Genomic DNA, 230,686 nt, shown 5'->3' with positions numbered 1-230,686 from the left:
GGTATCTGCACGCTGGCGCAGGGCGGTTCTGTGGCGGCTCTTCAAGAGGATATTGCCGGGGTGCGGGCTATGAGGGAGACCTACGAGCGGCGGCGTGCTCTCGTAGTCGGTGCGTTGCGGCAGATTCAGGGGCTGAGTTGTGCCATACCGCAGGGGGCTTTTTATGCTTATCCTGGTCTGTCGGCTCTGATCGGGAAAAAGTCTGCTGGTGGGCGTGTGTTAAACGATGATGTGGCCTTTGCGGAGGCACTTCTGGAGGAAGCCCATGTAGCAACCGTACCGGGCTCAGCCTTTGGGTACGGGCCGCATCTACGGCTTTCTTTTGCGGCATCGGATGCAGAATTGGAAGAAGCCTGCCAAAGGTTGGCGACCTTCGTACAGGGGATCACGGACTGATCCCAAAGGCCATTCCTTCAAGTGAAGAAGGAATGGCCTTTTTCATTTTAGGGACGCTGGTTCCATTCATTTAGCAGCGTGACAACGGATTGTGGGGCCATCTGGCGGGCAGAGCCAAGGGCGAGGGCGCCATCAGGATTCAACAGGCGTCCTTGTGGGGTGAGCAGCAGAACGGTCGGCACGGCCTTGATGGTGACACCGTACTGCTGGGCTAGTTCCATGTTGGTATCGAGATGCCCGACATTGACGGGAACGATCACGAAGTGCTCGTCCAGCCATTGGCTGACGGAAGGCACAGCAAAAATGCCGGCAAGAATACGGCAGTCCGGGCACCAATTGCCGCCGAAATCCAGAAGGACACGCCGGTTTGTTTTGGCGGCTGTTAGAAAGGCCTCATGCACTTGTTTGCTGGCGAGCTCGGCAGGGGGGTAAGGCTCACGAGCTGGAGTGATGGTAGTGATTTTTCGGATATCCGGTAAAGGTGCCTGTGCCTGTGCCTGTGCCTGTGCCTGTGCCTGTGCCTGTGCCTGTGCCTGTGCCTGTGCCTGTGTTATGTAGGCAGAAAGTGCGAGGCTTAAACAAGCAATTACCCGAACAGAGTGATTAAAACGCATAATGATGTCTCCTGAGTGCAAAGAGATTATGGAGAATTCGTCTCTTATTGTTAGCGTAAAGGTAACAACAGGACGTTAAATAGAGCCATAGGGGACGGGCTGTTCTTGATAACTCACGATCTCCTGATTAGGGTGGGAGGCCGAGTATGATAAGGACGGTATGCTTGTGGTGAAACGGAAACGGCCAATTTTTTCTACCTCCCCTCGGAAGGAGGTTTCGGTCCTCTCGACATTGGGGAGGATGGTCGTTTTGTTAGGGCTGACGTTCTGTCTTCTGCTGCTGGTGAGGTTCTATCAGCCGGCGACTCATCTCATGCAGCATATTGTTGGGACCTCGCTCTGGCAGCAGCTTTACGGCCTCTTCCATATTGAAACCGCATTGGGGCGGGAGCAGCTGATCCTCATGGGGATTGTTCTGTGCTGCTTCCTGTTAGCTTTGTTAGTCCAGCTTGTAGGTTTGTGGATTATAGGCCGCTTCCGTCGCCGTTAGGAATGTTTCTCGGTAGAGCGGGTGAAGGGCGTAGAAGCCACACAGAGCCATGAGAGGATGAGCAGCGTCCCTCCAGTCGGTGCTAGTCGTGCTGGAAAGAGAATTCCGAAGCCATGCAGTGTGACGGGGATGCTGAACAGCGCTGTTCCAAGCGCTAAGCCAGTGCAACCAATGGTAAGACGCAGCGGATGAAGGTGTTTCCTGCCCAGTGTCAAAGCGCAGAGGGCAATGCCGTGCCAGAGTGCGATATCAGCGGCCATATGCATCATGCTTCTGCCATTGGGCACGGGGAAGGCCGTATCGGGCAAGTGTGTCGCTGCTGCCTGACAAGCAACAGCTAGACTGGCATAAATGGCCCCTAGGCTGAAAAGGATTTTTAAGAAACAGCTTGTTTGGGGCGAAAGTGGCCTGTCATGGTGCTGCATATTTATTATAACCCAGCTGGAAGAGGATAAGGGTATTGTTTCAGGTACCCGGGAAGATGAGAAGAGGGACGCTGTATGAAATTTCGTTTTATGATCTGTGCGGCACTTCTGTCTCTGGGGGGCTGTGGTCTTACGCCACCTCCAGCTCCACCGGTGCCCCCTTTACCAAAAGGGCCTATGGCACCGCCGACACTGGCTGTTGATGATATCGTGCTTTTAAAGAAGATTAGCCTCCGTTCCATTTATATGAAGACGGCTACTGATTTGGCGGCAACACATAGTAAGGATGAACTCATCAAGGGTTTTGCAGCGCAGCAGGTCAAAGATTACGATGCGCTTCGCACGGCGGCACAGAAAGTAGCCGATACCCATACGCTCACATTGGCCGGCGCATTGCCTGTGGCCCAGCAGAGCCGGTTGGTCAGGCTGGGGAAATCATATGGACGACCTTTTGATAGGGCATTGCTGTATATTCTGACCCATTCCTTCACAACACAGGAGCGAACAGCCCTGACGCAAGCGAAGAAGAATGGCAGCACGGCGGATATGAAGAGTCTGGCAGGGTCTGCGTTGGATCTCTTGGACCGTAGCCAGCAGCAGGGCGCTGGTTTAATTCGCCGGTAAGTTTCGTCAGTGGAGGGCGTAACGGGCGGTCTGTCGGAGAATAGCAATATTATAACATAATTTTGACGTTTTCTTGGTAGTGTGTTACAGCGTGCAATTATCGAGAGTAAAAGACCCGTTCTGGTAGTTTCTGCACAAATATCCTAGCGGTCTTATCTTTCCGTTGGGAAAGGCCTAAATGGTCTGAGCAGAAAATAGGGTGGTCTTTGTTGTGTCGTATTATCAAGATTGACGAATTATAGAAATGAAGAACGATTCGCCTTTAACAGAGAGTTCCATTCGTAAGGCTTTGGAGCGTATGGGGGGCGGGCAGGCGTCTGGTAATGCTGACGGGCCACAGCCTCATGGGCATGGCTTTGGTGGACGTTCTACCTCCCGTGCCCGGCCAGCCCAGCAGATGACCCGTCGCCGTCGCCTCCCCGGGGATGACACAGTTGTTGTGGAGCATCAGTCCCTTGGTCGTTCTTCGCAGAAGCGGGCTGCAAACCGTGTATCTGCTGCTTCCGAAGCTGGGCAGGAGCAGGAAAGACTCAAGCAGAGTTTGCTCCGGGAAAGACGCCGCGTCCATGATATGGAAGCAGAGCTTTTGGTGCTGAATGAGCGGATCCGCGCTGTGAATACCCAGATGACGCATCTGCGCCTTCAGGTGGAAGAAGGCAAAAAGGTCATCCAGCAGCGTGATGAAAATATTCTGCGCCTTCGGGCGGAGTTGCATCAGGCTCGAGAACAGCAGGTACGTCGTGCTGCCACCCCGGCCAAGGTGCAGGCTGCCCCTGTTGAGAGTGATGACGAAGGTCAGCAACCTGTGCAATGGTGGAGGGACTGATCGACCTGCCATGATGCCCGCACGTTTTACTGCCATGTTGGGGCTATCTGGTAGTAAAAAATAGGGTTGCGGAGATGGCGGACAGAATCTGGTACGGGAGTGAGTGGCAGGCGTCCCGCCCATTGAAGATTGTTCATGTCGGGGATTTTTTCTTTAGCCTGAAGAAGAAGGCACCATGTCAGTTCAGTGTGGGGGGTAAGCTCTCCAACGGGTTGATACGGAATGGCCACCATGTCATCGACTTTTCTTATAGAGATGTGGCTCGCTCCAGTGGCTGGTTTGGTAGCCGTAGGATGGGGCGGCGGCATCTCTTCCGTGCGTTGAAGGAGTTTTTGGCGTTTAGTGCGCCGGATATCCTTCTTCTAGGGCATGGGTACATGATTCCCCCTTCCGTTATTGATGAGATACGCCAGCAGCAGCCCGGTATGACGGTGGTGCAGTGGAACATTGACGCCTTGTTTGTAGAGGCCAATGCCAAAGATTTTGCGGCCCGGCATCAGGTTGTGGATGCCAGTTTCATTTCTACGGCGGGGCCAATCGTACGGCAATTGATCGGGGATAAAGGGCATGTCGGGTATTTGCCCAATCCGGTGGACCGCAGCGTGGAAAGGGGGCGGGCTTTTGCTTTGGCCTACCCGGAGGCAGATATTTTCTATTCCTGCGGTAATCCTGCCCGGCTACGAACCATATGCGGGCGGGACTGGGATATGAACGAGTTCTGCGAGACGTTGGAAGAAAGGTTGCCGCCGTCAGTCCGTTTCGCCTACGCCGGTGTGCGGGGGCAACCTTATGTCAGCGGGGCAGCCTATGCTTCTCTGCTGGAACAGACAGCCATGGGGCTGAACATCAGTCGCCGGGCTGATTATTATCTGTATAGTTCAGATCGTTTGGCTCAGATGATCGGCAACGGCCAGCTTGTTTTTATGGAACGTCAGACCGGGTTCGATAGGATATTCTCTGATCAGGAGATGGCCTTCTTTAGCAGTCTGGATGAGTTGGTGGAGTTGATAGGCCAGTATCACAGCGCACCGGAATATCGTAAGGATGTCGCCCGGGCGGGGTGGCAGCGTTATTATGCGCTTTTTAATGAATGCGCTGTGGCCGATTACATCATCGGCCAGACCTTGGGAACCCTGCCAGAAGAGGCCCACGCGTGGCGTTATCTGGTGAACCTATAAAGGCAGGGTTCTTTCATCTTTAGGAAGACAAGGTGATCTTGTGGGCGGAGAACATGGTATTCCACCCTGCCAGTTCTTCGTCTTTGGAGCAGACATCCGGTGTTTGTGTATTGGCGAAGATCATGCGCTTGTCAGCAGTGCTGGCATCGCCGAAATTGACAAACAGGATTTTGAAATCAAGTGCAGGATAGCGGGCGGCAATAGCCTCCACCAAGGCCGTGAAATTGGCTTGGGCGGTGTGGGCAGGACGGTGCTGCCCCGCATAGAAGAGGTTATCCCGCCAGCTGCGGACAAAGAGAACACGCTGGGATGTACGGCAGAGCGTGTCGATCTCTTGGATCATGCTGTGGAAGCGATGCCGTAGGATGGGGAGCTGTTCGTGGAACATCTCCACGCTGGCATGTTCTCCAGCCGATTTTTCCAGACAGTTATGGTAGGTAATCAGCGTGTCACGGCAGCGCAGGGCATTATGAAGCCCATAAAGGCAGTTTGTTGAAAGTAGTCCTGCGAAGTCATGCTGCAATAGGGAAACCAGCGTGTGGAATGGTGCCATGAACTGGCCAAATAGGCCCGGCCCGGGGCGGCCGAAGCTGTTTTCGATTGCCTGATTGACAACCTCATCACCACCTAGTGAGATGATGCTATCGAACTGCTGTGCCTCTTCCTGTGGTTCGGGAGAGGGGCGGGATAGGGCCGCAGCGATTTCTTCACGGAACTCGAACATTTGTTCATCAGTTCGCCAAGGGTGCCGATAAAGCGGGTCATAGCGAATGGCTTCGTGGATGGCCTGATTCCGCATGGCCAGTTCATGATTACCGTGGCTGTGGGAGGGCAGGGTGTCTAGCCCACCTCTTAGATAGAAGAGCTGTCCACGTTCCGGGCTAAGATGCTGGGCCAGCCCACCATAGCCAGCACGGAGAAAACGCTGGGTATGTTCGACATGCTCTTCCCCATACCGTTCAAACCGGACATCCAGATACCCGACATAGGAGAGGGCTTTGGCGTGATAACCGATACAGAACGCCTGATGCATAGGAGCGATATAAGGGTCCTCTGGCGTGCCCTTGCCAGAGGAAATGTCATTATCAATCTCTATGGTGATCTCTGGCATGAAATTGATATGGCCATAGCGTTCAATGGCATCAATCCAAGGGCGTTCCCAGCCGAAGAAGGTGGGGAAGCAGTCATCCTCTAGAATAATCATCCAGTCGCACTGTTTTTCCTCTTTTAGGTACCAGAGGATGCGGTTGCGATTCCACGAGATGCCTTTATTCCGCCCGGTAACGCAGGGGATGTTCATCTGTTTCAGCATATCTGGCGTGCCATCGCTAGACCCGTCATCAGCCACGACGAACTCGAATGACGTGCAGGTGTAACGCTGGACGCTAGCGATGACCTCCTTGAGCGTATCCCTGCGATTATAGGTAATGATGCCGATACCCAGTTTCCCAGCCATGAAACGCCTCACCAGTTTGTCTGTATTCAAGGAAAATATGCTACGGAATTACGCAAAGGCTCTCATGACATCAGCAATCAGCCGCCGGAAATCTTCCGTATACGGGCCATCCCAGCCTGTCCACGGTTTTGGGAAGCCTGTAAAGTGGACAGCAAAGGGATTAGACAGCCCTTCATCGTAGATTTTCTTCCATTCCGCTGGAAGTGCTTCACTGGCCTCAACACAACCCGGCCCCCAGCAGACATTCCAGTTCTGATGGATGAAATGGACTTTACCGAAGAAAATACGGTTGAGAATATCTTGGTCGTTCATCCAGAAAAGCGTGTTGCAGAGCTGGCCACATTCCTCTGCCTGGGCAGAGCTGATCTGTGCGAGGTTGAAGACCAGAACACCATTCTGAAAATAATTATTCGAATCCAAAACCCCGAGTGCGCCGCGGTGATAATCGACCAGCAGAGGGGCACCAGCAATAGCTTGCGGTAGACGGAACCCATTGGTTTGTGCTGGAATAAGGAGCAGGTCTCGTGTAGCCCCGATCTGGGCTGTAGCGGGGATGCTGTAGTAAAGCAGGCTAGGGCAGGCCCGAAGCAATATATCATCGGTTAGATAAACGAGACGCTGGAACTGAGCAAAAAGGGTTGGTACAGCGAGACGGTAGAAAGTTTTGCGGTCTGTCGTTTCGAGGTGGGTCGGGTTGTAAACTTGCATCCACTCCGAAACATCCACAAAGTGGATTTGTGAATGTCTGCCATCAAAAAGACGCCGACCTGCGGTTACGGTCTCCTCCGGTAAGCCCTCATGCAGCATGTAGAGGGCGAGCTTCACCCCCGGGAGAAGGTTGTTAAGCCCCGAGAGAATAGAAGCATAGGCGTTAGGGGCACTATGTTCCGTCAGAGGGAGGGCAACCGGTATGAATTCTGCGGGTGGAGGGAGAACGGTTTGCATAGACAGGCCAAGTTATTTAACAGAGTCCTACGGACTATAAGGGCATCATGAAGGGTAGGCAACATGATGCCAGGAGAGCATGTGGTGGCTGAGGTGGTTTTTCATTATCTGGAAACGTCACATCAGGGCTGGCTGGCAGTCCAGCGGGTCGGGGGTGGTATTTGCCATCTCCGGTCTGATGAAATGACCCGTCGGGATGAGAATGGTGATCCCCTCTACTGTCCCTTATTGGCGATGACACTACCGGACTATCCTGACTATGTGTTTCTTGTCGTAGATTCTGGGGAGAAAGCGGCGCCGCTTCTTTGGATAAAGCATTTTCCCTATCGGGGGGCTGTTCTACCTTTTCTTCGTGTTGAGAGCAGAAAGAATAAGGGGCGTGTCGGGCTGCGTAATCTTTTTCGCCCTAGCCAGTGTTGTACAGCCCAACCTTGGAATAGCCAGGGAGGCGTTAATGAGCTTCTCGGGGACTGCAACCAGATGTTCGACTGGGAGGAGTTCCAGCTTCGTGCAGTAGCGGCGACAGATAGGTTGCGGCGCCTTGGTGAGGAAATGGTTACGCACTTCAGGGCGTTTCCATCGGCTGACTATTTGGAGCAGTTGATCATTACATATGCGGGCAGTCATCTGACGTGGCTGCTGGATGCTATGGTTCCTGTGGCGTCTTGGTCTGTTGTCCGTGAAATAGGGCAACGGCTGCTGAATCAGACTCCGCTTCGTGAAGCTTTTTTCCGTCAGGTGGGGGAAACCCCGTGGCGGGATGGCTGGCAGTATCTCGCCCGTTGGCTTGATAATAGGGATAGCTACCCTGTTGCAGAACGGGGCTGCCCGCTGAGTGATGCCATACTGGCTTATGGTCAGATTGATGCATTGGCCGGCTTTGCTCAGGCGACATTGCATACGGCTCGGGCCAGCGTGGTGCCCCGCAAGCGTGTCTGCATGATGTCCACCATCCGGAATGAGGGAATCTATATTCTGGAGTGGATCGCCTATCACCGGAGCATAGGGGTCGAGCATTTCTTTATTTATAGCAATGACAATAATGATCGTTCCGATCTTCTGTTGAAGGCATTGCATGATGAAGGGATCATTACCTTTATCGAGAATCCCGTTCAGCCGGGTATGTCCGCCCAGATGAAGGCCTATGGGCACGGGTTGAATATTCTACCGAATATTCTTGACTATGAATGGTGCTTCATTCTCGATGGTGATGAATTCATTACTTTGTCACCATCTTATCGGACTGTCGGTGAGTATCTGGAAAGTGCCTCCCGTTGGGAGAGTGATGCTATTGCTGTGAACTGGAAATTCGTGGCCTCTGAGGTCAATCAGGACGGATTAGCGGATCTGACCAAACCCCTGACACAGCGGAACCGCAGCATTGTCTCTCGTGGGGGGATCGGGGAAGGCTGGCGGCTTGTTAAATCTGCTGTGCGTCCGGGGCGAGCTATTCACTCTCGGCCTCATCATCCGATCTGGGTACAGGCAGAAAAATTTGCCTATAGGCTGTCGGATGGCTCCATTCATAGCTACCGCAACCCGCCGCCCGGTATCGGAGCGGATCCTGCCTTTGCTGACTATGATAGTTGTGCAGATATTTACATCTCGCACTACTATTATAAGTCGATCATTGAATGGGTCTGGAAATATGCTCGTAATAGCGGGCTAGATGGCGCTATGTCTTTTGGTGTGGAACGTTATGCAGATTATTGGGCTAATGCCTTTATCTGCCAGTTGAATGACCCGTATGACGGAGAGAATGAGAATATCTTGATTCGTCTTGATGGTTTGCTGGAAGAAATGGCGAGCTTACGGCGCATCACAGCGGTTGCTCAGGCTGAAAATATCGTGCGTGAAGCATGGCAGGAGCGGCTTCTTGCTCTGTTGGATATGATAGAGGAGGCTGATGTTGCCTCCCGCTTGAAAGAAGAGTGGCGCTATGTCCTGGATCCTCTAGTGGAGGAACGGTGCGGCAGCATCCCATTGCATCAGATATGACACAGAAAAAGCCCTCCAGATGTAAGGAGGGCTTTTTCTTTACGGCTTGCCAGATGATAAGATTATTTACTGCACATGCTCATGGAACTGGGCTGTGCGCAGGTGGCTGCGGTTGTAATCCAGTTCGGCATGATTGAGCTGCAGTCCAATTTCCATGGAGTAGGGGCTAATCTGCGGGTTGTTGCCTGTTGGAACGTCGATGAAACGCAGTGGCGTGCTGCTGTGATTGATAGAGACAGTCGGTGGTAGTTTGACCGTTTCGGTGAAAACTTTTTTGTCCACAATGGAACCATCCTGAAGGATGGCGACAAAATAGGGGACTGTCACCGTATTGTCGTTAGCAGCCGGACCCCGTTCTAGTTGGAGATTCAGGCTGACACGGACACGGGTCATGGGGCGTTTCTGCTCATCCTGCGGGCCGGTGCGGCAGTCGCCCTGAACACCCAGAATATGGGTGGAGGTCAGACGGTGGGCGGCATCAAGCCCTTTTCCATCATAAGTGATACGGTCCGCTACTTGGCCCGGCACATCGAACTTAGGGCAGGCCGGAGCGAAGGTATTAGTAGTATCTACATCTTCACATCCGCTGAGGAGACCAACCAGCATGAGGGAGCCGAGGCCCGCAGCAAGGCGGGAAAAGATGCGGGAAGAGGGGGAGAATGCAGGCATCGGACTCAGAAAACTCCACAAGAAAATGGTGCAGGACATTGCAGCAGACGGCAATACGGACGATATAAGGGCCCAGAGTGGTGGTGCAGGGTAGCCCATAATCTTGTATGGAGCATCACCGGATCATTCAATATCGTATCGTTCATCGCCTGCCTGGGGAAGATTATGTCAGAACAGACGACGCCTGTAACCTCTAACTCTGCCGTCCCCGGAGCAGATTCGGCGGCGGCTAAGCCATCGCTGAAGATTCTGCTAGCTGGGCCACGCGGTTTCTGTGCCGGGGTCGACCGTGCCATCCGGGTGGTTGAGGAGGCTTTGCGCCGTTATGGGGCTCCTGTCTATGTCCGCCATGAGATTGTGCATAACCGCACAGTTGTGGAAGGGCTGGAAGCCAAGGGTGCCATTTTTGTCGAGGAGCTGGATGAGGTTCCGGAGGATGGCCATGTCGTATTTTCGGCTCATGGTGTGCCCAAATCCGTCCCGGCAGAAGCGCAGCGGCGTAATTTGCTCTATTTGGATGCGACATGTCCGCTTGTATCTAAGGTCCACCGGGAGGCAGAACGTCATTTCGCCGGTGGTGGGCCAGAGCAGCGTCATATTCTGATGATTGGTCACGCTGGGCATCCGGAAGTTGTCGGCACTATGGGGCAGCTGCCTCCGGGTGCTGTAACGCTGATTAATGATGCAAAAGAAGCCGCTGAGGTCCAGCCCAAGGATGTGGACCGTCTGGCCTTTATTACGCAGACGACTCTCTCTGTAGATGACACGGCAGAGATCGTGGATATTCTGCGCTCCCGTTTCCCCAATATCGTGGGGCCTCGCCGGGAGGATATCTGCTACGCCACAACGAACCGGCAGATGGCCGTAAAGGAACTGGCTGCGGAATGTGATTTGGTCATCGTCATAGGCTCGCCGAATTCGTCCAATTCGCAGCGGCTGCGTGAGGTGGCAGAGCGTTCCCTCGCAAAGCGGGCGCTGCTGGTTCCGAAGGTCTCCGATATGGACTGGAACGAACTAGAAGGCGTGAAAACGCTGGGCATGAGTGCTGGTGCCTCTGCGCCAGAGAGCCTTGTGCAGGAAATGATCGAACAGCTGTCTGTTCGTTATGATGTTACCATTGAAGAGCGTATCGTGAAGGAGGAGAACATTAATTTCCGACTTCCTCATCCGCTCTCTGATGCGGTCTGATACCTCATGGCGGTTTATACGGAACTGCACGAGGAAGATATGCGGGGCTTCCTATCTCTTTATGAGGTAGGGGAGCTTCGTTCTTTCATCGGAATTGCGGAAGGGATTGAGAACAGCAATTTCCTGGTGGAGACTACTCAGGGCCGTTTTATCCTGACATTGTTTGAAAAACGCATGAAACCGGAGGAATTGCCTTGGTTTCTGGGTTTGATGACCCATCTAGCTGAGCAGGGCATTGCGTGTCCTCAGCCTATCGTGGCGAAGGATGGAGCCTCCCTCCGTCAGCTGGCGGGGCGTCCGGCTATTCTGGTCAGTTTTCTGGAGGGGCGGTCTCTTGAGGCTGCGACGCCGCAGGCGTGCGAGCAGGTCGGGCGTGGTCTGGCTCATCTGCATGAAGCGGGACGGGGCTACAAGGCCGAAAGGGCCAATGCTCTGGCCCCGGAAGGGTGGGTGGAGCTTTTCTCCCGCTGTACGGATGGCGGAGATCAAGCTGTAGCGGCCTTAATTGCCGAGACCCGCACGGCACTTTCCTCTATCGTGAAGTCATGGCCAGTGGCGGATGCTCTGCCACGTGGGCAGATTCATGCCGATCTGTTCATGGATAACGTTTTCTTTCGGGATGGGCAGCTCTCTGGCGTTATTGATTTTTATTTTGCCTGCACGGATTTTCTTGCTTACGATCTGGCCATTTGCCTGAATGCGTGGTGCTTTGAAGATGAGCGTCATTATAGGCAGGATTGGGCAGAGGCTCTTCTGCGGGGGTATGAGCAGGTGCGCCCATTGACTGCGGCAGAACATAAGATGTTGCCGGTTTTGTGTCAGGGTGCTTCCATGCGCTTTCTGTTAACCCGCCTGTATGATTGGGTGCATACGCCAGCGGGTGCTCTGGTGACCAAGAAGGATCCGTGGGCTTATCAGCGGCGGCTTCATCATTTCCAGAAGGTATCCGATGTCTGAAAGAGCGGATGAGGGGACGTCAACTCCCACAACACAGGTGGAAATCTGGACAGACGGCGGGTGCAAGCCGAACCCGGGCCCTGGCGGGTGGGGGGTTTTATTCCGTTGTCGGGGGCATGAACGCACCATGAAAGGTGGAGAGGCGGAAACGACCAATAACCGCATGGAGCTGACAGCTGCCGCCGTTGCGTTGGAAACCCTCACACGCCCTTGTATGGTCAATCTTTATACAGATAGTGAATATTTGCGGAATGGCATTACCCGTTGGCATACGGGCTGGGTGCGGCGTAACTGGCGTAATGCATCAGGGGACCCTGTAGCTAATATGGATCTGTGGCGGCGTATTCTGGAAGCTGCCAAACGGCATAAGGTGGAGTGGCACTGGGTGAAAGGCCATTCCGGACACGCAGAAAATGACCGTGTAGACCAGCTTGCGACCGAGGGGCGGGAAGAGTTGGACGTTTAATGAAAGATTTTTGCCGATAAATGTGTTCAGAGGGCTTTACCTGCCAGAAGAGATTGGGTAGATAGACCTCAGCTGATCCCGAATAGCTCAGTTGGTAGAGCAAGCGACTGTTAATCGCTGGGTCGTAGGTTCGAGTCCTACTTCGGGAGCCAGCTTTTTTCTTAGGTCCGACCGTAAAGGTGCGGGCCTTTTTTTATGGCTAATTATTTTCCAATCTATTGAAAAAAAGGGCTTTACCTGCCGGAAGAGATTGGGTAGATAGACCTCAGCTGATCCCGAATAGCTCAGTTGGTAGAGCAAGCGACTGTTAATCGCTGGGTCGTAGGTTCGAGTCCTACTTCGGGAGCCAGCTTTTTTCTTAGGTCCAGCCGTGAAGGTGTGGGCCTTTTTTTATGCCTTTCGCATATAAAGATCAGCATGTTGTGGTTCTGCTTTTTCATGCCTTATCGTATGGAGAGATACGATTGAAACATGCGTGAAGGGCAAGAGCAGACTATGACAGGTGGCGTAGAGACACAGGGTTCACAAAGTATCAATTATGCGACGGTAACGTGGGATCAGCTGCACCGGGATGCTCGGTTTTTGGCTGCGGAACTGATGCGTAAACATCGGCCGTTTCGTGGCATTGTTGCGATCACACGGGGTGGGTTGATTCCTGCAGCCATTCTGGGGCGGGAATTGGGGTGCCGCTTGATTGAGAGTGTGTCTGTTGCCAGTTACGCAGGGGAGGAGGGGACCCAGCAGGAACCTAAACTGTTGAAAGCTCCTGAAGCCGCAGGCGATGGAGAAGGCTTCCTTATCGTGGATGATCTGGTGGATTCAGGGGTAACGGCTCGTTATGTGCGGGAGATACTGCCTAAAGCCGTATTTGCCTGCTTATATGCCAAACCGGATGGGCGGCCTTATACGGACCATTTTGTAACAGAAGTGCCGCAAGATACGTGGGTTTTGTTCCCGTGGGATATGGCACCGCAGTTTGTTGCTCCTTTAAATCGGAGCCATAAAGCGTAATTTTTTGAAAAAACACTTTTTTTAGGCAAGAAAGTCTCTTGCTTGTAAAAGGAAGTCCCTTTAAGAAGGGCTTCACGTCGTCGGGGCGTGGCGCAGCCTGGTAGCGCGCCTGTTTTGGGTACAGGAGGCCCCCGGTTCGAGTCCGGGCGCCCCGACCACGTTGCACAGCAAGGCGAGAGCGCCCTTAGCTCAGCTGGATAGAGCAACAGCCTTCTAAGCTGTGGGTCGCTGGTTCGAATCCAGCAGGGCGCACCATGCAATTCCACGTTATTCCTAATAGAATTGTTCTTCTTACAAGGGTATTAACCCTTTTGAGGCGTTCTTTCTGTCTGTCTTCGGTTAGAAGAGAGTATATCTATTTTGTGAAGAAAAAAATTAAAGAGATAGCACTTAGAAGGTTGGTGTTTAATTCGGCTTTGAATTGAATATTTACTTTGATTAGAATAACTTTGCCTAAATTTTGTTTCACTTCTTTATTTTTTAACTTTATAAATTAAATTTATTATTTTTATTTGTAAATTTCTCTCTCGTGAGGGGATGTTTACATTCTTTCTATCCTGTTATAACGCAGCTTATACCCTGATGTAATGAGGTGTTACCATGAGCGAGAATCGTTTGCAGCGTCTTTGGGTCATGGACTGGTTTGGTCATGTGATCGAGCAGCCTTCTGAAGATGGTCCTCTGATCCGTAGTTATTTTTCCCCTGGTTCTTACCCGGATACATTCATACTGGCTTCGTGGCCGTTGAATACACCAACCCGTGTCATGTTCCGTCATACCTCGAGCGTTGCGCATAACCTGCCGGATGCCCAGTTTGTGGAGGCAGGTGCGAATCTTGTGGCTCTTGAAGACCAGGATTCCGGGACGTATTTTTCGATCAATCCACGGAACCATGATACGCATTGGAACTCTCCGGCCGTATATGACTGGGAGCGTTTCATTCTCCTGACCAAGGAAATGCTGGATGGTCTGTCTGTCCTGCAGGACCATTCCTATGGTGAGGTGGAGATGAACGGACAGCCTGTTCCGCCTCTTACCTGGCCTTCTGTGGTCGAGAATATTGGCAATTTTGCGTGGCTGGGTGGTTTTGCTTTCTCCATCACCCGCAATCTAGAGAACTTGGCCAAGATTGGTACAACGGCACCGGGTGCGTCTGTAGAGGTAACGTTGGTCAGCGCGCATGGCGATGTGGCCGAGCTGGTTATCGTTCGCTCAGAAAAAGAACTGTAAGACTTTTGCCCCATCCTTCTTCAAGAGGGATGGGATTTTTTTCTGTTACATAGACCTGTCATCTGCACACCAATAACTCTCAGGCGAAGAGATTTTCAGGTGACCTGATGTTGTTTTTAGGAAATGGGTGATGCCCGGGGAAGTTTTACCTTACTCGTTTGATAAAGTCTGGTTCATGGACTGTTTTGGGCATGTCTTATGCTATACGCCCCATCGTAAGGCACTGGCCCGGGTACCGCTTCAGGGGGCTTTTGTCAGTGGCTTTGTGGCTAGCCCCTATCCCTTTCCACAAAATTTTGTGCCGCAATGGCGTAATATTTTCAATATGACGGTTGAGTTAGCTCCCCTTAGAATATGTCCGCAGGATAGGGGGCTGGTAGCTTTGTGTAGTGAGGAAACCGGCGACTATCTCAGCATCAATCCGTCAAATAATAAGACCACTTTTGCTGGAGGTATAGCAGACTGGGAATTGTTTTGCCCCCTTCCTTATGATGTTTATATGGGGCTTCTGGCAATTACAGACCCCGGTGTAAGTCATATTGTCTGCCATAATGACAATGCGGAGATATCTGGTCTGTACTTTCTCTCTCCGGGAGATAATAAGCCGTTTGTTGCCTCTCTGGATAGGAAGCGTATCAGTTTTCTGGATAATCTAGATAATTTTGCGAAGATAGGCCGCATGAAAAAAGGCGACATGGCAACTTTTTCTTTCGCAGGCTTCGTATCTGATAAACAGTATAATATACGCATTAAGCGTCTTAAAGATATAGCGTTTTGAGGGCTGCATGTTCGTTTCTTGTTACAATACCTATCTAGCCCTTGTTGATTGCAAGATTGTACAGAAGTTTCTTTGTGAATATTATGAGGATGATGCCCCTGTACCGGCGACAGAAGATGATCTCATCGCTGCGGGGTTTGAGATCCATCGTCAGGTTGTTACCCGGGTAGGGGTCTTTAAGGTGGGTAAGGGGTATCTTTCTGCCTCTCCTGACCTTTCTGATGTCTATCATCCTCATATGGAGCGGTGCGAAACATTCCGTGTTATCGAGCCTGACATGCTGCCGCCTCCAGTACCGAAATTTCCCGAGCAGGACCAAATTGCTCATCAAATCCATCAGATCGGTATTTTCCCTAAATCGCCGGGTGTGTATCCGAGTGCCTTTATAGAAAATAGAAATAATATTGTTTCTCTAAACCAGAACTATACGTTCTATTTTTGGTCTGAAGGTGGTTATTACGATATAGAGAAATTTATTCAAGAGCATTATGGCGACGAGTTTCTGAAATATTATCAGGCTATTAGCCCTGATTATCTGGCAGCCAGAGCTGATCTCTTCCGTTATCTGTGTCTATATGCAGTTGGTGGTGTATATCTCGACCTAAAAACCAGTATGTCCTATCCCTTGGATATGGTTATACGCCCAGATGATCGGTTCTTACTTTCCTTCTGGTATCATGGGGCCCGTATGCATAGGGAGGTTGAACATATCCCTTATGGTGAATACGAGCAGTATTATATAGTTTGCGCAGCGGGCCATCCTCTAATGCGCCGCATCATCCAGCAGGTTATGTGCAGTATTGCCCTTTATAAGAAAGCTATTCATGGGGTGGGGGCCTACGGTATTCTGCGTGTGACCGGGCCTCTACTGTATTCTATGGTGCTTCACGAATATCGTGAGCAGTATGAAGATAGCGTAAGGCAGATTCATAGTTACTCGAATGGTATCGAATATACCATTTTTGAGGATAATGCGGCACATCATGAGCCTGTGGGGAAAGAGACGCATTATAGTAAGCGCAACACTAATATCATCAATACCAGAGTGTTAATTTAGGGGCTCATCAAGAGGCGGGGAGGCATACTTTCCATGAAAATGATTCGGCCCGTATATCGTTTTCTTAGAACCCTATGGGTAGGAACTGTAAGTGTTGCCCTTGCTCTGCCGATATCCGGGGTTATGCCGGTGGTAAAGGCGACCGCCTATCCCCTGTCCTTTAAAGAACGCATTTTTGTAGATGATTTGGAGCATCGGACCTTTAACTGGTTCTGGGAGACAGCCAATCCCCGTAATGGGCTTGTGCCGGATCGTGCGCCATTGCCGCATGGGGCTGCAAGCATAGCCAGTGTGGGGTTTGGTCTGACCGCTTATGGAATTGGGGTAAAGCGGGGCTATATCACACGGCAGCAGGCCGTGGAGCGGACCCTTCTTACGTTACGTTTTCTTACAGCATTGCCTCAGGGTGATGCGGCTAGCGGCACGGCAGGCACTCACGGATTTTTCTATCATTTTCTGGACCCTGAAACAGGATTGCGGGTAGCGGACTGGTCGGAACTTTCCAGCATAGATACAGCCCTGTTGATGGGTGGGGTGTTGTTTGCTCAGTCCTATTATGATGGCTCAAACCGGCAGGAACAGGAAATCCGAGCACTGGCAGATGGGCTTTATCGCCGGGTGGATTGGCAGTGGATGACCGGTGGTAAAAGCTCATGGTTGAGTATGGGTTGGATGCCGCCGGGTCATTTCCTGTCTTCACAATGGACAGGGTATAATGAAGGGTTGATGCTTTATTTGTTGGCACTCGGCTCACCCACTCATGCTTTGCCCGCTGATACATGGGACCGCTGGACAGAAACACATAAGGGGCAGCAGGGTAACTTTTACGGGCATGACATGCTTAACTTTGCTCCCTTGTTTGGGCATCAATATAGTGAATGTTGGGTAGATTTCCGTTATCTTCTGGATAAAGCGAGCCGTCAGCGGGGGTATACGTATTTCCAGAACAGTCGCAGGGCGGTTTACGCACAGCGTGAATATGCACGCCATAATCCGGGGCACTGGAAAGGCTATAGTTCAGAAATCTGGGGCCTGACGGCTTCGGATGGCCCGGGGGATGCTTATAGGGACGTGGACGGCCAGCGTCGCCATTTTCTTGCTTATAGTGCCCGTGGGGCTGGGCGGGATTATGTGCTGGATGATGGAACGATCGCCCCCACGGCGGCGGGTGGGTCTGTGGCTTTTGCACCAGAAATTGCCTTGCCAGCGCTTCAGGCAATGAAGGCCCGCTATGGCAGTAAGGTTTACAACCAGTATGGCTTTTTAGATGCCTTCAATCCCAGTTTTGCCGATGGAGATAGCTTCTGGGTCGATAATCAGCAGTTGGGGATTGATCAGGGCCCCATTCTTCTGATGATAGAAAATCTACGTAGCGGCTTGGTCTGGAAGGTCATGAAGAAGAATGCTTACCTCCAGAAAGGGCTTCATCTGGCGGGGTTCCGGAAACAATAACGGTTTTTAGAAGGTATGGGCGAGATGTCGGCGCTCTCTGGCATTGCTCAGTAGAGTATGAGCCGTTCTTCATGCAGGGAGGCGGGTAGGGAGCCGATCCCTGCTGAGGCCTGCCGCAGGATATATGTTTCAAAGCCATCTCGGACAGCATGGCGGGCTGTAGCAAGTACGCAGACATCCAAGGCTACACCGCATAGAAAAACCCGTGTGATGCCAAGCCCTCGCAGTAGAGCGGTTAGGCCTGTGCTCGTGCCATGATCATCATAAAAGGCAGAGTTTGCATCTGCCGCTAGGGCCGTTCCTTTACGAATGATGTGGGTGATGTTCTGTTGATTCAGCCCCTCCACCAGAGCAGCACCGAATGAGCCTGCAAGGCAGTGTATGGGCCAAGGCCCGCCTTGTTCTTCAAAGGAACAATGCTGCGCCGGGTGCCAGTCCTGAGAGGCAATGACAGCACGAAAGCCGTATTGGGTGAGGCGGTTGATAGTTGGCAGACATGCCGGCCCACCAGAGACGGGGAGAGCCCCACCCGGCATGAAGTCGTTCTGCATATCAATAATGAGCAGAGCATCCCGCTGGGTGATAGCATCAGGGAGCAGGGGAGGATGGGAGGTCATGATAGGGCAGAATTCATCCGTTTTTGTTGGCGGACTTCATGCGGGTCACCAGAAGCTGGTTAATGCGGAACCGTTCGACATCCACGACCTCAAACCGGAAACCGGCAATTTCGACACGGTCTGCTTTACGGGCCATGCGGCGCAGGCGGTGTGTGATGAAGCCGGCGATCGTGTCAAATTCGGCATTGTCGTGGAAGAGGGGAATATCCAGCTCACGAATGACATCCAGAATGGGGGCCGCTCCATCAATAAGCCATGAATCATCATCACGGCGAACGATGGCCTGTTCCTCAAAGGGGTTGGCCAGCCCATCCATAAGGGCTCCCATAATGTCTTTATAGGTGATCAGCCCGACTACAAGTCCATATTCATTGAAGATAAGTGCAAATCCGGCCCCGTGAGTATCGAATTGAGCCAGAGTTTCCCAGAGGTTCAGCGTATCAGGCAGAGACAGGACATCTCGGCGCATGTTGAATATCTGTCTAGGAGGGGCCTTCTGTGGATTGGTTAGTGTGGCCGGTTCGTCCACCACGGCGACCAGAACGTCTTCTGCACGGATGGAGCCGACCACTTTATCCAGCGATCCATCACAGAATGGGTAGCGGGAATAGGGGCGGACACGCACTTTATCACGCTGGCTTTCTAGACTTTCATTAACATCCAAATAAACAATTTCGTCCCGTGGGGTCATGGCAGAAGTTACGGAACGGTTCTGTAAGGCCATAACATTTTGGATCATCTGGTGTTCCTGCTCCAGCAGGATGCCGGAGGCTGTTCCTGCGGCAAGAATGGCCCGGAGATCCTCCGGTGTTACAGCCTCTACTGTGGCTGTAGCAGGAATACGCAGCAGCTTTAGGACTAGGTCGGCGATATGGGAAAAGACCCATACAGCGGGATAAAGCAGCTTTAGGATCAGGGCAGGGAACCAGCCTACAGCCAGAGCAATCTTATCAGGGGCATTCATGGCTGTGCGTTTGGGGAGAAGGTCGGCAAAGAGCACGAACAGCCCCGTCACGAGGATGAATGAGGTAAAAGACCCCGCCTTGTCCGATAGAGGAGCAGATAGCCCCAGATAATGGAAGCCAGCAGCGAAAGGTTCACTCAACAGAGCATCCCCGACAACACCGCCCAGAATACCAACAGCATTGAGGCATATCTGTATGGCTGTCATCACCTGTCCGCTATTGCGGCGGAGACGTAAGAAAGCTCGTGCCCTTCTGTCACCCTCTTTAGCCAGAGCCCGCATACGGGTTTCTCGTGCTGCGGCAAAAGAGATTTCCGAGAGGGAAATAAGAATAGAGACCCCGATCAGTACAACGGTGACTAGCAGGCCAACGACCAGCATGATGAGGGAATGGTGACTGGATGATGTGGTGGGCATATGCTCTCTCTATGGCCACCCTGCCAAGGCAGCGATTATTGGCGGCATGATAATGGAGTTGGTACAGGTTTCAATTGCTTTATGCAGTTAGCAGGAAATAATTTTTTTAGGTTGGGTAATGTTTAAGGAAGAGATCTTTTTTGAAGAGGTAAAGAATATATTACAGGACATGTCTTTGAAATTATTATAAAAAGCTTCACACGATGTAGAATGTGATTTGATGAGGGAATGATGAGTGCTTTTCCAATAGTTATTTCGTTCGATAAAAAATATGTGATACCGGCACTCATCACGATAAAATCCATACTGAACACTTGTTCTGATACAAGCAAGATCGAGTTCTTTGTACTCTATAAGCACCTTGATAAAACACTGATACAACTTGTAGAGCGTGTTGTCTTTTCTTTCGGGAGTGTTATCTCATTTATTGATTGTTCTTCATTTTTGGAAAAACAAAGATTTTCCAATAACGAGAACCGCCCTCTGGAAACTTATTTCCCCTTATTTATTCCTACGCTGTTTAAAGATTTTAGCCGAGTATTGAGCATTGATGTCGATGTGTTGGTGAGGGATGACATCCTGAAGATTATTCAGGAACTTCCTTCGGATAAGAAAATTGGCGGTGTTCGCTGTATGATACGGAATTACAGAAAATATGATGATTATGGAGATTTTAATAAATTTAGCAGAAATATGCTGGGATTGGCCGATCCATGTCGTTACATAAATAGCGGACTAGTTCTTTTTAATATGGATATTATTACGGAATCAGATTCTTCATATTGTATCGAATGTATCAATAAAAAATGGCCCTTTTATGATGAATCAATATTGAATCATGTTTTTAGGGACTCACTTTATAATTTTGAACAGTGCTGGAACTTTTACGCTGAATATGTAGATACAAATCACCTTGATTTTGAATTAAATATACAACAGCAGGTGAAAGAAGCACAGGACAATGCGTCCATATTCCATTTTGTAGCAGATACTAAGCCGTGGGATCATCCCGACCCTGAGACGACAAGTAAATATAGGTTAGAATATCGGGAACTAGTCGCCTCGGTGAAGGAGGAGATTAGACAAAGTTTACCTAAGGTGATCTGTGGCTTTATGTGGAGTAAAATTGATAAAGCCTAAGCGGTCAGCTCAGGGATGGTAGTAACGTATCTCGATATTCTTTCATGTGCTCCACATTCTCTTCTGAGAGAAAAACCCCCAGAAGAGAATGTAGGCCCAGTCTATGAAGACGTTAGAGGGTTAGCATTGCCCTTGTTTGTTTTGGCAGCATCTAGCTTGCCTCGGGCAGGCCGGCCATTGTACGCCATTCAGCTTCATTAAGAGTACGGATATTCAGCTCATGGGCCTTTTGGGCCTTGGAGCCAGCTTTTTCACCCAGAACAACTAATGTCGTGCGGCGGGAAACACTGTCCGTCACTTGTGCGCCTAGCCGTTCAGCAATGGCTTTCGCTTCGGCTCGGGACATGGTGGTGAGCGACCCTGTGAACACCATGATCTGACCACTCAAAGGAGCAGAGCCTTCATCATCAGTAACGGGACCGGTTTCTTCGTTGATGGTCAGGGATGGTGTTAGGTCATCCAAGGCGTCCCGGTTATGCTCTTCAGCAAAGAAGGCAGCTACTTCCTCAGCAATGGCGGGGCCAATGCCCATGATGGCACTTAAGGCAGCTCGTTCTTCGCTACCCGTTTCAATAGCGGCGAGCATGGCGCCATGCCAGGTTGAGAATGTCTGATAATGGCGTGCGAGTAACTGGGCGTTACGCTCCCCGATGCGGCGGATGCCAAGTGCATAGATGAAGCGAGGTAGGCTGATGGTGCGGCGGTCATCAATAGCCTGAAGCAACTTATCTACCGACTGCGGCCCCCAGCCTTCCAGCTTTTGGAGGCGTTCCCTGTGCTCGTGTAGGCGGAAAATATCGCCCGGACGTTGGACCAGGCCAAGCTCATAAAAGCTGCGAATGCTGCGTTCACCCAGCCCATCAATATCGAACGCTTTGCGGGACACAAAATGAATGAGCCGCTCGACTGTTTGGGCCGGACAGGTCAACCCTCCAGAACAGCGGCGCACAGCCTCTTCGCCAATACGCTCGGCATGGGCATGGCAGACGGGGCAGTGGTCGGGAAAATGGAAGGGCTCGGCTCGGTCTGGCCTTTCATCCTCTACGACACCAAGCACCTGCGGAATAACATCCCCAGCACGTTGGATGCGCACGAGATCACCGGGCCGGACGTCCAGACGGCGGATTTCATCTTCATTATGCAGGGTTGCTCGTGAGACGATGACGCCACCGACATTGATGGGTTCTAGATGCGCTACGGGGGTGAGGGCGCCAGTTCGCCCTACCTGAATCTCGATGTCATTTAGGCGGGTGATGGCCTGTTCCGCTGGGAACTTCCAAGCGATGGCCCATCGAGGGGCACGGCCCACAAAGCCAAGGCGTGTCTGGAGGTCTATGACATCAATTTTAAAAACGATGCCGTCAATATCGTAATCAAGGTCAGGCCGCTCCTTGGCGAGACTCTCTACATAGGCGGGCACATCGCTAGCGTGGCTGATGGCTCGTGAGAGCGGATTGACGGTAAAGCCCCATTTTTTCAGCTGCTCTAGCCATTCCAGATGGGTGGTGACGGTCACGCCCGTGTTATAACCCAGCCCATAGGCAAACAACCCCAAAGGACGGCGGGCTGTAACAGATGCATCCAGCTGGCGGAGAGATCCAGCAGCGGCGTTGCGTGGGTTGGCGAAGGGTTTTTCTCCTCGTTTTTCCTGCTGTTGATTAAGAGCCAGAAACTCGGCCCTGCTCATGAAAATTTCGCCCCGGATTTCCAGAAGCTCTGGAAAGGGAGCAGGGAGTGTCTGGGGAATGGTGCTAATGGTCCGCACATTGGCGGTCACATCTTCCCCGGTCGTGCCATCCCCTCGGGTCGTGGCAACAGTCAGCGTACCATTTTCATAGGTCAGACTGATGGAAAGACCGTCAATTTTCGGTTCCGCTACAAATTTTAGCCCGTCTGTTTGGGCCTCATCCAACCCAAGAAACCGCCCGATCCGGCTGATGAATTGGGCAAATTCATCTTCGTTGAACACATTATCCAGCGAGAGCATGGGGGCACGATGCTTTACCTTGCCAAAGGCAGGATTGGGCGTTGCCCCGACCTGTGAGGAAACGCCGTCCTTTTGTTTTAGTTCCGGGTGGCGCCTCTCCAGCATGACCAGTTCCAACCGAGCATTATCATATTCGGCATCGGAGACTTCCGGATTGTCCTGCCCATGGTAGGCTTCATTCCAGCGGGCAATCTTTTCTTCTAGTTCGGCATGACGCTGGGCGGGAGTGGGAGTACGGGTCATTCTGCTGTGGGTCCAAGAAGGCTATCCGCCGCTGCACGGGCGGCATCGGTTACGGTATCACCAGCGAGCATACGGGCCAGCTCTTCACGGCGTTCTTCGTCTGTTAGAGGGGTGGCACTGGTCTGTGTCTGATTATTGACGACTTGCTTAGCGATGCGAAGCTGATGGTTCCCGTAAGCGGCGACCTGAGGGCTATGGGTGATGGCCAGCACCTGAACATCCTTTGCCACACGGTTAAGCCGCTCCCCAATGGCGGAGGCAGTGGCTCCACCAACACCAGAATCTACCTCGTCAAAGACCAGTGTGGTGAGGGAAGAGCGTCCTGCCAACACGACCTTGAGAGCCAACATAAGGCGGGAAAGCTCCCCGCCGGAGGCCACTTTGCCAAGAGGACCGGGGGGCTGGCCGGGATTGGCAGCGATGAGGAAAGCTACCTGTTCCATGCCATGACGATTCCACTGTTCGGCAGGCAGGGGGGAGAGTTCAACGATGAAGCGTGCCCGTTCTAGCTTAAGAGGCACCAGCTCCGCCATGACCCGAGCCTCAATCTGATGGGCCGCTTTATTGCGGGCTGCACTGAGTTCTTGGGCAGCTTTCTCGTAGGCAGCCCGGCTTTCGTGGACTCGCTCCTCCAGTTGGGCGAGGGCCTCTGCACTGGAATCTATGCTGGCAAGCCGTTGGTTCAGTGTTTCCAGAAATGAGGGCAGTTCACTGACGCTCATCTTATGCTTGCGGGCTTCGGAACGCAGGGTGAAAAGTCGTTCTTCTGTTTCTTCCAGAAGGCGGACATCAACGGTCGTATCTACGGCTAGACGGGAAAGCAGGGTCTCGGCCTCGGCCAGATATTCCTCTGCTTTTTCCAAAGCGGTGAGAGCTTCCTGTGCCTGTTCTTGCTGGGCGGATGGTGTTGCTTGTTCCTCGTCTTGTGCTCTGTCCAGAGGGGAGGGTAGCAGCCGGGAGAGGGCACGATTGGCCGAGCGAAGTGCCGTGGCAGGTGTGGCTGTACGGCGGTCCTTGGGGGTCAGTTCTGCAAGGGCAGCGGCGACAGCTTCGCCTCGGCGTTCATCCTGTTGGAGCTTGATGCGTAGGGCAGCGAGCTCATCTTCCTCGCCTTCCTTGGGGGCGAGGGCGGAGAGGTCGTCCACGACCTGACGTAGCCAGTCTTCTTCTTTGCTGGCTTCCTCTACCTCTTTGCGGGTCTTGTTCAGGGTGGACAGTGTGCTTTGCCACGTATCCCAACAACGGGCGACTTGCCGCCGTAGATGCTGTGGAACCCCGAATGCATCAAGCAATGTCTGGTGAGCACTTTGATTAGCCAGTCCCATTTGCTCATGCTGGCCCTGTATTTCTACAAGAAGGGAGGCGACTTCCCGTAGGATACTGATGCTGATGGGCTGGTCGCAAACATAGGCCCGGGAACGTCCTTCTTTTGGGACGATCCGGCGCAAGACAAGGGGTTTGCCTTCTTTGATAGAGGCAATGCCTTTGGCCTGGAGCAGTTCATAAACAGGATGGCCCGAGGTCAGCGTGAAGGTAGCCGTTACGCTGCTTTGGGATGCCCCGGCTCGAATGATGCGGCTGCTGGTCCGCTCACCCAGAGCGAGACCGAGACTATCCAACAAGATAGATTTCCCAGCCCCGGTCTCGCCCGTCAGGGCTGTCAGACCACCGTGGAACGGGAGGTCCAGCTTTTCTATCAGTACAACATCACGGATGGAGAGATGTGTCAGCATAAATGCAGCCTCCAGAACCGGCAGAAACACTCGTTCCATGTTTCTGTTAGGGTTTGCAGAAAATGCGGTGCCCGATAGTCAGGAAGAAACTTGATCCGTGCAAGTGGTTGCACCGGCCGGACAAAGAGAAACGTTGTGAGGCCAGATATTTCCAGCCTCACATGTTACTTTTCAGAAAGAATTGCGACACGAGTACGGCAATAACGAACCCGCCTTAGTGCGATGTCTTTCCATTATTCTGATGGCTGGAGCCAGAGGCTGCAGCCGGTACGGGGGGAATCTCGACAGAATCAACAGGTGCAGACTGTGTTGTAGAGACAGGCTGTACAATGACAGCATCTGGAGATGTCGGCGCCTTCTTCTGCACGGGCGGCGGTGCCACGTTATGGTGTTTCTTTGCGCGCCGCTCCTGCTTTTGCTGGCTACGAGAGGGCTTTGGCAGTTGTGGCGTAAGCTGATTGTTATATTTCAGCTTGTCATAGGCGAGACGATACCAGCGGCTATCTGGTGAGTTATAACCGAGGACAGCTGCGGCCTGACGAGCCTCATCTGGCAAGCCGAGGTCCAGATTGACCTCCACCAGACGCTCCAATGCTTCCGGCACATGGTTGGTCGTTTGGAAGTCCTGAATCACCCGCTGGTAACGGCTATAAGCGGCCTGATAGTCTTTTTCCCGCTGGTAGTAGCGGCCAACATACATCTCTTTACCGGCCAGATGGTCACGGCAGAGGTCAATTTTCAGCTGGGCATCACGCGCATAAGAAGTCTGAGGGAAGCGTGTTATGACTTCCTGAAGAGCATCCATAGCTTCCAGCGTGCCAAGCTGATCTCGGGAAACATCGCCGATTTGCTCGTAATAGCAGAGGCCACGCAGATAATAGGCGTAAGCGGCATCCGGGCTGGTGGGATGAAGCTGAAGGTAGCGTTCTAGCTGCTGGACAGAAAGCGCATACTCACCCTGTAGGTAGTAGGCGTAACCTTCCATCAGTTCGGCACTGCCCGTATAGCCGGAATAAGGGAAATTCTGCTGGAGGAGCTCGAATTCACTGCTGGCCAGCTTGTAATGCCCGCCATGCAGGGCATCAATCCCGTAGTTATAGAGGGTCTCGGCATCTGCCGTGCGTGGCAGTTTTGCCTGTATGTCGGCATCGGAGCTGGAGCAGCCCGTAAGAAGGGCAAGCCCGAGTAGAGCCGGTGCGCCAAGAGCCGAAAGACTGAAACGGTATGAAACCATGTGGGATTTGAGGATGCTGCTGACCATGATTTTCTTATAGCATGGGAGTGTTCAGGGGAAAGGGGGTTCTTGCGTCCGGATATGATATTCTCAACCGGATGAAGGAATGATGGGCGGGCTGCCATCAGAGAAACGCCAGTTCTCGGATGAGGCGAACAGGGTGTGCAAAAGCTGATTGTTTAGTGCATGGCCTGTTTTGTGGCCTTCGAACTGGCCTGAAAGTCTGAACCCAGCACAGTAAAGATCACCGATAGCGTCCAGCATTTTATGGCGGACACATTCATTATCAAAGCGCAGCCCATCGGGATTCAGGATACGGTCATGTTGAATGACCAGTGCATTTTCCAGCGAACCCCCGAGAGCCAGCCCCTGCGCCTGAAGCATGGTGATATCCTGATGATTCACAAAAGTGCGACATGGGGCGATGTCATGCTCGAAACTATGTTGAGAGAGAACCATCTGGAAAGATTGTTTCCCGATGGCTGGGGCGGGAAAATCGATGGTGAGGGAGAGTTCAAGCTCTCCCGGCCTCCCCGGTAGTAAGCTGGCATAAGCGCCGTTCTGCCCCTTTGCATGAATGGGGCGAAGAACTTCAATAGTTCGGCGTGGCACTGGCAGGCGGCTACGGCCAGCGGCTTCTATGAGGGAAAGAAATGTGCGGGAGCCACCATCTAGAATAGGTAGTTCTGGGCCATCAAGCTGGATGAGCAGATTGTCCACCTCACAGGCATGGAGGGCCGCCATGAGGTGTTCCATTGTGGCAACTGTCAGCCCGGGTGTGAGTGGAGAGGAGGCAACCGTGGCCAGTGGACTGGAGATGATGCAGTCATACGTCAGGCGGAAAGCAGGAGAGGTCGCTACATCTAACCGTTGGAACTGAATACCCGTATCAGGCCCTGCCGGGACAAGATGAACCAAAACGGGTTTGCCACTATGTAGCCCTGTACCCTGACACTGGATGGCACGATCCAATGAGGTTTGCATTTGAAGAGGTGCCGGTGATGGCCGAGAGTATGAGGCGTCTGTCATGAGGGCAGGTGCTTGGGCATGGGCGACCTTACCCGATGAGGCAGGGCGCGCCCCCATAAAGGGGGAGAGGTGGATAACGCCCCCAGCCTATAGAAAGGCTGAGGGCCTATAGGCAGAGCGAGTTACTTCGGGCCACGGCGCAGATAGGTCGGGATGCTCAGCTCGTCATCCTCGGGAGGTGTTGTCAGACCGTCACTCTGTGGCGGTTTCCGTTCACCAGAGACAGGCGGTACATCCCGGCGGTCATGTTCCGGTGCGGGGCGGGAACGGAAGAAGCGGCTAAACAGTCCACCACCCGTCTGTCCCGCATCTTCCCGTGGGCGGATTGGCTCGGGCGGGATACCGCTGGGGGTGTGATTAGGGCCGAGGTGGGGGTCGTAATTGGGGATATGAGGGGTGTGGCTCTCCGGCTCTGGCTCGGATGGGGTCTCACCCTCAGGCGTAGCCCCAGCCCCAGCGGAAAAGCCGTCATGCCCGGTGGTCCCTGCCTCATGCTCCGCAGCCTGATTTCCCTCTGCGGGGGGAGTTGTTTCCTCGGTGGAAGGCGTACGATGGGGTGTCTCGGCGGGCTGTTCTTCAAAAGGCTCTTGACGTTTCTGGCTATTCAACCCCGTAGCGATGACGGAAACTTGTACCTTGCCTTGCATGCTCTCATTGACGACAAACCCGCTGTTGATTTCTTCATCTTCACAGTTGGCTGTCTCACGGATGAGATTCATGATCTGGTTATAAGCCAGCAGGCTCATGTCTGGACCAAGCGTGACGTTGACGAGCAGTGCCCGTGCCCCGGCGATAGAGGTTTCCTCTAGAAGCGGGTTAGAGATGGCTCGCTCGGCGGCGGTAATAGCCCAATCCTCACCGTCTTCTTCTGCCGAGGCTGTACCAATGCCCATCATGGCCTTGCCCATGCCACTCATAACGGTGCGGACATCGGCGAAGTCAAGATTCTGGTATCCGGCTTCCACCATTAGATCCGTCACGCTGCGGACGCCGCTGTATAGGACATCATCAGCCATGGCGAAGGCCTCCACGAGGGAGGTCGTCAGCGAGGCACTGCCAAAGAGATTCTGGTTAGGGATAACCAGCAGGGTATCAACGTATTTCTCCAGCTCGGCGATGCCGGCCGCTGCTGCCCGACTGCGGCGTGACCCCTCAAAGTCGAATGGTTTAGAGACGACACCAATCGTCAGGGCTCCGACTTCATGGGCGATCCGTGCTACGACTGGGGCTGCCCCTGTACCGGTACCACCGCCCATGCCAGCCGTAACGAAGACAAGGTCCACACCCTCCAGATGTTGGCGGATTTCGTCTTCCACCTCCTCGGCGGACTGACGCCCGACCTCTGGCTTGGCTCCTGCGCCTAGCCCTCGTGTCAGAGTTGGGCCAAGCTGGAGGCGTGTTTCTGCTTTGGAAAGAGCTAGCTGCTGCGCATCCGTATTGGCAGCAATAAAGGTGACGCCTCGTAGGTGGCCATCAATCATGTTATTGACGGCATTGACCCCACCGCCGCCAACCCCGATGACAGTGATGCGCGGGGGGCTGACAGCGCTAACACCAGGGGTCGTCGGGGTCAGGTTCAATGACATAATGGTCTTGCTCCGGCCGGGGTGGACTATAAAGGGAACTACAGATGTCCTGCAGCAAACAGATTTCGGCGGTAGAGTAACATCTGTAATGAAAGATGTAATCTGAAATATCGAGGCTGAAGCCTGTTTATGTCTTCCTTCGTAGGAAATTTGCAAGACGCCAAGCAATACCTCGTGGGGCTGCTTCAGTCTCGGAGAGGCAGAAACGGTCTTTTGCCCCAGCCGCCCAAGCGAGCAAGCCCGCTGCTGTTGAGAATCCTGCCCAGATGGAAGGATGATCTGATTCCGGTAGACCACGTATGGACGTGGGAGAGCGAACCTGAACGGGACGGTTCAAGATTTCTGCCGCTACAGCATCTATCCCATTGAGTAACGCCCCACCGCCCGTCAGGATGACACGCCCTTCTGCTGGACGACCTAGACCGGCGCCATCAAGCTCATAGCGGAGCATTTCCAGCGTCTCTTCAACACGAGGGGCAATAGCCCGGACGAGGTCGGCCCGGGTGATTTGTCGAACAATATTGCGATGAGAGACAGGGAGGGCGATGGGGATGGAGGTATCATCTGCCGAGGCATAAGCGACCCCATAGAGGGTTTTTAGCCGCTCTGCGGTTTCAAGCTGGATGGACAGGGACTGGGCGATGTCACGAGTGATGTGATGCCCGCCAACCTTAATGTGCCGTGTGTAAAGGACCCGCCCACGGGCAAAGACGGCAAGAGTGGTTGTTCCGGCCCCCATATCGACAACAGTCACCCCTAGGTCTCGTTCATCATGATCGAGCACGGCAAGGCCAGAGGCGAAGGGGTTGGAGAGTAGGTCGACAGCCCGCAACTCCGCTTTACGCAGGACGGCATCCAGCGTGTGCAGGGCGCTTGTCTGAGCATCTATGAGGTGAAACTTGCCGACCAGCTTTTCGCAGCGTTGCCCGCAGGGGTTTAGAACAGTGAGGCTGTCGTCAATATTGAAGCCCAGAGGCATGGCCTGAACAATTCTACGGTCATGCTCGGCAGCGTCATGGCGGGCCTGCCCGTAGAGATGCAGAATATCCTCCTTGATGACTTCCCGCCCATTGGGGGTCATGGAGGTATCAATATGGTAGCTGCGCGGATTGCCGCAGGCGAGATTGACCGTCACGTCCCGAATACGGCGGCTGATTTTGCGTTCCGCATCCCCAACTGTTGCTCGGATGACCCGCTCTAGTTGAATGGTGTCTACGATAGCCCCAGAGTTCACCCCTTCAGACCGCCGCCACCCCCAGCTCAGTACACGCAGGCCGCCATTTTTCAGCCCTTGCCCAATTAGGCAGGTTGTTTTGGTGGAGCCTATGTCCAGAACAGCCTTCAGCCCCGGCGTCCAGACAAAGCCCTGCTGCTCTTCTGAGGGAAGAATGGGAAGAACTGCTCGGTTCTGTTGAAGGATAGCGGGGGAATGCTGAGAGGCGGAGCGGGACATGATGGATCAGTTTTCAGAGGGCGGAGGTACAGGTGGGACTTCCTGATCGGCTCCCGGAGACGTGGTAGGGTGAATGACCATACGGTCGGGCAGGCGCATGTCAATGGTTTTCAAAGGACGGTCTAGGAGCTGATAATCGTGTTGATAGTCATGCAGGCGAGAGAGGGCAGCGGCCTCGGCGCCTTCAGGCAGCATGAGGGTGGTGCCATTCTGCATGAGGATATTCCAGCGTCGCTGCCCAATGCGGATGAGGGCTAAAGTATGGCTGTTAAGATCGGGGAATTGGTCGAGCAGGGTAATGAGGGTATTCGCTTCCAGATTAGCCCCAGCACCGACAACAAGGGGTAGCTTGCGGAACACAGAACTGTTGTGAGCTGTCAGCTCTTGCCGGGAGACGGTATCTCCCTTCTGGTTGATGAGGACGAAATGACCTTCCATCTGCCAGATGGCGATGGGGTTTTTCTCCTCTACCGTTATATTGATGGTATCTGGCAGATGACGTTCGACCGTTGAGTGGTCGATAAAGGGTAGGGCATCAATGCGCTCTCGTGCGTCTTCGACAGAGAAGCTGAAGAGCGAACGGTTCAGCCCTGTTCCTAAGGCTTCCATGATCTCGCTTTCATCAGTCAGATGCCGCCCGGTGATGATGATGTGCTGAATGCGTAGCGGGTCTAATGCTGCTAGGCGGGAGCGTAGGCTGTCGGCTAGCCTGTGTCCTCCTTGGCTGCTCCAGGCCAGCCAGCCAGCACCGGCAAGTAGGAAACAGACCACTCCCAGAATGCTGAGCCGCCGGAGAAATATCTTCTGCCGCTGCCAGAAAAGGGACATGCTGGAAGGACGATCCCCGTAGGGATCGAAAGGCTCTTGAGGGCGTTTTCTGAAGAAAGACACCATGATGTGTTAGCGGTTGTCTGGCAGGGGTACAGGGTGGAGGGAAAGCGGCTGCGCCTGTCCTAGTGCATCCATCACCAACCAATGGCAGAGCAGGGGATAGCTGATGCCACGGGCTGCTGCCTGCTCGGGTAGTAGGGATGTGGCCGTCATACCCGGTTGGGTGTTGACCTCCAAAATGATCAGCTCATCATTGTCACCGTTATAGCGGTAATCCGTCCGGCTGGCTCCCTTGCAACCTAGAGCCTGATGGGCCTTGCGGGCTAGGGTAAGGGCTTGGTCTGTAATGTGTGCTGGCAGGGGAGCGGGAATAATATGGCGGGACCCATTGGCCTGATATTTGGCAGCGAAGTCGTAAAAACCACCGCTTTCTTGTGGGAGAATTTCCGTCACGGCGAGGGCATCATCCCCCAATACGGCGACTGTTAGTTCACGACCGGGAATGAAACGCTCGGCGAGAATCTGAGGGCCGAATGTCCATGAATTGGCAATGGAGCACCGCTGTTCTGCATCATCCTTATGGAGGATATGAACCCCGACGGATGATCCTTCTGCCACGGGTTTCAGCACATAGGGGGCTGCTAATGGTGCTTGCTTTTTCAGCTCATCGGGGGTGATGAGACAGCCGTCTGCTACGGGTAGTCCAGCCGCCTGAAGGGCCATGCGGGTACTGGCCTTGTTCATGGCAATGGCAGAAGCCAGCACGCCGGAATGAGTATAGGGCAGGTCCAGCCATTCTAGAACGCCCTGAATGGCGCCATCTTCCCCACCGGGACCATGAAGCGCATTGAAGACGGCATCAGGCTTGCAGGCTTTTAGGGCTTGAATGGTAGCGGTAATGTCCGGCCCTGCATCAATGGCATGGACATGGTGCCCGGCTTCCTTCAGGGCGGCTATCACGGCCTTGCCGCTGGAGAGGCTGACGCTTCGTTCGCTGGATGTTCCCCCCATCAGTACAGCAATGGAAAGAGGGGTGGAGGTAGGAAGGGTAAATGTGTCTGTCATGCCCGGATGTCTCACTATGAGGAGGAAGAAACAGAGGGAAGAGGGCGGCCCAGCCGTTTGATCTCCCAATGCAAGGCGATGCCGCTTTTATCCAAAACACGGCTGCGGACCATTTCGCCTAGTTTTTCCAGTTCGGTGCTGGTGGCATTGCCCGTGTTGAGCATGAAGTTGCAGTGTTTCTCGCTAATCTGTGCTCCTCCATGCCGCAGCCCCCGGCATCCGGCCGCATCAATCAGCTCCCATGCCTTATGCCCTTCGGGGTTGCGGAAGGTGGAACCACCGGTCCGGGCACGCAGGGGTTGGCTGGCTTCACGGCTAGCACGCATTTCCTGCATCTTTTGCTGGATAACGGCAGGGTCTTCATCGCCATGCGCCTTTAGGCGGGCACGTAGGACGATGCTACCTTCCGGCAGAGAGGTGTGGCGGTACTGCATATTTAGTGCCGAGGCGGGCAGACGCTGGAGCGTGCCTTCATGGGTCAGAATCTCTACCCAGTCGAGCAGGGTGGATATGTCGCCCCCATAGGCTCCCGCATTCATGCAGACGGCTCCGCCAATGGAGCCGGGAATGGTGGAGAGGAAAGCAAAACCGGCCATTCCTGCCCGGGCGGCTGTTTCGGCTACGCTGCTATCTAGTGCGGCAGCTCCGACGATCAAGCCGTCGCCATCCGCTTCAATGTTCGCAAATCCTCCAGCAAGGCGGATGGTCAGGCCCGGAAGGCCACCATCCCGAAGGATGACGTTGGAGCAGGCTCCAAGAACTGTCACCGGCAGGTCGGATGGGCACTGGCGCAGGGCGGTGGCGAGGTCTTCGGCATCCTGTGGGACGAAGAGCCAGTCGGCAGCCCCGCCGGTTCGAAACCAGCTGCGTGTGGCTAAAGGAGCGTGTGCCTTCAGCCGTCCCCGTATATGTTGGAAAGGCGCATCAGCTGTCATGATGCGTCCTTTTTGAGGCTGGCCAGCTGTTCGGGAAGGGCTTGTGCCCAGTGGGTGATGGACCCAGCCCCCAGACAAAGGACATAGTCACCCGGCACCGCTATGTCGGCGATGACACTGGCCAGATCATCCGAGGAGGCGAGGGGCAGGACATGGCGGTGCCCACGGTCCCGCAACCCTTCGACGAGTTGATCTCTCCCAATGCCATCGATGGGGCTTTCCCCTGCGGCATAGACATCTGCCACGATAACGGTATCGGCATCGTTCATGCAGGTGCAGAAATCATTGAATAGTGCATTGAGGCGGGAATAACGGTGCGGCTGGATGACGGCGATGACGTGCTTTGCCCCAGCCTGTCGGGCTGCTTTTAGCACAGCGGCGATCTCGACAGGGTGATGGCCGTAGTCATCAATGATCTTTACGTCATTCCAAGTGCCTGTCAGGGTAAAGCGCCGCTGCACCCCTCGGAAGCCGCCAAGGGCATCGGCGATGACGTGATCGGGAATTTCCATTTCCTGCGCCACAGCGATGGCGGCCACGGCATTGAGGACATTATGGTGCCCGAACATGGGGAGGTGGAACGGTCCGGCCAGACGTTGGCTGTTGGTAGCTCGGTCTGTGATGGTGACGTTGAAATTTACGCCCTGACTATCCGCCCCGGTGATCTCAGCCCGGACATCTGCCTGCGGGCTGAAGCCGTAGGTCACGACACGATGGTCGGAAAGCTGAGGGATCATCTGTTGCACACGTGGATGATCCACGCAGAGGACGGCAAACCCGTAAAAAGGGATATTGGAAACAAATTGCCGGTAACCGGCCTCCATCGCTTCATCGGACCCCCAATGGTCCAGATGTTCGGGGTCCATATTGGTGACAACAGCAATGATGGCAGGGAGGCGGAGGAAGGAGCCATCACTCTCATCAGCTTCTACCACCATCCAGTCACCGGACCCCATACGGGTGTTGGTGCCGTAAGCCTCGATGATACCACCATTAATGACGGTTGGGTCCAGCTTGGCTTGTTCTAGCACACAGGCCACGAGGCTGGTCGTGGTTGTCTTGCCATGTGTCCCCCCGATGGCCACAGCCCAGCGCAGGCGCATCAGTTCGGCCAGCATTTCCGCCCGCCGGACAACGGGAATGAGCCGGGCACGGGCGGCCATGACCTCCGGATTATCCCGCTTCACAGCGGTGGAAATGACAACGACCCGTGCCTCCCCCAGATTGGCTTCATCATGGCCAATATGCACTTGGATCCCCGATTTGCGCAGCCGCTTTACATTGGCATTCTCGGCAATGTCGGACCCCTGAACCTTGTAGCCAAGCATATGCAGTACTTCGGCAATGCCGGACATGCCGATGCCACCAATGCCAACGAAGTGGATCAAGCCAAGATTGAGGGGTAATGCACGCATTAGGGGGAACTCCGGCAGAGGATGGGATAGAGGGCAGATAATCAGGCTTTGATGGTCGTTTCAACCAGGTCAGCCAGTTTTTCGGCAGCACGACGCTGCTGGAGATTGCGGGCACCTTCTGCGGCTCGCTTCAGCTCTTCAGGGTGGTTGAAGAGATAGGTCAGATGCTTGCACAGTGCAGAGGAGGAGAAGTCACGCTGACGGACCATCCAGCCGCCACCAGCCCGCTCCATGGCTTGCGCATTGACGCCTTGCTCATCAGAGGCAGCGATAGGGAGCGGTACGAGGATGGAGGGACGCCCTGCCATAGCCAGCTCTGCTACGGAGGAACCACCGGCACGCCCGATGACGAGATGGGCTTTTTCCAGTTCGGCGGCTACATCGTCAATGAAAGGCGTAACAGTCGCCTTGATGCCGACCTGCTTATAAATGCCGGACAGAACAGGGACCATGTCCGCATGAGCCTGCTGGGTTACATGGAGGCGGAAGCGGAAAGACGCCGGCAAGTTGCAGAGTGCCTGAGGAACAACAGAACTGAAAATTTCTGCCCCCAGTGAGCCACCCCAAACCAAAAGATTGATTGGTTCGTTACTGAACATATTTGGGGTGGTATATTCCGTATCGGCCAGAGCCTCGATGGAGGGACGGACTGGCATACCCGTCTGCATGACCTTCCGGCCTGCTGGCAGGCGAGCGACCCGTGGGTAGGATGTGGCGATGGCATCGCTGAAACGGGCCAGAAGGGCATTGGCTTGCCCTAGGATGGCGTTGCCTTCGTGGATGATGAGGGCGGGGCGTTTGCCTATTTTCAGGCGGCTACCCAGCAGGGGAGGAATGGATGGATATCCACCGAATCCGACCACAGCAGCTGGCTGGTATCCAGCTATGATTTGGCGACCGCCAAGGCAGCTCCAGAGTAGGCTACCTATGCCTTTGAGCTTGTCGAGAGGTTTTTTCCCGGCCACGCCACTGCCTTTGAGAACATAGCGGGGGCAGTGTGCAAACGCACCCAGCGCTGCCCGGGTGTTGCGGTCATCTGTTGCGAGAATGGTCTGATGTCCCCGGCGTTGAAGTTCCGCTCCTAGTGCTTCAGCAGGGAAAAAATGGCCGCCGGTACCGCCAGCGGCGATGAGGATTGTTGCGTGTTTCATCAGATGCGATCCTTTGAGGATGACGTGGTTAGACGGGGGGCTGTTTCCATCGGAGAAGGCTCAGGTGTAAAGGGGCCTGCCTCCATACGATGGCGGGTTAGTGCCAGAACCATGCCAATGGTCAAGGCTACGGAGAGGGCTGAACTCCCCCCGTAGGAAATGAAAGGCAGCGTCATACCTTTGGTGGGAATGAGGTGCAATGATGACCCCATATTGACGAAGGCTTGTAGGCCGAACCCAGTGATTAGCCCGCTTGCCGAAAGGATAATATAGGGTTTCTTCTCTTCCAAAAGGCGGTTGAGCGTGGAAAACACGAGTACAGTGAATATAGCGATGATGAAGAGGCACATCACAAAGCCATATTCCTCACCCGCTACGGAAAAGACGAAGTCAGCATGAGCATCGGGCAATAGGTCTTTCACCCGGCCTTCACCCGGTCCTCGGCCTAGCAGACCACCATTGCCGAAGGCCCGCATGGAGGTATCAATCTGGTAATGATCCCCCACATCTGGGTGGAGAAAGCGTTGCACGCGGGAATGGACATGGTCGAACACCAAATAAGCCACCCCGAAGGCACCCAGAGCCGCTGAGACGAGCATTCCAAACACGACGATGGGGAGGCCATCAATAAACAGCTGGGTGATGAACACCATGCTGATGACTGAAAGCATCCCGATATCTGGCTGAGCCTGCAGCAGGGCGGCAATGACGATATAGACCCCGCAGGCTACTATCCTCCCCGGAAAACGCCATCCGTTGGAGAGCCGCAGGGTATGACGCAGGCTCAACAACAGACCCGTTACGACAGCGAAGCAGGGTTTGAGAAACTCAGAGGGCTGGACAGACATCAGGGGCAGAGCGATCCAGCGTCTGGCCCCTTTGATCTCCATACCGTGGACGAGTGTTAGGAAGGTAGCCCCTAGTGCTACGATTCCTCCCATGACAGCAATTCGGCCAATCATACGGGGAGTGAGCCGTGAGGTTATAACAACGACCGCCCCGGCAAGGGTCAGAAAGACCACCTGCTTGAGGATGAACATGTTCCGGGAAGCCCCGATGCGATGCGCCACGGCAGGGCTGGCAGCCAGCATAAGGATATATCCCAGCGCAATAAGTGCGCCGACACAGCTTAGGCTGACATGGTCGAGACTGCGCCACCATTGGGCTTTCTGAGAACTGTCGGTGCGGTCGGTGAGGGCCATCAGCAGGGTTCCTCCGCACAGAGATGTCGGGCCAATGTCGCAAAGATTGTGCCCCGTTCCTCGAAATTGCGGAACTGGTCAAAACTGGCACAGGCTGGGGAGAGCAGGATAGGTAGAGCCTCCTGCGTCTGGGCGAAGGCCCAAGCGGCACGGGTTGCTTGTTCCAGCGTTTCGCTGATCTCGAAGGGGACACCATGCGCTGCCAGCGTATCGGCCAGCATCGGCGCATCCTGCCCGATAAGAAAGGCTCGGCGTACATGGCCAAAAAGCGGTGCAAGGCTGGCTATGCCGCCTTCTTTGGCGGTGCCTCCGGCAATCCACAGGCTTGCGGGGAAAGCCCGAAGTGCATGGAAGCTGGCCTCGGCATTGGTGGCCTTACTGTCATTGATGAAGCTGATTCCACCAGCTTGAGCTACAAGCTGGAGGCGGTGGTCGAGCCCGGAAAAACTTTTGATCCCTTGGCTGATCTTCTCTTCCGGGAGGCCCAGATGGCGGGCGATGGCTCGGCAGGTTTCGATATTTTGGGCATTATGCTGCCCCGGTAGGAATGGTGCCTCTACCTCTGGCACGGCCTGCGTTATGGCAAGCGTTTGCACCGTAACACCTCGTGCCTCCAGTTGCTGGCACAGGGTCTCTGCCCATGGGGCATTTTCTCCCAGAATGGCAAGATCGCCTTTGGTCATGTTATCAAAAACATGCTCCTTGGCGTCCAGATAACCTTGCATGGAGCCATGCCGGTCCAGATGATCCGGTGTTAGATTTAGGAGAGCAGAGGCGCAGGCGTGGTAGTTCTGTAGTCGTTCCAGCATGTAGGACGACATTTCGATGACATAGACGCCATCATTTCCTAGGGAGGGCAGGGCAAGGGAAGCTGTGCCAAAATTGCCCCCGCAGCAGGCCGGAATACCCGCCTGTGTGAGGATATGGGTTAATAGGGCCGTAGTGGTGGATTTTCCATTTGTTCCCGTGATGGAGACAAACCGTGCCTGAGACCCTGCTTTGCGGGCGACCTGCCAGAGTAGCTCCGCATCTGAGAGAATAGGCACATGTTGTTTCTGTGCCAGTAGAGCTGTGGGGTGCGGTTTAGGCAGGTGGTGGGGGATACCGGGCGAGAGGATTAAGGCCTCCACGCTTGTTAGGTCTGTAAGGGGAGCGAGCGTCAAGCGTGGGTGGGAGGCAAGGGGGGCGGGTAGCTCCGGCTTGTTGTCATCCCATGCTTGCACGGCTGCACCCATATCCAGCAAGGCTTGCACAACGGCAGCCCCGTTGCGGCCCAGACCGCAGACAGCGTAACGCTGACCAGCCAGCAAGGTAGCTGGCCATGCTGTGGGGGAAGGGGATGAGGGTGTCATCAGCGTAGCTTCAGTGTGGCGAGACCACACAGCCCTAGAATGATGGCGATGATCCAGAAGCGGACAACGATCTTCGGTTCTTGCCAGCCTTTCTTTTCAAAATGGTGATGTAGGGGAGCCATGAGGAAGATGCGTTTCCCCGTGCGGCGGAACCAGAAAACCTGAATGATGACAGAGATGGTTTCCACCACAAACAACCCGCCAACGAGGCAGAGGACTAGCTCGTGCTTTACAGCCACGGCTACGGCACCCAAAGCCCCACCAAGTGCTAGAGAGCCTGTATCTCCCATAAAAACTTCAGCCGGTGGGGCGTTGAACCAGAGGAAACCTAACCCAGCTCCAATCAGTGCGGCGCAGAAGATGCTCAGCTCCCCAGTACCGGGCACATGATGGAGCTGGAGGTAGTCCGCAAAGACATGGTTACCAACCAGATAGGCGATTAAAGCAAAGACCAAGGCTGCGATGATGGAGGGAACTGTGGCTAGCCCGTCCAGCCCGTCTGTCAGATTCACGGCATTGCCAAAGCCAGTGATCGTAACCATCGCAAAAAGTGGGAAAATATAGCCCAGATGAAGGACGAAGGTCTTGGCGAAAGGGAAGGCAACAGCGTTGCGCAGGTCGGGTGGTGTAAGGGCTTCCATGGCGATACCGGCGAGGCAGGAGATCAGAAACTCTCCTCCTAGTCGGATTTTTTTGGAAACGCCCTTACTATTACCCTTGGCTAGTTTGAGATAATCATCCGCAAAGCCAATGGCTCCGAACCCTAATGTCGTAAGCAATACAGCCCAGACAAACCCGTCATATAGATCAGCCCAGAGCAAGGTAGAGCAGGCTAGGGAGAAAAGGATAAGGCCACCACCCATAGTGGGGGTGCCTGCTTTTTCTAGTATGTGTCGCTCCGGTCCGAGAGCACGGATGGGCTGCCCCTGCCGCTGAATGCGCTTAAGCTGGGCAATAAAGGGTTTGCCGAGCAGCAAGGAGATCACCAGTGCTGTGAGGCAGGCGCATCCAGCTCGGAAGGTCATGTAATGCAGCAGATTGAGCAGGCCGCCATGGGAGGAAGAAGGTGCAGCAAGAAGGTTGAAGAGCATCAGGCGGACTCTGGGGCGTGGGGTGTTGCAGGTACAGGCTGCTCCAGCAGCGCAATGAGGGTACGCATGTTACTGCCCAGACTTCCTTTTACGAGCAGCACATCCCCGTCTCGCAGGGCGGGTTGCAGTAGGGAGGCAAGCTGGGCTGAAGTTTCAGCATATCCTCCCTGTAGGGAAGGAGGGAGGGCCTCGTAAAGGGATTTCATATGCGAACCACAGCAGAATGTTAGAATATTATGCTTTGTTAATGGCTCGGCGAGGGCACGGTGTTCGGCATCGGCAAATTGGCCCAGTTCCCTTATGTCGCCCAAAGCGGCCAGATGGCGTCCGGCTGGCATAAGGGCCAGCGTTTCGATGGCGGCGCAGATGCTGGGCCCGGAGGCGTTGTAGCTTTCATCCAGCAGTGTGACATTGCCGGGTAACAGACGCTGTTGGCCTCGTCCGGCCTCGGGGAGGAAATGGCGCAGAGCGTTGGCACCAGCTGCTGGGGAGAGGCCCAGTGCAGCGATGACGCCAAGAGCCAGAGCTGCATTGCGAGCTAAATGCGGGCCGGGGGGCTTGAGTTCCACATCGACTTCCCCCTGTGGCGTAACAAGATGGAAATGACTGCCTTCTGCCGTACAGGCGAGGTCTGTTATCTGAACAGTAGCCTGCTCTGTCATGCCCACCTGCCAGAGGGGTGTGCCAGCGGGCAGAGCGTCCTTCAAACGGGCAAGACCCTGCGAATTCTCCGGGCAGAGGGCCATGCCAGAGGCGGGCAGAGCGGCAAAAAGGGTAGCTTTTTCTTTCGCAATGGCGTCTATGCTGCCCATATGGCCCAGATGGGCGTTACCGATGGTAGAAATAACGCCGATATTCGGTCGTATCTGGGCGGCCAGTGGGGCGATCTCACCAGGGTGGTTCATGCCTACTTCACTGATGCAAAAGCTGGCTTCTTTTGGCAGGCGGGCGAGTGTGAGAGGCACGCCCCAATGGTTGTTGAAGGACGCCACGGAGGCATGGACCTGCCCGTAAGGTACGAGGGCTGTAGCCAGCATGTTCTTGGTGGTTGTTTTGCCCACACTGCCCGTGATGGCGATAACTTTGCCGGTGAATTGGCTACGTCTGTACCGCCCCAAATCTTCCAGTGCCCGCATGGTGTCATCGACTTGTAGCAGGCGGGGGTCATCTGCCAGACCAGCTTCGGCGATGGCGGTTTTATCATGGGCCATCACGCAGCTGGCTCCGGCCTCAAGTGCCTGCTTCAGATAGCGATGTCCGTCCGAATTATGACCGATCAGAGCAATGAAAAGATCGCCGGGCTGTAGAGTGCGTGTATCGATACAGACACCATGAACCTTCACCTCACCGGGAAGCTGGCCTTGTGTGGCGTCACGCAGTTCTTGGCTGGTCCAGAGGGTAGGGCTGGCAGGCATCAGGCAAGCTCCTTTGCGAGGGTAGCGGTGATGGTGCGGTCATCAAAGGGATGCGTCTCCCCTTTGATGATCTGGCCAGTTTCATGGCCTTTCCCGGCGATGAGGAGAACATCGCCTTCTTTTAGTCCAGCAAGGGCGGTCTGGATGGCCTTTTTACGGTCACCGATCTCTTTTGCTTGCGGGGCTGTGGCGAGGATTTCGGCCCGGATGGTGGCGGGATCTTCGCTGCGGGGATTGTCATCGGTGACGATGACTTCATCAGCAAGATGGGCGGCAATTTGCCCCATGAGAGGGCGTTTGCCTTTGTCCCGGTCTCCGCCCGCCCCAAAGACAACAATCAACCGCCCGCTGGCATGAGGGCGCAGACTGAGCAGGACATGTTCCAACGCATCGGGCGTGTGGGCATAATCTACATAAGCGCAGGCCCCGTTGGGTAGGTGAGCAACAGGCTCACAACGACCGGGCACGCCTTTCAGTTGTGGCAGAAGGTTGATGATGGCTTCGGCTTCTTTGTCATCATCCCAGCAAAGGGCCGCTGCCAGTAGGGCATTTTCTGCCTGAAACCGCCCCGGTAACGGGAAATGTAGCGAAGGCAGGGTGCGGCCATGTAGCTGAAGTGTTAGATCCATGCCCTGCGGGGTGGGGATAGCCTCAACAATGCGGATGGTCTTTCCCGTTGCCCCGACCGTACGGAGGTTCAGTTTCCGGCGTGTAGCAATCTCACAGAGGGCTTGATAGCTTTCGCCGTCCATATCGCTATTGAGGACAGCCAGCCCCCCTTCAGGCAGTAGTTTCTCGAATAAATGTAACTTGGCGTGTCGGTAGGCTTCCAGCGTGTGGTGATAGTCCAGATGGTCCCGTGTGAGATTGGAGAATGCGGCGGCTGTGATGGCAACACCATCTAGCCGGTGTTGTTGAAGCCCATGTGAAGAGGCCTCTAGTGCCACATGATTGACGCCATGAGCCTTGAGGGCAGCGAGCGTGTTGGCAAGAGTAACGGCATCTGGTGTGGTTAGGGAAGGCAGAGGGGGAAGGCTGACATCACTAATAAGCCCCAGAGTGCCGAGACTAGCAGCTTTTTCATGGCGTAGTTGATGGAGCTGTCGGAGAAAATCTGCCGTACTACTCTTGCCGTTTGTACCGGTAATGGCAGCGATGTGCTCCGGCTGTGGGCCAGCTAGGAGAGCCGCAGAGCGAGCTAGAAAACGGGCCGGGTCGGGCAGTGTGATGATGAGGGCTGTGTGACCATTTTCCGTTTGCTGCGATGGATAGTGCTGACCTGCCTCTTCGGCCTGTACGATCGCAGCAGCACCTTGAGCAACGGCGAGGGGGATGAAGTGGCGCCCATCCTGCTTCGTGCCTTTTAGGGCCACAAAAATGCAGCCTGTTCCTACGTTCCGGCTATCAGCTGTGATGCTGGAAATTTCCGGGTCGTGAGCGAAGTTTGAGGTAAGACCATGGTGGTGGAGCAGGGAGGAGAGTTTCATGGGTGTGCCTTCATGAGGGGGCAGTAACGGAATTCTGGTTTAGTGCGTATGTTTGGCGTTATGCTTGGCTGCCAGACGGTTGACTGTGACCGCTCCCGGATCATTCCCGGGGCCAAGTGGATGACGGACACCGGGTGGCACCGGCGGCGTCAGCGATAAGGCGAGTTGGTCATCAATCTGCTGGGCTTTGTCTGGCTCCAGCGGGAAGAGCCCCAGCATGGGGGCTGTGCGTGTCACAATGCGGGAGAAGGTGGGGGCGGCAATCCAGCCTGCCGTTGTCCAGCCGTGTGTTTCTGCCGTGCCCTGCGGGGCATCCAGCATGACATAAAGAGCATATTTAGGGTTATTCATGGGGAACATGCCTGTAAAGGCCGTAATGTTAACGTGCTTAAGATAGCCCCCATGTGCGCCGATCTTCTCTGCGGTACCAGTCTTCCCACCAACAAGATAGCCGGGACTTTCGGCTTTCTTACCGATTCCTTTGGTGACTACGAGCCGGAGAATACGACGGAGTAGTTCGGAGTTCTTGGAGGAAATCAGGTGCGGCCCTTTCTGATCTTCGGCCATGACGACATCATCATTGAGATGATCATGAGCTAGTAGGGTAGGTGTGACGAGATACCCCCCATTGCCGGTACAGGCCGTCCCCCTGACAATGGCCAGCGGAGATTCCGCCACGCCATGACCAAAGCCGACCGTCATGACGGTGGTCTCTCCCCAGTTTTTGAGAGATGGCACCAGAGGCCGCCCCGCCTCGGGAAGTTCGACGGGCACCCGGTCCAGAAAGCCCATGTTTTTTAACCAGTCATGCTGGCGATCCCGCCCAACATCCAACGCAATATGGGCGGAAGCCGGGTTGGAGGAGTAAGCCATAACGGAAGGGAGAGCCAACCACGGGGCAAAATGGTCCGTTTTAAGGTCGGATATCGTGAAGCGGCCAACATGGATGGGAACGGTAGAGAATTGGTCCCAAGGATGGGCCACACCGAGTTCCAGAGCCATGGCAGCTGTCTGAAGTTTGAAGGTGGAACCCGGCTCATACATACCTGTTACGGCCCGGTTGAAGCGGGCATCGTCTGCGGCATGGGCGAAGTCGTTGGCGTCATAATCCGGGAGGCTGACCATGGCCAGTATTTCCCCAGTATGGACATCCATCAGAATGGCTGAGGCACCAATAGCCCGAAAGCGCAGCTTCGCTTCATTGAGTTCATCCCGGACGGCTGCTTGCACCCGGGCATCAATGGAAAGACGGAGCGGTGTATGGTCTGCGAGCAGACGTTGATTGAAGAATTTTTCTATCCCGGCAATACCGTGATTGTCGATATCCACACTGCCGAGAATCTGGGCGGCAACATTCCCTAGTGGATAGTGACGCTGTTCGCCGTTTTCAAAATAAATGCCGGGGATTCCCAGATTATTAATGGCCAGTTCGTCCGTTGGGGCGATGTTGCGGGCCAGATAGACGAATTGTTTTTTCTGTTTCAGGCGGCGGGCGGTCTCGGCCACGTTGAGGTTGGGCAGGATTGTTCGTAGTTTTTTGGCAACGTCCTCCGGCTCAATGATCTCCATGGGGTTGGCATAAACCTGCACAACCGGGAGCGAGAGCGCCAGCGGTTGTCCGTTGCGGTCTACGATGCTGGCACGTTTGATGTCGGGGAGAACGAAACCATTGCCCGCTATAGCTTTAGGGTCCGGGTGGGGGATTTCCGGTATGGTGTTGCCAATCTGGTTAGGCAGAGGGGCCATAGGGGCCAGAATGGTCGCAAAAAGTGCCTTTATGGCAACGCCACCATAGAGAAACAGAAATCCCATGCCGAGATAGACCAGCCTATTACGACTTTTCTCCAGCCAGCTCATGGGGTTTTGTCTGTATTCAATCCACCAGTTTTTGATACGGCCTAGCAAAGACGGTTTTCTTGCCGGCCCGTTTTTATGGTCTGGTCCAGGTTTATTGGTCTTGCGGGACGGGCTGGAGGCCATGGGGCGTAGGCTCGGCATAAGGAAGGATTAAACGTAGGCGAGGGCCGCCGAAGGATGGATCAGTCCGCCAGAGGGACAGGCGGAGGCAACGGGGCAGGTTCGTTCGCAGGAGCCGAGGCCGTGCGGATTCCACTCATACGGCTGTGCTTTGCGGCTTGGCGGGCAGGCAGGTGCCAGGCCACATCTTCCGTTGGCTCGTTGTGCAGATGGTCAGGTGCCGGGTGGGGCTTCCGATGGCTTGGAAGGGCCGTGGTATCCGCAGTGCCATGCAGGTGATGCCGGGGCAGAGTGCCGCTATCCTGTGCGCTAAGCAGGGCCAGACTCCGCTCCAGCTGGCGATCCGCTTCGCCCGCATCATCCTTGCGGGTATGGAGGTGCGCAACCTTGTGTTCTGGATGCTCGGCACTGGCCGTAGTATCCCGCAGAGAATGCACCATCGCAGCAGTGGCAGCTTGATGGGCTGGGGCTGTGAGCGCTGCTAGCTCCTTCTGAGCTTGGCCTTTGCCCGGTGCCATGGGGATGATGCGGTGATCAATAGCCGGAAGGCGTTTCCGCAGGTCTGTCAGCTGAACGAACTGTGTGGGGTCAACCTGATTCATTTCCGGCAGAACCCGCTGTGCCAGAGCGTTGAGGCGATCCGGCTGGTTTAACAGGGCCCATTGGGTGCGCAGGATGGCTGTCTGCTGCTGGATACGACGTGTATCTTCAATGGTTTTTCTGATGTCCTGATTCAGCACGAGAGTTTCGTGTTTCTTCGTATAAAGGAAGAGGCCGGAACCAGCTGCCATGGCGGCACAGAGCAGGGTGACAAAACGAATCATGCGGAAGCTCCATGAACGGGAAGGCGTCGCAGGGCACGCAGGCGTGCGCTGCGGGAGCGGGGGTTAAGGTTCAGTTCGTGATCAGTCGGCGCGCGTGGTCGTGTGTGCGGGAGCTCAAAAGACGGAGCTTCTGTCTGCTGCATGGAAAGGGGAGTATGGCGGGAGGGGCCAGCTGTACGGCCAGCCAGACGGGCAAGGGCGCGTTTTGTCATCCGGTCTTCCAATGAATGGAAGGTTACGATGCAGAAGACACCTCCCGGCGCAAGAAGTTCTGGCGCAGCGATGAGCGTCCGTTCCAACTCGCCGAGTTCATCATTCACAGCGATGCGGAGGGCCTGAAAGCTGCGGGTGGCCGGGTCAAAATTAGGTCGCTCTTTTGGTACGGCCTTACGGATGATCTCAGCGAGCTGCCCCGTGGTTTGGATTGGGCCGCTCTGGCGCGCATCAACGATGGCCCGAGCAACACGGCGGGAGCGGCGTTCTTCCCCATAATGATAGAGGATATCGGCCAGCACGCCTTCTTTTTCGCCATTGACGATATCTGCTGCACTTTGGCCGTCAATGCTCATGCGCATATCAAGCGGACCATCATGGCGGAAGGAGAACCCACGGTCTTCCTGATCTAGCTGGAAGGAGGAAACGCCGAGGTCCAGTACGATACCATTGAACGGACCGACATGGCCGACCAGCTCCCTCATGGCACTGAAGGTGCCCTGATGAAGGTGTAGTCGCCCCTCGGAGGCTGCTACTAGTGGCTGCCCACGTTTGATGGCATCAGGGTCACGGTCAATAGCATGGACGGTGCAGTTCGCTGCACGTAGCAGGGCACGGCTATAGCCACCACCGCCGAATGTGCCATCCAGATACACACCGCCATCCTGCGGGTTCAGACTCTCCAGTACTTCCGGTAGCATGACCGGGAAATGACCCTCCTGCCGCATTTCTTCAGCAATTTGGTAGGCGTAAGTCATAGTGCTGTTCTTTCTTTGGTCTCGGCGTGTTTACGATGGCCGAGTTCCCGCGTGCGGCTACGAGCCTGCTTTCGGCGTTCCTCTGCGAGGGTGGGGTTCCATATCTGGAAGACACGGCCTAGCCCCATGAAGCTGACATCGTCCTCCAATCCGGCATGTTCCTTCAGTGCTTTTGGTAGGCTGACCCGCCCTTCTTTGTCGCAGTCTAGCGGATAGGCATCAGCGTAGAGGCTGGTCGCCAGGTCATCATGATCTGCTGAGAAGGGGTCATATTCATCAAGAGCACCAGAGAAGGCGAAGAAGGCGGAGGCGGACCAGCCTTCTAGACAATCATGGAGGTGGGACGGCCTGATGATCATTAGGGCCTCACCCGGGCGTGCTTGCTCACGTAGAGCAGCACGGAAAGGGGAGGGAATGGAAATGCGTCCTTTGGCATCGACACGGCTGGCATGGGTTCCGAGAAACATGGTCATGGTCTGAAACGTTTCCCCCTCCCTGTCTGTCATGGGTGGACACACTCCTGCACCTTTATGGTGGGAACTCATGGGGTATCATGGGATTTTATGGGACGTCAAAGTTTTATTATGGAAAATGGCATCAAGGCATCGTTTTATTGTGTAGTATTCCAGATAGGCACGATTTGTGCTGTTATTTATTAAAAAAATATTTCTTTATATTATGTCTTATAAAATTGCCTTGTATTGGGCAGTAAGTTCGATGATTTGACAGACAAAGGGGGCTATCTTGATAGTATAGCCTTATGGGTGAGGTGTAATGAAGGCTTTTTGCAAGGTATCAAATGTATTTTTGTCTAGGGGGAGGCTTTGTAAATAAAAGGGCCAGATGGTCTGTAAGCCGGGTTCTGTCCTACCTCACATGTAATGAGGTGGGGCGATCATTCCTCTGGGATGTGTCTTGCGACACACCTCACGCAACCAACCCGAATGACAGGGCAGGACCCCTCAGCCATTTCTGGCTTGTCATTCCTATTCGGTCTTGCTCCCGGTGGGGTTTACCATGACCGCCGCTGTTACCAGCCGCGCGGTGCGCTCTTACCGCACCGTTTCACCCTTATCCGCATTATCTCCCTTATAAGGAGAAAACAGGCGGACGGTATTGTTTCTGTGGCACTGTCCCTAGGGTCGCCCCCGCCGGCCGTTAGCCGGCACCGTTTTCCTGTGGAGCCCGGACTTTCCTCCCTGTTCCGTAAGGAACACAGCGATCGCCCGACCATCTGGCTGGGGTGCTTATGCCTGCCTGCTGGGGGCGGGTCAAGCGGTGGGCAGGATGAGTGACATCATTAGGGTGTAAGAAGGTGGTACATGTCGGGTGAGCCTGCATCTGTCATGATGCTCTGGCCTGCACGATCTACCCGGACATGAAAGAGCAGCTCTGCTGAAGGTTTATCCCCAGGGCACCCGTTCCCATGCCGTCCCAAGACGTCAATCGTGGGTGTGTTCACGCTGCTGTCGCCATTGACAACCATGACGAGGCAGCGTCTGGGCAGAGGGGTCAGCCCTTTGCGGGTGATGATGGTCCGTAGATGTTCCACAAGGGCGGTATTGTCGAACCAGCTTAGCTTGCTGAAGGTGAACTGGTCATACAGGCTGTCCAACATTCCTGTGCGGACGACAAAGAACATGAGCAGAAAGGCTGGGACCAGAACGACGAGCCGCCGGATGATATGCTGCTTTAGGGAGCGGGGTTGCTTCGGGCGGCGGCGGCCGAGACGGGGAGGGGTGGTTGGTTCGGTCATGATTTAGGTCTGCCCCATGAGTGTGATGAAGAATACAGAGGCCGGATAGGCAAAACCGCCCTGCCGAGGAGGCAGGACGGTTCTAGGAGCCATATGGCGGAGTGGCCAGATGTGATCCGGTCAGGATCAGTCGGCCATGTCCTCATGCCAAGAATCGCCTGTTGTAGCGATAAAGCGGCGGGCTTCTTCCGGCCCGTAGCTCCCGGCAGCATAATGAGCCATCGGCACTTTGTTGGCAGCCCATGTCTTCAGTGTCGGTTCGACCCATGCCCATGCGGCTTCTACCTCATCACGACGGATGAAGAGTGCCGGATAACCACGGACGGCATCCAGCATGAGACGTTCGTAGGAATCCGGGATGAGGGAGCCATCCGCCGGGGCGAATTTGCCGGACATGGCGCCGTGCTGGAGATCGAACCCGGCAGCAGAAGGATTCTTGATGTTCAGAGCAAGTCCAAACCCTTCATCCGGTTGAAGACGGATAACCAGACGGTTGGAGGCAGCAGATGCGCCGAACAGGGAGGAAGCAGACTTCCGGAAGGTCACAATGACCTCGCTAACCTTTTTGGTCGAACGCTTAGCCGTGCGGATGTAGAAGGGCACACCCTTCCAACGTGGTGTGTCGATATAGGCCCGCATGGCGGCGTAGGTCTCGGTGTGGCTGTCTTCGCCTAGTTCTTCCAGATACCCCGGAACCGGCTTACCCTTCATCTCACCTTTGACATACTGGGCACGGACCGTCTCGCTAGCCACTTTGTCTTCTGGAATGGGGCGCAGGGCCTTCAGGACATTCACTTTGGCATCACGAACAGTATCTGCCTCAAGGTCCGCTGGGGCTTCCATGGCGCAGAGGCTGAGAACCTGAAGCAGATGGTTCTGGATCATGTCCCGCAGGGCACCGGATGTGTCGTAATAGGCGGCACGGCCTTCCACGCCCACAGTCTCGGCAGCGGTGATCTGGATGCTCTGGATGTGTTCGGCAGACCAGATGGCATTGAAGATAGGATTAGCAAAGCGCAGGGCGATGATGTCCTGCACGGTTTCCTTGCCCAGGTAATGGTCAATGCGGAAGATCTGCTTTTCATCAAAGAAACGGCTTACGCCATCATTGATAGCTTTGGCGGAGGCACTGTCCGTTCCGATTGGCTTCTCCAGCACGACGCGGGACTGCGGAGTGATGAAACCGAAACGGTGGAGGTTTTCGCTGATGGCTTCGAAAAGCTGCGGTGCCGTGGAGTAGTAGAAAACACGGATGCGATCAGCCGGGGACTGGTCCAGAACGGCCTTCAGGTCGTCCCAGTTGTGGTCGCTCTTTGTGCCATCTAGCGTGACATAATGCACTTTTTTGAGGAAGCGTTCGATCAGCTCAGCATCTTTATGCTGTTCTGGCAGGAAGGTTTCCAGAGCTTCACGTGCCCGGATAATGTACTCATCACGGGACAGGGAAGAGCGGGCGGTCCCGATGATGCGGGCCTCCTCCGGAACATGCCCGATACGGAGCTGATTGTAGAGGGCCGGGAGCAGTTTGCGCATCGTCAGATCGCCCGTGGCGCCGAAGATGACGTAGTCAAACGGTGCGGTCTGCTGAGAGTGGGCCATGATAAGGCGTACCTTTCCTGTCTGGAAACTTTGGTGAGACATTAAGTCCGTCTCTAGTCTTGTTTCTGCTCTTCTTTTAGAGCCTGTCTCATGTCCCATTCAAGCCATAACCGGAGGAATGGAAGGCTGTAACGGATGGAAAAATATCCTTGAAGCCTCAAAAAAAGGCGCAGTAGGCAGCGGGGTGATGCAGGAAGGGGCGGGCGGATAGGATGTTGGATAGTCTGCAACCATGTATTCACATTTGCGTTTTTCCCACTTTGCGGCTTTTCTGGTGCCCGAGTGGGGTGTTTTTCGCTTGCGTGGCGTATCAAGCAAACGTCTTTGCGGTGGCATGGTATTGACCATGCCCATAAGGGAGCGATAAGCCGCCCTGTAACCCGGTGTCTGAGCAGAGTGAGGAGTATGGTTATGGGTATGGGAAGTGGTGACGAAGGGGCCGTAACGGGCGGTATTGCGGTGGATCGTCTGCGGTCTATCATCGACCGTGTCGAACGTCTGGAAGAAGAGCGCAAGGCGCTTGGTTCTGATATCCGTGATGTGTTCCAAGAAGCAAAATCAGCCGGATTTGACGTTAAGGTCGTCAAGCAGCTGCTCAAGCTGCGTAAGCAGGAGCCGGCCGAGGTGGAAGAGCAGGAGACGCTGCTGGACATCTACCGCCGTGCGCTGGGCATGTAAGAGGACCTATTTTCTGGTTCGTTATTAAGAAAAGCCTTTCTCTGCTGGTTCAACAAGCCCGCAGAGAAAGGCTTTCTTTTTGTGTGGCTTATGCGGTTGTCAGGCAGGCAATTCCATATGGGTTTTGCAGGCTTGTTGAAGAACAGTGATGAAGTGATGGATCAACGGTGGCTGTTCGCCCATTCGTATGCCTATGGCGAGCGCAGCATGGGGGGCTGGTCGGGCGATCTTATGGAAGGTTACGCCTCCCGTATGAAGCTGGTGCAGGGATTGCGGAACGATGGATACGCCCAGTCCAGCGGCGACGAGTGGGATAGTACCAGCAATCTGCGGTGCCTGCTGGCCAAGGGAGGGGGTAATTCCGGCATCTCTGTAGGCTGCGAGAATGGCATCGAAAAAGCCCGGTCCCAACTCACGAGGGAAGATGATGAGCGGCTCTGCAGCCAGTCTGCTGAGGTGTATTTCTGGTAGGTTTGTGAAGGGGTGACCCTTGGGTAGGGCGATCAGGGTCGGTTCGTCCAGCAGAGGGATGACCCGTACATTGGCTTGATCGGGGACGGGCGGCCGCAAGATTGTGATGTCCATGCGGTAAGAAAGCAGGGCTTCGCATAAAGCGGGTGTGTTGCTTTCCTCTAGCGAGAGGGTAACGCCCGGCGCAATGTTGCTGAACTGCCGGATAGCGAAGGGAATGCTGGGCAGGAGAGGAACCGCTCCGGCCAATCCGATACGGAGGTGGCCCTTCTTGCCTTGGGCCAACCCGTGGGCGTCCTCAATGAATTGGCGGCGGAGATCGAGGATTAGCCGTGCATGAGGCAAGAGGGCAAGGCCAGCCTCTGTCAGGCTCACCCCGCGGGGTTGACGGCGGAAGAGCGAGACGCCCAGAGAGCTTTCCAGTCGGCGGATCTGCTGGCTAAGGGGAGGCTGCTCCATGCCAAGTTTTTCAGCAGCTTTTGTGATGTTGCCGGTCTCGGCAATGGTGACGAAATAGCGGAAATGACGGATATCCATAAGCCATATATAAAATATATGGAGACAATGAAAACTATATATTTGTGGGAGTTTATGTCCTGCCTTACAGAAGGGAGCATTCACAACGCAGGGGGCAATATGACTCGACCTTCAGGTGTAAAGCCAAACCGTCTCTTCCAGACATCAACGATGGCTGCCTTGCTGGATGCAGTTTACGATGGGGAGATGACGCTGGGCGAGCTGGTTCAGCATGGTGATTTCGGTCTGGGGACATTCGATGCTCTGGACGGCGAAATGATCGTGACGGAAGGCGAGGTTCGTCAGTTCCGCTCCGAGGGGATTGCCTCTGGTACAACGGCGGACATGAAGACACCGTTTGCCTGTGTGACTTATTTTGAGCCGGAAAAAACGGTTACAATCGATAAGCCCATGGGTAAGGAAGAGTTTGAAGAGCTCGTCAATGGGCTTATCGACAACCCCAATCTTTTTGGTGCCGTGCGCTTTACGGGAGAGTTCGAGAAAGTCGATACTCGTACAGTGTTCTGCCAGCACAAGCCTTATCCGGGGATGCTGGAGGTTGTTGCTAAACAGCCGACATTCCGCATGGGTGAGATCAGCGGCGTGATGCTGGGTTTTCGTACCCCTCCCTACATGCAGGGGATCAATGTTGCTGGCTATCACCTTCATGTCCTTAGTGACGACCGCAAGCATGGCGGCCATGTGACAGATTACCGTGTGAAGTCCGGTAAGCTGGAAGTTGCCCGCATTTCCGACTTGGAGATTTCCCTCCCGAAGACGGAAGATTTTGCCAAGGCTGATCTTCAGCCAGCTGGTCTGCACGAGGCCATCCGTACGGCAGAAGGCGGCTAAGCATTCCGTCCCTAGGTTGAGACAGACTATACAGGCCCGTCTGGTGTTTTCAGGGCGGGCATGATCAGGAAAAGCATCATGACACAGAAAAAATCTCACAAGGCAGCACAGACAGCCGCCGATCTGATCGTCCGCAATCTTGAAGCTCACGGTGTTGATCATATCGTTGGTATTCCCGGCGCAAAGATCGACCGCCTCTTTGAGGCACTGGAAGATTCCCCCATCCGCACGATCGTTGCCCGCCATGAGCAGAACGCTGTTTTCATGGCCGGTGGTATTGGTCGTATTACGGGCAAGGCCGGTGTGGCTATTGTAACATCTGGTCCCGGTGTTTCCAATCTGGCGACCGGTCTGGCAACGGCAACATCTGAAGGCGACCCGGTCCTGACAATCGGCGGTGCTGTTGGGCGCGCCGACTTGCTGAAGCTGACCCACCAGAGCATGGATACAGTCAGCATGTTGCGCCCGGTGACGAAATATAGTGCAGAAATCGGGGCACCGGCTGCTACATCAGAGGTCATTGCTAATGCGTTCCGTGCCGCTGAAAGCCCCCGTCAGGGTGGTTCTTTTGTCAGCGTGCCGATGGATGTGCTGAATGCTGAGATCACCGAAGATTATCCGGTGATGGGCAACCGTAACGCTGTGAAGCAGGGGCCGGCTCCAGAAGATGTCATTAAGGAGGCCGCCGCTGCGCTGAAGAAGGCTAAGAAGCCGGTTGTCCTGTTGGGCATGAAAGCCAGCAAGCCGGAAAATGCTGAGGCTATCCGTGCATTTCTGAAGAAGACAAACCTGCCGGTTGTGGGCACCTATCAGGCTGCTGGTGCTGTCTCCAAGGACCTGGTTTCCCGTTTCGGTGGGCGTGTTGGTCTGTTCCATAACCAGTATGGTGATTACCTGCTGGATGAGGCTGATCTGGTCATTGCCATTGGTTACAACCCGATCGAATATGATCCGTGCCTGTGGAACCTGAAGGCCACCCGGCCGATCATCAATATTGATGTTGTTCCGGCTCAGTTGGATAACGCCTTCAATCCCGAGATCGAGCTGATCGGCTCCATCGCTCTGACAATGCAGCATCTGACCCGTGAAACGGGGGCTCTGACATCCGGTGCTGCGCTGGATAAGATTCTGGAAGTCTATCGCGCTTCCCAGAAGGCCGCTTTTGCCAAGGCAAAAAGCACCCAGCAGGGGATGCTCCATCCGCTTGAAGTCATCAAGGTGATGGAAGATATCGTGGCGCAGGACATCACGATCTGTCTGGATATGGGGTCTTTCCATATCTGGCACGCACGCTTCCTTGAGGTCTTCCGCGCCCGCCAGATGCTGATCAGCAATGGCCAGCAGACAATGGGTGTTGCCCTGCCGTGGGCTATGTCCGCCAGCATTGTAAACCCATCCCAGAAGGTTATTTCCGTCTCTGGGGATGGTAGCTTCATGATGTCTTCCATGGACCTAGAAACGGCTGTTCGTCTGAAGAGCAATCTGATCCATATCATCTGGGTAGATCAGCACTTCAACATGGTTCGTATTCAGGAAGAAAAGAAATACGGGCGTGATGCTGCCGTGGCCTTCGGTCCGATCGACTTTGCTGCCTTTGCCCGTTCCTGTGGTGCCAAGGGTATCAATGTTAATAGCGTGGATGGCCTGAAGGCTGCTCTGCGTGAGGGTATGGAGACACAGGGTCCGGTGGTAATCGCCGTGCCGGTTGACTATGCCGATAACCCGGCTCTGATGAACCCGCTGCCGGAACTTTCCAAGTAAGGCGGTCTAATCCTCATCTGATGAGGTAGGACTATAAAGAAGAGGGGGCGTCTTTTGACGTCCCCTTTTTGTATCGTTCTTGGATAATTGAGAGTAATTATCATTTATATTTCAATCCTACCTTCAGGTTCTTAGCAGTGTGGGTTTGAATAGGTCAGTCACGTTTTGTTTTATTGATGTTGTCGAGGTGTTTTCATAGGATACCTCATTATGAAAATCGGTTTATTTATTCCCTGCTACATGGATGCTTTCTATCCCCAAACGGGTATTGCAACGTTGGAGTTGCTAGAAAAGCTGGGGCATGAGGTCGAGTATCCTATGGATCAGACCTGCTGTGGTCAGCCTATGGCGAATTCTGGTTGCAATCGTGATGCCAAGGAGACGGAAGCTCTCTTCATCCGCAACTTCTCGAAATATGAGGTGATCGTTTCCCCATCGGGAAGCTGTGTCCATCATATCCGGGATAATTTCGATGCTATCGAGCAGACGGATGAGGTTCGGCATGTACGGCAGAACACGTATGAGCTTGTCGAGTTCATCCATGACGTCTTGAAGGTGCGTGAATTCCCGTGGGCGGAGTTCCCTCATAGGGTCGGGCTGCATAATAGTTGCGCCACGTTACGCTCCCTGCGGACGGCCAGCATGTCCGAATTGGGCGAGCCGTTCTTCTCTAAACCTAAGACCCTTCTTTCCGCTGTGAAGGGCATTTCTTTTGCGACACCGAAACGCCCAGATGAATGTTGTGGCTTTGGTGGTACCTATTCCGTGACAGAAGAAGCCGTCTCTGCCCGCATGGGGCTGGACAAAGTGACAGACCATCATGAGGCCGGGGCGGAATATATAGTATCGGCCGATACATCTTGCATGATGCATCAGCAGGGCTGCGCTGAGCGTAATGGCGTGCCTATTCGCTTCATCCATATTGCAGAGATTCTGAATGGAGCCCGGGCATGAGTAACAAACCGGTCCCTCATGCCAAGTTGGCGGCGGAGTTTCTGAAAGATGAGCCTCACCGTCATTTCCATGATGAACGTCTGTGGGACATGCGCCAGAAGCGTGATGAGCAGATGCATATCATGCCGGAATGGCAGGAGCTGCGGGAGCAGGCCTCCCGGCTGAAGGAGCATACGCTGGCCCATTTGCCCCAGTATCTGGAGCAATTTGAGGAAAATGCCCGCCGTAATGGTATTCATGTCCATTGGGCGCGGGATGGTGCGGAGCACAACCGCATCGTGGAACAAATCCTCAAGGATCATGGCCACTCATCTATCATCAAGAGCAAGTCGATGATTACTGATGAGTGCGAGATGCGGGAATATCTGGAGCCAAAAGGCATCAGTGTTACCGAGACGGACCTTGGCGAACGCATCCAGCAGTTGGACAATGAGTTGCCTAGCCATGTGGTAGTGCCAGCGGTCCAGAAGTTGACCACGGATGTAGCGAAGACCTTCGCCAAATATTACCATACAGACCCGAATATTGATGACCCGCACGCTTTGGCAGAGGCGCAGCGTAATGCGGCTCGTCCTGTTCTGCTGAGCGGTGATACGGGCATGACGGGCGGTAATTTCCTCGTGGCGGAAACGGGCAGTTTTGTCGTCTGCACGAATGAGGGCAATGCGGACCTGAGTGCCAATCTGCCGAATCTGCACATTGCTACTCTTGGGATTGAACGTCTGGTTCCTCGGATGGCAGACCTCGGCGTGTTCATCCGGCTATTGTCCCGTAGTGCGCTTGGCTCGCCGATTACCCAGTATACGACCCATTTCCGTAAGCCCAAGAAGGGTGGGGAGATGCATGTCATTCTCGTGGATAATGGCCGGTCCGAACGTCTAGGGATGGATGATTTTTGGACCTCGCTAAAATGCATCCGCTGTGGTGCCTGCATGAATACTTGCCCGGTTTATCGCCGTTCTGGTGGGCAATCCTACGGGTCTGTTTATTCCGGGCCGATCGGGGCGATTATCGACCCGACCTTTAATGCCAAGAAGTTCAGCACGTTGCCTTTTGCCTCCACAATGAATGGAAGCTGTACCAATGTTTGCCCGGTGAAGATCGACATTCACGAGCAGCTTTATAAATGGCGGCGTGTTCTGGCAGAACGGCATGAAATTCCGTTCGTTAAACGGGAGATCATGAAGATGGCTGGCCGACTGTTGGCCCAGCCGACCATGTATCGTCTAGCTATTAGCGGGACGGAAGTAGCCCTGAAGACCATGCCTCGCTTTGCGCTGTATAATTACCTAAATCCATGGGGCAAACATCGTGAGCTACCCCATCCGGTGAAGGAGACATTCCATAGCTGGTATAAGAAGAACCGTCTGAATAAGCCCAAGGCACAGCGTGAGGAGGCACAGGCATGAGCGATGAGACGATGAGTGCCCGTGATGTCATCATGCAACGCCTGAAGGCAAAGAAGTCCCCGCAGGAAGGGGCGCATCCTTTGCCGCCAGTCGTGACATTGGGGGATCAGGATGCCAGCCCGGAACGGTTCGAGGCCAGTTTGGCCCTGATGGGCGGTAAGATGCTGCCTTTGCAGGATGGAGAAGGGATTGAGCAGGCGATCAAGCGGGCTTTCCCGGAACTGCGCAACCTCTGCACCGCCGTGCCAGAGGTAGAAGGGACGCTGCGGATTGAGGACCTAGAAACGCACGAACAGGCCGACAAGGTTGATGTTATGGTCGTGCGGGCTGCGTTTGGTGTGGCGGAAACTGGCGGCGTTTTTCTGAGTGAGGTGGAATTAAAAGATCATCTGGCTGATGTGCATTTGGCGCAGCATCTGATCGTTCTGCTCTCGAAGAATGAGCTAGTGGGCAATATGCACAATGCCTATCAAGAGCGTTCGGAATTTCGGACGGCGGGCTATGGCGTGTTGATGAGTGGCCCATCTGCCACGGCTGATATTCAGGGTGTCCTTATCCGTGGGGCACAGGGTGTGAGGAGTCTGTCCGTCATCTGGGCCTAATGGCTTCGGAGAATAGGACGAAAAAAGGGCCGTGCGATACGATATCGCACGGCCCTTTTTATGGCTTAGAAAGTTTCGTTCCGGGAAGCCGTTACACGGTCCTGTAGATACCGCAGTAGTTCTGGCAGGCCGTCTCGGCTGACGCCTGAAAGTAGGTGAACTTCTGCACCAGAAGCAGCTTTTAGAGCAGCCTTTCGCTCCTCGATTTCTTCCGGCAGCAGAGCATCGCATTTATTCAGAACGAGGACTTCCGGCTTGGCTGCCAGCCCTTCATCATAGGCTTTCAGCTCCTTGCGGATGAGCTTCCAGTTTTGGACGCAGTTTTCATCCGTCCCATCAACCAGATGGATCAGAACGGCACAGCGTTCTACATGCCCAAGAAAGCGGTCGCCCAAACCAGTACCCTCGCTGGCCCCTTCAATAAGGCCGGGAATGTCGGCAATGACGAATTCTTCCACGGCATTGAGGCGCACGACACCAAGTTGTGGGTGCAAGGTTGTGAAGGGATAGTCGGCAATTTTAGGCCGAGCACGGGAAGCCACGGAGAGTAGGGTGGATTTGCCTGCATTAGGTAGCCCAACAAGCCCGACATCAGCAATCAGCTTCAGGCGGAGCCAGATCCAGCGTTCTTCACCGGGGAAACCCTTGTCAGCACGACGGGGAGCACGGTTGGTGCTGCTCTTGTAATGAGCATTACCCAAGCCGCCATCACCACCCTCACACAGCAAGACCACCTTGTTTTCTTCGTCAAGGTCTGCCAGCAGCGTTTCACGGTCTTCATCAAAAATCTGCGTGCCGATTGGGACATCGATGATGACATCGTCAGCTCCGGCTCCAGTTTTGTTGGAGCCAGCCCCATTACCACCCTTGCGTGCACGGAAGTGCTGCGTGTAGCGGAAGTCGATCAGCGTGTTAAGGCTGGGTACGGCCCGGAAATAGATATGCCCACCCCGGCCACCATCGCCGCCATCCGGGCCTCCGAACTCGATATATTTTTCCCGGCGGAAGGCGACAACGCCATCTCCTCCATCACCGGAGCGGACATAGATTTTAGCTTGATCAAGAAACTTCATGGGGAGGCCGCCACAGTAAAGGGAGGTAAGAAGAAAAAAGGCCGGCACCAGTGATGGAGCCGACCCTTGTTCATGCTCTGTGCCTATTAAGGCAGGCAGAGTGCGTTATTCGGCAGCTTCTGCCAGTGCAACGGAAACATGCACCTTGCCACCAGCACGACGCTGGAAGCGTACACGACCATCGACCAGAGAGAAGAGGGTATGGTCACGGCCCATACCAACGTTCTCACCCGGGTGCACCTTTGTGCCACGCTGACGGATGATGATGTTACCGGCGATGACGCTTTGGCCACCAAACTTCTTCACACCAAGACGGCGGCCGGCGCTATCGCGTCCGTTACGGCTGGAACCACCTGCTTTTTTTTGTGCCATGACTGTGTCTCCTTAGGAACGGGCGAAATTACGCAGCGTTGATTGCGGTAATGCGCAGAACGGTGACCGGCTGACGGTGGCCATTCTTGCGGCGGCTGTTCTGACGGCGGCGCTTCTTGAAGATGATGACGGTCGGCAGACGGTCCTGTGCGACAACTTCAGCAGTTACGCTTGCACCTTCAACCAGCGGAGCGCCGATCTTCGTGCTGCCTTCGCCACCGACCATCAGAACGTCAGAGAAGGTGACTGTGCTGCCAGCTTCGGCATCCAGCTTCTCAACTTTCAGGATGGCGTCCTTGGCGACGCGATACTGTTTCCCGCCCGTGCGGATGACTGCAAACATGCAAAACTCTCTTTATGTTACCGAAGCCTCTGGTCCTTCTTGTGCCTTTTCAGACAAAGGAAGTACCCCGCTCGCTTTTTGTCATTGGTTCAGATAGCTCCCTGCATGAATCAGAAAGCCATAGGAACAGAGGGGTTCTCTACCGCCTTGTTTGAGGATCGTCAATAAAAAAGCAGGCATTATGATCTGGAAACGGGATGAGAAGGGATGCAGCCTCTTGCTAATTTGATAAAATTTCGTCATAAGGAGCCGCATTCGCTGGTGATGAGATGTTGTACTTTTCTCATCCTAAGCCCCGGAGAGGTGCCAGAGTGGTCGATTGGGGCGGTCTCGAAAACCGTTGAGCGTGCAAGCGTTCCGAGGGTTCGAATCCCTCTCTCTCCGCCAAAATATAGCGTCCCTGATGAACAGTGTGTTCTGATCCTATAGAGGATCAGAGGGATTGATTTTGCCAGATAGCGACGTGTTACCGAATAGGTACTAGCTCTCAAGAGAGAGTTTAGGCTGAGCATGTGGCTTTATGCTCTTCGTGGCTGGTGGTATTTATTGTCTTCTTTGTGTTCGCATAAATTTACTAAATACACTACATTTTTGAGAAGAAATTATCTCTATGAGATTTATACCGTATAATGCGGATATTGGGGGGAATATGCAGGTACCAGCATTAATGATTTGCGCGATGATTATCGTGATTGTCGCCTTTTTGGCGTGGGCACTGGGGTATCTGTTGGGGATGAGACGAACAGGCCGGAAAAGTGCTGATCTTGTGATGGAGATGCAGCAGTTAAAGGCTGAAAACCAGCGGGTCAGTAGCCAGAATGACGTTTCGCATGAAGAGCTTTCGGCCCTTAAAAGAAAATTGCATGAAGTAGAACTGTCGGACAATACGGCTCGTACGCAGTTACTGAATGCTCATGATAGAGTGAAGCAGCTGGATGAGGCACTGGCGGAACGGGGAGACCAGTTGGCAGAGGTTCGTCAGTCTTTGGAGATTGTGCGAGAGCAGCAACATAGCGCAGAGCGGCAGCTAGGCTCTGTTCAGGCAGAAAATAAGGTGCTGAATCAGCATCTGATTGAAAGCCGGGAAACGGTGACGGAGCTGGGAAAGCAGCGTGATGCTCTCTTTCAGAAATATACCGCCTTACAAAATGACCACGTAGAAATTAGAACAACGCTGGAGCGGAAAGAAGAGCATTTTAAAGAACAGATGCAACAGCTTGGTGAAGCTCGCCAGGCCTTGGGAAAAGAATTTGAAAATCTGGCAAACAGGATATTCGAGGAAAAAGGGAAGACTTTTGCGGATGCCAGTCAGGTCAATATCGCCGCTATGCTGAAGCCCTTTCGGGAGCAGATTGAAGGTTTCCAGAAACGGGTTAATGAAGTTCATGATGCCTCATTGCAGGGAAACAGTACCTTAAATGCCGAGATCAGGAAGGTTCTGGAAATTGGCCTGAAGATGAGCAAAGAGGCAAATAATCTGACCTCTGCGCTAAAAGGGGATTCACAGCAGCGTGGTGCTTGGGGTGAAGCACAGCTCCAACGTACTTTGGAAATGAGCGGCTTAGTGGAAGACGCTCATTATGAAGTGCAGAGTTCTTTTAAGGATATGGAGGGCCGCCAGAAGCAGACCGATTATCTGGTCAAGCTGCCTGATGGCAAACATATCATCATTGATAGCAAGGTTTCTCTAAATGCCTATGATCGGGCGATTGGTGCAGAAACCCCCGCAGACTATCAGCTCGCCATGAATGAGCATGTAAAGGCTGTCCGCAGGCACATCGATGATCTGGCATCGAAGGATTATACCAATCTAATTGGTATTCGGAGCCCTAATTTCGTTCTCATGTTCATGCCGATTGAACCAGCCTATATTGATGCGCTCAAGATGAGCAAAGACTTGTTTGAATATGGGTACAGGAAAGGCATTGTACTGGTCTCGCATACAACATTGATTCCTATCCTGCGGACTGTCTCTAATCTGTGGATGATCGAGCGAAGCAATGCGGAGGCTCGTGAAATCAGTGAAAAGGCAGGGGATATTTATAATTCAGTCTGCCTGGTTGCTGAGCGGTTAGGCAAATTGGGAGGCACCCTTAATACAGCAAGTAACCATTATAACAGTGCAGTTACGGCATTGGCTGGTCAGCAGGGCCTCTATGGCAGGGTGGACCGTTTTAGGCAGCTTTCAGCCAAGGTTAACAAAAATCTGCCTTCGCTAGAGACAAATCACATAGACTTTGAAGTGGAACGTCTAAGTCTGATTGTCGAGCCTATCGCGGATAAGGTGGAAGCTCCCGAGGAATGAAGGGTGTGTTTATCCTTCTAGAGGTATGAACCCAAACTGGGTTGGTTCTGCTCTGGTGTCAGAAAACCAGTGTTCCATATCCGCTAGGACGGTAGCTGTATCACCTGCCCGAGGGTTTAGAGCCTCGTATGTAGTGTGGATTTTGAGGCTGCCTTGCAGGATATGGAACACTCCCGATCATGGGATGTATGGGGAGGCAATTATTTGGTTGGAAGGTCGTGACGCCAGCGGATTAGTGTCTGTTTTTGTTCGCCTAGGCCATCAATACCGAGGCGTATTTCATCACCTTCCTGCAACCATAGGGGCGGGTTGTGCCCCATTCCGACACCGGGCGGCGTACCAGTAGCGATGATGTCGCCGGGTAGGAGTGTCATGTAACGGCTGAGGTAGGCGATGATTTCACGCACGGAAAAAATCATGGTGGATGTCGAGCCATCCTGACGCCGGACACCGTTTACATCTAACCAGAGGTGCAGGTTTTGCGGATCAGCGATCTCATCTGCCGTTACGAGGAAAGGACCGACAGGGCCAAAATTGTCGCATCCTTTCCCTTTATCCCACTGTGATGACTGCATTTGGAAGCTGCGTTCTGAAACATCATTGATAACACAGTAACCGGCGACATGTTTCAGGGCATCGGCCTCTTTGACATGACGTGCCGTGCTACCAATGACAACGCCCAGCTCAACCTCCCAGTCCATCTTGGAGGCATGGGGCGGAATGGGAATGGCATCATAAGCACCGCAGAGTGCTGAAGGTGCCTTCAGAAACACGATAGGTTCCTGCGGGATGGGCAGCCCTGCTTCTTTTGCGTGGTCGGTATAGTTTAGCCCGATACAGACACATTTTGAGACATGGCTGATAGGAATCCCGAAGCGGGGAGAGCCGCTGACGGCCGGTAGAGAGGAAACGTCAATATCGGCCAGTTTGCCTAGGGAGTGTGGAGCTAGGCAATCCGGTGTTAGGTCATCCCAGAGGCTGGACAGATCACGCAATGTACCGGAACTGTCGACCAAACCGGACTTTTCGTGGCCATTCAGGCGATAACGGCAGAGTTTTGTCATGATGTTTATGCCTTAAATTTCCTCAACGACAGTGCGGGGAAGATTATATATGCAAAGAGGGAGGGGTATTCATTGCATTAATATTCTTGGGTGATAAGGAAAATTCGTGGTGTATATCCGCTCTGTATTCTGCCTTGTTATGGTGTCAACATAGCGTTATCAAGCAAGCCTACAAGCTGTTGGGCATGTCAGTGTTGCGAGATATTTAACCATTTTTATAACGGACACTTTGCGTAAGGTTTTAATATGAATAAAGAAATTAAGATATGTTATATTATTACGAGCATGGAAGGTGGCGGAGCTGGTTTTTCCATGCCGCAGATTATTGAGTCGCTGAAAAATAATAACTTTAATGTCACGGTCGTATCTTGTCAGGCACGAGATATGGGGACAGCGCATCTTCTAGAAAAACATTCAATACCTTATGTCATTTTAGGGGGGAAGAAGAGAAGCCTTTTTAAAGAACTGTTTGACGTTATAAGGTTTGTTTCCAGCATTAAGGCTGATGTTATTTTAACTTCTTTAAGTCGTGCTTCGATAATCGGCCAGTTGGCGGGAAAAATATTAGGAATCCCTGTTGTCAGTTGGAAGAATAGTGCAGATTTGAAATGGAGTTCGTGGTTAGGAAAAGCCATACCCAAGGTATGGATAGCGGACTCTGCGTCTGTATGCGATTTTCTCGCCACGAAAATGAATATAACGCCCTCTAAGATATGTAATTGGCCGCCTTTCGTGGCAAAAGAGGCATACCCTGTGGCCCATACATGGAATGCAGAGCGACCGTTGCATATTGGGAGTACTGGCCGGTTACACGAAGTAAAAAATTATGACTTATTGCTAGAGGGGTTAGCTCATTTCCGAAAGACCAACCCTCAATATAAGGACATGATAAGGCTCTCTATTGCCGGTGATGGCCCGTTAAAGAGCGAGCTTGCGTCTCTAGTAGAGCGTTATGATCTGCAACATATTGTCAGCTTGGGGCAATTCATTGAGGATATTCCATCTTTTCTGGGAGGGCTTGATGTATATGTGCAGCCCTCTCGGTTTGAAGGTTTTTGCATAGCGGCGCATGAAGCTATGAATGCTGGCCTGCTGATGCTTGTAACCCCTGTTGGGGAGTTGCCTTATAGTGTGAGGAATGGAGAGCAGGGTTTCATACTGGAAGGGAACATTCCTCAGAGTATTTCTGCGGCATTGAGTAACATATTTGCGAATCCTGACCTCGTTTATGAGTACGGCAAAAGGTCGAGAGAGTACATAATGAATGAATATGGTAGCTCTCTTTATGAAGAACGTGGGTACATTGTTTCTGAAAAGATCAAAGAGCTTTTATAAGGTCGAAGTGATTACCATGTTCTTTTACATTCTGGCTGCAGTTTAGGCCTGCCCTAGAAGTGTGGTGTCTATTGAACCTGCATCGGATGATGTTTGAGAGGGTTTGTTTGCATCCAGAAAGTCTTCATTCGTGCGCAAAGTATGTTCGATCACCACAAGATGGGTCAGGGCACGGGTGATTTCCAGCCGGATAACGGCTTCATGGTTTTGTGTGTCCAGCTCACGCAGGCGGCGGATGGCAGCGCGGGTCATACGGGCAGCTCTGCCGTGGTGTCATGGGAGTGACGTGGCTTAGAAGACGGGGGAAAGGGTCTGTACTATGGTCGATCCATGCGCTGATTTGTGGGGTAGTGTGTAAGGTGGCAAGGTTGCGCAGTTCCCGCAATGTTGCACGGCGTAACCGGAACTCTTCGGCCTTGCGGTTAAAGGTCAGGATGCTGCGAAAGTAGCCGGATTAGCACGCTCAAGCCCACCTCCCATCATCACGGAGGATAGAATGAAGATGACGGTTCATATGTCGTGACCATGGGAATAAAGATGAAATAGAGAACCCAGGCCACACACCATCTTACGGCAAGCCCTTTGAGAAATTTTATTGTTCCCAGTACGGGGTTTTCTTTCGTGGCAACCAGCCCACAAATTAGCAATGAAAGATGTGATAAGAATTGTCAGAGCTGCCCGAAAGCCGTTATTGAAGGCAAGCCGTCCATCCTGATGTGTGTGGCGTTGGAACCGGAAGTGATTGCCTCGCACGCTGTGGGTGCTGGCGTGATATTCTGTAATAGTTTCTTCCAGATCACCGAGTAGTCTTTCAGAAATCTGCTTGCAGCGTTGCAGAAAGACCTCTCGGCTGTAATGTTGCTGGATATGCTGCTTTGCTGCTTCACCATAGCGGTGAAGCAGGCTGGGATTCTGGAAGATTTCGGCGAGTATGTCGCAGAATGTTTCTGGAATCCTGTCAGGCTGGAGAAGGAAGCCCGTTTTGCCGGGCTGGACGCTGTTGCGCATCTCTCCGACAGGTGTTGCTATCACGGGTAGGCTCATGTTCATGGCTTCATGGGCGGCAAGGCACATGCCTTCATAGCGTGATGGTTGGGCGTAAAGCTGAAGCGTGCTGAGAAAGGCTGAAACATTTGTCTGAAAGCCTTTCAGCGAGACATGTTTTTCTAGCCCATACTTCTGGATGAGGGTTTCCAATTCGGCACGCTGGGGGCCATCACCGGCAAAAGAGAGATGAACAAGGTCTGCCCATTGAGGATGGCGTTCCCGGAATAGGGCTATACCTTCAATGAGGAGAGGATAGTTCTTTACTTCATGAAGTCGCCCTGTGCTGCCTATGTGAAGGCGTGTCTGGCCATTCCAGTCAGGGGCGGGGTGCGTATTGGGCGCCGCAACATAAAGAGGCCATGCCGTGATCTTCTCTGGCGGAATGTTCATTTTTTCATGCAGGAACCGTGCGACATAGTATGAGTCTGCAACCCAAAGCCGGGTGAAGGGGCGTCCCACTGTTGTTGTGAAGCGTATGCTGGCGCTGTTCTTCCAACTTACAACTGGAATATTGAGGATTTTCCCGGCAAGTTGGCCTAAAAGCGTGGCGCGGCTTAGTGAAGTCCAGATGATGTCAGGGCGGTTTTTGATAAGCAGGCGCAGGATGCGGAATAGGGTGAGAAAGAAATTGCGGCGTTCCGTGTCAAGCAGCCGGTAGGGAATGCCTGCACGTTCTAGATAAGGAGCTGCCCCCATATCACGGGCTTCGCAGGCGGTGACATCAACCTGATGACCGAACTGTTCAAGTGCTTTGATGATGTCGGGGATGGTAAATTCGGCCCCGCCTGTTTCCAGGCTGGTGACGAGGTAATGGATCTTCATGAAGCAGAGGGTCTTCAGTAACGAAAAGGTTTCGTAACTCTGGCGTTATAAGATCAGGAGATCAAGCCTTTTCCAGAACAGCTTCATGGGGTGGTTCATGACCGGGGGAGACCGAGAAACCCGTTCCAAGGAAGGGTTTGCTTGCATCCAGAAAGTCTTCATTCGTGCGCAGAGTGTGCTCGACCACCACAAGATGGGTCAGGGCACGGGTGATTTCCAGCCGGATAATGGCTTCATGGTCTTGTGTGTCCAGCTCACGCAGGCGGCGGATGGCAGCGCGGGTCATGCGGGCAGCTCTGCCGTGGTGTCGTGAGGCATGTTCGATGTGATGAAGCACCAACATGATGGGGCGGCGGGCACTTTCGGGTAGATATTCACGGTTGAGAAGACCACGAAGACGGATGATGTTCAGCCCCAATGTCAGGGTGGCCAACGTACCTTGAATCCCAGCTTCCACACGTGGTGTCATGGTAGTGACGTGGCTTAGAAGACGGGAGAAACGGTCTGTACTATGGCCGATCCATGCGCTGATTTGTGGATTACTGTGTAAGCTGGCAAGGTTACGCAGTTCCCGCAATGTTGCACGGCGCAACCGGAACTCTTCGGCCTTGCGGTTGAAGGGCAGGATACTGCGGAAAATGAGAACGGCCGTTACGCCGGCCAGTATGATGGCAAGATTGGTGTTGTAGAATTTGGCTTCATCAATGACATGATGATTCTGGATACCCAGCATAAGAGGCATCAGCAGGTTAAAGGCCGAGGCAGCCGGGGCCGTAGCCGGATTAGCACGCGCAAGCCCACCTATCATCATCACGGAGGATAGAATGAGGATGAGCGGTTCATAGGTCGTGACCATGGGAATAAAGATGAAACAGAGAACCCAAGCCACACACCATCCTACGGCGAGCCCTTTGAGAAATTTTATTGTTCCCAGTACGGGATTCTCTTTCGTGGCGAACAGCCCACAAATCAGCGCAGTAATACTGATGAGCGTATTGCCGTTGGACCATGCCGTAATCTCGTAAATGAAAGATGTGACAAGAATTGTCAGAGCTGCTCGAAAGCCGTTATTAAAGGCAAGCCGTCCATCCCGATATGTGTGGCGTTGGAACTGGAAGTGGTCGCCCCGCACGCTGTGGGTACTGGCGTGATATTCTGTAATAGCTTCTTCCAGATCACCGATCAGATCCCCAAGGGATGAGAAGAGAATACGCTCATCCAGTGCTGAATGAGTAATGATGGTGGTTTTCTCTTCCGGCGTTGCGGTTTGACCGGGCGTGGAGATGACTTTCTGCCGATGGGGCGTTGCGTAGCGGCGGCAGATGTCCCGAAGGTGTTGGAGTTCGGCAAGGAGTTCTGAGATTTCTTCCTCTTTGGGAAGGCGCGTTGAAAAGCCTTGGAGGAGCTGCCGGAATGCTTTGGCAACCGTATCAAAGTCTTGGTGATTGGAGGAAAGCAGTTCCAACCGTGTCGCCATACCAAAACTGCGGGATAGTAAGGCGGAGACCGCTGCCAGAGCAGCCCGGGCATGGTCGCCTTCATGCCCATGAGCACCCATTTCTAGCTCGGCAAATTCAATCTGATCGTTGATGGAAAGAATGGTTCCGAATAGCTTACGGGCTTCTGTTAGGGCACTGGTATCGCGTTGAAGAATATGGCCCAGCGTGTCGGCCACCAGAGTGAGGGCAGTTTCCAGCTTTTGCCGTATTTTTAAGTGGGCTAGACGATCTTGATTGAAAGCGAAGAGAAGGCCGATAAAGGCTTCGCATAACACACCGAGAATGATATAGCTGGCCCGGGAGACGGCAAACATAAAGATGCTGCCCGTGTATGGGACCACGTCCATGCAGATGATGGCGCATGTATAGCCAGACAGAACGAGCGCATAAGAACGGAAATTACTGACAAAGGTCGCCAATCCGCTACATAAGCCGATCCATAAGGCAATGAGTGGAAAGAACAACCATGGGGCCTGCGGGTAGATGCCGACAAATACCAAGGCCGCCACACCACCAGTTAATGTCCCGATGATGCGCCAGCGGGCTTTGGAAAGACTTTCCCCTCGGGAAAGTTGCGCCACGGACCAAACCGTCATGGGGGCCCAGATGGGGCTATCCAGTTCCAACCACAGGGCGATCCCTAGAGACAAACACGCTGCAATAGTGGTGCGCAGGGCAAATAGGAATCCATCCAAAGAAGGGGTGAATATCCAGTAGAAAAAGGACGGGGTCCTGAAGTTCAGAAAACGGGTAATCATTGCGCATCCAGTGGCTTCCGGCAGGGGAGATTACTGCCCTTTGCTCACATATGCGAGGGGTAACACTTATAATTGAACAAAAATATCATAATGCTTTCGGAGGTCATGTTTTTTCATGGACATGGAATATTTTGCTTTTTTGTTTAAAGGAAAAATAGTAAAACTTTTCTGAAAATCCTACTGAAGACTTGTAGCTGTGAAGGTTATTCAATGACAGACAATACCCCAGCCGGAGGGACCCAGGCCTCTCCGAATGAAGAGCGGAGAAAACTGCTTGAGTTGACGACTGATATTGTCGTTGCAAAGCTAGCTGGCTCTGATGTTGCTGTAGATAGCTTGCCAGGACTGATCCGTCAGGTCTACGAAGCACTTGCAGGACAGGGGAATGACAACCAGACTGCAGCAGAACAGAACAAGCAGCAGCCTGCTGTTCCTGTGCGTAAGTCGGTTTATCCTGACTACATCATCTGTCTGGAAGATGGAAAAAAGCTCAAGATGCTGAAACGCCATCTCAAGAGCACATACGATATGACACCAGATCAGTACCGGGAGAAATGGGGTCTGCCTTCGGATTACCCCATGGTGGCACCAGCTTATGCGGCACGCCGTTCCGAGCTGGCCAGAACAATTGGACTTGGACGCAATATTGGTGTTTCTGCAGAGAATAAACGAGAGCTTGAAAAGAAAAAGTAAAATTATTTATTAACAGCAGGTATGGAAAAGCCGGGTTAAAGCCCGGCTTTTTCCATAATTGAGCGTTTTTTCTTGACGTATCTGGTTTCCTCTTGTCAATCTTAGGTGGGTAATCAGTGACGGAGAGTACGGATGACACGCTCGGAATTTGTCGCTTTACTGGCCTCCCGTCTGGAAGGTCTTTCCAGAGATAAGGTCGATCAGGCTGTAGATGGGGTATTTTCCTGCATTGCTGCCGGTTTAGCGGCGGGCAATAGAGCTGAATTGCGTGGGATTGGTAGTTTTGGAACACGCCAGCACACTGCCCATCAGGGAAGAAATCCGAGGACAGGGCAGTCCGTAGCGGTGGAGGCTAAGCGTGTTCCTTTTTTTCGCGCAGGGAAGGACCTGCGGGAGCGGGTTAATCAGCCGAAGAAATGAACGGCTCCGCACTATGTGACGGAACATCCTTGCCTGTGCGTGCCGTGTTGAGTTCTTCCAGTAGGAAGTCACGGAAAACGGAAATACGTTTGGAGCTTTTCAGTTCCTCAGGATAGACAAAGAAGGCCTCTGCTAGCGGGCCATGTACGTCTGGCAGAATACGGACGAGATTGGGGTGAGCAGAAGCGGTATAGAAGGGCAGGGTGCCGATACCGTTGCCTTGCGCAATAGCCAGACCAACAGCGGCAATGTTATTGACGGCGAGAGGGACCTTAGGCTGAAGGATAATTTTGTCCTTCACAAGCCGTTCGATCAGCCAGTTCACATGGGGAAGAGGGAGATGCCAGCCTGCAAAGCCGATCAGGTTATGGTCTGCTAGGTCCTTCAGTGTCTTGGGTGTACCGTGTTCTTCCAGATATTCCCGACTGGCGTAGATGGGCATATGGAAGCTGGCCAGATGACGCTGGATGAGATCAGGCTGGGTCGGGGGATGTAGGCGGATGGCCACATCAGCTTCACGCATGCTCAGGTCGAGGTCAGAATCCTCCAGCAGGAGCGTGACCTCAACGTGGGGGTGTCGTTCCATGAAGTGGTGCAGGCGAGGGGTCAGCCATGAGAGGCCAAAACCCGATGTGGTCGTGACCTTAATCTTCCCTGCTGCTTTCTCCCGGTTTTCACTCAGAAAAGCCTGTGTCAGGGCCAGTTTGGAGAAGACCTCTCGGGCGGTACGGTGCAGCACTTCGCCTTGTTCTGTTAGGATCAGACCACGGGCATGGCGGTGGAAGAGGGGCACGCCCAATACTTCTTCCAAAGCAGAAATTTGCCGGGATACAGCTGACTGACTTAGATTAAGGCGGTCGCCTGCATGAGTGAAAGAGCCTGCCTCGGCTACGGTGTGAAAGATACGGAGTTTATCCCAGTCCATTTTCTGATTCCCGTATGCCCCTTCGCAATAATCATGGCCTGCTCTGCTCATAACGCCCCGCATCGTAACCTTAACCGTATGTCTAATTTATGAAAAATTCCCGAAAAGAAACGATCGGTCAAGAGTAGAATGGCGTCAAAGTTGGTTGGTGCTCTATTAAAAGGCAGGCAGAAGGCCCAACAAAGGACTAGTGCTGTCCATTTTATCTTGTAGCAATCCAACCTTCAGAGGGGTAGCTTACCGTTCAGGGAAAGGGAGGATGGAAATATATCCTATCCCCCCTTTGTTATGTCATTCAGCTATTATACTTTTTTTCGGCAAGGTAACGTTCCGCTTCCAGAGCGGCCATGCAGCCTGTGCCAGCAGCCGTAACGGCCTGACGATAGATTTTATCCTGAATATCACCAGCAGCGAAGATGCCGGGAATGGATGTTGTGGCTGTCCCCGGCTGTGTCGTGATGTAGCCTTCCTCATCGCAGAGGACTTCATCCCGGAAAGGGCCTGTGCTGGGGCTATGCCCGATGGCTACGAACACGCCATCTACAGCGAGCCGCTCCGTGTTGGTGCTGTTCTGGGTATCGGTGAGTTCGAGAGCTGTTACGACAGCAGGGGAGCCTTCGCCGATGATTTCACGGACAGCCCGGTTCCAATGAACTTTGATCTTGGGGTTGTCGTGCAAACGCTTCTGTAGGATGCGTTCGGCTTTCAGGCTGTCCCGCCGGTGGATGAGATGCACAGTGGAGGCGTGATGGGTCAGGTATAGAGCTTCTTCCACGGCTGTGTTGCCACCGCCTATGACGGCAACTTCTTTGCCACGGTAGAAGAAGCCATCACATGTTGCGCAGGCCGACACGCCCGCACCCTGATATTTTTTTTCAGAATCGAGGCCGAGCCATTTGGCCTGTGCTCCTGTGGCAATGACAACCGTACGGGCACGGAACTGGTCGCCGGAATCACCCTTCAGGTGGAAGTAGCCATCCTCATCTGGCCCCTGTTTGAGGGGAGCTTCCGTAATGAGATCATAAATGAGTTTTGTACCGACATGCTCGGCCTGTTCTCTCATCTGTTCCATCAGCCACGGGCCTTGAACAGGCTGTGCGAAGCCGGGGAAATTCTCAATTTCATCGGTGATGGTCAGCTGGCCGCCCGGCTGCATTCCGGTAACTAGAATGGGGTTCATGCCCGCCCGTGCCGCATAAATGGCTGCTGTGTAACCTGCCGGGCCAGCCCCAACGATCAGCATGTCGGTATGATGTGTCTCTGCCATTGAACGCTCCATGATAAAGGGATGTGACCCGGCTTATGGGGAAAAGGAATGGTTTCTAAGGGCGGGCCGATAGTATGGTCGCCGCCGGCTCGGGGATAATAGATATAGTATATGAAAGAGTTCGACAAAAATGATTATACCAAAGGAAACGAAATAATATTGCGTTTTCCCGCCGGAAGAGTTTTCACATAAGAAAGATCAGTCTATACAAGCAGGCGCAGAGGCCCTCTGCGGGCATGCTTGTCCCCTTCTGGGCCGTTGGGAGGCCCCCGTGAGCAGAGTTGCTGGGAATCATATGAGCATTGCAGACCTTGATGATATTGACCGCAGCATTCTGGCTGAGCTTCAGCAGGATGGACGCATTACGAATGTGGAACTCGCCCGGCGGGTCGGAATTTCTGCGCCGCCTTGTCTGCGCCGTGTAAGACGACTGGAAGAGATGGGGCTCATTCAGGGGTATCATGCGACATTGGCCCCGGCGATGCTGGGATGGTCCATCAGTTTTTTTGTGCTGGTCGGACTGGACAGCCAAAAAGGGGCGGTACTGGCGGAGTTTGAGGCTCTGGTCGCCGAATGGCCAGAAACACGGGAATGTCACATGATCCGGGGAGGTGAGGATTTTCTACTTCGCCTTATGGCCCGAGATGCTGAACATCAGAATCGTCTGACACGGGACCTGATCGAAGTGGCGCATGTCGTGCGTGTACAGACCTTCCAGGTGATCCGTACGAGCTGCGAGAGGGCCGGCGTTCCTCTTTGAGGGTTAAACCATGATTAAGTCTGGCAGTTTCAGGTACTGGAGCCCGCATTATATAGTGCCTTGTGTTGCCGGACTGCTTCTCATGGTAAGATTGCTCATGGCTGCACAGATGCCGCTGGTGCCGGATGAGGCCTATTATTGGCTTTGGTCTCGGCATTTACAGGGAGGCTATCTGGATCATCCCTTTATGGTGGCTGTGTGGATTTGGTTGGGGACGGCCCTGTGGGGGGATACGCCGTTTGGTATCCGGTTCTGTGGTCTGGTGGGATTTATATTAGCCAATATATGGCTATTTCTGGCCGCAAGGCGTTTTTTCCCCCTTCATGAGGGAATAGGGCTTCGGGCGATTCTGTTACTGAATGTAACCTTGATGGCCTCCGTGGGGCTTGTCCCTGCCACGCCCGATAGCCCTCTGTTTGTGTTCCTCTGTTTAGCACTGTGGGCTTTATCTGGGGCTTTGTACGCACGGGAAGGCTACGCCGCCTGTGGTTGGTGGTGTCTATGCGGAATCAGCCTAGGTCTGGCGGTCGATTCTAAATATACGGCTTTGCTGTGGGGTGTCGGCCTTGTTGGGTTTGTGCTGTTCGGTGGGCGTGGCTTGTGGCGCACGGTAGGGCCTTGGCTGGGGGGTATCTGCGCTACAGTGGTGGTGATACCGACGCTTGTTTGGAATGATCATCATGGATGGGCTGGGCTTTTAAAGCAGGGCGGTCGAGCGTCTCAGTGGCACCCTAGCCGGGCCGGGCAATTTCTAGGGGAGTTAGTTGCCGGACAGTTGGCTCTTCTGACGCCTTGGGTCGCTGCACTATGTGCTGTGGGATTATGGCGTGCCCGCCATGAAAAGCGTGTGCTGCTGTGGTTGTCTGTCCCTGCGATAGTACTGTTTCTAGTGAATGTAACGGGGGAGCGCATACAGCCTAATTGGGTGTGGGTGCTGTACCCTATCCTAATTCTTGCAGGCGCTGCTTATGGGCAACGGATTAAAGGGGCGGTGATTGTGGGAGGGCTTTGTACAGCACTGGTCTATACTCAGTGTCTGACAGGATGCTTGCCGTTATCATCGCATCTAAATGTCATAGCGAGGCTGGGGGCGGGCTGGGACGGAATGGCGCAGGATTTGGTCAGAGAGGCTCGCACAGTCGGCACGCCTTTTTTGGTAGCGGATGATTACGCACTAGCCTCTATTTTGGCCTTTCAGAAACCGGCGGGTCTTACATTGATTGGGAGAGATTCGCGTTGGGGCTATATAAATGGCTTGCCCCAGAAGACGGCCGGAACAGCTCTATACTTGAAAGACGAACATTACGGGCCAGCTAGGCCGGGAGTAGGGTCTCTCTGGAGACAAGATAGAGGGCATCCCCTGCGGCTTTATTCATTGGAAGTAAGACACAATCTTTCTGGCTGGGTTGTTCAGTAAGCCTTAGCGGTAAGAAAAGTAGCAGATATGAAAAAAGCCATCCGATATGGATGGCTTTCTCATTCGTAAAGTACGAACAGGCTAAACTTAGAAGCCTTCGCGCTCCAGACGCTTACGCTCCATCTTGCGAGCGCGGCGGACTGCCTCGGCAACCTCACGAGCGCGGCGCTCGGACGGCTTTTCAAAGTGGCGACGGAGCTTCATCTCACGGAAGACGCCTTCGCGCTGCATTTTCTTCTTAAGGGCTTTCAGCGCCTGATCAACATTATTGTCACGAACGAGAACCTGCACGGTGTCGTCATCTCCTTTGGGGTTCTGATCCTTCCCGAGCGGTGTCTGTAGCATCACCCATTGAAGGACGCGGATCCGATTACAGTGTGAAGTGGCCTATCATACTCCAAAACGTGAGACAATAGTTTCTGAAGATGGAAATACTGAAGAGCTACTTTATCTGTGGATTATTTCGTATGTTTGATGGCTCCTCATGGCTGGGAAGCGTATGCTGAATGTGGATGAGCGTGTGAAAAACAGCAGGAGCAAGACGGTGGCACAGAATGACACACGAACCATGGTCGATGCGCATCTGTACCTGAGAGAACATTCCATCAGGCAGTCTTTTGAAGGCTTTCTCTCGCTTTGGCGTTCCCTTTCTGTTGCGTGTGAGAGTGGGCTAGATGCCCATGGTCTAGGGCCCGCCCATCATCGGATTATGTTCCTGTTGGGCAGTCATGAGGGGTTGTTGCCCAGTGAGCTTTGCAGGCGTCTCGGCATTACCAAGCAGTCACTGGGGCGGGCACTGGGGGAGCTCAAGGGGAAAAGGCTAGTCGAGCAACGGCAAGACGGTGCTGACCGGCGCAAACGGCCTGTTTTCTTAACAAATGAAGGAAGACGGCTGGAAGCGGAGCTCTTTATGGCCATCCGCACAGTGTTGACACTGGCTTATCGGCAGGTTGATGGCAATGCCGTTGATGGTTTCCGCCGAGTTCTCCGTGCCGCCGAACAGGTTAGTCAGCTTCCTGATGGGCTGTAGGAGAGGGAGGGGGGCCTCGTTGGATGAGGATTCGTCCTCCCTGTGCTTTGTTATCCCGCTGGGGAATCAGGGCATTGAGTTGCCAACGCCACCGTTACCGGTTCCCTGACCACTCATCGGGCCAGCGCCCATACCGCTGCCTCCCAGCCCGCCGAACGTGCTGCCCATGCTGCTCATCGGGTTGTAGCGGCCAACGTTACCCAGCAGTTCCTGAATAACGGAAATATGCGTTCCCGGTGTTGGGGTAGCACCGCCCGCCATGGAGACACGGATGGCATCGTGCTTATTCAGCACATTCATTTTGCGGAGAACGCCCGCGTTGTCGAAGTTCAGCACCAGAATCTGTTGTTTATCCACGACAGGATGAGCCAGCGGGACAAGGTCCTTCGTCATGGAGATGTAGATCCATGTGTTGTCATTGAAGGTCGCATGCGCCGTTGGAGAGCCTAGAATGCTCAGCGCATCATTCTGAGTGCTGGAATTGAGGACAAGCTGGTCATAATCCAGTTTCTCAATCAGTGCCCCACGAGGAATAGGAGGGGGGCTGATGGCTTCACAACCGCTGAGCATGAGTATTCCCCCAGCCAGTAGGCCCGTCCAACAACGGCGATGCGTTGCCATGAGGCGGGTCAGACGGAGAAAACGGGTGCTCTTGTCCGAGGTGGCGGCAGTAGAAAAGCTGGTCATGAAGGGCAAACTGTCCTGATAGTATGCGGGCAAGCCGTACGTGCTCTTTCCGGTGCCTCAGAGAGGGCGGTATGTCAATCTTTTTCGTGGTCCGTCATCCCTAAGCACTTCAGTCAACACAGTTTTACCTTGACTTCACAGCCATGCCTCCTTCTGAAAGAGGCACATTATGGAATTACCGGGAGGTCATCATGTCATCTGGAGGAAAAGCAGACGCTGGAGCACAGTCTGAAGGAAAGAGTACGCCGGAATTTTCGCATCGCATTCCTTTGGCAAAGACAGGCCGTCCCCTCAGGGAGCATGTGGAAGCTAATGCGGAGGAGAGAGAGGGGCTGCGGAAGCGTTTTGGTCTGCTGTCTCTGGACCGGCTTTCCTGTACCTTTGACCTCAAGCGGGGGGCCGAGAATATCGTTCTGGCAGAGGGGCATATTCAGGCGCGGTTGGAACAGGCCTGCATCATTACGGGTGAACCGGTGGAAGAAGTGATTGATGAGCCTTTCAGCCTGCGTTTCGTTCCAGCCTCTGAGATGCCTGATGATGAGGATATTGATATTGAGGCACTCCTTCAGGAGGATGCTGATGATATCCCCTACGATGGCCGTATGATTGACCTAGGCGAGGCGGCAGCCGAACAGTTGGCTTTATGCCTCACCCCTTATCCCCGCCGGGCAGGGGCTGGGCTGGAGACATTTGTAGAGGTCACGCCGTCTGATGATGAGCTGGATGCACGCCGTGATACTGCCCGAGAAAATCCGTTTGATGTACTGAAAAAATTACGGAAAGAGCCGTAAGGGAGTGGTAATTCCTCTAGCCTTCTGTTAAAGGCGGGAGGCAAGGAGCAATGCCGTAGTGGCATTGATGGCTTGCAGAGAGTTATTCTCTCTGCTAGAGCCCCACGCCTGAGCACCGTGGCTTATGGCGGTGGTGAACACCTAGTGAGATTTCTCTGGCTTGAGGCCGCGCCGTGCGGTAGCAGAAGCCGGATACGCAACCCAGTGAGAGGCAGAAACCCATGGCCGTCCCCAAGAGAAAGACTACGCCGTCCCGTCGTGGCATGCGTCGCAGCCATCAGGCTCTTCGTATTGAGGCGCACGCTGAATGTGCAAACTGCGGCGAAATGAAGCGCCCGCATCATGTATGCAGCCATTGCGGCCATTATGATGGCCGTGAGGTTGTCAGCGCAGAGGGCCGTGCCCTGAAGACAGCTGTCCGCGCCTGATAGTCTGTATCCTTAATTGGATAAAGCCCCGGACTTTTAGTCCGGGGTTGCATTTTTTGTGTCCTGCTTAGGCAGGAAAACAAGGATTTTCTGGGGGCTGCACTCATGACGGAGGCGTCTGGCGTTAGAGCTGAGGGTGGAGTCGAAAAACAGACTGCACATTCTCCAGCTCCTTTTACCCTGGCCGTTGATGCCATGGGGGGAGACAACGCCCCCGGGATCGTTCTTGCCGGATTGGAGATGGCGGCTATCCGTCACCCAGAAATCCGGATTCTTCTCATCGGTGATGAGAAGGTGCTGAACGCATCGCTTACGAATTATCCTAAACTTTCAGCTCTATGCACCGTGCGCCATGCGCCGGAGAGTATCCCTATGGAGATGAAGCCTACTGCGGCCCTCCGTGTACGGGGATCGTCTATGCGGATTGCCATGGAAGCTGTAGCTTCTGGCGAAGCGCGGGGCGTTGTTTCTGCCGGTAATAGCGGTGCCATGCTTGCGCTGGCAAAGATCATTGTTAAGGCTCTTCCCGGTATTTCACGTCCAGCTATGGCGGCGGTTCAGCCATCGGCTCGTGGCGATGTCGTCATGCTCGACCTTGGTGCAAATATCGTTTGTGATGCTCGTAATCTGGTCGAGTTCGCCATCATGGGCGAGGCCTTTGCACAGGCTGCTTTGTCCCTCAAAGCACCCAGTATCGGTCTGCTTAATGTCGGTTCGGAAGAGCTGAAGGGTGATGAGCGTCTGAAACAAGCTGCAGAGCGGCTGCGGGACAGCGTTCTGTCGGATCGTTTTTATGGCTTCGTAGAAGGCCACGATATCACTGCAGGCGTGACCGATGTTGTCGTGACGGATGGTTTCACGGGCAATGTTGCACTGAAGACGGGTGAGGGTGCGCTAAAGCTGGCATTCGGATTGCTCAGAAGTGTGTTCATGAGCAACTGGCTGACCAAACTTGGTTATATTCTGGTGCGCCCCGGTTTGCGCCGGATGAAGGAATGGATTGACCCCAGTCGCTATAACGGTGCTGTGTTTGTGGGGCTGAATGGCATCGTTGTGAAGTCACATGGCGGAGCCGATGCGGAAGGTTTCGCCTCTGCTGTGGATGTCGCTATAGACGCTGTAGAGAATCGTCTGAACGACAAGATCCGCCACCGTCTGGACCAGCTGGGTATGCTGGGGCAGTCTGGAGAGAATAAAGAGCAGGAGTGACGTCTTCATATGGCGCAGGATAAACAGTCCCGGAACAAGGTAACGGGTGCCCGTCTGATAGGTGTCGGCAGTGCTCTTCCGCAGCGTGCTTTCAGTAATGACGAGCTGGCTGCTGAGTTCAATCTTGATACATCAGATGAGTGGATACGGACCAGAACGGGAATCCAGCAGCGTCATATCGTCTCAGGGGATGAGACGGCCGTTTCACTTGCTCATAAGGCAGCGCAGAGGGCCCTAGATCACGCCGGTAAAGCAGCTAGCGATGTTGATGCCGTCATTGTGGCGACATCAACGCCGGATCAGGTTTTCCCGTCAGTTGCTGTGCGTGTTCAAGCGGCTCTGGGTATGGAACGGGGCTTTGGTTTTGATGTCAGTGCGGCCTGTTCCGGCTTCGTTTATGCTCTGACGATTGGTGATTCCATGATCCGCTCGGGTCAGGCCAAGCGTATTATGGTGATTGGCGTGGAGGTGTTTTCCCGTCTGCTGGATTGGGAAGACCGGTCTACCTGCGTTCTGTTTGGTGATGGTGCGGGCGCTGTCCTGCTAGAGGCAGGCGCTGATGAGGGTGAAGGCATATTGTCGACTCACCTTCATGCAGATGGGCGGCTTGGGGACCTCCTTTATGTTGATGGGGCCGTTGGCTGTACATCCGGCAAGGTAGCTCTGAAGATGCACGGGCGGGAGGTATTCCGTCATGCTGTCGTCAATCTGGCTGCTGCTGTTGATGAAGCCTTGGAGACTAACGGTCTTAAGGGGACAGATATTCAGTGGATGGTGCCACATCAGGCGAATCTAAGAATTATTGATGGCATGGCCAAGAAGCTTTCTTTGCCATCGGATCGGGTCGTAGTGACGGTGGATCGCCACGCCAACACCTCTGCTGCTTCTATTCCATTGGCATTGGATGAAGCTGTGCGGGATGGGCGGATCAAGCAGGGTGATCTGGTCCTGATGGAGGCTCTGGGCGGTGGTCTTACATGGGGTTCAGCACTCATAAGAATGTGAGACTGTTCAGTTTCTGGTAAGATACTTATGAGATCCCCTGATTTATATGCAGGGGATTTCGTTTTTTCAGTGTGCTAATTAGATGGCTCGTGATACGTTTTCTCATTATGGAGACAATTGCACGCGCTGATCTGATAGAGCTCCTTCAGGGGGAGCATGGCTTTTCCCGGCAGCAGGCCATCCTGTTTCTGGAGGAAATGTTCGAGCTGTTTGTCCAGACGCTTGAACAGGGTAAGTCGTTGAAAATCAGCGGCTTTGGAACGTTTGCCGTGCGGGATAAAGCGCCTCGTCTGGGGCGGAATCCCCTTACGGGGGAGGAAGCCGTCATCTCGGCACGGCGTGTACCGTTTTTCCGTCCGTCTCGTTTGTTGCGGGAGAGTGTTAACGGTAGATCAGTAACGCAGGGTGCCCCTAATGACTTCCACTGATTCATCTCAGCATGATGCTCTGAGGACGGCAGCCAGTGTTGCCGAAGAGCTGGGCCTGCCTCTGTACCGTCTGCGCTCGTGGGAAAGTCTCTATCCCGTTTTTAAGACGGAGCAGCGTGGGGATGGGCAGAGCTATTATGACGAGCGGGCCGTCATGATCGTGCGGAATATTGCCCGGTTGCTTTATCAGGATGGTGCCCGAAGTCATGAGGTCGTCCCACAGCTGAAGCGTGAGGGGATTATCGGTGACGACACCGTATCATCGTCTCATGGGAGTGAGGAGACGACCGGTGAGGGTGTGTCGCTGCAGTCTGATCAACTGAAGGAACTTCAGCAGGAAAATAAGACGCTTAATGAGCGTCTTGAAGAATTTGGCCGCATTGCTCTGTCTCTTAAGACATTGGAAGATGAAAACACTTCTTTGAAAGAGGCACTTGAGCAAGCCCATGATGCTGTGCCTCAAAAGGAAGACGAAAAAGCTTATTTGGCGGAGCTTGAAGAACAGAATCTTGTTTTGCAAGAGGCTGTTGAGCGTCTGACGGCAGAAAAGAAGGCGCATCAACAGGCAGAAGCTGGCGAGAAAGAACGACAATTACAGCTTGATGAGTTGCGTTCGGAACTGGCCGGGTTGCAGGAAGAGCGTGAGGAAACACAAGCCCTACGTGAAAAGCTAGAAGCTGTGCAGGCCAGTGCTCAACGTCTCGAATCTGAGAATGAGGCTCTGCGGTTAGCGGGGCAGAAGCAGCGAGAGACGGAGCGTGAGGAAACACAAGCCCTGCGTGAAAAGCTAGAAGCTGTGCAGGCTAGTGCTCAACGTCTCGAATCTGAGAATGAGGCTCTGCGGTTAGCAGGGCAGAAACAGCGAGAGACGGAGCGTGAGGAAGCACAAGCCCTGCGTGAAAAGCTGGAAGCTGTGCAGGCCAGTGCTCAACGCCTCGAATCTGAGAATGAGGCTCTGCGAGCAGCGGGGCAGAAACAGCGTGAAATAGAGGCAGCTCGTGGTCGGACGTTGGAAGAGCGCAATCACGAGTTGCAGAAGACGATTGAGCAGCTGAGGTCTGAAGCAAAAGAGCATCAGAGAGAGGCAGAGTCCCGCAAGGAGCGGCTGACCCAGCTTGAAGGGCTAAGGGGAAAGCTGGCGGACATGCAAGTCGAGCATGGGCGGGTTCAGGAGCTGACCAAAGAACTGGAGGAGGTTCGGGCGGAGGCAGAACGCTGCCATGCTCTGGAAGCTGAAAATGAAACGCTGCGTACTACTGACATAAAGCAGAGGGAAGCTGCGCAGGTTAGGTATCAGACGTTGGAAGAAGAGACTGTCAGCCTGAGGGAGACAGTTGAGCGTCTGACAACTGAAGTGGAAAAGCAGCTGCAAAATGCAGAGGTCAAACAAGGTGAGTTTGATGAGCTGCATGGTCGGTTTACGGCGTTGCAGGCGGAGCAAGAACAGCTTCACTCGTTGCAGCAAGAAGAGGCCCTTCAGCATAAGAAGCTTACCAGCCAACTAGAGACCTTGAGCGGGGAGCGGCAGGAGCTCGTACGGAAGCTGGAGCAGTCTGTCTTAATCATGCAGTCGCTTGAGGATGAAAATGTGCGCCTCAAGCGTTCGTTGAAAGAAGGCGAAGAAAAGCAGGCTGCGCAAGCTGTCATCGTTGAGAAGGTGGAACGCCTCGAAGCGGAGAATGACGAGCTGCGGCAGGAACAAGCCGGTTTTGCCGAAGAGCGTGAGCGGCATGCGGAATCTTTGGAACGGATCCGGGCTTTGGAAGGGGAGGGTGTTGTCCTCCAGCAAAGGTTGGCTGCTCAGGAGATGGATAGCCGTCTTCAGGCCAAGCGGAAAAGCGAGTTGGATGGTCTCTTGCGTGATCTCCTCGGTGAACTAGCCGGGATGAAAAAGACCTTACTTTCTGAAAAATGTTAAAAAAAAGCCTCGGACCATTGCAAGAATAGTCCGAGGCTGCTAGAGCTTCCTCACCGCAGGACGACGGGCAGTAGCGCAGTCTGGTAGCGCATCAGTCTGGGGGACTGGGGGTCGTGGGTTCGAATCCCGCCTGCCCGACCATCTCCTGCGGTTTCACTCCTTTACATTATGTGGTGCACGGTGGGCAGAGACCTTATTGCTGGTCCATAGTGTCCATAGTAGGTGCAATCCTGCCATAATGGCCGGGCCGATGAACAAGCCCATCAGCTGCCATGTCTCTGCACCCCCCAGAATACCCATCAGAACCCAGAGGAACGGCACCTTCGTACTGCCGCCGATTAGGACAGGGCGAATGAAGTGGTCGGCTACGAAAAGCACGATCGCACCAATTAGCCATACGATGGCTGCCGCTAGCATGCTGCCCTTGAAGGCGATCAGCAGGCAGACCCCTGTTACGGCGATCCAGCCCAGTAGGGGCACCATAGCGGCAATGGCTGTTGCCAAACCGAAGATAAGCGGTTGTGGTGCACCGGCGATTACATAGCACACGCCCATGATGGCCCCTTCGCCAAGACCCACCAGAACCAGCCCGGAAACCGTGCCATGAATGGAAGCGATGATCTGCCGTGCCAGGCTTTCCCCTTGTGCTCCAAAAAGACGCTGCGATCCGATCATGCATTTACGGATGATGCTGTCGCCATCTTTGAGTAGGAAGAAAAGTGTCAGCATCGAGAAGCCGAACAGAATACCCCGATGCAGGATTTCTGATCCAAACTGTTTGCCTACGGCAACACTGTGACCGACATTCAGAGAATGGAAGAGTTCGTTCAGGGTATCAGGGTTGCTGAGATGCTCTGTCCAGATTGCCTTGGCCTGTCCAGAGGCTACAGGCAGACGATCCAGCCAAGCGGGAGCGGGTAGCCCTTGGTGGCGGATTGAATCAAGCCACAGAAAGGCAGAGTGGACCTCGTCTGCGGTTTTGATGCTGATGAAGGAAACGGGCACTAGAAAGACCAATGCCAGCACGCCGGTGAAGAGTAGCGGCAGCCAGATGGTCTGGCCAAAGCGCTTTACCGACCGCTTGTAAAGCGGCCAGAGGGCGATAGCGAAGATGCCGCCCCATAGCAGGGCCGGCAGCATGCCTTTTAGTGTCCAGAGGGCAGCAAGGATGAAGAATAACGCAAGAAAACCGCGAGCGCGTTTCTGTAGGGTTTTGGAGGGCAGGGTAAGCCTGATTTGTGGAGTACCCTTGTCGGAAGGAGTGGTCATAGTGTGTGGTGTCTCGGTCAGCTTGCCAGAATGAAGAAGGGCGTCACATTGCTGTGGGGCGGTCCGGAAAGGGTGGTCAATTAGACTTGCCCATGTAAATTCTCCGCCAGAATTGAGCTGTCTTGCTTATCGAACATCCCAAGCCGGAGGAAAAGGTCCAGAAGGACAAGATTAACGTTAAATTTGAAATCATCCGTGTCTCTCACCTGCTGAAATACATCCTCAACCGGCATGAGATGGAAGGATTCCACTTCGCCATCATTGATATGGGGAATAAAATCTTCCGGGAGTAGGAGGTCGTAACAATAAAGTCGGTCACGGCGCAGCCCTTCTGGGCGGGACATGGCATAATGGAGCGTACTGGCATGGCGGGCCTGACGGGAAAGGTCGGCCGGGATGGCCGCTTCTTCCTCAGCTTCCTTAATGACTGTTTCCTTTGCTGTGAGGCCGCTGCTCATGCCTCCGGCCACCAGATGATCCAGCTTGCCGGGGTCTAGCCGCTTGTGGGGGCTGCGGCGGGCGACCCAGAGATGCAGGCCCGTATTTTTCTGGACAAGGCCGTTCAAATGGACACCAGAAGCCTCCACACCGAAGACCGGGATCAAGCCGCGGTCAACCTGTCCGATGATCTGCCCCTCGGAAGAGCGGACATCAAACCACTCCTTGAACGGCACATAACGTTCCTGCTGTGCCAGAATAGTGCTGATTTGCCGTAGATTCTCCCCGTCTGGGAGGAGGATGTGGTCTCCATTCACCCTCAGTAGGTCAGCGCATGCAGGGTCGGTCATCCAACTCAGGCAAGTGGGGTCTACTAGGCCGATGGTTATGCCGTTATGCAGCAGGGGGAGACGCCCTGCTGGGAGGGTGACATTACGGCATCGTTCGATGTGGCGGAGGAAAGGAGAGGCAGCGGAGGACAGCATGAGGTTCTCAAAAATGTTCATTCATGATGTGGAGATGAGGGCGGTGGCGTCAGGGACGCATCCGTTCCAGCGGCATTGTCAACAGGCAGATGCTGGCAGAAAGGACGGGAGGGTGTAAAGTTCTTCTAGGGACGGCTCTTAGCTCATCAGTGGAATATTTATCAGGTTTTTATGGCAGCAATAAAAAACGGACGTTTGTCTATGCGGGCCTTCTGGCAGCAAGTGCGTCCTCCCTCCCTGAAAGGTTGGTCTTTGCGCTTTTGCTGCGCTTGTATTCTTCTGATCTTGGAGAGCGTGACAGCCGTTGCCACGCCTTGGCTGTTCAGTGGTATGGTCGGTCGGCTTTCAGGGCATGAGACTGCTTTGGTGGCCATCATGCTTCTACTGGCAAGCTATACAGTCCTGCGTATGCTGGGGGCAGTAGCAGGGCCAGTGCGTAGTCTGCTTATGGTGCCGATAAGAACGGTGCTGCGGGAACGGATTAGCCTGCGGGGATTGGAACATATTCATCAACTCAGTGCCCGTTTTCACCAGCAGCGGCAGACCGGGGCTTTGACCCGCATCATCGACCGAGGCGCCGATGCGGCTAGCACGATCGTGGATATGGCGTTTTCTAATGTCATGCCAAACCTGTTGGGCTTGGGGCTGACATTCCTTGTGGTTCTGCATGTTTTTGATGGTTGGTACTTGGTGCTGCTCTGCGGCACGTTGCTTCTTTATGCGGGCATATCATTTCTTTTCACGCGTTGGCGGATGCAGGCCCGTAGGGAACGTAATCGGGCAAACAGCAATGCACACCGTCATCTTGTAGATAGTTTGCTGAATGCAGATATTGTCCGGGCTTTTGGTAATGCCGCTTATGAAAGCCGGCGGCAGGAAAAGATATGGAAGTCTTTGAGCGCAGCTGAAGCACGGTTGCAGAAACTTGTAGGGAGTTCTCAGGCCATTCGCAATATTCTGATTGCTTTAGCAACGGCCTCGTTACTGGGGATGGCTATACTGGATATTGAGTCTCATCGAATCGGTGTTGCACAGTTTGTGCTGATGGGCACTTATCTTCGCAGTGTTTATGCCTCAGTCGGGGCGTTGAATTATGTTGGGGCTAGCTGGCGTAATGCTCGTGTGGATATGGAGGCCTATCTAGAGCTTATGGCTTTGGAGCCGGAGATACAGTCCCCGCCAGAGCCTGTGCCACTGCCTACAGGGCATCCCGGAGGCGTCACGTTAGAGATGCAGCATGTTGTCTTTGGGTATGAGCCGGACAGGTTGATCCTACGGGATGTTAGCTTTTGGTTGGAAGCTGGCAGAATGCTTGCAGTGGTGGGGCGTAGCGGGTCTGGTAAATCGACCTTAGCGAAGCTCATCAGTCGTCTGTATGATCCGCAGGAAGGAAAGGTGCTGATGGACGGCGTGGCTCTTCCTGATCTGTCGCTTGACGTCCTGCGGGCGCAGATTGGCGTGGTGGCGCAGGATACATCACTCTTTAATGCCACGATTGCTGAAAATATTGCCTATGGACGGGTAGGGGCTGGAATAGAGGAAATCCGACAGGCTGCCGAAGCTGCTCAGTTAGGGCCACTTATTGAGAGATTGCCGGATGGGTTCGCCACATTGGTCGGAGAGCGAGGTGTGCGCCTTTCTGGCGGGGAGAGGCAGAGAATGGCCATTGCTCGTATCCTATTGCGTAGCCCCCGCTTGCTCGTGCTGGATGAGGCAACCAGTGCTTTGGATACTAAAACGGAGGACGCCATACAGCGGGAGCTTTTGGCTTTGTCGTCCGGCCGGACAACGGTTGTGATTGCCCATCGTCTTTCTACGATCCAGCGTGCTGACCATATTCTTGTTATGGAGGGTGGAAAGGTGATGGAAGAGGGAACCCATCATGACCTGTTGGAAAAAGAAGGTATTTACGCAGGAATGTGGAGATTACAGGCGAGAGGGGGTTCCGTTGAAAGTCATTCGGTTGTAGAGGGGTAGCGGGCTACTTCTGTCGGTATGAAAGGCAGGAAAGACTTGACGTATCAGCGTCTATACGTCATAAGCCCGCCTTATTTACGGAACACGCCAAGCCGTTTTGCGGCTCTGCGTATCACAGTATCGAGGAAGTTCTATGTCTCGCCGTTGCCATGTCACGGGCAAAGGGGTGCTGACGGGCAATAACGTCAGCCACGCCAATAACAAATCCCGTCGCCGTTTCCTCCCGAACCTTCAGGAAGCCACGCTCCTGTCCGATATCCTCGAGGCACCGGTGCGTATGCGCCTGTCCGCTAAGGGTATCCGTACAGTTGAGCATAATGGCGGACTTGATTCCTTCCTGCTGGGTACACCGAACCGGAAACTGACGCCGGAGGCTCTTGTTATCAAGCGTCGTATCCTGCGCGTTCAGGAGCGTAAGGCTGCCCAGCCAGCTGCCTAATTTAGGTAGCTGAGCCCGTCCTTAGTATAGGGCGGGCGGCTGTTCCGGGGTGACTCTGCCGGCACAGTCCGTTTTTCTGGTATTCATACAGGGTCTGATGAGGGTGCCCCGGCGCAGGCGGTGGCACCTTTCCTTGCATTTTGGAGGTTTCCCGTGACCGACGACAGCGTTCAGGGCGCGAAGTCCGCTCTCTCAAAGATTCGCAACATCGGTATTACCGCTCATATTGACGCCGGTAAGACGACGACGACAGAGCGCATGCTCTATTACACCGGTATGTCCCACCGTATCGGTGAAGTGCATGACGGGAACACCACGACCGACTACATGGAGCAGGAGCGTGAGCGCGGCATCACCATCACCTCCGCTGCTGTGACCTGTGAGTGGGACGGCCACCGCATCAACATCATCGACACCCCTGGCCATATCGACTTCAACATCGAGGTGAACCGCTCCCTCCGTGTGCTCGATGGTGCCATCTTCGTGATCGAAGGTGTGGCCGGTGTGCAGCCGCAGTCCGAGACCAACTGGCGTCTGGCTGACCGCTATAACGTGCCTCGTATCATCTTCATCAACAAGCTGGACCGTACCGGTGCCGACTTCGATTATGCCTTCAGCACACTGAAGGAGAAGCTGGACATCGTGGCCATTCCGCTTCAGCTGCCGATCGGTGCCGAAGAGAACATGGTCGGCGTTGTGGACCTGGTGGAAATGCGTGCCATCGTCTGGGAAGGTGGTGAGCTGGGCGCTAAGTTCCACTACGAAGAAATTCCGGCCGACATGAAGGAGCGTGCTGAAGAAGCACGTCAGAACCTGCTTGATACGGCTCTGAGCGTCGATACCGCCGCTATGGAAGAGTATTTCGAGAAGGGCGAAGTAGACCTCGCCACTCTGAAGCGCTGCATTAAGAAGGGTACGATCTCTGGTGAGTTCCGCCCTGTCCTGTGTGGTACGGCCTTCAAGAACAAGGGCGTGCAGCCGCTGCTGGATGCTGTGATTGACTACCTCCCGGCTCCGGATGAGGTTGAGGGTATTCGTATTGCTCCGCCGGAAGATAAGGAAGTTGACGAGAGCTTCCTGCCGATCATCCCGGTTGACCCGGAAGGCAAGTTCGCTGGTCTCGCCTTTAAGATCATCTCCGATAAGTATGGTACACTGACCTTCGTTCGTGTCTATCGTGGCGTGCTGAATACGGGTGATACCGTGCTGAATACCACAAAGGGCACCAAGGAGCGTGTTGGTCGCATGTTCCAGATGCACGCTGACAAGCGTCAGGAAGTGAAGTCTGTCGGCGCTGGTGACATTGCTGCCTTCGTTGGTCTGAAAGACACCGTGACCGGTGACACACTGGCTGATGCAGCTGACCCGGTTGTTCTGGAGCGTATGCAGTTCCCGGTTCCAGTGATTGATATTTCTGTCGAGCCGAAGACCAAGGATGCTGTCGAGAAGATGACGCTGGCTCTCCAGAAGCTGACAGCTGAAGATCCGTCTCTGCATCTGCGGACAGACCAGGAAACAGGTCAGACCATTCTTTCCGGTATGGGTGAGCTGCATCTGGACATCATCGTGGACCGTCTGCGCCGTGAATATGGCGTTGATGCTAACATCGGTGCTCCGCAGGTTGCTTATCGTGAGACGATCACCCAGTCCCACACCGAGACCTACACCCATAAGAAGCAGTCCGGTGGTTCTGGTCAGTTCGCTGAGGTGAAGATCACCTTCGAGCCGCTGCCGGAGAAGGGTGACGAAGAGATCATCTTCGAGAACAAGATCGTCGGTGGTGCTGTGCCGAAGGAATACATCCCGGCTGTCGATAAGGGCGTGCGTATGCAGTCCACGACGGGTGTGCTGGCTGGCTTCGAGACGGTGGGCTTCAAGTTCACTCTGGAAGACGGTAAGTACCACGACGTTGACTCCTCGGCTCTGGCCTTCGAAATCGCCGCTAAGGCTTGCTTCCGTGAAGGTATGAAGAAGGCTGGTCCGGTCATTCTGGAGCCGATCATGGATGTGGAAATCACCACCCCGAACGATCACGTTGGTGACGTGGTGGGTGACCTGAACCGCCGCCGTGGTATCATTCAGAACCAGGAGACATCTGGCTCCACCGTTCTGATCCGTTCTCAGGTGCCGCTGAAGGAAATGTTCGGTTACATTTCTCATCTGCGTTCTGCTACGAAGGGTCGTGCATCCTTCACCATGCAGTTCCATCACTATGAGCCGGTACCGCGTAACGTGCAGGATGAGATCATCGCAGAGCGTTCCTAATACGCCCTGTAGCGATCATTCTTTAAGGAGGCCCTCCGTCAGTTCGCTGGCGGAGGGTTTTCTTTTGTCCCATCCCCGCTTGACAAATCATCTTATGGTGGTGTTATTTACACGAATATACGGTGATGGATTACCACCGGGCCATTGGGCCAAACCGCCACCCGAGGAGTCGGGAAAGGCTGATGATTCCTGCCAATAAGACCTCTCATAAGACTGTATGAGGGGATGGTGAGGGAGTCTCTGATGTTGTCATCAAAAGATGTGATGCCGTTTGCGTTGAATCTGCTCCGCTGGTTGGGGCTGCTGGTGCCATTGGCCCTGGTTGTAGGGAGTTCCTGTGCTCTCTTTCTCTGGATGCTGGAGTGGGTAACGCACTACCGTTTTGTTCATCCGGCTATTTTGTATGGTCTGCCCTTTGCCGGTGTGGCCGTGGCTTTGGCCTATTATTGGTGGGGCGGCCGTGCGGGTGGTGGTAATAATCTCATCCTTGATGAGATTCATAATCCATCAGAGGGCGTGCCGCTGCGTATGGCACCGTTTGTTTTTATTGGTACGGTAATCAGTCATCTTTTTGGCGCTTCTGTTGGGCGTGAAGGGACGGCCGTGCAGATAGGCGGGAGCCTTGCCAGTAGTTTTGCCAAATTCTTCCAATTGGATAAGCGCAACACGAGTATCTTGCTGACAGCTGGTGTAGCGTCCGGTCTAGGGGCTGTGTATGGCACGCCCATCACAGGAGCTGTTTTTGGGTTGGAGGTTCTGACCCTTGGTGCGCTGGATTACTCGGCACTATTGCCTGTGGCGGTCGCATCTATCATTGCCGATTGGACATGTCATCAGTGGGGTATCCACCACGCTGTTTATCCAGTTACTTTCAAGGGGCTGGCCTCACCGGGGCAGATACCTTTCCATGTTGATGCTATATTGTGGGCAAAAGTAGCCGTTGCTGCCGTGATGTTCGGCTTTGCTAGCCGTGCTTTTGCAGAAGGTGTTTATCGGCTTGGTCCGGTTATTAAGAAAATTTGTCCGACACCGTGGTTACAACCTGCCATCGGCGGCATCGCAACCATTCTGCTGGTCTGGCTTTTGGGTACAAGGGATTATCTAGGGCTTGGTGTTGTGGCTCCAGAGGCCGGGGGGGCCTCAATCATCAATTTCTTCAGTACAGCCCATTATGATTGGAGCTGGTTGCTGAAGTTAGTTTTTACCGTCATTGCTCTCGCTACAGGCTATAAGGGAGGAGAGGTGACGCCTCTATTCTTTGTGGGAGCTGGCTTGGGGAATGCCCTTGCGCCAGTGTTGGGTGTTCCTACTGATCTTCTGGCGGCTGTGGGTATGGTGGCTGTTTTTGGTGGTGCCGTGAATACCCCTCTGGCCTGTACGATCATGGGAGTAGAACTTTTTGGCGGGACAAATATCGTTTATTACGCCACAGGTTGTTTTGTTGCCTATCTCTGTTCTGGCCATACGGGAATTTATTTGTCCCAGAAGGTAGGGGTACCTAAAATATGGCGGCCTGATTTTGTGCCAGATATAGCTTTGCGTCGCACAAGAGAAGGTGTCTGGAAAGAAGAAGATCAGCTTTGAATTGAAAAAGGGCCTCTTCCCGGGAAGGAAAGAGGCCCTTTCTATAGTGTCTCTGTTAAGAGGGCGTCATCAGCCGAAGCAGTGATTGGCGTGCATGATAGCGACACCGACCTCACGGAGTAGGTCGAACGCTTCCCGTAGCGGCTGGAAGATTTCCCGATGCTCACGGGCAAAGCCCTGTGCCACACCAGCACCGCCAGGTTCGCCGAAATCGAGGTCGGCAATGCTGGGGGCTGTGATGGGGAAGAGGTCATCCAGTAGGCGCAATGCCCGTGGGACATCAAGGCAGAGGATAAGGGTTGTGATAGCTTCCCGGGTCAGTGTGCCACGGGGGCCGAAATAGGGGATGTGTGTCCCCAGTGTCCAAATACGGTCCATCAAGGCAAAGCGGATGACGTGCAGCAGCTTCTCGTCCACATCCATGCGGGGGGCTTCCGGCCATACGGAACGTAGGGAGATGTCCTCCCGCTGGATGCGGCGGAAGAGAGCCGGAACGCTCTTCCAAAACTCTAGCTCTTCCAGATCACGGGCAATGCTGAGGAAATGCACTCGATCATCAGCATTATCGCAGTCAGCTGCACGGTTCAGCCATGTGCCGGGGTCCAGTTGATGAATAGTGGCCCGTAGAACATCAAGGTCTGAATGTTTCAGAGCCTGAGACGCAAAATCCATGAGCTGACGGAAACGGGGAGAGCTGTGACGCAGCTGCTCGAACTGTTCCGTATGACGGCGGGCAGCTCCGCCAAGGCCGTGCAAAACATTGGCCCACCAGCCAAGCTGCTGGAGAATGGCATTATTGGGAATAGCACGGATCTGGCTCGGATGAGTGATGCGTGTCACCCGTGCCGTGTCGGATTGACGTGCAGAAGGGCGGGAGCCGGTTTTGTCCACCAATGCAGGGCCAAAGGCACTAAGCAGGGCAGTGTAGCCAGGGTCATCAACCAGATCCCCCATCTTCAGGGCGATGGTGGAGAAGAAATCCATAGCAAAATCGGGCTTGCTGAAGAGAGGATCATTCAGTGCCTCTGCAGCAATGGGTTCCCCCTGTGCCGCAACGAATTCAGCCAGTGTTGCAATGGTGGAGGCGGCAAGGTTCTCCGTTCCGAAGGAGAGATAGCCATCTCCCCCCTGAAAAGCCGCTTCGACCCGGCTTGTAATCCCTGCTTTGCGCAGAGCCTGCCGTGTGTTGGCTGGGGAGAAATATTCCAAACGCTCTTTTAGGCTGAAAGGATGAGCGCCACGGCCAATGCTTTCGCCATGAGTGTCGAACATGGTCAGGGCGATATCGTCCAGCCCATGTTCTTTCATTAGTTCCAGAGTGCGTAGGCGGAGGCGTTCGACCATGGGACCAGCTGCGAGCTGCCCGACATAACGCCCGGAATCTGAATAACCGAATTGGAGGGAGAGACGCCCATTAGCCCGGAGATAGGCCCGCCAGTGTGGAGAGCGGAAGGCTTCTTCCAGAATTTCTGCGCCGTTTTCCAGAGCGCTCTCTGTCTCGAAAAGCGGGGAAATTTCAATTTGATCATCACGGATGCCGAAGAGGCGGGCCAGCCATAGTGTGGCAAGCAGCGTATAGCCACTTTCCGTCTCGGCGATCAGGAAGCGGATGGGAGACCCAGAATCAACGTGTTTGAGGATCTGCGCCATGGTCATCATCAGGCGTGATGCTGCACTAGGTTCTACCAGCAGAGCGCCGAAGTCGATGGTCAGCGGCTTCAGATCGTCCATGGCGGCATCAATGTGAGAGAGCAGAGCCCGACGATGGAAAGGCAATGTCGGGTCATCCGTCAGGCCGAGCCTTGTACGGGCCACGTTGTAAATCTGCGCCGCATTGAGACGGGTGTGGATGTGAGACAGTCCCAGCCCATGGTTGAGGAAGCCCGTGCGGATGACATCCAGCTGACGAGCTGTTGCATCATCCAGACCGGCAGCTTCTGCCTCGAAGAGGGGAAGTAGCTCTTTAGCGTTGAGGAGAGCCGTTTCCCGCAGGTCAATCAGAGTATGGGAAAAACGGGCAATATCTTCCGGCTTCATAGTCTGGCCGGGGATGGAACGGGGGCAGGCCTCCCGCTGCTGCTGTGTGGCCTGCAGAGCAGAGATAACCCGTTTGCCAAGGGTAGAGTCTTTTAGGCCAATCCGCTCCAGTCCTTCGAGCAGACGCTCCAGCTGGGCGATCTTGAGACCCAGACGGATGCGGATTGTATCCCACCAGCCGATGTCATTGCGGCCATCCGTATCAAAACCTACCCAGCTGGCCAGTCGGACAGGGGCTGGGGTCAGTTCTTTAGAATCAGGCCAGCGGCGCTGTGCGGCCTGAAGGATTTCAGCTGAGAGTTTGTCCAGCGCATCACGCCCACGAGTGATAGCGGCAAGGGCTAGTGCTTGCTCTTCATCCAGTGTTGGCGGTGTAGCGCGGCGATGTGTCGGTAGGGAAGGCACCGGGCAAGCTGGGTCTTCTGCCCGGCGGGCGAGAAGCTCGTAGACATCATTGGCGAGGGCAAAGGTCGGATGAGCCGTGAAGACGGCGGCAAAACCGGTCACGGAGAGGTCTTCCGGTGTCCGGGCCTGTGCGACTAGCTGTTCGGCCACCTTGCGCAGGCGAGGTTCTGGTGGGCAAATGGTGCCTTCATGCTCCAGCCCAACATAACGGCGTAGAGCATCGGCCCGGGTCATGAAATTGCGATCCCGTAACAGACGTATAGCCTGTCCGATTGTTTCCAGGCCTTTTTCCGCTCCTGTTTTTTCCGCAATAGAAATAATCAGGCTGGAAAGGTCATGTGGCGTGCGTTTCAGCACTGTGGCACAGGATTCAATCAGTTCAGCAGGCGATGCGTCAGTCTGGGAGGCGCAATCAGGCATGGGGAACAGTCTCGCTTGTTTTGATCTCATATCAGCCGGGAAGAGTGTAGCATCATTACCGGCACGGTCGTTCCTGTATAGGCTTAATTATGCTAATGAGCCAAGTGTTGTTAACTAAGTGATTCAGGTCTGTTCTGCTGGATTTTTTTCGCAGGATGGATGCTTGCGGGAGCTACAGCCCGCTCCTTACTTGCGTGTATGATGAGGTCAGTCTGTCGCCATGTCCGTCCCGGTGCGGAAAAATAAGGTTTCTCTCTGGGCCGGTCTGCTGTTGGTGGGCACGTCTGTGCTGGCTGTCGTCAGCCGACTGAGTGTCTGGCAGAAACTGTTTGGCCCCTCACTGTGGCTTGAAATGATACAAGCTGGAAGTCAGGCGGGCGTAGTGGGCGGCATGGCCGATTGGTTCGCCGTTACGGCCCTGTTCCGGCATCCGCTAGGGCTACCCATTCCGCATACGGCTATCTTGCCACAGCGCAAAGCCCAGCTGGGAGAAGCGCTTGGGCGTTTCATGGTGGAACATTTTCTGACTGAAGAGGAAATACTGCGCCTGCTGGAGCGGGTCGATGCGCCAGCCGTTCTAGCAAATTTTCTGAAGAAGGAGGAGGTAGAGCGGCGGGTGCTGGAGCATCTGCGAGGACTGGCCCCAGCAGTGCTGGAGCGTGTCGGCGATGGGCGGGGTAGCTCTTTTCTGGTTACTCTCTTCCCGACCTTGATGAAAAGAGATGATGTGACAGCTCTCGTCATTCGTGGTTTGCGGGCTATGGTGAATGGGGAGATTCACCAAGAGGTTTTTTCATTTTTCCTAGCACAATTCAAAGAATTGGTTAGCCAGAAAGAAGATGACATGCACCGCTTTGTGGAGAAGCGTGTGCGGGAGCAGGGCGGGCGTCTGATTGGTTGGGCCATTGGCACGTCAGTAGCCACGCAGGTGTTGACCGCATTGAAGGCCGAGCTAAGCCGTGTGGACCCGATGGATTCCGAAATTCGGCATGGTTTTACACGCTGGGTGAGAAGGAAAATCCAGACCCTAGATGAAGACCCGCAGACCGCTCATCAGCTTATGGATGGCATCGCCACCTTTTTTGCACACGATAGCGTGAAGGAGTGGGGCGGGGGCCTATGGCGGCGGCTCTGCCTTATGGTGGAGGAGGACAGCCAGAAGGATGATGGGCTGAGTATGCAGGCACTGACAACAGCCTATCAGCAGCTGATTAATATGCTTTCGCAGCAGACGGAGCTAGCTGCTCAGTTAGATCAGGCACTGCGTCAGGCAGTTATTCAGGCCCTACCACAGATGCAACATAATGTAGCGGGAATGATTGCCCGTGTCGTTGGGCGTTGGGATGCAGAAAGTCTGTCATCCCGGTTGGAGGCTGGCATTGGGAAAGACCTAGCCTATATTCGGGTTAATGGCACTGTGGTTGGTTTTGCGATAGGTGCTGTACTGGAAGGCTTGCTTGCTTATTTTGTGCCGTGAGTGGTATTTTTTAATATAAAATTAAAAAACCAGCCTGCTACAACCATACATAAAGCTTGACCATCAGGAAAATATGGGTCACTTCCTTGAATGGGGACCTGTTAGGTCTTAAATAGAGAATCATTGATGTAGGCTGTAGGTTTTTCATTGTGCTGAGACTGTCCAAACTGGCTGATTATGCGACTGTTGTTCTTGTGCGTCTTGGCGTGCGTGGTGGCCTAGCCACGGCTGCCTCTCTAGCGCAGGAGACCGGCGTACCCGAGCCCACAGTTGCCAAACTGCTAAAAGGACTGGCCGCCGGTGGGTTGGTTGTCTCTTATCGTGGTGCACGGGGGGGATACCGACTGGCGGAAGAGTTGAAGGACATTTCCGTGGCGCGGGTCATCAGCGTGGTGGATGGGCCCATCTGTGTGACGGCCTGCTGTGATGGTAAGGAATGTGCCCACGGAGAGACCTGTGGGCTGTCCGGGCAGTGGGATATGGTGAATGGGGCGGTCCGGCAGGTGCTAGAGACCATTACTCTGGCTGATATGGCCAACCCAGAGCTGAAATTCGATCCGTCCTCTGCCACACCGGCGGAAGCGACAATGCATAGGCCTGAGGAACAGGGAGGATGCCATGCCGGCTGTGTCGGAAACCCGTGAAGCCGTCGAGAAACTGGCCAAGTCCAATTATGAATGGGGCTTTGAGACAAATGTGGAGATGGACCTCGCCCCGAAAGGGTTGAACGAGGACATTGTCCGGCTGATTTCCGCCCGCAAGAAAGAGCCGCAATGGATGCTGGAATGGCGGCTGAAGGCCTTCCGTGCATGGCAGGAAATGAGCGAGCCGAATTGGGCGAAGATCAAGCATCCGCCGATTGATTATCAGGATGCTCACTATTTCGCTCAGCCCAAGAAAAAGGCTGGCCCCAAGAGCCTTGATGAAGTTGACCCTGAACTTCTGAAAACTTACGAGAAGCTCGGCATCCCCCTGCATGAGCAGGAGATGTTGGCCGGTGTCGAAGGAGCAGGACAAAAGACACCCGTTGCCGTGGATGCGGTGTTTGATAGTGTCTCTGTGGCGACAACTTTCCGTAAGACGCTGGCCGAAGCGGGTGTGATTTTCTGCCCGATTTCTGAAGCTATTATCGAACATCCAGAACTGGTGAAGAAATATCTGGGTACGGTCGTACCGGTGGCAGACAATTTCTTCTCGGCTTTGAACTCAGCCGTCTTTACGGATGGTTCCTTTGTGTATGTACCCAAAGGGGTGCGCTGTCCGATGGAGCTTTCCACCTACTTCCGTATTAACGCCCGTAATACGGGGCAGTTTGAGCGGACGCTGATCATTGCTGAAGATCAGGCTACTGTGTCCTATCTGGAAGGCTGCACAGCTCCCCAGCGTGATGAGAACCAGCTCCATGCTGCTGTTGTCGAGTTGGTGGCGATGGAAGATGCCTTTATCAAATATTCCACGGTGCAGAACTGGTACCCGGGTGATGAGAACGGTAAGGGCGGCATTTATAACTTTGTGACCAAGCGGGGCATTTGCAAAGGTGACCGTGCCCGTATTTCATGGACACAGGTTGAAACCGGCTCGGCCATTACATGGAAGTATCCGTCCTGCATTCTGGCAGGGAAGGGTTCGGTCGGTGAGTTCTACTCTGTCGCTGTGACGAACGGGCATCAGCAGGCTGACACGGGTACGAAGATGATCCATCTTGCCCCGGATACACGCTCCACCATTGTGGCCAAGACCATTTCCGCTGGGAAGTCGGATAGTACCTACCGAGGGCTTGTTCGTATGCAGCCCAAGGCTCGCAATGGACGTAACTTCACGCAGTGTGACAGTCTGTTGATTGGTGATCAGTGCGGAGCCCATACGGTCCCTTATATTGAGAGCCGCAACATGAGCGCACGCATCGAGCATGAGGCGACAACATCTAAAATTTCCGAGGACCAGCTTTTCTATTGCCGGTCCCGTGGTTTTTCAGAAGAGGAAGCCGTTGGCCTGATCGTGAACGGTTTCTGCCGGGAGGTTCTCAAGGAACTCCCGATGGAATTTGCTGTGGAAGCACAGAAGCTGCTTCAGATCAGTCTGGAAGGGAGCGTGGGTTAAGCTATGAGTGATTTTCTGAAGATTGAAGGGCTGAAGGCCCAGATCGATGCTGACGGAACCCCCAAGGAAATTCTGAAGGGTCTGGACCTGACAATCCCTAAGGGAGAGGTTCACGCTATTATGGGGCCGAATGGCTCCGGCAAGTCCACGTTGTCTTACGTTCTGGCAGGGCGTGAGGATTACGAGGTGACGGGTGGTTCCGCTCATTTCAAGGGGCAAGACCTGTTGGAGTTAGAGCCGGAAGAACGTGCTGCGCTGGGCGTGTTCCTTGCTTTCCAATCCCCTGTGGAGCTGCCGGGTGTTAATAATGCCAACTTCCTGCGGACAGCCGTAAATGCTGTGCGTAAGGCTCGTGGTGAGGAAGAGCTGGATGCCGTGTCCTTCCTCAAACTGGCACGGGAGGAAACGAGCCGTCTTTCCATGTCCGGCGAGATGCTCAAGCGTGCTGTGAATGTCGGCTTCTCCGGTGGTGAGAAGAAGCGCAACGAAGTGCTGCAGATGCGTTTACTCAAGCCCTCACTAGCTATTCTCGATGAGACAGATAGCGGGTTGGATATTGATGCCCTGCGTATTGTGGCTGACGGCGTTAATTCCCTGCGTGGACCGGATTTCTCCTCTCTGGTGATCACTCATCATCAGCGTCTTCTGGATTATATCGTGCCGGATCGTGTGCATGTTATGGCGCATGGGCGCATCATCCATAGTGGTGGGCCGGAAGTGGCCACCCTGCTGGAAAAACAGGGCTACAAACAGTTTCTTGAGGCAGCAGCGTGAGTGAGAACAATGCAGCAGCCTGGCAGGCCCTAACGGGTCGTGCTGGGGAGCGTGCAGCCCTGCTGGGGACGGAAGGGCTGCCGACAAGGCGGGTAGAAGCATGGCATTACACGCCGCTTCAGTCGCTGAACGGGGTCGCTTGGCAGGCCGCTCCAGCCCTTAACGAAGCCGCTGTAAAACAGCGTGTCGATGCGCTGAATTTGCCAGCTCATGACGGCTTGTTGGTCTTTGCCAACGGGCGGTTTTGCAAGAGCCTGTCCCATCTGCCAGCCTGCATGGATGTGCAGGAATATGGCGATGGTGCTGCTGTGCCAGCGTTGCTGGCGGGGCGTTTTTCCGCTGGTTTGAATGCAGCTCTGCGGCAGCCGGGGGCGCGGCTACATGTGCCTGCCAAGACGGATGCTGGCCTGATCGTTATGATCAGCCTGACAGAGGGAGACGGTGTTTCGACCCACCTGCATCACAGCATCACCTTGGAGGAAGATGCACGGCTGAGCTTGCTGGATATTCAGCTTGGTGAGGGCCAGTATCTGACCAATCCTCAGATGGATGTCCATTGTGCAGATAAGGCTCATTTCAGCCATATTACGCATCAGGCAGAAAGCCGTGAGGCGGCTCGACTGGGGATCATCAGTGCTCGCATTGGTGAGCGGAGCAATTACGACAGCTTCACGCTCAATCAGGGTGGTGCGTTGGCTCGTCAAGAAGTGGTTAGCCAGCTTTCTGGGCCGTTTAGCAACACGAACGTCAATGCCATTCAGCTTGTTGATGGTAGCCGGCTGAATGATCTGTCTTCCATGATTCATCATGCTTCGCCAGATTGCACATCCCGTCAGACAGTGCGGACAGTCTTGTCCGAGAACGGGCAGGGCGTGTTTCAGGGTAAGATTCTGGTGGACCAGATCGCCCAGAAGACTGATGGCTACCAGATGAATCAGGCTCTTCTTCTGTCTGAAAAAGCACAGATGAACAGCAAACCGGAGCTTGAGATTTACGCTGATGACGTCAAGTGCAGCCACGGGGCGACTGTTGGTGCGCTAGATGAAGACCAGCTTTTCTATCTCCGCTCCCGTGGTGTGTTGGAAGAGCAGGCCCGTGACATGCTGGTTCAAGCCTTTCTGCTGGAAACGGTGGAACTTGTGGAGCACGAGAGCCTGCGTGACTATCTGCTGAAGGCGTTGCCCGGCCATGTTTGATAATGTACGTGCTCGCTTCCCCATTCTTTCCGAAACGGCCCATGGTCGTCCGCTGGTCTTTTTGGACAGTGCGGCCTCTGCCCAGAAGCCGGAGTGCGTCATCGACGCCATGAGTGAAGCGGCACGGCATTGTTACGCTAATATTCATCGTGGCCTGTATGACATGAGCGATCGGACCACGCAGGCTTATGAAGCCGTGCGGGACGATGTGGCCCGGTTCCTCAATGCGGCGGATCGGCGGGAGATCGTCTTTACCAAAAACAGCACGGAAGGTTTCAATCTGTTAGCCCATTCGCTGGGCAGTCAGCTGAAACCCGGGCAGGCCGTGCTGATTTCTGCGCTGGAGCACCATGCTAATATCGTGCCGTGGCTTATGCTGCGGGACAGGCTGGGGATTGAGCTGCGTGTTGCACCGATCAATGAGGCTGGCGATATCGACCTTGCCGCATATGAAGAGTTGCTGAGTGATGGCTGCGTTGCTCTGGTTTCGGTCACGCATATGTCCAATGTGCTGGGGACCATCACGCCGGTAACGACGTTGGCAAAGCTCGCTCATCAGTATGGTGCGAAGATCATTGTTGATGGCTCTCAGTCTATTGTCCATCGCAAGGTGGATGTGCAGGCTCTGGGAGCGGATTTCTTCCTCTTTACCGGGCACAAACTTTATGGCCCAACAGGGGTTGGCATTCTGTGGGGAAAGCTGCCTCTATTGGAAGACATGCCGCCTTTCCTTGGAGGGGGGGACATGATCCGTTCCGTCTCTTTCGAGAAAGCCACATGGGCCGAGGCTCCGCATAAGTTCGAGGCCGGTACGCCTGCTATTTTGGAAGTATTGGGTCTAGGGGCCGCTATCCGTTTTGTGGAAAGCTTGGGAGCTGAGGCAATTGAAGCACATGAACGTGACCTGATTGCTTATGCCCAGACGGTTCTTGAAAAGACGGATGGGGTGCGCATCATGGGTAACCCGGTGGAGAGGGGAGGAGTCTTCTCGCTGCAAGTAGAGGGGGTCCATCCCCATGATCTAGCCGTGCTGCTGGATCAACAGGGAATTGCCATTCGGGCAGGACAGCATTGTGCTGAACCGTTGATGCACGAGCTTGGAGTACAGGCCACTGCCCGGGCCAGTTTTGCCATTTATACGACACGTGACGAGATAGACGCTCTGGCCCATGGCATTGAGCGTGCGCGTGCCTTACTTGCGTGAGGATGTCATGACAGAAGCAGACGACCTGAAGACCAGAGATGAAGCGGTTTCTCCCGCTGTGGACGAGACCATTCCCGATGGGCCGTCTGTTCCGACAAAGGAGCAGGCTTACGAGGGAGAAGAAGAGCTTGTCCCGCCGCCTGTAGATGCCCCGCCGCAGCAGGATGAGGTCATCGCCGCTATCGAGACGGTTTTTGACCCGGAAATTCCGGTCAATCTCTACGAGCTGGGGCTGATCTACGCTATCGACCTGCACGATGATGGGCGTGTGGATATCGAGATGTCCCTTACGGCTCCGAATTGCCCTAGTGCGCAGGAGTTACCCCAGATGGTGCGATATGCTGTGTTGTCTGTCCCGACCGTACGGGAAGTAACCGTCAAGGTCGTGTGGGATCCACCGTGGGATATGAGCCGGATGAGTGATAATGCCCGTCTAGCCCTAAATATGTTCTGATCGAAGACGCTGGAAACTGAAAATCAGGAGGGTACTCCCTATGACAGACACTGCCCCAAAACGCAGTCTGCCACCTCTGATGACCATGACAGACCGTGCCGCCGCCCGCTTGAAAGCCTTGTATGAAGGAGCTGAGCAGGGCAAATTCCTGCGTATCAGCGTTGGTAAGCGTGGTTGTTCTGGCATGTCTTATGAGATGAACTTCGTACCGGAAATCCAGAAAGGTGATGAGCGGATCGAAGATCATGGCCTGACCCTACTGGTAGATAGCAAGGCAACACTTTTTCTGATTGGAACGGTTATGGATTATGAGGTGAAGGAGCTGGAATCGGGCTTTACCTTCACCAACCCCAACGAAAAAGGCCGTTGCGGCTGTGGAGAGAGCTTCCACGTTTGATTGTGGGGCTGATCCGGGAACGATGAAGCGGAAGGGGGATTATCCCTTCCGCTTTTTTTCGGCCTTGCGGATGCGCTTGAGGTCTCTGGAAAGAACCAGCACAGTTTCCACATCTGTGGACCAGAGGAATTGATCAATCACGGTCCATGCAAGAACGGCAAAACCGGCTTCTTTCATGGCAGGAAGTTCTTTTTCAAGAGCCGCTGGATTACAGCTTACATATACCATGTCCTGCACTTTGGAGCGCAGCAGTGAGGCGAGCTGTTTACCGCAACCAGCATAAGGCGGGTCTAAAACGACAACACGAGCCTGATTCAGTTCCGGTGGGAGGAGTGGCTGACGGTTGAGGTCTCGCTCAAAACCTTCAGCCCGACTTCCATGCGTGGCAGTACGTAGGGCTTCAATAGCGGCTTTCTCGCCCTCATAGGCCAGCACGAATCCATGCTGTGCAAGTGGGAAGGTTAGTGTTCCACAACCGGCATAAAGTTCGATGATTCGATCTTTTCGGTTCAGCGGCGGAAGACCAGCCAGAACGGCGTTTCGAATGGCCTGTTCACCTTCTTGGGTAGCCTGAAGGAAACTGGCAGGTGGTGGAGAGACCTTCACACCACCAAAATGATGAAAGACCGGCCCAGACTGAGCTGCTGTTTCCATCATTTTTCCCGGAGCCGGACGCCATGTGATGCGGGGGATGTGGTGCTCCCGTGCAAAAGCGGCCAACTTTTCCCGGTCGGAGCCGCTTAAAGGCGCCGATGTTTCCAGAGTTAGGTCAGGTCCGCTTTCCAGTAGATTTATGGCAAGGTTGCCACAGCTTGTTAGCGCACCGAGAGAGGATAGACATTGGCGGAGGGCAGGGAGAAGGGCTAGCAACTCTGGTCGGATAAGGGGACATTCAGTCATGTCCACCGGGTCACCGCCCCGCTGATGCAATCCTAGAACCATCCCACCCGGTACACGCTGTAAAGCCACATCCAGCCGCTGACGGCTATGGGGAGGTGTCTGATACAGGGAGGGTTCTGGTAGATCAGTAAAGCCGCTCTTCGTAAGAGTGCGCTCGACTTGATCTTTCTTCCAGTCCAGTAGGGTGGTTGAATCCATATGCTGAAGGGCACATCCTCCGCAGCGATCAGCGAGAGAGCAGGGGGGCGTTACCCGTTCGGCAGAGGAACTTTCCCGCTCCAGAAGCTCTACCTGGCCATTATGAAAGCGTAGATGCAGCTGCTCACCCGGTAATGTGCCGGGAATGTACCAGACCTGCCCATTGTGGCGCACCATCCCATCCCCCGAGCGGCCAAGCTGCTCGACAGTGGCATGAGCCTGCGTAGAACCTTCCATCATGATTCGGACGGGTCACGAGGTTCCGGCAGGAAGCTAACCTTCATGAAGGCTGGGACATTCTCGCCAAAGCCATCTTGAATACCGTTCTTTTCCGGTACAGGCGGCAGAAGTTCAGCCCGGCCAGAGCGCTGTTTATGGTCATGCTTGCGAGCCTCGGGCAGCGGGTCACGTTCTGGCTGCTTTTTGCGGGCCGGGCGGTTCTCTGCCTTGGCATCGGCGGTTTTCTTATTCCCGCTATCTTGCGGCCGATCTTTGGCTTCTGTTGGGGCGGCGGCCGAAGGAGCGTCTTCGTCGCCACGCCATTCAAGCTGCCGGAATCCTTTAATCGTCAGCGGATTAATCGTCTTGCCCGTTAGGGTCTCGACTGCCTCAAGCAGTTTCTGCTCATCCGGTGTGGCCAGACTGTAGGCTTTGCCTTCCTTACCGGCACGGCCTGTACGACCGATGCGGTGGACATAATCTTCCGCATTAAAGGGAAGATCATAGTTGAAGACATGGGAAAGCCCGCCAATGTCGATGCCACGGGCCGCCACATCGGAGCAGACGAGAATCTGAATATCACCAGTGCGGAATCGTTCCAGCGTTTCAAAGCGCAGGTCCTGCGTCAGGTCGCCGTGCAGATGTCCGACTGAGAATTTTTGCCGTGTCAGATAGCGTTCCAGCATATCCACGTCACGCTTGCGGTTACAGAAGATGATGGCATTCCGCACGCCATCTTGCCGCAGGAGAGCGCAGAGAGCCCGGTTTTTGTCTTTCTTCTCTACAACCAGCAGACCTTCCGTGATGGTGCTGGTAATAGAAGACTGGCGGGCAACGGTGATTTCCTTCGGGCTGTTCAGGAAGTTATCGCCCAGACGGCGAATTTCCGGTGCCATTGTAGCGGAGAAGAAAAGTGTCTGACGGCGTCTGGGCAACAGACCTACGATACGCTCAATATCTGGGATGAAGCCCATATCCAGCATACGGTCTGCTTCATCAATCACGAGCAGATCGGTTTGTGTCATCAACAGTCCGCCCCGTTCGAACATATCAAGCAGGCGGCCCGGTGTAGCGATGAGGACATCAACGCCACGGTTTAGCAATTCCCGCTGCTCGTTCATCTTGCCACCGCCGATCAGCAGGGCGTGGGTTAGGCGGAGATGAGCACCATACTGCTTGAAGTTTTCGGCCACCTGAAGGGCAAGCTCACGGGTCGGCTCAAGAATGAGTGACCGGGGCATCCGGGCCCGAGCACGAGACTTTGAAAGTTTCTCGAGCATAGGCAGAGTAAAGGAGGCTGTTTTACCAGTTCCTGTCTGCGCTACGCCTAGCACGTCATGCCCTGCCAGAATCTCCGGAACAGCCTGCGCCTGAATGGGCGTGGGGTGCGTGTAGCCCATTTCTGTAACAGCTTTGAGGATTGGCTCTGAAAGGCCAAGATCGCTGAAACGGATACGCTCTTCCGTCTCATTGCTCTCAGGCTCATCAGTGGCTGTTTCCTGCACGGGAGCTTCCACCGTTTCCGGCTCAGCCTTCTTCACGGTTTTGCGGCGACGGCGTACCGGCTTGGCTGGAGCGACTTGTTCCTCTTCAGCTTCAGCGGAGGAGGGGGCCGCCACTGTAGCTTCGGTTGGCTCTTCTACTGTTTTTTTACGGCGAGTCGTTGTGCGACGTCGAGCCGGCTTTGGTGTCTCTACTGAGGCTTCGGGGCCTTCTGCCTCATTGACCTTGGGAGCAGCCTCTTCCGTCACAGTCTTTTTACGACGTGTCCGTGTTGCTGCGGCCGGTTTCGCCTTGGTTGTGCTGGCATCTGAGGTTTCCGTTTCGGCTGTCTGGGCCGTACGGGTGGATGCTGTACGTTTGCGTTTAGGAGCGGTCTTTTTAGGCTCGGCAGCCGGCGTGGCGTCGTCCTTTACCGCCTCTTCTTCAGTTTCTGTGACAGTCTTTTTACGGCGTGTCCGTTTGACTGGTTTTTCTGCTGGGGCAGAAGCGTCCACCTCTTCATGGGAGGTCGTCTCTTCTGGGGCAGATTTTACGGTGCGACGTCGTGTCGTGCGTTTCGGCTTTTCAGCAGTATCTGCGGCTTCGACAGTGTTTGTCGTTTCGTCCGTTGTGATTTCTGCTGGAGTCGTAGTTTTTTTTCTGGTGCCAGCCGTAGTACTGCGGCGTCGTGTGGTTGTCTTACGGGTAGCAGTGGCGGCGTCATCTTGCACAGTATCGTCCGCTGGCTGCTCTGTCCCGGTTTTTGTCCCGGTGCGGGGTGTCTTCGTGCGGGTAGAGGACGTTTTCCGCACGCGGCTGGTGCTGCTGCGGGTCTTGGACGGACCAGAGGATGGTTTACTGCTCAAATGACTCTCGGAATATCTCGGTTACGGATCAGGCTGCCCGGTACCCTGTTGGGCAGACGGAAGCTGAATGGGGAGGAAGGGGCCCAACCTCCCCGGTTCGTTAATATCCGTTATCGTTAAATGCCATTTTTGGCAAGGTATATAGGCCGTCAGTTCATAGTGTAAGGAGGCGGGAAATCAGGCTCCGCCACCAAGTGCCCCAGCGATGATGGCAATGATGCCTACCAGAGCCATGAGTGTTGCCCGCCGGTGTAGGGAGGTAAAGAGCTGTGGTTGCGGACGGATGGCACGGCGTGCAGCCCGCAGCGGGCCGAACAGCATGCTCAGGAAAATAACGATCATGATCACCCCACAAAGCGCCATGAGATGGAACGGCCATGGCAGATAGGCCCCTGCGTGGATGATGAGGGCGATTCCGGTCAGAACAGCCACAGGCACTACATGGCAAAGTGCTTTGAGGAAGCGGCCATAGGTCTGGAGTATAACCGTGCTGGCCTGTTGTGCCTCTAGCAGGCGGACAGTGCGGCGTGACTGGAGGCAGAAAACTGTCCCACCAACCCAGTAGGTGATGCAGAGGAGATGAAGGGCAAGGATGAGCCCCCAGAGAATGGAACTGGTCATAGTCAATCCATGAAGTGTAACTGAATGATCGGTGTCACATCTTATAGAGGGAAGATTCCGTTATGTCCTGCTTTCCATCTCAGAGAGCATTGTCACAGGTTCTTCTGACCCCCGATGATACGAAGCTGATGGACCGTGCCATGGCTCCGATTCTGCCGCAGGTCATGGAGAGAGCGGGCATGATGGCTGCACGGACCGTCTGCCAGCATATCCGGCCTTGTCGGGTTCTGGTGGCCTGTGGCCCGGGCAACAATGGGGGAGATGGCTATGTGTTGGCGCGTTATCTGGCAGAGCGTGGCTGGCCTGTCTCCGTAGCAGTGTTGCATCCGCCAGGGGGTGGCACTCTTGCCGAGATGATGGCGCAGCGTTGGCAGGGGCCGGTAGTGGCTTTCACGGCGGAAGAAGCCAAACGTGCTGATTTGGTCATTGATGCTGTTTTTGGAGCCGGGATGAATCGGCCCCTATCAGAAGTGGTTGAGCAGTTTTTTGCGGCAGCACGACAAATTATCGCCATTGATGTTCCATCGGGCCTAGATGGTGCTACGGGGGCCTGCAAGGGGCGGGTTGCCCCCTGTTTGATGACGGTTGCTTTAATCCGTAAACGGCCGGGCCACCTGTTGGAACCGGGTAGGTCTCTTTGTGGTGATGTGGTTTGTGTTGATTTGGCCATTCCTTCCGCTGTGATGGAGGGGCTGGCAGATTCGGCATTGTGGGAAAATGGGCCGGCACTGTGGCCTCTGCCGGTGCAGCAGGCAGAAGATCACAAATATAAGCGGGGTGTTGTGAGCCTCTGTGGTGGTGCGGCGATGCATGGTGCGGCCTTGTTTGCGTTTGAAGCAGCCCGTCATGTTGGTGCTGGGTTGGTGCGGCTAACGGTACCTGATGAATCCGCTCTGTTGTATCGACTCGCATCCCCAGCGGCCATTGTTGATACGCTCCCCCTAGAAGAGGCACTGAAGGACGAGCGGCGGCATGTCTGGGTTTGTGGTCCGGGGTTGGGAAAAGAGGAGGTAGAGCGGACATTGCCACTTCTCCTGCGAGCTCATCGGAAGATTGTGGCGGATGCAGGGGCGTTGACATGGGCCGCTGGACATCCCGAGTTGTTGCGGGGTGTGTCTGTCATAACGCCGCATATGGGTGAGTTTTCCCGTCTTTTTGGGCCGTGTGAAGAAAATCGTTTGGAAGCAGTCCAGCGGGCATCCAACCAGCTTGGGGCCGTGGTCGTGCTTAAGGGAGCCGATACGCTTATCGCTGCACCAGATGGCCGTGTGGCGGTCAACGTGCATGCTACACCCGCTCTTGCTGTTGCGGGGGCTGGGGATGTTCTGAGTGGACTTGTCGGTGCTTTTCTGGCGGCGGGATTGCCAGCATGGGAGGCTGCTGCCGCCGCAGTGTGGATTCACGGCGAGGCAGGGCGGCGTGCCGCTGTAAAGAAAGGGGGCTGGATCGTGCCAGAAGATCTTTTCGGAGAGCTGGGAGTGGCCCGTTCTGCGGCATCTTATGCGGAAGAAGAGAAATTATATTGGCAGAAATAACATATTTGCAAAGACAAGCCCTTGCCGATGCCGATTTCATGCGCTAAATCCGCAGACCAGTGAAGGGTCTGTGCCTACTTAGCTGAAGGGACAGATACTGGAGAGCAGGCCGTATGGATTATGCGGGCGTGGTGAAATTGGTAGACACGCCAGATTTAGGTTCTGGTGGCGCAAGCTGTGGGGGTTCAAGTCCCTCCGCCCGCACCAAGGCAGTCTCCTCCTGAATAGAACGATGTTGATGATCCCCTTATCATAGAGAAGGAAGAGCGGTTTCATGCAGGTTACGCCCACACTCACAGAGGGCCTGAAGCGGTCCTTTACCGTAGTTATCCCCGCTGCTGACCTGCAGGGCCGTTGTGATGCCCGTCTAGCTGAGGTGGGTCGTGATGTGAAGCTGCCGGGATTCCGTCCGGGTAAGGTGCCGGCTTCTGTCGTTAAGCAGCGCTTCGGTGAATCTGTGCAGGCGGAAGTAACTGAGAAGCTGGTGCAGGAGAGTGTGAAGTCCCTGCTCGAAGAGCGTGACATCCGTCCGGCTATGCAGCCGAAAGTTGATTTGGTTTCCGCTGGTACGGACGGCAAGGACCTTGAGTTCACGCTGGAAATGGAAGTCCTGCCGGAAATTCCGACACCGGACATGTCTGGCACGAAGCTGACTCGCTACACCGCCAAGGTGGCTGATGAGGTTGTCGAGAAAGCTCTTAACGAAGTCGCTGAGCGTAACCGCAAGTTCGAAACGATTGAAGAAGATCGTCCGGCTGGCAAGGGCGATGTCCTGAACGTAAACTTCGTTGGTAAAAAAGACGGTACGCCGTTTGATGGCGGTACGGCAGATGATGTCAATGTTGAGATCGGCGGTGCTGGTTTCATCCCCGGGTTTGCCGAGCAGATGGAAGGCATGAAGCCGGGTGAAGAGCGCACGATCACAGTGACCTTCCCGGAGAACTATCAGGCCAAGGAACTGGCTGGCCAGGAAGTGACCTTCGACATCAAGGTCAATGCGCTCAAGAAGCCCGTTAACCCGGCTATTGATGACGAGTTCGCCAAGTCCTTGGGGCTGGAGAGCGTCGAGCAGATGCGTAAGCTGATCACCGAGCAGGCAGAATCAGAGTACAATCAGCTTTCCCGTATGCGTATCAAGCGGGACCTGCTGGATGTTCTGGCCGAGAAGGTTGATTTCGAGGCTCCGCAGGGCATGGTTGATGCTGAGTTCGGCCAGATCTGGAGCCGTATCGAGGCAGAGCGCAAGAATGGCGGCCTTGATGAGAAGGATGCTGCTAAGGACGAAGAAACCCTGCGTGCCGATTATCGCAAGATTGCTGAGCGCCGGGTGAAGCTGGGTCTGCTGCTGGCTGAAATTGGCCGTAAACAGGACATCCAGATTTCTCAGGAAGAGCTGCTTTCCGCTATGCAGCAGGAAGCACGCCGTTATCCTGGGCAGGAGCAGGCCGTATTCGAGTTCTTCACGAAGAACCCTCAGGCCATTGATAGCCTGCGTGGCCCGATCCTTGAGAACAAGGTTGTCGATTATCTGATCGAGCTGGCTGAAGTGACAGATAAGGAAGTGACAGCCGAGGAACTGGCAGACATGCCAGATGCCGACTGATTGCCGAACCTGAAGGAAGAAGGGGGGCAGCAGCCGCTGCCCCTTTTTTTTGCTCTTGGCAGGAAAATTCCTCTGACATAAGTCCACTCCACACAGAGACAGGGGCTCAGGGTGTGTGCTAGGCTAGGGGGAGTTGTAAAGGAAAATACCTATGGGCATTGAAGATCGTAATCCTCTGGACGTGTTCAATAATACTCTTGTTCCAATGGTGGTGGAGCAGACCTCAAGGGGTGAGCGCTCTTTCGATATCTATTCCCGGCTTCTGCAGGAGCGTATCATTTTCCTGACAGGCCCGGTTTATGATCAGGTCTCTTCGTTGATTTGTGCGCAGCTGCTCTACCTTGAGAGCGTTAGCCCGACTAAGGAAATTTCCTTTTACATCAACAGCCCGGGCGGTGTTGTGTCGGCTGGTCTGGCTATGTACGACACCATGCAGTATATCCGCTCGCCGGTCAGTACGGTTTGTATTGGTCAGGCAGCTTCCATGGGGTCGCTGCTGTTGGCTGCTGGTGAGGCGGGACGGCGTTTTTGTCTGCCAAATGCCCGTGTAATGGTTCATCAACCCTCCGGTGGGGCGCAGGGGCAGGCTTCGGATATTGAGATTCAGGCTCGTGAAATCCTTCAGATCCGCCGCCGCCTGAACGAGATCTACCGTGAGCATACAGGGCGTGCTCTGGAAGAAATTGAAGAAGCGCTGGAGCGTGACCGTTATCTCTCCGCTACGGAAGCCAAGGAATTCGGGCTGGTCGATGAGGTCGTGACACGACACCCGGCGGAGAAGAAGAGGGCCTGATCTGATTATTCACAGGGTATTCAGGGGTCTGAACATACCCGTTTCCCATACGGGTTTGAGGAGCTGTAATGAGCGGAAAAGATAGCGATTCCAAGAATACGCTTTATTGTTCATTCTGTGGAAAGTCCCAGCATGAGGTGAAAAAACTCATCGCCGGACCGACCGTGTTCATCTGTAATGAATGTGTCGAGCTATGCACGGATATCATTCGTGAGGAGCGGAGTGCAGGCCCTGTAACCAGTGGTGAAGGGGTCCCGACCCCACGTGAGATCTGCCAGATCCTTAATGATTATGTCATTGGCCAGAGCGAAGCCAAGAAGGTGCTCTCGGTGGCTGTGCATAACCATTATAAGCGGCTGGAGCAGGCCGAGAAGGCCGGGGATGTCGAAATCGGCAAGGCCAATATCATGCTGATCGGCCCGACCGGTACAGGGAAGACCCTTCTGGCCCAGACGCTTGCCCGTATTCTTGATGTACCCTTTACGATGGCAGATGCCACAACGCTGACAGAAGCCGGGTATGTGGGTGAGGATGTTGAGAATATCATTCTCAAGCTACTTCAGGCCTGTGATTATAATGTCGAACGCGCTCAGCGTGGCATCGTCTATATTGATGAGATCGATAAGATTTCTCGTAAGGCGGAGAATCCGTCTATCACTCGTGATGTATCGGGTGAGGGGGTGCAGCAGGCTTTGCTGAAGCTGATGGAGGGGACTGTGGCGTCCGTTCCTCCGCAGGGTGGGCGCAAGCATCCGCAGCAGGAGTTTGTCCAGGTTGATACAACCAACATGCTCTTCATCTGTGGTGGCGCGTTCGCTGGGCTGGATAAGGTTATCAGTGCCCGGGGCAAGGGCAGCGGGATCGGTTTTGGGGCTGATGTGCGCTCCGAAGATGACCGCAAGCTGGGAGATATTCTTAAAGATATCGAGCCGGAAGACCTCATGAAATATGGTCTGATTCCGGAGTTCATTGGTCGTTTGCCCGTCATTGCGACATTGAATGATCTTGACGAAGCCGCTCTGGTCCAGATCCTGACAGAGCCGAAAAATGCTTTAATCAAACAGTATCAGCGTCTCTTCCAGATGGAAGGGGTTGAGCTGGAGTTTGAGGAAGACGCCATCAAGGGGATTGCTGCCCGTGCCATCGAGCGTCAGACAGGGGCTCGTGGTCTGCGTTCCATCATGGAGAAGATTCTGATGGAAACAATGTTTGACCTTCCCGGCAGAAAGAATGTTGAGAAGGTCGTTGTCAATCGTGATGTCGCAGAAGGCAAGGCTGAACCGGTATATGTCTACGGTCAGCAGGATGATGAAAAGAAAATGGCGGACTGACAGAAAAAAGTACTGGTAGAGTCATATTTCTGTCAGTGCTTTGCTATGGCGGGGTATTGTCCCTTATGCCTTGATACCCCACATAGAGACATTAATTGAAAGAACCCTCGCCGTGCCATTTTTATAGGGCGGCGTGGGTTTGATCGTCCGCTATGGAGATCCTGAAGCATGAGTGACGAAAAGAAACCAAAAACAAGTCGCCGCAAGACTGCCGATACGAAGACTTCCGGCGGCGGAAATGCGGGGCGTACACGGCGTACGACTTCCAATGCTGTTAAAGGCGAAGCGAGCAAGACTACGGCACCACGTAAAAAGGTAGCTGCTAGTAAGGCGCAGCCGGCAAAGGCCGCTACTGAAAAAAAGGTGGCTCGTAAAAAAGAGCAGCGGCCTGTCCTGCCTGTGCTGCCCTTGCGGAATATTGTTGTCTTCCCTCATATGATCGTCCCCCTTTTCGTGGGACGTGAAAAGTCTATCCATGCTCTGGACCAGATGCCGGAGGATGGCCGTGAGATCATCCTTGTTTCTCAGAAAGATGTAGGCAAGGATGAGCCGACCGTTGATGACGTCTTCCGTGTTGGGACGGTTGCCAGCGTTCTTCAGCTGCTGAAACTGCCTGATGGCACTGTAAAAGTGCTGGTGGAAGGGATGCGTCGTGTCCGTCTGGTCGAGTTGAAGGAGCAGGACGGGTATTTTCAGAGCTCTGTGGAGGATCTTCCCGATGAGCTGGGTGCTCGGGAGGGAGAGCGTGAGGCACTGGCCCGCTCTGCTGTAAAACGCTTTGAGGATTATGCCCGGCTGAACAAGAAAGTCGCCCCAGAGGTTCTGGCCTCCGTCAGCCATCTGGAAGACCCCTCCCGTTTGGCAGATACGATTGCTAGCCATCTTAATTTGCGGATTCCTGAGCGGCAGGAACTCTTGGAGACCCTCTCTGTTGAGGAGCGGTTAGAGCGTATTTTTGCCGGCATGGAAGCGGAAATCGATGTGCTTCAGGTAGAGAAGCGTATCCGCAGCCGTGTGAAAAAGCAGATGGAGAAAACCCAGCGGGAATATTATCTCAATGAGCAGATGAAGGCCATCCAGAAGGAGCTGGGTGAGAGTGAAGATGGTCGTGATGAACTCGGTGAGATCGAAGAAAAGATCGAGACGCAGGGCCTGAGCCAAGAGGCCAAGGACAAAGCCCGTGGTGAGCTGAAGAAGCTGCGGAACATGAGCCCGATGTCTGCTGAGGGTACAGTAGTCCGCAGCTATCTGGATTGGCTGGTCGCTCTGCCGTGGAAGAAACAGTCCAGATTGACCAAGTCTCTTCAGAAAGCCGAGGATGTTCTGGAGGCCGATCATTACGGGTTGGAGAAGATCAAGGAGCGTATTCTGGAGTATTTGGCTGTCCAGAGCCGCGCCAAGAAGCTGAAAGGCCCGATTCTCTGTCTGGTTGGCCCTCCGGGTGTTGGTAAGACCTCTCTGGCCCGGTCCATCGCCAGAGCGACGGGGCGGAAATATGTCCGTATGTCCCTTGGTGGTATGCGTGATGAATCCGAGATACGTGGTCACCGGCGGACCTATATTGGAGCCATGCCCGGTAAGATTATTCAGGGCGTTAAGAAAGCTGGGGTGAATAATCCGCTCTTCCTGCTGGATGAGGTGGACAAGCTCGGCTCCGATTGGCGTGGTGATCCGTCTTCGGCTCTTCTGGAGGTGCTGGACCCAGAGCAGAACAACACGTTTGGGGATCATTATCTCGAAGTCGAATATGATCTTTCGAACATCATGTTTATTGCGACGGCTAACTCCCTCGATATGCCGCAGCCGTTGCTGGACCGTATGGAGATCATCCGTCTGTCTGGCTATACGGAGCAGGAAAAGCTGGAAATTGCCAAAAGGCACCTTCTTGCCAAACAGGCCAAGGAACATAACCTGCGTCCCGATGAGTGGCATGTAACCGATGAAGCGCTTCTGGCCCTTATCCGTTCTTACACACGGGAAGCAGGGGTGCGTAGTCTGGAGCGGATGATCGCTCGTCTAGCCCGCAAGGCTGTGCGTGAGATTCTGTCTGGCACCGTGAATAAGATCGAGGTTACGCCAGAAACATTGGAGACCTACGCCGGCGTGCCACGTTACCGTCATAGCGAGGCAGACCAGGAAGATCAGGTTGGGATTGTGACCGGTCTGGCATGGACACAGGTGGGTGGTGAGATATTGACCATCGAGAGTCTGACCATGCCGGGTAAGGGGACGATCCGTCATACTGGTAAGCTCGGTGACGTGATGAAGGAGAGTGTCTCTGCGGCCTTTTCTTATGTGAAGTCCCGTGCTGAGACATTCGGGATTGATCCTGCCGTGCTGGAGAAGACGGATGTTCATGTGCATCTGCCGGAAGGTGCGGTGCCCAAGGATGGTCCTTCAGCCGGTTCAGCACTGACGACATCTCTAGTCAGCGTTCTGACACGTATCCCGGTCCGGCATGATGTCGCCATGACGGGGGAGGTGACCCTGCGTGGCCGTGTGCTGGAGATCGGCGGGCTGAAAGAGAAGCTACTGGCAGCTCTTCGGGCCGGGATCAAAACGGTTCTGATCCCGGAGGCAAACGTCAAAGACCTTGCCGAGATCCCGGAGAATGTGAAGGAAGGCCTAGAGATCATCCCTGTACAGCACATGGATGAGGTGCTGAATGTTGCGCTGACAGAACCGCCCAGAGCCTTGGCAACAGGGCCGGTGGCGGGCAGAAGCGGCAAGAAAGTGAACGGGGAAGGAATTTCTCGCTCAATTCGGCACTAAGTGGGGGTATTCTTGCCCTCCGGCTGTTGACGCGGACGAAAACCGCTTCATAGTGCAGATGTAAATTGCAATATGTGATTCTGGCCCCTTTCTGGGGCCGTCTCACCCAACCATTGGAAAGGCTTACCATGGAGAAACCTCTGAACAAGCAGGAACTCATTGCTTCTGTTGCCGAGGCTGCAGATCTTCCTAAGGCGAAGGCTGGTGATGTCGTGGATGCCGTGTTCGGCACCATCGAGAAGACCCTTGCTAAGGGGCAGGAAGTTCGCCTGGTAGGTTTTGGCAGCTTCGTGACAGCCACTCGTAAGGCTGCCAAGGGCCGCAATCCGCGCACTGGCGAAGAGATTGATATTCCGGCCTCCACGTCCGTGCGCTTTAAGCCGGGCAAGGGCCTGAAGGACGCTGTCAGCAAGTAAGGCTGGCATCGTAGCAACGGGGAAGATAATTTTTTGAAAAAAATGATAATTCCCTGTTGCGCTTCGAGGTGCTTTTGCATATAACTCGGGGCGGGCAATTAGCTCAGCGGTAGAGCGTCTCGTTTACACCGAGAGGGTCGGCGGTTCGATCCCGTCATTGCCCACCACCCTATATTAAGTTTTCTATGACCTGGCGTTTCGAACAATATGAAACGCTGGCATCCACTTCCGACCTCTGTCGGGAACGGGCTGAAGCCGGCGAAAGAGATAGGCTGGCTGTAATAGCAGAGCGACAGAGTGCTGCCCGCGGGAGCCGAGGGCGTAATTGGGATAGTGGCGAAGGAAATTTGGCTTTTTCCTTCCTTTTTCATTTTTCCGAGAATCAGAATCTGCGTAGCGTTCTACCATATTTGGTAGGGTTGGCCCTTTATGATGGGCTGGTTGCTGCTGCGGCTCTACCCGAGAAGAATCCTTCCATATTAAGGCTGAAATGGCCGAATGACCTGTTGCTGTCTGGTCGCAAGATGGCCGGTATTTTAATTGAGACCGGCCCTCTGACGAGTGCAGGGGGAGAGGCCACCAGTTGGGCAGTGATCGGCATGGGAGCGAACTTGCGTATGGCTCCGCATGTTGAAGGTCGAGACCTGGCAGCCTTGGCTGAATATTGCTCGCCACCGGAAGCACCAGCCTGTGCCAGAGCCATCGTGCAGGCTTTTGATAGCTGGATGGAACGTTGGCAGCATGAGGGGCAGAGCGTGGTATGGGATGGCTGGATGCAGCGTGCCCACCCTCTGGGCACTCGACTGATCCTTCGAAGGCATGGTAGGGAAGAGACAGGACAATTTGCCGGGCTTGATGCGCAGGGACATCTTTTGCTTGCACTGGACGGTGGTACTGTAACCTCGGTTGTGACGGGTGATGTGATCTGTGAGTAAGGGAGGAGATGTGCTGCTCGTCATTGATGCTGGCAATACGAATGTGGTTTTTGCCATTCATGATGGCGGGACATGGGTAGGCCGCTGGCGTATCTCGACAGATGACCGTAGAACGGCGGATGAATACGCTGTCTGGCTGCTCAGCTTGATGGAGCGTGTAGGACTGAGCCCGGATTGTATAACGCAGGCCATTATTGGGACGGTAGTTCCGGCTGCGTTGTATGATCTGAGGCGTTTATGCCGTTGCTGGCTGCATGTGGAGCCTCTTGTGGCTAATGATGAGCTGGACTGGCACATGGATGTGCTGGTGGATACCCCAGCGGAGTTGGGAGCGGATCGGCTGTTGAATGGCCTTGCTGCCCGTCAGCTTTATGGTGGCGGCCCGTTGGTGGTTGTGGATTTTGGAACGGCGACAACGTTCGATGTTGTCGATGCTCAGGGCCGTTATTGCGGTGGAGCGATTGCCCCGGGGGTTAATCTCTCGATGGATGCACTGCATCAGGCGGCGGCGCGGCTGCCCCGTGTCAGTGTCGGGCGACCTGTGGAAGCAATAGGCCGCAGCACGAGTGTTGCGATGCGATCAGGCCTCTTCTGGGGCTATGTGGGACTGGTCGAAGGAATTGTTCACCGCATTGCTGGTGAAATGCAGGAGAGCCCCAGAGTTGTGGCAACGGGCGGTCTGGCCCCGCTCTTCTCTGAGGGGACGACGTTATTTGATGAAGTGGCCCCTGACCTCACGCTGGAAGGACTGCGTCTTCTGGCCGAGCAGAATAGGGATCGTTTCATTACCGATTTTTCCGGGCAATAGGCCCATACCGCCTTCGGGCACCCTGATAACGCTTGAACAGGATATGATGCGTTTATGACAGAACAAAAGAGTGATTTTGCCTTCCTTCCACTTGGGGGGACGGGCGAAATTGGCATGAATTTCAATCTCTATCGCCTACGTGAGGATGGAGAAGAACATTGGTTGGCTATTGATTGCGGTATTGGCTTCTCTGGTAATGATACACCGGAAGCTGATGTGTTGCTGTCCGACCCGACATTCATTGCCGAGCGGCGGGAGAGTTTGCACGGGCTGGTCATCACTCACGCTCATGAAGACCACGTGGGGGCTGTGGCCCATCTTTGGCGGCAGCTTCGTTGTCCGGTCTATGCCACCCCATTCACTGCGGCTGTGCTGCGGCGTAAGTTGAGCGAGGCGAACCTTCAGAATCAGGTCGTCATTCATATTATCATGCCGGGTTCCCGCTTTGATGTGGGGCCGTTTGATCTTCAGTTCGTTCCGGTGACCCATTCCATTGTGGAAGCCCAGTCCGTGGCCATCCGCACTCCTCATGGTATTATTATCCATACGGGGGACTGGAAGCTGGACCCGACACCACTGGTTGGCCCAGTAACGGATGAGGATGCGTTCCGTGCGCTGGGTGATGAGGGTGTCCTCGCAATGGTGGGTGACAGCACAAACGTCATGAAGGAAGGACGTTCCCAGTCTGAGGCCGATGTTCGTGTTGGTTTGACGGAAATGATTGCAAAGCTGGAAGGGCGTGTCGCCGTGACATGCTTTGCCAGTAACGTTGCCCGTGTGGAGAGCATCGCTAAGGCTGGTTTGGCCTCTGGTCGTGAGATCATGGTGGTTGGGCGTTCCTTGCGCAATCTGGAAGCCGCAGCCCGTGAATGTGGTTATTTCTCGGACCTGCCGCCCTTCCTGACGGAATATGACATCAAGGATGTTCCGGATGAGAATCTGTTGATGATCATTACAGGTAGTCAGGGTGAGGCACGTTCTGCCCTGTCTCGCATTGCCTGTGATACTCATTCTACGATTTCGCTGGGTGAGGGGGATACGGTCATTTATAGTTCCCGTGTCATTCCGGGGAATGAGCAGGCCGTTATGACCGTGCAGGATAACTTGACCCGCCGTGGCGTAACTGTCCTGACGGATAAAGATGGCATGGTGCATACATCCGGTCATGCAACTGGTGGTGATATTCGTCACCTCTACAGTCTGGTCCGGCCCCGTTACAGCATCCCTACACATGGGGAATGGCGCCATCTGACGGCGCATGGGGCGTTGGCCCGTGAATGTGGCGCAGAGGCTGTGTTGCTGGAAGATGGTGATATCCTCAATCTGGGGCCGGGACCGGTCGAGGTGGTCGATACGGCACCAACGGGCCTGTTGGCTCTAGATGGTGATCGCCTCCTGCCTATGACGGGTGGTGTATTGGCTGCCCGTCGCCGGATGCTCTTTAACGGTATGGTGCTGGCCAGCTTTGCGGTGGATGATGAAGGTTACGTCATCGGGGAGCCTCGCATCAGTGCGCCGGGCCTATTGGAGCGGGATGACCCTGAAAGTACGCGTATTCGTGAAGAATTTGCGTATGCCATTGATGAGATTCCCGATGAATTCCGGCAGGATGATCAGGCGTTCCGTGATGCAGCACGCACGGCCCTGCGTCGGGCTCTAGGCCGGAAGTTGCGGAAGCGTCCGCTGGTTGATGTCCATCTCCTGCGCGTCTGAGGAAAAAGAACATGCGGTTAAGTCAGGCTTTCCAGCCCACTCTGAAAGAAGTTCCGGCGGAGGCGCAGATTGCCTCTCATCGGTTGATGTTGCGGGCTGGCCTTGTGCGGCAGTCCTCATCGGGCATTTATACATGGCTGCCCGCAGGTCTGCGTGTCCTGCGGAATATTGCTAACATTGTGCGGCAGGAGCAGGACCGGATTGGCGGGCAGGAAATCCTGATGCCAACCGTTCAGTCGGCCGAGCTATGGCGGCGTTCTGGTCGTTACGATGCCTATGGCCCGGAGATGCTGCGTATTAAGGATAGGCAGGATCGTGAGATGCTCTACGGTCCGACCAATGAGGAAATGGTGACGGATCTTTTTGGCGGTACGGTAAAATCATACCGTGAATTGCCGAAGATGCTTTATCATATCCAGTGGAAATTCCGGGATGAGATCCGCCCTCGTTTCGGTGTGATGCGTGGCCGTGAATTCTACATGAAGGACGGTTATAGCTTCGATCTCTCTTACGATGATGCTGTGCGGAGCTATTACCGCATCATGCTGTCATATCTGAAGATTTTCCGCCGTCTGGGTGTACAGGCCGTGCCGATGGCAGCCGATACGGGGCCGATTGGTGGTGAACTCAGCCACGAATTTCTCGTTCTTGCCCCGACTGGGGAGAGCGAGGTCTTTTATGATGCTGGCTGGGATGAGATCGACTGGGATAGCATCGGCCTCGATCCGCAGAAGGAGGAGGACCTCCAGAAGCTGCGTGAGATCGTAAAGACGACTTACTCTGCTACGGATGAAAAGCACGATCTTTCCACATGGGAGAACGTGCCGGAAGATCGCCGCCGTGGTGGCCGTGGGATTGAGGTTGGTCACATCTTCTATTTCGGTACGAAATATACCGAATCTATGGGGGTAGAAGTGAGTGGTGCTGATGGTGCGCCTCTGCATCCTCATATGGGGTCTTATGGTATCGGGGTGTCCCGTCTGGTTGGGGCCATCATTGAGGCCTCCCATGATGACGCTGGCATTATCTGGCCGGAAGAAGTGGCTCCCTATCGTGCGGCTCTACTCAATCTCCGTCCCGGTGATGCATTGTGTGACCAGCTTTGCGAGAGCATTTATAGCCGTGACCCAGAAGGCCTGCTCTATGATGACCGCTCCGACCGTGCTGGTGTGAAGTTTAATGATGCCGATCTGATGGGTCATCCGTGGCAGATCATTGTCGGTCCCCGTGGGGCTAAGGCAGGCATGGTGGAGCTGAAGCATCGTGCTACCGGCGAGCGGAGCGAACTGCCTCTGGATGAGGCTCTGGCGAAACTGGGGCTTGCCTGATCATGTTCGGGCGATTTGAGCGGACAGTTGCCCTGCGCTATTTGCGTGCCCGTAAGGGAGAACGCTTTGCATCCGTCATTGCGCTCTTTTCCCTTGTTGGGATCGCTCTGGGGGTAGCGACGCTCATTATCGTCATGGCCGTGATGAACGGTTTTAAGGCCGATCTGATGGGGCGGATTCTCGGTCTGCATGGGGACCTGAACGTCTATGCCTATGGGCAGGTCATCCGGGAATACAAGGATGATGCGGCGTTGATCCGGAAGGTTCCCGGTGTGACGCAGGTTCTGCCCATGACGCAGGGCACGGTCCTTGCAGAAGCGGGGCGTTATTCCACGGGTGCCATGCTGGAAGGGCTGGCGCAGGATGACTTGCGGAGCTGGAAAGCCCTTAGTGATGGAATCATGGAAGGCAGTTTGGATGACTTCCAGGGTGATTCTGCTGTGGCCGTGGGGGTTACGCTGGCCGAGCGTGCTGGCCTGCATGTCGGTTCGCCACTGACCATCCTGTCTCCCAACGGGCAGGCCACACCATTCGGCACGATGCCACGAGTGCGGAAACTGCATGTGGCTGTGATCTTCGATGCCAACTGGAATGATTATAACAGCAACATCATTCTCATGCCGTTGGCGGCCTCCCAGAAATTCCTAATGATGGGAGATGGGGTCTCGTTGATGCAGGTCAGCACGTCCGACCCGCTGCATGTCAGACCTATCAGCCGTCAGATTACGGAGGCCTTGAATGATCCCCGTCTTCAGGTGCTGGACTGGACACAAAGTGCCAATGGTTTTCTGGATGCCGTGACAGTGGAACAGAATGTGATGTTCCTCATTCTCACGCTCATCATTCTTGTGGCGGCCTTTAACGTGATTTCCTCGCTCATCATGATGGTTAAGGACAAAACACGGGACATTGCTGTGCTAAGGACCTTCGGGGCCAGTCGGGGCAGTGTGATGCGGATTTTCCTTATGTGCGGGGCATCCGTTGGCGTGGTGGGAACGGTTGTGGGAACAGGGCTAGGCATTTGCTTCGCCTTGAATATCGAGCGGATCCGACACGTGCTGGAATCCCTAACGGGTACGGACCTGTTCAATCCAGAGGTTTATTTTCTTGCCCGGCTCCCAGCCCGCTTAGTTTGGTCGCAGGTCGTGGAAGTCGCCGTGCTGTCATTGGTTCTCTCGCTGTTGGCTACGCTATATCCCTCATGGCGTGCGGCAAAGACCGACCCGGTGGAGGCTCTGCGGCATGAGTGAGACAAAGCAGACCACAGTTTTAACGCTTGAAGCACTGGGGCGGTCCTTTCATTCCGGTGATGAAGAGCTGCATATCCTACGGGGGGCCAACTTCGCCCTGAAGAGCGGTGAGTTGGTGTCGCTTGTGGCACCAAGCGGAACGGGTAAATCTACCTTGCTCCATCTGGCTGGCCTGCTAGAGCGCCCTGATAGGGGTGAGGTCTTCATTAAAGGGCAGTCTACGTCCAAACTGGGCGAGGCGGGGCGTACAGCTCTGCGGCGGGATGAAATCGGTTTTGTGTACCAGTTTCATCATTTGTTGAGGGAATTTACGGCCGTAGAAAATGTCATGCTGCCTCAGCTTGCGGCAGGCGTGAAACCCGCCGAGGCTCGGAAGCGTGCGGAAGACCTGTTGGGCCGTTTTGGTTTGTCTCATCGATTGGCGGCCTTGCCGGGGCGTATGTCTGGCGGGGAGCAGCAGCGGACGGCGATTGCTCGTGCACTGGCAAATCGGCCCAGTTTGCTGCTGGCTGATGAGCCGACGGGCAATCTGGATACAAAGACGGCTGATCTCGTCTTTACTGAGCTGATGCGTGTTGTGCGGGAAGAAGGCGTAGCAGCTTTGATCGCTACTCATAATGAAGCTCTGGCCGCAGCGATGGACCGTACTGTCACATTGTATGAAGGGCGGATCATTCCTTTTCAGGAATAGGGGTGTTTTCTATTCCGAACTGGAGTGGGAGCATGGTAAATATAGTCCATGTCCTATGCCAGCTTTGTTCATCTTCGCAATCATTCCGCTTACTCCCTTAGTCAGGGAGCGATCCGTGTCTCCGAACTTGTAGAGCTGGCGAAAAAGAATGCCATGCCTGCCGTGGCTCTGACGGATAGCGGCAACATGTTTGGTGGGTTGGAGTTCTCCCAGAGCTGCCGCAAGGCCGGTGTGCAGCCCATCATTGGGTGCCAGCTGGCCTTGCCATCAGCTTCGGGTAGGCCCGGTGTCCCAGCGGAGCCGCTGGTCGTTCTAGCCCGGACAGAAGAAGGGCTGGAGAATCTCCAATATCTTTCCACGCAGGGCTTTTTGAATGGAGATTCGGCCGATCCGTCCATGCCGCTGGATGTGCTGTGCAGCCGTGCCAGCGGGTTGTTTCTGCTGACAGGTGGCAACCGGGGGCCGATTAACCGGCTTTTGCTAGGGGAGCAGAAGGTTGCTGCAAAGCAGATGCTTGAGCGTTTCAAGGAAGCGTTTGAGGGCTATGTAGCGGTTGAGATTAACCGGTTGGATGAAGCCGGAGAGGAGATCACCGAGCCGCAGCTAATCGCTCTGGCGGATGAGTTGGACTTGCCTCTTGTGGCAACCAATGAATGTTTCTTCCCAAAGCCGGAACTTCATGAAGCGCATGATGCGTTGCTCTGCATTGCACAGGGGCGCACCATGGCGGAGGAAGACCGCTGGCGTGTCTCCCCTCAGGCATGGTTCAAGACGCCAGAGGAAATGCGGAAGCTGTTCCACGACCTGCCGGAAGCGTGTGACAATACGTTGGTAATTGCCCGCCATTGTGCCGTAGCGGTGAATACCCGCAAGCCACTTTTGCCGGTCTGCCCGAAGGTTCGTGAGGGGAGTACAGAAGAAGAAACCCTGCGGGCCATGGCGTGGGAGGGGCTGGAGAAGCGACTGGCCGTTATGAAGGACGGTGAATCCCATCGGGCAGAGTATGAGGATCGGTTAGAAACCGAACTAAAAATCATCGCCGATATGGGCTTCCCCGGTTACTTCCTCATTGTGGCGGACTTCATCCAGTGGGCTAAAGCACATGATATTCCAGTAGGGCCGGGGCGTGGGTCTGGTGCAGGGTCGCTGGTGGCCTATGCGCTGACCATCACGGATATTGACCCTATTCCGTTCGGGCTGCTGTTTGAGCGGTTCCTGAATCCTGAACGTGTCTCCATGCCGGACTTTGATATCGATTTCTGTCAGGATCGGCGAGATGAGGTCATTCGCTATGTTCGGAACGAATATGGCCATGAACGTGTGGCGCAGATCATCACTTTTGGGAAGCTCCAAGCCAAGGCAGCCGTGCGCGATGTGGGGCGTGTGCTGGGCCTGCCTTACGGTATGGTCAACCGTGTTGCGGAGCTGATTCCGAATAATCCGGCTAAGCCGACCCCTCTGGCACAGGCTATTGAGGAAGAGCCTCGCCTGCAGGAGATGCGGGATACGGATGAGATGATCCGCCGCCTTCTGGAAATCGCCCTGCAGCTGGAAGGGCTGTACCGTCATGCTTCGACCCATGCAGCTGGTGTAGTGATCGGTGATCGTGATCTTGTAGAGCTTGTGCCGCTCTATCGCGATCCACGAAGTGAGATGCTGGTTACCCAGTATAACATGAAGTTCGTGGAGCAAGCCGGGCTGGTTAAGTTCGACTTTCTGGGGCTGACGACGCTGACCATCCTCAAGCGGGGTGTCGATTTCCTGAAGCAGTTGGGTGAGGAGGTGGACCTCTCCCATATTCCGCTGGATGACAAAAAGACCTTCGAGATGATGGCCCGTGGGGACACGGCGGGCGTGTTCCAGTTCGAAGGGGCGGGTATGAGGGACATGCTCAAGCAGATGGCGGCCAGTCGTTTGGAAGACTTGATCGCCGGTGTGTCGCTCTACCGACCCGGCCCGATGGAAAATATTCCCGAATATTGCCGCCGCAAACACGGTGCACCGTGGGAACCGCCGCATGAGGAGATCCGCCCAATCCTGGAAGAGACCTACGGCATTATGGTCTATCAGGAACAGGTGATGCAGATTGCCCAGAAGATGGCCGGCTACAGTCTGGGCGGTGCTGACCTGCTGCGGCGGGCTATGGGTAAGAAGATCGCCTCGGAGATGGAAAAGCAGCGAGCCATCTTCTGCGAAGGTGCTACGAAGCGGGGCATTACAGCGGAGAAGGCCGAAGAGGTGTTCGACCTCATGGCTAAATTCGCCAATTATGGGTTCAATAAATCCCATGCAGCAGCCTATGCCTTTGTTTCGTACCAGACAGCATGGATGAAGGCGAACCATCCAGTGGCGTTCCTTGCAGGCTGTATGTCTCTGGCACGAGAAAAGACAGAAAAGCTGGCGGCTCTTTGTCAGGAAGCTAGGCGGATGGGGATTCCCGTCCTGCCGGTGGACATTAATAAATCGCAGGCCGATTTTTCCATTGAGAAAATGGAAGATGGACAGCTGGGCATCCGTTACGCTCTGGCTGCCGTCAAGCGGGTTGGGTTCGTAGCGATGGAAGGTTTGGTGCGGGACCGAGGAGGGAAGCCATTCTGTGACCTGACCGATTTTGCAGAACGGTGTGATTCCCGGCACATCAACAAGATACAGATGGAGAGTCTGGCTAAGGCAGGAGCTTTCGAGAGTCTGGAGCCGGACCGTCACACGGTTTTTGCTAGTGCGGAAATCATTCTGCGCCGGGCGCAGTCCCGTGCACAGGAGAAGGAAGTAGGACAAGCGGGGCTTTTTGGCGGTGGCGTAGATAGCAGCTTACGGGAAGTTTTGCGGTTGAAGAAGGTTCGTCCGTGGCCAGATTTTGAGCGGCTCTCCCATGAGGCCAGCGTTATCGGCTTTCATATGAGCGCCCATCCGTTGGATGCCTATAAGCAGGTGTTGCGCCGATTGGGGATTACGCCAGCCCTTCAGTTGGAGAGCAAGGCGCATGAAGGCGTGATGCGTGTTTCTATTGCTGGGTGTGTGGTGGACAAAAAGGAGCGTCCCACAAAAACAGGCAAAAAGATGGCGTGGGTCACACTGACGGATGCTACCGGCGGCTGTGAGGTCACGCTATTTTCCGAAACATTGCAGAGCTGCCGGGATTTGCTTGTGGCGGGTCAGGCTGTACTCGTGCAGGCGGAATTGAAGCTGGATGGAGACGCCCTGCGTATCACGGCGAATAGCGTGCAGGACCTAGAAACAGCAGCTGCCAATGAGCAAGGGGAGTTGCGTATCTGGATTGATAATGAGGTCGCTTTGTCCCCCCTTCATGACATGCTGAATGATGTCCGAGGCGGGCAAGGGCGTGTTGTGCTGTTGCCGACAGTTGAGGAAACACAGGCTATTGAGATCAGGTTACCAGGTTTCTACCGTGTTACGCCCCGTCTGGCTGAGCAGATGCACACGTTGGAGGGGATCAAAAAGTTGGAACAGGTTTGAAAAAGAAAAGTCCCGCCAGAGAGGCGGGACTTTTTCGCATTAGGCATTAGAATGCGATGGGGATACTAATACCATTGACCGTGATGGTCCCTTTATTCACGCTGATGTGCCAACCTACATGATGGTCTGGCTCGTCCTTGCTAAAAATGCGGGCAATAGTTAAGGCTGCCTGGATCTTGGCCGGTGCTAGCTGGTGGACTTGAGAAATCATCTTGCCAATTCGACCAATGGAGAGGTGGATATTGGCTTGGAGGTTCTTGGTCCCCTCGCCAGCAACAACGGTTCCCGACCCCTTTATATCACTGCCATTGATAGCGGTCTGAAGGCTGTTAATGGTCAGATGATAAGGTGGTTTTGCGGCGGGTACGAAGCTGACATCGCCAGAGAGGGCAGGGGGAAGCAGAATCGCCCCAGCTGAATGAAGGCCCTCTGCAGAGAATACGACATGAATGGTCGGCGTGGTGCTGAGAACATTGACATGCGCTGAGCTGGCCGTGGAGACCCGGTCTGGACGGGTCATGGTGATGCCGGCCCAGTGTAGTTCTGGCAGGGTATTTTTTACTTCTTCTATTTCTGGCAGAGGCTGGGTAGAGCAAACATCTGTCATGCCCCGGTGATAAGCCGTCAGTGCGGCATAAGCGACCGCCGCATTGAGGCGGGTTAGGGCGGCTGCATCCAATTTCTTCTTGTGATCAACTGCTGTGGTGGAGGTGACCGAGATGCGGTGCTGGGTACCTGTTAGCTCGGCCTGCATGCCTTTGATCGTGACACCATGCCCAGTTTTGATGACCTGCCCGGGAGAGTAGGTGAAACATTCTGCTGAAAGGTGCGGCAATGTATCAGCCGAGGCGGCAGGCAGGGTAGTCAGACCGCCTAGTGCCAGTAGGGAGAAACCAGCTGTACTGGCTAGCATACGGAGAAAACGGGCAGGATGATGTAGCATAATGCCTCGAAGAGTGGCGGAGTCTGAAAGGTCTGGCAATGGGGGAGGGAAAATTATCCCCTCCGCCCTTTTCGGGTAGTAGGTGGTGCAAACAGGGCAGTGAGTTGGGCAACCATCGTGTCGCCAAGGTCTTCGGCGGAACTGATGGTCACGCTGTTAGCGTAATAGCGTGTGACATCATGCCCGATACCGATGGCCAGCAGCTCCCCAGCATGGTCATTCTCCAGTTGATGGATGACACGATGGAGGTGCAAGTCCAGATATTCAGGACCATTGGCGGAGGAGGTGCTGTCATCCACCGGCGCCCCATCGGAAATAACCATGAGGATGCGGCGATGTTCTGGGCGGTGTTTCAGGCGTTTCCATGCCCAAAGCAGGGCTTCACCATCGATGTTTTCTTTCAGTAACCCTTCTCGCAACATCAGCCCGATATTGCGCCGGGCTCGTCTCCATGGCGTATCTGCTGATTTATAGATGATATGGCGGATGTCATTCAGGCGACCCGGCTCTGGTGGTCTGCCTGCTTGCGTCCATTTCACCCGGCTCTCGCCACCCTTCCATGTTCGGGTTGTAAAGCCCAGAACCTCGACCTTGATGCCGCAACGTTCCAATGTGCGGGCCAGAATGTCCCCACAAATGGCGGCGGTCGTAATCGGACGTCCCCTCATGGAGCCCGAGTTATCGATGAGCAGCGTAACGGTCGTATCACGGAAATTGGTATCGCCCTCCTGCTTGTAGGAAAGGGGCAAGGAAGGATTGCTGATGATACGGGGTAGGCGTGCGGCATCAAGAATCCCATCTTCCTGATCAAAATGCCAATGCCGTTGTTGCTGGGCTAGCAGTTTACGTTGCAGGCGGTGGGCCAGACGGGAGACAAAGCCCTGTGTTTGCTGCAACTGCTCATCCAGCTTTTCCCGGAGGAGGTCTAGTTCGGTAGGGTCGCAGAGGTCATGAGCGTGGACCTCTTCGTCAAATTCCTGCGTATAGGCGTGATAGCCCCCTAGACCCTTTACGGGACATTCTCTTTCTTCTTCAGGTTGGGCAGATGGACCAGCAGGCTGTTCGTACCCGTTTTCGCCTTCTGTTAGGATTGCTTCCATTTCATCAGACGATGAACCGTCTGGGCTAGCAGAGTCGTCTGAATCATCACTCAGGGCTGCCTGAGTATCGTCTGTGCTGCCGTCTTCTTCGTCCTGTCCTTGTGGATCAGGAGCGGAAGATTCACCTTCCGTGTTGTCATCCTGGCTCTGCCCACGGGATTTTGAAGGGTCAGGCTCTTCCGTTCTTTCGTCACTCTCCTTTGTGGTGAGGGCCTTCACGAAACGCTGGGAGGCCTGATTGAAGAGTGTCTGGTCATTCTGTACGTCAGCCAGTTTGGCCAGAGCTTCACGGGCTTTAGGGCTGAGAGACTGACGCCATTGCTCCAATGCGGGGCCGGTTATGTTCTCGGGTAATTTCCGGCCGGAGAGGGCTTCCCGTGTGAGGAGCTCCAATGCGAGGGGAACGGGCATGTCATCCCGTTCAATCATTTTCGCACTGTTGAGGGCATGGAGACGCCGCCCCAGATAATCCTCTAAATTGGCCTGAACCCCAGCCATATGGCGGGCACCATAAACCTCGCAGCGGGCCTGTTCCATGTTGTCAGTGATGGTCTGGGTCTGAGCATCGGGAATGGTGATGCGCTTCTTCGGGTCATGGTGGCGTTGGTGCAGAGCCACGGCATCCGTGGCACCCCGGATGTAAGTTTTATCCTCAGGGGTTAGAGCCGCACGCTCCAGAGAGGCCAGAGCGGGCGTCATAGGGACATCCTGATGACCACTCAGGGCGCGTTGCGTGGCAAATATTGCCTTGCGGAAGAGTTCGTGCGGATCAGACATCAGACTTAACCCAATGGTGAGGCGTTGAAGCAGCGCTGATAATATTCAGCTACGATGCTGCGTTCGGCTTCGTCACATTTATTGAGGAAGCTTAGACGGAAAGCGAAAGGCACATCCTTGAAGATGCTGATATTCTCAGCCCACGAGAGAACCGTCCGAGGGGAGATCACGGTGGAAATATCCCCGTTCATGAAGCCAGCACGGCTAAGGTCTGCCAGCTCCACCATTTGACCGATGAGGGTTTCCTCCAGAGCATCGCCCATCTTGGCCTTGATGATGCGGATTTCCTGTTCCTTGGGCAGATAGTTTAGGGAGGTGACAATGTTCCAACGGTCCATCTGGCCTTGATTGATCTGCTGTGTGCCATGATACAGCCCGGTCGTATCGCCCAGACCAACCGTATTGGCCGTGGCGAAGAGGCGGAAAGAGGGATGTGGCTGGATGACACGGTTCTGGTCCAGCAACGTCAGGGCGCCGTCAGTTTCCAGAACACGCTGAATGACAAACATAACATCGGGACGTCCGGCATCATATTCATCAAAGATCAGGCTACATGGATTCTGAAGACACCATGGCAGAAGTCCTTCACGGAATTCCGTGACTTGTTTGCCGTCTTCCAGCGTGATGGCATCTTTGCCGATGAGGTCGATACGGGAGATGTGGCTGTCCAGATTGATGCGGACGCAGGGCCAGTTCAGCCGTGCGGCGATTTGGTCGATGTGGGAGGACTTCCCGGTACCGTGAAACCCCTGAACCAGCACGCGGCGGTTGTGCATGAATCCAGCGAGGATGGCACGGGTTGTGTCCCGGTCGAACTGATAGGCTGGGTCGATGTCAGGGACATGGTCGGTCTTCTGCGACCAGACAGGCACTTCAAGGTCCAGATCAAGCCCGAACAGCTCCCGGGCGGATTTCAGACTATCAGGTGTCTGGGGCAGTGTTTCGGAGAGGGACTGTGATGAAGGAAGAGCCATGACATGATTCCTGTCATTAGTAAGGTGGTATGGACAATCAGAGAACTGTCTGTCCTATTAGAGAACTGTCTGTCCTATTAAGGACCGGGTAAGTACGATTACACAATCACCCGGTCATGAAAAGAGGAAGTAGAGGCAGGGCAGCTATCCGACATCGGCAGTTTCCTGCTCCATGCTATGGGTGAGATGATCCCGCAATGATGCATAAGCCGTACCGATGACCTTGAAGCGTTCTTCGGCTCGGGGATCATCCTGATTGGCGTCTGGATGATAGCGGCGGGCGAGAACACGATAGCGGGTTTTGACAATCTCAAGCGTAGTCGGCCACTCAAGATCAAGCTGTGCTAGCGGCTCACGCAGGGCGGCGGGAGCATGCTGCCTCGTTTCGGCCTCTCGAGAGGTGCGGGCTTTGTACCCTCTCAGGATATCCAGCGGGTCATGCAGATCATCCTGTGCGAAGGATGCGCGCGCGGAATCGTGGCCTGGGGTTCCCATTTTCCATGAAGGACGCTGCCATGAGGTATCTTCCCGCAGGTGGCGTTCAATCTGCCCCGGTGTCATGCCTCGGTAGTAGTCCCAGTTGGCGTTGTACTGGCGGACATGTTCTAAGCAGAACCAGTAATAGCTGCGCAGATTATCCCGCCCACGGGGAGCACGGTAACCTGCTGGCCTGTCACAATCCGGATGGTCGCAGCATTGCTGGGGAGCGTCCGGGTCCGGTGCAAAGGCTTTATGTCTGGGTGGTTTGCATTGCATAATGGACGATATGGGGGGAGGTCTGGCATGGATGCAAGCATCCTTTCTCTCAGGAGAGAAAGATTCCTGTTATGAATATGACAGACGGAGCCTGTAACTCTGTAAATAAGCGTGGAAGAGAACCAATGAAAAGAGGCGACCGCATAAAGGCGGTGCTAGAGGATGCTCTGCATCCCTCCGTGCTGGAAATTCGGGATGATAGTGCCCGTCATCGTCACCATGCTGCCATGCAGACTCAGGCTCAGCAGAGCCGAGGACCAGCGCAGGTAGGCGAAACACATTATCACCTGCATGTCGTCAGCAGTCGGTTTGACGGTATGAAAACTCTGGTCCGACACCGGCTTGTGCATGACCTTCTAGCTGAAGAATTTAAGACAGGACTTCACGCTCTCTCTCTGTCTTTGAAAGGGGAAAACCAGCCATGAAGCGGCGTATGATTGCCAGTAGCCTGCTGCTCTGGGTGGGTGTGGTGGCTGGTCCGCTGGGTGCTGTAGGTCTGACAGGATGTGCTACATCCGGTTATGATCATCTGGTCACGAATGACCAGCACGACATCCACCGGGTGGAAAGTTATCTCAACGGGTTGACCTCTTTGCAGGCATCATTTGTGCAGACCGGCCCAGCCCAGCAGGGTGATGGGCATTTCACTTATACGCCCGGCCGCTTCGAGATGGTGTACGAAGTGCCCCATGCCATGCGGGCCGTGGCCCGGGATGGACATTTTGTCCTGCGTAATGCCGATAATGGTGCGGTAACGCACCTATCCCTCAAGAGAAATCCGCTTGGGTTGTTGCTCCGTCGTCCGGTCAGCTTCGATGGGGATATTCAGGTTACCAACGTCTCCCGTGGTGCTGAATCGATTCAGATATCCGTAGCGGAGGCCAACAATCCTTCTCAAGGATTGCTGACCCTCCAGTTTGCAGATGTGCATGGTAAGCTGACACTCGTAGGCATACAGGGTGTTGATGCCCGGAATCATCATTTTGGTCTTTCCCTGTTCGATGTGCAGGAGAATCAGCCCGTTTCTGAAGATAGCTTCATCCTGCCGGAGTAGCGGAAGGCAGAGCTGGCGGGCCGAACAGGCTTGTCCAGTTCTTCAGAAGAGCAGCATCGGCCTCCTGCATGTGCAGGGACGGGTTGAAGCGTTGTAGGCTGGTCACGCCATAGTCACGGATGCCGCAAGGAATGATTCCCTCAAAATCACTAAGTGACGGTGAAACATTCAGCGAGATGCCGTGCCAGCTAACCCAGCGTGTGACGCGGATTCCTAGAGCGGCGATTTTGGCTTCTTGTCCAGTTTGAGCATCAAAGCACCAGACACCAATGCGTCCTTCCCGTGTGAAGGCGTCAATATTCATGTCCTGAAGGCTCATAATGAGCCAAAGTTCCAGAATTTGGACGAATGCCCTGATATCTCGAGGGGGGAGAGGGCCGTGCTGGCGTGTTAAGTCCAGCATGATATAGGCGAGACGCTGCCCCGGGCCGTGATAAGTCCACTGTCCCCCACGCCCAGCCTCAAAGGTCGGATAATTATGTGGGTTGATGAGGTCTTCAGCCTTGGCCGAGGTGCCTGCCGTATAAAGGGGTGGGTGCTCTGTCAGCCAGATACGTTGGGGCGCTTGTTGACGATGTATGGCCTCGACTTGCTGGCGCATGAAAGCGAGAGCTTCCGGGTAGGGGCAGAGTTTTTTATCCGTCTGCCAGATAATTTCTTTATAAAACTGTGTCATGACCATTGCCCTCTCTGTTTTGATGGGCTATAGGCCATTTCACCGAAGCGGTCACGCCTCAGACGAGGAAACGAGACTGCGAACCACGGGGCGGCCGTGGCGGAATGGTAGACGCGCAAGCTTGAGGTGCTTGTGGGGGAAACCCCGTGGAAGTTCGAGTCTTCTCGGCCGCACCATACTCTCCCTAGATAGGTAGAGAGATGGTTAGTTAACATGGTTGAAACACCATGTTACGTCATTTTCAGAAAAAACTGATTGTCGGTATCGGAATAGACTCTGTATCCGAGATGTACTTTGGGTTACACCTTGCCCTGCGGCCTGCATTCCCTAAGAGGGAGCCGTAGTGCGTTGGTATATCTTGAATTGAAGAGAGAGCTCAGATGATCAAGCCATTGAAAAAAGCTGTTTTGCCAGTCGCAGGCCTGGGGACCCGTTTCCTCCCGGCGACAAAGGCTATGCCGAAGGAGATGCTGCCTGTCGTGGACAAGCCTCTGATCCAGTACGCCATTGATGAGGCTCGCGCTGCTGGTATCGAGGAGTTCTGTCTGGTTACGGCTCGCGGTAAGGACAATTTGATTGATTATTTTGATATTGCTTATGAGCTGGAAAGCACATTGCGGGAACGTCAGAAGACGTCTGCTATCGAGGCTCTTTCAAGCAGCAGCGTAGAGGCAGGGTCTCTTGTGGCGGTTCGTCAGCAGGTGCCGCTTGGGCTTGGTCACGCCATCTGGTGTGCCCGTAACTTCATCGGGAATGATCCTTTCGCCATTCTTCTGCCGGATGACATCGTGAAGGGTGGGCGTAGCTGTGTTGCCCAGCTGGCTGATGTTTATCATCAGACAGGCGGCAATGTCGTGGCGGTTGATGAGGTTCCCAAAGAGTGGACAGACCGTTATGGCGTGCTGGAAATCGGTGAGGATGATGGCCGCAAGGTAGAGGTCAAGGGGCTTGTTGAGAAGCCGGACCCGGCCGTTGCACCATCTAATTTGGCTATTATCGGCCGTTACGTCCTGACGGCTGATGTTCTCAAGCCTCTGTCTGCCCTGAAGAAGGGTGTTGGTGGTGAAGTCCAGCTGACGGATGCCATGGCCGAGATGATTGGCAAGGTGCCGTTCCATGGTCTGCGTTATGAGGGCACGCGCTTTGACTGTGGCAGCAAGCTGGGTTTCCTTGAGGCGCAGATCGCTATGGCTCTGGAGCGTGACGATCTGGCCGGTGATGTCCGTGCCTTCCTGAAGAAATATCTTTGAGAGAGGATGTAAGGTCATGACCGGGTTTAAGCATCATTTTGAGCCTACCAGCCTGCGCGAGTATGACATCCGTGGCATTGTGGGCAAAACCTTGCACCCCGAGGATGCCTATGCGTTGGGGCGTGTTTTTGCGAGCATGATCCGCCGTGATGGGGGAAGTGTGGTGACGGTCGGTTATGATGGCCGCCTTTCTTCACCGGAGCTGGAAAAGGCCCTTGTTCAGGGGGCTGTCGATTCCGGTGTGACAGTGCGCCGTGTCGGGCGTGGGCCGACCCCCATGCTCTATTATGCGGCTGTTACGGGGAAGTCCGATGGTGCCATTATGGTAACCGGCAGCCATAATCCGCCCGACCATAACGGCTTTAAGATGATGTTGAAGGGCAAGCCATTCTTTGGTGAGCAGATTCGTGAAGTTGGCCGTCTGGCAGCCGCAGGGGATGTTGTGCCCAAGGCAGAGGGAAAGGTCGAAACGATCGATCCTTCCGAGGCTTATATTGAGCGTCTGCTTCAGGACTATGACGGTGAAAAGCCGCTCAAAGTCGTCTGGGATAATGGTAACTCCGCTGCTGGTGATGTGCTGGCACGTCTGGTGAAGAAGCTGCCGGGTGAGCATACGGTACTGTATCCCGAGATTGACGGGACATTCCCGAATCACCACCCTGACCCAACTGTTGAGGGCAATCTTCAGGATCTGATCAAGACGGTTCGGGAAAAGAAGGCCGATATTGGCGTGGCCTTTGATGGCGATGCAGACCGTGTCGGCGTTGTAGATGGCAAGGGTGAGATTCTCTGGGGCGACCAGATTCTGGTTCTACTCGCTCGTGATGTGCTGAAGAGACATCCGGGTGCCACTATTATTGCGGATGTTAAAGCTAGTCAGGTTCTGTTCGATGAAGTGGGCAAGGCTGGTGGTGAACCGCTTATGTGGCGGACTGGCCATTCTCTCATTAAGAGCAAGATGGCGGAAACATCCTCTCCTCTGGCAGGTGAGATGTCCGGGCATATCTTCTTTGCTGATAAATGGTACGGTTTTGACGATGCGCTGTACGGGGCAATCCGGATTCTTGGTATCGTAGCTCGTCTGCCCGGCACGCTGGCCGACATGCGAGAGGCCCTGCCACAGATGGTCAATACGCCGGAGCTGCGTTTCCCCTGTGAGGATACACGCAAGTTCGATGTCATCAAGGAAGTTGCAGAACGTCTGAAAAAGGAAGGGGCTGATGTCTCCTCTGTGGATGGTGTGCGGGTGAATACGGCTGATGGCTGGTGGTTGCTCCGTGCCTCCAATACGCAGGCAGTTCTTGTTGGGCGTATCGAGGCACAGTCCCATGAGGGGTTGGCCCGCCTGAAAAAGGCTTTTGTTAGTCAGCTGGAAGCGTCTGGGCTTCAAGCGCCTGACTTTGAGGCCGCAGCCGCTGGGCACTGATTACAGTGTGTCCGGGCCGTATGCGTTCATAGCCGGGGGAGTGTTTCCCCGGCTAGGGATGGCTGATGTTCTAAGAGATGGACTGGCTTAGTAGAGGTAAACAGCTTGGGCGGAATGTGCTGGACTGGCTCATTCCGCCCAGTTGCGTTTCGTGTGGTGCAGAAATAGCCGTTCATGGTGGCTTTCTGTGTGGAAGCTGTTTTGCAGGGCTTCGCTTTGTCCACGCTCCCTTTTGCGATGTGTGCGCTGTACCCATCACGCAAGAAGAGATGGCCGAACGTGGGGCACTTTGTAAGGAGTGTGAGATCCGTCCGCCGGCATGGCATAGAGGGCGAGCGGCTTTTTTGTATGAAGGACAGGCACGCACTCTTCTCATGGGGCTGAAATATGGGGGGCGGACTGAACGTGCCGCCGCCTTGGCCTCTTTTATGGCGCAAGCAGGTGATGATCTGCTGATGTCTAGGGCGGTGGTATTGGTGCCTGTCCCCGTGCATCGTGGGCGTTTGTGGCAGAGGGGCTACAATCAGGCGGCATTGATAGCGAACCATCTAGCCCGTAGAAGAGGCCTTACTTGTTACCCGACCGCTTTGCATCGCCGGTTCAAGACGGTTGCTCTTGCAGGGCGTTCCCGACATGGTCGGTACCAGCAGATGGCTGGTGCCATTACAGTGCGGCCTCGTTACCGGGATTTATTACGCGGCCGTTCTGTCGTGCTAGTTGATGATATTTTGACAACCGGCGCCACGGCTGAGGCCTGTGCGAAAGCATTACTTGAGCATGAATGCGTTTCGGTAGATATTCTTGTAACAGCCCGGGTGACATTGACGTGACATCCGGCCTTCTGGATCAGAAAGGACTGTTATATGTCAAAAGTCGAAATCTACACGCAGCCGGGGTGCCCGTATTGCGTCCGGGCTATCAGCCTACTTCAGGCCAAGAACGCACCTTTTGAGGAAATCCATGCCCCTCGTGGCTCTGCCGAGCGGGAGACAGCACGGGAGCGTTCAGGCGGGGGAACAACGGTGCCCCAGATTTTCATTGATGGGAAATCCATAGGAGGGTGCAGTGAGCTCATGCAGCTGGAGCAGGACGGGCAGCTTGATGCGCTTCTTGGGCATCGTTAAGAAGAGGCTCTCACTATCCCTTCTTGTCCTTGTCGGGGCTGTTATGGCGGTTCCGCAGGGGCAAGCCCGAACACCATCCAACCTTGAGGGAATGTGGCTGGTGGCGGAAAAGGATGGGATTTTTAACATTGCTTCTTGCCCATCGGATGGTGACCGCCTCTGTGGTTGGCTGGTCGGCATGGATTATACGGAGGCCGAACCGGAGAAGGATGTCTGGGGCCGTTCGGAATGTGGGCTGGAGATCATCAGCAACATGCAACGCCATAAGAGCGGGCAGTGGCATGGTACGATTCTGGACCCGAGGACTGGCCGGACATATCAGGCCATCATGTGGTCCGGGAAGGGGGATACCCTGAAGTTGCGTGGGTATGTTGGCCTCAGCTTATTTGGTGAGACGCAGACATGGAGCCGTATCGCAAATCCGGTAATCGGTAAGCAGTGCCGCATGAAGGTAAAGTGATTGGCTTCCATGTCATTTTGCCTCCAAACTGCGAATAACTCTTATGGGGGACGGTGTTTTTTGGTAGCGTCACTCCGTTCTTCCCATAGGGGTGAAGTTGAAGGAGGATAACTACACTATGTCACAGAATCTTTCCCGGCGTCAGTTTGCTCTGGGGCTTGCCGGACTGGGGGCTGCTACGGCCCTGTCGCCTTTGCGAGCAGCTCAGGCCCAGAAGGGACCGCTACCCCGTATTCTGTGCTTTGTTGGTGGCTATACGGAACATGCCCCTCCAGGTGGCGCAGGCAACGGCAAGGGGATTTCTGTTTTTGAGATGGATCGTGATACCGGCTTTTTGACACCGGTCGCCACGTTTATGGACATTCCCAGCCCGTCTTTCATTACGCTGAGCCGTAACCGGAAGTTCCTTTACGCTCTTAGCGAGATTGATGATTTTGATAAGACCGGAAGTGGTTCTGTGACGGCGTTCTCCGTTGATACACGCAACGGAACACTGGCTAAGATCAATAGTGTTAGCTCCGGCGGGGCTGTGCCGGCTCACCTGAGCGTCCATCCATCCGGGAAGTATCTGCTAGTCGCTAACTATGTGGGCGGCAGCGTAGCTGTTCTGCCTATTCATGCCGATGGCTCTTTGGGTAAGGCAACAGATGTTGTCCGTAATAGCGGCCCGAAACAGCCGGAGCGTGCTGCGGATAATCCTGAAGGTAATTTCGCTGTTTCCGACCACTCTGGCGCTCATCCGCACATGGTTGCGACCGATCCGAGCGGCAAGTTCGTTCTGGTGGATGATGCCGGGCTGGACCGTGTCTATGTCTGGACGCTTGATCTGGCCACAGGGAAGCTGATTCCGGCCAAAACACCGTTCTATGAGATGGAGCCGGGTTCTGCACCGCGTCACTTCGTGTTCGATCACTCAGGCCGTGTGCTGTACAACCTCTGTGAACAGAATTCTAAGGTTGTGGTGTCCAAGTTTGACCCGCAGACAGGCGCCATTACGCAGATTCAGTCTGTCAGCACTGTAACGTCTCATTTCCGGGGCTCTACGCTGGCGGCTGAGATCCTCCTCGCTGAGAGTGGGCGGTTTGTGTATGTTTCCAACCGTCTGGGTGACTCTCTGGCCGTTTTCTCTGTGGGCATGGATGGTACGTTGACGCTGGAGGATGAGGTCTGGATGCATGCCGACTACGGTCGTGCTATGATGTTCGACCCGAGCGGGACATTCCTGTTCTGTGCCAACCAGCGGTCTGACTCCGTCACGGCTTTCCGTGTGGACCGTGAGACAGGCAAGCCGGTCTTCACCAATCACTTTACTGCTGTTGGTAGCCCGACGACCTTCGCTTTTATGGTGGCTGATTCCTGATCAGTTTCAGAGGTCGATAGAGCAAAGGAAAGGCGCCCGTTTGTGGCGCCTTTCTTTTTGGTCAGTCTTTCTGAAAGAGGGCAATGTAATTGATGCTGGTATCATGGCTTTCCCGCCAGTGTGGCGGGCGGTAGGAGAGGCCCTTCAGGTCTAGTAGCCGAAGCCCCGCTTGTCGGGCCATGCTGTCTAGCTCTGCCGGGCGGATGAACTTTCTCCAGTCATGGGTGCCGACAGGGAGGAGGCGCAGCACATATTCTGCCCCTAGCTTGGCCATGAGGAAGGAACGCAGACTACGGTCCATAGTAGAGACGGCAACATAGCCACCTTTTTTGGTGAGCCTCGCCAGTAGGGAAAGAAAGACCTGAGGGTCTCTCACATGTTCAATGACTTCTAGTGCCGAGACCACATCAAATTGCCGCCCCTCATCAAGAAGGGTTTCTGCATTGCCACATAGATAATGCAATGGAGCCGCCTGAGGGGGGAGGGGATGGAGGCTCTTATGTGCCTTAGCAGCTTGTATGCCATCTTCACTGGCATCAACTCCTAGTGTGTCAAACCCTAAGGAGGCAAAGCGTTCACTTGCCAGTCCAGCCCCACAACCGATGTCTAGCAGGGTTGGTGGTTCGGGCTGCTGAAACAGTGAAGTGGGAAGATGTTTGACGATCCAAGAGGTTCGTAGGGGGTTCATGGCATGGAGTGGCGCCATGGGACCCTTTGGATTCCACCAGTCTTTCGCAAGCGCACTGAACTGATTGATTTCATCATCGATAACAGATGATGTTTCTTTGTGTGGCTCGCTAGATGGTGAAGGTGATGAAACAGGCATTCTGACGCTCCTCCCGGCTTTCATGGTGCTTTTCTGCCATGTTGTGGCTAGACGTGAAAGAGCAGGAGAGCTATGTGAAACGGATATTTATGTAATGATAGCCTTATTCTTGGAGCTTTCTGCCCGATGTCTATACACGACTGTTCGGATGATGCAGCACGATCTGCTGATAGTGCTTTCTCAGGTCGGTCGGCCCCCCGTACGGTCGTAATGAAGTTTGGCGGGACGTCCGTCAAAGACCTAGAACGTATCCGCATTGTAGCGGAGAAGGTCCGGAAGGAAAGAGCCAAAGGTCAGCGTGTGGCGGTGGTTGTTTCCGCTATGTCAGGCGTGACCAACCAGATGGTAGATTATTGCCGCACGCTGAATGCGCAGGCAGACCCGGCGGAATATGATGCCGTGGTGGCCTCGGGCGAGCAGGTGACAAGTGGTTTGCTTGCTATCGCTCTGGGAGCGCTGGGCGTGCCGGCTCGTTCATTCCAAGGGTGGCAGATTCCCTTGTTGACTGATGAGATGCACGGTTGCGCCGCTATCGAGAATGTAGATGGAACGGCTCTGCGCCAGTGTATGGATCAGGGTATCGTGCCTGTGATTGCAGGCTTTCAAGGCGTGGATGCCAAAGGGCGCATTGCCACGCTGGGGCGGGGTGGCTCCGATACTTCTGCTGTAGCACTGGCTGCTGCGATCAAGGCTGATCAGTGTGATATTTATACGGACGTGGATGGTATCTATACGACCGACCCGCGTATCGTGAAGCAGGCCCGCCGTCTTGAGCAGATTACTTATGAAGAAATGCTGGAGCTGGCCTCTGTCGGTGCCAAGGTTCTTCAGACCCGCAGCGTGGGGCTGGCCATGCGGGAAAAGGTGCATGTGCGTGTTCTGTCCTCCTTCGTGGAGACGGATGAGAACAGCGGAACCATTGTAGTGGATGAGGACGAAAGCGTGGAAAAGAAGCTGGTGACCGGTATTGCGTATTCCATGGATGATGCGAAGATCACCATCCGGCAGGTGCCTGATGAGCCGGGCATTGCAGCAAGAATATTTGAACCCCTCTCCGCTGCGGGACTGAATGTGGATATGATCGTGCAGAGCATCGGTGCGGATCGTAGCACGAACATGACCTTTACTGTTAGCAAGGGAGATGAAGACCGGGCTTGCCAGATTCTGGAAGAAATGCGCCCCGAGATTGGTTATGGGGACCTGAATACTTCCAAGAATGTTGCAAAGATCAGTGTGGTCGGTGTGGGTATGCGCTCCAACACGGGTGTGGCGACCACTATGTTCCGGACATTGGCAGAAAAAGGAATCAACCTGCAGGTGATTTCTACGAGCGAAATTAAGATTTCCGTTCTGATTGATGCAGAATATATGGAGTTGGCCATGCGGGCGCTGCATACGGCCTACGGGCTGGATGCGGCCGAAGGAGCAGGGGCATGAGTGGGACAATGAACGCACGCGAAACGCTGGATCAGCTTTGGAAGCCGGGATGTGACTTTCTGGGCAGCCGCTATGCTCTTCTTGGCGGTGCCATGTCATGGGTGAGTGAGCGCAATTTGGTTTCAGCTATTTCTAATGCAGGTGGTTTCGGAGTGATCGCCTGTGGGGCGATGGAGCCAGAACGCCTTGAGGAAGAGATTGTCGCCACTCAGGCACTGACGGATAAGCCCTTCGGTGTGAATCTCATTACTATGCACCCGAAGCTAGATGCGCTCGTGGATGTTTGCCTTGCCCATAAGGTGACGCATGTCGTGCTGGCTGGTGGCGTGCCGACTGGTGCTACCATCCGGCGGGTGCGTGACGGCGGGGCACGGGTCATGGGGTTTGCGCCTGCGCTGGCTCTGGGTAAGCGGCTCGTGAAGCTGGGGATCGAAGCTCTTGTTATTGAGGGCTCCGAAGCAGGCGGGCATGTCGGGCCAGTATCTTTGAATGTTCTGGCGCAGGAAATCCTTCCCAATATTACAGAGGTTCCCGTGTTCGTGGCCGGTGGTCTTGGTCGTGGTGATGCGGTTCTGTCTTATCTGGAGCAGGGGGCTGCTGGCGGGCAGTTTGGAACGGTCTTTGCTGCCTCTAAGGAAAGCATTGCCCACGAACGCTTTAAGGAGGCCTTCCGCCGAGGAAATGCTCGTGATGCCGTGATGTCCGTGCAGCTGGATGAGCGTTTCCCGGTTATCCCGGTGCGTGGCCTTTCTAATGCTGCGACACGCCATTTCATGACCCATCAGGCTGATGTGATCGAGCGTTTCCGTAAGGGAGAGATCGAGCGGGAGGCAGCTCAGCTGGAGATTGAACATTTCTGGGCTGGGGCCCTGCGGCGTGCCGTTATTGAAGGGGACGTGGAAAACGGCTCCATGATGGCCGGTCAGTCTGTCGGAATGGTTAAGGAAATCAGGCCGGTAGCAGACATCATCAATACTCTGGTGGATCAGGCTGTGGAAGCGCTTCAGAGGCGTGAGCGGCGTATCCATGCGGAGCCTGCACAGTAACGCTACCTTCGGACTGAAGGTCTGGTTATATGAGGAAGAGGGGGTGACGTGATGGACGATAAAACGAGGCAGGATATGGCCGGCCAGTCATCTGCCACTCTTGGGGGGCGCTTGATGGCTCGGCGTAAGGAGCTGGGCTGGAGGCTAGAGGATGTTGAGGCCTATCTAAAGGTACGGCTTGCAACGCTTCAGGCTATCGAGAGCGGCCGCTATTCCGACTTGCCAGACGCAGTTTATGCGCTTGGTTTTATCAAGAGCTATGCTTGCCTGCTGGGGATGGAGAGCGAGGAGCTTATACAGCAGGCGAAGCGTGAGCTTTCTGCTCTTACGCCAAAGCGTCAGACCGTTCATCTGACTCTCCCCGGCCCGCAAGAAGGACGTTCGGCGGGGCTTTGGGCGCTGCTGGGTATTGGGCTGGTTGTCATCGCTGGGGGATATGCAGGGTGGTATCATTTCTCCTCCCACGGGCAGCTCGCTTCGTCCATAATGCCGTCTCATCTGGCCGATAATGCCGAGGTTCCACACGCTGCGGTCTCACCGGCTGCCCCTCAGCAGGCCGCTCAGGCTCCAGCTACCCAGCCCGTAACGGTCCCGTCTGGGGCAGTTTCCGCACCTACCGGGGCGCAGGAAGCGGCGACCAAACCCGATGATGGGGCGAAAGATACGCCTGATCTGCCGCCAGCACCGGAAGTCGTTTCTCCATCGGCAACAGCAGTGCCTTCTACCGTTGATGCTGCGGGCAATGATGTTTCCCATACTGGTGGGGGGGATCATCCGGCTGATGTTCCTGCGGGAGCTTCTGTTCCTTCTGTGCAGCCTGTACCGGAAGTCCCCAAGGCTCCATTTCAATCATCTGCGCCAACACAGACAGCTTCAACTCCGAATCAGGATGCAGGCGATCGGGTCGAGCTTCTGGTTCGTGAAGATAGCTGGGTGCAGATTACTGATGCTTCTGGGAAGTCTTTGTTGGCCCGAGTGTTGAAGAAGGGGGAGAGCTGGCAGGGCAATGCTGGGGAGACCTATCATGTTACCAGCGGTAATGCCGGGGGTGTTGTTTTTCAGGCGGGGAATGTTGTAAGCGCTCCCCTAGGGCTGCGCGGCAGGGTTGTTCGTAATGTGACAGTCGATGCGGCATCTGTGGAGCAGGGCCATTATGGATATGGTTCTCTCGCCACTGGGGTGACCGCAGCACCGGAAGCAGCGGATAAACGCAGCCAGTAAAATCCTGTGACCGTTCGTGTAGGCGGTCACGTCAATCATGGGTCAGTCCAGTCAGGACCCGGAGAGGTTATTGATGAGCAGTTTACGTCCCTATCAGCATATTGAACGCCGTAAATCACGGAAGATCTATGTTGGTAATGTTGCCGTTGGTGGTGATGCGCCGGTTTCGGTGCAGACCATGACCAACACGCTAACAACGGATATTGAAGGAACGATTGCTCAGATCCGCAAAGCTGAAATGGCTGGCGTGGATATCGTCCGTGTATCCTGTCCTGATGAGGGAAGCACCAAGGCCCTAAAAACCATCGTAGAGGAAGTTAATGCGCCGATCGTGGCGGATATTCACTTCCACTATAAGCGGGCTATCGAGGCAGCTGCGGCTGGTGCAGCTTGCCTGCGTATCAATCCGGGTAATATCGGTAGTGCCGACCGTGTGCGTGAGGTCGTCAAGGCGGCTCGTGATCATGGTTGTTCCATCCGTATTGGTGTGAATGCTGGCTCGCTGGAGCGTCACCTGCTGGAGAAGTACGGTGAGCCGAAGCCGGAAGCTCTGGTGGAGAGTGCACTGGAACACGCAAAGATTCTTGAGGATCATGACTTCCATGAATTCAAGATCAGCGTGAAGGCTTCTGATGTCTTCATGGCGGTGGAAGCTTATAAACAGCTGGCTGCCTGCTGTGACCACCCGTTACATATCGGTATTACTGAAGCAGGCTCCAAGCGGGCAGGGACAGTGAAGTCCGCACTTGGCCTTGGTAATCTTCTCTGGGCTGGTGTGGGTGATACGATGCGTGTTTCCCTTTCTGCTCCTCCAGAAGAAGAGGTGCTGGTGGGATGGGATATCCTTAAGTCGCTCGGCTTGCGTCATCGTGGTGTGAAGATCATCTCCTGCCCATCTTGTGCCCGTCAGGGCTTCAATGTGGTGGATACAGTCCAGACATTGGAAGATCGTCTCCAGCATATCAAAACGCCTCTGACACTTTCCATCATCGGGTGTGTGGTCAATGGTCCGGGTGAAGCACTGATGACCGATATTGGCGTGACAGGTGGCGGCTCTGGCCGACACATGGTCTATGCAGCCGGTAAACAGGATCATACGATGCCTGCTGAGAACATGATTGAACATATTGTGGAACTGGTAGAAGCTCGTGTGGCTGCCATTGAGGCAGGAACCGCCGAGAAGGCAGCGCACTGATGGCACGCTTCCGGCCGCCACGGGGAACAAAAGACCTTCTGGGTGAAGATATGCGCCGCCACCAGAAGGTCACGGGGATGGGAAAAACGATTTTCCATCGCTATGGTTTCAGCCAGTGGGCAACGCCTATCTTTGAGGATACACACGTTTTCGCCCGGTCTCTGGGGGAAAGTTCAGATGTTGTCTCAAAGGAGATGTATACCTTTGAAGATCGTGGGGGGGAGAGCCTGACCCTTCGTCCAGAAGGGACAGCGGGTGTAGCTCGTGCGCTGGTCTCTAACTCCCTGACGCAGGCCCTTCCGCAGAAGATTTTCTATACCGGTCCGATGTTCCGGTATGAGCGGCCACAGAAGGGGCGTTTCCGTCAGTTTCATCAGATCGGTGCGGAGCTGATCGGTGCGGAAAGCCCCTTCCGTGATGCTGAGATTATCGCCATGGCCCGGGATTTTCTCGTGGCGCTTGGTTTGGGGGATGATCTGCGGCTTGAGCTGAATACGCTGGGCGATAAGGCGAGCCGTATGGCGTGGCGTGAAGCTCTGGTGGCCTATTTCCGTCAACATGAGGACCGTCTCTCTGAAGACAGCCGTTCACGGCTTGAAATCAATCCTTTGCGGATTCTGGATAGCAAGGCAGAGCAGGACAGGGCCCTGCTGGCTGATGCACCAGCTTTTGATGATTACCTCAATGACGAATCCCGTACCTTTTGGAACGAGCTGAAAGCCGCTCTGGAGGCGTTTGGGGTTGCATTTGTAGAAAATCCTCGGATCGTCCGTGGGCTGGATTATTACAGTCACACTGTGTTCGAGTTTGTCACAGATAAGCTGGGGGCGCAGGGCACTGTGCTGGCTGGTGGCCGGTATGAGGGGCTTGTTGAAGAGATGGGCGGCCCTGCCGTGCCTTGTATCGGTTGGGCAGCGGGTGTTGAGCGGCTTGCTGCTCTGATTGAGGCCCCAGTGGCTGACGTTAGCGATGTGGCTATTCTGCCCATGGGAGATGCGGCCCTGCTTAAGGCGGCGTCTATTTCTCGCTCTCTGCGGGATAGTGGCCTGTCCGTTTCGATCGAGACACGAGGAAACATGAAGAAACGCATGGATCGCATTGTACAGTCTGGTGCGTCTCATGCTCTTTTCCTTGGGGATGATGATCTGGCACGGGATGTTGTGCAGCTGCGTCATCTGGCCTCACGGGAGCAGGAAGAGGTACCCGTGGCGGATATCGTTTCTGTGCTGGAGCGTGCCCGGGCCTCATGAGTGCGGCTATAGAGCATAAGCTGGAACAGATCATTGCCCGCTTTGAGGAAATGCAGGCAATGATGGCCTCTGGGGAGGCGAGCGGGGAGGAGTTCGTTCGTCTTTCCCGGGACTATGCCGCTATGGAAAAACCCGTGGAGGCTATCCGGGCTTGGCAGGCGGCGCAGAGACGCCAGAAAGAGGCGCAGGCCTTAATGCAGGACCCAGAGATGCGGGAGCTAGCCCGGCTGGAGTTGGAAGAGGTCGAAGCGGACATGCCAGCCCTAGAGCAGAGCATGCAGCTAGCACTTCTACCGCGGGATGACGCTGATGAGCGTAGTGCCATTCTGGAGGTTCGCCCCGCTGCTGGTGGAGATGAAGCAGCCCTTTTCGCTGCGGAACTTTTTGAAGCCTATCGTCGTTTTGCCGAGGCCAACGGCTGGCGTTTTGAGGTCATGTCCCTGACAGAAAGTGACCTGTCCGGTATCCGGGAAGGGATGGCCACCATCACCGGACGGGGTGTGTTTGCTCGCTTCAAATATGAGTCCGGTGTGCATCGTGTCCAGCGTGTCCCCGCCACGGAAAATCAGGGACGGATTCATACCTCAACAGTAACTGTAGCTGTGCTGCCAGAAGCTGAGGAGGTTGATGTGCAGGTGAATGAAGAAGACCTGCGGATTGATGTCTTCCGGGCTTCCGGTGCGGGTGGGCAGCATGTGAACAAGACGGAGAGTGCCGTCCGTATTACACATCTGCCAACGGGTGTTGTGGTGGCTATGCAGGAAGAAAAGAGCCAGCATCGCAATAAGGCGAAGGCCATGCAGATTCTGCGTGCTCGCCTCTATGAGGCAGAGCGTCAGAAAGCACACGACAACCGGGCAGCAGATAGAAAATCGCAGGTTGGCACGGGCGACCGTTCCGAGCGGATACGGACTTATAATTTCCCTCAGGGCCGGGTAACCGACCACCGTATTAATCTGACGCTCTATAAGATTGATCAGGTTATGGGGGGTGAGTTTGATGAGATTGTCAACGCTCTGACCCATCACGAGCAAATGGCCTTGTTGGCGGAGGAAATCGGTAGCCCCTGAGGGATGGTCTATCCCGTTGATTAGCTGGTGGAGGATACGCAGCGGGAGGAGGCACCATTGCGATGGTCGGCGGCCGATAGGTCGGTTTCATCCATCAGGAAGAAATCCTTGAAGTTCTCACTGCCAACAGCTTCAAAATAATGGCCGTCTGGATTGTGGAGAATACCTTCCCCGCTGACATCCCGGGTTTCGGCATGGCCATCATGCATGACCGTTACAGTGCCGCAGAGTGTGTAAGGAATATCAACACGGCCCAATGGTAGGGGGATTGTGGCGGTGTCATCGGCATGGGCCAGATCAAGACGGAATGTTGCCGCCAGATGGCCATTGAGATAGAGGCGAGTGGATTCTGATACTTCATCAGAGGCCCGACCATCATGGACGGTAAAGCTCCCTCCGGTTGGTCCATCCGGCATGGGGTTGATGGCTTCACTTTTCGCAGCGGGAATCAGCAAGGCGCTGAGGCCGAGAGGAAAGAGCAGAGAACGCAGGAAACGGGATGATGTCATGTCTGGTCTTCCTGAGTGAGAAAGTGGTCGATCAGGGATAGCGTCTATGCGTAAAATAAATCTTTTGGAACAGGCGAGGGAGAGACTTTTTCAGGCCGGGATAGAAGAGGCAGCGTCAGAGGCCCGTTTGTTGCTCTGTTGGGCTTGTGGTTGGACCCGAATGGAACTGATGCAGCGGGATGATGTTCCGGATGAAGTAGCGGAAAAATTTCAGGCTGCGATCCAACGGCGCAGTCAACGGGAGCCAGTTGCCTTCATCATTGGGGAGCAGGGGTTCTGGACGCTGGACTTGTATGTCTCGCCGGAAACTCTCATTCCCCGTGGGGATAGTGAGACATTGCTGGAGGCTCTGCTAGATCACCGGCGGGACCGGCAGGCTGTCCGGTCTGTCTTAGACCTCGGTACTGGAACAGGATGTCTGCTGCTGGCCGCATTGAGCGAGTATCCGCAGGCCTGGGGGCTGGGGGTCGATATTGCACCGGCCGCCGCCGCTCTAGCGCAACAGAATGCACGCCGTAACGGCCTGTCGGACCGGGCGGATTTTATGGCAGGAGACTGGGCTGCGGCTGTGAGGGGGCAGTTTGATGTTGTTCTGTCTAACCCGCCTTACATTGAACATGCGGATATGGCCCGGCTGATGCCGGATGTAGCGGTGTATGAGCCGCATCGGGCGCTGGATGGTGGGGATGACGGGCTAACGGCTTATAGGATCTTATGTAAAAGCCTGCCACGTTTGCTTGCAGAAGGTGGTTGTGCCGTATTGGAGCTGGGAATAGGGCAGACACAGGCCGTCACCGAGCTAGCAGAAGCAGAAGGTCTTACGGTGCTGGAGTGTAGGAAGGATTTGGGCGGTGTGGAACGTGCCCTCGTTCTTGCCTTTTCTAAGGAAAGCAGTTGGCTTATGGGCTGATGCCTGATAGATTACCACAGGAAAATGCAGGGGATGGACAGCATTACAGTGATGGCTGTCAGTCAAACGGTAAAGTGTCGTTTCCTCTGAGAGTGATGTTTCTTCGGACAATATGGGAAGAAGCGGCAGATTGGCTGCTAATAGCGCCATTGTGACAAGATTGCGGGTTTGAAAATATGAAGCGAATGAGGAACCGTCATCATCGTTCAGGCGGCGGTGGAGGAGCATCCCGTGGCAATAATGGTCAGATTCCGCTGAACCGGAATCATGTTTTTGAGAGCAACGGGCCTGATCTGCGCATTCGTGGTACTGCCCAGCAGCTGTTTGAGAAATATCTCCAGCTTGGTCGTGATGCGACCGGCACCGGTGACCGTGTGCAGGCAGAGGCTTATTTTCAGCATGCTGAACATTATTTCCGTGTGCTCAATGCCATGAATCAGGCAGCTCAAGCTGCTCAGCAGGAGCGTGCTGAGCGGCAGCGTAATTACGAGCAGGCCCGGCAGGAACGCAGGGAACGGCAGGAGCAGGACGACGAGGAAGCTCCGGCTCCCGCAAGTGAGCGTCGCCAGCCGGAACGGCGTCGGCGTGCTGAGAAGCGTGAAGAAGAGGTGGAGCAAGACGACGAGGATTGAAGGTCCTTCTCACGAGCAGGTTATAAGAAGAGCAGGTCGGTTTATATCGGCCTGCTTTTTTTACACCTGCTACGCATCATCAGGGGATAGCGATATGATTCGTTGGGCCCGTCTAAGCTACGCCTGACGTAACGCCTTATTTTATGAAGATTTTTTGGGGAAAGGGGAGGAGAGATGGTAGCGGCGGACGGATTTGAACCGCCGACCAAGGGATTATGATTCCCCTGCTCTACCACTGAGCTACGCCGCCATCATGTCCTCTAGAAGGCGTTTGCCTTCCGATGAGGGTGCTTTTATGGCAGCCGGGGGCAGAAGTCAACAGGGGTGGGGAAATATCATCATGTTTTTTTGTTGTTTTCTATTCACTTCCTGCGGCAGGGCTGTCATTTTCCGCTGATGGCGTGTTGAACCTTCAGTCAGAGGCCGTTTCCTTTTGTCCCAACATTTCACAAATATTCTCTTTGCATTCAGCAATGCGCTCTCCTGGCTACCGCCTGCGTTTGTGTCAGTTCTGATGCTCGTTATCGTCGGCCTGACAGCGTTCTATGCGGGGCATGGGGCAAGTGCATTGATTCTACGCATCCCCGGTACACGTAGCGGGGCCATGATTCGCAATACTGTCAGTGCACTACGGCGGCCCATGCAGATTATGGTCACATTGTTGACCTTATTGGCAGCGCTGCCAGCCGCAACGGGTTTCTCGTATGAGGAGGAGCAGAACCTCCGGCTGTTTTTCTTCTTTTTGCTGATTCTTGTTTTTGGCTTTTCGCTCATCAGCATGTTTCGTTTGCTGTCAGAGGCTTATCTGAATCGTTTAGCGCGGCTTGATTATGCTGATGATATCATGGCCCGTGCGCATCAGACGCAGATCAAGGTTCTTCGCCGGCTGGGTGAAATCTTGATCGGCCTTATCACCGTTGCCTCGGCCCTGATGCTGTTTCCATCGGTCAAGCAATACGGTGTCTCGCTCTTTGCCTCTGCGGGGGCGGCATCGCTGATTGTTGGTCTGTCAGCCCGTGGGTTGCTCACGAATCTGATTGCCGGTGTGCAGATTGCCATTACCCAGCCCATCCGTATGGAAGACTTGGTCGTCATCAACGGGGACTGGTGCTGGGTGGAAGAGATTACGGCGACTTATGTCGTGCTGCGTGTCTGGGACTGGCGGCGGCATATCGTGCCTATTTCTTATTTTTTGGAAAATCGGTTTGAAAACTGGACACATAACTCCGCTGCCATAACAGGCGTTGTGTTTCTGTGGCTCGATTATGATGCCCCGATGGATGAGATTCGGGATATGCTGCGGGAAATTGTACGAAATTGCCCGCTCTGGGATGGTAAGGTGTTCGATGCTCAGGTGTCGGACTGTACGGATCAGGCGATGTCTGTGCGTGTCATTGCGAGTGCCCGCAACGCTATGCAGAGTTGGGACCTGCGTTGTGACATTCGAGAGAAGGCCATAGCTTGTATTCGGGAGAAATTCCCTCAGGCATTGCCGCGGCGGCGTGTAGCGTTTGTTTCACCGGAGACAGGGGCACGGTTGGATATAACCGATCCTGATACGTTGCTTTCGCCACCGGTTCATCGTCCCCCGCCGGGTAGTTATATGGGCCCGGGCAGTGGTCGTGAAGGGAAGCGGTGATCGGTAATAACCGTCTTTAGATGAAGAATGGCCCGTCAGTTCTAGTTTAACTAGAGCTGACGGGCTTATTTTTTACGACTCTGTCGAGGCTGATGGATTGGCCATACGAGAGTTGTGATAGCCGTAGAAGCGGTAGGTTAATGCCCCGATCAAGAAGTAGGTCACCAGTAGAATGACAGGTACTGGATTACCACCCAGTAGGGCGTGAATCATGTTGAAGATCAGAGGTAGGATCATAATCAGGCAAAAAATGATCCCCAGAACAGGCGTTACACCAATCCAGAAGCCACGGATGCGGATTCCGCCTAGCGGCACACTGAAGGGACGCCGGGTATCAGCGGCGTAATTCCGCTGCCAGATGACGGTGAAGCAGACCATGGCAAAGGCCAGAGCGGTGCCCAGTGAGACAAGGTCACTGATGATGTCGATGGGAAGGGTAGCCGTCATCAAGGCGATGATGGCCCCCATGATGAACGTGCCGTGAGCAGGTGTGCGATAGCGTTTGTGAATTTTGCTGAAGACGGAGGGAATGAGGCCATCCCGTCCGGTGGTCAGAAGGATACGGGACTGCCCATACATGAGGCCCAGCAGAACAGAGGATAGACCAATGGTGGCTCCTCCATTCACGAGCAGGGCTAGCCACGGCTTGCCCATGGCTTCTGTAGCCACGGCGAGTGGATCAGCCACGTTTAGTTTGGTGTAAGGAACAATTCCCAGCAGGACAGCCGCCACAGCTACATAGATCAGTGTGCAAATGAGCAGGCTGCCAATAATGCCGATTGGGATATCACGGGTCGGGTTGCGGGCCTCCGAGGAGGCTGTGGAGACGGCTTCAAACCCGCCATAGGCAAAGAAAATGATGGATGCCGCCCGGAAGATACCCGCCACCCCGAAGTGGAAATGTTCCTGAGCTGGTGGGATGAAAGGATGCCAGTTTGCCGGTGTGATGTAGCTAACGCCAATGATAAGAAACAGGAACAGAACGCCAATCTTTAAGGCCACTACAAGCGAGTTGAAACGTGCTGATTCTTCCACGCCACGGGCCAGAAGGGCCGTAACCAGCAAAACAGAAATGAAGCCGATCAGGTCCAGCCGGAAACCTGCCGTCAAAGCCGTTCCTTCGGAGCCGGGGACAGGCTGGAGACTGGTCTGGGTTAGCCAGACGGGCAGATGGATGTTGAAGATGCCCAGAAGGGAATTCATGTAGCCTGAAAGGCCAGCCGCCACGGCGGTGCAGGAAATGCCGTATTCTAGCAGCATAAGCCAGCTAACATGCCAAGCAGCTCGCTCTCCCATGGAGATATAGGCGTAAGAGTAAGAAGAGCCCGAAACAGGGAAAGTGGAGGCCAATTCCCCATAACAGAAGGCTGTGAAAAGACATGCTGCCGCTGCAATCAGAAACGCGAGTAGTACGGCAGGGCCAGCATATTCGGCAGCGGCTGTTCCGGTCATGACATAGACGCCCGCACCAACGGTCGTCCCAACCCCCATGAGTAGTAGTTGTGTGGCTGTTAGACTTCTTTTGAGCGTGACGGAGTCATTCTCTGCCGTGATCTGATGCATGGTCTTGCGCCGTGGATCACGACGCCGTCTGGTAGAGGGGGAGGAATGTTTGCTCATAAAAGTGGTGGATCATCCAGAAAATGGAAACAGTCAGCGAGAGATGGAAGGCGTTGTAGCGTATGGCCTAAGAAAAAACAGCCACGGCTTATGAAGAGGGTGGATGCTTCATGGTGGAATTATGCCGCCCATAGAACAGGTAGGTTGCAAAACCCAACCCTGTATAGAGGACAAAAAACACGAACGGGATGATATTCCCATGCAGTGTGACGTGCAGCATGTTTAGGCCCAGCGGCACAAGCATGCAAAGGCAGAAGAAAATCCCGAGCATGGGTGTGACCCCTAGCCAGACCCCCCGGATGCGGATCCCGCCGAGCGGAACTTGAAAGGGGCGAGGTGCATCCGGTGCCTTGTTGCGTTGCCATATGACGGTGAAGCAGACAATGGCAAAGGCCAGCGTGGTGCCGATGCAGAGCAGGTCTCCTAGTAGGGCAATTGGCATGGTTGCACTCATCAGCCCCATGATGAAACCAAGAATCAACGTGGCCAGCCAAGGGGTTCTGAAATGAGGATGCACGACACTGAAGACGCGGGGCAGGAGGCCATCATGGCTGATGGCATGGACCATGCGGGAAATGGCATAAAGAAGGCCGATCAGTACGGAGAAGAGACCGATCGTCGCACCAGCATTGATGAGGAAGGCAAGCCAAGGTTTATGGATTAGCCCTGTGGCAACGGCCAGCGGGTCGGCTACATCCAGCATCTGATAAGGGGCGATACCCAGCAGGATAGCCGCCACGATGACATAAACTAGCGTACAGATGACGAGACTACCGATGATGCCGATAGGCACATCCCTAGTCGGATTGCGCGCTTCCGCCGCAGCGGTGGATACGGTTTCAAACCCACCATAAGCGAAGAAGATGATCGAGGCTGCTCGAAAAATCCCTGCCACTCCAAAATGGAAATTGCCCTGAGATGGCGGGATGAAAGGGTGCCAATTGGCGGGATGGAGATAGAATACGCCAACGCCAACAAATAGTGCCAGAACACCAATTTTGATGCTGACAAAGGCTGTATTGAACCGGGCTGCCGCCTCTATACCACGGGTAAGAACCAGACTGATGAAGAGCATGACCGCCAGACCAATCAGATTGATGCTGGGGTGGAAGGTCAGCAGCCCGCTGCTGGAGTGCGGTATGGATTGAAAGGTGGTCTGTGTGATTACATCAGGCAGGTGAATACCGCATCCCTTGAGCAGGGAGGTCAGGTAACCCGAGAACCCCGCTGCTACGGCGGTTCCGGCAATGCCGTATTCTAGCAGGAGAAGCCAGCCGATCACCCATGCCATTTTTTCTCCCATGGAGAGATAAGCATAAGCATAAGCCGACCCGGAAACAGGGAAAGTGGAGGCCAGTTCACCGTAGCAGAATGCCGTGAATAGGCAGGATGCCGCTGCAATCAGGAAGGAAAGAAGAACGGAAGGACCAGCATATTCTGCGGCTGCCGTCCCTGTGATGACATACACTCCCGCCCCGATGGCCGTTCCCACACCCATGAGCAGCAGTTGCGTAGCACTGAGACTGCGTTTGAAATTGTGTTGCTCTCCCGCAGATTGAATCTGGGAGAGAGTTTTGCGACGTGCCTTGTTCATGGTGTTTCCAGCTGGGGCATAGGGATCACGAGTCCTGCATAACGGGCCTGAAACGGTATGATACCGGAATGTTTTCTTTCATGGCGGTTCAGGGGGGATTTGTAAATTATTTGGAGAGGGGTTTTCTGCCTTTAGAGATGGAAATGAAGAAGGCAGGCACTGCCGACACCCGCCAGAAGGCAGTAAATGCCAAAACCTGTCAGGGTATTTTTATTATCATCATGGAAGAAACGTAACAGGAGGCGGGAGCAAATAAGGGCGGTAATCCCAGCTACAACGGCCCCAAGAAGGGACTGGCCAATCATGGTGTTAGAAAGGTGGACGTGCCGGAGCTGCCACGCTTCTTTTACCGTGGCAGCTAGGATGATGGGCTGTGCCATGAGCAGGGAGAAGCGTGTGGCTGTTAGGTGGTCCAGCCCCCGCATCAGACCGCCATTGATGGTAGCACCAGAGCGTGAAAGCCCGGGAAGTAGAGCGAGGCATTGCCAGAGACCTATGATGAAGGCGTCTTTCCAGCTGAGTTCTTGTGTCAGGTAGGCGGCATGTTGCTCGTACCGAAGGGACCGGCGACGCATGATTTCGGTCAGGATTAGTAGTAGCCCGTTGAGCGTTAGAAAGCCTGCCACCATGAAAGGGTTAGCAAAGACATGTCGTAAATGGTGCTCGAACAGCCCTCCCATAATGACAGCCGGTATGGTGGCGATAACAAGCAGACTGCACAGGTAGAGTGCCTTGTTGCGTGCTTTAGCTGTTCTACGGGGAGAGAAAAGCCCCCGAAGAATAGCGGACCAGTCCGACCAGAAGACATTGGCCAGAGCAACCAACGTCCCCACATGTAACATGGTTAGAAAGGGAAGGAAGGTTGGGTTGTGTTCATCCAGTGACCAATGCAGTAGCCCGGGAAGAAGAACGGCATGACCGAGACTGCTGACGGGGAAAGGTTCCGTAATGCCTTGAACAACGGCAAGAATAATGGCCTGTAAATATGTCATGCGGAACCACGATCTGTCTTAGAGTGAGGGAACTGGCGGAAAAGGGCGGGCTGGTGCTGGTGAGAAAAGTTTGTATATGGTAGCAGCAATATTCTGTTGTTTTTCATGAAATCAGCGCTTCCGATCGGCAGATTAGCAGAGAAGGGCGTGAATTTCGAGGTGTCTATGTGGGCGATCCTTAAAGGACGTGGCGGAGCATTCATTGCCAGTAGCTGTGTTCTTCTGGCCGCTGGTGGGTTTGTGGCCTATGGGCTGGGCTTGCTAGAAGGGCCGGACCGGCACATGACGGGCTACCATGCGATCTTCAGCTCTGCGAATGGTCTGAATAACGGAGCCGATGTTGACCTCGGAGGCGTGACAGTGGGGCGTGTGCGCTCCATCACACTGAACCCTGAAACTGCCGTTGTAGATGTTCTGTTTGCCGTGCAGGATGACCTAAAACTGCCAGAGGATACAGCTGTTGCCATTGCCGCCCCGACCATTGGAGGGGATAACGCCCTTCAGTTGCTTCCGGGTAAGGCAGGACGGGTACTGGCAGCCGGGGCAACTATTTTGGATGCTCACCCTTTGCTTTCGCTAGAGCAGCAGATCAGCAACTATATTTTCGGCGCAGGCAAGTTGTAACGAAGTCTATCCCGCCGGGTGGTGATTCCAGCGGGATGTGTTGATTAGTCGTTGGTTGGGTAGGAGCCTAGCAGGCGTCGCTGCTTGAGCCACGAGCGGAGCATCCCGAGGATGCCGGAGCTTTTCCAGCCTTCTTTCTTTTTGGCGGCCCCAATAAGGAATGTCTGCCGATAATGGTAGAACTGGGCCCGATAGGCTTCGAGCAGTGTGGTGCGCCGGTCCCAGATATGGATAGCTTCCGAGCCAACACCATTAATCTCAATGATCTGGAAATCTTCCCCACGTTTTAGGGCTTCTGGCGAGGCCATCTTAAGGTCGATCCGCCCAAAATGGAAATCGGGAATATCCAGCATGATGGCGTTGATGCGCTCTGTCAGGGCTGGAGTAATGTCAGGCCGCCCATCCCTGAAGATGGACCCCTTGCAGTGATTTCCTGCAAAGACTAGAGATAATGTCTCTCCAGCGGGGAGAACCTCATTCTCACGCCCCTTGATGCGGGGCAGGTAAAGCTGCGGTACCTGACGCATACGAGGGTCGGCCATGACAAGTTCCTTTAATGTGGAACGGCCATTGCCGGTCAGGATAGGGGCTTCCTTGTAAGTCAGGGAGGTAATGCGGCCTGCTTTTTCATCTGGATGGCGGATATAGAAAATACCAGCTTCCATCGGATAGGTGATGAGCTGCTGTACCATCAGGGCAATACCTGCTGGGAAGAGAGGCAGCACGTCATGGAGCATGTCCAGCGATGAGATCAATCTAACGCCCGTACCGTTGCAGCCAATATCGGGCTTGAGCACGAACGGGAAATCAAGGTCCATCTCTTTCATGGCTGTTTGCACGTCTTGAACGGCATCAGCACCATTATGAATGATCCGGTATGGGGCAATGGCCTTTTGGGCTGTTGGTCCGGCCATATCAAGAATGGAGCTTTTGCTTTCCCCGCAGAGGCCGCCCGTTTCAATACGGGGATTGGCAGCCGTGGAGATGCTAAGATCACCATGACGCAACCCCATCAGAATCCAATAGATGACGATGGGGGTATAGAAAATGCTGTCGGGCCAGAACTCAAAGAGGGACAGCGTTTTATGAGGGGCTGAAGGTGCCGTCATGAATTACGTATTCCTGCGTTGTAGATGGCTGATGAAGCGGCCCATTAGGAAAATACACAGGATGAAGCCGATGATCCCCGCCCAGCGCCAGCCGCCCTGATGTGCCAAGAGCCACCCGCCAATATGCAGGGCGAGCAAAAAGAGCAGGCTTGTCCAGACTAAGGTTGCCCCAATGGCTGTTAGGGCGAATGCCAGAAAGGGAGCACGAAAGAAACCGCAGGCCGTATAGAGTGGTAGTCGGCTACCCGGAACAAAGCGGGAAATAGCAACAACCCCTATGATGTTTCGGGAGAACCATCGCTGGGCTTGTTCCTCACTAGGAAGGGTGAGGAAACGGCGCAGAAATGTCCATCGGCTACCCGCTAGCCCTAGGGCATAGAGGCCCATATCACCCAGAGCGACCCCAGCATAAAGGCTACCAAGTGCCAGAGGGATAGAAAGCTGGTTCCCTTTGGCTGCAATCGCTGCCAGAACGGTTGCAACATCTTCGAGGATAAATGTACCAAGGATGACAGAAAAGGCTTTCAGCCAAGCAGGCTGAGACGCCATGATAGCACTTATACGGATCACAAATAAACGGTCCTGGCTGTGGTTGGGTGGGAATGTGCCACGAAATGGTCCTGTCTGCAATCGGCGACACCGGATATACAGGGCGCTCCTTGTTGAGATGGAGGGAGATCGGTCATGACGGAAAATGGAATGATGAAGAGACGCAATTTTCTGGTCGCTGCCGCTGGTGGCTTGGCGATGACCGGCCTTCCCAATCCCGCTTGGGCGGCTAGTCGTGCTGTGGTTGGACGGTCCTCCGCTAGCTATACGGCGTTTTTGAGCGGTCTGCGGCAGCAGGCACTAGCAGCTGGTGTGCCGTCATCCATTGTGGAGCAGTCTTTAGCTCTGGCGCAGGCCCCCAATCAGGATGTCTTGCGGCTGGACCGGCATCAACCAGAATTCACTCTTACATGGGCGCAGTACCGGACTCGTGTCATCTCTTCCGCTCGGGAAAGCAAGGGGCAGCAGGCCTATCAACGGGTGCGGGGCACGCTCTCGCCTTTGGGGGTACGGTTTGGGTGTGATGATAATGCCATCATGGGCATATGGGGGTTGGAGTCCGGCTTTGGGGAACATCAGGGCCGGTTCAACGTCATAGAGGCTCTGGCGACTTTGGCCTTTGATGGCCGCCGGGCTGCTTTTTTCCGCAGCGAGCTGATCAAAGCTATGCAGATTCTGGCACAAGGGGCTATTAGTCCGGCTAATATGTTGGGCAGTTACGCTGGGGCTATGGGGCAGCCTCAATTCATGCCGAGTGCCTATCTACGTTTTGCTGCAGATGGTGACGGCGATGGTAAATGTAATATCTGGAGCTCCGAGGCGGACGTTTTTGCTTCCATTGCCAATTATCTCGGGCGGTCCGGCTGGCAGCGTGGGGAGCCATGGGGTGAGGAAGTAGCGGTCCCTCTGGGCAATAATGGTAAATTTACCTCTATTGCTGCAACAAGTTCCAAACATGCCCCGGTGCATCCTGTCAGCACATGGCAGGCCTTGGGTGTAAGGCCCATCCAGTCTTCTGGTTTCCAGGCACCACAGGCATCGGGTAGTCTTATCCAGCCAGATGGCCCTGGTGGACAGGCCTTCCTTGTTTATCATAATTTCCGTGTCATACGGGCCTATAATCCTTCTGACTATTATGCATTGGCGGTCGGGATTCTGGGCGATAGGATAGCTCGGTAATCTTAGTGTCCGGCGGTATATCGCCGGGAGGCCGGGTATCGCAGTTTTTTTCATAAAGGTTCCGTTCTTGTGGCGGGGCGTGCAGTGCGGGGATTGACGTGCAAACAAGACGTTCTCTCATGGGGGGGGCTGCCGGTTTTTCGGCATTTTCCCTGCTGGCATCATCACGGGTCGGGCAGGCTGCTGGGCTGCACAGGCAGGGGCGTGCCAACCCGGTCGGGCAGGCAAAGCCAGTTGGTTCGACAGTCGATTCGGCTGTAGGTGATGCCATAACCCCAATGGGCCCTATGCCGACTTCCGCACGCTGGGCCTATATTTTGGACAGCACGACAGGGACGGTGCTGCTCAGCCGTAATGCGGAAGAGCGCATGCCCCCATCATCTCTAACCAAGATGATGACGGCCTACGTTGTCTTTGCCTTTCTGGCATCTGGCCGCATCCGGCTAGAACAGGAGTTTCCTGTCAGTTCCAAGGCATGGAAGATGGAAGGCTCCCGCATGTTTGTCCCGCTGGGTAGTTCTGTCAGCGTGGAAAATTTGATCCGTGGGATGCTCATCCAGTCTGGTAATGATGCTTGTGTGGTACTGGCCGAGGGCATTGCCGGGTCTGAAGAACGCTTTGTTGCTCTGATGAATGAGGCGGCCCACCGCATCGGCCTACACAATTCCCACTTCATGAATGTGACTGGCCTGCCTGCCGAGGGGCACTATATGTGTGCTCTGGATGTAGCTATGCTGGCCCAGCATATTATCCGGGATTTTCCGCATTATTACGGCTTCTTCGGGGAGAAGGAGTTCACCTTCAATCATATCCGTCAGGGAAATCGTAATGTTCTGGTGGATAAGGGGCTGGCTGATGGGTTGAAGACTGGCCATACCGATGCGGGCGGTTTTGGTCTGTGTGCTAGTTCCGAGCGGAATGGAAACCGTATTATCGTTGTCATCAACGGGACAGCCTCCACGAATGAACGTGCCCATGAAGGCGAACGATTGATGAGCTGGGCTTTTTCCAGTTTTGAGACGGTTCAGCTTCTACACAAGGGGCAGGTTGTGGAGCCGAATGCCGCTGTGTGGAATGGTGAACATCGGAGTGTCGGTCTAGCTGTTGCGGATGATGTCAGCCTGACTATTCCTATTGGTTGGTCTTCCAAGGTGCAGATTAGTGTTGATTATCCGTCGCCCATTCCGGCACCGGTGGTAGCTGGGCAGAAGTCTGGCCATGTTTCTGTTGGCCTTCCGGGGCAGCCACGGGTTTATGCATCGCTTTATACGGTGTCGCCGGTTGCTGAACTCGGGTTTGTAGGACGGCTCATGGCACGGTTTGGCCATGCCCCGCAGTAAGTCTAACGGAGTGTTCATCACGCTGGAGGGAGGGGAAGGCGGCGGCAAGACTACACAGGTAGCCCGCCTTTCCGAACGACTGAAGGACGCTGGTTTCTCGGTGTACCAGACACGGGAACCGGGCGGTACGCCAGCCGCTGAAGCTCTGCGGAATTTCCTGCTCTTCGGGGAGGAAAATTTTTGCTGGCAGTCTGAGATCATGTTGCATATGGCCGCCAGAGTTGATCATCTTACCAGAGCGATCCGCCCAGCCTTAGCAGAGGGAAAGATCGTTCTCTGCGACCGTTTTCATGATTCCACATGGGCCTATCAGGGTTATGGAATCGGGGAAGGGCAGGCCGAGGTGTTGAACTATATCAGCTCGCTGCGTCAGCTTGTTGGGGGAGAGCCGGACGTAACATTCTGGCTAGACCTGCCTTGCGAATTGGCCCGTCAGCGTATGGCTCAGCGTGGCGGTAAGCTGGACCGGTATGAGGGGCAGCATATGCAGTTTCATCAGCGTGTCAGGGCTGGATTCCAGGCTATTGCTGAAAAGGACCCAGCTCGTATCGTGCGGGTTGATGCTAGTCGGTCTGTAGAGGATGTGCAGGATCATTTGTACGATCTCGTGCAGCAGCGTCTTGCGGGTAGAACTGCGTGAACGGAAATCCCCCGGAACCTCGTCTGGCCCCTCATGTGTATGGGCATCAGGCGGCGATACGGCAGTTTGAAGAGGCTTGTGCTTTTGGGCGTTTGCATCATGCGTGGCTGATTTCTGGTCCAGCTGGTGTCGGTAAGGCGACACTGGCTTTTCATCTGGCTCGTCGTGTATTGGGCGGTAGCGATTTGAATAGCCCAGTCGGTCGGCGTATTTCTGCTGGCACACATGGCGATCTGCTGACGATCACCCGTAAACTAGACCCACGGAAAGGGCAGTTGCGAGGAGGGATCACGATCTCTGATGTTCAGCCCGTCCAGACTTTCTTACATCATACGGCTACGGAAGGTGGCTGGCGGGTTGTAATTGTGGATGGGCTGGAAACCTTGAACCGTTCTGCAGCCAATGCGCTACTGAAGATTCTTGAAGAGCCACCACCCAAAGCAATATTGTTTCTGACGAGTTCAGCACCGGGCGGGTTGCTGCCAACATTGCGGAGCCGCTGCCGCTCATTGCCCTTGTCCGGGCTGAAGGATGAGGAAATGAAGGCCGTTCTGCCAGAATTGCCCGATGATGTCCTGCGCCGGGCTCATGGCTCTCCGGGTCGTGCGCTGTTTCTGGCGCGGGGTAGGGATAGTGTCTGTGCGAAGCTTGTGGCGCAGGCGATGGCAGGGGGGGAGTTGGATCATGAAAATTGGATGACCATCAGCCAGCTTGCTCGTGAAGCAGATAGTTTTGCGCTATTATGCGATCTGCTAAGCGAAGCACTGGCTGATCAGGCACGGGATGCTGCCTTTGCGGGGGATCTACCCCGGGCTGCCATCTTAGCGGAGCGTACGGCTCGGCTAGGGCAAATTAGGGTACAGAGTGAACGCTTCAACCTTGACAAGGCAGAGGCTATCCGGGAAGCCCTTGCACTAGCCCGACAAGGGCGGCAGGACTGAATGTGTATTTTGGAAACACTTGGACGACAGGACAGACTATGACACGGCGTTTCACCATCACGACCCCTATTTTCTATGTGAATGGTGCGCCGCATATCGGCCATGCCTACACGTCCATTGCGTGCGATGTGATTGCTCGTTTCCATCGGTTGGATGGTAATGACGTGTTGTTCGTTAGCGGGACGGACGAACACGGCCAGAAGGTGGAGCAGAGCGCAAAAGCGCAGAACGTGCCGCCGCAGGAGTTTGCAGACCGAATCTCCCAGAGCTTCCGTCAGATGCAGAAGGACATGGCCGTCCAGACGGATGAGTTCATCCGCACGACGGAAGCCCGGCATAAGAAGGCGGCCCAGACTCTTTGGGAAAAAGTTGCCGAGAGCGGCCATATCTATCTTGATGCCTATGAAGGCTGGTACTCCACACGTGATGAGATGTTTGTCGGTGAGGATGAAATCACCACACATCCAGATGGCAGCCGGACAGCACCTTCCGGTGCGCCGCTGGAATGGGTACGGGAGCCTTCCTACTTCTTCCGTCTTTCTGAATTTCAGGACAGGCTTTTAAAGCTGTATGAGGAAAACCCCGACTTTATCGGCCCTCATGGTCCGAAACGGGAAATTATCAGCTTCGTGAAGCAAGGGCTGCGAGACCTTTCCATTAGCCGGACAAGTTTTCGCTGGGGCGTTGAGGTACCGGGTGACCCGGACCACGTCATGTATGTTTGGTTCGATGCGCTGGCAAATTATCTGACAGCTGTTGGCTATCCGGATATGCAGGATCCTCGGCATGTGCATTGGCCTGCCGATGTGCATGTGGTGGGTAAGGAGATCATCCGCTTCCATTGCATCTACTGGCCGGCTTTCCTGATGGCGGCTGGCCTGCCTCTGCCGAAGCGGGTTTTTGCTCATGGCTGGTGGACAGTCGAGGGCGAGAAGATGAGCAAGTCTCTCGGTAATGTGCTGGACCCCAAGGCTCTGGCCGATGAGTTCGGTCTGGATCAGCTGCGCTTCTTCCTGATGCGGGAAGTGCCCTTCGGTGGTGATTCTAATTTCAGCCGGCGTTCTCTCATCACCCGTATGAATGTCGAGTTGGCCAATGACCTTGGTAATCTTGCTCAGCGGACGCTCAGTCAGGTGGCCCGTAATCTGGGGGGTGTTCTGCCGGAACGTGGCACGTTGACCGAAGATGATGAGAAGATTCTGGCTCAAGCAACGTTGCTACCCGATCTGACCCGTCGTCATATCGAGCGGTTGGCTATTAGTGATGCGTTGGAAGACATCTGGAAGCTTATCCGGGAGGCTAATGCTTATATTGACCGTCAGGCTCCGTGGGTCCTGAAAAAAGAGAACCCCGCTCGTATGGCAGATGTCCTACGTGTTCTGGTGGATGTAATCCGTACCGTGGCCACGCTGCTCCAGCCCTACATGCCGGATACAATGGAGAAGATGTTGGATCAGCTCGGTGTGGAGACGGGTGAGCGCCACATTGCCGCTTTGGAAACATTGCTTCCCGGTGGCCGCACCCTGCCTAAGCCGCAGGGTTTGTTCCCTCGCTTCGTGGAGGAAGAAAAACAGGCATGAAGGGGCTGATCGACACACATTGCCATCTGGACAGGTTGGAAGACCTGCCCGCCGGGCTGGATTTTGCCCGGCAGGCTGGTCTAGCTGGTATGATCACCATTGGTACACGTTGGTCGGAACGGGCAAAGCAGAAAGCTTTGACAGAGCATGATAGCCCGGACCTGCGCATTTGGTGTGCACTGGGCACGCACCCTGACCACGCCCATGAAGAGACTTTACCCAGCCTTGATGACATGCTGGCCGAACTTGAATCTCCCTGTGTGGCCGCCATCGGTGAATCGGGTCTCGATTATTTTCATGGCACGGACGAGGTGAAACCGGCCCAGCATGTGTCTTTCCGCCGTCATATTGAGGCTGCCCGTGTGACAGGCCTGCCATTGGTCATCCATACGAGGCAGGCGGATGATGATACCATCGCTATTTTGCGGGATGAGCATGGAAAGGGTGCCTTTCCTTTCTTGATCCATTGTTTCGCCTCTGGCCCCAAGCTGGCAGCAGCGGCGTTGGAGCTGGGCGGGTATTTGAGTTTCTCTGGGCTTCTGACCTTCAAGAAGTGTGAGGAAATTCGTGATGTGGCCCGTCATGCACCCGAGGATCGTATTTTGGTGGAGACAGACAGTCCGTTTCTGGCCCCCGTGCCCAAAAGGGGCAAGCCGAACACGCCCGGTTATGTCGTTCACACGGCGGCCCGTCTGGCTGAGGAGCGTGGCCTGACGGAGGAGCGGCTGGTGGAGGTTACGCAGGCTAATACACGGCGTCTTTTCACAAGGGTAGCTGTATGAAAATCACGATTCTCGGTTGTGGTGGCTCCGCTGGTGTCCCCATGATCGGGGGGCAGGAAGGAGCAGAGACGGGCATCTGGGGGGTATGCGACCCCACAGACCGGCGCAATTATCGTCTACGCTCTTCCATCGTGATTGAGCATGAAGGTTTCCGTCTTTTAGTCGATAGTGGCCCTGACCTGCGGCAGCAGATGCTGACGAATGGGCTGACTCATATTGATGCTGTGTTCTATACGCACGCTCATAGCGACCATATCGCTGGGCTGGATGAGCTGCGGGCTATCAATCGTGTGATTGGTCGTCCGCTTCCACTTCTGGCCAGTGCGGATGTGCTGGCGGAATTGCGGCAGCGTTTCGACTATGCTTTCCGCCCTTGGGAGGGGGGAACGTTTTACCGGCCTTCTTTCGATGTGCAGGAAGTCCCGAATTGCGGGCCAATAAAAATCGGCCCGTTAGAAGGACATGTTTTTCCGCAGAAACACGGCTGGACTACGAGCCTTGGCCTACGTTTCGGCTCGTTTGCTTATTGCACGGATGTGGAAAGTTTCCCCGAGGAATCAGAGGCACTTCTTCAGAAGGTGCCCCTTTGGGTCGTGGGGTGTTTCCAGCGGGAGGCTCATCCGTCCCACGGTTGGCTCGGGCGTGTTATGGAATGGCGGGAACGGTTCCAGCCAGAGCGCACTATTTTGACCCATATGGGGCCGGACATGGACTACGGCGCATTATGCAACGACTTGCCCGCAGATGTCCGACCCGCATGGGATGGGATGGTGCTGAAGGCCTAGAAGGGAATACCTCTAGGCGACATTCTGCCAGATTGTTGTCTGTTCCGCCGGTTCCATGCGAATGCATAACAGTCCCTGAACCCAGTGAGGTATAGGCGGGAGAGTCAGAAGGGCTGTTCTCGCCTGATTGTCCTGTTTGGAAGAAGAGGCAAGGGCGGGAGGGATCGGTAAGGACCATTCCTGAGCTCCCACGAAAAGGATCAACTCCTTGATGGAGTGATCACACAGCCCCGAGGCTGTCATATCCAGACAGACATGCGGCGTCTCGGCGGGTAGGACAAAATTGAACCATCCTCCGTTCTGACGCTGGCAGGGAATGGCAGTGCCGGAGGGTGTAGTAAGACGCAGCTCAGTTCTGACGGCTGGAGGCATCCAGTAACAAGTGGTGCTGCTAGCCTGCATATCTCCGTAACGGGATGGATCTTCCAGAGTGATGTCTGTCAACGGTACCATCATGGCCACTTCAATTCCAAAAATACGAATTACGAGGCCAGTCTAGGGAGAGAGTCTGTAGAAAACATGAATGGAGGGAAGAATTTCTGACTGTTTTCAGTAAATTTTATGAATGAGAATTCAGCGTAATGGCGCAGATTTACATAAAAAAAGGTGGAAGCGTATCATCAAAGCTCCCACCTTTTTGAGAATAAATCGCAGATAGTAATGGCGTCTTATTCTGGCGGATAAATCTGCGGATAGGTCACTTTCTCAGAAGGACCGGGTGGTTTGGGGCTGCCAGGCCGCCCGCAGGCACTCAGCCCTAGCAGGAAGATTCCCCCCATGAGAACCACCATGACCCTCGTCATGATGGATGACTTAAGAGAATACATGGTCATTTCTCCGTTGCGGGCTGGGCCAGACGTTCCAGCCATACTGTGGCCTGTGCCTTAACATTGGCCGGAGCTGTACCGCCGTGGCTGGTGCGGGAAGCAAGGGAGGATTCTACAGTCAGCACATTATAGAGGGATTCGTTGATGCCGGATTCTACAGCCTGCATCTCCTCAAGAGAGAGGTCGGCGAGATCGCAGCCTTTCTGCTCTGCCAGACTGACAAGACGCCCCGTAACATGATGGGCCGTGCGGAAGGGCAGGCGCAGTTCCCGTACCAGCCAGTCGGCAAGGTCTGTAGCGGTAGAGAAACCGGCCCCAGCCAGTTCTCGCATACGCTCCTTATTGGGCTTCAGGTCCCGGATCATCCCCTCCATAGCTGCCAGAGACAGGGTGATAGCTGTTGTGGCATCAAAGACGGGTTCTTTGTCTTCTTGTGTATCTTTCGCATAGGCCAATGGCAGGCCTTTCATGACCGTTAGAAGCCCGATGAGGTCGCCAGTGATGCGGCCAACCTTGGCACGGACCAGCTCGGCAGCATCTGGGTTGCGCTTCTGCGGCATAATGGAGGAGCCGGTGGTAAAGGCATCGGAAAGATGCACGAAGTTGAAGGCCGCAGATGCCCACTGCACGATCTCTTCAGAAAGGCGGGAGAGGTGCATGGCCTCCATGGAGAGGACAGACAGATACTCCAGTGCAAAATCACGGTCGGAGACGGCATCCAGTGAGTTTGATGTCGGGCGATCAAAGCCGAGGGCCTGAGCTGTCATATCCCGGTCGATGGGGAAGGACGTACCAGCAAGGGCGGCGGAGCCGAGCGGGCACTCATTCATCCGGCGGCGGGCATCACGCAGGCGGGAGGCATCCCGGGCAAGCATTTCCACATAGGCCAGCAGATGATGACCGAAGGTGACAGGCTGGGCTACCTGAAGGTGAGTAAAGCCCGGCATAGGAGTATCGTGATACTCCAACGCACGACGGGCTAGGGTCCGCATTAGGGCTTCGGTTTGCTCTACGATGCCATCAATAGAATCACGAACCCAGAGACGGAAGTCGGTGGCGATCTGGTCATTGCGGGAGCGGGCTGTGTGCAGACGTTTCCCAGCTTCGCCAATCCGTTCGGACAGGCGGGATTCGATATTCATGTGAATATCTTCCAGTGCTGGGGAGAAGGCAAAACGGCCTTCTTCAATTTCCTTGGCAATATCTGCCAGACCCTGCTGGATTTCAGCTTCTTCTTGTTCTGTCAGCAGGCCAACCTTGCGGAGCATGGCGGCATGAGCGAGGGAGCCCCGGATATCCTGCCGCCATAGAATCTGGTCGAACCCGATGGAAGCGTTGATCTCTTCCATGATGGCTGCTGGACCGCTGGCAAAACGGCCACCCCATTGTGGGTTGGCGGCTTCAGCCTTGGTGGACTGGTTTGCAGGGGAGGCGTTGCTGGTACTATTATGTGTCATGAGGACCGATATGATCAGAAACTGGAAAAAGATTCGTACGTGCGCCGTTCTGGCGGGCTGGCTAAGTGTAGCCGCTGCAGGCTTGTGGCACAATTCTGCACAGGCGGAGGCTTTACAGAGTCTCCAGGAGCTAGAGCCAGAACCGGCCTTGTCCGCTCCCGTTATGCTCCCCGTGACGGGAGTAGGGGGAACAAAGGCAATCCTGCCTCTACGAGCAGGCAAGCCGTACATGCTGCATCTTTGGGCCACATGGTGTACGCCCTGTCGGGAAGAACTGCCCAAGCTAGCAGCGTTTCTTGATAAGAACCCTGATATACCGGTTATCCCCGTTGCGCTGGATAGTGGTGTTCCTGAAAAAGTGCAGGCGGCCCTGCCTCGTCTTCATGCTGAAGGTCTCCCTGTTTGGACAGCAGACCGCCAGAATGTGGAGCCGTTTCTGAAGAGCCTTTCAGAACCCGGGCTGCCGATGACACTCCTGATTGATGCGCATGGGCAGGTCCGTTCCATTTCCGATGGCGGTGTGGATTGGAAAGAGACTGGTGCGGCCAGCACGGTCCGTTCTCTTCTTCAACAGGTGGAATAAGGGGCTGTCATGATGAGCCAGCAGAATGAGATAGGGCCCCTTTTGGATGAGGGTGAAGCGCCTCCTTATCATGTACATCACGGGAAAGAGGATAGCCCCTTCGTCATGATTAGCGATCATGCTGGCCGGATGGTACCGGAGAGGCTAGGTGATCTAGGGCTGCCACCGGATGAATGGGACCGGCATATCGCTTATGACATCGGTATTCGGGAGGTGGGAAGGCATCTTCAGCAGGCTCTTGGCTGCCTACTTGTGGAGCAGGTTTATTCTCGTCTTGTGATCGACTGTAATCGGGCCGCAGGGCATCCAACTTCTATCCCGCCTGTCAGTGATGGTGCGCCGGTGCAGGGTAATCAGGGCCTTTCAGCAGCAGAGAGGCAACAGCGGGAAGATGCCATTCTTCACGTTTATCATGATGAGATAGAACGCCATTTGAGCCAGAGAAATTTGGACGAGACTTTGTTCGTGTCTCTGCATAGCTTTACGCCTGCCATGCAGGATGGGCTGGCACGCCCATGGCATATCGGTCTTCTGCATGACCATGACCCTCATTCAGCTCGACTGATGAAGGAACTTCTGGAAGGCGAAGGTAATCTTTGCGTAGGGGACAATCAGCCTTACGTCCTGAATACCCAGAATGAATATAGCGTACCGTATCATGCCGGACGGCGGAATTTACCGGCTCTTGAGATCGAGATAAGGCAGGACCTCATTAGTGATGGGGCAGGGCAGCGGCTCTGGGCGGAGCGTCTGGCCCGTTTGTTGCCTTGCTTCTGGGAAAGACGGAAGGACATGGCGTGACGATAGATGGAAAAACCAGATTGGCTGGCGTCATTGGCTGGCCAGTTGAACATTCCCGTTCTCCTTTGCTGCATAATCACTGGTGCCGGGTGCATCAGGTCAATGGTGCTTATGTTCCTTTGCCAGTCGCACCGGGACAGTTGGAAACAGCCCTGAGGGGACTGGCCGCAGCGGGCTTTCGAGGGGTGAATGTTACGATTCCGCACAAAGAGGAGGCTTTCCGCCTCTGTGATGAACTGACAGAAACGGCTCGCCGGGCCGGAGCCGCTAACACGTTGCGTTTTGAGAAGGGGCGGATCATCGGTGATTGCACGGATGGGACTGGCTTCTGTGATAATCTTTCGGCGCACGATGTCAGGTTAGAAGGGAGAGCTCTTGTTCTTGGTGCGGGTGGGGCCGCCCGGGCTGTAGCCGCTGCTTTGCAGGATCGAGGCTGTGAGGTCTTCATTGCCAATCGCACGACAGCCCGAGCCGAGGCATTGGTGCAAGCTCTGGGTGCCGGAACTGTTCTGGACTGGGCAGACTGGCCGAGCCGATTGGGAGAGATGAGCTTGCTCGTCAATGCAACATCGTTGGGTATGGGTGGCCGTGAGGATATGGACTGGGCCACACTGTTGCAGGCGGGGCAGGCAGGGCTGAGCGTGGCAGACATTGTCTATACGCCACGGCAAACACCCTTGTTGAAGGCAGCGCAGAAGCATGGATTTCGCACTGTGGACGGGTTGGGTATGCTGATCTGCCAAGCGCGGGCTGGGTTTCAGGGATGGTTCGGTGTGTTGCCCGAGGCTGATGAAGCTAGTTTTGCTCTTCTGGCGCAGGACCTCGCTTAATATGGTCCTTCCTGAGATGGTGATGAGCGGAGCCTGTTTATGAAGGTTCTGGGGCTGACGGGCGGCATGGCGGCGGGAAAGAGTACGGTGGCATCTCTTTTCCGTAAGGCCGGTGTGCCGGTTTTCGATGCGGATGCTTGTGTCCGTCAGCTTCAGGCACCTCACGGGCGGTCTATCCCAGTTTTGCAGAAGACTTTTCCCGGCATCGTGCATGATGGTGTGCTGGATAGAGCGGCATTGCGCCGCCTGATTGCTGTTGATTCAACCGTTCTTCCCCGGTTGGAAGCCATTATCCATCCGCTCGTTCGGCAAGAAAGACGGGCTTTTCTGAAACGCTGTCGGTCCCGTCAGGTGCCATTGTGTGTTCTGGATATACCCCTTTTATGGGAGATAGGGGCGGACCGAGATTGCACTCTGGTTATGGTGGCGATAGCCCCGCTGTCTGTCCGTCTGTCCCGAATCCGGCAGCGATATAGAAGGGGCGGCCTGATGAGCGAGGCTGATGCAAAAGCTCTGCTGAACCGGCAGATGCCGGATCGAGAAAGGCGACGTCGGGCGGATATCGTGATAAAAACAGGCCTCTCCCGGGCCTATGCGGTCCGTCAGGTGCGTGCCCTTTTGGCTTCCCTGTTGCGTGAAAGACAATGACATGACCCGTTCCATTCTCTTTGATACTGAAACAACAGGATTAGACCCGGATACTGGGGACCGGGTGATTGAGATTGCCGCTCTGGAGTTAGTGAACGACCTGCGGACAGGGAATTATTTCCACGTATTAGTGAATCCTGAGCGAGATATTCCGCCTGAGGCGACAAAGGTTCATGGGATCACATTAGCTGATCTTGAGGGGAAGCCTCTTTTTGCTGACATCGCCGATGAGTTTCTGGCTTTTATCGGTGATGGAAAAATGATCGCTCATAATGCACCGTTTGACTTCAAATTCATCAATGCGGAGTTGAAGCGGGCAGGGCGGGAACCGTTGGATTATGAGAGCCGTGCTATTGATACCGTCATTATGGCCCGGAAGAAGTTTCCCGGCATGCCCGCCAATCTGGATGCTCTCTGTCGCCGTTTCGGGATCGACCTCTCCGAACGAGGTACTCACAATGCCTTGTTAGACTGCCGCCTTCTGGCTGATGTTTATGTGGAGTTGATAGGCGGGCGGCAGCGTGGTCTCGGGCTGAGTAATGATCGGCAGCAGTCTTCTACATCTGGCGGGGTAAGGAAACGCAAGGCCGTGACGGGCCGTAAGGCACGCCCTATGCCGCCGCCAGATGAGGCTACTCTGGCTCGTCATGCTGAATTTTTGAATAGTCTGTCCGACCCGATCTGGTTGAAGGAGTGAAGAGGGTCCTCTTCATCACGGCACATCGTCTCGGGGATGCCGTGATTGCCATGGGGGTCTTGGGTGGGCTGATGAAGCGTTATCCGCACGCCCGGTTTACTGTCGCCTGTGGCCCGGCTGTGCAGGACCTATTCCGCTATATGCCGCGATGTGATCGCATCATTGTGGTGGAGAAGAAGTCTCATAATCGGCACTGGCTGGATTTATGGTGGCAGGTTGTGAGGTATCGCTGGGAAGCAGTGGTCGATCTACGGTCATCACCTTTGGCCTATGCGGTTTGGAGCCGTGCCCGGCATGTTGTCAGAGGGGGCAGGCAGGCGGGATTAAAGCTAGAGCAGCAGGCCCGCTCTCTGGGGTTCGAACAGCCTTGCCGTCCGTATGTCTGGTTAGGACAGGAAGAGCAGGCAGAAGCGGTACGTCTTTTGCCTGATGATACCCGTTGGGTGGCCTTAGCCCCGACAGCGGGAACGGAAACGAAAATATGGCCAGCTGAAGCCTTTGCGGCTCTTGCCGAGCGGCTGAAGACGCATGGATTGTGCCCAGTTCTATTCTATGGGCCGGGTGAGCGTGAAGACAGGCTGGCTGCTCCTGCACGGGCGGCCATGCCAGAAGTTCTGGACATGGGGGGGAGATACGCCCTGGCACAGGTGGCCGCTCTATTGGCTCGATGCTCGCTGTTTGTGGGGAGTGATTCGGGGCTGATGCACCTGTCTGCAGCACTGGACGTACCAACGGTGGGGCTATTTGGCCCCAGCCATGCGGCGCAATATAGTCCATCGGGCCGCTGGGTGGAGGTGATTGAGGCTCCTGGCCCTCCGGGAGAGGGGGACATGACACGTCTGCGTGCGGAAGACGTTAATCGGGTCGCTGTGGCTCTTTATGAACATTCCAGAGAGCGGTAAGAACTATTTACCACTGTGATAAAACGATGGCAGATTTTTTAAGGAGGCATCATGCATTTTGATCTCATAATCCGTAACGGACGTTGCATATTCCCATGGGGAGAGGCGCAGGCCGATATTGGTATTCGGGACCAACGGATTGCTTCCTTGTCTGTCTCTGCTCATGATGAGGCAGATCGTGTCATTGATGCTACCGGGCTGCACGTTCTTCCCGGCCTGATCGATTCTCATGTGCATCTGCGTGATCCCGGCAAACCAGAGGCAGAAACGTTAGAGACAGGCACTCGGGCAGCGGCTCTGGGAGGGATTACGGCTGTTTTTGATATGCCGAATACCAACCCGACCATCACGGATAAGAAGATGTTGGACTGGAAGCGCCAACATATTGTCGATACAGCGAATATTGATGTCGCCATGTATATTGGTGCAACCCGTGAGAACACACCGCTTCTGGCTGAGTTCGAGCAGGAAGAAGGCGTTTGCGGGGTAAAGGTATTTGCCGGCTCCTCTACCGGTGACCTCATGATTGAGGATGATGAAGGGATCGAAGCTGTTTTGCGCTCCGGTCATCGCCGCGTATCTTTCCATTCAGAAGATGAATACCGTCTGCGGGAGCGGCGGAAGCTGTTCGAGCCGGGCCAGCCCTACCATTGCCATGCAGAATGGCGGGATGCGGAATGTGCTATCCGGGGGACACAGCGTATTTTGGCCCTGTCCCGCAAGACGGGTCGCCCCATCCATATTCTGCATGTTTCAACGGAGGAAGAGTTCATCCTTCTGGGTGAAAATCGCCGTCACTCCACGGTGGAGGTCCTGGTTAATCACCTGACCAATGAAGGGCCTGAATGTTATGAACGTCTGGGCGGTAAGGCTGTGATGAACCCGCCTCTGCGGAATGAACGCCGCCATTTTGAAGCAGGCTGGGCGGCTCTGCGTGATGGGCGTGTTGATGTGGTGTCATCCGATCATGCACCGCATCCTAAGGATGCTAAGGAACTCCCGTGGTTGGAATGTCCGTCAGGCCTGACAGGTGTGCAGACGATCGTTCCGCTGATGCTGGATCACGTCAATGCAGGGCGGTTGAGCCTGACCCGCTTGGTAGATGTGATGGCCGCTGGTCCTGCCCGTGTTTATGGGCTGCCCAATAAGGGGCGTCTGGCAGTCGGGTTTGATGCTGATATCACCCTTGTAGACATGAAGAAGCAACGGACCATCACAAATGATTGGATTGCTTCCCCAGCCGGTTGGACACCGTATGACGGCAAAACTGTTACGGGGTGGCCTGTGGGAACTATCGTCCGGGGGCAGATCGTGATGCAGGATGATGAAATCGTAACCCGTAATGCGGGGCAGCCTATTAGCTTCCAGCCCTGAGAAGCGTCAGGGGCTCTTCCTAGTTAGGGGGAGCCCCTTTTCTTTGTTATCATAACGTTGATGAGGGGGATGCGGCCTGAAGCGGTAATTTTTGCCAAGGAGGATGTTTGCTGTTCGTCCGTCATGCTATAGGGGTGTCAGAATTATCGTGATTGGTCCAGCAAGGATATGGCGTGTCAGACGATTTGATTAAGGAAGTGGAAGAAGAGCAGCGCCTGTTGCGGCTTCGTTCCATAGCCCTCCGTGTGGGTGGTGTGTTTGCGGTTCTTCTGGTTCTGGCCGGCATTTCCGGTGGCGTATGGGGATGGCAGCAACACCGGCTGCATACGGCGCAGGCTGCGGCTTCGGATCGCTATTTTGAGGCTATGCAGCTTCTCGGTGATCTGAATAGCCCGCCTTCCACTGCTAGTGATGCACGCCAGAAAGCCGAAGGGATTTTCTCAGACCTAGCTCAGTCAGCACCGCAGGGCGTGCGGAGCTATGCTGCGATGTATCTCGCCGAACTTAAAGAGCAGGACCACGATCATCAGGCAGCGTTGGCTTTGTGGCAGCAGGTGGCAGATGATGGCGCCTCTGATGAATCCTTGCGGATGATGGCACAGTATCGTGTCCTGAATGGCCGTATGACAACGGCTCCAAGGGATGAGCTGCGGCGTGGTTATCAGGCCCTTGTACAGACAGGAGGAAGCTGGACCCCGCTGGCCAAGGAAGGGTTGGCTGTGTTGGACCTGCGGGATGATGCCAAACCGGAAGAGCGTGCAGAAGCACGGCGTCTTCTTCTGGAGGTTCAGGCGTCACCGGATAGTACGGATGATCTACGGCAGCGGGCCGGGATGTTGTTGCAGACTTTGGGAGAGGCCGGATGAACCATCATTTTTCTTCATTGCTGGGGGATGGGACTGTAAGAACCTCCCGTCGGTCTCTTCTCAAGGGTGCCTGCTCATTTGCTGCCATGACGGGTCTGGCCGGCTGTGGTGCTTTTTCGGATGATCCAAAAAAAACCATCCTGCCGGGGCGTCGGATTGATGTGCTGTCGACCGGGGCAGGTCTGGCTGTTGACCCTCGCAATAAAGCCCCCATCATGCTGCCTGCCGTACAGCCTATTACAGCTTGGGAGCAGGAGGGGCGTGTAGCCTCACATGAGGGCGTTAATGCGGCATGGAACGGCACTCGCCAGCTCTGGAGCACATCAGTTGGTTCCGGCGTTAATCGAGTGGGCTGGCTCTCCATGGTGGCTTTCGTGCCCAACCGTAAGGGAGCCTTGCAATCTCCGCCCGTGATTGGCAATGGGCGCATGTTCACAGTTGATGCTCAGGGTGTCATCCGGGCGTGGAGCTGGCCGGATCGTCAGCCGCTCTGGCATTGTCAGCCAGCCCGCAAGACACGTTCCACCAATATCGGCGGCGGTATCGCTTTGGCAGGCGGGACGCTCTATGTTGTTGATGGCGTAGCGCAGGCCTTGGCTCTGGATGCGGCAACAGGGCGGCAGAAATGGGCTGTAGATACTGGCACGCCGGGCCGTTCGGCTCCAACGGTTGTTGGTGGTCTAATGGTCTTCACGACTATTGATGCTCGCCTGTATGCCTTGGATGCTGCAACTGGTCAGCAGCGTTGGACCTATCAGGCTACTGATGTCAGTACGACCATGTTCGGTGCCGGAGCTCCTGCTATCGTTAATGATATTGTGGTGGCGGGCTTTGGTAGTGGTGATCTGGTGGCGTTGCGTGCGGCCTCAGGCGAGGTTGTCTGGAGTGACAGCCTTGGCGGCGGTAACGGGCTAGGTGCCATGTTGGACTTTGCCTGCGTACGTGGTGGCCCGGTGGTTGTTGGTGGCACTGCCTATGCCATTTCTCTTTCCCGTGTGCTGGTGGCGATCGATATGCGCTCTGGGCGCCGTCTGTGGGAGCGTGAGGTTAGTGGTCAGTCACCGCTTTGTGTCTGTGGGGAGTGGCTGTATCTCATTTCTCTGGACCAACAGCTTGCTTGCCTTGACCGTGTAACGGGGCAAGTGCGTTGGGTTAAACAGCTGGCACGGTATAGAAAGCCAGAGCAGGAGAAAGGCCCCATACAGTGGATAGGCCCCATCATGCTGAATAATAAGCTGGTCTGTCTCTCCAGCATGGACCGTGGCGGTATGGTGATTGTTGATGCCCGAACGGGGCAGGAAGAAGGGAAGATAGAGACGCCATCGTCCTGTCAGGTGCAGCCGATCGTTTGTGACGGTCAGCTGCTTGTCCTGAGCGAGGATGGTGTCTTACGCGCTTATGGTTAATGCTGCTGAGATGGGTAGATTGCCCGTCGTTGTGATTGCAGGACGTCCCAATGTGGGGAAGTCCACTATTTTTAACCGGCTTGTCGGACGACGGCAGGCCATCGTGTCGGATGAGCCCGGGGTCACGAGGGATCGTAAGGATGGCGTGGCCCTTCTGCGTGGTCGCCGCGTACGTCTGGTAGACACGGCCGGACTTGAAGAAGCCGCCCCGGAGACGCTGTTCGGCCGTATGCGGGCGTCATCGGAGCAGGGTATTGCTCAAGCCGATCTGGTCGTTTTCTGTGTTGATGCCCGAGCAGGTATCACACCGGCAGATGCTCATTTTGCTAATTGGCTGAGGCGGCAGAATCGTCCTGTTCTTCTGGTAGCCAATAAGGCGGAAGGGCGTGCTGGGGCCGAGGCTGCTATGGAGGCCTATTCTCTAGGCCTCGGAACCCCACTTGCCATGTCAGCTGAGCATGGTGAAGGTCTGGCTGACTTGATGAGTGAGATCGTCAGTCTGTTGCCTGATGAGGAAACACTAGCCGAAAAGGATGGCGAAAAGCCACTGCGCATCGCCATTATCGGGCGTCCCAATGCGGGGAAATCTACGCTTTTGAACAGCCTTCTAGGCGAAGAGCGGATGATTACCGGCCCAGAAGCAGGACTGACACGGGATGCTGTCAGTGTCATGCTGGAAGATGAGGCCGGGCCGATTGAGATCGTTGATACGGCCGGAATGAGAAAGCGTGCCCGCGTTCAGGAAGGACTGGAGCGTGTTTCCGTCTCTGCGTCTATTGAAGCTATGAAGATGGCGGAAGTGGTCGTGCTGGTGTTGGATGCGTCTCGTGGTGTTGATGAGCAGGACCTCCAAATCGCTCGTTTGATCGAGCGGGAAGGGCGGGCTTGCGTCCTAGCATTGAATAAATGGGATGCCGTTAAGGAGCGTCAGGCGACCCGCAAGGCTATTTCTGATCGTATTGATATTTCTCTGGCCCAGATGCGTGGGATTGAGGTCGTGACCTTCTCGGCTCTGACTGGTGAGGGGCTGCATCGCTTTCTGCCAGCGGTTCGGCGGGCAAGTGAGGTTTGGAATGCCCGTGTGGGCACGAGCGACTTGAACCGTTGGTTTGAAGAGGCTGTGGAGCGTCATCAGCCTCCGTTGGTCGATGGACGCCGGTTGAAGCTGCGTTATATGACCCAAGCCAAAAGTCGTCCGCCTACCTTTGTTTTATTTGGAACAAGGGCAGAGCAGCTGCCAGATAGCTATAAGAGATATCTCATAAATGGACTGCGGGAGACCTTCCATCTGCCCGGTACGCCGATCCGGCTGTTGCTGCGGGGAAGCAGGAACCCATTTGTGAAGCAAGACGAACGTTAATGGATTGAAATTGGAATAATAACGTCCATAATCTTTTCCCAGTCCCGTGCCGGGAGGGGCGTTTTAAGATCATGGATAAGGAGTAATCATGGTAGGAGTAACGCCGGCAGCCAGAAGTGAGGGTGGGGCCTCTTCGTCGCAGAAGGCGACAGGACGTGCCACTGTTCTGGGGATTCTTGCAGCCCTTTCTGGGCTGATGTTTGGGCTGGATACAGGCGTTGTCGCCGGTGCCTTGCCGTTTATTGCAGGTGATTTCCATGCCGGTGCAGCCATGCAGGGCTGGATCGTTTCTTCCATGATGGCAGGTGCTGCGTTCGGAGCCATGTTTGCCGGGCGTATCTCTGTCTCATTCGGGCGTCCGGGGGCCATGCTGGGGGCCGGTATCTTGTTCCTAGTGGGTACGTTTTTCTGTGCGTTCGCTCCGGGAGTGGCCTTGCTCATCGTTGGTCGTGTGCTGCTGGGGCTGGCTGTGGGTGTCGCTGCTTTTGCGGCTCCCCTGTATATTTCCGAGATCACGGTAGAGTCAGCCCGTGGTGCCATGATTTCCTTCTATCAGCTGATGGTTTCTCTCGGGATTTTTCTGGCCTTTGTGTCCGATAGTTTTCTATCTGCGGGCGGGCATTGGCGTTGGATGCTCGGGATTATGGCGGTCCCGGCTGTCTTGTTTCTGATCGTGGTGCTGATTCTTCCACATAGTCCTCGTTGGCTGATGATGCGCGGCGATAAGGAGCGTGCCCGTAAGGTCTTGCGTATTTTACGCTCTGATGAGGAAGTGGCGGAGGCAGAGCTTGCCGATATCCATGACCGTCTCTCCAAGAGCAGTGATGCCGGGTATGGGCTGTTCCGTAGCAATCCCAATTTCCGGCGGTCTGTATTTCTGGGGATTGTCCTTCAGATCATGCAGCAGCTGAGTGGGATTAATGCGCTGCTCTATTATGCGCCGCGTGTGTTCGAGGCTGCCCATTTCGGGACGAATGCTGCCGTATGGGCGACAACGCTTGTCGGGCTGACGAATATGGTCTTTACGGGTGTGGCCATCCGATATGCCGATAAATGGGGACGCCGCCCGCTGCTGCTGACAAGTTGCATCGTTGTCGGAGCGTCCTTGCTTGGTGTGGGTGCTGTTTTGGCTATTGGTGGCGATAGTCTGGTGGCGGCCATTCTGCTTTGCGCTTTGATCCTTCTTTTTGTTGCTGGCTTTGCCATTGGTGAGGGACCACTTGTCTGGGCGCTGTGTTCGGAGGTCCAGCCGACACGTGGGCGTGATTTCGGGATCGGCTGTTCCACGGTGACCAACTGGGTGGCCAACTGGGTTGTGTCCAGCGTATTTCCGCTGATGATGTTGGCTATGGGGGCCTCCTGGACCTTCATCCTCTTTGCGGCATTTAATGGTCTGTTCGTACTCATCACTCTTGGGTTTGTCCCGGAGACGAAGGGTGCTTCGCTGGAGCGGATCGAGGCAAATCTTTTTGCAGGGGTGCCCCTGCGTAAATTGGGGGAACCAGAGAATAATGGGCAGTAAGATGGCGGATCCTAGCCTTGAGGGAGAATACGACCCGGAACGGCACGCAGGCCTTTACGGGATGCAGCGCTTCAAGGCGATGTCGTCTGTCATTCTGGCATTGATGCTCTCAATTCTGGATTATTCTGTTGCGAATGTGGCTTTGCCCACAATCGCAACAGACCTCCATTCCTCCGCATCACAGGCGATCTGGGTTATCAATGCCTACCAGTTGGCCAATCTGGCTTGTCTCCTGCCACTGGCTGCTATTGGGGCCCGGGTGGGATTTGGGCGGATGAGCCAGCTGGGCATTGTTTTGTTCCTTGTTGCGTCCGTAGCCTGTGCCGTGTCGCAGAATATGCTGGAATTGACGTTGGCCCGTGCCCTTCAGGGTGTCGGTAGTTCCTGCATCATGAGCGTGAATATTGCGCTTGTCCGTTTTATCTACCCGCATAAGCTCATAGGTAAGGGGATTGCTCTTAATGGGTTGTTTATCGGGTTAGGCGTGGCGTTGGGGCCAACGATCGGTTCTTTCATCCTGTCCGTGGCTTCTTGGCCTTGGATCTTCTGGGTTAATCTGCCGCTAGGGGGTATTGCCATTCTATTGGCCAGTAAAGCCCTGCCCAAAACGCCACGGAGTGAAGTGAAGGTCGATATCTTTGGCTCAGTTCTTACGGTGGCGTCCTTTGCCCTGCTAGGGATTGGGCTGGATAGCTTCATGCATGGTGATCTAGGCTGGGGAGCTGGGCTGACGGGCTGGAGTCTTGTTAGTTGGTGGCTGCTTCTGCGTTGGCAGAAGAAACGGCCAGAACCTATCGTACCGTTGGACCTGTTGAAGCGTGTACCGTTTTTGCTGGCGTGTTTGATCAGTTTCTGTGGTTTTGTGGCATCGAATCTTTATATCGTTGCCATGCCCTTTACACTGACCGTTGCTTTTCACAAAAATCCCGCAACGGTTGGGCTACTGATTGCGCCGTGGGCTGTCGGTGTTGCTGTCATGTCTTTCACCGTTGGCAAGATTGCCGACCGGTTTCCAGCGGCGCTGCTGTCATCCATTGGGTTGATCGTGACAGGGGTTGGCTTCATCCTGCTTTGCATTCTACCGCTGGATGCAGACAATACAGCCATTGCTTGGCGAACCCTTGTGGCAGGTATGGGCTTTGGTTTCTTCCAGCCCCCGAATAATCGGGCCATCATGGTGACGGCCCCTCCCGGCCGGGAGGGTGGTGCTAGTGGAATGCTTTCCGTTGCTCGGTTGTCCGGTCAGACAACAGGGGCTCTGTTGGTCGCAGGGCTGTTCACTTTGTTCCCCCATCCTGCCTTCATCTGCCTTGGCGCAGCAGCAGCTGTAGCTTTCTGTGGTGCCGCCTTGAGTGCGGGTCGGACTCTCTTCAAGTCTCGGCCTGCTAAAACGGTATAATGTGCTAATGCCTCGTAGAACGGTCTTTTAAAAAGCCGTTCTACGGGGTGGTAGAGAGCATTCCCTGATATCTTTGTTTTAGAACTGGAGAGTGCCGACCGCTCCCAGAATAAAGGCCGCTGCCAAAGCAAACCCTACTATGACATTCTGCCGAAAGAAATGGAGGCAGAGCGGAGCATCATATGGGGAAAGGCGAACTGTCTGACGGATCAGAAGGAAGCAGGCTAGTAGAAAGGGAGGCCAGAAAAGGGGGAGTTGGCCCGCCTGTATGGCTGCGAGGGCGAAGAGGGTTAAGGCTGCCCCATAGCAGCTGCCTATGAAGAGACGGGCGTGTTTCAACATAAGCCGGGATGTGGATTTTACGCCAATGCGTGTGTCATCTTCCATATCCTGAAAGCCATAAATGGTATCAAATCCGAGTTGCCAGACGATAACACCGCCATAGAGTAGGATTCCAGGCAGGTCCAGAGTATGCTCACTGGCTGCATAACCCATGGGCGCCCCGAACCCAAAGGTGAACCCCATGACAAGCTGAGGCCACCATGTCAGTCTTTTTGCGGTGGGATAGAAGGCAACGAGAATCATGGCTAGAGGGGCGAGAGCCCAGCAGATTGGTGGTAGAGCCAGTAGAATAGCTAGCCCCCCAAGCAGCAGAATTACCAGCAGTCCTAGCCCTTGCTTTAAGCTGAGCGCACCACTGGCTAGAGGGCGTCCCGCCGTGCGAGAAACTTGGGCATCAATTTTGCGATCCCAGATATCATTAATGACACAACCGGCTGACCGCATGAGAAGCGAGCCAATGGCGAATAATGCCGTGTAAAGGAGCCGTTGTTTTAGGGGTGGGCCATTGGGAGCCAGAAAGATGCCGAACACGCCGGGGAGCAGTAGTAACCATGTTCCTACAGGGCGATCCAGCCGGGCGAGAAGAGCATAGGAATGCCATGGCTCTGGCAGGCGACCGATAAGGCCGTTGCTACGGATGTCGGTATGGGGGTGTTTTTGAGGCATGGATGAGTGATTGGACAGAAATGGAAAGAGGTCAATATTTTATCGCACATGCTGGAAAATGAGAGGGGAAAGAGGTATGCCCAGATCATGAGCCGTACCGATCCACGCCTTTTCATCGCCGATGTTTCATCTCCCTGGAAGGAAGGGGAGTTGCTGCCCTTATCTGCTGGCCATGCCCATTATTTGGGTAAGGTCATGCGTCTTCAGCCAGGGGATGGTGTCGTATTGTTTAACGGCCGGGATGGAGAATGGCAGGCCGTTGTGGAGGGGCTGCAAAAGAAACAGGCTACAGTGCGCCTATCGTCTTGCTTGCGCCCCCAGCAGGATACGGAAGGGGTAGAGCTACTCTTTGCTCCGCTTAAGCGGGATGCAACGGAGCTGCTCATCCGTATGGGCACGGAGCTGGGTGTGACACGTTTTCGTCCCGTCCTGACAGCTCGGACAAATACACATCGGTTGAATTATGAACGGTTGAGTCTGATTGCACAGGAAGCAGCAGAACAGTGCGAAAGGTTGGACATCCCGGTTCTCATGCCGCTGGAGCCGTTGGCCGCTGTTCTGGCTCGTTGGCCTGCTCGGCGGAAGATGGCTGTAGCGTTAGAACGTCAGGGGACCGGTGGCCCTCCCAGCGGCTGCGATGCGTTGTTGATTGGACCAGAAGGAGGCTTTGCCGAGGAGGAAGTGCAGCGGCTAACTCGGCATGAGGCTGTACAGTCTTTTTCTCTTGGCCCTCGGATTTTGCGGGCAGATACGGCGGCTTGTGCGGCATTGGCCCAGATTAGTGCTACCAATAGGCAGCCATGAAAACCCGATAACTGCCTGAATATGAGCCGGTTCTCTTGAATGAAAGTAAATTTGCCCCCTAGTATAGGGGTATCTGGCTTACGGACAGTCTGAACGTCCTGCGGCATCTCGTGGTGAATTCTAGCCGGTAAGGTTTTGTACATGTCCAATCCAGGTGAGAGCAATACAACACTGATTGAAAACAGAGCGCAGCTAGTCGAGGTGCTAGCGCGTGGCTGCAAACCTCAGGAAGAGTGGCGCATTGGCACGGAGCACGAGAAATTTGGTTTTCGTATGCCAGAACGTGCCAGAGGAGAGTTGAAGCCTTTTGCTCCACCTGCTTACGAGCCTGAAGGTATTGGTGCTCTGCTTGCTGCACTGGAGGGGCCGGAATGGCAGGCTATCCGTGATGATGGGCACCTGATCGGCCTGAAAGGTGCAGGCCCGCATAAGGGGCGGTCCATCTCTTTGGAACCAGCCGGGCAGTTCGAACTTTCTGGGGCACCTGTCAGGACCCTTCAGGAAACCGAGCAGGAAATGATCGCCCACTTCCAGCAGATCACAGGGCCTGCCCGGGAGCTTGGTTTGGGGTTTGCCCCACTTGGTTTTCAACCACTCTGGGCCCGTGAGGCCATGCCGTGGATGCCCAAGAGCCGCTATGCCATCATGCGCCGTTATATGCCCACAGTTGGGCGTCGTGGGTTAGATATGATGACACGGACCTGCACGGTGCAAGTGAATCTGGATTTCTCCAGTGAGGCAGATATGGCCCGTAAGATGCGGGTGTCTCTTGCGCTTCAGCCTCTCATCACGGCTCTTATGGCCAATTCACCTTTTGCTGAAGGTAAGCCGACAGGTCGTCTCTCCAATCGTGCTTATATTTGGCTGGATACGGACAATCAGCGTAGTGGCCAGCCGACATTTTTCTTTGAGGAAGGCTTCGGTTTCGAGCGTTATGTGGACTGGGCGCTGGATGTTCCGATGTATTTCGTCAATCGGGATGGGCGGAATGTTGATGCAGCGGGATGCTCGTTCCGTAAATGGCTGGATGGTGTCGAACAGGAACCATTAGCAGGGCTGCGGCCAACGGTTGGTGATTTTGAGGATCATCTGACAACTCTGTTCCCGGATGTTCGCCTCAAGCAGTTCCTTGAGATGCGAGGTGCGGATGCTGGCCGTCCGGATATGATGGTCGCACAGTCTGCTTTCTGGGTTGGGCTCTTGTATGACCCCGATGTATTGGCTGAAGCGGAACGGGTGGTGAAGGAACAGCCGTGGCTGACCTATCAGTCTCTGGCGGAGCTTGTCGTTGAGCAGGCTATGGATGCCCCGTTCCCTGGGGGGCTTCGTGCGTTGGCAAAGCGGATTCTAGAACTAGCCGAGCAGGGACTTCAGAAGCGTGGATATGGGGAAGAATATTACCTTGCCCCGCTCTATGAAATTGCTGACGGAGCCAAGACGCAGGCCGAGCGGTGGTTGGAGCGTTATCATGGGGTCTGGCAGGGTGATGTCCGGCATATTTTCCGGGAAGCGGATATTTCTCTGTAAGGAGAAGAGGCAGATGATGATGCGGCGTATTCTCGTGGCATGTGGGGTGGTTCTTACTCTGGGTGGGACGGTCTTGCCACTGCATCAGGCTGTAGCTGGTGTTAATCTGACATCATCTCAGCAGGGATGGGTGAATAAGATCGAGGCCAGCCTTGCCGCAACAAAAACCTTTCAGGCCCGTTTTGAGCAAGTGACTGAGCAGAACGGAACATCCACAGGGACGGTTCTTCTGGAGAGGCCGGGGAAGATGCGGTTCTCTTATGATCCACCCAGCCCGCTTCTTCTGGTCGCTAATGAGGGTAAGGTCGTATTCCAAGATCATAGCATCGGCCAAGTCACTATGATTCCTTTGGACCATACGCCGCTCGGTCTGCTCTTGCGTCCTGATCCCCGTTTTTCAGGGGATGTTTCCATTCTGGGTTATGAGCAGCAGGGTAATGAGATACAGCTTCAGGTGACCAGAACGGAAAATCCAGGCGAGGGCGAGATGACACTGTTCTTTGCCACTCATCCGCTCAGCTTGAAGGGATGGACTGTGCTGGATGCACAGGGACACAGAACAGTGGTTCATTTCTCCAACGTGAAAACCGGTGTTAGCATCCCGGCCTCAAGTTTTGTTCTGCCGAAGGATGAGGATTAGTTATCCTCTTTTCTGTTTCGCCAGCTCAAGCGCCCGATTATAGACGGTACGCTTGGGCAGGTTCACAATCCCTGCCACGAGGGCAGCGGCATCCTTGACGGAATGTGTCTTCAAGGCATCTAGCAAGGTTTGATCCAGCTCCTGAGCCCCCGTATCTTCTGCGGCTGGCGGGCCGAGGAGTAAGGTGATTTCTCCTCGAGGGGCGGTTTCTTCGAAATGGGCGATGAGGTCTGCAAGACTGCCCCGGATCATTTCCTCAAAATGTTTTGTCAGTTCACGTCCTACAGCAGCGGGACGATCGGCACCGAACACTTGTTGTTGGGTTTTTAGCGTTTCCAGGAGCCGATGAGGCGATTCATACCAGATGAGTGTGGCCGCAAGACCGGCTTGCTCGGCGGCACGCAGGGCTGCAAAGCTGTGCCGGCGGGCTTCACCCCGAGGTGGAAACCCCAGAAACATGAACGGAATAGGAGGTAGGCCGGAGAGTGTCAGGGCTGTGACGGCGGCGTTGGCACCCGGCAGGGAGGTGATGGCGATATCGGCTTCCTGCGCTGCCCGGACGAGGCGATAGCCCGGGTCTGAAACGATGGGCGTCCCCGCATCGGACACCAGAGCCAGACATTGACCTTGACGGAGGCGTTCTATGAGAGCCGGGGTGCGATCCTGCTCATTATGATCATGCAGGGGGAAAAGCTGATTACTTATGCCATAATGCCGTAACAGCTTTGTGGTAACGCGTGTGTCTTCACACAATATGGCATCAGCCATCTTCAGGGCATCAAGGGCACGTTGGCTGATATCGGCAAGATTACCGACAGGCGTTGCCACCAGCATGAGCTGCCCGGTAGAAGAAGAGAGTGATCCGTGATCGGGGGGAGTATATGGTTTCTCAGACATCGTTATCCTCAATGAGCCGCTCTGGCCCTTATAGCCGTGATGGGCAGGGGCACGGCAAGAGAGGAAGCAGCCGGACCGCCTTGGCTGTTGGTATTTTCATGTTTCTGGGAGCCTGCTCCGGAGAAAATGGTCATGAAGGGGCAACATCCCCGGTGGCGACTGCGCCAGTGCCGGTGGAGAAACCGGCCCGTATTGGGTTGATTGTTCCGCTGAGTGGCCCTCATGCAGCTATTGGCCAGCGTATGCGGGATGCTGCCAGACTGGCACTGCCGGAAAATCAGACTCCTCCAATGGATGTATTTGATAGTGCCCAGCCAGAAGGTCCGGCTCATGCAGCACAGCAGGCTTTGGCAGCTGGTGATAAGATCGTGCTGGGGCCACTGACGGCAGGGGATACACAGGCCGTAGCGTCTGTTCTGCAACCGGTTAGTGTCCCGGAGCTTGCTTTCACAAGTGATGTAGCGCAGGCCAAACCGGGGGTCTGGGTTATGGGGTTAACACCAGAGCAGCAGGTTCGTCGCCTCGTGGATGCAGCCCGGTTGGATGGCCGGAAACGGTTCGCAGCTTTTCTGCCAGATACGGCTCTGGGTCATTCCATGGGAGAGGGGCTTACGCTTGCTTGTCAGGAAGCAGGGCTTGAGACGCCACAAATTGCGTTTCATAGCAGTGATCCCAACGACATTACCCAGAAGATGGCACAGTTGAGCCATCATCCGTCAGCAGGGGGAGCGGGTGCTGCGCAGGTTTCTCCGGGAGCAGAGAGTGGCCCTTCGGCTGTTGATCCGTTGAATGATGGTGATGAGATAGGGGCTTCTGCAGGTAAGTCGGAGCATACGGAACAGCCAACTGGAGGAGCCTCTGAGGTTGCTCCCCCGCCTTTTGATGCGCTTCTTCTGGGCGATACGGGGCTTGATCTCGCTCGTGTGATTGATGCGTTGAGGACTAATCAGCTTCTCGTCCCGCAGGTGCGTATTCTTGGGCCGATGCTTTGGCGTTCTTTTGACGCCAAGCTGGGGGACCTGCGGGGTGCTTGGTATGTGGCCTTTGATGAGAAGCAACGTAGTGGCTATGTGCAGAGCTATCAGAATGCCTATCAGCAGAAACCATCCCCAGTTGCTGATTTTGCTTATGACGCAGCCGCCCTTGCTGGTGCTTTGATCCGTCAGAATAAACTGGATGTGGCTACACTGACCCAGCGGGAGGGGTATCTTGGGGTGAATGGCCTTTTCCACCTGCGGCCAGATGGCCGGATGACCCGTGCTTTGGGCATTTATCAGATTGCCCCCGGTGGGGGGAGCCAACTGATTGTCCCCGCATCTCGGGACCTAGCATCAGCATCTAGCCAACCTGCTGGGAGTGTCGTGCCGGGGCAGCAGGCGGCAGCGACGTCATCAGGAGCAGTGCAGGCTAAGGCTGTGCAGGCTCCTTCGACAGCGGCTTCCGATGTTGCTGTTTGGTCTCCGTCTCGTCATGCGGCGGTTAGAAGTGATGCTCTTTCAACGCCTTGATGGCGTATGCGGTATCAGAATGATTTAACAGAAAACCCCGTCCGAGGAGATCGGCGGGGTTTTTCTTTGAGGAAAAGAAGGGCTTCTGCCTTAGCTGGTAGCTGCATCAGTCTGGTGCAGGGGAAGGACGGGCCGAATGGTATGTAGGGCTTCAGAAAGATTCCGGTACCGCCCGAGTTCATTGTCTCGCAGGCAGTCTGTCAGGATCCATTCAGGGCCGCTCAGGCTGATGATGTAGGCAGGATTAGTATTTTCCCGAACCCAGATGACCACCAGGTTAGCATCATCTGTGCGTTGTTCTGGTGCGGCCTCAATAGAGGCATCAAGAACGCCCATTCTTTCGCTGGCAGCGAGCCATTTAGCGAGATAATGACGGTGGTGAGGAAGGAGCTTCTGGCGGAATGGGACGACAATACCGGCGGCATGATCCCGGGCGTTGGAGGAGGGGGCTGTGGCGTGCTTTGCCACGCAAAACGCTTTTTGAGCCATGTCAGAATCTCCTTCATGGCAACAGGGAAATCCCCTGTCGCATTACCATCCGAACAACCCATGAGTGCCGAAGCGCGCTATCTGAAAAGTGAACAGGAAGGCTTGGCTGCTATGATCTTGCTCTTATTTTGCAATCCTACCATGTTTTCTGTGCATGGCTAGGAGAAAAATTTACTTTTCCTTATTCTGATAATAGGACTTGGCCCATCTCCTATGCAGCCAGAGCCAGTTTTCCGGGCGTTTTGTGATCCATTGTTCCAATTCGTCATTCAGGCGTTGGGTGAGATGCTGGATCATTTCATGACGGGACAGGGATGGTTTGATGAGAGTCTGGGGATCGAGGGAAGAGGTCACCTCAAGCACCAGACGGGCCGGACCTTCCCGCCAGACATAGCCCGTAACAATCAAAGCGTTGAACCGTAGCGCAAGAGCCGCAGCGGCTGGGGCAGTCATGGTGGGATGGCCGAAGAAAGAAACCTCGATTCCATCATTCATTTTCTGGTCGCCTAGAACTCCGAGATATCCGCCTTTGGCAAGATGATAGACGGCCTCTCGTGCGCCTTGTTTTCCCTTAGGGAAGAATGAGACTGGCACACCGGCAATACGACGCCGGAGTTGGCAGAGGAGCTGGTCTACTAACGGATTATTGGGGGCTCGATAGAAGGGAGAGAATCCCATCCCATAACGGGCAACGATCAGGGGCATGAGTTCCCAGTTACCGAGATGGCCTGAGAAGAAAATGACAGGTCGTCCGCTTTGGCGGACCTGATGCAGAAGATGGTCGTTTAGGACACGCCAGCCCGGCCCCCTTTCTGAATCTGAGGGGAGAGTGGGTAGGTGAGGGAGTTCCGCCAGTGTGGAGCCGATATTTTCCCAGCAGCCTTGGATGATTTTCTTGCGGCTTTGTTTTTCTAGCGTTGGGAAGGCTCGTTGTAGATTCAGGTCTGCAATATGGGATGAGGGGAGAAACAGGCCAATATGGCGGGCAATGCCCCCCCCTAATTGGGAGGAGAGAGCGGCTGGCACTTTACCGGCAAACCACAGGAGTCCCTTCAGGCTCCATGCTTCAAGATGATGCTTCATAATGGTTTCTATTCTCTGCGATCATTTGCCAGAAAATGATCAAGAAGCTCATCGGCTATAGCGGGGTTGCTCCATCTGGGTTCAACGTCAAGGCTGATGACGAAATTTTGGAAAAGGGAGGGCAGCTTGACGTAGTCCTTTTCAGTCGTCACCAGCATAGTGTCTGGCGCATGAGCAAGTTGGGCGAGCTGCTTTAGTTCACGGTCTGAATAGATGTGGTGATCAGGGAAGGTGAGAGTCCGCAGTAAGGTGAGACCGGCATCCTGAAGGGTAGAAAAGAATTTCTGCGGGCGGCCAATCCCGGCAAAGGCGATAATCTGAAACCCCCGCAGTTTGTGGATGCTTGTTCCGGGGGAGAGTATCCCTTTCAAAACAGGAAGAGACTGGGGAATCTGTTTGGCAATATGCTGGCGGTCTTTACCGAAGATTACGACCGCTTGCAGCCGGGGTAGAATGTCGGAAAGGGATTCCCGCAATGGCCCGGCGGGGAGTAAACGCTGGTTACCTAGCCCCGCAGGGCCGTCAACGATCAGGATGGACATATCCTTATGGAGAGAGGGGTCTTGCAACCCATCATCCATCACAAGGCAGTCCGCACCTGCGGCTATGGCCTGTAAGGCGTTGGCCTGCCGGTCTGGCCCCCTCCATGTCGGGGCAAGGCGGGCCAGTAATATGGTTTCATCTCCGACATCAATGGCTTTGTCCAATTCAGGATGGATCAGCCCCGTTTTTTTGGAACGCCCGCCGTAACCACGGGTGATGGCATGAGGGGTACGGCCTCTCCGTATTAGTTGCTGGAGTAGATGCAGGGCCATGGGGGTCTTCCCAGTCCCCCCAACGGTGATGTTGCCGCAGCAGAGAACTGGGACCGGCAGCTTGAGAGAGGGCTGGTTTTGCCGCTGACGGGTGAGGAATCCCGCTACTTTGCTGAAGGGTAGCAGGAGGTTGGATAGCGTGGTTGGGGCAGGGTTCTGCCAGAAGGAGGGGGCCATCAGTCTCATCAATATGCCTTATTAGGCAAAACTGTGTCCTTAATAAGGCGAACCGCACATGCTCTGGCCTGATTCCGTTTGGGGGGATGGGGAATGGGCAGATGCGGGATAGTCAACCAATGTGCGAGAGTGGTGGCATCGTTAATGCGATGAAGCGAAGCGGCATAGCGGGAACAGAGGTCTGCCCAGTTCTGCATATGGGGGCCAATGGCTGTAGGGCATTGGAAATGGAGAGATTCCAAGGGGTTATGCCCTCCGCCAGGGAGAGTGAGAGAGTTGCCGATGAAGACACGGTCAGCCAGTTGAAAAAAAAGTCCAACCTCTCCCAGCGTATCAATGATCCACAAATCGTCTTGTGGGTGGGGAATCTGTTGCTTGGAACGCTGTGGGGCCTGATGGTATCGGGCTAACTCCCGGCCCCGTTCAGGGTGGCGGGGAATGATGATGGCGAGCAGGTCGGACTGTTTTTCTCGGGCTTTTCGCACTGCTTCTATAATGATGTCTTCTTCGCCCGGATGTGTTGAGGCCGCCACAAAAACGGGTCGCTGTCCGATCTGTCTGCGGAGGGCTGCGGCTTCGTCCTTATCAAACGGTAGAGGCGGTGTATCTTCCTTCAGGTCGGCAGGGGGAAGGAGTGGTCCGATACCGAATCGGGTAAAGGCTCGTTCATCTGCCAGACTTCGGGGCATGATCCAGCTACAGGGTTTCATGAGATGGCGCAGCAGTGGGGTTGCCCGTCGCCAGCGTGCAGCAGATTGCGGCGAGAAACGCCCGTTAAGCAGCATAACAGGGAGTTGTTTTTTTCGGCACAGGCCAAGGAGGCCCGGCCAGAGCTCACTTTCGGTGAGGACCAGCCCGATAGGCCGCCAATATTTTATGAAACGCTCAAGAAGATGTGGCGCATCATAAGGGATGAGCTGATGGATCAGTCGTCCTGTATGACTGGCTGTATGAGCCGCCACCGTTTCCCCTCCGGTTAAGGTGGTGGTCGTCATAAGGATGGTTAGGTCCGGGCAGTCCATCAGGAGTTGATCAGCAACAGGGAGAATGCAGCGGCTTTCTCCCACGCTTGCAGCATGTATCCAGAGGAGAGTCTGGGTGTGGGGCGGCCGTGCTACCCCCGGCTTTGCGAAACGTTCAGGGAGGCGGGTGCCGTCTTCTTTGCCTTGGCGAAGCCTTTTGCGTGCATGGCGGCGGAGCCACGGCATGGCTATGTGGCCGATCAGTGACCATAACTGGAGGAGGGGATCAGATGGAGAAGCTGAAATCGGGCAACAGCGCATTGAACGTCCCATACGGCGCATGTGGTGCATTTTCGCATCATCTCTTTGTTACAATATAGGAGGAAGGGTAAAAAATTTTTCCTCAGGACAGGAGGGCCTTGCCGAGATGGGCATCCTTGTGCAACGAGATGACCCACTTAATTTATAGATGCAGGATTATCCTCAAGGGAGCTGACCATGTCAGAAACGGAAGCGCACACGCAGCAGGAAACGGCCAAGGGTAGACTTATGGCCGGTAAGCGCGGTGTTGTCATGGGTGTGGCGAATAAGAACTCCATCGCTTGGGCCATTGCTAAAGCCTGTGCCGACCAAGGTGCTGAGATCGCCTTCACATATCAGGGTGAAGCATTGGGCAAGCGTGTTCGCCCATTGGCGGAGAGCGTGGGGTCCTCCATGGTTCTGCCCTGTGACGTAAGTGATGATAATGCCATCAATGCCACATTTGATGAGGTTGAAAAGGCGTGGGGCAAGATTGACTTCGTCGTGCATGCCATCGGCTGGGCTGATAAGCAGTATCTGCGTGGGCGTTATGTGGATACCCCTCGTGAGGCTTTTCTGCAGGCGTTGGATATTTCCTGCTTCTCCTTTACTGCAGTGGCTCGCCGGGCGTCAGCTATGATGAATGCCGGTGGCTCCCTGCTGACCCTGACCTATCTGGGTGCTGAACGTGTCATGCCTCATTACAACGTGATGGGTGTGGCTAAGGCAGCACTGGAGGCCTCCGTCCGCTATATGGCGGTGGATCTGGGGCGTGATGATATCCGTGTGAATGGTATTTCCGCTGGTCCGATCATGACACTGGCCGCCAATGGCATCGGTGATTTCCGCTACATCCTGCGTTGGAATCAGGTCAATGCCCCGATGGAACGGAATGTGTCTCTAAAAGATGTTGGCGGGTCTGGCCTGTATCTGTTGTCTGACCTTTCCAGCGGTGTGACGGGTGAGATTCACCATGTTGATTGCGGGTATAATATCATTGGTATGAAGAACCCGGACGCTCCCGATATGAGCCTTGCATCAGGGGAGTAAGGACCAATGTCTGAAAACAGTTTTGGGCGTCTTCTTCGTGTCACGACATGGGGGGAGAGTCATGGTCCAGCTATTGGCTGTGTTATTGATGGTTGCCCACCACGCCTGAAACTGTCTGAGGACGATATTCAGCCCTGGCTGGACAAGCGGCGGCCGGGGCAGTCTCGCTATACGACTCAACGTCGTGAGTCGGATCAGGTTCGGATTTTGTCCGGCGTTTTCGAAGGTCAGACGACAGGGACACCTATTTCCCTGATGATTGAGAATACGGATCAGCGTTCTCGCGACTATGGCGAGATTGCTCGGCAGTATCGTCCCGGTCATGCCGATATTGCCTATGATCTGAAGTATGGCATCCGTGATTATCGTGGTGGTGGTCGGTCTTCTGCTCGGGAGACAGCCATGCGTGTTGCGGCAGGGGCTGTAGCTCGGGTTATCCTGCGGGAACTGGTTGGCCCACAGCTGCTCATCCGTGGTGCTCTCACGGGTATTGGTGGGCAGTCTGTGGACCGAAGCCGCTGGGATTGGGCAGAAGTGGAGCAGAATCCGTTCTTCTCGCCGGATGCTGAAATCATTCCGGCATGGAGTGAACAGTTGGAAGCGGTACGGAAGTCTGGCTCATCTGTCGGTGCAACGCTGGAAGTTGTAGCAGAGGGCGTGCCTGCCGGTCTGGGTGCACCTGTTTACGGCAAGTTGGATGCCGAGCTTGCTGGTGGCATGATGGGCATCAACGGTGTGAAAGCTGTTGAGATTGGTGATGGGATGGGAGTGGCTTCCCTGCATGGGGAAGAGAACGCTGATCCTATTCGCCCTTCGGGTAATCCGATGGAGCCTGCTTTTCTGAGTAATCATGCCGGGGGGATTCTGGGCGGTATTTCTACAGGCCAGCCTATCGTGGCACGAATGGCTATCAAGCCGACGAGTTCAATTCTGCTTCCGGTTCCAAGTATTACGCGGGATGGTGAGGCTGTGGAGGTTCGGACCAAAGGGCGGCATGACCCCTGTATCGGCATCCGAGCCGTGCCAGTGGCTGAGGCCATGATGGCTTGTATTTTGGCAGACCAGCTTCTGCGCAACCATGCCCAGTGTGGATGGCTTTGAAAAACAGTGTTATTCAGCCGGAAGGCTAATCGGCTGTAACAATATATAGTGCCTCTCGCCTATTGGTGTACCCTATATGTGGCGATGAGGCACACTTCCCGCTTAAAAACAAGCCTTGAATGCGCCCTTCATCCGTGGGAAAGGGGGCCAATAATTATGCTCAAAATGACGCCGAAATGAGGGGCTCGATTCATGACCATGCATGATGCGCAGACGTTCGCTCACCCAGCGGGTGTGCCTGAGGAACCTGAGCTCTTCCCTAATGTCGTTCAGTTGCCGGGACGACCTCCTGTCCGTACATCGCCGGAGCGTGATGAACGTCTGACGGACTTCGGCCGTGCCACTCTGGATGACCGCTACCTGTTGGAAGGGGAGACATATCAGGGGCTGTTTGCCCGTGTGGCGTCTCACTACGGGGCCGATGAGGGCCATGCGCAGAGGATTTATGACTATATGTCCCGGCATTGGTTCATGCCAGCAACGCCGGTTCTTTCTAATGGTGGGACGAGTCGTGGTTTGCCGATTTCCTGCTTTCTCAATGAGTCGGAAGACAGTCTGGAAGGTATTGTTGGGCTCTGGAATGAGAATGTTTGGTTGGCTGCCAAAGGGGGGGGCATCGGCTCCTATTGGGGGAATCTGCGTTCCATCGGGGAGAATATCGGCCGTAATGGCAAGACATCCGGTGTGATTCCCTTCATTCGGGTGATGGATAGCCTGACGTTGGCCATTAGTCAGGGTAGCCTGCGGCGTGGGTCTGCAGCGGTTTATCTGCCCATCTGGCATCCTGAAATTGAAGAATTCATCGAGATGCGCCGCCCCACTGGTGGCGACCCGAACCGTAAGGCACTTAATCTGCATCACGGTGTCCTGCTGACAGATGATTTCATGCGGGCTGTAGCGGGTGATGAAGAATGGCCGCTGATTTCCCCTAAGGATCATAGCGTCATTCGTAAAGTATCTGCCCGTGCCTTGTGGATCCGTCTTCTGACGGCACGCATGGAACAGGGTGAGCCGTATATTGTATTCTCAGATACGGTGAATCGGGCTCGCCCGGAACATCACCGCTTGGCAGGGCTGGAGGTGAAGACCTCTAACCTTTGCGCAGAGATCACCTTGCCGACTGGGATTGACCATCATGGCAAAACCCGCACGGCGGTTTGCTGTCTTTCTTCCCTAAATCTGGAATATTGGGATGAATGGAAGGATGATCCACAGTTTATCAAGGACGTGATGCTGTTTCTTGATAACGTATTGCAGGACTTTATCGATAATGCGCCCGATGACATGGCACATGCCCGTTATGCTGCTATGCGGGAGCGGTCAGTCGGCTTGGGCGTGATGGGGTTCCATTCCTTCCTGCAGTCTAAGATGGTGCCGTTTGGCAGCGTCATGGCTAAGGTGTGGAATAAGAAGTTCTTTGAGCATATTTCAAAGCAAACGGCCGAGGCTTCCCGTGAGCTGGCAAAGACACGTGGTCCGTGCCCGGATGCTGAAGAGTATGGTTTCCAAGAGCGTTTTTCCAACAAAATGGCCGTTGCGCCGACAGCCTCTATCTCCATTATTGCGGGTAATGCCAGTCCGGGGATTGATCCAATCAGCGCTAACGTTTTCCTTCAGAAAACTCTGTCTGGTTCCTTTACGGTACGGAATCGCCATCTTGCCAAATTGCTTCAGAAATACGGGCGGGATACAGATGATGTCTGGTCGTCCATCACTCTGACCAAGGGATCCGTGCAGCATCTGGACTTCCTGACGCAGGATGAGAAGGATGTTTTCAAGACTGCTTTCGAGATTGATCAGCGTTGGGTGATTGAACATGCCGCTGATCGTGCCCCATTCATCTGTCAGTCGCAGTCGGTCAATCTGTTCTTGCCGGCAGATGTGCATAAGAGGGATCTGGTACGCATCCACTACGAGGCATGGAAGAAGGGCGTTAAATCGCTCTATTACTGTCGTTCACTTTCCATACAGAGGGCTGATACGGTCTCCAACGTGGCTGTAAAGCGTGATATTATGGAGGGAGATGATGATCATCTCCCGCAGGCCACACCACGCCATGCGGAGAGTGGTGTCGGTAGTTACGAAGAATGTCTCTCCTGCCAGTAAGGCAGGGAACAGAATGGGCAGGCTGTCGAGCCCATGCCTATTGGAGAGGAATGATGCGGCCCCGTAGCCTGTGGGACGCCTGAACAGGGGACGGGCAACGGGGCTAGCTTCAGAATAAAGAGGTTTTGTGAGATGACAGATGGCACCCCATTGCCGCCGGCCCCTGAAGCGGCCGAACAGGCCAATCTTCTGGTTGAAAATCCGGTCTATAAGCCATTTCGCTACCCGTGGGCCTATGATGCATGGCTAACCCAGCAGCGTTTGCACTGGTTGCCGGAAGAAGTGCCGCTGGCTGAGGACGTAAAGGACTGGCACCGCAAGCTGTCTGAAGCTGAACAGAACCTTGTTACGCAGATATTCCGTTTCTTCACGCAGGCTGACGTGGAGGTGAATTCTGCCTACATGAAATATTACAGTCAGGTCTTCAAGCCGACTGAAGTTCTGATGATGCTCTCCTGCTTCTCGAATATCGAGACGATCCACATTGCGGCCTACTCGCATCTGCTGGATACGATCGGTATGCCGGAAACGGAATATTCCGCCTTCCTGAAATATAAGGAGATGAAGGACAAGTATGATTTCATGCAGTCCTTCAACATCAACAGCAAGCGGGAAATCGCCAAGACCATGGCGGCGTTTGGAGCCTTCATGGAAGGGCTGCAGCTGTTTGCGTCTTTTGCCATTCTGCTGAACTTCCCCCGCTTCAATAAGTTGAAGGGGATGGGGCAGATCGTTTCGTGGTCCGTGCGTGATGAAACACTGCACTGCCTGTCCATGATCCGGCTATTCCGTACCTTCATCCGGGAAAATCCGGAGATATGGACAGAAGAATTCCGTGCTGAGTTGGTGGAAATCTGCCGTCAGACAGTGTCTCACGAAGATGCGTTTATTGAGCTAGCCTTTGAGATGGGGCCGGTGGAAGGGCTGTCAGCGGGGGAAGTGGAGCAGTATATTCGCTTCATCGCAGATCGCCGTCTGATTCAGCTGGGGCTGGATCCGATTTATGGCATTGAGGAAAATCCGCTGCCATGGGTGGATGACATGCTTAATGCTGTTGAGCATACCAACTTCTTTGAGAATCGTGCGACAGAATATTCCCGTGCGTCTACTCAGGGGACATGGGAAGATGCCTTCGAGAGTGGTGTGTTTTCCTGAAAGAAAAAGCATGGAAATTACCCGTTCTCTGAAGGGTTTATGCTGAGGCTGTCTTGACCATGCCCGGATTGCTGATCATATGAACGGAAGTATTTTCTAAAGGGGAAAGGCTGCTTCCTGTCTGATGGCTCGTTCTGGAGAGAATGTGCCCCAAGGCGGGGAGGCAGCTACCCGAGACTGTCCATTCCTACATGTAGGAATGGGTAGAACTGGAGTTGTGCGTTTTGGTTTCTTCCTCATCAGAGCCCTATGTTGTATCTGGCGGTGAGGCTGCGGGTAGAGAGGTCAAGGGAGAAGATGCCCTGAAGGCCCTTTCAGCCTATCTTGCCGATGATATGACTGCCTGTAATCAGGCCATCATCGATCGGATGCAGAGCTCTGTACCGCTTATTCCTCAGCTTGGTGCACATCTTGTAGCGGCCGGGGGGAAGCGACTGCGCCCCTTGCTGACGCTCGCATCGGCTCGTCTCTGCGGATATGGCGAAAAGGAAGGGGAGACACGCCATATCGGTCTGGCGGCCTGTGTGGAGTTCATCCATACGGCAACGCTGTTACATGATGATGTGGTGGATGAAAGCACCCTCCGGCGTGGTATGGCCTCCGCCAATGCGCTTTTTGGCAATAAAGCATCTGTGCTTGTGGGGGACTTCCTCTTTGCACGCTCCTTCCAGCTGATGACGGCAGATGGATCGCTTGAAGTCATGGCGATTCTGTCGGCGGCATCCGCAACGATTGCTGAAGGAGAGGTCCTTCAGATGTCCACGCAAAATGATCTTTCCACACCTATAGAGCGTTATTTGGAGGTCATTCACGGCAAGACGGCGGCTCTGTTCGCTGCGGCCTGCCGGGTTGGGGCTGTTGTCGCCGGGCATAACCGTGACGCCGAGCTGGCCTTGGAGCAGTATGGCACCAGTCTTGGTATGGCCTTTCAGCTTGTAGATGATGCGTTAGATTATGCGGCCGATCAGCAGGTGTTGGGCAAGACGGTTGGGGATGATTTTCGTGAAGGGAAAATCACGCTTCCGGTGCTGGCAGCTTATGAGCAGGGCACGGAGGAGGAGCGACAGTTCTGGAAGCGTGTGATCGAAGATAATGAGCAGACTGAGGCAGATTTGCCCCATGCTCTGGAGATCATCGCTCGGAGGGATGCCATTCGCATAACCATTGAGCGGGCTCGTGAGTATGTCGGGCAGGCCGTGGAGGCTTTGGCTTGTTTCCCGGAAAGTGAGCTGAAAAATCTGTTGCGTGAGACCGTGCTTTATACGGTTGAGCGAGCCCGTTAAGAGAAAATTTCCCAACCATTGGTGAAGCCCAGCCATGCTATATGGTTGGCGAGGTCTTGGTTGTTTTGTGGTGGGGCTGTCAGGAAGAAGCGATCCGGTGTCGCTGTCAGGCCGGAGGGAGGAGGTGCTTCTGCTACATCTCCCAACCGCCGGAGGGCCTGTTGCGCTACAGCAGGGGCAGGGTCTAACCACATGATGCCGGTTGGACCGAGCCGCTGGAAGTAGGGTAGCAGAAATGTGTAATGTGTGCAGCCCAGCCCGACAGTATCGATGTCTTTTCCATCAGGTTGTTGGAAAAGATACGCTAGTTCTTGCTGCACCTCGGCAGGCTCAAGCTGTTCCCCTCGAAAAGCTCGTTCTGCCATGTTGGCCAGATGACGGGAGCCGTGAATGAGCAGACGACAGTCAGCGGCGAAATCTTCGTGTAGTTGCTTCAGATAGGGGCGGCGTGCTGTGGCACTGGTGGCCAGTAAGCCGATGGTACGACTAGCAGATACCCGTCCAGCCCAACGGATAGGGGGAACACAGCCTACAATAGGGAGTGTCAGGCGTTCTCGTAATATGGGGAGAGCCAGAGTGCTAGCCGTATTGCAGGCAATGATGATGAGGGTGGGTTTGAGAGCATCAGAGGCTTTGCAGATCAGCTCAGTGATACGCTCTCGTAGGAGATCATCCGGCTGTTCGCCGTAGGGAAATAAGGCCGTATCGGCGAGATAGTCTATTGTGAGAGATGGAGCCAGACTGCGTAGCGCTTGGACAACCCCCAGCCCTCCAATGCCGGAATCAAATACCAGAAGACGGGGAGAGGAGGGTGCTGGCATGGTCATGCCTCTGACTGTAATGGAGAAAGGCGGAACCAGTGAGGGGAGATGAAAGACTAGTGCCTTTCATCTCCTGCTGGGGAGTGTGGAGGAGATGAATTAGCCTCGCTTAAAGGCGAGTGCCTCCTCTGCGCTACCTACGCCACCATGAGCTTTGGACCAGCTGCACGGGTCTTCAAGGAAGCGGCGAACCTCTGCGCTATCTTCAGCGGAGAAATACTGACCATCGGCACAGGCTTCCAGCACGTCCCACCATGTGCAGAGAGCGTGCAGGCTGATGCCCATCTCTTGCAGGGTCTTTTGCGCACCGGGGAAAACGCCATAGAAGAAGACCACAAACGTATGATCCACAATGGCCCCAGCCTCCCGCAGAGCATTGGCGAAGCGGATCTTGGAGGCACCGTCTGTTGTCAGGTCTTCCACCAACAGAGTGCGCATACCTTCTGGCACATCGCCTTCAATCTGTGCATTGCGGCCAAACCCTTTTGGCTTTTTGCGAACATAGGCCATAGGCGTCATCAAGCGGTCGGCAATCCATGCGGAAAAAGGAATACCGGCTGTCTCACCACCTACAACAGCATCAATGCTCTCATAGCCGATGTGCCGACCAATCTTTTCAACGGCCAGTTCCATCAGCTTCTTACGGGCACGAGGGAAGAAAATAATCTTACGGCAGTCGATATAAACCGGGGACTTCCAGCCGGAGGTCAGTGTGTAAGGCTCGCTGGGGCGGAAGTTAATGGCCTTGATTTCCAGAAGAATGCGCGCCGTTGTCAGCGCAGCATCACGGTCCCACTGTGTGGGGCGGATGCCCAGATTTGATGCTGTGCCAGATGCAGGCATTATTCTCTCCGTAATCTCGAAAAATGGTTCCTTTGGAGACATCTACCCGTTAGAAGGGGAGAGGGGTAGGGTAAAGATGCCTTTTTTGCCTATTCTCCTTATTGATGACGCTTTATTCTGTTATTGGCAGGAGCGATGAGGAAGTCCTGTCTTTCTCGATGAAGGTTTTTCCTTCGGGGAACAGGGTATTGTAAGGGTATGGGATATGAAAGTTGCAACCGGTCATATCGGTCGTAAATGCGAACGCGCCGTAATTACAGCTTATCAGGAGCTGCATGATATGGGGCAGAGTGAGATGAGCATTTTTGCTGCTTGCACTACCCTGTATCGGATACATCACCCAGAATCGTCTCTGCCAGAGGCCCGTCTTCTGGTTTCAGAATGGATAGATCATCATATTGTTCGGCGTTCTTCGGATCCGACACGAGGCTGCAATTGTCCGCCGACAAACCCACGCTGAGACCACGACACGGTCTGATATAGCTACGGGTCAGATGTATGATGAAGCGGAGTACCGGCAGGTCTCCGCTTTTTTGATGCCTATCGTTTTGGTCAAGGCGTTCTTCTGGCTGTCTGGAAGATCAGACAGCCAGAAGGAGTCGGTTATTTTTCATCCTGCTCTGGCAGAGCATAAACGACCAACTGATCGGAGACAGGTGTTCCCATAAGGTGATGCCCTCCCGCCATGATGGCGACATACTGCCGGCCATTTACGGCATAGGTCATGGCATTGGCTTGCCCGCCGCCGGGAAGTACATCAGTCCAGAGTGTTTTGCCCGTTTTAAGGTCAATGGCATGGATCTGATTGTCACTGGAAGCACCGATGAAGGCGACACCGCCCGCCGTCATGACGGACCCACCGTTGTTTGGTGTACCGATTGTTAGCGGCATGCCTGTCGGTATGCCCCACGGTCCATTAGCGCGAGCCGAACCAAAGGGACGCTGCCAGAGGACCTTATGAGCTTTTAGGTCGATGGCGGTGACCATGCCGTAGGGTGGAGCATTGCACATCACTCTCGTAAATTCGTTCCAGAAGGGGCCAACTAGGGCACCGTAAGGTGTTTCGGCTTGTGCTGCATTACCGGCTGTCATGCCGTGACGTGGTGTGTATTGGGGAACATCGACTGGGATCAGACGTAGTTGGTCCGCTGTTTTCCGGGTTACAAGCTGGTTGTACATGGGAACATTGTTCCAATTTGCCAGTACGATTCCTGTTTGCGGATTATAGGAAATACTGCCCCAGTCACTGCCGCCATTGTAGCCCGGGGCTTCAATCCACGGACGGTTGAGGGAGGGTGGTGTGAACTCACCAACATAATGGGCACGCCGGAACTTGATGCGGCAAGCGAGTTGATCCAGTGGCGACATACCCCACATGTCGGCTTCTGTGAGCTTTGGGAAACCAAGACGAGGCACACCGACAGACCATGGCTGCGTTTGTGTACGCTGGTCATCCTTCACGCCACCTTCGGTTGGGACGGGTTTTTCCACGACGGGGAAATCTGGCAGAGGTTTTCCTGTCCGGCGGTCGAGGATGAAGGTCTGCCCCCGTTTTGTAGGCATGATGAGGGCGGGAATGACACTGCCATCATCAGCGTGATAGTCGAACAGCGTGGCCTGAGAGCCGATGTCATAATCCCAGACATCCTTATGGACGGTCTGGAAGACCCAGCGTGGCTCACCGGTGCGGACATCCAGTGCGACTACAGAGGATGAAACCTTGTTCTCTGCATCGCTCCGCATGGCGCTGTAATAGTCAGCGGAAGAGTTGCCCATAGGGACATAAACCAACCCTAGGGCATTATCGCCGGTCATGGCCGTCCACGAGTTGGGCGTACCACGGCTGTAGTAATGGTCTTTGTCCGGCTGGTGATGATCGTTTGGATTATTGACATCCCATGCCCAGAGGAACTTACCGCTTTCGGCATCATACCCTCGGATGACACCAGACGGTGCCCAGCGGCGTTGGCCGTCCAGCACTTCATGATTGACGACAATCACGCCATTGATGATGGGAACCGGGCTGGTAACCCCGACAAAACGAGGCACGGACCAGCCCATGCCTTGCATGAGGTTGACTTGCCCACCATGGCCAAAGCTCTCGCAGAGTTTGCCGTCATCAGCGTTCACGGCGATCATGCGGTTATCCAGAGTGCCTTCAATAATGCGGTTATGGCAGGGCTGCCCTTCTGGTACCGTGGACGAGGTATAATAGGTGACGGACTTACAGGCAGATGTGAAGGGGATAGCATCGTAACTCTCGTGAGAGTGGAAACGCCATTTCTCTTTGCCCGTTGTGGCATCAATGCGCATCATGTCGTTGGTGGCTGAGCAGAGATACAAGGAATCTCCAACCTTGATGGGTGTGGTCTCTGGTGCCAGCCGGTTGAGGTTACCCTTAGGGACCAGAACGCCCGTGTGATAGACGAAGGCCCGTTGCAGTTTCCCGACATTCTCCGGAGTAATTTGCTTTAATGGGGAGTAGCGTGTTGCTCTGTCATCGTGCCCGTAGGCAGGCCAGTCCTCTGGCTTGGGGTTGGCACTCTCCTGCGGAACAGCTTGTGGCAACTGGTCAATCGGCAGCTCGTCAATATCCGGCAAGTTGGCCGAATTGACACCCGTCGCCTGTGGCGTTTCGGGGGCGGGCGGATGATAAATGCTGGAGGCTACGTCCTCTGGAGGGATGGCTCTATGAGCGGTGCTAGGGGGAGCGGCTTCCTGTGCCTGTGCTACTGGGAATGATGCACCGAGCATAGTACCGCTCAGAAGGATACCAAGAAGATAGGCCTGATTACGCATCGATACTGACTTTCTGGTTACGGAGAAGGTGAGGTATGCAAGCAGCAACGGCAATAGCCAGTAGGGTGGGGCCGAAGAGGCGAGGCAGCCACCCCCAGAAGTGGAAGCCGACCTCATAGATTGTCCAAGGTATGGTCAGAGCCCAAGCGAGCAAATAGCCCCACGCACCCGCAAGGTTCTGGCGGAAGAGGTAAACACCAGAAATACAGAGGAGGATTCCGCATGGGGTGTAATACCAGGACCCACCTAAAAGAATGAGCCATGAACCAAAAATAACGAAATAAAGACCGAAGAGCAGAATCAACAGGGCAAGTACCCAGACGACCACATCGGCGACCCCTGGTTTCTTCTTCGGATAAGAGAAAAAAGACACAGTTCTGTCTCCAGTAAAATAAAGAACATACTGTGACTATGAGGGAATAATATCGGAATAGAAAAATAGATAAATAAGATAGTTCTATATATTTTATAGGTAAATTAGATTAATTTTTTAAAAATACTGGCCACATGATTTATTCATGTGGCCAGTAAGTTGGTTAATTATTTTTTATCACCCTCTGGTAGCGCATAGACGACCAGAGCATCAGAAACAGGGCTACGCATAAAATGATGCCCCCCTGCCATGATGGCAACATATTGCCGACCATTCACGGCATAGGTCATGGCATTGGCCTGTCCTCCGCCGGGCAGGACATCAGTCCAGAGCGTCTTGCCTGTCTTGAGATCAATGGCGTGTATTTGATTATCGGTCGAAGCACCGATGAAGGCCACGCCGCCTGCTGTCATGACAGACCCACCGTTGTTTGGTGTGCCGATGGTCAGAGGCAAGCCTGTCGGTATACCCCAGGGGCCATTGGCACGAGCTGAACCAAGTGGCTTTTGCCAAAGGACCTTATGCGCTTTCAGGTCAATGGCCGTAATCAACCCATAGGGCGGCTCATTGCACATCATCTGGGTAAAGCTGTTCCAGTAAGGAGTAACAACAATACCATATGGTGTCTGTGCCTGTGCCCCGTTGCCTTCAGCACCACCTGCACCAGGGTTGTACTGCGGTGAGTCGATAGGAATGAGCCCCATCTTGTCAGCTTTCTTGCGGCTCACCAGCTGATCATACATAGGCAGGCTGCTCCAGTTGGCGAGCATGATGCCTGTCTGCGGGTTGTAGGAAATGCTACCCCAATCGCTACCGCCATTATAGCCGGGATATTCAAGCCACGGTTGTTTGATGGTAGGGGGGGTGAACTCACCAACATAATGGGCACGCCGGAACTTGATACGGCAAGCCAGTTGATCCAGAGGGGAGATGCCCCATGTGGCTGCTTCTGTCAGTGGCGGGAAGCCAAGGCGGGGCACACCGACAGACCAAGGCTGTGTTGGAGCCCGTGGGTCATCTTTAACAAAGCCGGGGCTAGGAGCAGGTTTTTCCACGACAGGGAAATCTGGCAGGGGTTTTCCTGTCCGGCGGTCGAGGATGAAGGTCTGCCCCCGTTTTGTAGGCATAATGAGGGCGGGAATGACACTGCCATCATCAGCGTGATAGTCGAACAGCGTGGCTTGAGAGCCGATATCATAATCCCAGACATCTTTATGGACGGTTTGGAAGACCCAGCGTGGCTCACCGGTGCGGACATCCAGTGCGACTACAGAGGATGAAACCTTGTTCTCTGCATCGCTCCGCATGGCGCTGTAATAGTCAGCGGCAGAGTTACCCGTGGGAACATAAACCAAGCCCAAAGCATTATCGCCCGTCATGGCAGCCCAAGAGTTAGGCGTACCACGGCTGTAATAATGGTCTTTGTCTGGCTGGTGATGATCGTTTGGATTATTGACATCCCATGCCCAGAGGAACTTACCGCTTTCGGCATCATACCCCCGGATGACACCGGACGGTGCCCAGCGGCGTTGGCCGTCCAGCACTTCATGATTGACGACAATCACGCCATTGATGATGGGAGGTGCTGTTGTCATGGCTACAAAGCCGGGGACGGACCAGCCCATGCCCTGCATAAGATTGACTTGCCCACCATGGCCAAAGCTCTCGCAGAGCTTGCCGTCATCAGCATCAACGGCAATCAGTCGATTGTCTAATGTCGATTCGATGATGCGGTTATGGCAGGGTTGTCCCTCCGCAGCGGTGGAGGAGGTGTAGTAGGTGACAGCCTTACACGCAGCGGTGTAGGGAATGGCGTCATAGCTTTCATGGGCATGGAAGTGCCATTTTTCCTGCCCCGTAGCCGCATCAACACGCATCATGTCGTTGGTGGCTGAGCAGAGATACAAGGAATCCCCAACCTTGATTGGCGTAGTTTCTGCAGCCCATTTATTGGGTTTGTCTTTAGGGGGGAGGCTGCCGGTATGATAGACAAAGGCCCGCTGCAATTTCCCGACATTTTCCGGTGTGATTTGTGTCAGGGGAGAGAAGCGTGTGGCTTGATCGTCACGCCCGTAAGCGGGCCAGTCCTCCGGCTTGGGATTGGCACTTTGCTGCGGAACAGCCTGCGGTAGCTGATCAATCGCCAGTTCATCAATGTCCGGCAGATTGGCTGGATTGACGCTGGGCGGTTGCGGTGTTCCAGGGGCCGGGTCATGGAAAATGCTAGACGTTGCCTGTTCCGCTACCGGGGTGTCATTATCCGGGCCGGGCGTCTCAACGGACGGCGGGATCTGTGCTCGAGCCGTCTGGAAGGGAAGTGAGGCACCCAGAACGGTACCTGCCAGAAGAACCCCGAGGAGATAAGCCTGATTACGCATTGTGGTGTTCCTTCTGGTTACGAAGAAGGTGAGGTACGCAGGCAGCAACGGCAATAGCCAGCAGGGTGGGGCCGAAGAGGCGAGGTAGCCATCCCCAGAAGTGGAAGCCAACTTCATAGATGGTCCAAGGTATAGTCAGGGCCCAAGCGAGCAAATAGCTCCAGGCTCCCACAGGGTTTTGGCGAAAGAGATAGACACCAGAAATGCAGAGAAGGATCCCGCATGGGGCGTAATACCAGGACCCACCCAAAAGAATGAGCCATGAACCAAAAATGACGAAATAAAGACCAAAGAGTAGGATTAGTAGAGCCAGAGCGTAGGTAATTAGGCTCGCAATTCCCAGCTTCGGCCTGGAAGATGATGGTGACACGGCACTATCTCCAGTTTAGCAGAAACCATGCCGTAACTATGGAGGCATTTCTGGGAGATAGGAAAATAGATAAATGGATTAAGTCTATGTGGTTTCCATAGGTAAAATAGATTAACTTATTCGCCCGCTATCTTAGAAGAAGAGGATTTTTGACGAGTTTTGGAGGCAATGACCTTATGGTTGGCAATGACTTCTCCGACAAGGAAGGTAAAAAACTTTTTCGTGAAGTCTTCATCCAATCCTGCATCATTGGCCAGAGTACGCAAGCGAGTGAGCTGCTCTTTCTCACGGGCGGGATCGCAGGCAGGTAGTTGGAAAGATGCCTTTAGTGCCCCTACATCTGCGGTGCAGCGGAACCGTTCTGCCAGCATATAGATAAGGGCTGCATCAATATTATCAATGCGCTGGCGGAGAGCCGCTAGCTGCCGTGTTGGATCAAGAGGTGTGTCATGCTCAGAAGTCATTGAGATCAATCCATGCAAGATGGCCGCCTTTACCAGCGCCAAGATCCATAAAGATGGCTTTGCCTCCTAATCGACCAGTGCGATGAAGAGGGCGGCCATCAAGAGATCGTCTATCGTGGCCGACATAGACGGTTGTGCCTTCGGGGATACGGTTAATCCAGCTCAGTCGCCTTTCTGGGTAGCCGTCTGGCTGGAGGCGGCTGGTGGTCTCTCCGAAGAGTGCTCGGGAGAGGGGGGCAGACATGTCGGCAAGCCCTGTCTGTGGTGGCGGGCCGGAGAGCATGGCCGTATGGAACCCACCATGAACAAAGAGCATATTGTCCAGCCTCTGCCATGCCGGTGCCCGAGCAATAGCTTGGTAGGAGCGATTGGCGAGGTCCTCGGCCGTAGAGGCTTGAATCTGCTTTAGGGTAGTTTCCAGCGGGAGATCCCGACGTAGCCGTCGCCCTTCCAGCGCACGACCTAGCTTGCGATCGTGATTGCCGAGAACGAACATGCCTCTGCGGGTTTCCAGCAGGTCTAACATGGTCTCCAGCACGCCAGCACTGTCCGGCCCATGATCGACCAGATCACCAAGTTGGATGATGAAGCGTTTTGTGGCTATGGCATGGCGGAAAGCATTGAGATCACCGTGCACGTCTCCCACAACGCGAAGACCATGCTCACGAATGCGGGATAAGACCGATTCGTCAAGCAGTGGTTCTGAAAAGATAGGTCGATCGTTCACGGTTTTGGAAACTCAGCCTCCAGTTGCCTTAAAGGGCACTAATTGTCCGATGATAATGACAGAAGGTCAACCACTTACCATACGGATGCTTTCATCCAGATTGACGGAGAGTAGACGGCTCACGCCTCGTTCCTGCATGGTGATCCCATAGAGACGATCCATATGGGCCATGGTCAACTGGTGATGGGTGATGACCAGAAAGCGAGTGCCTGTTTCTTGGGTGATATCCCTGATGAGTGTGCAGAAGCGTTCTACGTTCGCATCATCAAGAGGCGCATCCACCTCATCCAGCACGCAGATGGGGGCGGGCGTACATTGGAATGCCGCAAAAATCAGCGAAAGGGCCGTAAGGGCTTGCTCTCCGCCTGAGAGAAGAGACAGGGTAGATAGTTTCTTACCGGGGGGCTGGGCGAATATTTCCAGTCCAGCTTCTAGAGGATCGTCGCTGCCGACCATCTGGAGGTGCGCCTTGCCGCCACCGAACATACGGGTGAAGAGCTTCTGAAAATGTTCGTTGATATCCGCAAAAACGGCCATAAGGCGTTGCCGTCCTTCACGGTTGATTGCCCCGACCCCGCCCCGTAGGCGTGCGATGGCACTGGCAAGGTCCTGATGTTCCTTAGCGATTCGTTCGGACTCCTTCTGAGCCGTCTGAAATTCTTCTTCGGCACAGAGGTTTACTGGCCCCAAGTCATCACGGTGTTTTGTGGCACGTTTTAGGGTCTGTCGTAGAGTCTGCTCGGCCTCGGCTGAGACATTTTCTGGCACTTCGGGATTTTCTGGCAACGGAGTATCATGGCGGAGAAGTGCCAGTGCTTCTTCAGCCTGCTCAACGCGTTCTCCAAGGCGGATAGTATCCTCACGGTAGCGGCTGCCTCCCTCTTTATGGTGGTCCAGAAGGGCCTGTTGCTCCTGTAGGGTAGCCGCAGTCTGGGTGAGACGGGTCGTGAGCAGTTGTTCCGCCTCTTCCAGTGTTTTGAGCGTTTCCATATCCTGCTGGAGCTGCTCTTTATGATGGGTAAGGCTGTTATCTTCAGCTTTGTCTGGTGCTGCGGCCATTAGAGCAGAATGACGATTCGTCATATCTGTGATGAGGGCCTGTAGCTGGGTATGGCGTTCGGTCTGTTTTTGGCTATCAGCCTGAAGGTGGTCATGCCGCTCCTTTAACAGGGATAGTTCCTGCATCAGGGCGTTATGGTCTGTCTGATAGCGTTGGAGGCTGTCCCTCGTTTTGGTCAGCTCGTCTCCTATCTGAGCCAGCTGTGCCTTCAGGGAGGCTAAATCTGGGAGTTTACTCTGATTTTTCTGGCAGTTTTCCTCATCGCTCAGACGTTTCTCTAGAGCCGCCTGCAAGGCTTTGCGTTGTTGGGAAAGGCTCTCCTGCTTGGCCTGAAGACCGGCGAGTCGGCGGCTCTGCTCTTGCAGGCCCTGTTCCTGTAGCGTGGCGTCTCTGCGGGCTATGTCGGCTTTCTGGCTAGCGTCTGTGGCTGCTTGCTTGGACTGCTGAAGGGCACTCTGTGCTTTTTCCATATCCGACTGAAGGGCAGAAAGGTTGATCTGTGCCCGTGCGTCCAGAACGTTTTGTCTCTGCCTGGTTAGTTCTTTGATGTCCTGTTCAAGGCGGGTAACGGTGTGTGTCAGCTCCTCCAGCCGTTCCTTGAGGGCATTGTCTCTGAACAGGGCTTGCTGTTGTTCAGCCTCGGCTTTTTGCTGCTGGGAGAGGGCGAGTTCACAGGCGGTTCGAGCCGCTTGTTCTTCTGCCCGGATCGCCTGCAGAGCAGCGGCGGCATCAGACACAGGTTTATCCGATAGGGAAAGGGCTGCTAGGTCTGTCTGGGCGGCATCAAGCTGCTTTTTTATGTGCTCTTGCTGCGCCGCACGGCTGGAAACCTCCTTCTGGAGAAGGGTGATCTGTTCCTGCTGGAAGGCATAGCGTTGGGTTAGACCATCCAGAAGGTTTGTCTGTTGCGCTTGTTCGTCACGCTCCTCCTGATAGGTCTGACGCTGCTCTGCTAGTGTCTGCTCTAACTCTTCACGTTGCTGGTGCAGATCATGGGTGATGTCCTTTTGGGTATCATGGTTCTGGGTGAGTGTCTTGATGACTGCTTCTGTCTTTTTAAGACGCTGCGCCTGTTGGAGACGAACCATTTCAGCCGTAGGCGTGTTGGGCTGGCGAATGAATCCATCCCAGCGCCATAGAGCACCGTCTTTTGTCACCAGTGCTTGCCCGGGGTGGAGATGAACCTGAAGAGCGGGGCCATCTTCAGCTTTTTCTAGAAGGAAAATAGAGCGAAAGGCTCGTTCTAGGGGGGGAGGTGTTGTTATCAGTGAGGCGAGGTTGGGCAAGGCTGCCAGTTTTTTGTTTGCTGATGCCTGTTCCGCAAGAGAGGGGAGGGAACGCCACTGCCGTGGTGTATCGGCCAGCATGTCGCCTTTGGGAGGGAGGGATGCTTCCAGCCCGTCCGTTATAGCACTGGCGACCGCCTTGGTGAGGGTGTCCGGGATGTCTAGCTGGTCTAGTATGGGGTGAGGGATGGTCAGGAGGCTGCTGTGCAGGCTGCGATGCAGCCCTTCATATTCCCCCTTATGGCGCAGCAGGTCTGCCTCGATTTTTTGTAGAGCATGACGTGCTTCTTCTTCTTGCTTCAGAAGATGTTCATGCTGCGTTTCGACCTGCGCTATGGCTTCGAGGCGTGAAGTGATCCGTTCTTTCAGCGTGTTGAGGCTCGCTTGGGTTGTTTCAAGCTTTTTTGCGCTGATAGCCGTAGCCTGAGCATTTTTTAGATTAGTCTGTGCGGCAACGTGGCGTTCTTGCTGTTCTTTTAGCTGCTCGGTGAGTCGGGTGATGTCTTGTTGTAAGAACTCGTGACGCTGCTGGCACTTTTCTAATGCCGCTTGTTCTTCCAACCAGAGTGTTTCCGCTTTTTCCCGTTTCTGGGTCAGGTCTTTTTCAGCGTGAGACGCCTGCTCTGCCTTTTCCTGTGCGGTCTGATGGGCAAGTGCAAGTTGTTCCTTGTCTGCTTCATTAAGCAGGTTGTTTCTGACGTCCTGACTTTGTGTCTGATCTGCCTTCAGGCGGTCTTGCTGTTTGGCGATAGCCTGCGTCAGTTCTTGTTCACGCTGGTGCAGTTGCCGAAGTCGTGCCTGTGCTTCCTGTAAATCACGTTGCGTACGTTCGCTGATGAGCCTCTGTTCTTGAAACTGTGTTTCTGCCTCTTTGGCCGTGTGCTCGCAGGCTGCAGCCTGTTCCAGACTGTTTGCCACCTGCTGGCGTCGCTGATCGGCGATCGTGTTCTGAGCACAGTCTTGTTCAATAATTTGTAGTTCGGCTGTCAGATGCTCAATGTTTGTGCGGTCATCGGCGATCTGCCGAACTAGTTCCTGCTGGCGGCTTAGGAGCCGTTCATGCTGGAGTGTGCCATCCTGATAACGGGCAGAAAGTGCTGTATGGTCAGCCTGTTGGGTTGCTTCTTGCTGTTTCAGCTCATTAAGCTGTTGTTCTAGTTCCGGCATTTTGGCCGTTGCTGTTTGCCTGTGTAAGGCAAGTTGCTTCAGGGCCTGTTGGGTCGTGGTCTGCTGTTCTTCCAGCCGAGTTAGTTCAGCTTTCTGGCGGGCGAGATCGTCTTCTAGCTGGGTCCGCTGGCGGGTGTGATCTTCCGAAGCCTTCTGCCTGTGTTGAAGGGCGGATTCCGTGATGCCGACATGGATGCGGACTTGCTCCAGCTTACGGCGGAGGGTTGCTAGTTCATCGCCTTCCTGCTGGTGCTTTTCTCGTTGGGTGTTGACAAGGTTCTGTGCCGCTTGAAACGCTTTCTCGCTTTTAGTCAGGGCCTCACGGGCTTTCTCCAGCGCAGCCCGGCGACTTCTGACCAGCTCTTCCGCTCTGGCGTGCTGGAGGATGAGCAGGGCTCGTTCATGCTGACGAATGGTTTCAGAAGCTTGCCGGTAGCGGCGGGCCTGCTCAGACTGGGTGGAGAGATTATTGAGTTGTTGATCGAGCGTCTGACGATGCTCTTCGGCCCGTTCCAGATTGCTTTCAGCCTGCCGGAGTTTCAGTTCAGCATCCCGGCGGCGGACATGCAGACCTGTAATGCCGGCGGCTTCCTCCAGTAGGAGGCGGCGTTCTTCCGGCTTTGCTGCAATGAGCTGGCTGACACGGTTCTGACTGATGATAGAGGAGCTACGTGCCCCAGAGGAAAGGTCCGCAAAGATGGTCTGCACATCTTTGGCCCGCATGACACGGTTATTGATGCGGTAGGTACTGCCGGCGCCACGTTCCGCCTGTCGGGAGACTTCCAGTTCATCAGACTGTTGAAAAGGTGGCGGGGCGAGACCGGCAGCGGCCGCCAGATGGAGGGTGACGCGGGCTAGATTGCGAGCCGGCCGGCTTCCTGTTCCGGCGAAAATGAGGTCGTCACTTTCGCCGCCACGCAGAGCACGGGCTGAGCTTTCCCCCATCGTCCAGCGCAGGGCCTCGACAATATTGGACTTGCCACACCCGTTAGGGCCGACAATGCCGGTAAGACCGGGAAGGATGTCCAGATGGACCTCATCAGCGAAGCTTTTGAAGCCAATAATATCGAGGCGGGTCGTGAGCGCCTTATGCTGTGTCATTGAACCCCGTTTGGACTGTAATGATGGAGGAGTTGAGTGTGGTGATTAGGCCTTGCTGACGAGCTCGGCGAATTTTTCTACAGTTTCGGGATCCTGAGCGAAGGGCGTATTATTGAAGCGGAAATACGGTGTGCCCTTGATGTCGTAGGTCTGTCCATCTTGCTGGGTCAGTTGATAAAGCTCCTGCCCGAATGTCATGTCCTTGCTAATCTTATCGAACTCATCGGGGGCAATCCCTGCGAGGGCAGCTTCTTGCTTGAGGTGCGTAACTGGGTCCCCACCGGAGAAGGCCCATTGCATCTGGCGGGAGAAGAGGGAGCTTATGAAGGGCAGATAACGTTCCTCCGGCAGGGTGCGTGCGACCATAGCGGCAATCATGGCTACCTGATCCAGCGGGAAGTCATGGAACTGATAGCGGATCTTTCCAGTATCAATGAACTGTTCCTTAACCTTGGGGAAGACATCTGTCGCAAAATGGGCGCAATGGGTGCAGGTCAGGGAAAACCATTCTTGGACTAAAACGGGAGCCTTAGCATCGCCGATGATGCGGGGGGCAAGGCGGGGGTCTTTTGGTGCCGGGGTAGAGGCCTGTGCCAGAGCGGGACGCTGTGCGATGAGGTTGCCGGCTGTTAGGCCGGTTGCCAGCAAGGCGGGGCCACTGGCCAGAAAATGACGGCGTGAAAGTGAATGGCGAGCGGTCATGACGGCTCCTTTCTTCTGGAAGAGGGGGACGATAAGAGATCGATTAACGGTTTATTTTGCCATGAATGGCAAGAGAGGTCGTACCGTCAAGAGGATGGATCAGAAGGTATCGTCTGTCCTTCGGTTGTTTCTGGCTGACGGCGAAGATGAGCAGGCACCCGCATTCGCAAGGTCAGTATGTGCCGGGCATCGGAATCAATAACCCGGAACTCTAACCCGCTGGGATGTACCAAAACTTCATCACGGGCGGGGACATGTTCAGCGAGATGGAAGACAAGGCCGCCAACGGTTTCGATCTCTGCTTCTCGTTCTTCCCGTGTCAGGACGGGACCGAGACGTTCTTCTAGTTCCTTAACTGGCAGACGGGCATCAAGGTCAATCGTGCCATCAGGACGATTGAACCACGGGGTCGTGACCGGTTCGTCATGTTCGTCTGATATGTCGCCGACAATAGTTTCGATGAGGTCCTCGATGGTGACGAGACCGTCAATACTACCATATTCATCGATAACGAGTGCCATATGGGTGCGGCGTTGGCGCATCTGGAGCTGAAGGTCCAGTACTGGAATGCTGGGGGCAACGAGCAGAGGCTGGCGGAGGAGGGAGCGTAGATTGAAGGGCTCTTCCGTACCGATATGGGCGACAAGATCCTTGACGTGGATCATCCCGATGATGTCGTCCAGCTCCTTATGATAGACAGGCATACGGGAGTGATTTTCCTCCCGCATCAGGCCTAGTGCCTCGTCAAAGGAGAGATCATCCGGCATGGCGATGATATCGGCACGAGGGACCATGACGTCATCTGCCGTGATGGTGCGTAAGCGCAGCACGTTCATGATAAGTGCCCGCTCTTGCCTGTCCAGCTCGGGAGCGTCAGGATTTGTCTTCCCCAGACTGGCGGCTTCCCGGACGAGGTCAGCAATATGCTGCCTTATGGTCTTTGTGCGTGCCTTGCGGTGGAAAAGTTTCATCGGGTGCGGAATGTTCCTGTTTGCGGACGGGAAAGAGAATGCGGTAATACCGGATGGCTTAACAGCTTGGATAGATACGTGGCTTCCAGGGGTCGCCAAAGCCCATTCGTCTAAGGATGAAGGTTTCCAGCCCTTCCATCTGTCGGGCTTCACCCGGGTGGTGATGGTCATACCCGGCCAGATGGAGGAGGCCGTGCACGGTCAGATGGACTGTATGGGCCCGGAGGGTCTTTCTGGCCTGTAAGGCCTCTCGATACATGGTTTCATAGGCAAGGATGATGTCCCCGCCCAGCATGGGGGCCGGCGGCTCGAATGTTAAAACATTGGTCGGTTTATTTTTGCCCCGAAACTGAGCATTAAGCTGCCGGATATGGCGATCATCTGCGAAAACGAAAGAGGGGCCTGGCCTGTTTTCGGGGAAGATGTTCCCATGACGTTGGGCCATCTGACAGGCTCGCTGGACGAGCTGTTCTACGTTACCCAATGCTGCACGCCAGCGTGGATCGGAGACTAGGACCTCAGCGTGGGGAGCGGTGGGGCGTTTCATCATGCGTCCGGTAAGAGTGGTAGGGATCGGGTGCTGTGTCGGCACTTTGCTGATCGTAAGCTTCGACGATGCGGGCGACAAGAGGGTGACGGACAACGTCAGCCGCCGTGAGCGGGCAGACAGCAATGCCTTTAACACCTTCCAGCGTTGCTACGGCATCCCGCAGACCAGATGTGACCCCACGGGGCAAGTCAATTTGGCTGAGGTCGCCCGTAATGGCCATGTGTGTACCGGGCCCCATGCGGGTCAGAAACATTTTCATCTGGGCGGGAGTGGTATTCTGAGCCTCATCAAGGATGACATAGGCATGAGCCAACGTCCGCCCTCGCATGAAAGCAAGCGGGGCGACTTCAATTTCTCCGCTGGCCATGCGGCGCGAGACCTGATCGCCGGGCATCATGTCGTGGAGGGCATCATAGAGGGGCCGTAGATAGGGGTCGATTTTCTCCCTCATATCGCCGGGGAGGAACCCTAGCCGTTCCCCAGCTTCAACAGCGGGGCGGGAGAGAATGATACGGTCTACTTGCCCTGCCTGAAACATGGCTACAGCCTGTGCAACGGCTAGATAGGTCTTACCTGTTCCCGCTGGGCCCAGACCGAAGACAAGCTCCTTTCTGGCTAGTGCGCTCATATAAGCACTCTGCCCAGGGGAACGAGGAGCGATGACGCCACGTTTGGTTTGTATCTGCGGAAGATTATCCAGTGAGGAAGCATCCATAGGTGGGGCTGTTCCTTCTGTGGAAGGGCGATGTGCAGCGCGCCGGTGGGATGGCAGGGCTGTCAGCCGTATGACACCATCAACCTGATCGCCATCCAGAATTACGCCCCGACCAACCTGTTGGTAGAGGGCATGGAGGACAGCCTGTGCCCGGTTGACGGCCTCCGTCTCTCCGGAAATGGCCACACGGTTGCCCCGGCAGACCAACCTCGCCCCGGTTCCCTGTTCCAGACGGATAAGATGACGGTCGTGATCGCCGAGGACTTTCTGCAGACGCTGATTATCCTCAAAGCGCAGGGTTGTCGTGCGGTGTCCTTCCTGACCGGAAGAGAAGGAAGTTGATGCAGAACGGCTCAAATGGCTGTGCCTTCCTGTTCATGGAGGTGACCACCAAGGGAATTGGTGAAAGGAGCTGTAATGCGAACCTTGACGATCTGCCCGATTTGGGATGGATCACCTTCAAAATGGACGGGCTGGAGATAGGGGGACCGCCCATTCAGCTGACCCGGTTTACGTCCGAGCCCAGTGACAAGAACATCCTGAACCGTGCCAACAAGAGACGCATTGAATGCGTCCTGCTGTTCTCGCAGAAGAGCCTGCAGGGCTGCAAGCCGTTTTTCTTTCACATCCTCAGCAACCTGAAAAGGCTGTCCGGCCGCAGGGGTGCCGGGGCGCTGGGAGTATTTGAAGCTATAGGCACTGGCGAATCGTACATCTCGCACCAGCTGCATGGTGGCTTCAAAATCTTCGTCTGTCTCACCGGGATGGCCGACAATGAAGTCGGATGTCAGAGCAATATCTGGGCGGGCTTCCCGGAGGCGGCTGATAATTTCCCGGTATTCATCCGCCGTATGACCTCGGTTCATGGCCTTCAGTACTTTGTCAGACCCGCTCTGGACTGGTAGATGAAGGTACGGCATGAAAATAGGATTGTCCCGGTGAGCATCAATCAGGGCCTGCTCCATGTCTCGTGGGTGTGATGTGATGTAACGCAGGCGTTTGAGAGCCGGAATCTTTTCATGAAGGAGAGCGGCCAGCTCCGGTAGGGAGGCTGTTCCACCGTTCCAGTCACCATGAAAGGCATTCACATTCTGCCCTAGTAGGGTGATTTCTTTGACACCACTGGCAACGAGCCGTTCAGCTTCTGCTAGAATAGAAGCCACGGGACGGCTTGTTTCAGCGCCGCGTGTGTAGGGGACTACGCAGAAGGAGCAGAATTTGTCACAACCTTCCTGAATGGTGAGAAAGGCCGTTAGGTTGCCTTCATTCTGCGGTGCGGCCTCTTCCGGAAGAAGGTCGAACTTGGATTCAACAGGAAAATCCGTGTCAATGACGCTGCCACCAGCACGGGCAATGCGGGCGACCATTTCGGGTAGGCGATGGTAGGTCTGCGGACCTAGGACGAGGTCCACATAAGGGGCACGAGCCAGAAGCTCCTTACCTTCCGCCTGTGCTACGCAGCCTGCCACGGCGATAAGGGTTTCCTTGCCTTCCAGTTTTCGGGCCTCACGGATCTGGCGCAGCCTCCCCAGTTCGGAGAAGACCTTTTCCGCAGCGCGCTCACGAATGTGGCAGGTATTGAGGATGATCATGTCTGCGTTATCTGGGAGGTCTACCGGGCTGTACCCAAGTGGTCGCAGAACATCCGCCATACGGGCACTGTCGTAGACATTCATCTGACATCCCCATGTGATGATGTGCAGGCCTCGTGATGGGGAGTTGGAAAGCTGTTCTGGCATGAATGATAGTCGCTGTCTGTTCGTGTCGTGAATCGGCGGGCTTATAAAAGGAAAGAGCAGGTCATGAGTGGGTAGTATCCTGCAACCGGTTCTGCCGTAGCTCTTCGCTGCCTTGTTCGATGGCGGCTCGGGCAGCATTGGATAGCGCTTTGCGGGATGGATAGTCCTCTGGTTTGATAGGCGGATGGAACATAACCGTAGCCCGCATGGAGCGCCATTTACCAAGTCCCATTAGATGGGGGCCAAAATCCATGTCCCCAAACCATGAAAAGACGAAAGAACGCCGATGTCGGCCAACGGGCAACCCCTCTAGCCGGTCATAGGCAACCGTGACGGGCTGGATAATGCAGGATGGGTGATCATCAGCCTTTGGCTCACCAGGACGGCGAACGGGTTTTGCAATAGCAAAGAGTGATGACATGAAGGGAAGAAGACCATTGCCTTTGGATGTTGTACCTTCCGGGAAAAAGGCGATGTCATATCCCTTACGGAGCTGGTTAATAACGTTTTCGACATCTTGACCCGCTTCCTGCCGGTTGCGGTTGATGTAGATGGTTCGTCCCAGAAAGGTCAGATAACCGATGACTGGCCAATGGCGGACTTCTTGCTTAGCAATGAAGAAGGCCGGAAGCACCTTGCCCAGTACCAGCACGTCCAGCCATGAGCTATGATTGGCGACATAGATGACCCGTCGTTTATCCGCACGGGGGGTAAGAGAGCCTGCTCGTTCTCCGAGCGTACGGACTTCTATATTGAGGATGCGGCAGGCTACGCTCCAGAAAAAGAGCGGGAAACGGCGGAACATCTTGCCCGGCATAAGTAGGCACGAGCCCTGCCCGACACATCCGGCCGCAGCCCAGCCCAGCAGGGCACCGGCCCGCAAGCGAGCTCTCAGGCGGTCCAGGAATGTGTCCTGCAAGGCACGGCTTTCTTCCGCAAAGAGACGGTCCGGGTCAAAAACCGGCCGCTGGGTGTTTCGTTTTCTGGTTGAATGAGGCTCTGCAACAGACATGTCGTCTAGATAGGCATTTTATGGAGGAGAGACAATCTTTATCAGCAGGATGGAATGATCTTCCTGATTTAGGAGAGTGAAGAATAGCTTTAGATGACAGAACAGAAACTTTTTAAAGACAAAACTGTCTGTCATAAGGGGCCGGATGGCCAGAGCTAGGCTGAACCAGTGGGGAAAATGGCGAGTAATCGTTTGATAGGCAGGATGGGAAAACAGGCAGAGCGTGTTGTAACGCTACTACTATGCGCGGGGATAGTGGGATGGGAGACCATGCCGGTATGGGGCGAGGATAGCATGCCCGTTGTGCATGAGCTCGTACGGCACCCTTTGCCTTACACCACTGTGGTAGTGCCAACGGCGGATAAGGATGTCACAGCTGGTATGGCGGCGGCATCCCAGCTGGTGAGCCTTCAAGCAACCAAGAATGTTGGTCCATATGCGCTTGCGGGCCGCATACGGGAAGATTACGGACGATTGCAGGGGGCGTTGCAGTCTCGTGGCTATTATGGTGGTCACGTGACGGTCACGGTGCAAGCTGAAGGTAAGACCATTGATGGCCATGCTCCAGACCTTGCCGGCTTTCTAGCTTCCATACGTTCCGGTGTAACGGTAACCATTCGCCTTGGTGCCGTGTTGGGAGAGCAGTTTACCGTCGGGCAGATCATTGTTGTTGAGGATGATGAGGGGGACGGCAAGGAGGTGGCTGCTGGGGAGCAACAGCAGATTCATGGGCCGGCTGTCCGCAAGGTTCTAACCCTTTCGAAAGGGGAGCGTGACAGTCTGGGGATGGAGAGTGGGGCTCCCGCTGTGGCTGCGGACGTGCTGGCCATACAGGGCCGGTTGTTGGGTCACCTTCAGGAAGAAGGATATGGCCTGTCCAGTGTGCAAGCTCCCCAAGCTATTCTGCATCCAGAACGGAAGCAGATTGATGTGCAGATCAGGATGAAGCGCGGGCCCAAGCTGGTCATCGGCCCTATGGCACTTAACGGATTGCAACGGGTAAAGCCGGATTATATCCGGCGGCGTATGCTGTTGAGGGAAGGGCAGTTGTATCAGCCTTCTGTTTTGGAACAGGCACGGCTTGACCTGGGCAGTACTGGTTTGTTCGCCTCAGTTGTGCAGAAAAATGGCGATAAGGTACTGCCGCTGCCGGAACAGAAGGTACCCCCCCAAGGGGAGCGGACACCCCACAAAAAAGTGGTAACGCAGCACCCCCCTGCTGGGGTTGATGGGGCATTGCCGATTGATTTTGACTTCACAGAGGGCAAGCGTCATCGCTTGACCGGTGATGTTGGGTATTCAACCGATCTGGGTGGTCGTGCCGGTGTTTCGTGGCTGCATAGAAATTTGCTGGGGCGGGGTGAGCAGCTGCGTGTTGCGGCTATGGCCACGGGGCTGGGAGGAACGGCGCAGCAGGGGCTTGGGTATGATGGTTATGTGGATTTCATGAAGCCGGATTTTCTACAGCGTAGCCAAGCGCTTGATCTCCGAGTTGAGGCGATCCGTCAGCTTCTCTACTCATATCGGCAGACAGCTCTTCTGGTTCAGGGACGTGTTGAGCGGCCACTATGGAAAGATTTTTCTGGAAGTGCCGGGGTCACGTTGGAGCAGGAACATATTCGCCAGTTTGGTAGACGGGCTGATTATTTCATCGCTTCCATTCCAGTGAAGCTAGATTATGACGGTACTCACCGTTCCAGTCCGATCGAACCGGCAACGCATGGTTTTCGTGTGTCGCTGGGTGTGACGCCCTCCATTTCTATGGAACATAAGACATCCTTCTTCATTCCCATGAATATGCAGGCCTCCACTTATTTTGACCTTACACATGTGGGCCTAACGAAACCGGGCAATAGTATCATTGCCGTGCGTGTCATGGTGGGGTCTATTCAGGGGGCGAGTACCTGGAATCTGCCACCGGATCAACGTCTCTATGCTGGTGGTCCGGGTTCTATTCGTGGTTTTCGTTATCAGGGGGTCGGTCCACAATACGGCACGACTAAATATGCCATTGGTGGAACGAGTATGGATGCTGGGACTGTCGAGTTCCGCCAACGCTTGCCAAAGAATTTTGGGCTGGCAGCCTTTGCGGATGCTGGTCAGGTTAGTGACAATTCGATACCCGGTCATGGGAAACTGCGTGTCGGCTGTGGTGGTGGTATCCGCTATTTCACGCCGATTGGGCCGGTCCGTGTGGATGTGGCTGTGCCGATCAATAGGCCGCACCGTGGGGATAAATGGGAGCTTTATTTGGGGCTAGGGGAGACTTTCTGATGTTAACATTGGGACGCAGACTTCTCCGGTATGGCTTCATCTTCTTGGCAGGCTTAGTCCTGCTAGTGATGTTCCTGCTTGTGGGGGTTAATCTTCCTTCAACGAAACGGTTTGTAGAGCAGAAACTGCCGGACTGGTCGGGCGGTATGGTCCAGGTTGAGGGAATTAGTGGGATTCTGCCCTGGCATCTCGTGCTCTCTCATGTGGTCTTGCGGGACCCTCAGGGTATATGGCTGGAAGGGCGTGATGCCGACCTGCGTCTTGGCCTGCTGTCCCTTCTGCATAAGCAGGTTCATGTGCGTCATCTTTCGGCAGGACTGCTTGCCTATGATCGTAACCCCGTTTTCCCGCCTACCCCAAAACCTAAGGAAACATCCTCAACCGAGTTGCCAAATTGGGGCGTACAGGTTGATCATCTGGAGCTGTCCTTGTTGACGGTGGGGCAGACTGTGTTCGGACAGGCGGCGCGCCTGAAGATTGAGGGGAAGGCCCATCTGGGCAGCCTTAGCAGTTTGACACACGTACCGTCTTTCAAAGCGATGCCTGCAACCCAGCTCTGGTTGAAGGCGGAGCGACTGGATGATCCAGCCCATCTTTTGGTCGACTTAAAAACCCAGAGGCATAGAGGGAAGTTTCAGCTGCATTATGACGAGGAGGCGCATGGTTTTGCGACCTCTCCGGGAGGGGTGACCGTATTGGACCCTCTGGCTGTTGATCTCTCTGCGGATGGTCCTTATCGAGCGTTGGCAATTAAGCTAGATGCTCGAGCCGCAACCCATCAGGAAAGCCCTCTGACGGTCATGGTAAAGGGTAGTCTGGATTGTGTGCGGCTGAAAGACGACCTAACACTCGCTGTTCATGCGCCTCCCATGGCATTTCGGCCTGATGTGGGATGGGAAAAGCTGGATATGACGGCGGCCCTCCACGGAGCAATGCTGGACCCTCAGGGTAGCATGCAGCTTGACGGCACGAACTTTATGGCGTCGGGAACCGGAGCGGAACATGTGCATGTTCAATTTGATGGACAGGCGGGTGGAGTGCAGGCCCTTCTTGCTCGTGATGCAGTAGCTTTCCGGAAGGCCCGTATGGGCAAGGATGAGGCAGGTAAGCTATCCCTGTCTGTCCGTCTTGATGGTGTCAGGGTACCGGGGAAAGTCCCAACCATTTTGGCAGATGCCCCGCTGATTCTTGATGGCACAATACAGCCGTATCTGTCTGATAGGCCTTATCAGATACGCTTAGAGCACGATGCGATAAAACTAGCTGTTGCAGGGAACTTGGACTCCACTCTGGCAGGGCATATGCAGCTTGATGTGGAGAAATTTCCGGATCTGGCCGACCTGATCGGTCAGAAGATGGCTGGATCAGCTCATCTTGGTGGGGATTTTAGTATTCCTTTGCAGGCACCGGGCGATATGGTGGCTACTTTGGAAGGGCGTTTCGGCCTGAAGGAGGGCCCCGCGCAGGCTGTTGCGTTGATTGGGGATCAAGGAACGCTGCACCTTCAGGCAAAGCGGGACGGAACTGGTCAGTTGCAGCTGGATCAAGCCGTTTTAGGAGGGCGTTCTTTCCGGTTAGAGGGTAAAGGTCAGTTGGACCCGAAGCAGGTTCTATCTGCCTCTCTGACATTAGCTTTATCTGACCTGAAAGCTTTGCACACAGCCTTACGCGGTCAGGCCACGTTGGAAGCTAATGTAGGGGGTGCGCTGACGGATTTGGCCATGCAGGCGCATCTGGGTGGCATGTTGGGAGTCATACACCCTAGTGTTTCATTGCCTGTTGCACCGTTGGATCTACGGCTGGATGTGGCCCATCTTCCGTCCCAGCCTCAAGGAACGGTGCAGATGAGTGGTATGCTTGATCGTTCCCCGTTGAAGCTTCATATGAATTTCGCCCGCAACGTTGATGGTGGAATGGCAGCATCCATTGATGCTCTGGAGTGGAAAGAGCTGCAGGGCAAGGCAGATGTGGCTCTACTCGCAGGGCGGCGTATTCCCCGTGGGGATGTTGAATTGAAGATCGCCCGGTTGGATAGCTTCAGCCGTCTTTTGGGGCGGCCTATGGCGGGTCATCTCCAGTTGGCGATGCATACGCTGCCGGGGACACAAATAGCAGATAAACCACCCGCTCAGCCTGATCGCTTGACGCTGGCACTTGATGGTCAGTTCCACATGGGTGATTACGCCGTGAATATGCTGAAGTTAAAAGGTGAGATCCAACATCTTCAGCAGGACCCTGCGGCGGATCTCGCACTTCAGCTTTCCGGCTTGCGAGCTAATGCAATTACGGGTGACCTAAAACTGCGTGTAAAAGGCCCTCAGACAGCGTTGTCTGTGCAGACTGAAGGTGCTTTTGAGCATGTTATGGAAGCCCCGGCCCATTTCGCTCTCCTTGCGCAGGCCAATCTACCACTGCAGAGTGTGAAGCTGGAAAAACTGTCTGCTAGCGTAAAAGGGGATACGCTCCGTCTTCTGTCGCCTGTTAGCGTAACATATGGGTCGAAGCTTGCCGTTGAAAAGCTATCACTGGAGCTATGCCCCCCTCATGGGACGATAGGATGGGTGGCCTTGAATGGGACACTGAAGCCTGATTTGGCTCTGGATGCCCGATTTGAACATATTACACCAGCTTTAGCAGAACCATTTGTTCCGTCACTTCACGCTAAAGGCGAGTTTAATGCCGCAGCGAAACTGAAAGGCAGCATAACGGCTCCTGTGGGGCGTATCACTCTTGATGGGACCAATCTGGGCCTTATGAGTGAGTCAACGGTGTCACTGCCTGCAGGACAGCTGCATGTACAGGCGGATATGAATGGCAAGAAGGCCCAGTTGCGCACGGAGTTGCGGGCCGGTGAGCCTATGGGCCTGTTGGTAACAGGACAGGTGCCACTTTCCCCAACAGGGGAGATGGACCTTTCGGCAAAGGGCCGTCTGATGCTCTCGGTTGCCAATGCTTTTCTCGGAACAGCCGGTATGGGGACGGGAGGTCAGCTAAGTCTTGATCTCGGGGTTAAAGGGCCTATCCAGCAGCCGAAGGTTAACGGAACGGTGCAACTGCATAATGGATCATTCGACCATTATGCGCAGGGCGTGCATCTGCAGGCTATTGATGCGGTTCTGACGGCTCATGGTGATAATCTGCTTCTTGATCATTTTACTGCTCGGGCCGGGCGAGGGACGCTAGGCATGACAGGGCAGGTCGGTATTCTGCGCCCGGGAGTGCCGGTTGACCTTCAGTTCCTTATGGATAAGGCCCAACCGATACAGAGTGATATGCTGACGGAAGAGATTGATAGCCATCTACATATTCATGGGCAGGCTACGACCCGGATTGATGTTGAAGGCGACATTACAGTGCCGGAGGCCTCCATCACTCTGCCTGATTCTATGCCCGCATCGGTGCCTCAGCTAGAGGTCATTACGTTGGAAGAGGCAAAGAAAGTCGTTCGACCGGCACCCAAACTGATAGTGGGGCTAAATATCGACTTCACATCTCCGGGACGACTTTTTGTGAGAGGTCACGGCCTATTTGCTGAGATGCAGGGGAAGATGCACATAGGAGGTATCAGTACGGCACCCCTTTTGACAGGTGGTATCAATCTGAAGAGAGGTAACTTTAATCTGGCTGGGATCAACCTCAACTTCACGAATGGGCAGGTTGGTTTCAATGGTGGTAGTGCGGCCCACCGGCTTGATCCGACCATTGATTTCAGGGCGGACCGTAATGCTAATGGTACCTTGGCGAGCTTGTTGGTCCGAGGCTATGCCAGCGATCCGAAGATTGATTTTGTCTCCAATCCAAGCCGCCCTCGTGATGAGGTGTTGTCTATTCTGCTTTTTGGGACGGATAGAAACTCTCTCTCTTCAACGCAGTTGGCGTCTCTTGGGCTGGCTATTGTGCAGATTGGCGGCGGTTCTACTTTTGACCCGATGGGGAAGGTCCGTAGTACGTTAGGGCTGGACCATTTGGCCATTGGTGGAGGCAACAGCGTAGGGCGGGGTGCTGCCAGCGTGGAAGCCGGGAAATATGTGATGAAGGGCGTTTATGTCGGCGCTAAAGAGGGATTGTCCGGTAAGGGAGCGCAGGCGCAGGTAAAAGTTGATCTGACAAAACGCTTACAGCTTAATACTACTGTAGGTACAGGTGGGCAGGTAACGGGGTTTACAACTCCTGAGAATGACCCGGGTTCCAGTGTTGGGCTGTCCTATGGGATAGATTATTAATGTTTTCTACTGTAGACAGAAAGTACAGATACAACATGCTGTCATGATGTCTGTTATAGGGGAAGGATTTGTCATGCATTTTTCACTACGAGCTGCTTTAGCAGCTATTACTCTTTCTTGTGCGGCTCCGATGGTAGCTTCCGCACAGGTCGTGACGGATGCTTCCCAGATTCAGCCTGGGTATTACAAGGTGGAACCGCTGCATACGCAGGTTAGTTTTTCGGTGCTACATTTTGGCTTTTCTGTGTTTGAGGGGCTTTTTTCTGGGGCCTCGGGTGTACTTCGCTTGGACCCTAGTCAGCCTGAATCGTCTAGCTTGTCTGTCTCCATCCCGGTTTCATCTGTGCTGACGACAAATAGTAAGCTGATGGAAGAGTTGAAAGGTGGCCAGTGGTTGGCAGCTGATCAGTTCCCAAAGGCTGAGTTTGTTTCTGTTAGTGTTAAGCAGACAGGGCCGAATGATGCACTTGTATCGGGTAATCTAACTCTGCATGGTATTACCTACCCGGAGACACTGCGCGTTCATTTTATCGGCGCAGGGGTCAATATGCTCGACAAGAAATATACAGTCGGCTTTGATGCGACAACAACCATCAAGCGTAGTGACTTTGGTGTCAAAATGTTCGTACCATATGTTAGCGATGATGTAGAACTGCGGATCGCTGGTGTTTTTGAGAAACAGGATATTCCTGCTCCAGCAGCTTCGAACAATAAGTAACAGATAGCTTCAGGGGAGAATGTGCGGTTCTAGCCGTCAAGGAAGGGGAGCTTGCCTTATTCCTGGAACAATCACCCCGGATAGCACACAGGGCGGCAGGGGTGATGTCCCCCTACCGCCCTGTGTATTCAGTCGGTGACCTCTTTTAGAGAGGAGGAAGCTTTGGTGTCTTATGAAGACCAGTTCTTCTCAAAGTCACCATACAGCGTTAGGCCGCCATCGACATAAAGTGTCTGCCCCGTAACGTAACTGCTCTCTTCGGAGGCCAGAAAGCCCATAGCATCAGCAATTTCGCTGCTTTCCCCAGGGCGTTTCATGGGGATGTGACTGGCGACAGCTTTATACTGTTCTGGGTCTTTGACCCAAGAATCATTGATCGGTGTGACAATGGCGCCGGGTGCCACTGTATTGAACCGGATTCCACGGGAGGCATATTCTAAGGCCAGCGTGCGAACAATATTGTCCACTGCTCCCTTAGAGGCAGAATAACCCAGATAATGTGGTTTAGGAATCAGCTGATGGACGGAGGAATTGACAACCACTCGACCTTTTACACCAGCTTTTAGCCAATAGCGCAGGGCTGCACGACAACAAAGCATGACACCTGTAACATTGACAGCCATGACGCCTTCAAAGTCAGCAAGTGTGATATCTTCTGAGGGGGATGGAATCTGATAACCTGCATTGCAGATCAATATATCCAGCCCGCCCATGGTCTCGATACTTTTCTGGAAGATTTTGTCGATAGACTCTTCCTGTGAGACATCACCGGCGACGATGACATGCTCTCCACCAGAAACTTTGGGCAGAGTTTCCAGAACCGTCCGCAGTTTCTCTTCCTTGCGTCCGTTGATGGCAACCTGGGCGCCATGTCGAGCAAAATACTGCGCAGCAGCCTCACCAATCCCCTGGGAAGCTCCAGTGATCAGGACTTTTTGGCCTTCAAAACGCTTTGATGACGTTGTGGACATAACCTCTACCTTTCCCATCAGGGTTTTGGAGGAAGCACCCCCTCCCGGAAAGATAGGTCTGTAAGGGAGGGGATGGTAGATCAGGCGTTCTTCATGGTCTGGGTTAGGTCTTCCAGAACCGTGGCCGGATCTTTGTTCTCAAGCACGGCCAACTCGGCAACAAAACGTTCCTGAGCGGCCTCGAAAAGTTTACGTTCGGAAAAGCTGCCGTCAAGGCTGTCGACATTGCGGCGCAAATCACGCAGAACTTCAGCAATCTGGACAAGATCACCGGAGTTGATCTTTTCCTGATATGCCACCGCACGGCGGGCCCACATGCCACGGCTGACATGCGGCTTGCCTTTGATGACCGACATGGCTTTGTCCACAATCTCGCGTGTAGCGATTTTGCGCAGGCCAGATTTACGGGCCTTGGCCAGCGGGATGCGGAGTGTCATCTGGTTGCCGGGGAAGGAGATCTGGATCATTTCGATCTTTGTATCGGCGATCTCTTCTTCACCAATCCGGTCAACACGGCCAACCCCATGGGCGGCATAAACGATGGCGTCACCCTCACGGAAAGGATTCTTTTCCTGTTCTGGGTCTTTCTGACGGGCGGTGTGCTCGGCGGCGGCGCGGGCCATCTCGTCAGTAACACCACCCTTATGGGACATTCTGAAGCTGTTGTTCATGGGCGGGAGGATAGCAGAAAAACAGGAATATGTCTTGTATTACCTAAGGGCTATCCTCCCATAACGACATATTAGGGTAGCTGCCCAAAGCGGGGCTGCGGTAAGGGGAGGGACTCTTGCCCCAATGGTTGGAGGAGATCCCGCTCAATTGTGCGGCTCATTGTCAGCATCGGCAGGGAATGAGGACTGACTTTGAAAGGTTCCTGAAGATTTTGTCCGCTGCGGTCCAGCATTTGGAAGAGAACGCCAATGATGCTGGAACCCAAGGGGGTGATCCAGCCCAATGTTTGCACGGCAGACAAGGGAAGTAGGATGCAGAAGAGATGCGTGATGACCTTCGGCAGGAGTGAATATTGTACGGGAAGAGGTGTGTTGCGTATGCGCTCTAGCCCGCCCTGTGCATTGGCTAGGTCGGAGAGGATACGGTCCACAGTCCCGTGGACAGCCCCGTCAATATGTCGTTCTTCGACGAGTCTGTGGACCTCTTGTCCGATTCTGTAGAGTAGGGCATTGGCTGGATTGCCGCAGGAAAAGACGAATCTGTAAGTGTCTTCATCCAGCAGTGCTTGAATGGCAGCATCGGGCTCATTACCGCTTAGCGAGGATTTTAGAATATACGGGTAGGCTGCCATGGAGCGAACAAGGCTAGGCTGTCCACCGAGGAGCGATTCTACCTCTCGTGCGAAGGAGCGGCAGTTGTTGGTAATAGCCCCCCATAATGTGCGCCCCTCCCACCAGCGGGCATAGGCAGCATTGTTGCGGATTCCCAAAAAGATGGCGAGTGCCGACCCCATGAGGGAAAAGGGTAGGGCGGGCTGTTCCATCCATTCTTGATGGAATATCTGGAACAGTATGACCACCACACAGTCCCACCCTGTCAGGATGATCAGAGGGGGAAGGATTTCCCGGAACAGTATGGAAAGGCCATAACGGCGTTTGATGATCAAGGTGGCAGATTCCTCACATGGAGAGTGGTGAATATGTCAGGGCTTGAAGCCCGCTCATTCTGTGGCACAATTCATACCAAAGAAACAGCGATAGACAGGATTATTAAAAGATGGACGTTCGCGCTGCAATTGCCCTTGAAGCAGGGAAGCCACTGGTCGTTGATACTGTTCAGTTGGCAGGCCCCCGTGAGGGTGAAGTTCTGGTGGAAATCATGGCTACGGGACTGTGCCACACAGACAAATATACACTTTCTGGTAATGATCCAGAAGGCCTTTTCCCATCCATTCTAGGCCATGAAGGTGCTGGAATCGTTCGCGAAGTTGGTGCCGGGGTGAAGCACTTAAAGCCGGGCGACCATGTTATTCCCCTTTACACGCCGGAATGTCGTGAATGTCCGTCCTGCCTTTCTCGCAAGACAAATCTGTGCACGTCCATTCGTGGTACACAGGGTAAGGGTCTGATGCCGGATGGGACGACGCGCTTTTCCTACAAGGGGAAGCCAGTTCATCATTATATGGGCTGTTCCACATTTGCTAATTTCACGGTCATGCCAGAAATTGCGCTGGCCAAAATCCGTCCCGATGCACCGTTTGACAAGGTCTGCTACATCGGGTGCGGTGTGACGACTGGTATCGGTGCTGTGCTGTTCACCGCCAAGGTAGAGGCTGGGTCCACTGTGGCTGTGTTCGGTCTCGGTGGTATCGGGTTGAACGTCATTCAGGGTGCGAAGATGGTCGGGGCCAATCGGATTATTGGTATCGACATCAATCCAGAGCGTGAAGCTATTGCCCGTAAGTTTGGCATGACGGATTTCGTTAATCCTAAAGATCTAGGTGAAAAAGGCGATCTGGTCGGCCATCTTATCGAGATGACGGGTGGTGGTGCTGATTATACCTTCGAGTGCGTTGGCAATGTTGGTTTGATGCGTCAGGCTCTGGAAAGTGCACATCGTGGCTGGGGTGTTTCTTGTGTGATCGGCGTTGCCGGTGCAGGGCAGGAAATCAGCACACGTCCCTTCCAGCTTGTGACAGGCCGCCGCTGGATCGGTTCGGCCTTTGGCGGTGCCCGTGGACGTACGGACGTTCCGAAGATCGTAGATTGGTACATGGAAGGGCGCATCAATATTGATGACCTGATTACCCATGAGATGAAGCTGGATGACATCAACAAGGGCTTCGAGATGATGGAGCGTGGTGAGGGCATCCGTAACGTCGTGAATTACACGCTATGACAGATAACCCTTTTACGCTGATCGAACGCCATGCCTGTTGCGGAGGGGAAATTCATTTCCTCTCCCATCAGTCGCAAGAACTTGGGCTGCCTGCACGAGTTAATTTATTCCTGCCGCCGCAGGCCCTTGCCGGCACTCAGGTACCGGTTGTTCATGTTCTAGCGGGGCTGACTTGTACGCAGGATACGTTTCTTATCAAAAGCAATGCCATTCGTTATGCGGCAAAATATGGCCTTGCTTTGGTAGCGCCAGATACTTCCCCACGGGGAGCTGACGTAGCTGGTGAAGATGAGGCGTATGATCTGGGCACAGGCGCAGGCTATTATGTGGACGCCACGTCCGATCCGTGGGCGGCGCATTACCGTATGGGGTCCTACGTGCGCAACGAACTCCCAACTTTGATAGAGGAACATTTCCCCATCAAGGTTGGACATCGTGGGATTATGGGACACTCGATGGGAGGCATGGGCGCTCTGTCCATTGCGCTGGGCGATGCTGGAGCATGGAGGACTGTTTCAGCTTTCGCGCCGATTTCATCGCCATCTCAGGTGGACTGGGGCCGCAAGGTGGCAGCTAGCTATTTCGGGGGGTATGAGGCGGAATGGACGCAGTATGATCCTTGCCTGCTTCTGGACTCTGGCAGAATCCACCCGGGAACCCTGCTGGTAGATCAGGGGAACGATGATGAGTTTCTGGATCGCCTGCGACCGGACCGTTTGGAGCAGGCGGCCAAGGCTGCTGGCCAGTCCCTGAAGTTGCGCCGACATGAAGGGTATGATCATTCTTATTGGTTTGTTCAGAGCTTCATACAGGATCACCTGAAACATCATGCTGAAGGTCTTCTCTGACCATACTGTGAAGAATGATGGTGGTGCCCTTCCTACCCTTTATGTGGTGGGAAGGGCTTTTTTTGTCAGTTATTTCAGTCTTCAGGAAGAAGAGGTTGTTCCGTACAGATTTGTGGGGTCAATGTTTGGACTGGTCAGGTTTGTAAGGCCGGCGGGAGTTAGTGCCTGATAGAAGCAGCTGCGCCGCCCTGTATGGCAGGCAACACCCTTTTGTTGGACAGTCAGAAGCAGGCAGTCAGTATCACAGTCCAAGGAGGCAGCAAGAAGATGCTGCTCCTGTCCGGAACTTTCTCCTTTGCGCCAAAGCTTGCCCCGACTGCGGGAGTAATAACAGACCCGTCCTGTAGAGAGCGTCTCGGATAAGGCTTCCCGGTTCATCCACGCAAGCATGAGAACTTCTCCTGCTTCATCTTGTGCGATGGCACTAATGAGCCCTTGTTCATTGAATGAGACCTGATCTACCAGATTGGTCAGTGTTGGTTCGGTAATAGGTTTCCATTGCATGTCAGCTGTCCTGTTTCTCTGATGATTCCGGGGCGTTGGGCAGCCAGTCAGGCCAGTTCAGCGTGATGGCTTGGTCGTTTAGCTGTAGTTCGGTAGCGTTCCATGCTCGGCGGTGGAGTAGGGCTAGCCCATGTCGCCCGGCATGTGACCTGATTTCGCCGACATCCTGTCCGTCCAAGGTTATAGCCCCACTATCGGGCAGAGCGTCTCCATTGGCGGTACTGATGGGCAGGATACGCCTTTTAATGAGTCCTCGGTAGTGGGTTCGGGCCGTGACTTCCTGACCTAAATAGCACCCTTTGGTCCATGAAATACCATGCAGGTGATCCATGTTGGCTTCTAGGGCCAGTGTCTGGCCGGGAGTGATGTCTTCGTCGGCTAGAACCCCGAGGCGCAGCCGCCGGGTAAGTAGGGATTCGGCCTCAGTGCGGCAGGCCGCTTCGTCATGCAGTGAGGAGGTCGGGATGATGGCCCGCCATCCCAGCGCAGGATGGCGGGGGTCTGACGCATGGATCAAAGCATTCTCTGGCCGTGGGCTATCTGGCGGGCCTGTCAGAACGGTGGCTTCCATTCGCTCCATCTGAACATCGGCTCTTAGTCTGAAACGACGTAGGGTTTTTAAGAGAGATTCGGCTTGATCTTCTGGAAGGTCCAAGAGGAGGGCATTTTCAGTTTTCCAGAGAAAAAATAATGCTTGTATGCGCCCTTGCGCATTGAGCATAGCCGCCCAGATGATATCTTGCCCAGAAAGGGTCTGTAAATCATTGGTTATAAGGCCGTTTAGAAAGCTGGTTTTGTCATTTCCTGTGAACGAAATGACAGCACGGCGTGAAAGATGGTTGCGCTTCATCAGTGTCCGCATAATAGTGGTGGCTACAGAAGAGGGACCTTCACCCTATTCCAGCATGGCATACAAGGGATCATTTCGGGATACCGGATGACTAAGGGGGATTCTAGAGCCTTGCCGACAGATGAGATCATTGATCCTGCCATTGATACCACAGGACGGCGCTGGCAGCTTTTTCAGTTCATAGGGCCAATTTTGGGCGTGATTTTGGTCATTATGACCATTGGTGTCGTCACGCTGTACACATATCGGACCATGCGGGAAGGGGCGATTACCCTCTCACGAAATCTTCTTAAAAGCCAGCAGCGTTATATTACCGAGGAAGTTAGCCATTATCTGTCTCCGGCAACGGGGATTTCTTTCATGGCTAGTGGGATGCTCACCAGCACGGACATGCAGGCAAATGCTAATGCCTTCATGACGCTGGGGCGTTCTGTCCTGCGGGGTATCCCTCATGTGGATAGTTTCTATCTGGCAGATGATCAGGGACATTTTTGGATGTCTGCCCGGCGGGATGGGCAGTACGAGGAGACAACACTTCAGATTGAGGATGGAGCTCCGTATTATCGGCACAGGCTGACCGACAAGGATGGTCGTTTTATTTCCACGGATAGGCTATCGGCGGAAGGGTACGATCCCCGGTTGCGTCCTTGGTATAAAGGGGCACTCCATTTTGAAAGTCGTGCGCCGGATCGTCGTCTGTTTTGGACAGACCCTTATCCTTACCTCTCGACTCATCAGTTTATTGTGACGGCTTCTCTGGCATTCAGGACACTGGATGGACGGCATGTTGTGTTCGCTATCAGCATTTCGTTGAATCGGCTAACACAGTTCGTCAACAGCCTTAAGGTGGGCAAAAGTGGGCAGGCTGTGATCGTGGACCTTAGCGGCCATGTGATTGCCGGTCACAACATGATGGATGTTGGTAAGCCCGGTTTTGATGCAGAAAATGTGCATCTGGACCCCAAGACACAACCCGTTTTTGTCAGGGCACTTAACGTGTTCCGTGTCATGGGGGATGGGACGGGGATGGTGCAGGCTAGGGGGCAGAATTATGTCACTATTGCTTCAGCCATGCCTTTGGCTAAGCGGTCGTGGGTGTTGTTGCTCAATGCGCCTGAAAGTGACTTCGCCAGCTTTACACACGCTGTACAGAAACAGGCGGTCTACTTTTCTATCGTTATTGTAGGACTGGCTTTGGTTCTTGCTTTGGGGTTGATCTATCAGGGGAGGCGGGTTGAAAGGCTCCAAAAGGATTTGACGGTTCTTGATGATAAGAAGAAGGAGGATAATGCCGTCCTTTTGAAGATCACCAATACCGAGGGGTTACTGAACCCGGAACAAGAACAGCCCTATTTCTGTGAGGCTTTGGCCGAACGTGCAGCAGCCCGTCGTGCCAGTGTCTGGCGTTTGCTGGCGGATGGGGACAGGCTGCTATGTGAGGATATGTTCGACCGAGGCAGGGATGCCCACGGGTCAGGCATGGAGCTCACTAGAAATGGCCATCCTGGTGTGTTTGAGTGTCTTGAAAGCGGGCATGACGTTGACTTGCCGGATGCAGGGGAAGATCAGCGTTTTCAGAGTTTACAGCGTGTGGTCATGCGGATGATTGGTGCTAAGCACCTATTCTTCATGCCGGTTGTGGAGGAGCATCGTCCCGTAGGGGCTATCATGCTGGAGGACCCCTACCAGCTGGATGAGGCAGATCGGGTTATAGCGCTGCTTGCTTCTGTTTTGGCTGTTCGTTTTGGGCATGTGCAGGAGGAAGAAAAGAAGACGGCGCAGCTTCAGGGTGGAACCGCAGCTACGGCGGTGGGCACTACGGGGCGATCAGCTAGATCCCCAATGCGCATTGTCGAGGGCTTTCTCATCCATCCGGAGGAGGAGGGCAATGGGGTTCCTCCCATGCCGGGTCTTTACCCGACAGTGCCGATTATGGTGCTGGAATTTTCCGAGGCCTATTCTTCTAACCGTGATACGGCACAGGCCATGTTGGAGTTGGTTGCAGAGCTTGGCGGGAAAATTGAGGGTATTGCCAGAGAACGTGGTCTGTTCTCGGCACAGGTAGCGGGAAACCGTTTCATCTTCTTGGGCAGTTGCTCTCAGAGCATTGATGCAGAAGGCGCTGTGCATCTGGCAGAGGCAGCTATCGGTATTCGTGAAGCTTGTCTGATGGTTATTGCCCAGATGAATACGCAGCTCATGTTCCGCATTGGTATTGATGTCGGTCCCGTCCTTGTTGCTTATTTCGGGGAAAGGCGTGATATCTTCAACCTGTGGGGTGAAGGGCTCACGATGGCCGAAGCTTTGGCGCACAATGCCCCTGATGGTGGACAGATTCAGGTTTCGGAGCGAGCCTATCAGACATTGCAGGGTGTTTTCCTGTTCCGTCTGAGAGGGGAGTTCTTCCTGCCCAATAATGGTATCTCCAATAGCTATATCTTGGCAGGCCGGAGTGAAAGCACGGCGGCGGAGAGATCATGAATTTCTCAGAACGCTTTGCTGTCATCAATAGTGGTCTGGCCATGCTGGGCCGCTTTGCTCGCTCTCAGCCACGCTTCTTTCTCATCATGATCGGAGCGGCGTGGGGGGTTGTATATGAAACGCTTCGTCCTAGCTCATGGCGGCGAACGGTTATCATCGAGTTCCGGCGCAATCTGCGGCAATTGGTAGGTAGCGGGTTTTTTAGCGTGGTGGTGGTAGCCGTCATCACGGGGTTGGGGCTTGTCTCACAGGCTGTGTACTGGCTGGGTTTTGCAGGTATGGCCCAGATGACAGGAAGCCTTCTTTCCAGTGTTCTGCTGCGGGAAATTGCCCCCATTCTAGTCGGTGTCATTCTGCTGGGGCGTTCTGGTATGTTGATGCTGACAGAAATGGGCACCCTGACAACTAGCGGACGGCTCAATACCCTGAATGGTATGGGGATTGATCCTTTCCTAGTTTTTGTGGTGCCGCGTACCATCGCTACGACTGTTAGCGGGATTACATTGGGAACGATTTTCAGTGTTATTGCCCTGGGTATGGGATATGTGGCCTGCTGGATGAAAGGGATTGTCACATCCTCAATCTGGTCGTTCATCTTTGATGTGATCAACAGTATGGAACCGGGTGACTATGTCGGCATTCCTCTGAAATTCCTTCTCAGTGGAGCAAGTGTTGGTTTGTGCTGCTGTTTGTCTGGCATGGATGTAACAGCAGAGGATAATCTAACCACGTTCATGCCACGTGGTTTCTCACGTGGCATTATGTCCATTCTGGTTATCAATGTGCTGATTGATATCATTCTGGGGAGCCTCTGATGGTAGAGAATGCGACTCTTTCAGAGGGGGGGGATTATGGCTTTGTCCTGAAGTTGGATGATGCCGTTCCGTTTTCTGATTCCACGGGGCTGCCTTCGGTAAAGTACAATCTGTCCCTTGAACCCGGTGAATGTGTGTTTGTGGAGTGTCGTGATAGTTTCCGCGCTGCTCAGTTCACGGATTTCTGTGTTGGTCTTCTACCGGTCAAGCCGGACCCTAGTACGGGTAAAGGACAGGGGACGGTCAGTTGCATGGGTTTGAATTGGGCAGAGCTGGATGAGAAACGGGCGCAGGCATTACGGGGACGGATTGGCCGCATAACGGATGATAGTGGTTGGATCGACCTCTATGAAATGCACATGAACATCCTATGGCCTAGCCTGCATCATAGCCGCACATCTTACGATAAACTTGTGTTGGAAGCCGTTCATCTAGCCGAATCATTCGGTCTGCCTGGCCTGCCTACCCAGCTACCGGAAAAACTCTCCCTGTTGGACAGGAAGCGTTCGGAGTATGTGAGGACGTTCATGAACAGGCCCTCCTTGCTTCTGTTGGAAAATCCTATCAATCTTGGTGGGCCGATAGAGCTGTATAATGCCTTTTTGACAGAACTGACCGCGGCACGGGAGCGGGGGTGTGCCGTCGTATGGATCGGTTCGGAACGTTCCGCTTGGGCTGGTTATGCCAGACCTGGGATGCAACGTTTTCGCCTTGGTAGTAATGGTCTCGTAAAGTGAGAGATATGTGATGCGTCCTTTACGTTTACGTCGGCGTTCCGGTCTTGCGGCTCCTTTATTTAGGAGCTCTTTCGTGGATGAGTGGGTAGGGCTGCTTGTTTTGCTGGCTCTTGTCATTCTTACCGCCGTTTTGGTTGAAGCCGGGTTTCTCAAGCAGTGGCTGACACCAGCAGGGCGTCTTCATTTTGTTTTGCCGGAAAGCGGTGTAGCTGGTCTGGCCGTTAATAATGATATTGAGGTTATGGGGGTTCGTGTCGGAGAGATCCGTCGGCTAGACCTTAATGAATCAGGCCGTATGTATGCGGAAGGGACTATAGAACCTCATTTTGAACGCTATATCCGTAGTGATAGCATAGCGACTATCAAGCGTCGTCTTGTTGTGGCAGGTGCGGGGTATATTGAAATTACCCGCGGGCAGGGCGAGCCGCTGAATTGGGATTATGCCGTGCTGAATACCAGAGTAGAGCCTAATCCGGCGGATATGATTGTTCAGACATTGTTAGACCTGCGTGCTAGGCTGCTCCCGGCCATGGATAATGTAGAAGAAATTACGAAGCAGGCCAAAGATATTATGGTGGATCTGCACGCGGGTAAGGGGACAGCCGGTGCCTTGTTGTCGAAGGAAGAGACTGCCCAGCGTATCAACACGATTCTGGCATCATTAAACAAGGCGATTGAGAGCGTACAGCCGTTGGAGCGTCAGCTGCAGGTTACGTTGAATGAAGCCAATGGCGTGATGCGGAACGTGCATCATCTGACCAACGGACTGAAAGATTCTGGACCGGAGGTAAAACGTAGCATCCGTAATGTAGCCGATGCGACCGAGCAACTTCCTGCTGTTCTGGCAGAAGCTGAAGCTACGGCAGACAGTTTACGTAAATTGAGTGATCAGTTGCGAGGCCTCTGGTTGCTGGGCGGCAGTGGAGGAAAGAAGCACAGGCCTAATCGTAGGCTCTCGGCTCATGAGGTACGACCATGAGGTTTCATCATATCATTGTGCCTCTATCGCTGTTCGTAGGATCTCTTGGGGGATGCTCAAGCGGCTCCGGTGAGTGGGAGGATCAGCGCTACGCCGTTAGAATGGAAGCTGCGGACAGTGTGTTTAACCTTGGTTATGTCCAACAGGCTCAGCAGCATTATGCTGAAGCTTTGGATCGGGCGTTCCTAGTTGATGATTCCCAGGGAATTCATGATGCTGGTTTCAACCTAGCCACCAGTGATTTACGCTTGAAGGATTACAAAGCCAGCCTAGAAACCCTTCGAAGAGTATCGGACGCATTGACGGTAAGAGGGTGGACTGAGGCGCAACAGACTGATTTGCACCTTGTGCGTGCTTCTGTTTTCTATGGTCAGGGCCAGTGGCAGGACGCTGCAGCTGAGGCACGACTGGCCAGAAACAGCCTAGATGAGAGGACACGCTTTAGAGCCTATGCGCTGGGCGGTCTTGTTGCTGCAGCAATGTCTGATCGGGCTGGTCTGGAAGAGGCTATTACTTATCTTACCTCCAGTAGAGATGAGGAAGATCAGACTGATCTCAAAGAGCTTCTTATCTGGCGTCTGATCATGGATCAAAACTGGCAGTCCGCTGCTGATAGTGCCGAATCACTGGCTAAGGCTCGCAGAGAAGAGACGGATTATGAGGCTATGCGGCGGGCATTGCGTCTAGAAGTTAGAGCCTTGCGCGGCATGGGACGAGAAAAGGCTGCCGAGAATGTCCTGATGCGGCTCAGGGATAGTAATCGGGAACAGGCTAAGCAGTAAGACTAGCCTCAAAAAAACGCCCCAGAGCAATAAGTTCTGGGGCGTTTTCGTCATAGCATGGCAAGAAGGTCAGGCCGTTGCTGTGTTCTGCATCATAGGGCTCATACCCAGCAGGGAGAGAAGTTCCGTATCTCTGTTCTGTGCTGGATTGGGAGTTGTGAGCAGTTTCTCACCCCAGAAAATAGAGTTCGCACCCGCAAGGAAGCAAAGTGCATGTGTGGATTCAGACATATTCTCACGTCCTGCGGCAAGGCGGACATGGCTAGCAGGCATCATGATGCGGGCTGTAGCAATGACACGAGCAAACGTGATCGGGTCCACAGCTTCTTCATCAGCCAGCGGCGTGCCCTCTACACGGACGAGAAGATTGATGGGAACACTTTCTGGATGGGTTGGTAGATTGGCCAGAGTCGTCAGTAGTCCTGCACGATCCTGCGTGTCTTCACCCATGCCAATGATCCCACCACAACAGACCTTGATGCCAGCATCTCGCACATTAGCCAGAGTATCTAAGCGTTCCTGATAGGTGCGTGTTGTGATGATTTTGCCGTAGAAATCTTCTGACGTATCAAGATTATGGTTGTAATAATCCAGTCCGGCCTCTCTTAGGCGGGCAGATTGACTAGGCGTCAGCATCCCGATGGTCAGGCAGGTTTCTAGTCCGAGAGCCTTGACCTCTTCGACCATGCGGCAGACAGCGTCCAGATCCCGATCTTTTGGAGCACGCCATGCTGCCCCCATGCAGAACCGCCCGGCACCAGCTTCTTTGGAGCGTTTCGCATCAGCGATGACACGCTCCAGTGGCATGAGTTTCTCGGCGGCCATGCGCTTGTCATGATGGGCACTTTGCGGACAGTAAGAGCAGTCTTCCGGGCAGCCACCGCTTTTGATGGAAAGCAAGGTCGAAATTTGGACCTTTGTAGGGTCAAAGAATTGTCGGTGTGCCAGCTGTGCTTGGAAGATCAGCTCCGGAAAGGGCAGCGCAAGCAGGGCTTCTGCTTCTTCGCGTGTCCAGTCGTGCCGGAGCGTGGCCGTCTGAGGCAAGGGGCAGGTCTGTTCAGTCATCTAGCTTTTGTCTCCAGAGTTGGCCGCCTACACCTACCCAAAAGATGGACGCTATGCCATCTGAAAAGTATGGTAAATGCATGAAGTGTTAATGCCATCGCGGGAAATGGGGATGTCTTTATGAAACATTGGCAGATTGATCAAATGGATTGGGCCGCTTTTGATGCGACAAAAGTGAACCCTGACATTCTAGCCCTTGTAAAAGCAGCCTCCGTGGTGGAGAGAAATGCGCGCGACTACACTTGCTACCTTCAGAATGTCTTCCATGATGATTCCGGTTTTCGGGATGCCGCACAGAACTGGGCAGAAGAGGAGGTTCAGCATGGTGATGCGCTGGGTAAATGGGCTATGCTGGCAGATCCGGGATGGGATTATGCCGCAGCTTTCGAGCGTTATCGGGAAGCCTATAAGATAGATACAGATGTTTCTTCATCCATCCGAGGTTCTCGGACAGGAGAGCTGATTGCCCGCTGTATGGTGGAGACCGGTACATCCTCTTTTTATACGGCACTGGCAGATGCTACGGAGGAACCCGTTCTGAAGGCCGTTTGTAAGCAGATTGCGGCGGATGAGTACCGGCATTTCAAACTGTTCTATGATAATATGCATCGCTATCTGGAGCGAGAGAAATT

206 protein-coding genes, 10 tRNA genes, 1 other RNA gene and 1 riboswitch (2 of these 218 only partly in view) are annotated in these 230,686 nt (G+C 54.4%); of the genes, 126 read left to right on the top strand and 91 right to left on the bottom strand.

Features of this window, described 5'->3' with window-relative positions; genetic code table 11:
* Window positions 1-396, top strand: the 3' end of a protein-coding gene (locus tag AL01_RS02955) for a pyridoxal phosphate-dependent aminotransferase (protein ID WP_077395738.1). The gene continues 810 nt to the left of window position 1, outside the view; 396 of the gene's 1,206 nt are visible here — the last part of the coding sequence; its start codon lies beyond the left edge, outside the window; the stop codon is at window positions 394-396.
* 47 nt (window positions 397-443) lie between these two features.
* Here the strand turns inward: AL01_RS02955 and AL01_RS02950 are convergent, their stop codons facing one another.
* On the bottom strand, window positions 444-1,010 hold the full coding sequence (locus AL01_RS02950; protein ID WP_077395737.1) for a thioredoxin family protein: 567 nt from the start codon (window positions 1,008-1,010) through the stop codon (window positions 444-446).
* Between the two features lie 241 nt (window positions 1,011-1,251).
* On the opposite strand from AL01_RS02950, the gene AL01_RS02945 reads away from it, so the two are divergent.
* Window positions 1,252-1,500, top strand: coding sequence for a hypothetical protein (locus tag AL01_RS02945; RefSeq protein ID WP_241502667.1), 249 nt, complete (start codon window positions 1,252-1,254; stop codon window positions 1,498-1,500).
* Here the strand turns inward: AL01_RS02945 and AL01_RS09515 are convergent.
* Window positions 1,497-1,925, bottom strand: a complete 429-nt coding sequence (locus AL01_RS09515) for a DUF423 domain-containing protein (RefSeq protein WP_143280645.1) — start codon at window positions 1,923-1,925, stop codon at window positions 1,497-1,499. The two genes, AL01_RS02945 and AL01_RS09515, sit on opposite strands and share 4 nt — an antisense overlap.
* Before the next feature lie 75 nt (window positions 1,926-2,000).
* Between AL01_RS09515 and AL01_RS02935 the strand changes: the two genes are divergently transcribed.
* The 3 genes from AL01_RS02935 (at window position 2,001) to AL01_RS02925 (ending at window position 4,553) form a co-directional block, all read left to right on the top strand.
* Complete coding sequence (locus AL01_RS02935; protein WP_077395734.1) at window positions 2,001-2,549, top strand: DUF4142 domain-containing protein; 549 nt, start codon at window positions 2,001-2,003, stop codon at window positions 2,547-2,549.
* A gap of 244 nt (window positions 2,550-2,793) precedes the next feature.
* Window positions 2,794-3,375: a hypothetical protein gene (locus tag AL01_RS02930; RefSeq protein WP_143280644.1), complete on the top strand. Its 582-nt coding sequence runs from the start codon at window positions 2,794-2,796 to the stop codon at window positions 3,373-3,375.
* A gap of 74 nt (window positions 3,376-3,449) precedes the next feature.
* Window positions 3,450-4,553: a glycosyltransferase gene (locus AL01_RS02925; RefSeq protein ID WP_077395732.1), complete on the top strand. Its 1,104-nt coding sequence runs from the start codon at window positions 3,450-3,452 to the stop codon at window positions 4,551-4,553.
* 19 nt (window positions 4,554-4,572) lie between these two features.
* Here the strand turns inward: AL01_RS02925 and AL01_RS02920 are convergent, their stop codons facing one another.
* Both AL01_RS02920 and AL01_RS02915 read right to left on the bottom strand, forming a co-directional pair.
* Entirely contained in the window at window positions 4,573-6,009 is a 1,437-nt protein-coding gene (locus AL01_RS02920; RefSeq protein ID WP_077395731.1) for a glycosyltransferase family 2 protein, read from the bottom strand.
* 48 nt (window positions 6,010-6,057) lie between these two features.
* The gene (locus AL01_RS02915) at window positions 6,058-6,954 is read right to left on the bottom strand and encodes a glycosyltransferase family 8 protein (RefSeq protein ID WP_077395730.1); all 897 of its coding nucleotides are present in this window, start codon (window positions 6,952-6,954) and stop codon (window positions 6,058-6,060) included.
* A 63-nt stretch (window positions 6,955-7,017) separates the two neighbouring features.
* Between AL01_RS02915 and AL01_RS02910 the strand changes: the two genes are divergently transcribed.
* Window positions 7,018-8,952 carry a glycosyltransferase family 2 protein gene (locus AL01_RS02910; RefSeq protein ID WP_077395729.1) on the top strand — a complete coding sequence of 645 codons (1,935 nt, stop codon included), beginning with the start codon at window positions 7,018-7,020 and terminating at the stop codon, window positions 8,950-8,952.
* A 66-nt stretch (window positions 8,953-9,018) separates the two neighbouring features.
* Here AL01_RS02910 and AL01_RS02905 read toward each other — a convergent pair whose 3' ends face one another.
* The gene (locus AL01_RS02905) at window positions 9,019-9,621 is read right to left on the bottom strand and encodes a hypothetical protein (RefSeq protein WP_143280643.1); all 603 of its coding nucleotides are present in this window, start codon (window positions 9,619-9,621) and stop codon (window positions 9,019-9,021) included.
* Between the two features lie 165 nt (window positions 9,622-9,786).
* Here AL01_RS02905 and ispH point away from each other — a divergent pair, with 165 nt between their 5' ends.
* The 12 genes from ispH to AL01_RS02845 all read left to right on the top strand — a co-directional run bounded on the left by ispH (window position 9,787) and on the right by AL01_RS02845 (window position 17,760).
* A complete protein-coding gene (gene ispH / locus AL01_RS02900) occupies window positions 9,787-10,809 on the top strand; it encodes a 4-hydroxy-3-methylbut-2-enyl diphosphate reductase (protein WP_077395727.1) in 1,023 nt (340 codons plus the stop codon).
* 6 nt (window positions 10,810-10,815) lie between these two features.
* On the top strand, window positions 10,816-11,766 hold the full coding sequence (locus tag AL01_RS02895) for a homoserine kinase (RefSeq protein ID WP_077395726.1): 951 nt from the start codon (window positions 10,816-10,818) through the stop codon (window positions 11,764-11,766).
* Entirely contained in the window at window positions 11,759-12,232 is a 474-nt protein-coding gene (rnhA, locus tag AL01_RS02890) for a ribonuclease HI (RefSeq protein ID WP_077395725.1), read from the top strand. Before AL01_RS02895 ends, rnhA begins: the two co-directional genes overlap by 8 nt.
* A gap of 76 nt (window positions 12,233-12,308) precedes the next feature.
* Window positions 12,309-12,384 (top strand) — tRNA-Asn (locus AL01_RS02885).
* A 121-nt stretch (window positions 12,385-12,505) separates the two neighbouring features.
* Window positions 12,506-12,581: transfer RNA gene (locus AL01_RS02880), tRNA-Asn, on the top strand.
* Window positions 12,582-12,727: 146 nt separating this feature from the next.
* A complete protein-coding gene (gene gpt, locus AL01_RS02875; protein ID WP_077395928.1) occupies window positions 12,728-13,243 on the top strand; it encodes a xanthine phosphoribosyltransferase in 516 nt (171 codons plus the stop codon).
* Window positions 13,244-13,324: 81 nt separating this feature from the next.
* A tRNA-Pro gene (locus AL01_RS02870) sits at window positions 13,325-13,401 on the top strand.
* 20 nt (window positions 13,402-13,421) lie between these two features.
* A tRNA-Arg gene (locus tag AL01_RS02865) sits at window positions 13,422-13,498 on the top strand.
* 345 nt (window positions 13,499-13,843) lie between these two features.
* On the top strand, window positions 13,844-14,473 hold the full coding sequence (locus AL01_RS02860) for a hypothetical protein (protein ID WP_077395724.1): 630 nt from the start codon (window positions 13,844-13,846) through the stop codon (window positions 14,471-14,473).
* Window positions 14,474-14,738: 265 nt separating this feature from the next.
* Entirely contained in the window at window positions 14,739-15,251 is a 513-nt protein-coding gene (locus tag AL01_RS02855; protein ID WP_158075923.1) for a hypothetical protein, read from the top strand.
* Between the two features lie 7 nt (window positions 15,252-15,258).
* Window positions 15,259-16,308 (top strand): glycosyltransferase family 32 protein, encoded by a 1,050-nt coding sequence (locus AL01_RS02850; RefSeq protein WP_077395722.1) that lies wholly within the window; start codon window positions 15,259-15,261, stop codon window positions 16,306-16,308.
* A gap of 123 nt (window positions 16,309-16,431) precedes the next feature.
* Window positions 16,432-17,760, top strand: coding sequence for a glucoamylase family protein (locus AL01_RS02845; RefSeq protein ID WP_143280662.1), 1,329 nt, complete (start codon window positions 16,432-16,434; stop codon window positions 17,758-17,760).
* Window positions 17,761-17,807: 47 nt separating this feature from the next.
* On the opposite strand, the gene AL01_RS02840 is transcribed toward AL01_RS02845, so the two are convergent.
* Both AL01_RS02840 and AL01_RS02835 read right to left on the bottom strand, forming a co-directional pair.
* Window positions 17,808-18,377, bottom strand: a complete 570-nt coding sequence (locus tag AL01_RS02840; protein WP_077395721.1) for an isochorismatase family protein — start codon at window positions 18,375-18,377, stop codon at window positions 17,808-17,810.
* Between the two features lie 13 nt (window positions 18,378-18,390).
* The gene (locus tag AL01_RS02835) at window positions 18,391-19,758 is read right to left on the bottom strand and encodes a hemolysin family protein (RefSeq protein WP_077395720.1); all 1,368 of its coding nucleotides are present in this window, start codon (window positions 19,756-19,758) and stop codon (window positions 18,391-18,393) included.
* A gap of 228 nt (window positions 19,759-19,986) precedes the next feature.
* Here AL01_RS02835 and AL01_RS02830 point away from each other — a divergent pair, with 228 nt between their 5' ends.
* The gene (locus tag AL01_RS02830) at window positions 19,987-20,898 is read left to right on the top strand and encodes a glycosyltransferase family 8 protein (RefSeq protein ID WP_077395719.1); all 912 of its coding nucleotides are present in this window, start codon (window positions 19,987-19,989) and stop codon (window positions 20,896-20,898) included.
* Between the two features lie 151 nt (window positions 20,899-21,049).
* Here AL01_RS02830 and ligA read toward each other — a convergent pair whose 3' ends face one another.
* The 23 genes from ligA to zwf form a co-directional block, all read right to left on the bottom strand.
* Window positions 21,050-23,128, bottom strand: coding sequence for an NAD-dependent DNA ligase LigA (gene ligA, locus AL01_RS02825; protein WP_077395718.1), 2,079 nt, complete (start codon window positions 23,126-23,128; stop codon window positions 21,050-21,052).
* A complete protein-coding gene (recN, locus tag AL01_RS02820; protein WP_077395924.1) occupies window positions 23,125-24,861 on the bottom strand; it encodes a DNA repair protein RecN in 1,737 nt (578 codons plus the stop codon). Before recN ends, ligA begins: the two co-directional genes overlap by 4 nt.
* A 214-nt stretch (window positions 24,862-25,075) precedes the next feature.
* Window positions 25,076-26,095, bottom strand: a complete 1,020-nt coding sequence (locus AL01_RS02815) for an outer membrane protein assembly factor BamD (protein ID WP_143280661.1) — start codon at window positions 26,093-26,095, stop codon at window positions 25,076-25,078.
* Window positions 26,096-26,185: 90 nt separating this feature from the next.
* Window positions 26,186-27,124, bottom strand: a complete 939-nt coding sequence (gene lpxC, locus AL01_RS02810; protein ID WP_241502665.1) for a UDP-3-O-acyl-N-acetylglucosamine deacetylase — start codon at window positions 27,122-27,124, stop codon at window positions 26,186-26,188.
* 122 nt (window positions 27,125-27,246) lie between these two features.
* Window positions 27,247-28,710, bottom strand: a complete 1,464-nt coding sequence (gene ftsZ / locus AL01_RS02805) for a cell division protein FtsZ (RefSeq protein WP_077395715.1) — start codon at window positions 28,708-28,710, stop codon at window positions 27,247-27,249.
* Between the two features lie 127 nt (window positions 28,711-28,837).
* Complete coding sequence (gene ftsA / locus AL01_RS02800; protein WP_077395714.1) at window positions 28,838-30,163, bottom strand: cell division protein FtsA; 1,326 nt, start codon at window positions 30,161-30,163, stop codon at window positions 28,838-28,840.
* A 6-nt stretch (window positions 30,164-30,169) separates the two neighbouring features.
* Window positions 30,170-31,057: a cell division protein FtsQ/DivIB gene (locus AL01_RS02795; RefSeq protein WP_077395713.1), complete on the bottom strand. Its 888-nt coding sequence runs from the start codon at window positions 31,055-31,057 to the stop codon at window positions 30,170-30,172.
* A 6-nt stretch (window positions 31,058-31,063) separates the two neighbouring features.
* Window positions 31,064-32,059 (bottom strand): D-alanine--D-alanine ligase, encoded by a 996-nt coding sequence (locus tag AL01_RS02790; RefSeq protein WP_077395712.1) that lies wholly within the window; start codon window positions 32,057-32,059, stop codon window positions 31,064-31,066.
* 14 nt (window positions 32,060-32,073) lie between these two features.
* Window positions 32,074-32,994, bottom strand: a complete 921-nt coding sequence (murB, locus tag AL01_RS02785; protein WP_077395711.1) for a UDP-N-acetylmuramate dehydrogenase — start codon at window positions 32,992-32,994, stop codon at window positions 32,074-32,076.
* Window positions 32,991-34,409: a UDP-N-acetylmuramate--L-alanine ligase gene (gene murC, locus AL01_RS02780; protein ID WP_077395710.1), complete on the bottom strand. Its 1,419-nt coding sequence runs from the start codon at window positions 34,407-34,409 to the stop codon at window positions 32,991-32,993. Before murC ends, murB begins: the two co-directional genes overlap by 4 nt.
* A gap of 41 nt (window positions 34,410-34,450) precedes the next feature.
* Window positions 34,451-35,560, bottom strand: a complete 1,110-nt coding sequence (gene murG, locus AL01_RS02775; RefSeq protein ID WP_077395709.1) for an undecaprenyldiphospho-muramoylpentapeptide beta-N-acetylglucosaminyltransferase — start codon at window positions 35,558-35,560, stop codon at window positions 34,451-34,453.
* The gene (locus AL01_RS02770) at window positions 35,560-36,762 is read right to left on the bottom strand and encodes an FtsW/RodA/SpoVE family cell cycle protein (protein ID WP_077395708.1); all 1,203 of its coding nucleotides are present in this window, start codon (window positions 36,760-36,762) and stop codon (window positions 35,560-35,562) included. The genes murG and AL01_RS02770 overlap by 1 nt, the downstream gene beginning before the upstream one ends.
* On the bottom strand, window positions 36,762-38,114 hold the full coding sequence (murD, locus tag AL01_RS02765; protein WP_077395707.1) for a UDP-N-acetylmuramoyl-L-alanine--D-glutamate ligase: 1,353 nt from the start codon (window positions 38,112-38,114) through the stop codon (window positions 36,762-36,764). The genes AL01_RS02770 and murD overlap by 1 nt, the downstream gene beginning before the upstream one ends.
* On the bottom strand, window positions 38,114-39,205 hold the full coding sequence (gene mraY, locus AL01_RS02760; protein WP_077395706.1) for a phospho-N-acetylmuramoyl-pentapeptide-transferase: 1,092 nt from the start codon (window positions 39,203-39,205) through the stop codon (window positions 38,114-38,116). The genes murD and mraY overlap by 1 nt, the downstream gene beginning before the upstream one ends.
* Complete coding sequence (locus tag AL01_RS02755; protein WP_077395705.1) at window positions 39,205-40,620, bottom strand: UDP-N-acetylmuramoyl-tripeptide--D-alanyl-D-alanine ligase; 1,416 nt, start codon at window positions 40,618-40,620, stop codon at window positions 39,205-39,207. Before AL01_RS02755 ends, mraY begins: the two co-directional genes overlap by 1 nt.
* The gene (locus AL01_RS02750) at window positions 40,620-42,107 is read right to left on the bottom strand and encodes a UDP-N-acetylmuramoyl-L-alanyl-D-glutamate--2,6-diaminopimelate ligase (protein WP_077395704.1); all 1,488 of its coding nucleotides are present in this window, start codon (window positions 42,105-42,107) and stop codon (window positions 40,620-40,622) included. Before AL01_RS02750 ends, AL01_RS02755 begins: the two co-directional genes overlap by 1 nt.
* Before the next feature lie 39 nt (window positions 42,108-42,146).
* The gene (locus tag AL01_RS02745; RefSeq protein ID WP_408735428.1) at window positions 42,147-44,105 is read right to left on the bottom strand and encodes a peptidoglycan D,D-transpeptidase FtsI family protein; all 1,959 of its coding nucleotides are present in this window, start codon (window positions 44,103-44,105) and stop codon (window positions 42,147-42,149) included.
* A 41-nt stretch (window positions 44,106-44,146) separates the two neighbouring features.
* The gene (gene ftsL / locus AL01_RS02740; RefSeq protein ID WP_077395702.1) at window positions 44,147-44,908 is read right to left on the bottom strand and encodes a cell division protein FtsL; all 762 of its coding nucleotides are present in this window, start codon (window positions 44,906-44,908) and stop codon (window positions 44,147-44,149) included.
* On the bottom strand, window positions 44,905-45,849 hold the full coding sequence (gene rsmH / locus AL01_RS02735; protein WP_077395922.1) for a 16S rRNA (cytosine(1402)-N(4))-methyltransferase RsmH: 945 nt from the start codon (window positions 45,847-45,849) through the stop codon (window positions 44,905-44,907). The genes ftsL and rsmH overlap by 4 nt, the downstream gene beginning before the upstream one ends.
* A 26-nt stretch (window positions 45,850-45,875) precedes the next feature.
* Window positions 45,876-46,352, bottom strand: a complete 477-nt coding sequence (mraZ, locus tag AL01_RS02730) for a division/cell wall cluster transcriptional repressor MraZ (protein ID WP_077395920.1) — start codon at window positions 46,350-46,352, stop codon at window positions 45,876-45,878.
* A 362-nt stretch (window positions 46,353-46,714) separates the two neighbouring features.
* Window positions 46,715-47,117: RNase P RNA component class A (gene rnpB / locus AL01_RS02725), an RNA gene on the bottom strand.
* A 62-nt stretch (window positions 47,118-47,179) separates the two neighbouring features.
* On the bottom strand, window positions 47,180-47,635 hold the full coding sequence (locus AL01_RS02720) for a hypothetical protein (protein ID WP_241502664.1): 456 nt from the start codon (window positions 47,633-47,635) through the stop codon (window positions 47,180-47,182).
* Between the two features lie 126 nt (window positions 47,636-47,761).
* On the bottom strand, window positions 47,762-49,234 hold the full coding sequence (gene zwf, locus AL01_RS02715) for a glucose-6-phosphate dehydrogenase (RefSeq protein ID WP_077395916.1): 1,473 nt from the start codon (window positions 49,232-49,234) through the stop codon (window positions 47,762-47,764).
* Between the two features lie 411 nt (window positions 49,235-49,645).
* Here zwf and AL01_RS02710 point away from each other — a divergent pair, with 411 nt between their 5' ends.
* The gene (locus AL01_RS02710; protein WP_077395914.1) at window positions 49,646-49,912 is read left to right on the top strand and encodes a DUF2312 domain-containing protein; all 267 of its coding nucleotides are present in this window, start codon (window positions 49,646-49,648) and stop codon (window positions 49,910-49,912) included.
* A 99-nt stretch (window positions 49,913-50,011) separates the two neighbouring features.
* On the opposite strand, the gene AL01_RS02705 is transcribed toward AL01_RS02710, so the two are convergent.
* Window positions 50,012-50,920: a LysR family transcriptional regulator gene (locus AL01_RS02705; RefSeq protein WP_077395701.1), complete on the bottom strand. Its 909-nt coding sequence runs from the start codon at window positions 50,918-50,920 to the stop codon at window positions 50,012-50,014.
* 36 nt (window positions 50,921-50,956) lie between these two features.
* On the opposite strand from AL01_RS02705, the gene budA reads away from it, so the two are divergent.
* The 5 genes from budA (at window position 50,957) to AL01_RS02680 (ending at window position 56,477) form a co-directional block, all read left to right on the top strand.
* On the top strand, window positions 50,957-51,751 hold the full coding sequence (gene budA / locus AL01_RS02700) for an acetolactate decarboxylase (RefSeq protein WP_408735435.1): 795 nt from the start codon (window positions 50,957-50,959) through the stop codon (window positions 51,749-51,751).
* A 78-nt stretch (window positions 51,752-51,829) separates the two neighbouring features.
* Window positions 51,830-53,512, top strand: coding sequence for an acetolactate synthase AlsS (gene alsS / locus AL01_RS02695; protein WP_077395912.1), 1,683 nt, complete (start codon window positions 51,830-51,832; stop codon window positions 53,510-53,512).
* 210 nt (window positions 53,513-53,722) lie between these two features.
* Entirely contained in the window at window positions 53,723-54,466 is a 744-nt protein-coding gene (locus AL01_RS02690; RefSeq protein ID WP_077395699.1) for a (Fe-S)-binding protein, read from the top strand.
* A complete protein-coding gene (locus tag AL01_RS02685; RefSeq protein ID WP_077395698.1) occupies window positions 54,463-55,875 on the top strand; it encodes a lactate utilization protein B in 1,413 nt (470 codons plus the stop codon). Before AL01_RS02690 ends, AL01_RS02685 begins: the two co-directional genes overlap by 4 nt.
* Before the next feature lie 11 nt (window positions 55,876-55,886).
* The gene (locus tag AL01_RS02680) at window positions 55,887-56,477 is read left to right on the top strand and encodes a LutC/YkgG family protein (RefSeq protein WP_077395910.1); all 591 of its coding nucleotides are present in this window, start codon (window positions 55,887-55,889) and stop codon (window positions 56,475-56,477) included.
* 65 nt (window positions 56,478-56,542) lie between these two features.
* On the opposite strand, the gene obgE is transcribed toward AL01_RS02680, so the two are convergent.
* The 3 genes from obgE to rplU form a co-directional block, all read right to left on the bottom strand.
* Window positions 56,543-57,550 (bottom strand): GTPase ObgE, encoded by a 1,008-nt coding sequence (gene obgE, locus AL01_RS02675; RefSeq protein ID WP_077395908.1) that lies wholly within the window; start codon window positions 57,548-57,550, stop codon window positions 56,543-56,545.
* A 105-nt stretch (window positions 57,551-57,655) separates the two neighbouring features.
* Entirely contained in the window at window positions 57,656-57,922 is a 267-nt protein-coding gene (rpmA, locus tag AL01_RS02670) for a 50S ribosomal protein L27 (protein ID WP_043559867.1), read from the bottom strand.
* A gap of 28 nt (window positions 57,923-57,950) precedes the next feature.
* Window positions 57,951-58,265, bottom strand: a complete 315-nt coding sequence (rplU, locus tag AL01_RS02665; RefSeq protein WP_077395697.1) for a 50S ribosomal protein L21 — start codon at window positions 58,263-58,265, stop codon at window positions 57,951-57,953.
* A 297-nt stretch (window positions 58,266-58,562) separates the two neighbouring features.
* On the opposite strand from rplU, the gene AL01_RS02660 reads away from it, so the two are divergent.
* Window positions 58,563-58,652, top strand: a tRNA-Ser gene (locus AL01_RS02660).
* Between the two features lie 223 nt (window positions 58,653-58,875).
* Complete coding sequence (rmuC, locus tag AL01_RS02655; RefSeq protein WP_206599218.1) at window positions 58,876-60,570, top strand: DNA recombination protein RmuC; 1,695 nt, start codon at window positions 58,876-58,878, stop codon at window positions 60,568-60,570.
* 200 nt (window positions 60,571-60,770) lie between these two features.
* On the opposite strand, the gene AL01_RS02650 is transcribed toward rmuC, so the two are convergent.
* Entirely contained in the window at window positions 60,771-61,634 is an 864-nt protein-coding gene (locus AL01_RS02650; RefSeq protein WP_077395695.1) for a fumarylacetoacetate hydrolase family protein, read from the bottom strand.
* A 246-nt stretch (window positions 61,635-61,880) separates the two neighbouring features.
* On the opposite strand from AL01_RS02650, the gene AL01_RS02645 reads away from it, so the two are divergent.
* Entirely contained in the window at window positions 61,881-62,969 is a 1,089-nt protein-coding gene (locus tag AL01_RS02645; protein ID WP_077395694.1) for a glycosyltransferase, read from the top strand.
* A 42-nt stretch (window positions 62,970-63,011) separates the two neighbouring features.
* Here AL01_RS02645 and AL01_RS02640 read toward each other — a convergent pair whose 3' ends face one another.
* The 3 genes from AL01_RS02640 to AL01_RS02630 all read right to left on the bottom strand — a co-directional run bounded on the left by AL01_RS02640 (window position 63,012) and on the right by AL01_RS02630 (window position 67,095).
* Window positions 63,012-63,221 (bottom strand): hypothetical protein, encoded by a 210-nt coding sequence (locus tag AL01_RS02640; protein WP_077395693.1) that lies wholly within the window; start codon window positions 63,219-63,221, stop codon window positions 63,012-63,014.
* A 258-nt stretch (window positions 63,222-63,479) separates the two neighbouring features.
* A complete protein-coding gene (locus AL01_RS02635; RefSeq protein ID WP_077395692.1) occupies window positions 63,480-64,838 on the bottom strand; it encodes a glycosyltransferase in 1,359 nt (452 codons plus the stop codon).
* Between the two features lie 61 nt (window positions 64,839-64,899).
* Window positions 64,900-67,095 (bottom strand): FUSC family protein, encoded by a 2,196-nt coding sequence (locus AL01_RS02630; protein ID WP_077395691.1) that lies wholly within the window; start codon window positions 67,093-67,095, stop codon window positions 64,900-64,902.
* 210 nt (window positions 67,096-67,305) lie between these two features.
* Here AL01_RS02630 and AL01_RS02625 point away from each other — a divergent pair, with 210 nt between their 5' ends.
* Together AL01_RS02625 and AL01_RS02620 are read left to right on the top strand one after the other, a co-directional pair.
* Complete coding sequence (locus AL01_RS02625; protein ID WP_077395690.1) at window positions 67,306-67,788, top strand: MucR family transcriptional regulator; 483 nt, start codon at window positions 67,306-67,308, stop codon at window positions 67,786-67,788.
* A 132-nt stretch (window positions 67,789-67,920) separates the two neighbouring features.
* Entirely contained in the window at window positions 67,921-68,208 is a 288-nt protein-coding gene (locus AL01_RS02620; RefSeq protein WP_077395689.1) for an HU family DNA-binding protein, read from the top strand.
* Here AL01_RS02620 and AL01_RS02615 read toward each other — a convergent pair.
* Window positions 68,189-69,133 carry a LysR family transcriptional regulator gene (locus AL01_RS02615; protein ID WP_077395906.1) on the bottom strand — a complete coding sequence of 315 codons (945 nt, stop codon included), beginning with the start codon at window positions 69,131-69,133 and terminating at the stop codon, window positions 68,189-68,191. The two genes, AL01_RS02620 and AL01_RS02615, sit on opposite strands and share 20 nt — an antisense overlap.
* Before the next feature lie 295 nt (window positions 69,134-69,428).
* Complete coding sequence (gene trxB / locus AL01_RS02610; protein ID WP_077395688.1) at window positions 69,429-70,400, bottom strand: thioredoxin-disulfide reductase; 972 nt, start codon at window positions 70,398-70,400, stop codon at window positions 69,429-69,431.
* Between the two features lie 295 nt (window positions 70,401-70,695).
* On the opposite strand from trxB, the gene AL01_RS02605 reads away from it, so the two are divergent.
* Both AL01_RS02605 and AL01_RS02600 read left to right on the top strand, forming a co-directional pair.
* Complete coding sequence (locus tag AL01_RS02605; RefSeq protein WP_077395687.1) at window positions 70,696-71,160, top strand: Lrp/AsnC family transcriptional regulator; 465 nt, start codon at window positions 70,696-70,698, stop codon at window positions 71,158-71,160.
* 97 nt (window positions 71,161-71,257) lie between these two features.
* Window positions 71,258-72,577 carry a glycosyltransferase family 39 protein gene (locus AL01_RS02600; protein ID WP_158075922.1) on the top strand — a complete coding sequence of 440 codons (1,320 nt, stop codon included), beginning with the start codon at window positions 71,258-71,260 and terminating at the stop codon, window positions 72,575-72,577.
* A gap of 87 nt (window positions 72,578-72,664) precedes the next feature.
* Here AL01_RS02600 and rpsU read toward each other — a convergent pair whose 3' ends face one another.
* On the bottom strand, window positions 72,665-72,868 hold the full coding sequence (gene rpsU, locus AL01_RS02595; protein ID WP_026294133.1) for a 30S ribosomal protein S21: 204 nt from the start codon (window positions 72,866-72,868) through the stop codon (window positions 72,665-72,667).
* A 193-nt stretch (window positions 72,869-73,061) separates the two neighbouring features.
* Between rpsU and AL01_RS02590 the strand changes: the two genes are divergently transcribed.
* Window positions 73,062-73,607 carry a MarR family winged helix-turn-helix transcriptional regulator gene (locus AL01_RS02590; RefSeq protein WP_241502663.1) on the top strand — a complete coding sequence of 182 codons (546 nt, stop codon included), beginning with the start codon at window positions 73,062-73,064 and terminating at the stop codon, window positions 73,605-73,607.
* A 66-nt stretch (window positions 73,608-73,673) separates the two neighbouring features.
* On the opposite strand, the gene AL01_RS02585 is transcribed toward AL01_RS02590, so the two are convergent.
* Window positions 73,674-74,228 carry an outer membrane protein assembly factor BamE gene (locus tag AL01_RS02585; protein ID WP_077395902.1) on the bottom strand — a complete coding sequence of 185 codons (555 nt, stop codon included), beginning with the start codon at window positions 74,226-74,228 and terminating at the stop codon, window positions 73,674-73,676.
* Window positions 74,229-74,485: 257 nt separating this feature from the next.
* Here AL01_RS02585 and AL01_RS02580 point away from each other — a divergent pair, with 257 nt between their 5' ends.
* The 7 genes from AL01_RS02580 to AL01_RS02550 all read left to right on the top strand — a co-directional run bounded on the left by AL01_RS02580 (window position 74,486) and on the right by AL01_RS02550 (window position 80,214).
* Entirely contained in the window at window positions 74,486-75,085 is a 600-nt protein-coding gene (locus tag AL01_RS02580) for a DUF177 domain-containing protein (RefSeq protein ID WP_158075921.1), read from the top strand.
* A 221-nt stretch (window positions 75,086-75,306) separates the two neighbouring features.
* Complete coding sequence (gene rpmF, locus AL01_RS02575) at window positions 75,307-75,513, top strand: 50S ribosomal protein L32 (RefSeq protein ID WP_077395684.1); 207 nt, start codon at window positions 75,307-75,309, stop codon at window positions 75,511-75,513.
* Window positions 75,514-75,618: 105 nt separating this feature from the next.
* Window positions 75,619-76,722, top strand: coding sequence for a phosphate acyltransferase PlsX (gene plsX, locus AL01_RS02570; protein WP_077395683.1), 1,104 nt, complete (start codon window positions 75,619-75,621; stop codon window positions 76,720-76,722).
* Window positions 76,723-76,731: 9 nt separating this feature from the next.
* Window positions 76,732-77,727 carry a beta-ketoacyl-ACP synthase III gene (locus AL01_RS02565; protein ID WP_077395682.1) on the top strand — a complete coding sequence of 332 codons (996 nt, stop codon included), beginning with the start codon at window positions 76,732-76,734 and terminating at the stop codon, window positions 77,725-77,727.
* A gap of 107 nt (window positions 77,728-77,834) precedes the next feature.
* A complete protein-coding gene (locus AL01_RS02560; protein ID WP_077395681.1) occupies window positions 77,835-78,155 on the top strand; it encodes an integration host factor subunit alpha in 321 nt (106 codons plus the stop codon).
* Entirely contained in the window at window positions 78,142-80,073 is a 1,932-nt protein-coding gene (locus tag AL01_RS02555) for a MerR family transcriptional regulator (protein WP_077395680.1), read from the top strand. The genes AL01_RS02560 and AL01_RS02555 overlap by 14 nt, the downstream gene beginning before the upstream one ends.
* Before the next feature lie 64 nt (window positions 80,074-80,137).
* A tRNA-Pro gene (locus tag AL01_RS02550) sits at window positions 80,138-80,214 on the top strand.
* Window positions 80,215-80,226: 12 nt separating this feature from the next.
* Here the strand turns inward: AL01_RS02550 and AL01_RS02545 are convergent.
* Together AL01_RS02545 and AL01_RS02540 are read right to left on the bottom strand one after the other, a co-directional pair.
* A complete protein-coding gene (locus tag AL01_RS02545; protein ID WP_077395679.1) occupies window positions 80,227-81,342 on the bottom strand; it encodes an AI-2E family transporter in 1,116 nt (371 codons plus the stop codon).
* Window positions 81,343-81,422: 80 nt separating this feature from the next.
* Entirely contained in the window at window positions 81,423-82,265 is an 843-nt protein-coding gene (locus AL01_RS02540) for an NUDIX hydrolase (protein WP_077395900.1), read from the bottom strand.
* A gap of 171 nt (window positions 82,266-82,436) precedes the next feature.
* Here AL01_RS02540 and AL01_RS02535 point away from each other — a divergent pair, with 171 nt between their 5' ends.
* The 4 genes from AL01_RS02535 to AL01_RS02520 all read left to right on the top strand — a co-directional run bounded on the left by AL01_RS02535 (window position 82,437) and on the right by AL01_RS02520 (window position 88,530).
* Window positions 82,437-84,242: an ABCB family ABC transporter ATP-binding protein/permease gene (locus tag AL01_RS02535; protein WP_077395678.1), complete on the top strand. Its 1,806-nt coding sequence runs from the start codon at window positions 82,437-82,439 to the stop codon at window positions 84,240-84,242.
* Window positions 84,243-84,375: 133 nt separating this feature from the next.
* On the top strand, window positions 84,376-84,681 hold the full coding sequence (gene rpmB / locus AL01_RS02530) for a 50S ribosomal protein L28 (protein ID WP_077395677.1): 306 nt from the start codon (window positions 84,376-84,378) through the stop codon (window positions 84,679-84,681).
* 153 nt (window positions 84,682-84,834) lie between these two features.
* A complete protein-coding gene (gene fusA, locus AL01_RS02525; protein WP_077395676.1) occupies window positions 84,835-86,946 on the top strand; it encodes an elongation factor G in 2,112 nt (703 codons plus the stop codon).
* A gap of 112 nt (window positions 86,947-87,058) precedes the next feature.
* A riboswitch (Fluoride riboswitch) is annotated at window positions 87,059-87,145 on the top strand.
* Between the two features lie 44 nt (window positions 87,146-87,189).
* Entirely contained in the window at window positions 87,190-88,530 is a 1,341-nt protein-coding gene (locus AL01_RS02520) for a voltage-gated chloride channel family protein (RefSeq protein ID WP_077395675.1), read from the top strand.
* Between the two features lie 69 nt (window positions 88,531-88,599).
* Here AL01_RS02520 and AL01_RS02515 read toward each other — a convergent pair whose 3' ends face one another.
* Entirely contained in the window at window positions 88,600-91,392 is a 2,793-nt protein-coding gene (locus AL01_RS02515) for a phosphoenolpyruvate carboxylase (RefSeq protein ID WP_077395674.1), read from the bottom strand.
* Between the two features lie 220 nt (window positions 91,393-91,612).
* Between AL01_RS02515 and AL01_RS02510 the strand changes: the two genes are divergently transcribed.
* The 8 genes from AL01_RS02510 (at window position 91,613) to AL01_RS02475 (ending at window position 98,994) form a co-directional block, all read left to right on the top strand.
* The gene (locus AL01_RS02510) at window positions 91,613-92,869 is read left to right on the top strand and encodes a DUF445 domain-containing protein (RefSeq protein ID WP_077395673.1); all 1,257 of its coding nucleotides are present in this window, start codon (window positions 91,613-91,615) and stop codon (window positions 92,867-92,869) included.
* Window positions 92,870-93,018: 149 nt separating this feature from the next.
* Window positions 93,019-93,513 (top strand): SUF system Fe-S cluster assembly regulator, encoded by a 495-nt coding sequence (locus AL01_RS02505; RefSeq protein ID WP_077395672.1) that lies wholly within the window; start codon window positions 93,019-93,021, stop codon window positions 93,511-93,513.
* Window positions 93,488-94,969 carry a Fe-S cluster assembly protein SufB gene (gene sufB, locus AL01_RS02500; RefSeq protein WP_077395671.1) on the top strand — a complete coding sequence of 494 codons (1,482 nt, stop codon included), beginning with the start codon at window positions 93,488-93,490 and terminating at the stop codon, window positions 94,967-94,969. The genes AL01_RS02505 and sufB overlap by 26 nt, the downstream gene beginning before the upstream one ends.
* Before the next feature lie 3 nt (window positions 94,970-94,972).
* On the top strand, window positions 94,973-95,743 hold the full coding sequence (gene sufC, locus AL01_RS02495; protein ID WP_077395670.1) for a Fe-S cluster assembly ATPase SufC: 771 nt from the start codon (window positions 94,973-94,975) through the stop codon (window positions 95,741-95,743).
* Window positions 95,740-96,939, top strand: a complete 1,200-nt coding sequence (gene sufD, locus AL01_RS02490; RefSeq protein WP_077395669.1) for a Fe-S cluster assembly protein SufD — start codon at window positions 95,740-95,742, stop codon at window positions 96,937-96,939. Before sufC ends, sufD begins: the two co-directional genes overlap by 4 nt.
* Window positions 96,932-98,143: an aminotransferase class V-fold PLP-dependent enzyme gene (locus AL01_RS02485; protein WP_077395668.1), complete on the top strand. Its 1,212-nt coding sequence runs from the start codon at window positions 96,932-96,934 to the stop codon at window positions 98,141-98,143. The genes sufD and AL01_RS02485 overlap by 8 nt, the downstream gene beginning before the upstream one ends.
* A gap of 7 nt (window positions 98,144-98,150) precedes the next feature.
* The gene (locus AL01_RS02480) at window positions 98,151-98,597 is read left to right on the top strand and encodes a DUF59 domain-containing protein (RefSeq protein WP_077395667.1); all 447 of its coding nucleotides are present in this window, start codon (window positions 98,151-98,153) and stop codon (window positions 98,595-98,597) included.
* Window positions 98,598-98,637: 40 nt separating this feature from the next.
* Window positions 98,638-98,994 (top strand): HesB/IscA family protein, encoded by a 357-nt coding sequence (locus AL01_RS02475; protein WP_077395666.1) that lies wholly within the window; start codon window positions 98,638-98,640, stop codon window positions 98,992-98,994.
* A gap of 39 nt (window positions 98,995-99,033) precedes the next feature.
* On the opposite strand, the gene AL01_RS02470 is transcribed toward AL01_RS02475, so the two are convergent.
* The 3 genes from AL01_RS02470 to AL01_RS02460 form a co-directional block, all read right to left on the bottom strand.
* Entirely contained in the window at window positions 99,034-100,332 is a 1,299-nt protein-coding gene (locus AL01_RS02470; RefSeq protein WP_077395665.1) for a class I SAM-dependent RNA methyltransferase, read from the bottom strand.
* The gene (locus AL01_RS09465) at window positions 100,329-101,930 is read right to left on the bottom strand and encodes a DEAD/DEAH box helicase (protein WP_408735434.1); all 1,602 of its coding nucleotides are present in this window, start codon (window positions 101,928-101,930) and stop codon (window positions 100,329-100,331) included. Before AL01_RS09465 ends, AL01_RS02470 begins: the two co-directional genes overlap by 4 nt.
* A gap of 906 nt (window positions 101,931-102,836) precedes the next feature.
* A complete protein-coding gene (locus tag AL01_RS02460; RefSeq protein ID WP_077395664.1) occupies window positions 102,837-103,280 on the bottom strand; it encodes a hypothetical protein in 444 nt (147 codons plus the stop codon).
* 62 nt (window positions 103,281-103,342) lie between these two features.
* On the opposite strand from AL01_RS02460, the gene AL01_RS02455 reads away from it, so the two are divergent.
* The 15 genes from AL01_RS02455 (at window position 103,343) to dnaE (ending at window position 121,932) form a co-directional block, all read left to right on the top strand.
* On the top strand, window positions 103,343-104,815 hold the full coding sequence (locus AL01_RS02455; protein ID WP_193791525.1) for an NAD(P)H-hydrate dehydratase: 1,473 nt from the start codon (window positions 103,343-103,345) through the stop codon (window positions 104,813-104,815).
* Between the two features lie 122 nt (window positions 104,816-104,937).
* Window positions 104,938-105,022 (top strand) — tRNA-Leu (locus AL01_RS02450).
* Window positions 105,023-105,089: 67 nt separating this feature from the next.
* Window positions 105,090-106,418, top strand: a complete 1,329-nt coding sequence (tig, locus tag AL01_RS02445) for a trigger factor (RefSeq protein ID WP_077395663.1) — start codon at window positions 105,090-105,092, stop codon at window positions 106,416-106,418.
* A gap of 151 nt (window positions 106,419-106,569) precedes the next feature.
* Window positions 106,570-107,211: an ATP-dependent Clp protease proteolytic subunit gene (locus tag AL01_RS02440; RefSeq protein ID WP_077395662.1), complete on the top strand. Its 642-nt coding sequence runs from the start codon at window positions 106,570-106,572 to the stop codon at window positions 107,209-107,211.
* A 68-nt stretch (window positions 107,212-107,279) separates the two neighbouring features.
* On the top strand, window positions 107,280-108,542 hold the full coding sequence (clpX, locus tag AL01_RS02435) for an ATP-dependent Clp protease ATP-binding subunit ClpX (protein ID WP_077395661.1): 1,263 nt from the start codon (window positions 107,280-107,282) through the stop codon (window positions 108,540-108,542).
* 168 nt (window positions 108,543-108,710) lie between these two features.
* A complete protein-coding gene (lon, locus tag AL01_RS02430) occupies window positions 108,711-111,314 on the top strand; it encodes an endopeptidase La (protein ID WP_077395660.1) in 2,604 nt (867 codons plus the stop codon).
* 128 nt (window positions 111,315-111,442) lie between these two features.
* On the top strand, window positions 111,443-111,730 hold the full coding sequence (locus tag AL01_RS02425; RefSeq protein ID WP_043559910.1) for an HU family DNA-binding protein: 288 nt from the start codon (window positions 111,443-111,445) through the stop codon (window positions 111,728-111,730).
* Window positions 111,731-111,822: 92 nt separating this feature from the next.
* Window positions 111,823-111,897, top strand: a tRNA-Val gene (locus AL01_RS02420).
* A gap of 18 nt (window positions 111,898-111,915) precedes the next feature.
* The gene (locus AL01_RS02415; protein ID WP_077395659.1) at window positions 111,916-112,665 is read left to right on the top strand and encodes a biotin--[acetyl-CoA-carboxylase] ligase; all 750 of its coding nucleotides are present in this window, start codon (window positions 111,916-111,918) and stop codon (window positions 112,663-112,665) included.
* Window positions 112,666-112,675: 10 nt separating this feature from the next.
* Window positions 112,676-113,473 carry a type III pantothenate kinase gene (locus AL01_RS02410; protein WP_077395658.1) on the top strand — a complete coding sequence of 266 codons (798 nt, stop codon included), beginning with the start codon at window positions 112,676-112,678 and terminating at the stop codon, window positions 113,471-113,473.
* A 54-nt stretch (window positions 113,474-113,527) separates the two neighbouring features.
* Window positions 113,528-115,186, top strand: coding sequence for a ribonuclease J (locus AL01_RS02405; protein ID WP_077395657.1), 1,659 nt, complete (start codon window positions 113,528-113,530; stop codon window positions 115,184-115,186).
* 11 nt (window positions 115,187-115,197) lie between these two features.
* Entirely contained in the window at window positions 115,198-116,514 is a 1,317-nt protein-coding gene (proS, locus tag AL01_RS02400) for a proline--tRNA ligase (protein WP_077395656.1), read from the top strand.
* A gap of 2 nt (window positions 116,515-116,516) precedes the next feature.
* Window positions 116,517-117,764 carry a lipoprotein-releasing ABC transporter permease subunit gene (locus tag AL01_RS02395; protein WP_077395655.1) on the top strand — a complete coding sequence of 416 codons (1,248 nt, stop codon included), beginning with the start codon at window positions 116,517-116,519 and terminating at the stop codon, window positions 117,762-117,764.
* Window positions 117,757-118,455, top strand: coding sequence for an ABC transporter ATP-binding protein (locus AL01_RS02390; RefSeq protein ID WP_077395654.1), 699 nt, complete (start codon window positions 117,757-117,759; stop codon window positions 118,453-118,455). Before AL01_RS02395 ends, AL01_RS02390 begins: the two co-directional genes overlap by 8 nt.
* Before the next feature lie 48 nt (window positions 118,456-118,503).
* Window positions 118,504-121,932, top strand: a complete 3,429-nt coding sequence (gene dnaE / locus AL01_RS02385) for a DNA polymerase III subunit alpha (RefSeq protein WP_077395653.1) — start codon at window positions 118,504-118,506, stop codon at window positions 121,930-121,932.
* Window positions 121,933-121,978: 46 nt separating this feature from the next.
* Here the strand turns inward: dnaE and AL01_RS02380 are convergent, their stop codons facing one another.
* From AL01_RS02380 to AL01_RS02365, 4 genes are all read right to left on the bottom strand, one after another.
* Window positions 121,979-122,875, bottom strand: coding sequence for a hypothetical protein (locus AL01_RS02380; protein WP_077395652.1), 897 nt, complete (start codon window positions 122,873-122,875; stop codon window positions 121,979-121,981).
* Between the two features lie 53 nt (window positions 122,876-122,928).
* A complete protein-coding gene (locus tag AL01_RS02375) occupies window positions 122,929-124,752 on the bottom strand; it encodes a cobaltochelatase CobT-related protein (protein WP_077395651.1) in 1,824 nt (607 codons plus the stop codon).
* 5 nt (window positions 124,753-124,757) lie between these two features.
* Window positions 124,758-125,726, bottom strand: a complete 969-nt coding sequence (locus AL01_RS02370) for an AAA family ATPase (RefSeq protein ID WP_077395650.1) — start codon at window positions 125,724-125,726, stop codon at window positions 124,758-124,760.
* Between the two features lie 144 nt (window positions 125,727-125,870).
* Window positions 125,871-126,482, bottom strand: coding sequence for a J domain-containing protein (locus AL01_RS02365; protein WP_077395649.1), 612 nt, complete (start codon window positions 126,480-126,482; stop codon window positions 125,871-125,873).
* Window positions 126,483-126,607: 125 nt separating this feature from the next.
* On the opposite strand from AL01_RS02365, the gene AL01_RS02360 reads away from it, so the two are divergent.
* Both AL01_RS02360 and AL01_RS02355 read left to right on the top strand, forming a co-directional pair.
* A complete protein-coding gene (locus AL01_RS02360; RefSeq protein ID WP_193791524.1) occupies window positions 126,608-126,907 on the top strand; it encodes a BolA family protein in 300 nt (99 codons plus the stop codon).
* Window positions 126,904-127,536 carry a LolA family protein gene (locus AL01_RS02355; RefSeq protein ID WP_077395648.1) on the top strand — a complete coding sequence of 211 codons (633 nt, stop codon included), beginning with the start codon at window positions 126,904-126,906 and terminating at the stop codon, window positions 127,534-127,536. The genes AL01_RS02360 and AL01_RS02355 overlap by 4 nt, the downstream gene beginning before the upstream one ends.
* On the opposite strand, the gene lipB is transcribed toward AL01_RS02355, so the two are convergent.
* Window positions 127,520-128,218, bottom strand: coding sequence for a lipoyl(octanoyl) transferase LipB (gene lipB / locus AL01_RS02350; RefSeq protein WP_408735427.1), 699 nt, complete (start codon window positions 128,216-128,218; stop codon window positions 127,520-127,522). The genes AL01_RS02355 and lipB overlap by 17 nt on opposite strands.
* Window positions 128,219-128,302: 84 nt before the next feature.
* On the opposite strand from lipB, the gene AL01_RS02345 reads away from it, so the two are divergent.
* The 7 genes from AL01_RS02345 to AL01_RS02315 all read left to right on the top strand — a co-directional run bounded on the left by AL01_RS02345 (window position 128,303) and on the right by AL01_RS02315 (window position 133,832).
* Window positions 128,303-128,388: transfer RNA gene (locus AL01_RS02345), tRNA-Leu, on the top strand.
* A gap of 204 nt (window positions 128,389-128,592) precedes the next feature.
* Window positions 128,593-129,462, top strand: coding sequence for a UTP--glucose-1-phosphate uridylyltransferase (locus tag AL01_RS02340; RefSeq protein WP_077395647.1), 870 nt, complete (start codon window positions 128,593-128,595; stop codon window positions 129,460-129,462).
* A gap of 16 nt (window positions 129,463-129,478) precedes the next feature.
* Window positions 129,479-130,888 carry a phosphoglucomutase/phosphomannomutase PgmG gene (gene pgmG, locus AL01_RS02335; protein WP_077395646.1) on the top strand — a complete coding sequence of 470 codons (1,410 nt, stop codon included), beginning with the start codon at window positions 129,479-129,481 and terminating at the stop codon, window positions 130,886-130,888.
* A 77-nt stretch (window positions 130,889-130,965) separates the two neighbouring features.
* Window positions 130,966-131,718 (top strand): ComF family protein, encoded by a 753-nt coding sequence (locus AL01_RS02330; RefSeq protein ID WP_077395645.1) that lies wholly within the window; start codon window positions 130,966-130,968, stop codon window positions 131,716-131,718.
* A gap of 33 nt (window positions 131,719-131,751) precedes the next feature.
* A complete protein-coding gene (grxC, locus tag AL01_RS02325; RefSeq protein WP_077395644.1) occupies window positions 131,752-132,012 on the top strand; it encodes a glutaredoxin 3 in 261 nt (86 codons plus the stop codon).
* Window positions 131,990-132,472 carry a DUF2147 domain-containing protein gene (locus AL01_RS02320; RefSeq protein WP_077395643.1) on the top strand — a complete coding sequence of 161 codons (483 nt, stop codon included), beginning with the start codon at window positions 131,990-131,992 and terminating at the stop codon, window positions 132,470-132,472. Before grxC ends, AL01_RS02320 begins: the two co-directional genes overlap by 23 nt.
* Before the next feature lie 118 nt (window positions 132,473-132,590).
* On the top strand, window positions 132,591-133,832 hold the full coding sequence (locus tag AL01_RS02315; RefSeq protein ID WP_077395642.1) for a lactonase family protein: 1,242 nt from the start codon (window positions 132,591-132,593) through the stop codon (window positions 133,830-133,832).
* A gap of 61 nt (window positions 133,833-133,893) precedes the next feature.
* On the opposite strand, the gene ubiG is transcribed toward AL01_RS02315, so the two are convergent.
* Window positions 133,894-134,658, bottom strand: a complete 765-nt coding sequence (gene ubiG, locus AL01_RS02310; protein ID WP_077395641.1) for a bifunctional 2-polyprenyl-6-hydroxyphenol methylase/3-demethylubiquinol 3-O-methyltransferase UbiG — start codon at window positions 134,656-134,658, stop codon at window positions 133,894-133,896.
* 126 nt (window positions 134,659-134,784) lie between these two features.
* Between ubiG and AL01_RS02305 the strand changes: the two genes are divergently transcribed.
* From AL01_RS02305 to prfA, 6 genes are all read left to right on the top strand, one after another.
* On the top strand, window positions 134,785-136,095 hold the full coding sequence (locus AL01_RS02305; RefSeq protein WP_077395640.1) for an aspartate kinase: 1,311 nt from the start codon (window positions 134,785-134,787) through the stop codon (window positions 136,093-136,095).
* Entirely contained in the window at window positions 136,092-137,141 is a 1,050-nt protein-coding gene (locus tag AL01_RS02300; RefSeq protein ID WP_077395639.1) for an NAD(P)H-dependent flavin oxidoreductase, read from the top strand. The genes AL01_RS02305 and AL01_RS02300 overlap by 4 nt, the downstream gene beginning before the upstream one ends.
* 51 nt (window positions 137,142-137,192) lie before the next feature.
* Window positions 137,193-138,362 carry a helix-turn-helix domain-containing protein gene (locus AL01_RS02295; protein WP_077395638.1) on the top strand — a complete coding sequence of 390 codons (1,170 nt, stop codon included), beginning with the start codon at window positions 137,193-137,195 and terminating at the stop codon, window positions 138,360-138,362.
* A gap of 73 nt (window positions 138,363-138,435) precedes the next feature.
* On the top strand, window positions 138,436-139,557 hold the full coding sequence (ispG, locus tag AL01_RS02290; protein ID WP_077395637.1) for a flavodoxin-dependent (E)-4-hydroxy-3-methylbut-2-enyl-diphosphate synthase: 1,122 nt from the start codon (window positions 138,436-138,438) through the stop codon (window positions 139,555-139,557).
* Window positions 139,557-140,807: a histidine--tRNA ligase gene (gene hisS, locus AL01_RS02285; protein ID WP_077395636.1), complete on the top strand. Its 1,251-nt coding sequence runs from the start codon at window positions 139,557-139,559 to the stop codon at window positions 140,805-140,807. The genes ispG and hisS overlap by 1 nt, the downstream gene beginning before the upstream one ends.
* Window positions 140,804-141,877, top strand: a complete 1,074-nt coding sequence (prfA, locus tag AL01_RS02280; protein WP_077395635.1) for a peptide chain release factor 1 — start codon at window positions 140,804-140,806, stop codon at window positions 141,875-141,877. Before hisS ends, prfA begins: the two co-directional genes overlap by 4 nt.
* A 20-nt stretch (window positions 141,878-141,897) precedes the next feature.
* On the opposite strand, the gene AL01_RS02275 is transcribed toward prfA, so the two are convergent.
* Window positions 141,898-142,386: a hypothetical protein gene (locus AL01_RS02275; protein WP_077395634.1), complete on the bottom strand. Its 489-nt coding sequence runs from the start codon at window positions 142,384-142,386 to the stop codon at window positions 141,898-141,900.
* 46 nt (window positions 142,387-142,432) lie between these two features.
* Between AL01_RS02275 and prmC the strand changes: the two genes are divergently transcribed.
* Together prmC and AL01_RS02265 are read left to right on the top strand one after the other, a co-directional pair.
* On the top strand, window positions 142,433-143,296 hold the full coding sequence (gene prmC / locus AL01_RS02270) for a peptide chain release factor N(5)-glutamine methyltransferase (protein WP_077395633.1): 864 nt from the start codon (window positions 142,433-142,435) through the stop codon (window positions 143,294-143,296).
* A 176-nt stretch (window positions 143,297-143,472) separates the two neighbouring features.
* Complete coding sequence (locus AL01_RS02265) at window positions 143,473-143,928, top strand: DUF4167 domain-containing protein (RefSeq protein ID WP_077395632.1); 456 nt, start codon at window positions 143,473-143,475, stop codon at window positions 143,926-143,928.
* A gap of 175 nt (window positions 143,929-144,103) precedes the next feature.
* Here AL01_RS02265 and AL01_RS02260 read toward each other — a convergent pair.
* Window positions 144,104-144,178 (bottom strand) — tRNA-Met (locus AL01_RS02260).
* Between the two features lie 183 nt (window positions 144,179-144,361).
* Between AL01_RS02260 and AL01_RS02255 the strand changes: the two genes are divergently transcribed.
* Complete coding sequence (locus tag AL01_RS02255; RefSeq protein WP_077395631.1) at window positions 144,362-145,567, top strand: mechanosensitive ion channel family protein; 1,206 nt, start codon at window positions 144,362-144,364, stop codon at window positions 145,565-145,567.
* A 72-nt stretch (window positions 145,568-145,639) separates the two neighbouring features.
* On the opposite strand, the gene AL01_RS02250 is transcribed toward AL01_RS02255, so the two are convergent.
* The 3 genes from AL01_RS02250 to AL01_RS02240 form a co-directional block, all read right to left on the bottom strand.
* Entirely contained in the window at window positions 145,640-147,187 is a 1,548-nt protein-coding gene (locus tag AL01_RS02250) for an APC family permease (protein ID WP_077395630.1), read from the bottom strand.
* 88 nt (window positions 147,188-147,275) lie between these two features.
* Window positions 147,276-148,781: an APC family permease gene (locus AL01_RS02245; RefSeq protein WP_077395629.1), complete on the bottom strand. Its 1,506-nt coding sequence runs from the start codon at window positions 148,779-148,781 to the stop codon at window positions 147,276-147,278.
* A 131-nt stretch (window positions 148,782-148,912) separates the two neighbouring features.
* A complete protein-coding gene (locus AL01_RS02240) occupies window positions 148,913-149,773 on the bottom strand; it encodes an undecaprenyl-diphosphate phosphatase (RefSeq protein WP_077395628.1) in 861 nt (286 codons plus the stop codon).
* A 165-nt stretch (window positions 149,774-149,938) separates the two neighbouring features.
* Here AL01_RS02240 and AL01_RS02235 point away from each other — a divergent pair, with 165 nt between their 5' ends.
* Window positions 149,939-150,397, top strand: coding sequence for an MlaD family protein (locus AL01_RS02235; RefSeq protein ID WP_077395627.1), 459 nt, complete (start codon window positions 149,939-149,941; stop codon window positions 150,395-150,397).
* A gap of 44 nt (window positions 150,398-150,441) precedes the next feature.
* Here AL01_RS02235 and AL01_RS02230 read toward each other — a convergent pair whose 3' ends face one another.
* Both AL01_RS02230 and AL01_RS02225 read right to left on the bottom strand, forming a co-directional pair.
* The gene (locus tag AL01_RS02230; RefSeq protein ID WP_077395626.1) at window positions 150,442-151,506 is read right to left on the bottom strand and encodes a D-alanine--D-alanine ligase; all 1,065 of its coding nucleotides are present in this window, start codon (window positions 151,504-151,506) and stop codon (window positions 150,442-150,444) included.
* A gap of 3 nt (window positions 151,507-151,509) precedes the next feature.
* Window positions 151,510-152,055 carry a DedA family protein gene (locus AL01_RS02225; RefSeq protein ID WP_143280640.1) on the bottom strand — a complete coding sequence of 182 codons (546 nt, stop codon included), beginning with the start codon at window positions 152,053-152,055 and terminating at the stop codon, window positions 151,510-151,512.
* A gap of 153 nt (window positions 152,056-152,208) precedes the next feature.
* Here AL01_RS02225 and AL01_RS02220 point away from each other — a divergent pair, with 153 nt between their 5' ends.
* The 7 genes from AL01_RS02220 (at window position 152,209) to AL01_RS02190 (ending at window position 159,302) form a co-directional block, all read left to right on the top strand.
* A complete protein-coding gene (locus AL01_RS02220; RefSeq protein WP_408735432.1) occupies window positions 152,209-153,234 on the top strand; it encodes a lytic murein transglycosylase in 1,026 nt (341 codons plus the stop codon).
* 119 nt (window positions 153,235-153,353) lie between these two features.
* The gene (locus AL01_RS02215) at window positions 153,354-154,574 is read left to right on the top strand and encodes a D-alanyl-D-alanine carboxypeptidase family protein (RefSeq protein WP_077395625.1); all 1,221 of its coding nucleotides are present in this window, start codon (window positions 153,354-153,356) and stop codon (window positions 154,572-154,574) included.
* Complete coding sequence (gene tmk, locus AL01_RS02210; protein ID WP_077395624.1) at window positions 154,561-155,214, top strand: dTMP kinase; 654 nt, start codon at window positions 154,561-154,563, stop codon at window positions 155,212-155,214. The genes AL01_RS02215 and tmk overlap by 14 nt, the downstream gene beginning before the upstream one ends.
* On the top strand, window positions 155,211-156,155 hold the full coding sequence (locus AL01_RS02205; protein WP_077395623.1) for a DNA polymerase III subunit delta': 945 nt from the start codon (window positions 155,211-155,213) through the stop codon (window positions 156,153-156,155). The genes tmk and AL01_RS02205 overlap by 4 nt, the downstream gene beginning before the upstream one ends.
* A 2-nt stretch (window positions 156,156-156,157) precedes the next feature.
* Window positions 156,158-157,735, top strand: coding sequence for a methionine--tRNA ligase (gene metG / locus AL01_RS02200; RefSeq protein ID WP_275077763.1), 1,578 nt, complete (start codon window positions 156,158-156,160; stop codon window positions 157,733-157,735).
* A complete protein-coding gene (locus AL01_RS02195) occupies window positions 157,732-158,517 on the top strand; it encodes a TatD family hydrolase (RefSeq protein ID WP_077395621.1) in 786 nt (261 codons plus the stop codon). The genes metG and AL01_RS02195 overlap by 4 nt, the downstream gene beginning before the upstream one ends.
* Window positions 158,514-159,302: an MBL fold metallo-hydrolase gene (locus tag AL01_RS02190; RefSeq protein ID WP_077395620.1), complete on the top strand. Its 789-nt coding sequence runs from the start codon at window positions 158,514-158,516 to the stop codon at window positions 159,300-159,302. The genes AL01_RS02195 and AL01_RS02190 overlap by 4 nt, the downstream gene beginning before the upstream one ends.
* A gap of 12 nt (window positions 159,303-159,314) precedes the next feature.
* Here AL01_RS02190 and AL01_RS02185 read toward each other — a convergent pair whose 3' ends face one another.
* From AL01_RS02185 to argH, 3 genes are all read right to left on the bottom strand, one after another.
* The gene (locus tag AL01_RS02185; protein ID WP_077395619.1) at window positions 159,315-159,758 is read right to left on the bottom strand and encodes a hypothetical protein; all 444 of its coding nucleotides are present in this window, start codon (window positions 159,756-159,758) and stop codon (window positions 159,315-159,317) included.
* 212 nt (window positions 159,759-159,970) lie between these two features.
* Window positions 159,971-160,129, bottom strand: a complete 159-nt coding sequence (locus tag AL01_RS09365; RefSeq protein WP_158075920.1) for a hypothetical protein — start codon at window positions 160,127-160,129, stop codon at window positions 159,971-159,973.
* Between the two features lie 2 nt (window positions 160,130-160,131).
* A complete protein-coding gene (gene argH, locus AL01_RS02180; RefSeq protein ID WP_077395618.1) occupies window positions 160,132-161,586 on the bottom strand; it encodes an argininosuccinate lyase in 1,455 nt (484 codons plus the stop codon).
* A 10-nt stretch (window positions 161,587-161,596) separates the two neighbouring features.
* Here argH and AL01_RS02175 point away from each other — a divergent pair, with 10 nt between their 5' ends.
* From AL01_RS02175 to AL01_RS02120, 12 genes are all read left to right on the top strand, one after another.
* A complete protein-coding gene (locus tag AL01_RS02175; RefSeq protein WP_158075919.1) occupies window positions 161,597-162,169 on the top strand; it encodes a TlpA disulfide reductase family protein in 573 nt (190 codons plus the stop codon).
* 9 nt (window positions 162,170-162,178) lie between these two features.
* Window positions 162,179-162,970, top strand: a complete 792-nt coding sequence (locus AL01_RS02170) for an N-formylglutamate amidohydrolase (RefSeq protein WP_408735426.1) — start codon at window positions 162,179-162,181, stop codon at window positions 162,968-162,970.
* Window positions 162,967-163,800: a shikimate dehydrogenase gene (locus AL01_RS02165; protein WP_164468754.1), complete on the top strand. Its 834-nt coding sequence runs from the start codon at window positions 162,967-162,969 to the stop codon at window positions 163,798-163,800. The genes AL01_RS02170 and AL01_RS02165 overlap by 4 nt, the downstream gene beginning before the upstream one ends.
* Before the next feature lie 39 nt (window positions 163,801-163,839).
* Window positions 163,840-164,448: a dephospho-CoA kinase gene (gene coaE / locus AL01_RS02160; RefSeq protein WP_077395617.1), complete on the top strand. Its 609-nt coding sequence runs from the start codon at window positions 163,840-163,842 to the stop codon at window positions 164,446-164,448.
* Between the two features lies 1 nt (window position 164,449).
* On the top strand, window positions 164,450-165,145 hold the full coding sequence (dnaQ, locus tag AL01_RS02155; RefSeq protein ID WP_077395616.1) for a DNA polymerase III subunit epsilon: 696 nt from the start codon (window positions 164,450-164,452) through the stop codon (window positions 165,143-165,145).
* Window positions 165,142-166,047, top strand: coding sequence for a glycosyltransferase family 9 protein (locus AL01_RS02150; RefSeq protein WP_241502660.1), 906 nt, complete (start codon window positions 165,142-165,144; stop codon window positions 166,045-166,047). Before dnaQ ends, AL01_RS02150 begins: the two co-directional genes overlap by 4 nt.
* A gap of 51 nt (window positions 166,048-166,098) precedes the next feature.
* A complete protein-coding gene (locus AL01_RS02145) occupies window positions 166,099-167,421 on the top strand; it encodes a dihydroorotase (RefSeq protein WP_077395615.1) in 1,323 nt (440 codons plus the stop codon).
* A gap of 173 nt (window positions 167,422-167,594) precedes the next feature.
* The gene (locus AL01_RS02140) at window positions 167,595-168,287 is read left to right on the top strand and encodes a tetratricopeptide repeat protein (RefSeq protein WP_158075918.1); all 693 of its coding nucleotides are present in this window, start codon (window positions 167,595-167,597) and stop codon (window positions 168,285-168,287) included.
* A complete protein-coding gene (locus AL01_RS02135; protein ID WP_077395613.1) occupies window positions 168,284-169,693 on the top strand; it encodes a PQQ-binding-like beta-propeller repeat protein in 1,410 nt (469 codons plus the stop codon). The genes AL01_RS02140 and AL01_RS02135 overlap by 4 nt, the downstream gene beginning before the upstream one ends.
* Window positions 169,668-171,053, top strand: coding sequence for a ribosome biogenesis GTPase Der (gene der / locus AL01_RS02130; protein ID WP_408735425.1), 1,386 nt, complete (start codon window positions 169,668-169,670; stop codon window positions 171,051-171,053). The genes AL01_RS02135 and der overlap by 26 nt, the downstream gene beginning before the upstream one ends.
* A gap of 88 nt (window positions 171,054-171,141) precedes the next feature.
* Window positions 171,142-172,575, top strand: coding sequence for a sugar porter family MFS transporter (locus AL01_RS02125; protein ID WP_077395611.1), 1,434 nt, complete (start codon window positions 171,142-171,144; stop codon window positions 172,573-172,575).
* Window position 172,576: 1 nt separating this feature from the next.
* Window positions 172,577-173,974, top strand: coding sequence for an MFS transporter (locus tag AL01_RS02120; RefSeq protein WP_077395610.1), 1,398 nt, complete (start codon window positions 172,577-172,579; stop codon window positions 173,972-173,974).
* A gap of 78 nt (window positions 173,975-174,052) precedes the next feature.
* Here the strand turns inward: AL01_RS02120 and ubiA are convergent, their stop codons facing one another.
* Entirely contained in the window at window positions 174,053-174,982 is a 930-nt protein-coding gene (gene ubiA / locus AL01_RS02115) for a 4-hydroxybenzoate octaprenyltransferase (protein ID WP_077395609.1), read from the bottom strand.
* An 87-nt stretch (window positions 174,983-175,069) separates the two neighbouring features.
* Between ubiA and AL01_RS02110 the strand changes: the two genes are divergently transcribed.
* From AL01_RS02110 to AL01_RS02100, 3 genes are all read left to right on the top strand, one after another.
* A complete protein-coding gene (locus AL01_RS02110) occupies window positions 175,070-175,786 on the top strand; it encodes a 16S rRNA (uracil(1498)-N(3))-methyltransferase (protein WP_143280636.1) in 717 nt (238 codons plus the stop codon).
* Window positions 175,787-175,927: 141 nt separating this feature from the next.
* Complete coding sequence (locus tag AL01_RS02105) at window positions 175,928-177,313, top strand: glutamate--cysteine ligase (RefSeq protein WP_077395607.1); 1,386 nt, start codon at window positions 175,928-175,930, stop codon at window positions 177,311-177,313.
* Between the two features lie 13 nt (window positions 177,314-177,326).
* Complete coding sequence (locus AL01_RS02100; RefSeq protein WP_241502659.1) at window positions 177,327-177,953, top strand: LolA family protein; 627 nt, start codon at window positions 177,327-177,329, stop codon at window positions 177,951-177,953.
* On the opposite strand, the gene rsmI is transcribed toward AL01_RS02100, so the two are convergent.
* Window positions 177,954-178,850 carry a 16S rRNA (cytidine(1402)-2'-O)-methyltransferase gene (gene rsmI / locus AL01_RS02095; protein ID WP_241502658.1) on the bottom strand — a complete coding sequence of 299 codons (897 nt, stop codon included), beginning with the start codon at window positions 178,848-178,850 and terminating at the stop codon, window positions 177,954-177,956.
* Here rsmI and AL01_RS02090 point away from each other — a divergent pair.
* A complete protein-coding gene (locus AL01_RS02090) occupies window positions 178,835-180,358 on the top strand; it encodes a penicillin-binding protein activator (RefSeq protein WP_241502657.1) in 1,524 nt (507 codons plus the stop codon). The genes rsmI and AL01_RS02090 overlap by 16 nt on opposite strands.
* Before the next feature lie 90 nt (window positions 180,359-180,448).
* Here AL01_RS02090 and AL01_RS02085 read toward each other — a convergent pair whose 3' ends face one another.
* From AL01_RS02085 to AL01_RS02070, 4 genes are all read right to left on the bottom strand, one after another.
* The gene (locus tag AL01_RS02085; RefSeq protein ID WP_077395605.1) at window positions 180,449-180,847 is read right to left on the bottom strand and encodes a hypothetical protein; all 399 of its coding nucleotides are present in this window, start codon (window positions 180,845-180,847) and stop codon (window positions 180,449-180,451) included.
* Window positions 180,848-181,018: 171 nt separating this feature from the next.
* A complete protein-coding gene (locus AL01_RS02080) occupies window positions 181,019-181,930 on the bottom strand; it encodes a lysophospholipid acyltransferase family protein (RefSeq protein ID WP_077395604.1) in 912 nt (303 codons plus the stop codon).
* Window positions 181,931-181,938: 8 nt separating this feature from the next.
* Window positions 181,939-182,931, bottom strand: coding sequence for a tetraacyldisaccharide 4'-kinase (gene lpxK / locus AL01_RS02075; RefSeq protein WP_077395603.1), 993 nt, complete (start codon window positions 182,929-182,931; stop codon window positions 181,939-181,941).
* On the bottom strand, window positions 182,931-184,217 hold the full coding sequence (locus AL01_RS02070) for a 3-deoxy-D-manno-octulosonic acid transferase (RefSeq protein ID WP_158075917.1): 1,287 nt from the start codon (window positions 184,215-184,217) through the stop codon (window positions 182,931-182,933). The genes lpxK and AL01_RS02070 overlap by 1 nt, the downstream gene beginning before the upstream one ends.
* A gap of 165 nt (window positions 184,218-184,382) precedes the next feature.
* On the opposite strand from AL01_RS02070, the gene fabI reads away from it, so the two are divergent.
* The 5 genes from fabI to AL01_RS02045 all read left to right on the top strand — a co-directional run bounded on the left by fabI (window position 184,383) and on the right by AL01_RS02045 (window position 190,879).
* A complete protein-coding gene (gene fabI, locus AL01_RS02065) occupies window positions 184,383-185,234 on the top strand; it encodes an enoyl-ACP reductase FabI (protein ID WP_077395601.1) in 852 nt (283 codons plus the stop codon).
* A 6-nt stretch (window positions 185,235-185,240) separates the two neighbouring features.
* Entirely contained in the window at window positions 185,241-186,335 is a 1,095-nt protein-coding gene (gene aroC, locus AL01_RS02060; RefSeq protein ID WP_077395600.1) for a chorismate synthase, read from the top strand.
* A 198-nt stretch (window positions 186,336-186,533) separates the two neighbouring features.
* Window positions 186,534-188,441, top strand: a complete 1,908-nt coding sequence (locus tag AL01_RS02055) for a ribonucleoside-diphosphate reductase subunit alpha (protein ID WP_408735431.1) — start codon at window positions 186,534-186,536, stop codon at window positions 188,439-188,441.
* Window positions 188,442-188,573: 132 nt separating this feature from the next.
* A complete protein-coding gene (locus AL01_RS02050) occupies window positions 188,574-189,596 on the top strand; it encodes a ribonucleotide-diphosphate reductase subunit beta (protein ID WP_077395598.1) in 1,023 nt (340 codons plus the stop codon).
* Between the two features lie 215 nt (window positions 189,597-189,811).
* Entirely contained in the window at window positions 189,812-190,879 is a 1,068-nt protein-coding gene (locus AL01_RS02045) for a polyprenyl synthetase family protein (RefSeq protein WP_408735424.1), read from the top strand.
* Here the strand turns inward: AL01_RS02045 and murI are convergent.
* Window positions 190,876-191,700: a glutamate racemase gene (murI, locus tag AL01_RS02040; RefSeq protein WP_077395877.1), complete on the bottom strand. Its 825-nt coding sequence runs from the start codon at window positions 191,698-191,700 to the stop codon at window positions 190,876-190,878. The genes AL01_RS02045 and murI overlap by 4 nt on opposite strands.
* Before the next feature lie 99 nt (window positions 191,701-191,799).
* The gene (locus tag AL01_RS02035; RefSeq protein ID WP_077395596.1) at window positions 191,800-192,543 is read right to left on the bottom strand and encodes an orotate phosphoribosyltransferase; all 744 of its coding nucleotides are present in this window, start codon (window positions 192,541-192,543) and stop codon (window positions 191,800-191,802) included.
* Between the two features lie 205 nt (window positions 192,544-192,748).
* On the opposite strand from AL01_RS02035, the gene AL01_RS02030 reads away from it, so the two are divergent.
* Entirely contained in the window at window positions 192,749-193,003 is a 255-nt protein-coding gene (locus AL01_RS02030; RefSeq protein ID WP_077395595.1) for a hypothetical protein, read from the top strand.
* 143 nt (window positions 193,004-193,146) lie between these two features.
* Here AL01_RS02030 and AL01_RS02025 read toward each other — a convergent pair whose 3' ends face one another.
* From AL01_RS02025 to AL01_RS01965, 13 genes are all read right to left on the bottom strand, one after another.
* Window positions 193,147-195,342, bottom strand: coding sequence for a pyrroloquinoline quinone-dependent dehydrogenase (locus AL01_RS02025; RefSeq protein WP_077395594.1), 2,196 nt, complete (start codon window positions 195,340-195,342; stop codon window positions 193,147-193,149).
* A complete protein-coding gene (locus AL01_RS02020; RefSeq protein ID WP_077395593.1) occupies window positions 195,335-195,715 on the bottom strand; it encodes a glycerol dehydrogenase in 381 nt (126 codons plus the stop codon). Before AL01_RS02020 ends, AL01_RS02025 begins: the two co-directional genes overlap by 8 nt.
* Window positions 195,716-195,882: 167 nt before the next feature.
* The gene (locus AL01_RS02015; protein ID WP_077395592.1) at window positions 195,883-198,093 is read right to left on the bottom strand and encodes a pyrroloquinoline quinone-dependent dehydrogenase; all 2,211 of its coding nucleotides are present in this window, start codon (window positions 198,091-198,093) and stop codon (window positions 195,883-195,885) included.
* The gene (locus AL01_RS02010) at window positions 198,086-198,463 is read right to left on the bottom strand and encodes a glycerol dehydrogenase (RefSeq protein WP_241502656.1); all 378 of its coding nucleotides are present in this window, start codon (window positions 198,461-198,463) and stop codon (window positions 198,086-198,088) included. The genes AL01_RS02015 and AL01_RS02010 overlap by 8 nt, the downstream gene beginning before the upstream one ends.
* Before the next feature lie 116 nt (window positions 198,464-198,579).
* A complete protein-coding gene (locus AL01_RS02005; protein WP_077395591.1) occupies window positions 198,580-198,927 on the bottom strand; it encodes a chorismate mutase in 348 nt (115 codons plus the stop codon).
* Entirely contained in the window at window positions 198,917-199,573 is a 657-nt protein-coding gene (locus AL01_RS02000) for a metallophosphoesterase (protein ID WP_077395873.1), read from the bottom strand. The genes AL01_RS02005 and AL01_RS02000 overlap by 11 nt, the downstream gene beginning before the upstream one ends.
* A 147-nt stretch (window positions 199,574-199,720) precedes the next feature.
* Complete coding sequence (locus AL01_RS01995) at window positions 199,721-204,268, bottom strand: AAA family ATPase (RefSeq protein WP_077395590.1); 4,548 nt, start codon at window positions 204,266-204,268, stop codon at window positions 199,721-199,723.
* A gap of 45 nt (window positions 204,269-204,313) precedes the next feature.
* Window positions 204,314-204,970, bottom strand: coding sequence for a thioredoxin domain-containing protein (locus AL01_RS01990; protein WP_077395589.1), 657 nt, complete (start codon window positions 204,968-204,970; stop codon window positions 204,314-204,316).
* 86 nt (window positions 204,971-205,056) lie between these two features.
* On the bottom strand, window positions 205,057-205,941 hold the full coding sequence (locus AL01_RS01985) for a hemolysin family protein (RefSeq protein ID WP_077395588.1): 885 nt from the start codon (window positions 205,939-205,941) through the stop codon (window positions 205,057-205,059).
* A 58-nt stretch (window positions 205,942-205,999) separates the two neighbouring features.
* Window positions 206,000-206,491 (bottom strand): rRNA maturation RNase YbeY, encoded by a 492-nt coding sequence (ybeY, locus tag AL01_RS01980; protein ID WP_077395587.1) that lies wholly within the window; start codon window positions 206,489-206,491, stop codon window positions 206,000-206,002.
* Entirely contained in the window at window positions 206,460-207,563 is a 1,104-nt protein-coding gene (locus AL01_RS01975; RefSeq protein WP_077395586.1) for a PhoH family protein, read from the bottom strand. The genes ybeY and AL01_RS01975 overlap by 32 nt, the downstream gene beginning before the upstream one ends.
* Window positions 207,560-208,945: a tRNA (N6-isopentenyl adenosine(37)-C2)-methylthiotransferase MiaB gene (gene miaB, locus AL01_RS01970; RefSeq protein ID WP_077395585.1), complete on the bottom strand. Its 1,386-nt coding sequence runs from the start codon at window positions 208,943-208,945 to the stop codon at window positions 207,560-207,562. The genes AL01_RS01975 and miaB overlap by 4 nt, the downstream gene beginning before the upstream one ends.
* 61 nt (window positions 208,946-209,006) lie before the next feature.
* On the bottom strand, window positions 209,007-209,957 hold the full coding sequence (locus AL01_RS01965) for a lysophospholipid acyltransferase family protein (RefSeq protein ID WP_077395584.1): 951 nt from the start codon (window positions 209,955-209,957) through the stop codon (window positions 209,007-209,009).
* A gap of 270 nt (window positions 209,958-210,227) precedes the next feature.
* Between AL01_RS01965 and AL01_RS01960 the strand changes: the two genes are divergently transcribed.
* The 3 genes from AL01_RS01960 (at window position 210,228) to AL01_RS01950 (ending at window position 217,172) form a co-directional block, all read left to right on the top strand.
* Window positions 210,228-212,231: an autotransporter assembly complex protein TamA gene (locus AL01_RS01960; protein ID WP_241502655.1), complete on the top strand. Its 2,004-nt coding sequence runs from the start codon at window positions 210,228-210,230 to the stop codon at window positions 212,229-212,231.
* On the top strand, window positions 212,231-216,454 hold the full coding sequence (locus tag AL01_RS01955; RefSeq protein WP_158075916.1) for a translocation/assembly module TamB domain-containing protein: 4,224 nt from the start codon (window positions 212,231-212,233) through the stop codon (window positions 216,452-216,454). The genes AL01_RS01960 and AL01_RS01955 overlap by 1 nt, the downstream gene beginning before the upstream one ends.
* Before the next feature lie 73 nt (window positions 216,455-216,527).
* Entirely contained in the window at window positions 216,528-217,172 is a 645-nt protein-coding gene (locus AL01_RS01950) for a YceI family protein (protein WP_077395582.1), read from the top strand.
* Window positions 217,173-217,342: 170 nt separating this feature from the next.
* Here AL01_RS01950 and AL01_RS01945 read toward each other — a convergent pair whose 3' ends face one another.
* The 3 genes from AL01_RS01945 to AL01_RS01935 all read right to left on the bottom strand — a co-directional run bounded on the left by AL01_RS01945 (window position 217,343) and on the right by AL01_RS01935 (window position 219,761).
* A complete protein-coding gene (locus AL01_RS01945; RefSeq protein ID WP_077395581.1) occupies window positions 217,343-218,143 on the bottom strand; it encodes an SDR family NAD(P)-dependent oxidoreductase in 801 nt (266 codons plus the stop codon).
* Between the two features lie 80 nt (window positions 218,144-218,223).
* The gene (locus tag AL01_RS01940; protein ID WP_407647551.1) at window positions 218,224-218,796 is read right to left on the bottom strand and encodes a CarD family transcriptional regulator; all 573 of its coding nucleotides are present in this window, start codon (window positions 218,794-218,796) and stop codon (window positions 218,224-218,226) included.
* A gap of 89 nt (window positions 218,797-218,885) precedes the next feature.
* On the bottom strand, window positions 218,886-219,761 hold the full coding sequence (locus AL01_RS01935; RefSeq protein WP_077395579.1) for a bestrophin family protein: 876 nt from the start codon (window positions 219,759-219,761) through the stop codon (window positions 218,886-218,888).
* A 110-nt stretch (window positions 219,762-219,871) separates the two neighbouring features.
* Here AL01_RS01935 and AL01_RS01930 point away from each other — a divergent pair, with 110 nt between their 5' ends.
* Complete coding sequence (locus AL01_RS01930; RefSeq protein WP_077395578.1) at window positions 219,872-220,993, top strand: S-(hydroxymethyl)glutathione dehydrogenase/class III alcohol dehydrogenase; 1,122 nt, start codon at window positions 219,872-219,874, stop codon at window positions 220,991-220,993.
* Entirely contained in the window at window positions 220,990-221,841 is an 852-nt protein-coding gene (fghA, locus tag AL01_RS01925; protein WP_077395577.1) for an S-formylglutathione hydrolase, read from the top strand. Before AL01_RS01930 ends, fghA begins: the two co-directional genes overlap by 4 nt.
* A gap of 81 nt (window positions 221,842-221,922) precedes the next feature.
* Here the strand turns inward: fghA and hisI are convergent, their stop codons facing one another.
* Together hisI and ygfZ are read right to left on the bottom strand one after the other, a co-directional pair.
* A complete protein-coding gene (gene hisI, locus AL01_RS01920) occupies window positions 221,923-222,345 on the bottom strand; it encodes a phosphoribosyl-AMP cyclohydrolase (RefSeq protein ID WP_077395576.1) in 423 nt (140 codons plus the stop codon).
* Window position 222,346: 1 nt separating this feature from the next.
* Window positions 222,347-223,195: a CAF17-like 4Fe-4S cluster assembly/insertion protein YgfZ gene (gene ygfZ, locus AL01_RS01915; RefSeq protein ID WP_241502654.1), complete on the bottom strand. Its 849-nt coding sequence runs from the start codon at window positions 223,193-223,195 to the stop codon at window positions 222,347-222,349.
* An 87-nt stretch (window positions 223,196-223,282) separates the two neighbouring features.
* Here ygfZ and AL01_RS01910 point away from each other — a divergent pair, with 87 nt between their 5' ends.
* The 5 genes from AL01_RS01910 (at window position 223,283) to AL01_RS01890 (ending at window position 228,989) form a co-directional block, all read left to right on the top strand.
* Window positions 223,283-225,676, top strand: a complete 2,394-nt coding sequence (locus AL01_RS01910; protein ID WP_241502653.1) for a cache domain-containing protein — start codon at window positions 223,283-223,285, stop codon at window positions 225,674-225,676.
* Entirely contained in the window at window positions 225,673-226,491 is an 819-nt protein-coding gene (locus tag AL01_RS01905; RefSeq protein ID WP_193791523.1) for an MlaE family ABC transporter permease, read from the top strand. The genes AL01_RS01910 and AL01_RS01905 overlap by 4 nt, the downstream gene beginning before the upstream one ends.
* The gene (locus AL01_RS01900) at window positions 226,491-227,228 is read left to right on the top strand and encodes a P-loop NTPase family protein (protein WP_077395573.1); all 738 of its coding nucleotides are present in this window, start codon (window positions 226,491-226,493) and stop codon (window positions 227,226-227,228) included. Before AL01_RS01905 ends, AL01_RS01900 begins: the two co-directional genes overlap by 1 nt.
* A gap of 73 nt (window positions 227,229-227,301) precedes the next feature.
* Complete coding sequence (locus AL01_RS01895; RefSeq protein WP_241502652.1) at window positions 227,302-228,207, top strand: MlaD family protein; 906 nt, start codon at window positions 227,302-227,304, stop codon at window positions 228,205-228,207.
* Window positions 228,204-228,989, top strand: a complete 786-nt coding sequence (locus tag AL01_RS01890) for a hypothetical protein (protein ID WP_143280635.1) — start codon at window positions 228,204-228,206, stop codon at window positions 228,987-228,989. Before AL01_RS01895 ends, AL01_RS01890 begins: the two co-directional genes overlap by 4 nt.
* A 69-nt stretch (window positions 228,990-229,058) precedes the next feature.
* Here the strand turns inward: AL01_RS01890 and bioB are convergent, their stop codons facing one another.
* A complete protein-coding gene (gene bioB, locus AL01_RS01885) occupies window positions 229,059-230,054 on the bottom strand; it encodes a biotin synthase BioB (RefSeq protein ID WP_077395570.1) in 996 nt (331 codons plus the stop codon).
* 120 nt (window positions 230,055-230,174) lie between these two features.
* Between bioB and AL01_RS01880 the strand changes: the two genes are divergently transcribed.
* Window positions 230,175-230,686, top strand: the 5' portion of a protein-coding gene (locus AL01_RS01880) for an acyl-ACP desaturase (RefSeq protein WP_077395569.1). The gene runs 313 nt beyond the window's last position; the window shows 512 of its 825 coding nt (coding positions 1-512); the start codon lies at window positions 230,175-230,177; its stop codon lies beyond the right edge, outside the window.

The sequence above is a fragment of the Bombella intestini genome (assembly GCF_002003665.1).
In the GTDB taxonomy this organism is placed as follows: Bacteria; Pseudomonadota; Alphaproteobacteria; order Acetobacterales; family Acetobacteraceae; genus Bombella; species Bombella intestini.
This window is presented reverse-complemented; position numbering and strand designations above follow the sequence as displayed.

Excerpts from the sequence above, each read along its gene's own strand:
- AL01_RS02125 (WP_077395611.1), top strand. The coding sequence starts at position 171,142 with ATGGTAGGAGTAACGCCGGCAGCCAGAAGTGAGGGTGGGGCCTCTTCG.
- AL01_RS02520 (WP_077395675.1), top strand. The coding sequence starts at position 87,190 with ATGTTGTCATCAAAAGATGTGATGCCGTTTGCGTTGAATCTGCTCCGC.
- trxB (WP_077395688.1), bottom strand. The coding sequence starts at position 70,400 with ATGGCAGAGACACATCATACCGACATGCTGATCGTTGGGGCTGGCCCG.
- AL01_RS02560 (WP_077395681.1), top strand. The coding sequence starts at position 77,835 with ATGGAGACAATTGCACGCGCTGATCTGATAGAGCTCCTTCAGGGGGAG.
- der (WP_408735425.1), top strand. The coding sequence starts at position 169,668 with ATGGTGTCTTACGCGCTTATGGTTAATGCTGCTGAGATGGGTAGATTG.
- prmC (WP_077395633.1), top strand. The coding sequence starts at position 142,433 with ATGCGTAAAATAAATCTTTTGGAACAGGCGAGGGAGAGACTTTTTCAG.
- sufC (WP_077395670.1), top strand. The coding sequence starts at position 94,973 with ATGAGTGATTTTCTGAAGATTGAAGGGCTGAAGGCCCAGATCGATGCT.
- ubiA (WP_077395609.1), bottom strand. The coding sequence starts at position 174,982 with ATGCCTCAAAAACACCCCCATACCGACATCCGTAGCAACGGCCTTATC.
- AL01_RS02535 (WP_077395678.1), top strand. The coding sequence starts at position 82,437 with ATGGCAGCAATAAAAAACGGACGTTTGTCTATGCGGGCCTTCTGGCAG.
- rnhA (WP_077395725.1), top strand. The coding sequence starts at position 11,759 with ATGTCTGAAAGAGCGGATGAGGGGACGTCAACTCCCACAACACAGGTG.
- AL01_RS01990 (WP_077395589.1), bottom strand. The coding sequence starts at position 204,970 with ATGACCGCTCGCCATTCACTTTCACGCCGTCATTTTCTGGCCAGTGGC.
- AL01_RS02460 (WP_077395664.1), bottom strand. The coding sequence starts at position 103,280 with ATGACCAGTTCCATTCTCTGGGGGCTCATCCTTGCCCTTCATCTCCTC.
- AL01_RS02945 (WP_241502667.1), top strand. The coding sequence starts at position 1,252 with ATGGTCGTTTTGTTAGGGCTGACGTTCTGTCTTCTGCTGCTGGTGAGG.
- AL01_RS02905 (WP_143280643.1), bottom strand. The coding sequence starts at position 9,621 with ATGCCTGCATTCTCCCCCTCTTCCCGCATCTTTTCCCGCCTTGCTGCG.
- AL01_RS02015 (WP_077395592.1), bottom strand. The coding sequence starts at position 198,093 with ATGCGTAATCAGGCTTATCTCCTCGGGGTTCTTCTGGCAGGTACCGTT.
- AL01_RS02755 (WP_077395705.1), bottom strand. The coding sequence starts at position 40,620 with ATGCCTGCCAGCCCTACCCTCTGGACCAGCCAAGAACTGCGTGACGCC.
- AL01_RS01900 (WP_077395573.1), top strand. The coding sequence starts at position 226,491 with ATGGTAGAGAATGCGACTCTTTCAGAGGGGGGGGATTATGGCTTTGTC.
- ispH (WP_077395727.1), top strand. The coding sequence starts at position 9,787 with ATGTCAGAACAGACGACGCCTGTAACCTCTAACTCTGCCGTCCCCGGA.
- rmuC (WP_206599218.1), top strand. The coding sequence starts at position 58,876 with ATGAGATTTATACCGTATAATGCGGATATTGGGGGGAATATGCAGGTA.
- AL01_RS02225 (WP_143280640.1), bottom strand. The coding sequence starts at position 152,055 with ATGGCGTCTCAGCCTGCTTGGCTGAAAGCCTTTTCTGTCATCCTTGGT.
- miaB (WP_077395585.1), bottom strand. The coding sequence starts at position 208,945 with ATGCCAGAACAGCTTTCCAACTCCCCATCACGAGGCCTGCACATCATC.
- AL01_RS02315 (WP_077395642.1), top strand. The coding sequence starts at position 132,591 with ATGTCACAGAATCTTTCCCGGCGTCAGTTTGCTCTGGGGCTTGCCGGA.
- AL01_RS02190 (WP_077395620.1), top strand. The coding sequence starts at position 158,514 with ATGAAAATCACGATTCTCGGTTGTGGTGGCTCCGCTGGTGTCCCCATG.
- ftsZ (WP_077395715.1), bottom strand. The coding sequence starts at position 28,710 with ATGTCATTGAACCTGACCCCGACGACCCCTGGTGTTAGCGCTGTCAGC.
- AL01_RS02175 (WP_158075919.1), top strand. The coding sequence starts at position 161,597 with ATGATCAGAAACTGGAAAAAGATTCGTACGTGCGCCGTTCTGGCGGGC.
- zwf (WP_077395916.1), bottom strand. The coding sequence starts at position 49,234 with ATGGCCCACTCTCAGCAGACCGCACCGTTTGACTACGTCATCTTCGGC.
- AL01_RS02220 (WP_408735432.1), top strand. The coding sequence starts at position 152,209 with ATGAAGAGACGCAATTTTCTGGTCGCTGCCGCTGGTGGCTTGGCGATG.
- AL01_RS02910 (WP_077395729.1), top strand. The coding sequence starts at position 7,018 with ATGATGCCAGGAGAGCATGTGGTGGCTGAGGTGGTTTTTCATTATCTG.
- AL01_RS02860 (WP_077395724.1), top strand. The coding sequence starts at position 13,844 with ATGAGCGAGAATCGTTTGCAGCGTCTTTGGGTCATGGACTGGTTTGGT.
- ftsL (WP_077395702.1), bottom strand. The coding sequence starts at position 44,908 with ATGATTCGTTTTGTCACCCTGCTCTGTGCCGCCATGGCAGCTGGTTCC.
- AL01_RS02025 (WP_077395594.1), bottom strand. The coding sequence starts at position 195,342 with ATGCGTAATCAGGCCTATCTTCTTGGTATCCTTCTGAGCGGTACTATG.
- AL01_RS02195 (WP_077395621.1), top strand. The coding sequence starts at position 157,732 with ATGAAGGGGCTGATCGACACACATTGCCATCTGGACAGGTTGGAAGAC.
- AL01_RS02320 (WP_077395643.1), top strand. The coding sequence starts at position 131,990 with ATGCGCTTCTTGGGCATCGTTAAGAAGAGGCTCTCACTATCCCTTCTT.
- AL01_RS02720 (WP_241502664.1), bottom strand. The coding sequence starts at position 47,635 with ATGACCGAACCAACCACCCCTCCCCGTCTCGGCCGCCGCCGCCCGAAG.
- AL01_RS02250 (WP_077395630.1), bottom strand. The coding sequence starts at position 147,187 with ATGAGCAAACATTCCTCCCCCTCTACCAGACGGCGTCGTGATCCACGG.
- grxC (WP_077395644.1), top strand. The coding sequence starts at position 131,752 with ATGTCAAAAGTCGAAATCTACACGCAGCCGGGGTGCCCGTATTGCGTC.
- AL01_RS02540 (WP_077395900.1), bottom strand. The coding sequence starts at position 82,265 with ATGCTGTCCTCCGCTGCCTCTCCTTTCCTCCGCCACATCGAACGATGC.
- lpxC (WP_241502665.1), bottom strand. The coding sequence starts at position 27,124 with ATGACAGACGCCTCATACTCTCGGCCATCACCGGCACCTCTTCAAATG.
- AL01_RS02330 (WP_077395645.1), top strand. The coding sequence starts at position 130,966 with ATGGACTGGCTTAGTAGAGGTAAACAGCTTGGGCGGAATGTGCTGGAC.
- alsS (WP_077395912.1), top strand. The coding sequence starts at position 51,830 with ATGACACAGAAAAAATCTCACAAGGCAGCACAGACAGCCGCCGATCTG.
- ligA (WP_077395718.1), bottom strand. The coding sequence starts at position 23,128 with ATGACCCGTACTCCCACTCCCGCCCAGCGTCATGCCGAACTAGAAGAA.
- AL01_RS02920 (WP_077395731.1), bottom strand. The coding sequence starts at position 6,009 with ATGGCTGGGAAACTGGGTATCGGCATCATTACCTATAATCGCAGGGAT.
- AL01_RS02790 (WP_077395712.1), bottom strand. The coding sequence starts at position 32,059 with ATGACAGACACATTTACCCTTCCTACCTCCACCCCTCTTTCCATTGCT.
- dnaE (WP_077395653.1), top strand. The coding sequence starts at position 118,504 with ATGTCCTATGCCAGCTTTGTTCATCTTCGCAATCATTCCGCTTACTCC.
- mraY (WP_077395706.1), bottom strand. The coding sequence starts at position 39,205 with ATGCTCTTCAACCTTCTTGCTGCACCTTCTTCCTCCCATGGCGGCCTG.
- lpxK (WP_077395603.1), bottom strand. The coding sequence starts at position 182,931 with ATGAGACTGATGGCCCCCTCCTTCTGGCAGAACCCTGCCCCAACCACG.
- AL01_RS01940 (WP_407647551.1), bottom strand. The coding sequence starts at position 218,796 with ATGTCCCATAAGGGTGGTGTTACTGACGAGATGGCCCGCGCCGCCGCC.
- AL01_RS01965 (WP_077395584.1), bottom strand. The coding sequence starts at position 209,957 with ATGTCTGTTGCAGAGCCTCATTCAACCAGAAAACGAAACACCCAGCGG.
- AL01_RS02215 (WP_077395625.1), top strand. The coding sequence starts at position 153,354 with ATGGGGGGGGCTGCCGGTTTTTCGGCATTTTCCCTGCTGGCATCATCA.
- AL01_RS02925 (WP_077395732.1), top strand. The coding sequence starts at position 3,450 with ATGGCGGACAGAATCTGGTACGGGAGTGAGTGGCAGGCGTCCCGCCCA.
- ygfZ (WP_241502654.1), bottom strand. The coding sequence starts at position 223,195 with ATGAAGCGCAACCATCTTTCACGCCGTGCTGTCATTTCGTTCACAGGA.
- AL01_RS02380 (WP_077395652.1), bottom strand. The coding sequence starts at position 122,875 with ATGCTACATCATCCTGCCCGTTTTCTCCGTATGCTAGCCAGTACAGCT.
- AL01_RS02145 (WP_077395615.1), top strand. The coding sequence starts at position 166,099 with ATGCATTTTGATCTCATAATCCGTAACGGACGTTGCATATTCCCATGG.
- fabI (WP_077395601.1), top strand. The coding sequence starts at position 184,383 with ATGTCAGAAACGGAAGCGCACACGCAGCAGGAAACGGCCAAGGGTAGA.
- AL01_RS02795 (WP_077395713.1), bottom strand. The coding sequence starts at position 31,057 with ATGGTGTCTTTCTTCAGAAAACGCCCTCAAGAGCCTTTCGATCCCTAC.
- AL01_RS01960 (WP_241502655.1), top strand. The coding sequence starts at position 210,228 with ATGCCGGTATGGGGCGAGGATAGCATGCCCGTTGTGCATGAGCTCGTA.
- AL01_RS02915 (WP_077395730.1), bottom strand. The coding sequence starts at position 6,954 with ATGCAAACCGTTCTCCCTCCACCCGCAGAATTCATACCGGTTGCCCTC.
- AL01_RS02835 (WP_077395720.1), bottom strand. The coding sequence starts at position 19,758 with ATGCCCACCACATCATCCAGTCACCATTCCCTCATCATGCTGGTCGTT.
- AL01_RS02555 (WP_077395680.1), top strand. The coding sequence starts at position 78,142 with ATGACTTCCACTGATTCATCTCAGCATGATGCTCTGAGGACGGCAGCC.
- AL01_RS02440 (WP_077395662.1), top strand. The coding sequence starts at position 106,570 with ATGGGCATTGAAGATCGTAATCCTCTGGACGTGTTCAATAATACTCTT.
- AL01_RS02365 (WP_077395649.1), bottom strand. The coding sequence starts at position 126,482 with ATGCAATGCAAACCACCCAGACATAAAGCCTTTGCACCGGACCCGGAC.
- AL01_RS02605 (WP_077395687.1), top strand. The coding sequence starts at position 70,696 with ATGAGCATTGCAGACCTTGATGATATTGACCGCAGCATTCTGGCTGAG.
- rplU (WP_077395697.1), bottom strand. The coding sequence starts at position 58,265 with ATGTTTGCAGTCATCCGCACGGGCGGGAAACAGTATCGCGTCGCCAAG.
- murB (WP_077395711.1), bottom strand. The coding sequence starts at position 32,994 with ATGACAGCTGATGCGCCTTTCCAACATATACGGGGACGGCTGAAGGCA.
- AL01_RS02300 (WP_077395639.1), top strand. The coding sequence starts at position 136,092 with ATGAGTGGGACAATGAACGCACGCGAAACGCTGGATCAGCTTTGGAAG.
- ybeY (WP_077395587.1), bottom strand. The coding sequence starts at position 206,491 with ATGATGAAACGCCCCACCGCTCCCCACGCTGAGGTCCTAGTCTCCGAT.
- AL01_RS02770 (WP_077395708.1), bottom strand. The coding sequence starts at position 36,762 with ATGGCCCTCACCGACCGCACCGACAGTTCTCAGAAAGCCCAATGGTGG.
- argH (WP_077395618.1), bottom strand. The coding sequence starts at position 161,586 with ATGACACATAATAGTACCAGCAACGCCTCCCCTGCAAACCAGTCCACC.
- gpt (WP_077395928.1), top strand. The coding sequence starts at position 12,728 with ATGACAGGTGGCGTAGAGACACAGGGTTCACAAAGTATCAATTATGCG.
- AL01_RS02245 (WP_077395629.1), bottom strand. The coding sequence starts at position 148,781 with ATGAACAAGGCACGTCGCAAAACTCTCTCCCAGATTCAATCTGCGGGA.
- AL01_RS02625 (WP_077395690.1), top strand. The coding sequence starts at position 67,306 with ATGACAGACAATACCCCAGCCGGAGGGACCCAGGCCTCTCCGAATGAA.
- AL01_RS02005 (WP_077395591.1), bottom strand. The coding sequence starts at position 198,927 with ATGACTTCTGAGCATGACACACCTCTTGATCCAACACGGCAGCTAGCG.
- AL01_RS02030 (WP_077395595.1), top strand. The coding sequence starts at position 192,749 with ATGAAAGTTGCAACCGGTCATATCGGTCGTAAATGCGAACGCGCCGTA.
- AL01_RS02590 (WP_241502663.1), top strand. The coding sequence starts at position 73,062 with ATGGCTGGGAAGCGTATGCTGAATGTGGATGAGCGTGTGAAAAACAGC.
- AL01_RS02615 (WP_077395906.1), bottom strand. The coding sequence starts at position 69,133 with ATGGACTGGGATAAACTCCGTATCTTTCACACCGTAGCCGAGGCAGGC.
- AL01_RS01945 (WP_077395581.1), bottom strand. The coding sequence starts at position 218,143 with ATGTCCACAACGTCATCAAAGCGTTTTGAAGGCCAAAAAGTCCTGATC.
- rsmH (WP_077395922.1), bottom strand. The coding sequence starts at position 45,849 with ATGCGGCAGGAGGGTCATTTCCCGGTCATGCTACCGGAAGTACTGGAG.
- AL01_RS02545 (WP_077395679.1), bottom strand. The coding sequence starts at position 81,342 with ATGACCACTCCTTCCGACAAGGGTACTCCACAAATCAGGCTTACCCTG.
- AL01_RS02090 (WP_241502657.1), top strand. The coding sequence starts at position 178,835 with ATGGTTTCTCAGACATCGTTATCCTCAATGAGCCGCTCTGGCCCTTAT.
- AL01_RS02085 (WP_077395605.1), bottom strand. The coding sequence starts at position 180,847 with ATGGCTCAAAAAGCGTTTTGCGTGGCAAAGCACGCCACAGCCCCCTCC.
- AL01_RS02895 (WP_077395726.1), top strand. The coding sequence starts at position 10,816 with ATGGCGGTTTATACGGAACTGCACGAGGAAGATATGCGGGGCTTCCTA.
- AL01_RS01930 (WP_077395578.1), top strand. The coding sequence starts at position 219,872 with ATGGACGTTCGCGCTGCAATTGCCCTTGAAGCAGGGAAGCCACTGGTC.
- rpmB (WP_077395677.1), top strand. The coding sequence starts at position 84,376 with ATGTCTCGCCGTTGCCATGTCACGGGCAAAGGGGTGCTGACGGGCAAT.
- murC (WP_077395710.1), bottom strand. The coding sequence starts at position 34,409 with ATGCGTGCATTACCCCTCAATCTTGGCTTGATCCACTTCGTTGGCATT.
- AL01_RS02815 (WP_143280661.1), bottom strand. The coding sequence starts at position 26,095 with ATGGTTTCATACCGTTTCAGTCTTTCGGCTCTTGGCGCACCGGCTCTA.
- AL01_RS02750 (WP_077395704.1), bottom strand. The coding sequence starts at position 42,107 with ATGAAACTCTCCTCCCTGCTCCACCACCATGGTCTTACCTCAAACTTC.
- sufB (WP_077395671.1), top strand. The coding sequence starts at position 93,488 with ATGCCGGCTGTGTCGGAAACCCGTGAAGCCGTCGAGAAACTGGCCAAG.
- AL01_RS02295 (WP_077395638.1), top strand. The coding sequence starts at position 137,193 with ATGGACGATAAAACGAGGCAGGATATGGCCGGCCAGTCATCTGCCACT.
- AL01_RS02710 (WP_077395914.1), top strand. The coding sequence starts at position 49,646 with ATGGGTATGGGAAGTGGTGACGAAGGGGCCGTAACGGGCGGTATTGCG.
- AL01_RS01890 (WP_143280635.1), top strand. The coding sequence starts at position 228,204 with ATGAGGTTTCATCATATCATTGTGCCTCTATCGCTGTTCGTAGGATCT.
- fghA (WP_077395577.1), top strand. The coding sequence starts at position 220,990 with ATGACAGATAACCCTTTTACGCTGATCGAACGCCATGCCTGTTGCGGA.
- AL01_RS02055 (WP_408735431.1), top strand. The coding sequence starts at position 186,534 with ATGCATGATGCGCAGACGTTCGCTCACCCAGCGGGTGTGCCTGAGGAA.
- AL01_RS02415 (WP_077395659.1), top strand. The coding sequence starts at position 111,916 with ATGACCTGGCGTTTCGAACAATATGAAACGCTGGCATCCACTTCCGAC.
- AL01_RS02305 (WP_077395640.1), top strand. The coding sequence starts at position 134,785 with ATGTCTATACACGACTGTTCGGATGATGCAGCACGATCTGCTGATAGT.
- AL01_RS01985 (WP_077395588.1), bottom strand. The coding sequence starts at position 205,941 with ATGAAACTTTTCCACCGCAAGGCACGCACAAAGACCATAAGGCAGCAT.
- AL01_RS02930 (WP_143280644.1), top strand. The coding sequence starts at position 2,794 with ATGAAGAACGATTCGCCTTTAACAGAGAGTTCCATTCGTAAGGCTTTG.
- AL01_RS02745 (WP_408735428.1), bottom strand. The coding sequence starts at position 44,105 with ATGCCGAGCCTACGCCCCATGGCCTCCAGCCCGTCCCGCAAGACCAAT.
- AL01_RS02105 (WP_077395607.1), top strand. The coding sequence starts at position 175,928 with ATGTCCAATCCAGGTGAGAGCAATACAACACTGATTGAAAACAGAGCG.
- AL01_RS02630 (WP_077395691.1), bottom strand. The coding sequence starts at position 67,095 with ATGATTACCCGTTTTCTGAACTTCAGGACCCCGTCCTTTTTCTACTGG.
- murG (WP_077395709.1), bottom strand. The coding sequence starts at position 35,560 with ATGAAACACGCAACAATCCTCATCGCCGCTGGCGGTACCGGCGGCCAT.
- coaE (WP_077395617.1), top strand. The coding sequence starts at position 163,840 with ATGAAGGTTCTGGGGCTGACGGGCGGCATGGCGGCGGGAAAGAGTACG.
- AL01_RS02645 (WP_077395694.1), top strand. The coding sequence starts at position 61,881 with ATGAATAAAGAAATTAAGATATGTTATATTATTACGAGCATGGAAGGT.
- AL01_RS02635 (WP_077395692.1), bottom strand. The coding sequence starts at position 64,838 with ATGAAGATCCATTACCTCGTCACCAGCCTGGAAACAGGCGGGGCCGAA.
- AL01_RS02275 (WP_077395634.1), bottom strand. The coding sequence starts at position 142,386 with ATGACATCATCCCGTTTCCTGCGTTCTCTGCTCTTTCCTCTCGGCCTC.
- AL01_RS02580 (WP_158075921.1), top strand. The coding sequence starts at position 74,486 with ATGTCATCTGGAGGAAAAGCAGACGCTGGAGCACAGTCTGAAGGAAAG.
- AL01_RS02640 (WP_077395693.1), bottom strand. The coding sequence starts at position 63,221 with ATGACCCGCGCTGCCATCCGCCGCCTGCGTGAGCTGGACACACAAAAC.
- AL01_RS02840 (WP_077395721.1), bottom strand. The coding sequence starts at position 18,377 with ATGACCTCCCATCCTCCCCTGCTCCCTGATGCTATCACCCAGCGGGAT.
- AL01_RS02395 (WP_077395655.1), top strand. The coding sequence starts at position 116,517 with ATGTTCGGGCGATTTGAGCGGACAGTTGCCCTGCGCTATTTGCGTGCC.
- prfA (WP_077395635.1), top strand. The coding sequence starts at position 140,804 with ATGAGTGCGGCTATAGAGCATAAGCTGGAACAGATCATTGCCCGCTTT.
- AL01_RS02405 (WP_077395657.1), top strand. The coding sequence starts at position 113,528 with ATGACAGAACAAAAGAGTGATTTTGCCTTCCTTCCACTTGGGGGGACG.
- AL01_RS02455 (WP_193791525.1), top strand. The coding sequence starts at position 103,343 with ATGTCCTGCTTTCCATCTCAGAGAGCATTGTCACAGGTTCTTCTGACC.
- AL01_RS02170 (WP_408735426.1), top strand. The coding sequence starts at position 162,179 with ATGATGAGCCAGCAGAATGAGATAGGGCCCCTTTTGGATGAGGGTGAA.
- AL01_RS02185 (WP_077395619.1), bottom strand. The coding sequence starts at position 159,758 with ATGATGGTACCGTTGACAGACATCACTCTGGAAGATCCATCCCGTTAC.
- dnaQ (WP_077395616.1), top strand. The coding sequence starts at position 164,450 with ATGACCCGTTCCATTCTCTTTGATACTGAAACAACAGGATTAGACCCG.
- murD (WP_077395707.1), bottom strand. The coding sequence starts at position 38,114 with ATGACACCCTCATCCCCTTCCCCCACAGCATGGCCAGCTACCTTGCTG.
- rpmF (WP_077395684.1), top strand. The coding sequence starts at position 75,307 with ATGGCCGTCCCCAAGAGAAAGACTACGCCGTCCCGTCGTGGCATGCGT.
- AL01_RS02360 (WP_193791524.1), top strand. The coding sequence starts at position 126,608 with ATGAAAAGAGGCGACCGCATAAAGGCGGTGCTAGAGGATGCTCTGCAT.
- AL01_RS02230 (WP_077395626.1), bottom strand. The coding sequence starts at position 151,506 with ATGACGGCACCTTCAGCCCCTCATAAAACGCTGTCCCTCTTTGAGTTC.
- AL01_RS01905 (WP_193791523.1), top strand. The coding sequence starts at position 225,673 with ATGAATTTCTCAGAACGCTTTGCTGTCATCAATAGTGGTCTGGCCATG.
- AL01_RS09365 (WP_158075920.1), bottom strand. The coding sequence starts at position 160,129 with ATGTATTCTCTTAAGTCATCCATCATGACGAGGGTCATGGTGGTTCTC.
- AL01_RS02705 (WP_077395701.1), bottom strand. The coding sequence starts at position 50,920 with ATGGATATCCGTCATTTCCGCTATTTCGTCACCATTGCCGAGACCGGC.
- AL01_RS02035 (WP_077395596.1), bottom strand. The coding sequence starts at position 192,543 with ATGCCTGCATCTGGCACAGCATCAAATCTGGGCATCCGCCCCACACAG.
- AL01_RS02425 (WP_043559910.1), top strand. The coding sequence starts at position 111,443 with ATGGAGAAACCTCTGAACAAGCAGGAACTCATTGCTTCTGTTGCCGAG.
- AL01_RS02690 (WP_077395699.1), top strand. The coding sequence starts at position 53,723 with ATGAAAATCGGTTTATTTATTCCCTGCTACATGGATGCTTTCTATCCC.
- obgE (WP_077395908.1), bottom strand. The coding sequence starts at position 57,550 with ATGAAGTTTCTTGATCAAGCTAAAATCTATGTCCGCTCCGGTGATGGA.
- AL01_RS02070 (WP_158075917.1), bottom strand. The coding sequence starts at position 184,217 with ATGGGACGTTCAATGCGCTGTTGCCCGATTTCAGCTTCTCCATCTGAT.
- AL01_RS02265 (WP_077395632.1), top strand. The coding sequence starts at position 143,473 with ATGAAGCGAATGAGGAACCGTCATCATCGTTCAGGCGGCGGTGGAGGA.
- rsmI (WP_241502658.1), bottom strand. The coding sequence starts at position 178,850 with ATGTCTGAGAAACCATATACTCCCCCCGATCACGGATCACTCTCTTCT.
- murI (WP_077395877.1), bottom strand. The coding sequence starts at position 191,700 with ATGCCAGCACCCTCCTCTCCCCGTCTTCTGGTATTTGATTCCGGCATT.
- AL01_RS02080 (WP_077395604.1), bottom strand. The coding sequence starts at position 181,930 with ATGAAGCATCATCTTGAAGCATGGAGCCTGAAGGGACTCCTGTGGTTT.
- AL01_RS02845 (WP_143280662.1), top strand. The coding sequence starts at position 16,432 with ATGCCGGTGGTAAAGGCGACCGCCTATCCCCTGTCCTTTAAAGAACGC.
- hisS (WP_077395636.1), top strand. The coding sequence starts at position 139,557 with ATGGCACGCTTCCGGCCGCCACGGGGAACAAAAGACCTTCTGGGTGAA.
- AL01_RS02680 (WP_077395910.1), top strand. The coding sequence starts at position 55,887 with ATGAGTGCCCGTGATGTCATCATGCAACGCCTGAAGGCAAAGAAGTCC.
- plsX (WP_077395683.1), top strand. The coding sequence starts at position 75,619 with ATGACGGAGGCGTCTGGCGTTAGAGCTGAGGGTGGAGTCGAAAAACAG.
- AL01_RS02935 (WP_077395734.1), top strand. The coding sequence starts at position 2,001 with ATGAAATTTCGTTTTATGATCTGTGCGGCACTTCTGTCTCTGGGGGGC.
- AL01_RS09515 (WP_143280645.1), bottom strand. The coding sequence starts at position 1,925 with ATGCAGCACCATGACAGGCCACTTTCGCCCCAAACAAGCTGTTTCTTA.
- tig (WP_077395663.1), top strand. The coding sequence starts at position 105,090 with ATGCAGGTTACGCCCACACTCACAGAGGGCCTGAAGCGGTCCTTTACC.
- hisI (WP_077395576.1), bottom strand. The coding sequence starts at position 222,345 with ATGCAATGGAAACCTATTACCGAACCAACACTGACCAATCTGGTAGAT.
- AL01_RS02470 (WP_077395665.1), bottom strand. The coding sequence starts at position 100,332 with ATGATGGAAGGTTCTACGCAGGCTCATGCCACTGTCGAGCAGCTTGGC.
- AL01_RS02585 (WP_077395902.1), bottom strand. The coding sequence starts at position 74,228 with ATGGCAACGCATCGCCGTTGTTGGACGGGCCTACTGGCTGGGGGAATA.
- AL01_RS02370 (WP_077395650.1), bottom strand. The coding sequence starts at position 125,726 with ATGGCTCTTCCTTCATCACAGTCCCTCTCCGAAACACTGCCCCAGACA.
- AL01_RS02375 (WP_077395651.1), bottom strand. The coding sequence starts at position 124,752 with ATGTCTGATCCGCACGAACTCTTCCGCAAGGCAATATTTGCCACGCAA.
- clpX (WP_077395661.1), top strand. The coding sequence starts at position 107,280 with ATGAGCGGAAAAGATAGCGATTCCAAGAATACGCTTTATTGTTCATTC.
- AL01_RS02565 (WP_077395682.1), top strand. The coding sequence starts at position 76,732 with ATGGCGCAGGATAAACAGTCCCGGAACAAGGTAACGGGTGCCCGTCTG.
- AL01_RS02475 (WP_077395666.1), top strand. The coding sequence starts at position 98,638 with ATGACAGACACTGCCCCAAAACGCAGTCTGCCACCTCTGATGACCATG.
- ispG (WP_077395637.1), top strand. The coding sequence starts at position 138,436 with ATGAGCAGTTTACGTCCCTATCAGCATATTGAACGCCGTAAATCACGG.
- proS (WP_077395656.1), top strand. The coding sequence starts at position 115,198 with ATGCGGTTAAGTCAGGCTTTCCAGCCCACTCTGAAAGAAGTTCCGGCG.
- tmk (WP_077395624.1), top strand. The coding sequence starts at position 154,561 with ATGCCCCGCAGTAAGTCTAACGGAGTGTTCATCACGCTGGAGGGAGGG.
- AL01_RS02390 (WP_077395654.1), top strand. The coding sequence starts at position 117,757 with ATGAGTGAGACAAAGCAGACCACAGTTTTAACGCTTGAAGCACTGGGG.
- AL01_RS02850 (WP_077395722.1), top strand. The coding sequence starts at position 15,259 with ATGTTCGTTTCTTGTTACAATACCTATCTAGCCCTTGTTGATTGCAAG.
- AL01_RS02950 (WP_077395737.1), bottom strand. The coding sequence starts at position 1,010 with ATGCGTTTTAATCACTCTGTTCGGGTAATTGCTTGTTTAAGCCTCGCA.
- pgmG (WP_077395646.1), top strand. The coding sequence starts at position 129,479 with ATGACCGGGTTTAAGCATCATTTTGAGCCTACCAGCCTGCGCGAGTAT.
- AL01_RS02485 (WP_077395668.1), top strand. The coding sequence starts at position 96,932 with ATGTTTGATAATGTACGTGCTCGCTTCCCCATTCTTTCCGAAACGGCC.
- recN (WP_077395924.1), bottom strand. The coding sequence starts at position 24,861 with ATGCTGACACATCTCTCCATCCGTGATGTTGTACTGATAGAAAAGCTG.
- lipB (WP_408735427.1), bottom strand. The coding sequence starts at position 128,218 with ATGGTCATGACACAGTTTTATAAAGAAATTATCTGGCAGACGGATAAA.
- AL01_RS02650 (WP_077395695.1), bottom strand. The coding sequence starts at position 61,634 with ATGACAAAACTCTGCCGTTATCGCCTGAATGGCCACGAAAAGTCCGGT.
- AL01_RS02235 (WP_077395627.1), top strand. The coding sequence starts at position 149,939 with ATGTGGGCGATCCTTAAAGGACGTGGCGGAGCATTCATTGCCAGTAGC.
- rpmA (WP_043559867.1), bottom strand. The coding sequence starts at position 57,922 with ATGGCACAAAAAAAAGCAGGTGGTTCCAGCCGTAACGGACGCGATAGC.
- AL01_RS02050 (WP_077395598.1), top strand. The coding sequence starts at position 188,574 with ATGACAGATGGCACCCCATTGCCGCCGGCCCCTGAAGCGGCCGAACAG.
- AL01_RS02600 (WP_158075922.1), top strand. The coding sequence starts at position 71,258 with ATGGCTGCACAGATGCCGCTGGTGCCGGATGAGGCCTATTATTGGCTT.
- AL01_RS02120 (WP_077395610.1), top strand. The coding sequence starts at position 172,577 with ATGGCGGATCCTAGCCTTGAGGGAGAATACGACCCGGAACGGCACGCA.
- AL01_RS01910 (WP_241502653.1), top strand. The coding sequence starts at position 223,283 with ATGACTAAGGGGGATTCTAGAGCCTTGCCGACAGATGAGATCATTGAT.
- AL01_RS02240 (WP_077395628.1), bottom strand. The coding sequence starts at position 149,773 with ATGACATATTTACAGGCCATTATTCTTGCCGTTGTTCAAGGCATTACG.
- mraZ (WP_077395920.1), bottom strand. The coding sequence starts at position 46,352 with ATGACCATGTTTCTCGGAACCCATGCCAGCCGTGTCGATGCCAAAGGA.
- AL01_RS02515 (WP_077395674.1), bottom strand. The coding sequence starts at position 91,392 with ATGCCTGATTGCGCCTCCCAGACTGACGCATCGCCTGCTGAACTGATT.
- ubiG (WP_077395641.1), bottom strand. The coding sequence starts at position 134,658 with ATGCCTGTTTCATCACCTTCACCATCTAGCGAGCCACACAAAGAAACA.
- AL01_RS01950 (WP_077395582.1), top strand. The coding sequence starts at position 216,528 with ATGCATTTTTCACTACGAGCTGCTTTAGCAGCTATTACTCTTTCTTGT.
- AL01_RS01955 (WP_158075916.1), top strand. The coding sequence starts at position 212,231 with ATGTTAACATTGGGACGCAGACTTCTCCGGTATGGCTTCATCTTCTTG.
- bioB (WP_077395570.1), bottom strand. The coding sequence starts at position 230,054 with ATGACTGAACAGACCTGCCCCTTGCCTCAGACGGCCACGCTCCGGCAC.
- lon (WP_077395660.1), top strand. The coding sequence starts at position 108,711 with ATGAGTGACGAAAAGAAACCAAAAACAAGTCGCCGCAAGACTGCCGAT.
- AL01_RS02830 (WP_077395719.1), top strand. The coding sequence starts at position 19,987 with ATGATGAGTGCTTTTCCAATAGTTATTTCGTTCGATAAAAAATATGTG.
- AL01_RS02480 (WP_077395667.1), top strand. The coding sequence starts at position 98,151 with ATGACAGAAGCAGACGACCTGAAGACCAGAGATGAAGCGGTTTCTCCC.
- ftsA (WP_077395714.1), bottom strand. The coding sequence starts at position 30,163 with ATGTCCCGCTCCGCCTCTCAGCATTCCCCCGCTATCCTTCAACAGAAC.
- AL01_RS02135 (WP_077395613.1), top strand. The coding sequence starts at position 168,284 with ATGAACCATCATTTTTCTTCATTGCTGGGGGATGGGACTGTAAGAACC.
- AL01_RS01995 (WP_077395590.1), bottom strand. The coding sequence starts at position 204,268 with ATGACACAGCATAAGGCGCTCACGACCCGCCTCGATATTATTGGCTTC.
- AL01_RS02340 (WP_077395647.1), top strand. The coding sequence starts at position 128,593 with ATGATCAAGCCATTGAAAAAAGCTGTTTTGCCAGTCGCAGGCCTGGGG.
- AL01_RS02110 (WP_143280636.1), top strand. The coding sequence starts at position 175,070 with ATGAGCCGTACCGATCCACGCCTTTTCATCGCCGATGTTTCATCTCCC.
- AL01_RS02355 (WP_077395648.1), top strand. The coding sequence starts at position 126,904 with ATGAAGCGGCGTATGATTGCCAGTAGCCTGCTGCTCTGGGTGGGTGTG.
- AL01_RS02620 (WP_077395689.1), top strand. The coding sequence starts at position 67,921 with ATGACACGCTCGGAATTTGTCGCTTTACTGGCCTCCCGTCTGGAAGGT.
- AL01_RS02510 (WP_077395673.1), top strand. The coding sequence starts at position 91,613 with ATGTCCGTCCCGGTGCGGAAAAATAAGGTTTCTCTCTGGGCCGGTCTG.
- AL01_RS02685 (WP_077395698.1), top strand. The coding sequence starts at position 54,463 with ATGAGTAACAAACCGGTCCCTCATGCCAAGTTGGCGGCGGAGTTTCTG.
- AL01_RS02100 (WP_241502659.1), top strand. The coding sequence starts at position 177,327 with ATGATGATGCGGCGTATTCTCGTGGCATGTGGGGTGGTTCTTACTCTG.
- aroC (WP_077395600.1), top strand. The coding sequence starts at position 185,241 with ATGTCTGAAAACAGTTTTGGGCGTCTTCTTCGTGTCACGACATGGGGG.